Origin of the sequence: Fictibacillus sp. KU28468 (genome assembly GCF_026153615.1) — a bacterium.
Lineage (GTDB): Bacteria > Bacillota > Bacilli > Bacillales > Fictibacillaceae > Fictibacillus_C > Fictibacillus_C marinisediminis.
In genome coordinates this window covers 979,670-1,206,942 of the sequence record NZ_CP110666.1, presented here as the reverse complement: position 1 = coordinate 1,206,942, position 227,273 = coordinate 979,670, and the positions used below count along the sequence as shown (strand labels likewise).

At 42.9% G+C, this 227,273-nt stretch carries 250 protein-coding genes, 1 other RNA gene, 4 pseudogenes, 6 riboswitches and 1 other annotated feature (1 of these 262 cut by a window edge); of the genes and pseudogenes, 80 read left to right on the top strand and 175 right to left on the bottom strand.

Annotated elements, in window-relative coordinates:
• The first annotated feature begins 146 nt into the window (after positions 1 to 146).
• A complete protein-coding gene (locus OKX00_RS06130) occupies positions 147 to 386 on the top strand; it encodes a NifU family protein (RefSeq protein WP_053357311.1) in 240 nt (79 codons plus the stop codon).
• 44 nt (positions 387 to 430) lie between these two features.
• Here OKX00_RS06130 and thrB read toward each other — a convergent pair whose 3' ends face one another.
• From thrB to yutH, 6 genes and pseudogenes are all read right to left on the bottom strand, one after another.
• Positions 431 to 1,354, bottom strand: a complete 924-nt coding sequence (gene thrB / locus OKX00_RS06125; protein WP_265409810.1) for a homoserine kinase — start codon at positions 1,352 to 1,354, stop codon at positions 431 to 433.
• Positions 1,339 to 2,400 carry a threonine synthase gene (thrC, locus tag OKX00_RS06120; RefSeq protein ID WP_053357309.1) on the bottom strand — a complete coding sequence of 354 codons (1,062 nt, stop codon included), beginning with the start codon at positions 2,398 to 2,400 and terminating at the stop codon, positions 1,339 to 1,341. The genes thrB and thrC overlap by 16 nt, the downstream gene beginning before the upstream one ends.
• Complete coding sequence (locus OKX00_RS06115; RefSeq protein ID WP_265409809.1) at positions 2,397 to 3,695, bottom strand: homoserine dehydrogenase; 1,299 nt, start codon at positions 3,693 to 3,695, stop codon at positions 2,397 to 2,399. Before OKX00_RS06115 ends, thrC begins: the two co-directional genes overlap by 4 nt.
• A 171-nt stretch (positions 3,696 to 3,866) precedes the next feature.
• Positions 3,867 to 4,342: pseudogene (locus tag OKX00_RS06110) on the bottom strand (SDR family oxidoreductase); the annotation flags it as partial.
• Between the two features lie 181 nt (positions 4,343 to 4,523).
• Positions 4,524 to 5,501 (bottom strand): 2-hydroxyacid dehydrogenase, encoded by a 978-nt coding sequence (locus OKX00_RS06105; RefSeq protein WP_265409808.1) that lies wholly within the window; start codon positions 5,499 to 5,501, stop codon positions 4,524 to 4,526.
• A gap of 136 nt (positions 5,502 to 5,637) precedes the next feature.
• Positions 5,638 to 6,663 carry a spore coat putative kinase YutH gene (gene yutH, locus OKX00_RS06100; RefSeq protein ID WP_265409807.1) on the bottom strand — a complete coding sequence of 342 codons (1,026 nt, stop codon included), beginning with the start codon at positions 6,661 to 6,663 and terminating at the stop codon, positions 5,638 to 5,640.
• A gap of 141 nt (positions 6,664 to 6,804) precedes the next feature.
• Here yutH and OKX00_RS06095 point away from each other — a divergent pair, with 141 nt between their 5' ends.
• Complete coding sequence (locus OKX00_RS06095; RefSeq protein WP_265409806.1) at positions 6,805 to 7,302, top strand: phosphatidylglycerophosphatase A family protein; 498 nt, start codon at positions 6,805 to 6,807, stop codon at positions 7,300 to 7,302.
• A 44-nt stretch (positions 7,303 to 7,346) separates the two neighbouring features.
• Here OKX00_RS06095 and OKX00_RS06090 read toward each other — a convergent pair whose 3' ends face one another.
• The 5 genes from OKX00_RS06090 to OKX00_RS06070 form a co-directional block, all read right to left on the bottom strand.
• Positions 7,347 to 8,117: a TIGR01457 family HAD-type hydrolase gene (locus tag OKX00_RS06090; protein WP_265409805.1), complete on the bottom strand. Its 771-nt coding sequence runs from the start codon at positions 8,115 to 8,117 to the stop codon at positions 7,347 to 7,349.
• Positions 8,118 to 8,232: 115 nt separating this feature from the next.
• Positions 8,233 to 8,622, bottom strand: coding sequence for a VOC family protein (locus OKX00_RS06085; protein ID WP_265409804.1), 390 nt, complete (start codon positions 8,620 to 8,622; stop codon positions 8,233 to 8,235).
• 91 nt (positions 8,623 to 8,713) lie between these two features.
• Positions 8,714 to 10,018: a homocysteine synthase gene (locus OKX00_RS06080; protein WP_265409803.1), complete on the bottom strand. Its 1,305-nt coding sequence runs from the start codon at positions 10,016 to 10,018 to the stop codon at positions 8,714 to 8,716.
• A 115-nt stretch (positions 10,019 to 10,133) separates the two neighbouring features.
• Positions 10,134 to 10,239: riboswitch (SAM riboswitch) on the bottom strand.
• A gap of 344 nt (positions 10,240 to 10,583) precedes the next feature.
• Positions 10,584 to 11,225 (bottom strand): helix-turn-helix transcriptional regulator, encoded by a 642-nt coding sequence (locus tag OKX00_RS06075; RefSeq protein ID WP_091003332.1) that lies wholly within the window; start codon positions 11,223 to 11,225, stop codon positions 10,584 to 10,586.
• Positions 11,226 to 11,315: 90 nt separating this feature from the next.
• Positions 11,316 to 11,768, bottom strand: coding sequence for a DUF86 domain-containing protein (locus OKX00_RS06070; protein WP_265409802.1), 453 nt, complete (start codon positions 11,766 to 11,768; stop codon positions 11,316 to 11,318).
• Positions 11,769 to 11,923: 155 nt separating this feature from the next.
• On the opposite strand from OKX00_RS06070, the gene OKX00_RS06065 reads away from it, so the two are divergent.
• Positions 11,924 to 12,193, top strand: a complete 270-nt coding sequence (locus OKX00_RS06065) for a DUF3055 domain-containing protein (RefSeq protein WP_231689220.1) — start codon at positions 11,924 to 11,926, stop codon at positions 12,191 to 12,193.
• A 92-nt stretch (positions 12,194 to 12,285) separates the two neighbouring features.
• Entirely contained in the window at positions 12,286 to 12,576 is a 291-nt protein-coding gene (locus OKX00_RS06060; protein WP_175501776.1) for a hypothetical protein, read from the top strand.
• Positions 12,577 to 12,601: 25 nt separating this feature from the next.
• Here the strand turns inward: OKX00_RS06060 and OKX00_RS06055 are convergent, their stop codons facing one another.
• Complete coding sequence (locus tag OKX00_RS06055; RefSeq protein ID WP_053357299.1) at positions 12,602 to 12,877, bottom strand: YutD family protein; 276 nt, start codon at positions 12,875 to 12,877, stop codon at positions 12,602 to 12,604.
• Between the two features lie 109 nt (positions 12,878 to 12,986).
• On the opposite strand from OKX00_RS06055, the gene OKX00_RS06050 reads away from it, so the two are divergent.
• Positions 12,987 to 13,601, top strand: coding sequence for a YhcN/YlaJ family sporulation lipoprotein (locus tag OKX00_RS06050; RefSeq protein WP_265409801.1), 615 nt, complete (start codon positions 12,987 to 12,989; stop codon positions 13,599 to 13,601).
• 87 nt (positions 13,602 to 13,688) lie between these two features.
• On the opposite strand, the gene lipA is transcribed toward OKX00_RS06050, so the two are convergent.
• The gene (gene lipA / locus OKX00_RS06045; RefSeq protein ID WP_053357297.1) at positions 13,689 to 14,582 is read right to left on the bottom strand and encodes a lipoyl synthase; all 894 of its coding nucleotides are present in this window, start codon (positions 14,580 to 14,582) and stop codon (positions 13,689 to 13,691) included.
• A 190-nt stretch (positions 14,583 to 14,772) separates the two neighbouring features.
• Here lipA and OKX00_RS06040 point away from each other — a divergent pair, with 190 nt between their 5' ends.
• A complete protein-coding gene (locus OKX00_RS06040) occupies positions 14,773 to 15,774 on the top strand; it encodes a M23 family metallopeptidase (protein ID WP_053357296.1) in 1,002 nt (333 codons plus the stop codon).
• A 48-nt stretch (positions 15,775 to 15,822) separates the two neighbouring features.
• On the opposite strand, the gene OKX00_RS06035 is transcribed toward OKX00_RS06040, so the two are convergent.
• Together OKX00_RS06035 and OKX00_RS06030 are read right to left on the bottom strand one after the other, a co-directional pair.
• Complete coding sequence (locus OKX00_RS06035; protein ID WP_265409800.1) at positions 15,823 to 16,299, bottom strand: dihydrofolate reductase; 477 nt, start codon at positions 16,297 to 16,299, stop codon at positions 15,823 to 15,825.
• A complete protein-coding gene (locus OKX00_RS06030; RefSeq protein WP_062233167.1) occupies positions 16,296 to 17,090 on the bottom strand; it encodes a thymidylate synthase in 795 nt (264 codons plus the stop codon). The genes OKX00_RS06035 and OKX00_RS06030 overlap by 4 nt, the downstream gene beginning before the upstream one ends.
• Before the next feature lie 177 nt (positions 17,091 to 17,267).
• On the opposite strand from OKX00_RS06030, the gene OKX00_RS06025 reads away from it, so the two are divergent.
• The gene (locus OKX00_RS06025; RefSeq protein WP_062233164.1) at positions 17,268 to 17,450 is read left to right on the top strand and encodes a hypothetical protein; all 183 of its coding nucleotides are present in this window, start codon (positions 17,268 to 17,270) and stop codon (positions 17,448 to 17,450) included.
• A gap of 34 nt (positions 17,451 to 17,484) precedes the next feature.
• Here the strand turns inward: OKX00_RS06025 and OKX00_RS06020 are convergent, their stop codons facing one another.
• The 3 genes from OKX00_RS06020 to OKX00_RS06010 form a co-directional block, all read right to left on the bottom strand.
• Positions 17,485 to 17,787, bottom strand: a complete 303-nt coding sequence (locus OKX00_RS06020; protein WP_062233161.1) for a YunC family protein — start codon at positions 17,785 to 17,787, stop codon at positions 17,485 to 17,487.
• Between the two features lie 56 nt (positions 17,788 to 17,843).
• Positions 17,844 to 19,241 (bottom strand): bifunctional metallophosphatase/5'-nucleotidase, encoded by a 1,398-nt coding sequence (locus OKX00_RS06015; protein WP_265409799.1) that lies wholly within the window; start codon positions 19,239 to 19,241, stop codon positions 17,844 to 17,846.
• 128 nt (positions 19,242 to 19,369) lie between these two features.
• A complete protein-coding gene (locus OKX00_RS06010; RefSeq protein WP_265409798.1) occupies positions 19,370 to 20,215 on the bottom strand; it encodes a DUF72 domain-containing protein in 846 nt (281 codons plus the stop codon).
• 547 nt (positions 20,216 to 20,762) lie between these two features.
• On the opposite strand from OKX00_RS06010, the gene OKX00_RS06005 reads away from it, so the two are divergent.
• Both OKX00_RS06005 and OKX00_RS06000 read left to right on the top strand, forming a co-directional pair.
• Positions 20,763 to 20,933 carry a hypothetical protein gene (locus OKX00_RS06005; RefSeq protein ID WP_053357289.1) on the top strand — a complete coding sequence of 57 codons (171 nt, stop codon included), beginning with the start codon at positions 20,763 to 20,765 and terminating at the stop codon, positions 20,931 to 20,933.
• Positions 20,934 to 21,028: 95 nt separating this feature from the next.
• A complete protein-coding gene (locus OKX00_RS06000; RefSeq protein WP_265409797.1) occupies positions 21,029 to 21,193 on the top strand; it encodes a hypothetical protein in 165 nt (54 codons plus the stop codon).
• Positions 21,194 to 22,057: 864 nt separating this feature from the next.
• Here OKX00_RS06000 and OKX00_RS05995 read toward each other — a convergent pair.
• On the bottom strand, positions 22,058 to 22,387 hold the full coding sequence (locus OKX00_RS05995) for a YmaF family protein (protein WP_062233152.1): 330 nt from the start codon (positions 22,385 to 22,387) through the stop codon (positions 22,058 to 22,060).
• Positions 22,388 to 22,464: 77 nt separating this feature from the next.
• Positions 22,465 to 22,560: a lysozyme family protein gene (locus tag OKX00_RS05990; protein WP_265410480.1), complete on the bottom strand. Its 96-nt coding sequence runs from the start codon at positions 22,558 to 22,560 to the stop codon at positions 22,465 to 22,467.
• 247 nt (positions 22,561 to 22,807) lie between these two features.
• On the opposite strand from OKX00_RS05990, the gene OKX00_RS05985 reads away from it, so the two are divergent.
• On the top strand, positions 22,808 to 24,238 hold the full coding sequence (locus OKX00_RS05985) for a PQQ-dependent sugar dehydrogenase (protein WP_265409796.1): 1,431 nt from the start codon (positions 22,808 to 22,810) through the stop codon (positions 24,236 to 24,238).
• Between the two features lie 54 nt (positions 24,239 to 24,292).
• On the top strand, positions 24,293 to 24,469 hold the full coding sequence (locus tag OKX00_RS05980; RefSeq protein WP_265409795.1) for a hypothetical protein: 177 nt from the start codon (positions 24,293 to 24,295) through the stop codon (positions 24,467 to 24,469).
• 1,569 nt (positions 24,470 to 26,038) lie between these two features.
• Here the strand turns inward: OKX00_RS05980 and OKX00_RS05975 are convergent.
• The 7 genes from OKX00_RS05975 to OKX00_RS05945 form a co-directional block, all read right to left on the bottom strand.
• Positions 26,039 to 26,830, bottom strand: a complete 792-nt coding sequence (locus OKX00_RS05975; RefSeq protein ID WP_265409794.1) for a class I SAM-dependent methyltransferase — start codon at positions 26,828 to 26,830, stop codon at positions 26,039 to 26,041.
• Positions 26,831 to 26,958: 128 nt separating this feature from the next.
• Positions 26,959 to 27,513: a GNAT family N-acetyltransferase gene (locus tag OKX00_RS05970; protein WP_265409793.1), complete on the bottom strand. Its 555-nt coding sequence runs from the start codon at positions 27,511 to 27,513 to the stop codon at positions 26,959 to 26,961.
• A gap of 332 nt (positions 27,514 to 27,845) precedes the next feature.
• Positions 27,846 to 28,346, bottom strand: a complete 501-nt coding sequence (locus tag OKX00_RS05965; RefSeq protein WP_265409792.1) for a MerR family transcriptional regulator — start codon at positions 28,344 to 28,346, stop codon at positions 27,846 to 27,848.
• Between the two features lie 1,025 nt (positions 28,347 to 29,371).
• The gene (locus OKX00_RS05960; RefSeq protein ID WP_265409791.1) at positions 29,372 to 29,863 is read right to left on the bottom strand and encodes a thioesterase family protein; all 492 of its coding nucleotides are present in this window, start codon (positions 29,861 to 29,863) and stop codon (positions 29,372 to 29,374) included.
• Positions 29,864 to 29,891: 28 nt separating this feature from the next.
• The gene (locus OKX00_RS05955; RefSeq protein WP_062233144.1) at positions 29,892 to 30,851 is read right to left on the bottom strand and encodes a 3-hydroxyacyl-CoA dehydrogenase NAD-binding domain-containing protein; all 960 of its coding nucleotides are present in this window, start codon (positions 30,849 to 30,851) and stop codon (positions 29,892 to 29,894) included.
• A 1-nt stretch (position 30,852) separates the two neighbouring features.
• The gene (locus OKX00_RS05950; protein ID WP_265409790.1) at positions 30,853 to 31,746 is read right to left on the bottom strand and encodes a beta-keto acid cleavage family enzyme; all 894 of its coding nucleotides are present in this window, start codon (positions 31,744 to 31,746) and stop codon (positions 30,853 to 30,855) included.
• 57 nt (positions 31,747 to 31,803) lie between these two features.
• The gene (locus tag OKX00_RS05945) at positions 31,804 to 32,340 is read right to left on the bottom strand and encodes a GbsR/MarR family transcriptional regulator (protein WP_265409789.1); all 537 of its coding nucleotides are present in this window, start codon (positions 32,338 to 32,340) and stop codon (positions 31,804 to 31,806) included.
• Positions 32,341 to 32,629: 289 nt separating this feature from the next.
• Here OKX00_RS05945 and OKX00_RS05940 point away from each other — a divergent pair, with 289 nt between their 5' ends.
• From OKX00_RS05940 to OKX00_RS05925, 4 genes are read left to right on the top strand one after another with little or no spacing between them, the layout of a single operon-like run.
• Positions 32,630 to 33,784 (top strand): betaine/proline/choline family ABC transporter ATP-binding protein, encoded by a 1,155-nt coding sequence (locus tag OKX00_RS05940; RefSeq protein ID WP_265409788.1) that lies wholly within the window; start codon positions 32,630 to 32,632, stop codon positions 33,782 to 33,784.
• Between the two features lie 14 nt (positions 33,785 to 33,798).
• Positions 33,799 to 34,452, top strand: a complete 654-nt coding sequence (locus OKX00_RS05935) for an ABC transporter permease (protein WP_265409787.1) — start codon at positions 33,799 to 33,801, stop codon at positions 34,450 to 34,452.
• Between the two features lie 17 nt (positions 34,453 to 34,469).
• Positions 34,470 to 35,384: an osmoprotectant ABC transporter substrate-binding protein gene (locus OKX00_RS05930; RefSeq protein ID WP_062233128.1), complete on the top strand. Its 915-nt coding sequence runs from the start codon at positions 34,470 to 34,472 to the stop codon at positions 35,382 to 35,384.
• Between the two features lie 23 nt (positions 35,385 to 35,407).
• Positions 35,408 to 36,070: an ABC transporter permease gene (locus tag OKX00_RS05925; RefSeq protein WP_062233125.1), complete on the top strand. Its 663-nt coding sequence runs from the start codon at positions 35,408 to 35,410 to the stop codon at positions 36,068 to 36,070.
• Here OKX00_RS05925 and OKX00_RS05920 read toward each other — a convergent pair.
• Positions 36,058 to 36,261 (bottom strand): hypothetical protein, encoded by a 204-nt coding sequence (locus OKX00_RS05920; protein WP_265409786.1) that lies wholly within the window; start codon positions 36,259 to 36,261, stop codon positions 36,058 to 36,060. The genes OKX00_RS05925 and OKX00_RS05920 overlap by 13 nt on opposite strands.
• Positions 36,262 to 36,909: 648 nt before the next feature.
• Positions 36,910 to 37,044, bottom strand: a complete 135-nt coding sequence (locus OKX00_RS05915) for a hypothetical protein (RefSeq protein ID WP_265410622.1) — start codon at positions 37,042 to 37,044, stop codon at positions 36,910 to 36,912.
• 275 nt (positions 37,045 to 37,319) lie between these two features.
• On the opposite strand from OKX00_RS05915, the gene OKX00_RS05910 reads away from it, so the two are divergent.
• Positions 37,320 to 37,745 (top strand): tyrosine-type recombinase/integrase, encoded by a 426-nt coding sequence (locus OKX00_RS05910; protein ID WP_265409785.1) that lies wholly within the window; start codon positions 37,320 to 37,322, stop codon positions 37,743 to 37,745.
• A gap of 219 nt (positions 37,746 to 37,964) precedes the next feature.
• Here the strand turns inward: OKX00_RS05910 and sufB are convergent, their stop codons facing one another.
• The 6 genes from sufB to OKX00_RS05880 form a co-directional block, all read right to left on the bottom strand.
• Complete coding sequence (gene sufB, locus OKX00_RS05905; RefSeq protein ID WP_053357276.1) at positions 37,965 to 39,362, bottom strand: Fe-S cluster assembly protein SufB; 1,398 nt, start codon at positions 39,360 to 39,362, stop codon at positions 37,965 to 37,967.
• 262 nt (positions 39,363 to 39,624) lie between these two features.
• Entirely contained in the window at positions 39,625 to 40,065 is a 441-nt protein-coding gene (gene sufU, locus OKX00_RS05900; RefSeq protein WP_265409784.1) for a Fe-S cluster assembly sulfur transfer protein SufU, read from the bottom strand.
• Positions 40,055 to 41,275 carry a cysteine desulfurase gene (locus OKX00_RS05895; RefSeq protein WP_265409783.1) on the bottom strand — a complete coding sequence of 407 codons (1,221 nt, stop codon included), beginning with the start codon at positions 41,273 to 41,275 and terminating at the stop codon, positions 40,055 to 40,057. Before OKX00_RS05895 ends, sufU begins: the two co-directional genes overlap by 11 nt.
• Complete coding sequence (sufD, locus tag OKX00_RS05890) at positions 41,275 to 42,570, bottom strand: Fe-S cluster assembly protein SufD (RefSeq protein WP_265409782.1); 1,296 nt, start codon at positions 42,568 to 42,570, stop codon at positions 41,275 to 41,277. The genes OKX00_RS05895 and sufD overlap by 1 nt, the downstream gene beginning before the upstream one ends.
• Before the next feature lie 21 nt (positions 42,571 to 42,591).
• Entirely contained in the window at positions 42,592 to 43,377 is a 786-nt protein-coding gene (gene sufC / locus OKX00_RS05885) for a Fe-S cluster assembly ATPase SufC (RefSeq protein WP_053357272.1), read from the bottom strand.
• Between the two features lie 215 nt (positions 43,378 to 43,592).
• Positions 43,593 to 43,730 (bottom strand): YuzK family famiily protein, encoded by a 138-nt coding sequence (locus OKX00_RS05880; protein ID WP_175501739.1) that lies wholly within the window; start codon positions 43,728 to 43,730, stop codon positions 43,593 to 43,595.
• 312 nt (positions 43,731 to 44,042) lie between these two features.
• Here OKX00_RS05880 and OKX00_RS05875 point away from each other — a divergent pair, with 312 nt between their 5' ends.
• Entirely contained in the window at positions 44,043 to 44,219 is a 177-nt protein-coding gene (locus OKX00_RS05875; protein WP_265409781.1) for a hypothetical protein, read from the top strand.
• A 37-nt stretch (positions 44,220 to 44,256) separates the two neighbouring features.
• Here OKX00_RS05875 and OKX00_RS05870 read toward each other — a convergent pair whose 3' ends face one another.
• A complete protein-coding gene (locus OKX00_RS05870; protein ID WP_265409780.1) occupies positions 44,257 to 44,631 on the bottom strand; it encodes a carboxymuconolactone decarboxylase family protein in 375 nt (124 codons plus the stop codon).
• Positions 44,632 to 44,795: 164 nt separating this feature from the next.
• Here OKX00_RS05870 and OKX00_RS05865 point away from each other — a divergent pair, with 164 nt between their 5' ends.
• Positions 44,796 to 45,641 (top strand): metallophosphoesterase, encoded by an 846-nt coding sequence (locus OKX00_RS05865; RefSeq protein WP_265409779.1) that lies wholly within the window; start codon positions 44,796 to 44,798, stop codon positions 45,639 to 45,641.
• A 75-nt stretch (positions 45,642 to 45,716) separates the two neighbouring features.
• On the opposite strand, the gene OKX00_RS05860 is transcribed toward OKX00_RS05865, so the two are convergent.
• From OKX00_RS05860 to OKX00_RS05815, 10 genes are all read right to left on the bottom strand, one after another.
• On the bottom strand, positions 45,717 to 46,151 hold the full coding sequence (locus OKX00_RS05860) for an RDD family protein (protein ID WP_062233104.1): 435 nt from the start codon (positions 46,149 to 46,151) through the stop codon (positions 45,717 to 45,719).
• 97 nt (positions 46,152 to 46,248) lie between these two features.
• On the bottom strand, positions 46,249 to 47,076 hold the full coding sequence (locus tag OKX00_RS05855; RefSeq protein ID WP_265409778.1) for a MetQ/NlpA family ABC transporter substrate-binding protein: 828 nt from the start codon (positions 47,074 to 47,076) through the stop codon (positions 46,249 to 46,251).
• Between the two features lie 30 nt (positions 47,077 to 47,106).
• A complete protein-coding gene (locus OKX00_RS05850; protein WP_053357268.1) occupies positions 47,107 to 47,772 on the bottom strand; it encodes a methionine ABC transporter permease in 666 nt (221 codons plus the stop codon).
• Positions 47,765 to 48,790, bottom strand: a complete 1,026-nt coding sequence (locus OKX00_RS05845) for a methionine ABC transporter ATP-binding protein (RefSeq protein ID WP_265410479.1) — start codon at positions 48,788 to 48,790, stop codon at positions 47,765 to 47,767. The genes OKX00_RS05850 and OKX00_RS05845 overlap by 8 nt, the downstream gene beginning before the upstream one ends.
• A gap of 88 nt (positions 48,791 to 48,878) precedes the next feature.
• Positions 48,879 to 48,992, bottom strand: a riboswitch (SAM riboswitch).
• A 122-nt stretch (positions 48,993 to 49,114) separates the two neighbouring features.
• A complete protein-coding gene (locus OKX00_RS05840) occupies positions 49,115 to 49,417 on the bottom strand; it encodes a hypothetical protein (protein WP_265409777.1) in 303 nt (100 codons plus the stop codon).
• Positions 49,418 to 49,519: 102 nt separating this feature from the next.
• Entirely contained in the window at positions 49,520 to 50,803 is a 1,284-nt protein-coding gene (locus OKX00_RS05835) for an anti-sigma factor domain-containing protein (protein WP_265409776.1), read from the bottom strand.
• A 131-nt stretch (positions 50,804 to 50,934) separates the two neighbouring features.
• Positions 50,935 to 51,681, bottom strand: a complete 747-nt coding sequence (gene sigI / locus OKX00_RS05830) for an RNA polymerase sigma-I factor (protein WP_265409775.1) — start codon at positions 51,679 to 51,681, stop codon at positions 50,935 to 50,937.
• 405 nt (positions 51,682 to 52,086) lie between these two features.
• Complete coding sequence (locus OKX00_RS05825; protein ID WP_053357264.1) at positions 52,087 to 52,416, bottom strand: thioredoxin family protein; 330 nt, start codon at positions 52,414 to 52,416, stop codon at positions 52,087 to 52,089.
• A 149-nt stretch (positions 52,417 to 52,565) separates the two neighbouring features.
• Positions 52,566 to 52,772, bottom strand: coding sequence for a hypothetical protein (locus tag OKX00_RS05820; RefSeq protein ID WP_265409774.1), 207 nt, complete (start codon positions 52,770 to 52,772; stop codon positions 52,566 to 52,568).
• Between the two features lie 114 nt (positions 52,773 to 52,886).
• Entirely contained in the window at positions 52,887 to 53,234 is a 348-nt protein-coding gene (locus OKX00_RS05815) for a toprim domain-containing protein (protein WP_062233090.1), read from the bottom strand.
• 303 nt (positions 53,235 to 53,537) lie between these two features.
• On the opposite strand from OKX00_RS05815, the gene OKX00_RS05810 reads away from it, so the two are divergent.
• Positions 53,538 to 53,921: a KGG domain-containing protein gene (locus OKX00_RS05810; RefSeq protein ID WP_265409773.1), complete on the top strand. Its 384-nt coding sequence runs from the start codon at positions 53,538 to 53,540 to the stop codon at positions 53,919 to 53,921.
• Positions 53,922 to 53,980: 59 nt separating this feature from the next.
• Here the strand turns inward: OKX00_RS05810 and OKX00_RS05805 are convergent, their stop codons facing one another.
• From OKX00_RS05805 to OKX00_RS05780, 6 genes are all read right to left on the bottom strand, one after another.
• A complete protein-coding gene (locus OKX00_RS05805; protein ID WP_265409772.1) occupies positions 53,981 to 54,229 on the bottom strand; it encodes a YusG family protein in 249 nt (82 codons plus the stop codon).
• A gap of 79 nt (positions 54,230 to 54,308) precedes the next feature.
• A complete protein-coding gene (gcvH, locus tag OKX00_RS05800; RefSeq protein ID WP_053357260.1) occupies positions 54,309 to 54,695 on the bottom strand; it encodes a glycine cleavage system protein GcvH in 387 nt (128 codons plus the stop codon).
• A 76-nt stretch (positions 54,696 to 54,771) separates the two neighbouring features.
• On the bottom strand, positions 54,772 to 55,131 hold the full coding sequence (locus tag OKX00_RS05795; protein ID WP_062233077.1) for an arsenate reductase family protein: 360 nt from the start codon (positions 55,129 to 55,131) through the stop codon (positions 54,772 to 54,774).
• 211 nt (positions 55,132 to 55,342) lie between these two features.
• Positions 55,343 to 57,127 (bottom strand): acyl-CoA dehydrogenase family protein, encoded by a 1,785-nt coding sequence (locus OKX00_RS05790; protein ID WP_265409771.1) that lies wholly within the window; start codon positions 57,125 to 57,127, stop codon positions 55,343 to 55,345.
• A 22-nt stretch (positions 57,128 to 57,149) separates the two neighbouring features.
• Positions 57,150 to 58,328: an acetyl-CoA C-acetyltransferase gene (locus tag OKX00_RS05785; protein ID WP_265410478.1), complete on the bottom strand. Its 1,179-nt coding sequence runs from the start codon at positions 58,326 to 58,328 to the stop codon at positions 57,150 to 57,152.
• Positions 58,329 to 58,345: 17 nt separating this feature from the next.
• Positions 58,346 to 60,742: a 3-hydroxyacyl-CoA dehydrogenase/enoyl-CoA hydratase family protein gene (locus OKX00_RS05780; RefSeq protein WP_256224393.1), complete on the bottom strand. Its 2,397-nt coding sequence runs from the start codon at positions 60,740 to 60,742 to the stop codon at positions 58,346 to 58,348.
• A 206-nt stretch (positions 60,743 to 60,948) separates the two neighbouring features.
• On the opposite strand from OKX00_RS05780, the gene OKX00_RS05775 reads away from it, so the two are divergent.
• The 6 genes from OKX00_RS05775 (at position 60,949) to OKX00_RS05750 (ending at position 67,794) form a co-directional block, all read left to right on the top strand.
• A complete protein-coding gene (locus tag OKX00_RS05775) occupies positions 60,949 to 61,830 on the top strand; it encodes a chemotaxis protein (RefSeq protein WP_265409770.1) in 882 nt (293 codons plus the stop codon).
• Positions 61,831 to 62,072: 242 nt separating this feature from the next.
• Positions 62,073 to 62,762 carry a CoA transferase subunit A gene (locus tag OKX00_RS05770; protein ID WP_265409769.1) on the top strand — a complete coding sequence of 230 codons (690 nt, stop codon included), beginning with the start codon at positions 62,073 to 62,075 and terminating at the stop codon, positions 62,760 to 62,762.
• 18 nt (positions 62,763 to 62,780) lie between these two features.
• Complete coding sequence (locus OKX00_RS05765) at positions 62,781 to 63,458, top strand: CoA transferase subunit B (protein WP_265409768.1); 678 nt, start codon at positions 62,781 to 62,783, stop codon at positions 63,456 to 63,458.
• Positions 63,459 to 63,685: 227 nt separating this feature from the next.
• The gene (locus tag OKX00_RS05760; RefSeq protein WP_265409767.1) at positions 63,686 to 65,080 is read left to right on the top strand and encodes a GntP family permease; all 1,395 of its coding nucleotides are present in this window, start codon (positions 63,686 to 63,688) and stop codon (positions 65,078 to 65,080) included.
• A 293-nt stretch (positions 65,081 to 65,373) separates the two neighbouring features.
• Positions 65,374 to 66,159 carry a 3-hydroxybutyrate dehydrogenase gene (locus tag OKX00_RS05755; RefSeq protein WP_265409766.1) on the top strand — a complete coding sequence of 262 codons (786 nt, stop codon included), beginning with the start codon at positions 65,374 to 65,376 and terminating at the stop codon, positions 66,157 to 66,159.
• 90 nt (positions 66,160 to 66,249) lie between these two features.
• The gene (locus OKX00_RS05750; RefSeq protein ID WP_265409765.1) at positions 66,250 to 67,794 is read left to right on the top strand and encodes an alpha/beta hydrolase; all 1,545 of its coding nucleotides are present in this window, start codon (positions 66,250 to 66,252) and stop codon (positions 67,792 to 67,794) included.
• A 112-nt stretch (positions 67,795 to 67,906) separates the two neighbouring features.
• Here the strand turns inward: OKX00_RS05750 and OKX00_RS05745 are convergent, their stop codons facing one another.
• The 9 genes from OKX00_RS05745 to OKX00_RS05705 form a co-directional block, all read right to left on the bottom strand.
• A complete protein-coding gene (locus OKX00_RS05745) occupies positions 67,907 to 68,824 on the bottom strand; it encodes a proline dehydrogenase family protein (protein WP_053358484.1) in 918 nt (305 codons plus the stop codon).
• A 301-nt stretch (positions 68,825 to 69,125) separates the two neighbouring features.
• The gene (locus tag OKX00_RS05740) at positions 69,126 to 69,377 is read right to left on the bottom strand and encodes a YusU family protein (protein ID WP_062236886.1); all 252 of its coding nucleotides are present in this window, start codon (positions 69,375 to 69,377) and stop codon (positions 69,126 to 69,128) included.
• A gap of 85 nt (positions 69,378 to 69,462) precedes the next feature.
• Positions 69,463 to 70,554 (bottom strand): MBL fold metallo-hydrolase, encoded by a 1,092-nt coding sequence (locus tag OKX00_RS05735; protein WP_322114351.1) that lies wholly within the window; start codon positions 70,552 to 70,554, stop codon positions 69,463 to 69,465.
• 111 nt (positions 70,555 to 70,665) lie between these two features.
• Positions 70,666 to 71,748: a copper resistance D family protein gene (locus tag OKX00_RS05730; protein ID WP_265409764.1), complete on the bottom strand. Its 1,083-nt coding sequence runs from the start codon at positions 71,746 to 71,748 to the stop codon at positions 70,666 to 70,668.
• Between the two features lie 152 nt (positions 71,749 to 71,900).
• Complete coding sequence (locus OKX00_RS05725; RefSeq protein ID WP_265409763.1) at positions 71,901 to 72,677, bottom strand: hypothetical protein; 777 nt, start codon at positions 72,675 to 72,677, stop codon at positions 71,901 to 71,903.
• A 208-nt stretch (positions 72,678 to 72,885) separates the two neighbouring features.
• Positions 72,886 to 73,623, bottom strand: a complete 738-nt coding sequence (gene pyrH, locus OKX00_RS05720; RefSeq protein WP_062233048.1) for a UMP kinase — start codon at positions 73,621 to 73,623, stop codon at positions 72,886 to 72,888.
• A 238-nt stretch (positions 73,624 to 73,861) separates the two neighbouring features.
• Complete coding sequence (locus tag OKX00_RS05715) at positions 73,862 to 73,993, bottom strand: hypothetical protein (protein WP_265409762.1); 132 nt, start codon at positions 73,991 to 73,993, stop codon at positions 73,862 to 73,864.
• A 126-nt stretch (positions 73,994 to 74,119) separates the two neighbouring features.
• Entirely contained in the window at positions 74,120 to 75,439 is a 1,320-nt protein-coding gene (locus OKX00_RS05710) for a nucleobase:cation symporter-2 family protein (RefSeq protein ID WP_265409761.1), read from the bottom strand.
• Positions 75,436 to 76,032: a xanthine phosphoribosyltransferase gene (locus tag OKX00_RS05705; protein WP_265409760.1), complete on the bottom strand. Its 597-nt coding sequence runs from the start codon at positions 76,030 to 76,032 to the stop codon at positions 75,436 to 75,438. Before OKX00_RS05705 ends, OKX00_RS05710 begins: the two co-directional genes overlap by 4 nt.
• A gap of 147 nt (positions 76,033 to 76,179) precedes the next feature.
• Positions 76,180 to 76,281, bottom strand: a riboswitch (purine riboswitch).
• Between the two features lie 369 nt (positions 76,282 to 76,650).
• On the opposite strand from OKX00_RS05705, the gene OKX00_RS05700 reads away from it, so the two are divergent.
• From OKX00_RS05700 to OKX00_RS05690, 3 genes are read left to right on the top strand one after another with little or no spacing between them, the layout of a single operon-like run.
• Positions 76,651 to 77,670, top strand: coding sequence for an ABC transporter ATP-binding protein (locus OKX00_RS05700; RefSeq protein ID WP_265409759.1), 1,020 nt, complete (start codon positions 76,651 to 76,653; stop codon positions 77,668 to 77,670).
• Positions 77,654 to 78,442: an ABC transporter permease gene (locus OKX00_RS05695; protein WP_265409758.1), complete on the top strand. Its 789-nt coding sequence runs from the start codon at positions 77,654 to 77,656 to the stop codon at positions 78,440 to 78,442. The genes OKX00_RS05700 and OKX00_RS05695 overlap by 17 nt, the downstream gene beginning before the upstream one ends.
• 11 nt (positions 78,443 to 78,453) lie before the next feature.
• On the top strand, positions 78,454 to 79,245 hold the full coding sequence (locus OKX00_RS05690; protein ID WP_265409757.1) for an ABC transporter permease: 792 nt from the start codon (positions 78,454 to 78,456) through the stop codon (positions 79,243 to 79,245).
• 321 nt (positions 79,246 to 79,566) lie between these two features.
• Here OKX00_RS05690 and OKX00_RS05685 read toward each other — a convergent pair whose 3' ends face one another.
• The 4 genes from OKX00_RS05685 to OKX00_RS05670 all read right to left on the bottom strand — a co-directional run bounded on the left by OKX00_RS05685 (position 79,567) and on the right by OKX00_RS05670 (position 83,302).
• Positions 79,567 to 80,160 carry a superoxide dismutase family protein gene (locus OKX00_RS05685; protein WP_265409756.1) on the bottom strand — a complete coding sequence of 198 codons (594 nt, stop codon included), beginning with the start codon at positions 80,158 to 80,160 and terminating at the stop codon, positions 79,567 to 79,569.
• A 137-nt stretch (positions 80,161 to 80,297) separates the two neighbouring features.
• Positions 80,298 to 80,993, bottom strand: a complete 696-nt coding sequence (locus OKX00_RS05680; RefSeq protein WP_265410476.1) for a Type 1 glutamine amidotransferase-like domain-containing protein — start codon at positions 80,991 to 80,993, stop codon at positions 80,298 to 80,300.
• Positions 80,994 to 81,285: 292 nt separating this feature from the next.
• Positions 81,286 to 82,614: an ABC transporter permease gene (locus OKX00_RS05675; protein ID WP_265409755.1), complete on the bottom strand. Its 1,329-nt coding sequence runs from the start codon at positions 82,612 to 82,614 to the stop codon at positions 81,286 to 81,288.
• A complete protein-coding gene (locus OKX00_RS05670; RefSeq protein WP_265409754.1) occupies positions 82,598 to 83,302 on the bottom strand; it encodes an ABC transporter ATP-binding protein in 705 nt (234 codons plus the stop codon). Before OKX00_RS05670 ends, OKX00_RS05675 begins: the two co-directional genes overlap by 17 nt.
• A gap of 162 nt (positions 83,303 to 83,464) precedes the next feature.
• Here OKX00_RS05670 and OKX00_RS05665 point away from each other — a divergent pair, with 162 nt between their 5' ends.
• Both OKX00_RS05665 and OKX00_RS05660 read left to right on the top strand, forming a co-directional pair.
• Positions 83,465 to 85,081 (top strand): M20/M25/M40 family metallo-hydrolase, encoded by a 1,617-nt coding sequence (locus OKX00_RS05665; RefSeq protein ID WP_265409753.1) that lies wholly within the window; start codon positions 83,465 to 83,467, stop codon positions 85,079 to 85,081.
• Between the two features lie 107 nt (positions 85,082 to 85,188).
• On the top strand, positions 85,189 to 86,025 hold the full coding sequence (locus tag OKX00_RS05660) for a dimethylarginine dimethylaminohydrolase family protein (protein ID WP_265409752.1): 837 nt from the start codon (positions 85,189 to 85,191) through the stop codon (positions 86,023 to 86,025).
• A 23-nt stretch (positions 86,026 to 86,048) separates the two neighbouring features.
• Here OKX00_RS05660 and OKX00_RS05655 read toward each other — a convergent pair whose 3' ends face one another.
• A complete protein-coding gene (locus tag OKX00_RS05655; RefSeq protein ID WP_265409751.1) occupies positions 86,049 to 87,107 on the bottom strand; it encodes a M42 family metallopeptidase in 1,059 nt (352 codons plus the stop codon).
• Positions 87,108 to 87,374: 267 nt separating this feature from the next.
• On the opposite strand from OKX00_RS05655, the gene OKX00_RS05650 reads away from it, so the two are divergent.
• Positions 87,375 to 88,706: a murein hydrolase activator EnvC family protein gene (locus OKX00_RS05650; protein ID WP_265409750.1), complete on the top strand. Its 1,332-nt coding sequence runs from the start codon at positions 87,375 to 87,377 to the stop codon at positions 88,704 to 88,706.
• An 89-nt stretch (positions 88,707 to 88,795) separates the two neighbouring features.
• Here the strand turns inward: OKX00_RS05650 and OKX00_RS05645 are convergent, their stop codons facing one another.
• Entirely contained in the window at positions 88,796 to 89,566 is a 771-nt protein-coding gene (locus OKX00_RS05645) for a hypothetical protein (RefSeq protein WP_082683375.1), read from the bottom strand.
• Positions 89,567 to 89,672: 106 nt separating this feature from the next.
• On the bottom strand, positions 89,673 to 90,689 hold the full coding sequence (locus OKX00_RS05640) for an ABC transporter permease (protein ID WP_265409749.1): 1,017 nt from the start codon (positions 90,687 to 90,689) through the stop codon (positions 89,673 to 89,675).
• Between the two features lie 193 nt (positions 90,690 to 90,882).
• On the opposite strand from OKX00_RS05640, the gene OKX00_RS05635 reads away from it, so the two are divergent.
• The gene (locus OKX00_RS05635) at positions 90,883 to 91,728 is read left to right on the top strand and encodes a hypothetical protein (protein WP_231689216.1); all 846 of its coding nucleotides are present in this window, start codon (positions 90,883 to 90,885) and stop codon (positions 91,726 to 91,728) included.
• Positions 91,729 to 92,222: 494 nt separating this feature from the next.
• On the opposite strand, the gene OKX00_RS05630 is transcribed toward OKX00_RS05635, so the two are convergent.
• From OKX00_RS05630 to OKX00_RS05600, 7 genes are all read right to left on the bottom strand, one after another.
• Complete coding sequence (locus OKX00_RS05630; protein ID WP_265409748.1) at positions 92,223 to 92,702, bottom strand: nuclease-related domain-containing protein; 480 nt, start codon at positions 92,700 to 92,702, stop codon at positions 92,223 to 92,225.
• Between the two features lie 238 nt (positions 92,703 to 92,940).
• On the bottom strand, positions 92,941 to 94,308 hold the full coding sequence (locus OKX00_RS05625) for a sigma-54 interaction domain-containing protein (RefSeq protein WP_265409747.1): 1,368 nt from the start codon (positions 94,306 to 94,308) through the stop codon (positions 92,941 to 92,943).
• Positions 94,309 to 94,369: 61 nt separating this feature from the next.
• Positions 94,370 to 95,998 carry a long-chain fatty acid--CoA ligase gene (locus OKX00_RS05620; protein ID WP_265410475.1) on the bottom strand — a complete coding sequence of 543 codons (1,629 nt, stop codon included), beginning with the start codon at positions 95,996 to 95,998 and terminating at the stop codon, positions 94,370 to 94,372.
• A gap of 248 nt (positions 95,999 to 96,246) precedes the next feature.
• Positions 96,247 to 96,492 (bottom strand): hypothetical protein, encoded by a 246-nt coding sequence (locus tag OKX00_RS05615; RefSeq protein ID WP_062233003.1) that lies wholly within the window; start codon positions 96,490 to 96,492, stop codon positions 96,247 to 96,249.
• A 130-nt stretch (positions 96,493 to 96,622) separates the two neighbouring features.
• A complete protein-coding gene (locus OKX00_RS05610; RefSeq protein ID WP_265409746.1) occupies positions 96,623 to 97,378 on the bottom strand; it encodes a DUF4931 domain-containing protein in 756 nt (251 codons plus the stop codon).
• Between the two features lie 83 nt (positions 97,379 to 97,461).
• Positions 97,462 to 99,489, bottom strand: a complete 2,028-nt coding sequence (locus tag OKX00_RS05605; protein WP_265409745.1) for a penicillin-binding transpeptidase domain-containing protein — start codon at positions 99,487 to 99,489, stop codon at positions 97,462 to 97,464.
• A gap of 93 nt (positions 99,490 to 99,582) precedes the next feature.
• Positions 99,583 to 100,122 (bottom strand): GNAT family N-acetyltransferase, encoded by a 540-nt coding sequence (locus tag OKX00_RS05600; RefSeq protein WP_265409744.1) that lies wholly within the window; start codon positions 100,120 to 100,122, stop codon positions 99,583 to 99,585.
• 146 nt (positions 100,123 to 100,268) lie between these two features.
• On the opposite strand from OKX00_RS05600, the gene OKX00_RS05595 reads away from it, so the two are divergent.
• Positions 100,269 to 100,412 carry a hypothetical protein gene (locus OKX00_RS05595; RefSeq protein ID WP_265409743.1) on the top strand — a complete coding sequence of 48 codons (144 nt, stop codon included), beginning with the start codon at positions 100,269 to 100,271 and terminating at the stop codon, positions 100,410 to 100,412.
• Between the two features lie 248 nt (positions 100,413 to 100,660).
• Here the strand turns inward: OKX00_RS05595 and OKX00_RS05590 are convergent, their stop codons facing one another.
• From OKX00_RS05590 to OKX00_RS05575, 4 genes are read right to left on the bottom strand one after another with little or no spacing between them, the layout of a single operon-like run.
• Positions 100,661 to 100,786 carry a hypothetical protein gene (locus OKX00_RS05590; protein WP_255357535.1) on the bottom strand — a complete coding sequence of 42 codons (126 nt, stop codon included), beginning with the start codon at positions 100,784 to 100,786 and terminating at the stop codon, positions 100,661 to 100,663.
• Positions 100,787 to 100,837: 51 nt separating this feature from the next.
• Entirely contained in the window at positions 100,838 to 101,449 is a 612-nt protein-coding gene (locus tag OKX00_RS05585) for a flavin reductase family protein (RefSeq protein ID WP_265409742.1), read from the bottom strand.
• Positions 101,450 to 101,470: 21 nt separating this feature from the next.
• Complete coding sequence (locus OKX00_RS05580) at positions 101,471 to 102,085, bottom strand: alpha/beta hydrolase (RefSeq protein ID WP_265409741.1); 615 nt, start codon at positions 102,083 to 102,085, stop codon at positions 101,471 to 101,473.
• Positions 102,082 to 103,041, bottom strand: coding sequence for a ring-cleaving dioxygenase (locus OKX00_RS05575; RefSeq protein WP_265409740.1), 960 nt, complete (start codon positions 103,039 to 103,041; stop codon positions 102,082 to 102,084). Before OKX00_RS05575 ends, OKX00_RS05580 begins: the two co-directional genes overlap by 4 nt.
• Positions 103,042 to 103,355: 314 nt before the next feature.
• On the opposite strand from OKX00_RS05575, the gene OKX00_RS05570 reads away from it, so the two are divergent.
• From OKX00_RS05570 to OKX00_RS05555, 4 genes are all read left to right on the top strand, one after another.
• A complete protein-coding gene (locus OKX00_RS05570) occupies positions 103,356 to 104,822 on the top strand; it encodes an NAD(P)/FAD-dependent oxidoreductase (RefSeq protein WP_265409739.1) in 1,467 nt (488 codons plus the stop codon).
• A 105-nt stretch (positions 104,823 to 104,927) separates the two neighbouring features.
• Complete coding sequence (locus tag OKX00_RS05565) at positions 104,928 to 105,587, top strand: SOS response-associated peptidase (protein ID WP_265409738.1); 660 nt, start codon at positions 104,928 to 104,930, stop codon at positions 105,585 to 105,587.
• 50 nt (positions 105,588 to 105,637) lie between these two features.
• Positions 105,638 to 105,880 (top strand) — a binding site (T-box leader).
• A 42-nt stretch (positions 105,881 to 105,922) separates the two neighbouring features.
• A complete protein-coding gene (locus tag OKX00_RS05560; protein ID WP_265409737.1) occupies positions 105,923 to 106,918 on the top strand; it encodes a tryptophan--tRNA ligase in 996 nt (331 codons plus the stop codon).
• Positions 106,919 to 107,001: 83 nt separating this feature from the next.
• Complete coding sequence (locus tag OKX00_RS05555) at positions 107,002 to 107,229, top strand: hypothetical protein (RefSeq protein ID WP_265409736.1); 228 nt, start codon at positions 107,002 to 107,004, stop codon at positions 107,227 to 107,229.
• 97 nt (positions 107,230 to 107,326) lie between these two features.
• Here OKX00_RS05555 and OKX00_RS05550 read toward each other — a convergent pair whose 3' ends face one another.
• Positions 107,327 to 107,941, bottom strand: a complete 615-nt coding sequence (locus tag OKX00_RS05550) for a DedA family protein (protein ID WP_256224425.1) — start codon at positions 107,939 to 107,941, stop codon at positions 107,327 to 107,329.
• A 187-nt stretch (positions 107,942 to 108,128) separates the two neighbouring features.
• Between OKX00_RS05550 and spoVB the strand changes: the two genes are divergently transcribed.
• Both spoVB and OKX00_RS05540 read left to right on the top strand, forming a co-directional pair.
• Positions 108,129 to 109,661, top strand: a complete 1,533-nt coding sequence (spoVB, locus tag OKX00_RS05545; RefSeq protein ID WP_062232977.1) for a stage V sporulation protein B — start codon at positions 108,129 to 108,131, stop codon at positions 109,659 to 109,661.
• Between the two features lie 29 nt (positions 109,662 to 109,690).
• Entirely contained in the window at positions 109,691 to 109,858 is a 168-nt protein-coding gene (locus tag OKX00_RS05540) for a hypothetical protein (protein WP_265409735.1), read from the top strand.
• A gap of 135 nt (positions 109,859 to 109,993) precedes the next feature.
• Here the strand turns inward: OKX00_RS05540 and OKX00_RS05535 are convergent, their stop codons facing one another.
• From OKX00_RS05535 to OKX00_RS05525, 3 genes are all read right to left on the bottom strand, one after another.
• The gene (locus OKX00_RS05535) at positions 109,994 to 110,590 is read right to left on the bottom strand and encodes a DedA family protein (RefSeq protein ID WP_265409734.1); all 597 of its coding nucleotides are present in this window, start codon (positions 110,588 to 110,590) and stop codon (positions 109,994 to 109,996) included.
• Positions 110,591 to 110,619: 29 nt separating this feature from the next.
• Positions 110,620 to 111,432, bottom strand: coding sequence for a pyrroline-5-carboxylate reductase (gene proC, locus OKX00_RS05530; RefSeq protein ID WP_265409733.1), 813 nt, complete (start codon positions 111,430 to 111,432; stop codon positions 110,620 to 110,622).
• A gap of 84 nt (positions 111,433 to 111,516) precedes the next feature.
• Positions 111,517 to 112,575 (bottom strand): M42 family metallopeptidase, encoded by a 1,059-nt coding sequence (locus OKX00_RS05525; protein WP_416054304.1) that lies wholly within the window; start codon positions 112,573 to 112,575, stop codon positions 111,517 to 111,519.
• A gap of 121 nt (positions 112,576 to 112,696) precedes the next feature.
• On the opposite strand from OKX00_RS05525, the gene OKX00_RS05520 reads away from it, so the two are divergent.
• Positions 112,697 to 113,197: a peroxiredoxin family protein gene (locus OKX00_RS05520; protein ID WP_265409731.1), complete on the top strand. Its 501-nt coding sequence runs from the start codon at positions 112,697 to 112,699 to the stop codon at positions 113,195 to 113,197.
• A gap of 239 nt (positions 113,198 to 113,436) precedes the next feature.
• Here OKX00_RS05520 and OKX00_RS05515 read toward each other — a convergent pair whose 3' ends face one another.
• Positions 113,437 to 113,691, bottom strand: coding sequence for a hypothetical protein (locus OKX00_RS05515; protein WP_265409730.1), 255 nt, complete (start codon positions 113,689 to 113,691; stop codon positions 113,437 to 113,439).
• A 6-nt stretch (positions 113,692 to 113,697) separates the two neighbouring features.
• Positions 113,698 to 115,203, bottom strand: coding sequence for an anthranilate synthase component I (gene trpE, locus OKX00_RS05510; protein ID WP_265409729.1), 1,506 nt, complete (start codon positions 115,201 to 115,203; stop codon positions 113,698 to 113,700).
• Between the two features lie 231 nt (positions 115,204 to 115,434).
• Here trpE and OKX00_RS05505 point away from each other — a divergent pair, with 231 nt between their 5' ends.
• Positions 115,435 to 116,373 (top strand): NADP-dependent oxidoreductase, encoded by a 939-nt coding sequence (locus OKX00_RS05505; protein WP_265409728.1) that lies wholly within the window; start codon positions 115,435 to 115,437, stop codon positions 116,371 to 116,373.
• A gap of 149 nt (positions 116,374 to 116,522) precedes the next feature.
• The gene (locus OKX00_RS05500) at positions 116,523 to 116,696 is read left to right on the top strand and encodes a hypothetical protein (RefSeq protein ID WP_156418866.1); all 174 of its coding nucleotides are present in this window, start codon (positions 116,523 to 116,525) and stop codon (positions 116,694 to 116,696) included.
• Here OKX00_RS05500 and OKX00_RS05495 read toward each other — a convergent pair.
• Both OKX00_RS05495 and OKX00_RS05490 read right to left on the bottom strand, forming a co-directional pair.
• Complete coding sequence (locus OKX00_RS05495) at positions 116,691 to 117,209, bottom strand: GNAT family N-acetyltransferase (protein ID WP_265409727.1); 519 nt, start codon at positions 117,207 to 117,209, stop codon at positions 116,691 to 116,693. The genes OKX00_RS05500 and OKX00_RS05495 overlap by 6 nt on opposite strands.
• 112 nt (positions 117,210 to 117,321) lie before the next feature.
• A complete protein-coding gene (locus OKX00_RS05490; protein ID WP_265409726.1) occupies positions 117,322 to 118,113 on the bottom strand; it encodes a lipid II flippase Amj family protein in 792 nt (263 codons plus the stop codon).
• Between the two features lie 164 nt (positions 118,114 to 118,277).
• Here OKX00_RS05490 and OKX00_RS05485 point away from each other — a divergent pair, with 164 nt between their 5' ends.
• The gene (locus tag OKX00_RS05485; protein ID WP_265409725.1) at positions 118,278 to 118,505 is read left to right on the top strand and encodes a hypothetical protein; all 228 of its coding nucleotides are present in this window, start codon (positions 118,278 to 118,280) and stop codon (positions 118,503 to 118,505) included.
• An 85-nt stretch (positions 118,506 to 118,590) separates the two neighbouring features.
• Here the strand turns inward: OKX00_RS05485 and OKX00_RS05480 are convergent, their stop codons facing one another.
• Together OKX00_RS05480 and OKX00_RS05475 are read right to left on the bottom strand one after the other, a co-directional pair.
• Positions 118,591 to 119,370: a class I SAM-dependent methyltransferase gene (locus OKX00_RS05480; protein ID WP_265409724.1), complete on the bottom strand. Its 780-nt coding sequence runs from the start codon at positions 119,368 to 119,370 to the stop codon at positions 118,591 to 118,593.
• A 13-nt stretch (positions 119,371 to 119,383) separates the two neighbouring features.
• Positions 119,384 to 120,151, bottom strand: coding sequence for a class I SAM-dependent methyltransferase (locus OKX00_RS05475; protein WP_265409723.1), 768 nt, complete (start codon positions 120,149 to 120,151; stop codon positions 119,384 to 119,386).
• A gap of 210 nt (positions 120,152 to 120,361) precedes the next feature.
• On the opposite strand from OKX00_RS05475, the gene OKX00_RS05470 reads away from it, so the two are divergent.
• Positions 120,362 to 121,576: a cytochrome P450 gene (locus OKX00_RS05470; protein ID WP_265409722.1), complete on the top strand. Its 1,215-nt coding sequence runs from the start codon at positions 120,362 to 120,364 to the stop codon at positions 121,574 to 121,576.
• 409 nt (positions 121,577 to 121,985) lie between these two features.
• Complete coding sequence (locus tag OKX00_RS05465; RefSeq protein WP_265409721.1) at positions 121,986 to 122,483, top strand: DUF4871 domain-containing protein; 498 nt, start codon at positions 121,986 to 121,988, stop codon at positions 122,481 to 122,483.
• A gap of 235 nt (positions 122,484 to 122,718) precedes the next feature.
• Here the strand turns inward: OKX00_RS05465 and OKX00_RS05460 are convergent, their stop codons facing one another.
• On the bottom strand, positions 122,719 to 123,333 hold the full coding sequence (locus OKX00_RS05460) for a hypothetical protein (protein WP_265409720.1): 615 nt from the start codon (positions 123,331 to 123,333) through the stop codon (positions 122,719 to 122,721).
• 101 nt (positions 123,334 to 123,434) lie between these two features.
• Here OKX00_RS05460 and OKX00_RS05455 point away from each other — a divergent pair, with 101 nt between their 5' ends.
• On the top strand, positions 123,435 to 124,088 hold the full coding sequence (locus tag OKX00_RS05455) for a LysE family translocator (protein WP_265409719.1): 654 nt from the start codon (positions 123,435 to 123,437) through the stop codon (positions 124,086 to 124,088).
• Between the two features lie 41 nt (positions 124,089 to 124,129).
• Here OKX00_RS05455 and OKX00_RS05450 read toward each other — a convergent pair whose 3' ends face one another.
• From OKX00_RS05450 to OKX00_RS05410, 9 genes are all read right to left on the bottom strand, one after another.
• The gene (locus OKX00_RS05450) at positions 124,130 to 125,692 is read right to left on the bottom strand and encodes a flotillin lipid rafts scaffold protein FloT (RefSeq protein ID WP_416054303.1); all 1,563 of its coding nucleotides are present in this window, start codon (positions 125,690 to 125,692) and stop codon (positions 124,130 to 124,132) included.
• 16 nt (positions 125,693 to 125,708) lie between these two features.
• Positions 125,709 to 126,245, bottom strand: a complete 537-nt coding sequence (locus OKX00_RS05445; protein ID WP_265409718.1) for an NfeD family protein — start codon at positions 126,243 to 126,245, stop codon at positions 125,709 to 125,711.
• A gap of 246 nt (positions 126,246 to 126,491) precedes the next feature.
• Entirely contained in the window at positions 126,492 to 127,106 is a 615-nt protein-coding gene (locus OKX00_RS05440) for an NAD(P)-binding protein (RefSeq protein ID WP_053357202.1), read from the bottom strand.
• Positions 127,107 to 127,108: 2 nt separating this feature from the next.
• The gene (locus tag OKX00_RS05435) at positions 127,109 to 127,855 is read right to left on the bottom strand and encodes a sirohydrochlorin chelatase (protein WP_265409717.1); all 747 of its coding nucleotides are present in this window, start codon (positions 127,853 to 127,855) and stop codon (positions 127,109 to 127,111) included.
• Positions 127,856 to 128,638, bottom strand: coding sequence for a uroporphyrinogen-III C-methyltransferase (cobA, locus tag OKX00_RS05430; RefSeq protein ID WP_265409716.1), 783 nt, complete (start codon positions 128,636 to 128,638; stop codon positions 127,856 to 127,858).
• Between the two features lie 76 nt (positions 128,639 to 128,714).
• On the bottom strand, positions 128,715 to 129,323 hold the full coding sequence (gene cysC / locus OKX00_RS05425) for an adenylyl-sulfate kinase (RefSeq protein WP_265409715.1): 609 nt from the start codon (positions 129,321 to 129,323) through the stop codon (positions 128,715 to 128,717).
• Between the two features lie 11 nt (positions 129,324 to 129,334).
• The gene (gene sat, locus OKX00_RS05420) at positions 129,335 to 130,483 is read right to left on the bottom strand and encodes a sulfate adenylyltransferase (protein ID WP_053357198.1); all 1,149 of its coding nucleotides are present in this window, start codon (positions 130,481 to 130,483) and stop codon (positions 129,335 to 129,337) included.
• A 27-nt stretch (positions 130,484 to 130,510) separates the two neighbouring features.
• On the bottom strand, positions 130,511 to 131,212 hold the full coding sequence (locus tag OKX00_RS05415) for a phosphoadenylyl-sulfate reductase (protein ID WP_053358478.1): 702 nt from the start codon (positions 131,210 to 131,212) through the stop codon (positions 130,511 to 130,513).
• 93 nt (positions 131,213 to 131,305) lie between these two features.
• Entirely contained in the window at positions 131,306 to 131,422 is a 117-nt protein-coding gene (locus OKX00_RS05410; protein WP_369795823.1) for a YezD family protein, read from the bottom strand.
• A gap of 131 nt (positions 131,423 to 131,553) precedes the next feature.
• Positions 131,554 to 131,664, bottom strand: a riboswitch (SAM riboswitch).
• Between the two features lie 224 nt (positions 131,665 to 131,888).
• Between OKX00_RS05410 and OKX00_RS05405 the strand changes: the two genes are divergently transcribed.
• Positions 131,889 to 132,791 (top strand): sulfite exporter TauE/SafE family protein, encoded by a 903-nt coding sequence (locus tag OKX00_RS05405; RefSeq protein WP_265409714.1) that lies wholly within the window; start codon positions 131,889 to 131,891, stop codon positions 132,789 to 132,791.
• 67 nt (positions 132,792 to 132,858) lie between these two features.
• On the opposite strand, the gene OKX00_RS05400 is transcribed toward OKX00_RS05405, so the two are convergent.
• The 6 genes from OKX00_RS05400 to OKX00_RS05375 form a co-directional block, all read right to left on the bottom strand.
• On the bottom strand, positions 132,859 to 133,710 hold the full coding sequence (locus OKX00_RS05400) for a hypothetical protein (protein ID WP_265409713.1): 852 nt from the start codon (positions 133,708 to 133,710) through the stop codon (positions 132,859 to 132,861).
• 12 nt (positions 133,711 to 133,722) lie between these two features.
• Positions 133,723 to 136,140, bottom strand: a complete 2,418-nt coding sequence (locus OKX00_RS05395) for a heavy metal translocating P-type ATPase (RefSeq protein WP_265409712.1) — start codon at positions 136,138 to 136,140, stop codon at positions 133,723 to 133,725.
• An 87-nt stretch (positions 136,141 to 136,227) separates the two neighbouring features.
• Positions 136,228 to 136,434, bottom strand: a complete 207-nt coding sequence (copZ, locus tag OKX00_RS05390; protein ID WP_265409711.1) for a copper chaperone CopZ — start codon at positions 136,432 to 136,434, stop codon at positions 136,228 to 136,230.
• Positions 136,435 to 136,458: 24 nt separating this feature from the next.
• Positions 136,459 to 136,773: a metal-sensitive transcriptional regulator gene (locus OKX00_RS05385; RefSeq protein WP_234293208.1), complete on the bottom strand. Its 315-nt coding sequence runs from the start codon at positions 136,771 to 136,773 to the stop codon at positions 136,459 to 136,461.
• Between the two features lie 157 nt (positions 136,774 to 136,930).
• A complete protein-coding gene (locus tag OKX00_RS05380) occupies positions 136,931 to 137,152 on the bottom strand; it encodes a hypothetical protein (RefSeq protein WP_053357192.1) in 222 nt (73 codons plus the stop codon).
• A 138-nt stretch (positions 137,153 to 137,290) separates the two neighbouring features.
• Positions 137,291 to 138,442 carry an acyl-CoA dehydrogenase family protein gene (locus OKX00_RS05375; protein ID WP_265409710.1) on the bottom strand — a complete coding sequence of 384 codons (1,152 nt, stop codon included), beginning with the start codon at positions 138,440 to 138,442 and terminating at the stop codon, positions 137,291 to 137,293.
• A gap of 239 nt (positions 138,443 to 138,681) precedes the next feature.
• Here OKX00_RS05375 and OKX00_RS05370 point away from each other — a divergent pair, with 239 nt between their 5' ends.
• Together OKX00_RS05370 and OKX00_RS05365 are read left to right on the top strand one after the other, a co-directional pair.
• On the top strand, positions 138,682 to 139,341 hold the full coding sequence (locus OKX00_RS05370; protein ID WP_265409709.1) for a L,D-transpeptidase: 660 nt from the start codon (positions 138,682 to 138,684) through the stop codon (positions 139,339 to 139,341).
• Between the two features lie 95 nt (positions 139,342 to 139,436).
• On the top strand, positions 139,437 to 139,688 hold the full coding sequence (locus tag OKX00_RS05365) for a hypothetical protein (protein ID WP_265409708.1): 252 nt from the start codon (positions 139,437 to 139,439) through the stop codon (positions 139,686 to 139,688).
• Here the strand turns inward: OKX00_RS05365 and OKX00_RS05360 are convergent.
• Positions 139,681 to 140,961: an ArsB/NhaD family transporter gene (locus OKX00_RS05360; protein WP_053357189.1), complete on the bottom strand. Its 1,281-nt coding sequence runs from the start codon at positions 140,959 to 140,961 to the stop codon at positions 139,681 to 139,683. The genes OKX00_RS05365 and OKX00_RS05360 overlap by 8 nt on opposite strands.
• Before the next feature lie 400 nt (positions 140,962 to 141,361).
• Between OKX00_RS05360 and OKX00_RS05355 the strand changes: the two genes are divergently transcribed.
• The 3 genes from OKX00_RS05355 (at position 141,362) to OKX00_RS05345 (ending at position 142,383) form a co-directional block, all read left to right on the top strand.
• Complete coding sequence (locus OKX00_RS05355) at positions 141,362 to 141,667, top strand: DUF3243 domain-containing protein (protein WP_265409707.1); 306 nt, start codon at positions 141,362 to 141,364, stop codon at positions 141,665 to 141,667.
• A 155-nt stretch (positions 141,668 to 141,822) separates the two neighbouring features.
• On the top strand, positions 141,823 to 142,020 hold the full coding sequence (locus OKX00_RS05350) for a KGG domain-containing protein (protein ID WP_062232901.1): 198 nt from the start codon (positions 141,823 to 141,825) through the stop codon (positions 142,018 to 142,020).
• 30 nt (positions 142,021 to 142,050) lie between these two features.
• Positions 142,051 to 142,383 (top strand): hypothetical protein, encoded by a 333-nt coding sequence (locus OKX00_RS05345; protein WP_265409706.1) that lies wholly within the window; start codon positions 142,051 to 142,053, stop codon positions 142,381 to 142,383.
• On the opposite strand, the gene OKX00_RS05340 is transcribed toward OKX00_RS05345, so the two are convergent.
• The 7 genes from OKX00_RS05340 to treP all read right to left on the bottom strand — a co-directional run bounded on the left by OKX00_RS05340 (position 142,359) and on the right by treP (position 150,885).
• A complete protein-coding gene (locus tag OKX00_RS05340; protein WP_265409705.1) occupies positions 142,359 to 143,132 on the bottom strand; it encodes a GDSL-type esterase/lipase family protein in 774 nt (257 codons plus the stop codon). The genes OKX00_RS05345 and OKX00_RS05340 overlap by 25 nt on opposite strands.
• Positions 143,133 to 143,550: 418 nt before the next feature.
• The gene (locus tag OKX00_RS05335) at positions 143,551 to 144,573 is read right to left on the bottom strand and encodes an STAS domain-containing protein (protein ID WP_265409704.1); all 1,023 of its coding nucleotides are present in this window, start codon (positions 144,571 to 144,573) and stop codon (positions 143,551 to 143,553) included.
• 117 nt (positions 144,574 to 144,690) lie between these two features.
• Positions 144,691 to 145,866, bottom strand: coding sequence for a NupC/NupG family nucleoside CNT transporter (locus OKX00_RS05330; RefSeq protein WP_265409703.1), 1,176 nt, complete (start codon positions 145,864 to 145,866; stop codon positions 144,691 to 144,693).
• Positions 145,867 to 146,041: 175 nt separating this feature from the next.
• Positions 146,042 to 146,866: an STAS domain-containing protein gene (locus OKX00_RS05325; protein ID WP_265410474.1), complete on the bottom strand. Its 825-nt coding sequence runs from the start codon at positions 146,864 to 146,866 to the stop codon at positions 146,042 to 146,044.
• A gap of 106 nt (positions 146,867 to 146,972) precedes the next feature.
• The gene (gene treR / locus OKX00_RS05320; protein ID WP_053357184.1) at positions 146,973 to 147,689 is read right to left on the bottom strand and encodes a trehalose operon repressor; all 717 of its coding nucleotides are present in this window, start codon (positions 147,687 to 147,689) and stop codon (positions 146,973 to 146,975) included.
• A gap of 25 nt (positions 147,690 to 147,714) precedes the next feature.
• A complete protein-coding gene (treC, locus tag OKX00_RS05315) occupies positions 147,715 to 149,397 on the bottom strand; it encodes an alpha,alpha-phosphotrehalase (RefSeq protein ID WP_265409702.1) in 1,683 nt (560 codons plus the stop codon).
• Positions 149,398 to 149,475: 78 nt separating this feature from the next.
• Entirely contained in the window at positions 149,476 to 150,885 is a 1,410-nt protein-coding gene (treP, locus tag OKX00_RS05310) for a PTS system trehalose-specific EIIBC component (RefSeq protein WP_062232884.1), read from the bottom strand.
• Between the two features lie 508 nt (positions 150,886 to 151,393).
• On the opposite strand from treP, the gene OKX00_RS05305 reads away from it, so the two are divergent.
• On the top strand, positions 151,394 to 151,525 hold the full coding sequence (locus OKX00_RS05305) for a hypothetical protein (protein WP_255357543.1): 132 nt from the start codon (positions 151,394 to 151,396) through the stop codon (positions 151,523 to 151,525).
• A gap of 87 nt (positions 151,526 to 151,612) precedes the next feature.
• On the opposite strand, the gene OKX00_RS05300 is transcribed toward OKX00_RS05305, so the two are convergent.
• Positions 151,613 to 152,371, bottom strand: a complete 759-nt coding sequence (locus OKX00_RS05300; protein ID WP_265409701.1) for a 2-phosphosulfolactate phosphatase — start codon at positions 152,369 to 152,371, stop codon at positions 151,613 to 151,615.
• A 224-nt stretch (positions 152,372 to 152,595) separates the two neighbouring features.
• Here OKX00_RS05300 and OKX00_RS05295 point away from each other — a divergent pair, with 224 nt between their 5' ends.
• Entirely contained in the window at positions 152,596 to 153,045 is a 450-nt protein-coding gene (locus OKX00_RS05295) for a MarR family winged helix-turn-helix transcriptional regulator (protein ID WP_062232880.1), read from the top strand.
• Positions 153,046 to 153,050: 5 nt separating this feature from the next.
• Positions 153,051 to 154,265 (top strand): MFS transporter, encoded by a 1,215-nt coding sequence (locus OKX00_RS05290; RefSeq protein WP_416054302.1) that lies wholly within the window; start codon positions 153,051 to 153,053, stop codon positions 154,263 to 154,265.
• Between the two features lie 169 nt (positions 154,266 to 154,434).
• Here the strand turns inward: OKX00_RS05290 and OKX00_RS05285 are convergent, their stop codons facing one another.
• The 6 genes from OKX00_RS05285 to OKX00_RS05260 form a co-directional block, all read right to left on the bottom strand.
• A complete protein-coding gene (locus tag OKX00_RS05285; RefSeq protein ID WP_265409699.1) occupies positions 154,435 to 155,514 on the bottom strand; it encodes an AbrB family transcriptional regulator in 1,080 nt (359 codons plus the stop codon).
• 595 nt (positions 155,515 to 156,109) lie between these two features.
• Positions 156,110 to 157,168, bottom strand: a complete 1,059-nt coding sequence (locus OKX00_RS05280; RefSeq protein ID WP_265409698.1) for an amidohydrolase family protein — start codon at positions 157,166 to 157,168, stop codon at positions 156,110 to 156,112.
• Between the two features lie 121 nt (positions 157,169 to 157,289).
• Entirely contained in the window at positions 157,290 to 158,504 is a 1,215-nt protein-coding gene (locus OKX00_RS05275) for a right-handed parallel beta-helix repeat-containing protein (protein WP_265409697.1), read from the bottom strand.
• A gap of 62 nt (positions 158,505 to 158,566) precedes the next feature.
• On the bottom strand, positions 158,567 to 159,706 hold the full coding sequence (locus tag OKX00_RS05270) for a Ger(x)C family spore germination protein (RefSeq protein WP_265409696.1): 1,140 nt from the start codon (positions 159,704 to 159,706) through the stop codon (positions 158,567 to 158,569).
• Positions 159,703 to 160,803: a GerAB/ArcD/ProY family transporter gene (locus tag OKX00_RS05265; protein ID WP_265409695.1), complete on the bottom strand. Its 1,101-nt coding sequence runs from the start codon at positions 160,801 to 160,803 to the stop codon at positions 159,703 to 159,705. The genes OKX00_RS05270 and OKX00_RS05265 overlap by 4 nt, the downstream gene beginning before the upstream one ends.
• Complete coding sequence (locus OKX00_RS05260) at positions 160,787 to 162,289, bottom strand: spore germination protein (protein WP_265409694.1); 1,503 nt, start codon at positions 162,287 to 162,289, stop codon at positions 160,787 to 160,789. Before OKX00_RS05260 ends, OKX00_RS05265 begins: the two co-directional genes overlap by 17 nt.
• 209 nt (positions 162,290 to 162,498) lie before the next feature.
• Here OKX00_RS05260 and OKX00_RS05255 point away from each other — a divergent pair, with 209 nt between their 5' ends.
• Genes OKX00_RS05255 through OKX00_RS05245 form a run of 3 tightly spaced genes read left to right on the top strand, consistent with a single transcriptional unit; the run spans position 162,499 to position 164,910 of the window.
• Positions 162,499 to 163,671 carry an MFS transporter gene (locus tag OKX00_RS05255; RefSeq protein ID WP_265409693.1) on the top strand — a complete coding sequence of 391 codons (1,173 nt, stop codon included), beginning with the start codon at positions 162,499 to 162,501 and terminating at the stop codon, positions 163,669 to 163,671.
• 21 nt (positions 163,672 to 163,692) lie between these two features.
• On the top strand, positions 163,693 to 164,454 hold the full coding sequence (locus tag OKX00_RS05250; RefSeq protein ID WP_265409692.1) for a threonine/serine exporter family protein: 762 nt from the start codon (positions 163,693 to 163,695) through the stop codon (positions 164,452 to 164,454).
• A 12-nt stretch (positions 164,455 to 164,466) separates the two neighbouring features.
• On the top strand, positions 164,467 to 164,910 hold the full coding sequence (locus OKX00_RS05245) for a threonine/serine exporter family protein (protein ID WP_053357170.1): 444 nt from the start codon (positions 164,467 to 164,469) through the stop codon (positions 164,908 to 164,910).
• A 29-nt stretch (positions 164,911 to 164,939) separates the two neighbouring features.
• Here OKX00_RS05245 and OKX00_RS05240 read toward each other — a convergent pair whose 3' ends face one another.
• From OKX00_RS05240 to OKX00_RS05225, 4 genes are all read right to left on the bottom strand, one after another.
• The gene (locus OKX00_RS05240; RefSeq protein WP_053357169.1) at positions 164,940 to 165,470 is read right to left on the bottom strand and encodes a chromate transporter; all 531 of its coding nucleotides are present in this window, start codon (positions 165,468 to 165,470) and stop codon (positions 164,940 to 164,942) included.
• Positions 165,467 to 166,042 carry a chromate transporter gene (locus tag OKX00_RS05235; RefSeq protein WP_265409691.1) on the bottom strand — a complete coding sequence of 192 codons (576 nt, stop codon included), beginning with the start codon at positions 166,040 to 166,042 and terminating at the stop codon, positions 165,467 to 165,469. The genes OKX00_RS05240 and OKX00_RS05235 overlap by 4 nt, the downstream gene beginning before the upstream one ends.
• Positions 166,043 to 166,072: 30 nt before the next feature.
• A complete protein-coding gene (locus tag OKX00_RS05230) occupies positions 166,073 to 167,707 on the bottom strand; it encodes a gamma-glutamyltransferase family protein (protein WP_265409690.1) in 1,635 nt (544 codons plus the stop codon).
• A gap of 169 nt (positions 167,708 to 167,876) precedes the next feature.
• A complete protein-coding gene (locus OKX00_RS05225; protein WP_265409689.1) occupies positions 167,877 to 168,233 on the bottom strand; it encodes a transcriptional activator HxlR in 357 nt (118 codons plus the stop codon).
• A gap of 196 nt (positions 168,234 to 168,429) precedes the next feature.
• Between OKX00_RS05225 and hxlA the strand changes: the two genes are divergently transcribed.
• The 4 genes from hxlA (at position 168,430) to OKX00_RS05205 (ending at position 172,007) form a co-directional block, all read left to right on the top strand.
• A complete protein-coding gene (gene hxlA, locus OKX00_RS05220; RefSeq protein ID WP_053357166.1) occupies positions 168,430 to 169,062 on the top strand; it encodes a 3-hexulose-6-phosphate synthase in 633 nt (210 codons plus the stop codon).
• A gap of 11 nt (positions 169,063 to 169,073) precedes the next feature.
• Entirely contained in the window at positions 169,074 to 169,631 is a 558-nt protein-coding gene (gene hxlB / locus OKX00_RS05215; protein ID WP_265409688.1) for a 6-phospho-3-hexuloisomerase, read from the top strand.
• A 75-nt stretch (positions 169,632 to 169,706) separates the two neighbouring features.
• Positions 169,707 to 170,423, top strand: a complete 717-nt coding sequence (locus OKX00_RS05210; protein WP_265409687.1) for a 3-ketoacyl-ACP reductase — start codon at positions 169,707 to 169,709, stop codon at positions 170,421 to 170,423.
• Positions 170,424 to 170,867: 444 nt separating this feature from the next.
• Positions 170,868 to 172,007, top strand: a complete 1,140-nt coding sequence (locus OKX00_RS05205) for a zinc-dependent alcohol dehydrogenase (protein ID WP_053357163.1) — start codon at positions 170,868 to 170,870, stop codon at positions 172,005 to 172,007.
• Between the two features lie 282 nt (positions 172,008 to 172,289).
• Here OKX00_RS05205 and OKX00_RS05200 read toward each other — a convergent pair whose 3' ends face one another.
• Together OKX00_RS05200 and OKX00_RS05195 are read right to left on the bottom strand one after the other, a co-directional pair.
• Complete coding sequence (locus OKX00_RS05200) at positions 172,290 to 173,117, bottom strand: ABC transporter permease (protein ID WP_265409686.1); 828 nt, start codon at positions 173,115 to 173,117, stop codon at positions 172,290 to 172,292.
• 182 nt (positions 173,118 to 173,299) lie between these two features.
• Positions 173,300 to 173,644 carry a DUF3870 domain-containing protein gene (locus OKX00_RS05195; protein ID WP_265409685.1) on the bottom strand — a complete coding sequence of 115 codons (345 nt, stop codon included), beginning with the start codon at positions 173,642 to 173,644 and terminating at the stop codon, positions 173,300 to 173,302.
• 259 nt (positions 173,645 to 173,903) lie between these two features.
• Here OKX00_RS05195 and OKX00_RS05190 point away from each other — a divergent pair, with 259 nt between their 5' ends.
• Together OKX00_RS05190 and OKX00_RS05185 are read left to right on the top strand one after the other, a co-directional pair.
• Complete coding sequence (locus OKX00_RS05190; RefSeq protein ID WP_254781303.1) at positions 173,904 to 174,314, top strand: MerR family transcriptional regulator; 411 nt, start codon at positions 173,904 to 173,906, stop codon at positions 174,312 to 174,314.
• Entirely contained in the window at positions 174,311 to 175,246 is a 936-nt protein-coding gene (locus tag OKX00_RS05185; RefSeq protein WP_265409684.1) for a DMT family transporter, read from the top strand. The genes OKX00_RS05190 and OKX00_RS05185 overlap by 4 nt, the downstream gene beginning before the upstream one ends.
• A gap of 33 nt (positions 175,247 to 175,279) precedes the next feature.
• On the opposite strand, the gene OKX00_RS05180 is transcribed toward OKX00_RS05185, so the two are convergent.
• From OKX00_RS05180 to OKX00_RS05145, 8 genes and pseudogenes are all read right to left on the bottom strand, one after another.
• Positions 175,280 to 175,885, bottom strand: coding sequence for a DedA family protein (locus OKX00_RS05180; protein ID WP_265409683.1), 606 nt, complete (start codon positions 175,883 to 175,885; stop codon positions 175,280 to 175,282).
• Between the two features lie 219 nt (positions 175,886 to 176,104).
• Positions 176,105 to 176,358 (bottom strand): annotated as a pseudogene (locus tag OKX00_RS05175) (MATE family efflux transporter); the annotation flags it as partial.
• A pseudogene (locus tag OKX00_RS05170) lies at positions 176,355 to 176,715 on the bottom strand (GIY-YIG nuclease family protein). The pseudogenes OKX00_RS05175 and OKX00_RS05170, both read right to left, overlap by 4 nt.
• Before the next feature lie 15 nt (positions 176,716 to 176,730).
• Positions 176,731 to 177,483: a DUF2087 domain-containing protein gene (locus OKX00_RS05165; RefSeq protein WP_265409682.1), complete on the bottom strand. Its 753-nt coding sequence runs from the start codon at positions 177,481 to 177,483 to the stop codon at positions 176,731 to 176,733.
• A gap of 140 nt (positions 177,484 to 177,623) precedes the next feature.
• Positions 177,624 to 178,817 (bottom strand): nucleoside transporter C-terminal domain-containing protein, encoded by a 1,194-nt coding sequence (locus OKX00_RS05160; RefSeq protein ID WP_265409681.1) that lies wholly within the window; start codon positions 178,815 to 178,817, stop codon positions 177,624 to 177,626.
• Positions 178,818 to 178,986: 169 nt separating this feature from the next.
• Positions 178,987 to 179,093, bottom strand: a riboswitch (purine riboswitch).
• Positions 179,094 to 179,173: 80 nt separating this feature from the next.
• Complete coding sequence (gene purU / locus OKX00_RS05155; protein ID WP_265409680.1) at positions 179,174 to 180,064, bottom strand: formyltetrahydrofolate deformylase; 891 nt, start codon at positions 180,062 to 180,064, stop codon at positions 179,174 to 179,176.
• 72 nt (positions 180,065 to 180,136) lie between these two features.
• Positions 180,137 to 181,105 carry a nuclease-related domain-containing protein gene (locus tag OKX00_RS05150; RefSeq protein ID WP_265409679.1) on the bottom strand — a complete coding sequence of 323 codons (969 nt, stop codon included), beginning with the start codon at positions 181,103 to 181,105 and terminating at the stop codon, positions 180,137 to 180,139.
• Between the two features lie 353 nt (positions 181,106 to 181,458).
• Entirely contained in the window at positions 181,459 to 184,692 is a 3,234-nt protein-coding gene (locus tag OKX00_RS05145; protein ID WP_265409678.1) for an efflux RND transporter permease subunit, read from the bottom strand.
• Between the two features lie 183 nt (positions 184,693 to 184,875).
• On the opposite strand from OKX00_RS05145, the gene OKX00_RS05140 reads away from it, so the two are divergent.
• Complete coding sequence (locus OKX00_RS05140; protein ID WP_091003060.1) at positions 184,876 to 185,763, top strand: TetR/AcrR family transcriptional regulator; 888 nt, start codon at positions 184,876 to 184,878, stop codon at positions 185,761 to 185,763.
• Between the two features lie 57 nt (positions 185,764 to 185,820).
• The gene (locus OKX00_RS05135) at positions 185,821 to 186,156 is read left to right on the top strand and encodes a YciI family protein (protein ID WP_265409677.1); all 336 of its coding nucleotides are present in this window, start codon (positions 185,821 to 185,823) and stop codon (positions 186,154 to 186,156) included.
• Between the two features lie 30 nt (positions 186,157 to 186,186).
• On the opposite strand, the gene OKX00_RS05130 is transcribed toward OKX00_RS05135, so the two are convergent.
• From OKX00_RS05130 to OKX00_RS05120, 3 genes are read right to left on the bottom strand one after another with little or no spacing between them, the layout of a single operon-like run.
• The gene (locus tag OKX00_RS05130) at positions 186,187 to 186,567 is read right to left on the bottom strand and encodes a hypothetical protein (RefSeq protein ID WP_265409676.1); all 381 of its coding nucleotides are present in this window, start codon (positions 186,565 to 186,567) and stop codon (positions 186,187 to 186,189) included.
• The gene (locus tag OKX00_RS05125; protein WP_265409675.1) at positions 186,530 to 186,667 is read right to left on the bottom strand and encodes a hypothetical protein; all 138 of its coding nucleotides are present in this window, start codon (positions 186,665 to 186,667) and stop codon (positions 186,530 to 186,532) included. Before OKX00_RS05125 ends, OKX00_RS05130 begins: the two co-directional genes overlap by 38 nt.
• An 18-nt stretch (positions 186,668 to 186,685) precedes the next feature.
• A complete protein-coding gene (locus OKX00_RS05120; protein WP_265409674.1) occupies positions 186,686 to 186,931 on the bottom strand; it encodes a hypothetical protein in 246 nt (81 codons plus the stop codon).
• Between the two features lie 235 nt (positions 186,932 to 187,166).
• Here OKX00_RS05120 and OKX00_RS05115 point away from each other — a divergent pair, with 235 nt between their 5' ends.
• From OKX00_RS05115 to OKX00_RS05085, 7 genes and pseudogenes are all read left to right on the top strand, one after another.
• Positions 187,167 to 187,601 (top strand): MarR family winged helix-turn-helix transcriptional regulator, encoded by a 435-nt coding sequence (locus tag OKX00_RS05115; protein WP_256224496.1) that lies wholly within the window; start codon positions 187,167 to 187,169, stop codon positions 187,599 to 187,601.
• A 49-nt stretch (positions 187,602 to 187,650) separates the two neighbouring features.
• Positions 187,651 to 188,286 (top strand): nitroreductase family protein, encoded by a 636-nt coding sequence (locus tag OKX00_RS05110; RefSeq protein ID WP_265409673.1) that lies wholly within the window; start codon positions 187,651 to 187,653, stop codon positions 188,284 to 188,286.
• A gap of 32 nt (positions 188,287 to 188,318) precedes the next feature.
• On the top strand, positions 188,319 to 188,612 hold the full coding sequence (locus tag OKX00_RS05105; protein WP_265409672.1) for a putative quinol monooxygenase: 294 nt from the start codon (positions 188,319 to 188,321) through the stop codon (positions 188,610 to 188,612).
• 279 nt (positions 188,613 to 188,891) lie between these two features.
• Positions 188,892 to 189,059: a hypothetical protein gene (locus tag OKX00_RS05100; protein WP_175501771.1), complete on the top strand. Its 168-nt coding sequence runs from the start codon at positions 188,892 to 188,894 to the stop codon at positions 189,057 to 189,059.
• Positions 189,060 to 189,206: 147 nt separating this feature from the next.
• Positions 189,207 to 189,624, top strand: a pseudogene (locus tag OKX00_RS05095) (carboxymuconolactone decarboxylase family protein).
• Positions 189,621 to 189,935, top strand: a complete 315-nt coding sequence (locus tag OKX00_RS05090) for a hypothetical protein (RefSeq protein ID WP_265409671.1) — start codon at positions 189,621 to 189,623, stop codon at positions 189,933 to 189,935. Before OKX00_RS05095 ends, OKX00_RS05090 begins: the two are co-directional and overlap by 4 nt.
• Positions 189,936 to 190,079: 144 nt before the next feature.
• The gene (locus OKX00_RS05085; RefSeq protein ID WP_265409670.1) at positions 190,080 to 191,282 is read left to right on the top strand and encodes an NAD(P)/FAD-dependent oxidoreductase; all 1,203 of its coding nucleotides are present in this window, start codon (positions 190,080 to 190,082) and stop codon (positions 191,280 to 191,282) included.
• 183 nt (positions 191,283 to 191,465) lie between these two features.
• Here OKX00_RS05085 and gvpU read toward each other — a convergent pair whose 3' ends face one another.
• The 13 genes from gvpU to gvpT (OKX00_RS05020) all read right to left on the bottom strand — a co-directional run bounded on the left by gvpU (position 191,466) and on the right by gvpT (OKX00_RS05020) (position 198,615).
• Entirely contained in the window at positions 191,466 to 191,867 is a 402-nt protein-coding gene (gene gvpU / locus OKX00_RS05080; RefSeq protein WP_265409669.1) for a gas vesicle accessory protein GvpU, read from the bottom strand.
• A 14-nt stretch (positions 191,868 to 191,881) separates the two neighbouring features.
• Entirely contained in the window at positions 191,882 to 192,742 is an 861-nt protein-coding gene (gvpT, locus tag OKX00_RS05075; RefSeq protein WP_265409668.1) for a GvpT/GvpP family gas vesicle accessory protein, read from the bottom strand.
• 53 nt (positions 192,743 to 192,795) lie between these two features.
• Entirely contained in the window at positions 192,796 to 193,101 is a 306-nt protein-coding gene (locus tag OKX00_RS05070) for a gas vesicle protein (protein ID WP_062232716.1), read from the bottom strand.
• A 30-nt stretch (positions 193,102 to 193,131) separates the two neighbouring features.
• Positions 193,132 to 193,416 (bottom strand): gas vesicle protein K, encoded by a 285-nt coding sequence (locus OKX00_RS05065; protein WP_265409667.1) that lies wholly within the window; start codon positions 193,414 to 193,416, stop codon positions 193,132 to 193,134.
• Positions 193,403 to 193,657, bottom strand: a complete 255-nt coding sequence (locus OKX00_RS05060; protein WP_062232714.1) for a gas vesicle protein — start codon at positions 193,655 to 193,657, stop codon at positions 193,403 to 193,405. Before OKX00_RS05060 ends, OKX00_RS05065 begins: the two co-directional genes overlap by 14 nt.
• Positions 193,658 to 193,673: 16 nt before the next feature.
• Entirely contained in the window at positions 193,674 to 194,480 is an 807-nt protein-coding gene (locus OKX00_RS05055) for a GvpL/GvpF family gas vesicle protein (protein WP_265409666.1), read from the bottom strand.
• 10 nt (positions 194,481 to 194,490) lie between these two features.
• Entirely contained in the window at positions 194,491 to 194,748 is a 258-nt protein-coding gene (locus OKX00_RS05050) for a gas vesicle protein GvpG (RefSeq protein ID WP_062232709.1), read from the bottom strand.
• The gene (locus OKX00_RS05045; RefSeq protein ID WP_053357132.1) at positions 194,745 to 195,509 is read right to left on the bottom strand and encodes a GvpL/GvpF family gas vesicle protein; all 765 of its coding nucleotides are present in this window, start codon (positions 195,507 to 195,509) and stop codon (positions 194,745 to 194,747) included. The genes OKX00_RS05050 and OKX00_RS05045 overlap by 4 nt, the downstream gene beginning before the upstream one ends.
• Before the next feature lie 7 nt (positions 195,510 to 195,516).
• The gene (gene gvpN, locus OKX00_RS05040) at positions 195,517 to 196,434 is read right to left on the bottom strand and encodes a gas vesicle protein GvpN (RefSeq protein WP_265409665.1); all 918 of its coding nucleotides are present in this window, start codon (positions 196,432 to 196,434) and stop codon (positions 195,517 to 195,519) included.
• Between the two features lie 34 nt (positions 196,435 to 196,468).
• The gene (gene gvpO, locus OKX00_RS05035; protein WP_265409664.1) at positions 196,469 to 196,732 is read right to left on the bottom strand and encodes a gas vesicle protein GvpO; all 264 of its coding nucleotides are present in this window, start codon (positions 196,730 to 196,732) and stop codon (positions 196,469 to 196,471) included.
• Positions 196,733 to 196,812: 80 nt separating this feature from the next.
• Positions 196,813 to 197,076 (bottom strand): gas vesicle structural protein GvpA, encoded by a 264-nt coding sequence (gene gvpA / locus OKX00_RS05030; RefSeq protein ID WP_062232702.1) that lies wholly within the window; start codon positions 197,074 to 197,076, stop codon positions 196,813 to 196,815.
• Positions 197,077 to 197,113: 37 nt separating this feature from the next.
• Positions 197,114 to 197,515, bottom strand: coding sequence for a gas vesicle protein GvpQ (gvpQ, locus tag OKX00_RS05025; RefSeq protein ID WP_265409663.1), 402 nt, complete (start codon positions 197,513 to 197,515; stop codon positions 197,114 to 197,116).
• 689 nt (positions 197,516 to 198,204) lie between these two features.
• The gene (gene gvpT, locus OKX00_RS05020; protein WP_265409662.1) at positions 198,205 to 198,615 is read right to left on the bottom strand and encodes a GvpT/GvpP family gas vesicle accessory protein; all 411 of its coding nucleotides are present in this window, start codon (positions 198,613 to 198,615) and stop codon (positions 198,205 to 198,207) included.
• A gap of 298 nt (positions 198,616 to 198,913) precedes the next feature.
• On the opposite strand from gvpT (OKX00_RS05020), the gene OKX00_RS05015 reads away from it, so the two are divergent.
• The 5 genes from OKX00_RS05015 to OKX00_RS04995 all read left to right on the top strand — a co-directional run bounded on the left by OKX00_RS05015 (position 198,914) and on the right by OKX00_RS04995 (position 203,813).
• Positions 198,914 to 199,570: a PIG-L deacetylase family protein gene (locus OKX00_RS05015; protein WP_265409661.1), complete on the top strand. Its 657-nt coding sequence runs from the start codon at positions 198,914 to 198,916 to the stop codon at positions 199,568 to 199,570.
• The gene (locus OKX00_RS05010) at positions 199,561 to 200,892 is read left to right on the top strand and encodes a glycosyltransferase family 4 protein (protein WP_265409660.1); all 1,332 of its coding nucleotides are present in this window, start codon (positions 199,561 to 199,563) and stop codon (positions 200,890 to 200,892) included. Before OKX00_RS05015 ends, OKX00_RS05010 begins: the two co-directional genes overlap by 10 nt.
• On the top strand, positions 200,889 to 202,067 hold the full coding sequence (locus tag OKX00_RS05005; protein WP_265409659.1) for a carboxylate--amine ligase: 1,179 nt from the start codon (positions 200,889 to 200,891) through the stop codon (positions 202,065 to 202,067). Before OKX00_RS05010 ends, OKX00_RS05005 begins: the two co-directional genes overlap by 4 nt.
• 30 nt (positions 202,068 to 202,097) lie before the next feature.
• Positions 202,098 to 203,168 carry a phosphotransferase gene (locus OKX00_RS05000; RefSeq protein WP_265409658.1) on the top strand — a complete coding sequence of 357 codons (1,071 nt, stop codon included), beginning with the start codon at positions 202,098 to 202,100 and terminating at the stop codon, positions 203,166 to 203,168.
• A gap of 75 nt (positions 203,169 to 203,243) precedes the next feature.
• On the top strand, positions 203,244 to 203,813 hold the full coding sequence (locus tag OKX00_RS04995; protein WP_265409657.1) for a kinase: 570 nt from the start codon (positions 203,244 to 203,246) through the stop codon (positions 203,811 to 203,813).
• A 191-nt stretch (positions 203,814 to 204,004) separates the two neighbouring features.
• Here OKX00_RS04995 and ssrA read toward each other — a convergent pair.
• From ssrA to secG, 7 genes are all read right to left on the bottom strand, one after another.
• Positions 204,005 to 204,365: a transfer-messenger RNA gene (gene ssrA / locus OKX00_RS04990) on the bottom strand.
• A gap of 120 nt (positions 204,366 to 204,485) precedes the next feature.
• Positions 204,486 to 204,953, bottom strand: a complete 468-nt coding sequence (gene smpB, locus OKX00_RS04985) for an SsrA-binding protein SmpB (protein WP_053357118.1) — start codon at positions 204,951 to 204,953, stop codon at positions 204,486 to 204,488.
• Positions 204,954 to 205,058: 105 nt separating this feature from the next.
• On the bottom strand, positions 205,059 to 207,332 hold the full coding sequence (gene rnr / locus OKX00_RS04980) for a ribonuclease R (protein WP_265410473.1): 2,274 nt from the start codon (positions 207,330 to 207,332) through the stop codon (positions 205,059 to 205,061).
• 54 nt (positions 207,333 to 207,386) lie between these two features.
• Complete coding sequence (locus tag OKX00_RS04975) at positions 207,387 to 208,139, bottom strand: alpha/beta hydrolase (RefSeq protein ID WP_256224514.1); 753 nt, start codon at positions 208,137 to 208,139, stop codon at positions 207,387 to 207,389.
• Between the two features lie 18 nt (positions 208,140 to 208,157).
• Positions 208,158 to 208,850 (bottom strand): alpha/beta hydrolase, encoded by a 693-nt coding sequence (locus OKX00_RS04970; protein WP_265409656.1) that lies wholly within the window; start codon positions 208,848 to 208,850, stop codon positions 208,158 to 208,160.
• A 31-nt stretch (positions 208,851 to 208,881) separates the two neighbouring features.
• Positions 208,882 to 209,025, bottom strand: coding sequence for a hypothetical protein (locus OKX00_RS04965; protein WP_265409655.1), 144 nt, complete (start codon positions 209,023 to 209,025; stop codon positions 208,882 to 208,884).
• 251 nt (positions 209,026 to 209,276) lie between these two features.
• Complete coding sequence (gene secG / locus OKX00_RS04960; protein ID WP_053357115.1) at positions 209,277 to 209,507, bottom strand: preprotein translocase subunit SecG; 231 nt, start codon at positions 209,505 to 209,507, stop codon at positions 209,277 to 209,279.
• A gap of 148 nt (positions 209,508 to 209,655) precedes the next feature.
• Between secG and OKX00_RS04955 the strand changes: the two genes are divergently transcribed.
• The gene (locus OKX00_RS04955; protein ID WP_265409654.1) at positions 209,656 to 210,303 is read left to right on the top strand and encodes an ABC transporter ATP-binding protein; all 648 of its coding nucleotides are present in this window, start codon (positions 209,656 to 209,658) and stop codon (positions 210,301 to 210,303) included.
• The gene (locus tag OKX00_RS04950; RefSeq protein ID WP_265409653.1) at positions 210,293 to 211,072 is read left to right on the top strand and encodes an ABC transporter permease; all 780 of its coding nucleotides are present in this window, start codon (positions 210,293 to 210,295) and stop codon (positions 211,070 to 211,072) included. The genes OKX00_RS04955 and OKX00_RS04950 overlap by 11 nt, the downstream gene beginning before the upstream one ends.
• A gap of 120 nt (positions 211,073 to 211,192) precedes the next feature.
• Here the strand turns inward: OKX00_RS04950 and OKX00_RS04945 are convergent, their stop codons facing one another.
• The 18 genes from OKX00_RS04945 to OKX00_RS04860 form a co-directional block, all read right to left on the bottom strand.
• Complete coding sequence (locus OKX00_RS04945; RefSeq protein WP_265409652.1) at positions 211,193 to 211,912, bottom strand: ATPase; 720 nt, start codon at positions 211,910 to 211,912, stop codon at positions 211,193 to 211,195.
• Positions 211,896 to 212,396: an ECF transporter S component gene (locus OKX00_RS04940; RefSeq protein ID WP_265409651.1), complete on the bottom strand. Its 501-nt coding sequence runs from the start codon at positions 212,394 to 212,396 to the stop codon at positions 211,896 to 211,898. The genes OKX00_RS04945 and OKX00_RS04940 overlap by 17 nt, the downstream gene beginning before the upstream one ends.
• Positions 212,386 to 212,970, bottom strand: coding sequence for a cob(I)yrinic acid a,c-diamide adenosyltransferase (locus OKX00_RS04935; protein WP_062232641.1), 585 nt, complete (start codon positions 212,968 to 212,970; stop codon positions 212,386 to 212,388). The genes OKX00_RS04940 and OKX00_RS04935 overlap by 11 nt, the downstream gene beginning before the upstream one ends.
• 306 nt (positions 212,971 to 213,276) lie before the next feature.
• The gene (locus OKX00_RS04930) at positions 213,277 to 213,705 is read right to left on the bottom strand and encodes a bifunctional adenosylcobinamide kinase/adenosylcobinamide-phosphate guanylyltransferase (protein WP_265409650.1); all 429 of its coding nucleotides are present in this window, start codon (positions 213,703 to 213,705) and stop codon (positions 213,277 to 213,279) included.
• Positions 213,630 to 214,292 (bottom strand): histidine phosphatase family protein, encoded by a 663-nt coding sequence (locus tag OKX00_RS04925; protein ID WP_265409649.1) that lies wholly within the window; start codon positions 214,290 to 214,292, stop codon positions 213,630 to 213,632. Before OKX00_RS04925 ends, OKX00_RS04930 begins: the two co-directional genes overlap by 76 nt.
• Positions 214,244 to 215,065: an adenosylcobinamide-GDP ribazoletransferase gene (gene cobS, locus OKX00_RS04920; protein ID WP_265409648.1), complete on the bottom strand. Its 822-nt coding sequence runs from the start codon at positions 215,063 to 215,065 to the stop codon at positions 214,244 to 214,246. The genes OKX00_RS04925 and cobS overlap by 49 nt, the downstream gene beginning before the upstream one ends.
• Positions 215,025 to 215,627: a bifunctional adenosylcobinamide kinase/adenosylcobinamide-phosphate guanylyltransferase gene (locus OKX00_RS04915; RefSeq protein WP_265409647.1), complete on the bottom strand. Its 603-nt coding sequence runs from the start codon at positions 215,625 to 215,627 to the stop codon at positions 215,025 to 215,027. The genes cobS and OKX00_RS04915 overlap by 41 nt, the downstream gene beginning before the upstream one ends.
• Positions 215,624 to 216,703, bottom strand: coding sequence for a threonine-phosphate decarboxylase CobD (gene cobD, locus OKX00_RS04910; RefSeq protein WP_265409646.1), 1,080 nt, complete (start codon positions 216,701 to 216,703; stop codon positions 215,624 to 215,626). Before cobD ends, OKX00_RS04915 begins: the two co-directional genes overlap by 4 nt.
• The gene (gene cbiB / locus OKX00_RS04905; RefSeq protein WP_265409645.1) at positions 216,678 to 217,640 is read right to left on the bottom strand and encodes an adenosylcobinamide-phosphate synthase CbiB; all 963 of its coding nucleotides are present in this window, start codon (positions 217,638 to 217,640) and stop codon (positions 216,678 to 216,680) included. The genes cobD and cbiB overlap by 26 nt, the downstream gene beginning before the upstream one ends.
• On the bottom strand, positions 217,637 to 219,103 hold the full coding sequence (locus OKX00_RS04900; RefSeq protein ID WP_265409644.1) for a heme ABC transporter ATP-binding protein: 1,467 nt from the start codon (positions 219,101 to 219,103) through the stop codon (positions 217,637 to 217,639). The genes cbiB and OKX00_RS04900 overlap by 4 nt, the downstream gene beginning before the upstream one ends.
• The gene (locus OKX00_RS04895; protein WP_256224535.1) at positions 219,100 to 220,164 is read right to left on the bottom strand and encodes a FecCD family ABC transporter permease; all 1,065 of its coding nucleotides are present in this window, start codon (positions 220,162 to 220,164) and stop codon (positions 219,100 to 219,102) included. Before OKX00_RS04895 ends, OKX00_RS04900 begins: the two co-directional genes overlap by 4 nt.
• Positions 220,127 to 221,086, bottom strand: coding sequence for an ABC transporter substrate-binding protein (locus OKX00_RS04890; protein WP_265409643.1), 960 nt, complete (start codon positions 221,084 to 221,086; stop codon positions 220,127 to 220,129). The genes OKX00_RS04895 and OKX00_RS04890 overlap by 38 nt, the downstream gene beginning before the upstream one ends.
• Positions 221,087 to 221,211: 125 nt before the next feature.
• Positions 221,212 to 221,403, bottom strand: a riboswitch (cobalamin riboswitch).
• A 36-nt stretch (positions 221,404 to 221,439) separates the two neighbouring features.
• Complete coding sequence (locus OKX00_RS04885; protein ID WP_265409642.1) at positions 221,440 to 222,006, bottom strand: GNAT family N-acetyltransferase; 567 nt, start codon at positions 222,004 to 222,006, stop codon at positions 221,440 to 221,442.
• A gap of 69 nt (positions 222,007 to 222,075) precedes the next feature.
• The gene (locus OKX00_RS04880) at positions 222,076 to 223,023 is read right to left on the bottom strand and encodes a nuclease-related domain-containing protein (protein ID WP_265409641.1); all 948 of its coding nucleotides are present in this window, start codon (positions 223,021 to 223,023) and stop codon (positions 222,076 to 222,078) included.
• Positions 223,024 to 223,272: 249 nt separating this feature from the next.
• The gene (gene eno, locus OKX00_RS04875; protein ID WP_053357097.1) at positions 223,273 to 224,565 is read right to left on the bottom strand and encodes a phosphopyruvate hydratase; all 1,293 of its coding nucleotides are present in this window, start codon (positions 224,563 to 224,565) and stop codon (positions 223,273 to 223,275) included.
• Positions 224,566 to 224,661: 96 nt separating this feature from the next.
• Positions 224,662 to 226,197, bottom strand: coding sequence for a 2,3-bisphosphoglycerate-independent phosphoglycerate mutase (gene gpmI / locus OKX00_RS04870; protein ID WP_265409640.1), 1,536 nt, complete (start codon positions 226,195 to 226,197; stop codon positions 224,662 to 224,664).
• On the bottom strand, positions 226,190 to 226,951 hold the full coding sequence (gene tpiA, locus OKX00_RS04865) for a triose-phosphate isomerase (RefSeq protein WP_091002998.1): 762 nt from the start codon (positions 226,949 to 226,951) through the stop codon (positions 226,190 to 226,192). The genes gpmI and tpiA overlap by 8 nt, the downstream gene beginning before the upstream one ends.
• Before the next feature lie 98 nt (positions 226,952 to 227,049).
• Positions 227,050 to 227,273: the 3' portion of a phosphoglycerate kinase gene (locus OKX00_RS04860; RefSeq protein WP_053357094.1), read on the bottom strand. 961 nt of this gene lie beyond the right edge of the window; 224 of the gene's 1,185 nt are visible here — the last part of the coding sequence; the start codon falls outside the window, past its right edge; the stop codon is at positions 227,050 to 227,052.

Genomic DNA, 227,273 nt, shown 5'->3' with positions numbered 1-227,273 from the left:
GAAATCCCCTGCTTTCTTTTATTGTAATAGATTCTGCTCCGTTAATAAAGGTGAATTCTTTTCAATGTTGTGATGCGCGCACATGGATTTTTTTATTCAAAACCCGTATAATAAAGGTAAGTTTTTAATGAAAGGAGCATTTTATTATGACTACTGAAATTTCTATGCGTGAGCAAGTTGAAGAAGTTCTAGATAAATTACGCCCATTTTTGCTTCGTGATGGCGGTGACGTTGAACTCGTTGACATCGAAGACGGTATTGTTAAAGTACGTTTGATGGGTGCTTGCGGAAGCTGCCCTTCCTCCACCATTACGTTAAAAGCCGGTATCGAGCGCGCCCTTCTTGAGGAAGTGCCTGGTGTCGTTGAACTGGAACAAGTATTTTAATTAATGCGATATGTAAAAAACCCCGCTCAATGGAGTGGGGTTTTTTATGCCGGAAGAGAAAGCTGTTCGATTCGAACTCCCTTTGAATCAGGAAGAACCATTCTGCAGACATAACCCTCAAACGCTGATGCCAGCCGTTCCCTGATGCGTTCTCCGGAACCTGCCGGCACAAAGCTGATCACTGTCGGGCCTGCCCCGCTTATGGCTGTTCCATAAGCGCCAAGTTCGTATGCTTTCTGTTTAATTGCTGCAAAATCAGGAAACCAGCACTGGCGATAAGGTTCGTGCAGCAGATCTCTTTCCATCATTTTTCCAGCCGTTTTCCAGTCGTTTGTAAGCACAGAAGCAACTAACACGTTGCTTACCGCACTCGCCTGAACTGCCTGAGCGTGAGGCAAGCTTTCGGGCAATGCTTCTCTTGCCTTGCTCGTTGAAAGCTCAAAGGACGGAATGACAAGCACCATTTCCACTAATAAATCATGGATTTGTACCGTTTCTATCGTGTTTTCTCGGTAGCTGCTGACGGCTAAGCCGCCGATCAATGAAGGGACCACATTGTCAGGATGCCCTTCCATTCTGCATGCATATAAGGATTTCTCTTTTTTAGACAAAGAGAGCGAAAGCACACGGTTTGCCCACTCTATACCAGCTACGATTGCTGCCGCACTGCTGCCAAGTCCCCTAGAAAGAGGGAGCTCGCTCTCCACTTCAATGGAGCAGCATGGCAGCTCTTTACCATGATCCTTTGCAACCAGCAAAGCTGCATCATGTATAAGATTCGTTTTTTCTCCGTTCAGTATTTGCAGTTCATTTCCAATGTAAGTGAATTTCCATTGTGAAGACGGAAACACATTCACGGTTAAGTACATTGTGATCGCCATTCCTATTGAATCAAAACCGGGTCCTAAATTTGCTGTGCTGCCCGGAACTTGGATGGAAAACGGGGAAAAGGTCATTGAAGCACACAACCCTTCATGGCCTCCCTCAGCTCTTCAATTTGATTGGAAACTTTGACCGGGTTGACAGAAACCGTCTCCATCGCTGTCTCCGGATCCTTCAGCCCGTTTCCAGTCAGCACGGCGACAACCCTTGTTCCTTTTGCGAGCTTGCCGCTTTTTACGAGTTTCCAAACGCCTGCAATGGATGAGCACGAAGCCGGTTCTGCAAAGACGCCTTCTTTTTTCGCCAGCAGATGGTATGCTTCTACAATTTCCTGATCACTGACACTGTTCACTCCGCCATTCGACTGCTGTACAGCTTCGACCGCGAAGTTCCAGCTGGCTGGATTCCCGATTCGGATTGCAGTGGCAATTGTTTCTGGATTCTTTACTACGGCATTGTTAACGATCGGGGCTGCTCCTTCCGCCTGAAAGCCTTGCATCCTCGGGAGCCCGCTTCCCTTCTTCTCGTGATATTCTTTGAATCCTTTCCAATACGCAGAAATGTTGCCTGCATTGCCTACGGGAATGGCAAGCACATCTGGTGCTGAACCCATCGCGTCCACGATTTCAAACGCGGCTGTTTTCTGTCCTTCCAGACGGAACGGATTGACAGAGTTTACGAGAGTCAGCGGCTCTTCTTCACTTAATCTGCGGACCATCTGAAGTGCTTCATCAAAATTCCCTTCGATCTCAAACACTTCCGCACCATACATTTTAGCCTGTGCCAGCTTGCCGAGCGCCACTTTTCCAGAAGGAATAACTACGATACACCGGAGCCCTGCCCTCGCCCCATAGGCAGCAGCCGCTGCACTCGTGTTACCTGTTGACGCACAGATGATGGCCTTGCTTCCTTCTTCCTTCGCTTTCGCTACGGCCATTACCATTCCCCGGTCCTTGAAGGATCCCGTCGGATTGGCTCCTTCATATTTAACGGAGAGCTCGATACCCCATTCTTTTGAAAGGTGTTCAAGAGGAATAAGCGGTGTGTTTCCTTCCAACAGAGAAAGTTCAGGTGTAGCGGCATTGACGGGTAAGAATTCCCTGTACCGATGAATTAGTCCTTTATAGCTCATTGTGCTCCTCCTTCTACTCTGTAATGGCTCTTAATTACTTTAACGACCCCTGAATCCCGTAACTGCTGATAGATCTGGTCATTTTGGTGCTTTGTTGTCGTATGCGTTACGAGAACAACCTCAGCAACCCCGTCTTCACCGACTGGTTTTTGAAGCAGTTTTTCCAAGCTGACGTGATTTTCTGCAAAGACTGAAGTCAGAGAAGAAAATGTTCCTGCTTCATCTTTGACATGCAACCGGTAAAAGTACTTCCCTTTAATCTCATCTGCTTGCTTTAATTGTTTTTCAAATTGAGGAGCCACTACACTTTTTCCGTTAACGCCAAGTCGCATATTGCGAACGACTGCTACAAGGTCAGACACGATGGATGTAGCGGTAGGCAGCTGGCCGGCACCCGGACCGAAGAACATGGTCTCCCCAACAGCTTCTCCATAAATGTAAACCGCGTTATATTCGTTTTGTACAGAAGCAAGCGGATGTGTATCCGGAAGCAGCGTCGGTTCCACACTCACTTCGACTTTTCCACCATCTTTTCTTGCGTTGCCGATCAATTTCATTGAATAGCCAAACTGGCGGGCATACACTAGATCATCACTTGTAATATTGGAGATCCCCTTCACTTCCACATCATCAAGATGTATGTTCATAGAAAAACCGAGGGATGCCAGAATCGCCATCTTCCTTGCAGCATCGATTCCTTCTACGTCTGAAGTCGGGTCTGCTTCCGCATAGCCTAAGTCCTGAGCCTCTTTTAATACTTCTTCAAACGTTAAATTTTGTTTGTCCATCTTCGTTAAAATGTAGTTGGTCGTTCCGTTTACGATTCCCATCATCTTCGTGATCCGGTCTGATGCAAGGCCGTCCACAAGAGTGCGGATAATTGGAATTCCTCCTGCTACACTCGCTTCATAAAATAGATCACACCCATTTTCTTCGGCGGCCGACAGCAATTCTGCACCATGCAGTGCCATAAGATCTTTATTTGCTGTAATCACATGTTTTTTATTGTTTAAGGCCTGCAAGATGTATTCTCTTGCTAGTTGGATACCTCCGATAACCTCAATGACAACATCTATTTCAGGGTGGTTCACGACCTCTTCAGCATTGCTCGTCAATAATTCTGGCTTAATCGTACAGGATCTTACCTTGTCCAGATTTTGTACGAGTACTTTTTCTATGTAGACCGGACAGCCTACACGGTGAAGCAATTCCTCCTGGTGGCCCTCCACCATCCGGACGACTCCGCTTCCTACTGTTCCGAGTCCCAATAATCCTACAGATACGCTTTCAACCATTGCCAACACTCCTGTCCTCACTAGAAATACATATGTTTTTATATTAAGGACAATTGTAGACCCTATTTGGGTTTGAAACAACCAGGAATATTGTAAAGATTTTGGCAGCGCTTACATTTTAGTGTGAGACAAAAAGCCCCTTTTGCGTGCAATAGGCCAAATAGCAGGTTATTATCCGCGTTTGAAACCACCCTCTGAATGTATGATCTGGCCTGTAATCCATTCGCTTTGATCGCTGGCAAGAAAATGAACTAACCTTGCTGCATCGTCGGGTATCCCAACTCTTCCTGATGGGAAAATGGCAGCTAGGTGCTTATGCGTCTCTTCATTCATCCAGCCTGTGTCTGTCGGTCCAGGATTAATTGTTTTACTGTAATGCCTTGTCCCCCCACTTCCTCACTGAATGTAACTGTAAGTGCATCAATGGCCCCTTTTGCAGCTGCATAGGCAAGTTCTCCCGCCATCGGCCCTTTAGACTGTCCTGACGTCATATTAATGATCCTTCCGCCAGAACCTCCATTCCAGCGGCGGGCGAATTCCGCACAAAGCATTGCCGTTGCGCGAACATTAATTTCATAGTGTTTGTCCAAATGTTCTGCCGTGAACTTCTCAATCGTGTCATTTACTGAATAACAGGCGTTGTTAAGGCGCCCCAACCATACGTTCCGCTTCATCAAAAAGCCTTGCATAGGAATCGGCCACCGCAAGATTCAATTCCATCATGCCATGAGCCAAACGGAACTGTTTCAGCTCCTGTAAGAGGATTTCAGGTTACTCCCGTGACAATAGCAGCTTTTCCTAACAATTCCTTGTTCATTAATCCCTCATTTATTCATGATTACCTGTATTTACAGCTGCAGGAGGCTTTAAACCCTGCAATACATGAGCAATATTACTCACAGCAAGTCTTGCCATCTTAAGGCGTGTTTCTGTACTTGCACTCCCAATGTGTGGAAGTGCCGTCAAATTAGGATGTCTTAAAAGCGGATGGTCTGCATTGATCGGCTCTTCCCGGAACACATCCAGACCTGCACCCTTGATCCAGCCCTCTGATAACGCACGGTCCAGCGCCTCCTCAACCACTACTCCGCCTCGCGATACATTTATAAACAGCGCCGTATCTTTCATCATCTTAAAAGCCTTTTCATTAAATAGATCTTTCGTTTCTGGCGTAAGCGGTGTTAAACAGACAATATAATCCGATTCTTTCAGCAAGTCCTCGAATATCCGGTAAGAGAGCCCCAGCCTTTCTTCAGTTTCAATCTTTCGACGGCGGTTATGATAAAGAACCTTCATATCAAAGCCTGATGCCCGTCTGGCTACCGCTTCACCAATACGCCCCATGCCAACGATTCCTAATGTTTTATGGTGAATATCAGTACCTGCAAGAAGAAGCGGGCTCCAGCTGTTCCATTTTCCATCATTAATGAATTCTGCTGCTTCTGTAATCCTCCTCCCGGCTGCCATCAGCAATGCAAATGCCAGATCTGCTGTTGTGTCTGTAAGCACATCAGGTGTGTTGCAGACGGTCACTCCGTATTTTGAAGAAGCTTCCACATTAATATTATCGAATCCCACAGCAAGATTAGCTACAGCCTTTAGGTGCGGCGACTGGCGCAAGAGCTCCTCATCAATTCGGTCTGAGAGCATCGTCAGCAGTCCTGCTGCCTTATTTGCCTTTTCGAGCAGAATACTGCGCGGAACCGGTTTTTCTTCTTCCATCCACATTTCCACCTCAGCGATTTCCTGCAGTCCGGCAAGTGTTTCTTGTGGTAATTTTCGCGTTATGTACACATAGGGCTTCATATCAGCACTCCAAGCTTTTTCCCTTATTTTCTCATGTTTGTCCTATCAGTTCAATTCAGGAAAGCATAAGCGCCCTGTTAAGGTCCGACAAGCGCTGGACCTAGACAAAAGAAAAAGCGCTTCACAAAGAGCGCTTTTACGTGCTGGGGAGAAGCCAGTCAACGATTGGAATCTGAAGCCGGTCGGCAGGCAAGCCGATCGATGGAAAAAACGAGCGCAGGAATTTTTCGTTCTGCTCTTCCATCAGAAGATATTCTGTAAATTTGTGCTGAGATAATTCTTTGCCGATCTCCCGTTCATTTTGATAGTGCTTTTCAAGCAGATCAAAATACCTTACCGGATATAAAAGACGTCCGTATAACAATCTCCAGCCTTCTCTTTTTAGAGGGATTACCCGCTCGTAATCATCGAGAAACGATGTGATGCTTTCAGGAGTAAAGTTTTTTTGGTATACACAGGAACGGATCCACTCTGCAATATCACGCACAGGATGGTCGAGTACCCAGCCTGTAGGAAGCTTTATATAATCGTCATCAAACTGAAGCCATGAATTCTCCTGAAATCGCTCGTGGCATATGGAGGGGCCGGCTTCTTCTCTTATGGAATCTTCCATATTGTAATCGATGATGTACTGGATCGCATTTTCTGAAAGTCCTTCATAATAAGGAAATGTCGTTAGAAATAATTGGTCAAATTCTGTTTTTACCGGCTTCGCAAAAACTTCCCGGTACCACTCTTTGGCCTGGTCCACACGGTTCATCCACAGGACGGCCCAGCTTCCATACAATAAGCTATCCGACGTAGCCGGCGGAGGAAGCTCTCGGCCGTTTTTATGGAAGACGGCAAGTTCTTCGCCCAGCGGCCTTTTTTCCGATGCAGTGCGGTTTGACTTTTCAATTTTGAATAATAGGATAGGTTCACCCTCAATATTGGCATTAGGGAGGTTCGACAATGTAGGAAAAAGTCCTGCGATGCCCTTCTCCCCCTTGTACCTTAAATAATCGCTGAAATAAACTATCTCTTCAATCCGGTCAATCGTAATCTTTTTCTGCGGAACGACTAAGTACTGTTCTCCCCCAGAAACAAAATAGCGATATCCACTGATACTTCTTTTTCCATCACAATATAATTGATAATGATGATAAATGTCCCTCTCGAACATAGCCTCACCCCAACTCCTTCAATAATTATAGTCTATGACCCAACACCTTTGATGGTTATTAAATTTTGGCTGGACTCATAACTTAGGTTTGGACACATATACTATAAAAAGCTTAACGTCGTGAAAGATAAGGAGATCTTTATGAGAGAGAAAAAGGTAGAGAATGTTGAGGAAACAGCACTGCGCCTGCTCAAAGACCGGGGCGTAACATTAAAGGATATCGCCGAACTCGTTTATTTTCTTCAAGTGCCTTACCATCCTGACCTTGAGTTATCTGTCTGCCTTCAGAACGTGGAAAGGGTCGTTGCCAAACGTGAGGTGCAAAACGCTATATTGACTGGAGTACAGCTTGACATGCTCGCCGAGAAAAAGATGCTTGAAGGCCCTCTTCAGGAAATTCTAGAACGAGATGAGAGCTTGTATGGCATCGATGAAGTTATTGCTCTTTCTATTGTTAATATATACGGATCCATCGGTTTTACGAACTACGGCTTCATCGATAAACAAAAACCGGGCATCCTTGAAAAATTGAACGATAAATCCACAGGAAAAGTGCATACCTTCCTCGATGATATTGTGGGTGCGATTGCGGCTGCAGCTTCCAGCCGTCTTGCCCACCGTGCAGCCAATACGGAGTAATCAGACGAAAACAGCTCCCTCATACGGAAGCTGTTTTTTTCATTTTATTCAAATGCTTTCCATTCATCCAGTCCATTCACCGTGTACGTCGGCTGAATATCAACCAGGCCGAGGTGCTCCTTCTGGGTTACACCCGTGTGAACAAGGAGGGTATCAAGACCAGAACGTATTCCCGCCAAGATATCGGTATCGTAATTGTCGCCGATCATCAGTGTATCTTCCTTCGCGGTACCCAGCTCTTCAAGTGCCATCTCCATAATAACTGCTTCCGGCTTACCAATGAAGGTCGGTTCTACCCGTGTGGAAACTGCAACTACAGAAGTCAACGAGCCGTTTCCTGGTAACAGGCCTCTTTCGGTAGGCAGGGCAATATCACCGTTGGTAGAAATAAAACGAGCGCCGTTTCTCACAGCAAGACAGGCAACCGATAATTTTTCATAGTTGATCGAACGGTCGATTCCCATAACCACAAAATCAGGCTGCTCCTCAGTAATGGTGAAGCCCTTTTCCAATAATGCCTGCCGGATCCCTTCTTCTCCGATGCAATAGACAGTAGCGTCTGGTTTAATTTTTTCAATATAGTTGGCAGTTGCCATGCTTGTCGTGTACACATGATCCGAGGTGGCTGGGATTTCAAAGTTTTGGAGAACAGATGCAACTTCTCCTTTCGTTTTTGAAGAGTTGTTCGTCACAAAAAGATAAGGGAGGCCTCTTCTGTTCAGCTCCTGAACGAATTGCACGGCCTCTTCAATCCGTTCCTTTCCTCTGTACATCGTTCCATCCAGATCAATCAAATAGCCTTTATATTTTTTCATTTCACTAACTCCTTTTTTCATTCAAAGGTTAGTGTACCAAAAATGGGACCATCCTAACAAAAATTTGCTTTAAAAGAATATATCAAAAAAACCAGGAGGGATTCCTTCCTGGTTTTTATTTCAGCGTTCCTGGCTGAAAATATTCAATTCTCTCCCGGTCAGGGCCATAGAAGAAAATATACTGAGAACCATCCGGCAACGATGTCACCTCATCTTCGACAAACAGGACGCTATGATTCTTCAGCTCCTGAATTTCTTTCGAGAGATCATCTACGGTAAACGCCACATGATTCACTTTTCCTTCTTCAGCCAGCTGTCTATTGTGGCCTGCTACCAGCTCAACCAGCATCTCCCCTTCCAGTCCCAAAAATACCAGTTCGATCCCTGGCTTGGAGTGTTTCATTCGTTTGATCACATCCATACCTATGATGTCACGGTAAAAGGAAATGGATTCTTCCAAGTTTTCAACCATAATTCCTACATGCTCAAGCTTTCTTACAGCCATACCAAACATCCCTTCCAATTTCGATTCATTCACCTGAAAATTTCATACTTGTCTTAAGTATAGTAGAAAGGGAGTTTATTGAACATAACAATTACTGGCCGCTTGGAACCGGACTGATGACCGCTAGTGCCTGCTCGAGATCATAGATAATATCATCAATCGTTTCAATGCCCACCGACAGCCTTACCATCTCAGGCGATACTCCTGCTCTAAGCTGCTCTTCCTCTGTTAGCTGCTGATGCGTAGTGCTTGCCGGATGGATGATTAATGATTTAGAATCACCGACATTCGCCAGGTGAGAGAATAACTTCACACTTTCAATGAGCTTTCTTCCTTCTTCTACTCCGCCTTTTACACCGAAAGTGAGGATGGCACCAGCACCTTTAGGCAAATATTTCTGCGCCAGCTCATTATACTTGTTATCTTCTAATCCAGGATAGTTCACCCAGTCCACAGCAGGATGTTCTTTTAAGAATTTCGCCACCTTCAGGGCATTTTCACTATGCCGTTCTACACGCAGTGCCAGCGTTTCAAGCCCTTGAATAAAGAGGAAGGAGTTAAACGGTGATACGCAAGAACCGAGGTCTCTGAGCAATTGGACACGCGCCTTGATAATATAAGCCAGCGGTCCGACTGCTTCCGTATAAACGACGCCATTATAGCTTTCATCCGGCTCAGTAAGTCCTGGGAATTTGCCGTTCGTCCAATCAAACTTACCGGAATCTATGATTAATCCTCCAATCGATGTGCCGTGTCCGCCAATGAATTTTGTAGCGGAATGAACGACAATGTCTGCTCCATGCTCGATCGGACGGCAAAGATATGGTGTTGCAAACGTATTGTCTACGATAAGCGGAACCCCTGCTTCATGAGCAATTTCTGCAATGGCTGAGATATCTGCCACGTCAATTTTCGGATTTCCAATCGTCTCGATGTAAACCGCTTTTGTCTTTTCAGTAATGGCATCACGGAAGGATTGAAGGTTATCCACTTCTGCAAATTTAAAATTGATTCCGAGCTTCGGAAGTGTATTCGCAAACAAGTTATAAGTTCCGCCATATAGAGAGCCAGACGCTACAATTTCGTCACCTGCTCCCGCTATGTTTAAAATGGAATACGTAATCGCCGCCTGGCCGGATGCCACCGCCAGCGCTCCAACACCGCCTTCTAGCTTTGCAATCGTCTGTTCAAACGCATCCTGTGTCGGATTCATGATTCGGCTGTAAATGTTCCCAAACTCTTTTAAACCAAAAAGGTTGGCTGCGTGCTCCGTACTGTTGAATTGATAAGACGTTGTCTGGTAAATAGGAACCGCTCTCGCGCCTGTTGTCGGATCTACTTTCTGTCCCTCGTGCAATGAAACCGTCTCAAAACCATATTCTCTTTCTTCACTCATGTTCAATCTCTCCTTCTAAAATGTAGTGGTTTAAACAGAGGCAAGGATCTGAGTAAAATGTTAGCCAATCAAAAAGACCTCTTCTAAAAGAAGAGGTCGCAGTTTTCACCGTCGGCTCTCATCTTTCAGAACATTTGCGTGTTCTGCTGAAATTAGCACCATGCATTTCTGCTGGTTGCCGGGTTTCATCGGGTCAGTCCCTCCACCTCTCTGGATAAGATACATCTGAATATTAAGTTATTTTGAATAATACTGAACTTTAATGTTGAAGTCAACACTTTTTTTCACGATAAGGAAGGGGCAAAGTTTTTGGCACGCTCCCCCGGTCCGATGTTCGAAACTTTGTATTTTTTATTTTCTGCTGCAGTCAGCAATACCATATCTGTCTTCTGCCCTGCTCCAGTAAGAGAAAAAGTGTGGCCAGCGAGACGATGGAAAAAGAGATCACCCTCGAAGAGCTCTACCTGACGTCCTTCGTGCGACAACAGAAGGAAAGAATAAAGGGCGGATGATCGTAAAAATCCAACAAAAAAATAAACCCTATTGGCGGATCAGCCAGTAGGGTTTATGCGTTTTTCTCTTCAGAAATCAAATATTTGCAATACGAGCCGCCTTTAGCAAGACATTCTGTGCGTTCCACATGGTCTGTACCCAGCATTCTCTGGAATAAAGAAAGCTCACATGAGCAGGCATTCTGATATTCATTTGCTACTTTGGCAATCGGGCAGTTGAATTCTTTTAATTCATACTGGCCGTCTTCTGTTTTTTCCCACTCGACCATATAGCCGGCTTCGTTTTGAATGTCGGCGAGTTCGGCCACCTTTTGCTCAAAGCTCTTATTCTCCATCCGTTTCTTATACTTATCATTTAAGCGGTTTTCCCGGCGGACAAACAATTCATGCACAGCTTTCTCACCGGCAATCTCCTGAATGTCTCTCATAAATTCAACGGTCAGCCCCGAATAGTTGCGCGGAAATTGTTCATCCGCAGCTTCGGAGAGCTGATACACATTCAGCGGCCGTCCCATGGCCTGGCGGACCAGGGTGGTTTCAACGAGCCTGTCTCTCTCTAATGTATTTAAGTGGCGCCTGACAGCCATCTCGGTAATCCCAAGGCGGCTGGCCATTTCAGTAACCGTCAATTTTCTATATCGCTTAAGCATATGAATGATTTCAGAACGGGTAGAGGTGTTATTAGCCATAGCCATTAACAATCACCTTCCTTACCCCTATCTTACAGCATTTGCTAGCAAAAGTACATTCTAAACAAAAATGTTTAGAAATAGGGATAGCAGCTTTTACTTCTGCTCCTCTTCAGGCAAAAATGCAGAAACAGGCCCCAATTCTTGTTCAATATAACGCCTCACATCGGCAGGGAAACTTTCGATCGATCCAGAATTCTCCAAAAGGACCTCGGAAATTTCAGAATGGCTGGCACTCGCAAATTGCTGGACAAGCATTTTGCGGAGTGATACGACCTTTTTCAATCCTTTCGCATTTTGCGCGGTGATCACTTTTTCATCCTCAAGGATATCCAATATGTCTTCATAACTGCCCGGATCCCTCATTATGAAGCCATCGATCATCGAATTACCCACATCGATCATACTTTCGATGATAACGTGAGCCGCTCGTTCAAGAGCCAGCTTTTCTACATCGCCTTCCTTGCCGGCCAGTTTCTTTGCCTGCTGATGCAATGATTCCAGATATACTAAATGGTGTTCAATTTTTTTCCTGTCAACAAAATACATATGTATCACCCTGCCTTGTCATTCTGCATAGTCCTTATTAGTTTATCACAAAATTCAAGGAGAATTACGGAAGGAGCCTCCTATTTTCTTATACCGGCTTGTCTGCTATCATGGGGAAGAAAGAAGGAAAGCCCTTGCGGCAAGGAGGACTGAATGTGGCAGAAGAACGCTTTTTTCTGTATGACGATACCGAGAAATCCGAGACACGCTTCGTAAGTTTTATGGGAACGAATACCCGATTTGACCTCGCCATTGTAAAAACAGGAAGACATTACGGCAAGAGCCTGATACTCGATCTGCAGGGAAGCCGTTTTTCCATCATAGGAGAAGATGACCTTGAAGAAGAGGGATACTTGGAGCATGTTTTCCAGCTTAATGAGGAAGATGCACAGGAGCTTCGGGAGTTCCTATACGAAACACTATAGTTTTTCGGGAAAATTACCCACACAAAAAAAGCCATTTCATGGGCAGTTTAAAAAAGGATAGATGCCTTCTATCCTTAACCTGCCTGAAGGGAATGGTTATTTTGTATAACAAGGATAAAAAAACCTATACGGATTTCTCTAATGTGGAAACCCGCAGGCGCTATGTTCTGCCTGAAGACTTGCCTGAAGGACCATACGGATCTCCCATTAATGCAAAGCTTGGAAAATCTACTCCCTGGGAAGAAAATCAGCGGTATTACAGCGCCTTCAACTATGAATATAAAAATCTTCACGCCGGCATGGAACGCCAATATCCCGGTGCCCATCCGACGCATGATGATCCTGGAGAAGATACAGAAGAACCATACCAAAATTATAAATAAGGCAGGATAAGTAACCCCTTGTTCATCAGGGGGTTATTTTCTTTAGCACAAAATAAGGACAGCCAAAGTTACAATACTCATAAATGTATTCCGGAAGCGTACTGATCTTCGTGTCATATGTCGCTTTATCATGTCCGTCTTCGAAGAAGCCGCGCAGCCTGAGCTGTTCATAGCCGATATCACCGACAAGATAATCATATTTATGTAAAATTTCGCTGTACCTTGATTTGAGCAGTTCCTCATCAAAGGCCTCTTTATTATTCTCTATCAGTTCGTAGCAATGCTCACCAATACAAATCATGAACTCACCTCACTTTTATATTTTACCATGTCCCATAAAAATACAGCCAACAATTTCTTTGTAAAAAGTTTTTTATTGTGGTCAACCTAAGGATAAGGAGGTGAATCACATGAACAAGAAAATTGCTGCATTAATGATCCTATCCTTTACCCTGTTTACCGCTGCCTGCTCGAATGATGACACGAGAAAAGAAACAACAAGCGGTTATAAATTTTCCAACACCAGCTACAAAAATTACAAAAATGATAATAATACGATGGGAACCGACAGAAGATACGGGGACTTCGGCTATGTGCGACATGAATATAAGGGAGAGAACAGAAAGCCCCTCTCTGCCAATCAAATACCGAAAATGGATCGCCAAAAACTGGCTGACATGATTACTGACATGGCTGTACGCCTGCCGAACATTAAAGATATGGCTGTTTTGGTTACAGATGAAGAAGTCCTCATGGCTTACGAAACAACCAGCAAAAATCGGATGGCCATGGCGGATAATGTTAAAAAAACAGCTTTTTCCGTCGTCCCCCGCTACTACCATGTATACGTTTCAGATAAAAAAGGCATGATCGGCAAACTCGAGCAGTACCGCTCCATCAACTATGATACTGAAAACGCCGAGGGCATCATCGACCGATTGGTTGCACAGATGAAAAAATCTCCGCAAGGATACAAAGTAAGCGATGGCGAGAATCAGAACGGGGAAATGAAAGGCGAAAAATGATAAGCAAATAAGAAAAGCGTAAACGTTCTACAATTACTCACCCAAAACAAAAAAGCCGGACACATTTACATCCGGCTTTTTTTCTAATTAGTTGCTTTGAACCGCTTTGTTGGCAGCATTCACCTGTTCATCTGCATGGTAGGAGGAACGGACAAGCGGGCCTGCTTCACAATGTTTGAATCCTTTGCTAAGAGCAATTTTGCGAAGCTCCGCAAATTCGTCTGGATGATAATATTTTTGAACTTTTAAATGTTTCTTTGTCGGCTGCAAATATTGTCCAACGGTAACGATATCGACATTGTTGGCACGAAGGTCATCAAAAGTTTCAATGATTTCTTCCATTGTTTCCCCGAGGCCGATCATAATGCTCGATTTTGTAGGAATGTTTTCGTTCATTTCTTTTGCACGGCGCAGGAACTCAAGTGTGCGCTCATACGTCGCACGGGCTCTGACTCTTGGTGTCAAGCGTCTTACCGTCTCAATATTGTGGTTCATGATATCAGGCTTGGCATCCATTAAAGTTTCCAGGTTTTCTTGAACGCCCATCATATCGGAAGGAAGAACTTCAATGGAACAGAACGGATTGCGCTTGCGAATCGCTCTAACGGTTTCCGCAAAAACAGCTGCACCTCCATCTTTCAGATCGTCACGGGCCACAGCGGTAATGACCACATGCTTCAATCCCATTTGTTCAACAGATTCCGCTACGCGTTCCGGCTCCTGCAGATCCAGTTCTGTCGGCAATCCCGTCTTTACTGCACAAAAACGGCAGGCACGGGTACACACGTCACCAAGAATCATGAAGGTTGCCGTTTTTCTTACTGCCCAGCACTCATGGATGTTCGGGCAACGCGCTTCTTCACAAACGGTATGTAGCTTCTTTTCGCGCATCATTTTTTTGAGGCCTTTATAGTTGTCGTTTGTGTTCAGCTTTATTTTTAACCATTCCGGTTTACGGATGTGCTCTTCTTTCTTAGCCAAAATCCTCACTCCAATTCATCGTCCTGCACAAAAAAATCTTGTGCTTTAAAAGGTAGAGATACATTAGAAACTTTAACATAACTGGCGGGAAAACTCCAATCCATGATATTTCCATCATTTATATAATATGAAATTTCTTTTCCCAACCAAACTAAGGATATGATTCAGGAAAGGAGTTGAAGAACTCACCATGAAAAAATGGCTAAGACTTTTCTTGTTTGCTTCCTTGATCGGTTTTATTTTTCCTGAGCGGGAGGCCTTGGCCGCACCAACCTATAATAAAGAAGATGTACAGCGGCTGGCACTATATAAAAAGATGGAAACGGTATCGAGCATTCCCTGGTACTACTTCGCTGGTGTCGATCAGTACGAACGAAGCGTACGGCGTGCCCGAAGGGATCTTCCTGATGCTTCCGGACTTGTCGGCATTTATTTTTCCCCTATTCAATGGTCAGGACCGTTAAATCCAAACATGGAGGACAAAAGCCCTGATTCCATTCGAATATTTGGCGGTGCAGGGATGGATGGGAATAATGATGGAGTCGCCGATAGGAACAATGACGAGGATTTGCTGTACACGTTTGCGAACATTATCCAGAAATACGGGTTTGATCAAGAAAATTTTAAAATTGGATTATGGGAATTCTATAGACGGGATAAGGCTGTCAGCATCATTATGGAGAATGCCCAAATTTACAAAGCCTATGGAACAGTCGCATTGAACCAGCATGCTTTCGTCGTCCCTCTTCGTTCGAATTACAGCTTCAAAAACACTTGGGGTGACCGAAGGGGATATGGCGGCCTGCGTATTCATGAAGGGACAGACATCTTTGCTGACTACGGTGTGCCGGTAAAAGCAACATCTTACGGAATCGTTGAGATAAAAGGCTGGAACCGTTTTGGCGGCTGGCGGATCGGAATCCGAGACATCAATAACGTCTATCATTATTTTGCGCATCTCTCCAGTTTTAACAAATCCATTGAAAAAGGATCAATCGTACAGCCTGGAATGGTCGTAGGCTATGTGGGAAGCTCCGGGTATGGCCCGCCAGGCACGTCCGGAAAATTCCCGCCTCACTTGCACTATGGCATGTATAGAGATAACGGGTATACGGAGTGGGCTTTTGATCCCTACCCGTACCTCCGAGCCTGGGAACGACAGGAGCGGACTGCAGCACGATTGCATCGCTAATAAAAAAGCCACCCGTTGGTACAAAACGGGTGGCTTTTTCATATATTGCTATATTTTTTCGATCACAAGAAAATCATGGGAATATTTATTTTTTTCGTCTACAATTCCCGGTGTTTCGGAGACCAGCTTCCATTCGGATTCATCATATTCAGGAAAATATGTGTCACCATGAAAGCTTTCGTTAATCTTCGTGATATACATCCGTTGGACATGCGGCATAAACAATGAAAAAACTTCCGCACCGCCAATGACACATACTTCTTCTTCCGGCCGCTCCAGTGCCTGGTCTATCGAATGAATGACAGTGCAGCCTTCCGCTTGAAATGATTCATCTCTCGTCAGGATGATATTTTCACGGCCCGGAAGCGGTTTTCCTATGGATTGAAACGTTTTGCGGCCCATAACAATCGGCTTTTTCATCGTTACTCTTTTAAAGTGCTGCAGATCAGCCGGGAGGTGCCAAGGGAGGCCATTGCGATCACCGATCAATCGGTTCTCGTCCATAGCGAACACATAAGAAATCATACTGATACCTCGCCCTTAATCCTCGGATGGTGCTCATAATTCACGAGCTCAAAATCCTCATATTTAAAATCAAAGATAGAAGCCACTTCTGGATTTATCTTCATCAAGGGCAGCGGTTTAGGCTCTCTTGTCAGCTGCAGTTTCACCTGATCCAAATGATTCAAATAGATATGAGCATCACCGACCGTATGTATAAATTCGCCTGGCTTCAGGCCGCATACTTGAGCAATCATCAGGGTTAACAGCGCATACGATGCAATGTTAAACGGAACGCCTAGAAAAAGATCCGCTGAACGCTGATAAAGCTGGCAGGATAATTTTCCGTCAGCAACATAAAATTGAAAAAGGGTATGGCATGGCGGAAGAGCCATTTTTGGAACATCGGAAGGATTCCATGCCGAAACCAAAAGCCTTCTGGAATCCGGATTATGCTTAATGTCGTGAATGAGATTGGAAATTTGGTCGATCGTTTCGCCGCTTGGAGTCTGCCATGAACGCCACTGATGGCCGTAAACTGGTCCCAGATCACCATTTTCGTCTGCCCATTCATCCCAGATTGACACTCCGTTTTCATGAAGGTAGCCTATGTTCGTGTCTCCTTTTAGAAACCAGAGAAGCTCATGAATAATGGACCGCAAATGAAGTTTTTTCGTGGTCACTACCGGAAATCCCTCTTCAAGGTTATATCGCATTTGCCTTCCAAAAACAGAGATCGTTCCTGTTCCTGTACGGTCTTCTTTTCTTGTCCCATTTTCAAGGGTATCTTGAAGCAGATTCAAATATTGTTTCATTTCAGCCGAACACCTCTCTTTTCGTTACTACTATCCTACACTAAATGGTTCGGTGTTTCTAGCCGGAAAAGTTTGTCTCAATTTAATTACAATTATAAAAAATTTATCCATTTTCTTCATATCATTGTTATACTGAATGTGGAGTTAACTTGGTATTGAAATACAGGGGGGATGACCTTGGATTTCAGAAGGCTTTTACAGTGGATGTATTACTTGCAAATCGCCTTTTTTGTAAGCGGAATCTACCTATTATTAGTATACATTCTGACGAGCAATACAAAGCGCATTCAGATCATGAGCGGAGTTCTCTGCTTTAACCTCATCTCGCTTAAGCTTATGAGGGACCGTTATAAAATCTAAAAAACTGTACCCAGGGATGGAGTACAGTTTTTCTTTATACCATCTTCAGCAAGGCATCCCTTCCGGACATTCCTGCCTCGATCCCAATGGCATACGCTTCTGTTGTAATGGATTCCAGCGGCGCATTAATCAGTTGATCTATGGTTCGTACACCTACTGCTCGGCCTGCAATAATTTTTCGGTCTGAGAGCTTTTCATTCAAGAGGGCGACATCCAAAGCCCCGCACATGATATACCCTTTGTCATTATACACGGCAAGCAGGCTTGTTTTCGGCAGCTGGACGGTTACCGCTGTAAATGGGTGGCCGTCAATGATTACCGGGTTTAATTCAATCATGCTTTCCCCCCCTTTCCTCCTATATGGTATGTACAAGAGGGGAAAGAGTGCGTCCACTACTGCCCATTCATCTTCTTAAGCTTCCATTCGAGCAGATCACGAAGTGTTTCAGGCAGCATAAATGTTTTTGTTTTGTTTCTTGCGATCGCTGGATAAAGCTTGCCGAACGTAAACATATCAATGACGGCAACCTTGTATATCCCCCCATCTATTACAGGTTCACCATTCAGCCAAATGTTTTTAACATGAGACTGCTGATCTTCAAGTACCGCTTCTTCCACAGTGATGCCTGAAAACGCCATACGGCCCATGACCTTTCCTCTGAATCCGAATCCCTTAACCTCTTTATGGATCATCTCACGGCTTAAACCCGCATGGACAATTTCCTTGATCTCATCACCAGTCAGATCGACAATGCACGGATTAATCGGATGTGGACAAATCCGATGCAGATCTCCTTTTGTGACAGGGCCAGCAGGCAGACTTTCCAGAAGTGTTCCCGAATTAACCATGGAATAGGAGGTGTTGCACCACTCTTTAAGTGCGTCCGCCATCAGCTGTGCAAAAGGTGATGGCTCATACCATGAAACATGAAGAGGTTCGCTTAATACGGCTACTTCCCTCTCCAGGACTTTTTCTCCTTTTTGTTTCAGTTCATCCAGAAGCTCGGCACCTTGATTGTCCTCTGCTATATCTGTCAGTTCAATCAGTCTTGCTTGTTTTGATGCAATTTTTTTTGTGGATGCATCATACTGAATATTGATTTCACCAAGATACTGACCGAATTTTCCAGTTTGTGCGATCAAAGTACTATTTATCCTTTTTCCTTCTGGGAGCACATGGTGTGTATGGGCACCGAGGATAAGGTCAATTCCGCTTATTTCCTGGGCCATTCTTTCATCAAAGTTTAATCCTAGATGCGAGAGTACAATGACAAGATCACAGCTGTTTTTCAAATCAGCGATAATCTCAGGCAGAATCTTGAACGGATCTTCCACCCGCCACCCTAAAGAGTGATAAAAAGCCTGAAAAGCTACCGTGGCTCCCGTAACCCCTATTCGAATTCCATCCTCTGTCGTGAACACTTCAGAAATTTTTGCCCAATGAGGGCGTTCTCCCTCTTCATTAAAAAGGTTTGCTGCCAGTACCGGAAAATCAGCTTCGGTATAAAGAGAATAAAGTTCCTCTTTTGTAAGTGTGATTCCCTCATTATTTCCGATAGTTACCGCATCTGCACCAGCCTGATTAAGAAGGAGCGTATTCCCTTGTCCAAGCGTTCCTTCTGTCAGCGAATTGGCACGGTCCATAAAATCCCCGCAATCAAAATAAAGCAAGGACTGTCCTTTTGCGGGAAATTCTGCCCTGCCTGTTTTTATCTGCTTTACGATACGCGGCCAATATTCAAAATGGCTGTGTACATCATTGGTGTGATAAATTTTTAATGTATTTAGCATATTGCCCCCTGAACCTTAAGAACCTGCCCTAATTATCAGCAGCAGGCCATTTCATGCGTCATTTTCACTATGAAATCGAATGACTGTTACTAATCAGTATAAACCAAATGGGGTTGTGCCACCCCTTTTTAAAACAAATCAAGCTGTCTCGGAGATAGCCCTTCATAATCAAGGCTCAGCATATCGATAAACTTCCTGGCGTTATCTGCAGCATCGCCTCCAGAATTGTTGTTGAACAATATGACGATCTCCTTAGACTTTTCACTCAATTTTTCAACATGCTGCTTCCATTCAGCAAGTTCTTTATCATTGTACCGATATAAATACCGAACTTCTCTCCAGTTTTCCTGGCCGTGATTGTTCCAGCCATGAACATTCCTTCCATGCATTCGAATGATGGTAAGCGCTGAAGACGTTGGTTCGATTACAGCAGGGACCGATCCCTGGCCCGCTTGAGGTTCATCACAAATCGTATGAATCCAGCGTTCTTCTCTCATAAACTCCACCGTCTTTTCTCTCATTTCAGGCATAAACCATGATTGATGGCGAAATTCAAGAGCAACCGGGATGCCCTCCATCATTTCCCTCGTAAACCTTAGCATCTGTACACTTTCCTTATTGCATTCAAACCAAGGCGGATACTGAAAAAGCACTGCCTTCATCTTACCTGACTCGATCACAGGCTGGATGGAAGCTTTAAATAAATCAAACATTTCTTTTGTCGATTCAAAAGGTATCTTGCCACGAGAATGTCCCGTCATTCCTTGGTAGGCTTTAATGATAAACGAAAAACGGTCCGGTGTGTCCTTTATCCATTTTTGATAATTTTTTAACGGCTGGATGGCATAGAAGGAGGAATCAACTTCCACAACCGGAAAAAAGCCGCTGTACAGTTTTAATTTTTCAGTGGATTTCGTCCCTTCCGGATATAAAGACTGGTGGTCCCCCCAGCCTGTTACTCCAATCAGTATCATAGGCCTTCTCCTCATTATGAATGGTTACTCTCTCTATTCCCCAAAATTTCATTATGTAAAAAAAAGCGAACCCCTAGTGGCGTTCGCTTTTTGATTTGCTATATTAGCCGATAGAACCTTCCATCTCGAATTTGATTAATTGCCGTTTTCAAAATGTTTTAAAGAGATGGAAAAACCTTGATAAATCAACGTTTTTCCCTTTTTCATTTTCAGAACGGTATCAAGTTTTTCAAACTCAATCGGCACGCGAGAATACCTAATAAAACATATTTATATTAATGTTTTGAGTGAATTTATACTAACATAAAGTTGATTTGGAAGATAGTTAGAAGATGTATTATCCCTTTAAAACATACACATGTAAATAAATTAAGGAAAAAGAAATGGTAAACGGATTATCTTTTGAGCCATTCAAGGGATAGGAGCATCAGCCATCCCGGCTTTCAATAACAAGCAATATAATTTTCTGCTTCATAATGAACAAAGAGTAAAAGGCAACGTATAAGCAATACTAAGAAGGAAGTTTTTGAATAAAGGAGGGAATGAAATGACAAGTCGCAATGGCAGCAAAGGAAGCCAAAACCAAGGTTCACCACAAGCACAATACAATCAAGAATTTAGCAGTGAGTTTGTGAGTGGGAATGATAACAAAGGAAAAGAATATCGTTCTAAAAAGGGTAGTAAATCAAAGAGTGATCCAAAGGAAAGCGGAGCTTAAAAAAAGGGGCTGTCCAAGAAGTCTGTAAGCTGTTGATTTCCGTTCCAGGCTGCTCGCTTTTACCGGCGTAAACGCCTACTTTCGCGGGGCGTGCGGTGAGCCTTGCCGGCGTGAACGCCTGCTTTTTGGTGCAAGCACCGGAGGGAGTCTCACCTGTCACGCTAGTCCCGCAGGACAAGGAAGGCTCCGGCAGCTTTTTATCGCACGAAGAAAATGTGAAGTTCATTTTCGAGGAGTCTCGCATCTTCCACTTCAATTAACTTTTCACTGAAGATTTTCCAAGCCAAAAAGGGGCTGCCTGAAGGTTAATTTTCGACTTTCTGGACAGCCCCTTTTTTATGCCTACTGCTGAAAGGCATCAGAATCTGACTCAATGGGATGTTATTCCGTTGCTTGTTCTAGTTGTTCGGGAACATGCCTGCTACCTGCAATTCAAATCGTGAATTGGAGAGAAGTGGAGCAACGATACAATCAGGCAAAATAGATTATATGGCAGCAGCTATTTTAAAAGGTCAATATTTCGTTGTAGAAAGCGTTATTACCTTTTGGCAGTTTAATTGCTCGTAAAGCTTGAACATGACGTGTTAGAGCGGAAGAAATAATTACTGTCCGTTTAACATTTGAAACCATTATCTTGGCTATTATGATAGAAATCCGAGAAACACAAAATTGGGGATGCCGTCATCTTTTCCTGCGAGCACTACAATACGTTGAACAGAGCTACTCAGTGATATAACCCCAAAATAGCAAATGGCGTTGTTAAGGTACGATATTTGACATTCCGTTTGACTGATGTACTCCCACAATGAACAACCCAAACCTGAAGAGCAGAAAACTGCGGGTATAAATGAAGCGATAAAAGGAAAAACAGAAGGGTTTGTAAGAACTCGTTCTGGGGCCTTTTATACCCGCCATTAAAGCATTGGGTATATTCTGCTGCTGTATGAAATTTAAAATCAGTATATAGTCCAGTTGTACCTTCAGGATGCTCATCATTTACCGGCCACCGAAGGCCGTTATACTTTTCTAACTTGATTTTTGGACAGTGTAGTAAGTAAGTTCTCCAACGTTTCATAAGTACATTTCAACTTCAGTGATTTTGCTTCCCTCTTACATTTTAGAATTTAAGCATTTATGTTCCTTCCTGTCCTTCCCGAGTAATAATGTACGTGTCCGTTATTAAAGGTGGTTGTTCCAGAAAACTCATGATAATGGGTCCCATCGCCCAGATGGACAGCAGGTCCCGTCTCTCCTGAAAATCCATGAACATGCCCATTTGCAAAAGTGGTTTTTCCCTCATAGTAATGAACATGAGTAATGGTGTTATTTACTGGTGTTGTTGTTCCCTGTACGTTGTGGGAATGTCCATTATTTATCGTCGTTTCCGTGGCATATTGATGTCGATGAAGAACTCTTTCATTCCATTCTATTTGTTCAATATCATGCTCGTGCACAGAACCCCTCCTCTTACTTGAAATACATCTGAATATATCTATGTAACAAATTAAAAACGTATAACTCCAATCCTTATTTACACAATTAAATTTATGGCAAGTTCCTTGGTGTAATGACCGTCTCTTTGATTCACGCAATCTATAAATCCATCACCCAAGTTATAACTTTGGATGGCGTTTTTTAGATCACCCTTTGCTTTTTTTAGTTGCTGTGCGTGTTTTCCAAAAACATCTATTCTTTTACCGTTGACATACCATCTAAAGGCAGCTGAATCTTAAATTAAAGCACCCTTTAGTTTAAGTACGCGGGTGCGGAAAATGGTGCAATGCTTTTTCAGATTCACAGGCGCTAATTTTGTACTAATAGAACATTCTAATCATATTCTTATAAAAGAAAAGAATAAGAAGGAGTGTAGTTGGTTGATTAAAGTCAAGGTTAGTTTACGGCCCCTTGTAAGTAAGGTGAATTTACCCACTGTTTTAAAAACAACTATACTTCCGGGTGACTCAATTGAAAGATTATTTATTGCAACCCAGGTAGGAGAGATCTTTTACATAGGAAACGGCGTTATAAGGACTTTTTTAGATATTCGCCCGCGAATCATAAAACTAGGCGATTCTGAACTAGGTGTTTCAGGCAGTGGATATGATGAACGGGGATTGCTAGGGCTAGCGTTTCATCCAGAATTTTATTATAACGGTCTGTTTTATCTTCATTATTCAGTAGCTGGAACACAAGGTCCAGGTGCTCTTCCTGATCATTTTATGCCTAACCCGTGTGATCCCAGAACTTTAAACCTAAGATGGATAAATAGAGAAACTCAATATGATCATATTGATACCGTTGAAGAATGGATTTTACAATCGAATGGTCAACCTCAAAAACGACGGACATTACTTAACTTAAGAAGACCATTTTTTAATCATAATGGTGTCAATAGCTTAAACTTTTCACCTGAAACAGGAAAACTTGTTTTAACAACCGGAGATGGTGGATCAGGCTATGATCCATTTAATTTAAGCCAGGATGATATGGAAATCGCCGGTAAAATAATTGAAATTGATGTAGTTAAGAATACATTTACCTATAATCCACCCGCAGTCACACGTTTTAATGAACTTCCCGCACCTATTCAGGAAACGCTTACGGTAATTGCCAAAGGGGTTCGCAATATACCAGGCATCTCATTTCAAAGGTTTAATAATCAGTATATCAAATATGCAGGAAATGTCGGACAGGATTTGGCAGAGTCCATTTTTTCATTCGTTGATTACAAACCAATCCCGGTTACTCAGCTTGTTCAAGCTTCTTTAATGAATTCTGAACCTGACCAAGAAGGATTTATTAACTTTGGCTGGCGAGGGTGGGAAGGTGCTTTTCCTGCTTCGATGATAAGAGGCTGCTCTGCAAATCCGACTTTGGATGAGAAAACAATGGCTTATTACAATGAAGCAGTAAAAACTTCAGTGAGGCGTCTTCAGCCCTTGACTAGTTATTTTCATAAAGATCCCCGACCCGATAAGTTTGGAGGAACTGCACTTACAGGAGTGCAAGTCTATATGGGGAATGGAATCCCCGATTTAATGGGAAGCGTTGTGTTTACCGATCTTGCCCGGGCAGAAGAATCTCAGTCTCCGTTTAGAGGGGTTTTAGCTTATACCAGGGTAAAAACAGATTGTAAACTAAATGATTTTAGTGTTATTAAAACCGATTATAATTTTGGGTCTCAATCAGCTTATTTTGTTAATCTGGGAACGAATCTGGATAAAACCAGACTATATTTAGGGGTTTATGGCTCTATGAAAGTGACTGATTTTAACCAAGGCACTGTTTTTGAAATTGTTCCATGATTCATAATTATAAAATTCTACTTAATACCAGATAAATCTCTTTCTTGGATTTAATTGCATACTGTCATCACGATCAATTCTATTCTTCAAAAGATTACAGAGCAATGCAATCTTATGCTGCAATCGATCCATAAAGATAATGAAGAGATTGGCAAGGGTGTTGAATTAGTTTCCAACAGCGGTGAGTTATTCAATCAAATTTTTGAAGCCATAACCTCCCTAACGAAGTAGGTAGATTCCATTGTTGAGAGAATTGAAGAAATCAGTCAGGCAACCTCTCAATCGGCAGAATCCATTCATGAGATAGCAGCATTCTCGGAAGAAAGCGTCGCTCAAACCGAACAAATTTCCGCCTTATCTCAACAGCAAAGTGCAACTGTCTATACTCTCAAAGTAACAGTGGAGAAATAAAAGGATTTAGAGTCGGGAGATCTTGGAGAATTCCCCGAACATTAGAAAGTGCAAAAGCTAGACCTCGCTTAGTTCAGTCTAAGCGAGGTCTTTTTTGTATTATGATCCTGCCTCTCATGAGGATTGCCTATCAGCATAGGCATCAATTCTATATAAACAATTAATCTAATATTACCTTTATCAATTTTGATTTGGGAGATTCTTAGTATGTAAATCAAAAACAATGCCCTCTTTTAGTCTCATGAGCTATCCTGCAATCACATTGCCGAAGCATAGATGAGCAGATGAGTTGCTAAAGTTACCAAATGGTCGAAGGGACAAGTAAATCAACCCTCCTACTATTTAAAGAATAAATTCCCTTCTTTAATGAGTTGCTTTTTTTTAGCCTCAATCTTATCTAGTAATTCAATCGCATTACCTTCTTCTTCACACTGTTCTACAAGTTTCCCTTGAATCGCAAGCTAAAGAATACTGTTCTTTAATTCCTTTGCATTCATTTAATTACCTCCAAATATAGAAGTAATTTGGTCTAATACATGGTCTATTTTAGCATTAAGAGAAGCTCGCTTTTCTTGATATTCTTGAATCAAGTCCGTCGGTTCTAAATAAACTTCATCCTCGTGAGGAAAGCCACAAAGGTCGATGTTATAACTTCGATCTACAATTTCATTGATAGTATATTTCTTGCTTTAGGATAACCGTCAACTTCAATATCTTCTCGGTTTTCCCACCATGCCATCACAATATTGAAGTGTTCCAGCGAATTCTATTCCTAAGTCCTCATCGCTTTTCGGCAAATTGCAATAACCTCCTTATCAACTCCAGCTACAGCATGTTACTGATTATTCCAGTCTGCTGCGCATAAGAGATGACGGTATCACGTATGCTCTCGTTCTCACACAAATACCCTCACTTGTTTATACTGACCGTTAAGAATTTCATTACGGTTACGATTCATTTTTTCGATGTAACGCTTTGAAGATTTTCGTTTGAGCTCTACTTCACATGCAATCCTTTCACCATTCTCCAGAAGTACAAACTCCGGTCTGCTTTCGAAAAATTCTGCTCGATATATTCACTCCTAAGTTCACGCTCTGTAATGAACTCAAATGGTTGCCCAGTTTTATCAGCAATATTTTTAAGTGCCCGTATACAATCATTCATGACGAGTTGATGATTTAGTGTAGAGTAGTTAAATTTTGTAAACCGAGTTAATGAGCTTCCGAGATACTCGACACCTCTTGGGCGCATGGCTAAGATCAATTGATAACCGATCTTCTCTTCAGTCAAAAAAGACTTTGGTATAAAAATTTTATACTAAGGTCTTTGTTTTCTCCGCTAAATATCTTATTTCTTCAACAATCGCACCCGATTGTTTAATAAGAAATGTTATTGCTTTATGTCTAAATTCATTTTGAATGCTCGAGTTGCTACAAAGCATTTGATGTACTTATCTAGTGGTCTACTTCCACCAAAATCATCTTCATATAATCCTGCAATGACGAAACCAGCGTCAATTTGCCCCTGTATTTGTGACTCTAAACTATGACCGTACTCAACAGTCTTATTAGCTGTTAAATGTTCAGCTATTTCCTCATCAGACATATGATCTAGCGTTGAAGAAGGGATCGAGTTTTTCACAACGAGATTACCCTTCATATCCTCTTCATCATCAAAAATAAACAATAGAGGATTGGTAAACCCCGTTATAAGAACGCCTTTGTCTTTTAATACTCTAGATGCTTCCTTCCAAACAGGAGTTATATCTTCAACAAATAGGTTTGCTACTGGATGCACAATAAGATCAAAATCATCATCATTAAATACCGATAGATCACACATATCACCTTGAATAGTTGTAAGATTTAGATCATTTTCTTTAGCTACAAGATCATCCTTTTCTAATTGTTTTTTTGATATATCCATTACGGTTACTTCAGCTCCAGCGGCTGCTAGAACAGGACCCTGCTGTCCACCTCCTGAAGCTAGACAGAGTATCTTCAATCCTTTTAAAGAACTAGGAAACCAACTTTTTGGAACTGGTTTCCCTGCAGTAACGGTAATATTCCATTCTCCTATTTTACTTTTTTCAATAATCTCTTTAGAAACTTCCTTCGTGTAAGTCGAACCTTCTTCTACTTTTTTATCCCAAGCGTTACTATTTTGTTTTACTGTATTCATTTGCTTCTCCCCTAGTTGTTAAGATTATCTTTAGTTCATTCCATAAAAAAAGTATTTCTCCTTCTTGAAGAAATACACCCGATTGTGGAATATCATATGTGACCTTATTACTGATAATCATCCATTGTTTAAGAAAACTGTTCCCACTCTTTTTGTAAAATCCCCATTTTTATTGCATTAAAATATTTACCATCTACTATTCTTGCTTGTCTTATTCTTGCTTCTTCTTTCATCCCCAATTTTTCTGCAACCTTCATCATTCTTACATTTCCTGACCAAGTTGACATCCCTAATCGATGCAAATCAGTAGACCTGAATAGGAAATCAATCCAAAGTTTATAAGCCTCAGTACCATATCCACCGTTCCAATAATTTTTATCATAAATAACGATACCTGTTTCTAGCCATTTAGTGTTTTTATCCACCCAATAAGAACCTACCGTTCCAATTAATTTATCTCCTACAAAAATAATTAATGTACTAGGTATGTTTGGGATAATTTCATAGTTTTTCTCCCAGCTTTTTAGAAATTCTTCTTTTGTCATTTTAGGTTCAGGTATATATGGACCATTCCATTTCTTCGCTTCTTGTTCCTTTTCTTCATATTTCCAATAATATAATTCATTTAGAGCTTGACTAGTAGCTTCTTTCAATACAATTTTTTGTCCAACAATTTTAACCATAAAAAGTAAGTTTCCTCCTAAGCAGCTTTGCATTCTTATTACTAATTCATCATAGAATCCAATACTCTTTCTTTAAACTACGTTAGTTCATTAAAATATGCATCTCTCATTCTTAAAGAAATGCACCCTAATGTTAAAGAAAACAACTAATAGTTTTCTCCTCAGCTATTCCACAATCCTGCCCGATTGTTGAATAAGTTCCATTAGAAAAGGCGTTAATCCTTATTAGATCAACGCACCCGTTAGGTGAAACCCTTTACAATATATTAATAAGAAACCTATACTATTCTTGTCGTGTGTTGCAAAGCGTTTGTTCATCATTTTTCCTCCCTTTAGTTTGGTTTATTTGAATGCTTGTCGAGAAAGTCGTCTAGCCTGTCGAAGTGGTGCACCATACTTGATCGTCGTTCAGTAAAAAAATTTTCATGGTTCTTTTTCATCAAGCTTAATAATTTTGTGAAATCCTCAACCGTCAACGGCTCTTCCATTTCCACCAGACTCGATACATTTTGTAATTCTTTTAAAAGCTTCTGTTGAATTCTGATATTTTCTCTAAGTCGATCAATTTGGAGCGATACAATTTCGAATGCACTGTAATTGTGATCAGCTAGAATGGATTTAACTTCATCGAGTGATAAACCTAGTTCCTTTAATGCTAGAATTTGTTGTAGACGTGATAGGTCGGATTCGTTATACAACCTATATCCTGAGTTAGAATATCCAGATGGAGAATACAAGCCAATTTGATCATAATACCGTAATGTTCGAACGGTTAATCCTGTTAATGTGGCAAGTTCCCCAACTTTCCAATATTTCTTACCTGCAATGATCATCCCCTCATTTCGCGCGACTTTTAATTACCGGTGGCTTTAATATAAACCATTACGTGACGTAAGGGTCAAGTTAATATATAAAAATTATTTTAAAGAGATAAAAGTATGGAAAAACTTATCGGAGTCCCATTCCCCATAGAACACCCTTTTTCTATATTATTTAACCTAAATACATAAATTCATTTTATGGTTATTCCACAATCTGTACCTAAAAAAAGTACATTTCTTATTACAGAAATGCACCCGTTAGTTAAATAAACTTTGGTTTAATCATCGTTTTTTCTATTCTTATACATCTCTTTAAGTACATTTGGTTCAAGGATGCTGTTTAGTAGCTTTATTAGTGCATCCACACATCTATCGCTCGTAAAGTCATCTTTTTCTTCTTTACACACAAAAAAGCCTCGGTATATTGCTTAATACCAAGGCTTTTTATAATTTATCCGATAGAACCATCCATCTCGAATTTGATTAATTGGCATTTTCATACTGTTTCATATTATTTTAAAAACCTTGTTAAATCATTTGTTTTTGTGCTTTCATATCGTTTTAAGGTTTTTCAAGTTCAATCGGCACAAATCCGGCACGAAATCAGCACGTTTCGCGACCACGGACAACCCTTATATTAATGGAGATAATGAAGATAACATTGATAAACAATAATTTGTGAAACTAAAAATGCAAACCGTTTATGGTATAAAAACGGACCGTCACTTAAAATGTGTTTTTGTAAAAAAATATAGAAACGGTCCAAGAGCATTGGCTTAACAGCAAAGCTCCAAAGCTGCGGCGACAGAACTTGTATTGGTGATCGTTGGAACGTATGTAAAAATGGTCATTGGAAACCTACAGGTACATTTTGTCAGGACGACAATTAAACATTACATGTGTCAAAGTAGATATCGCTTTGACACATGTTTGTTCGTCTTACCAATTTTTTTGTTAAACTTGGTTGTTAGAAGTGAACTAGGACGACTTAGTAATTTTTATTAAAGCTACTCCCCAGCAGTTTAGCATCCACCGCTTTAACCATTCCCGATCCCATTCCCCCTTTTGATCGCTATTCTTCGACCTGCCTCTTGAGGTTTAATGGTCTGGCATTCATTGGCGATTTTTTGGATTTGATCTTTAATCGGCAAAGGAAAAGGAGCGGGTCGCCTACTTTCCATGTTCATTCCCATCAGCATTTGTTCACTGGTGGCCAGCCGCTTTCCTTTTTGATCTTTCATCTCAAAAAAAACATGGAGACGTTTTGAATCATAATCCAACCACTGTACAAACACATCAATCGGCTCTCTCTCACGCACTTCAGCTAAATAGCAGAGATGGGTTTCAAGCGTATAGATGGAGTACTTCTCATCCTCCCTGAAGGTTTCATTTAACCCTATGTCTTCCATTAATCGGTCCACGGCTCTGCTGAATACAAGAGCATAGGCCGCATCATTCATATGGGCATTGTAGTCAACCCACTCTTTTTGTACCTTTTCCTTTAAAAGCGGTTTATTGATGTTATCCATAATAGAGTCTCCTTCATATAAGACCTACTTACAGTTTTCCGTTCAGATTAGCAGAGGGCCAATATTTTTCGAGCAGATCTGTTAATTCAATTAGAAAGTCATCACGGCGTTTTTCGAGAATGCTCATGTCCATCCCATCCGTTTGTTTTTCACAACCCTCAATGACTCGCTGGGCAAGTTCTTCCGTTAATTCAGGTGCAACAAGATGTGTCCATGGAAGTTTTAACGCAGGGCCAAACTGCTCAAGCATATGTCTCATTCCTTGTTTTCCCCCTGCCATATGAAGAGTGAGAAACGGACCCATTAAAGCCCACCGCAAGCCAGGCCCATAGACTATGGCCGCATCCACTTCCTCTGTCGTAGCCACTCCATCATTAACAAGATGGAGAGCTTCACGCCAAATGGCTTCCATTAAACGGTCGGCAATGTGACCATCGATTTCACGGGACACGATCAGTGCCTTCATCCGTACTGAATGGTAAAAGGACTGTGCCCGAACCATAACCTCTGAACTCGTTTGTTGTCCACCGACTAATTCTACGAGCGGCATGAGATACACGGGATTAAAGGGATGAGCGACAATAACTCTTTCTGGATGAAGGCAATCCTTTTGAAGGATACTGGGCATATAACCGGAAGTACTCGATGCGATGATGGCATTTGGTTTAGCCGCATGGGATATCGTTTTTAATAGGGAGCGTTTTAATTCTTCACGTTCGGGTGCGTTCTCTTGAATAAGATCCGCGTTACTAACTGCCCTTTCAAGATTTGGTTCGAAATGAAGGCGGTCAGGTGCCGCTCCAGCTGCCAGCCCTTGTTTTTCCAAGGAATTCCATGCCGATTTTACCGCTTGTCTCATTTTTTCTTCAGCGCCTGGTGCTGGATCAGTCGCTGTAACATGGTATCCATTAGCTAAAAACCGGCTGATCCAACCGTTGCCAATAACACCAGTCCCTACAACAGTGACGTTTTTCACTAATGACTGCACGTTATTCCACCTTCCCTTGTGGATCTTTTAAGCCAAGATGTTGTCTTGCCTCTTTTGGTGACATTGGACGAACACCTATATTTTCAATAATGGTTACTGTTTTATCAACGAGCTGTGCATTTGTAGCCAACGTTCCTTTTTCTAAGTACAAATTATCCTCTAACCCGACACGAATGTTTCCGCCAAGAAGCATGGATTGAACGGCAGCAGGTATTTGATGCCTTCCGATTCCAAATGCTGACCAGTGGGAATTTTCAGGAAGTTTTTCTCTCATATACAACATGGTTTCCGCATCGCAATCCGCTCCCCATGGAATACCCAAGCAAAATTGAAACATAGGATCTCCGTCAATTAGCCCTTCATTCACCAATTGTTTCGCAAACAATAGATGACCCGTATCAAAGCATTCTAACTCCGGCTTAACGCCGCATTGCTGAATGAGTTTAGCCTGTTTACGAAGCCAATCAGTCGGGCTTATATACAGCTGGTCTCCAAAATTCAAGCTCCCGCAATCCAGTGTACAGATTTCCGGCAACAGCTGCCCGACCGGATCATGTCGCTCTTCAGGAGTTTGAATATCGGTTCCTGGTCCGCCAACAGCCGGATTTTCTCTGCTGGGTATCCAATCCCCTCCACCGCCGGCTGTTAAATTTAAAATGACATCTGTGTCCGAGTCCCGCACGCGTTCAACCACTTCGGCAAATAATGAGGAATCATGACTAAGTGCTCCTGTTTTTGGATCGCGGACGTGAATGTGGGCGATTGCGGCTCCCGCTTTTGCGGATTCGATGACAGATTCAGCGATTTCTTTAGGAGTCACCGGGACATAAGAACTTTTCTTCGTTGTCTCTCCTGCTCCGGTCACGGCACTAGTGATAATAACGTTATTTCTCATAGTATCCTCTCCTTGTTTGTAATTGTTTATGGTCAATATAAGGATAGAAGAGTTGTGTCAGGGTTTTGGTACGTATTTAAAAACCTCTTCACTTTCGAAGAACTCAACCAGGTTGCTCAACCACTGATAATAATTCAACCATTCTTTTGTTTCCTTTAGCAGGTCATTTATTTTTTTTTCACTTTCTTTGTCTATCTTTTCGTTTTCCAATAGATCAAGGAGCTCCCTGTTCAGTTTCTTCTCAAACATTTTGTTTTTATTGATAACTTTCCGCCAGTTTGAAGTAAACAGAGAAATGAAAGTTTGATAATAGTCTTGTTCAACATTATACAAATCCTTCCGAACCCCTTTTTCAAAAACCTTCTCCGCAATATTGAACTCTACCATTTCACGAACAACCTGGCTCATACGGGTTTTACTCATTCCCGTTGCATCCGAAAGTTCATCGAGCGTCATTGGTTTCCGATTCATATAGATAATGCCCAGTACCCGACCTACTGTGGGTGAAACGCCATAGGTGTTCATATTATCAGCTATTTTTTCAATAAATTGCTCTTCTACTTGATTGATTTTCTGTACGGGTTTCTCTTCCACAAGGACCCTTCCTTTCAATATCACCATATTTCTTTGCCCACTGTACCATATTCAAGATCGAATAGAAAATTAGGATTCCAAAGGATATCGCCGTAATTAAAAGGAATTGTAACCATATAGAATCTTAAACTTTGTACAATAAATATTTTACACATATTATAAACTATATAAACTTTTTATAAACTTTCTATTACACAACTTTTCTATTAAGCTTATATTGTGAGAAGTTTGGGCGGGATTATCATTGTGTGATTACATTTCTTTAAAAATATATTGGAGGTGCTTGCTTTTGCTGAAATTTGAACATGTTTCTAAAGCGTATAAAGGCAGTAAAAAAGCAGTTAACGACATATCCATCGAGATTGAACGAGGAGAATTCATAGTATTCATCGGCCCAAGCGGATGTGGAAAAACAACAACCATGAAGATGATTAACCGCTTGATTGAACCTTCAGAAGGAACCATTTCTATTGAAGGGCAAAATATTCTTGAAAAAGATTACGTTCAATTAAGACGAGAAATCGGTTATGTCATTCAACAAATCGGCTTGTTTCCTCATATGACCATCCAGGAAAATATCGCTTTAGTTCCCAAATTATTAAAATGGCCGGAAAGTAAACGACGAGAACGTGCGATGGAGCTCCTGAAACTTGTAAATATGACAGATGATTTCCTCGATCGTTACCCTCATGAATTAAGTGGCGGACAACAGCAACGTGTTGGGATTTTACGTGCGCTGGCAGCTGATCCTCCTCTCATTTTAATGGATGAGCCTTTTAGCGCATTAGATCCTATTACACGTGATTCCCTTCAAGAAGAGTTTAAGAAGTTACAAAAAACTTTAAATAAAACGATCGTCTTTGTTACCCATGACATGGATGAGGCATTAAAAATTGCAGACCGTATTGTCATCATGCGTGACGGAGAGTTTGTTCAGATCGGAACACCTGATGAAATTTTAAGAAATCCTGCAAATGATTTTGTGGAAGAATTTATCGGAAAAGAACGTTTAATCCAGGCGAGACCTTCTATCCAGACTGTCGAGCAAATCATGAATACTAATCCAGCAACGGTGACTGCACATAAATTACTCTCTCAAGCGATTACGTTAATGAAGGAAAAACGGGTGGATTCACTGCTGGTTGTCGATGAGCTGCATAAGCTCGAGGGCTATATTGATGTGGAGATGATTGAACAAAATCGCAACAAAGCTGACACAGTAGGTGAAATCATGGAAACCGTGTTTTATAAAGTAGAAACAGATACGCTGCTGCGGGATACCGTTTATAAAATCTTAAAAAGAAGCTTAAAATATGCTCCTGTCGTGGATAAAAATAATCATCTTGTAGGCATCGTAACAAGAGCCAGTCTTGTGGATATTGTTTACGATTCAATCTGGGGTAATGAGGAAGGCCTCGCCGCGGCAGCGGCAGGCCAGGAATAGGGGGAAAGAAACGAATGGAAACCCTAATCAGCTTTTTAAACAGTAATTGGACAGAACTCCTTTTTAAAACATGGGAACATTTTTATATTTCCCTCATTGCTGTGATTCTCGGCATTTTAGTGGCTGTCCCACTAGGTATATGTTTAACCCGGATTCCTGGAATCGCCGGGTTTGTAATGGGCCTGGTCGGTGTGATTCAGACACTGCCCAGCCTGGCTATCCTTGCGTTTTTTATTCCTCTGCTTGGTGTTGGAAAAATCCCAGCAGTCATTGCTTTATTTTTCTATTCAGTCCTGCCTATCCTGCGAAATACCTATACCGGAGTTAAAGGTTTAGACAAAAACCTATTAGAAGCCGGGCATGGGATGGGGATGACTGGATGGGAACGAATCCTCTATGTTGAAATCCCGCTTGCCATTCCCATTATTATGGCAGGGATCCGTGTATCTACCGTTTATCTAATTGGCTGGGCGACACTTGCCTCATTCATTGGCGCCGGCGGGCTGGGAGATTATATTTTCTCAGGCCTGAATTTATATCAGCCGGAATTTATTATAGCCGGAGCAGTACCGGTTACATTATTGGCACTTCTCGTAGATCTGCTATTAGGACGGCTCGAATACGCAGTAACACCAAAAGGAATGAAAAAAGCGGATCAAACGGCTTAGAAGGGGGACACCAGAAAATGAAAATAAAACAAAAAGGGATCATTGCAATGATGCTTTTGTTCGTATTGGTAATGAGCGGGTGTTCTTTGCCGGGTTTGAGCAAGACCTCTGATCATACGATTGTAATTGGTACGCTCAATACTACAGAATCCCAAATCATGGGGAATATAATCCGTCAAATGATCGAACACGATACGAATCTAAAAGTAGAAATGGCCAATAACCTCGGCTCCTCCATCGTTCAGCATAAAGCGATGATGAATGGCGATGTAGACATTACAGCGACGCGATACACAGGGACAGACCTTGTCGGGGCCCTGGGAATGGAGCCGGTGAAGGATCCGAAACAGGCGTTATCGATCGTTCAAAAGGAATTCTCAAAACGCTACCATCAAACGTGGTTCGATTCCTATGGATTTGCAAATTCCTATGCTTTTACAGTGAGGAAGGATTTAGCAGATAAGGAAAACCTGAAGACGGTCTCTGATTTAAAAAAGATCGCTCCCGATTTACGGCTAGGAGTAGATAATGCCTGGTTAAAGAGGAAGGGTGACGGCTACGAGGGATTTGTCCATACGTATGATATGGAGTTTGGAAAAACGTTTCCAATGCAAATAGGTTTAGTTTATAAAGCTGCAGCTAACGGAAAGATGGATGTTGTTCTAGCCTATACAACGGATGGACGTTTGAAATCTTATAACCTCAAAGTGCTGAAGGACGATAAGAAATTTTTCCCACCGTATGATGCTTCCCCGGTTGCTCGGAATGAAGTGTTGCAAAAACATCCAGAAATCAAAAAGATTTTACAAAAACTTCAAGGAAAGATCGACACTGAAAAAATGCAGGAGCTCAATTATGAAGGTGATGGAAAAATGAAAGAGCCGGCTACGGTCGCGAAAGAATTTTTACAAGAGCATCACTACTTTGAGTAACAAGATAAGGAGGTGTTGGCAGGATGGGAACAATAAAAGATTTGTGGCTGTATTATAACCAAAACTTTGACTACGTGTGGACCGAATTCTACCGCCATTTTCTAATGTCGGCATATGGGGTATTATTTGCGGCAATTATTGCGATTCCATTAGGCATCTTGATTGCCCGTTATGCCAAATTAAGCCAATGGGTGATCTCACTGACAAATATCATTCAAACCATTCCGGCATTAGCTATGCTTTCTGTGCTCATGCTGGTTATGGGGTTAGGAACGAATACGGTCGTTATGGCTCTTTTTCTCTATTCACTGCTTCCTATCATTAAAAATACGTATACCGGAATTTGCAGTGTGGACAAAGCTTTACTGGAATCTGGAAGAGCAATGGGCATGACGAAAGTGCAAATCTTGCGAATGGTTGAGCTCCCACTTGCAGTTTCTGTAATAATGGCCGGACTTCGGACAGCGCTCGTTATCGCGATCGGGATAGCTACCATTGGTACATTTATCGGTGCCGGCGGATTAGGTGATATTATCGTAAGGGGAACAAATGCCACAAACGGAACAGCCATTATTTTAGCAGGTGCTATTCCAACAGCTTTGATGGCCATATTAGCAGACATTCTAATGGGCTGGATGGAACGGACACTTTCACCCGTAAAAGGGAAAAATCTTCAAAAATCATGATGACATTCATTCACAAGCTGGACTTCTTCCATGGTTTTTTTGAAGGCATCGTGTAGAATAGTAAGAACATCTTCAGGTAAATCCTTCGGTGCAATCAGGCCGGTATAAACATCGAAAGAAACATCTGACCATTTGTCCTTAGCCAAAGATATGTCCTTATATTCTTCAACAACTTTGCTGCCCACGTTCACTAATGGTCGTATTTCACCTGCATCAATTTGAGACTTTGCTTCTTGAATCTGTATTGCTGCTTAGGTTATTTACGGCTAATAAATAACAATAAATTTTTATACTAAACCGCCGATTCTTCGAGGACCTCATGATACGCGTTCTGAATAATTTTTTTGACTTTATTGTTGGTGTTTTGTGGGTGAAAATCTTAATTAAGGTATAAATTAAATTTTACTCACAAAACTAAAATCCCTTGATACCAATGGTATCAAGGGATTTTAGTCTTAATACATGCTAATATATTGTTCACGTTCCCAAGGGTGAACTTGTGTGCGGAACATATACTATGTAGCGCGTTTATAAACTTGAGCAAGATACAGACTATCGGCTTCATAATCTCGTAACTCTTCAATTCCTAATTCAAGCCTAATGGCATTCTCCCAACTGTAGTAGATAGGCTTCCTATGTTCTAAGTTGGGGAATCTTTTATGCATGTAATTTTCTAACATGGTTAGACACCAATCCCTTACGATTATCAAATATCTTATTAACTTGCTAATGTACTATTTACGTTTAAAGAAATGCACCCGATTGCAGAAGATATTGAAAAAAAACTTCGAATAAGAAAAACATAGGGAGAATTTAATCTTCCTATGTTTTCATTCATATTATTTAGCTGTTTGTTTTTGCTTCTTTTTCAAATACTCCGCACGTATTTTTTCAAGTTGCTTCTTTTTATCAAATTTGGCAGGCGTCTGTTTTTCATGAAACTTTGTCACAGCTACCTGACCTTTGTAATCCAATTGATATTTCCCCACTTTGTTCACCTACTTTTCTTATCTTTAAAGAGAATCTATTCAACAAATATAATATACCTTATTTTACTGAAGTAAACCTTATTACTTTATTAGTGTACTGCTAACATTGCATATATCAGTAAAAACATTAGAAACTTAGTAAAATTAATTAATCATTCTTTTTAGAGGAGAATATCTTAAATTTATCCAAGGTTATTATTCCTCCTAATTTAAGAGATTTGACTACGCCTTTAATTCAAGAAAAAGTGGACTTCTCCTTCTTGAATAAACTTGATGAAAACATGGTAAATGAATTGAAGAAATTTAAAATGATTCAAAATCAGGTAATCTTAAAATATAAACAATTTAAGCGTAATAGTGATGATATTATTCTTCAAAATTTTTCAGGGAATTTTTTAACTCCTACGATTATATGTGAATCATTTCAAGGCTTCTGTAATAAAGCAAATGTCAGCTATAAAGGTACACATGTTTTTCGTCACACACATGCTGTATTATTACTTGAAGCAGGAGCTAGTATCAAATATGTTTCACAATGGCTTGGGCATAAAACCATCAAGACAACAGCAGATATATATTTAGATGTCACTGAAAAATTAGAAGATGATGAACTCAGTAAGTTTGCCTCTTATACTAGAAGAAATAATTATGAATCTTCACAAAATCGAAATGAACCAAAATCATAATAATAACTCTTACCATAATTCCTTATTATGACAAGGGTTTTTAAATTTATCCTATTTGATTGTGTTTTCTGATTCAATACCTCTTTCGGAAGCGACAATTATTTAATTATCTTCAGTGTACTGAACAAAAGATTTTGAGTTGGCACGAAACTGGCACGACTCTAATTTTCACATAAAAAAGCCTTGGTATATCCCTTATATACCAAGGCTTTTTATAATTTATCCGATAGAACCTTCCATCTCGAATTTAATCAGACGGTTCATTTCAACCGCATATTCCATTGGAAGTTCTTTTGTAAATGGCTCGATGAAGCCCATTACGATCATTTCTGTTGCTTCCTGCTCAGAAATACCACGGCTCATGAGGTAGAACAATTGATCCTCTGACACTTTTGAAACCGTAGCTTCATGCTCAAGAGTAATATTGTTGTTCAGAATTTCGTTGTAAGGAATCGTATCTGAAGTGGATTGGTTATCCATAATCAATGTATCACATTTGATATTGGATTTGGATCCTTCAGAACGGCGTCCAAAGTGAGAAATACCGCGGTACGTAACTTTACCGCCATGCTTGGAAATGGACTTCGAAACGATAGTAGATGAACAATCAGGCGCTAAGTGCAGAACCTTCGCTCCAGCATCCTGATGCTGTCCTTTCCCTGCAATCGCGATGGAAAGGATAGTTCCTTTCGCCCCGCGTCCCTTCATAACAACGGCCGGATACTTCATGGTCAGGCGTGAACCGATGTTTCCATCTACCCATTCCATTGTTGCATTTTCTTCTGCAACGGCACGTTTTGTTACAAGGTTATAAATGTTATTCGCCCAGTTTTGAATGGTTGTATAACGAGCATAAGCGTTCTTTTTAACAATGATCTCAACAACCGCACTGTGCAGAGAGTTCGTTGAGTACACTGGTGCTGTACAACCTTCTACATAGTGAACGGAGCTGTCTTCGTCAGCGATGATCAGGGTACGCTCGAATTGACCCATGTTCTCAGAGTTAATTCGGAAGTATGCCTGCAATGGAGTATCACATTTTACGCCTTTTGGCACATAAATGAAAGAACCACCGGACCATACAGCCGAGTTAAGAGCAGCAAACTTGTTGTCAGAAGGAGGAATAATCGTTCCAAAATACTCTCTGAAAATTTCTTCGTGCTCTTTTAGCGCTGTATCAGTATCTGTAAACAGAATCCCTAAGTCAGTAAGGTCTTCTTTCATGTTGTGGTATACCACTTCTGATTCGTATTGTGCAGAAACTCCTGCTAGATATTTTTGCTCTGCTTCAGGAATTCCAAGTTTATCAAACGTAGCCTTAATCTCAGGCGGCACTTCATCCCAAGACTTTTCGGACTTCTCGGACGGCTTTACATAGTACGTAATGTCATCAAAGTTCAAGTCTTTCAAGTTTCCGCCCCATTGAGGCATAGGCATTTTATAAAATTGCTCTAAAGATTTCAAACGGAAGTCCAGCATCCATTGTGGTTCGTTCTTCATCTTGGAGATTTCTACTACAACTTCTTTAGTCAATCCGCGTTTTGAGCGGAATATCGAAACGTCTTTATCGTGAAAACCGTATTTGTATTCACCGATATCAGGCATTTTCTTAGCCATCGTTTCATCCCTCCTTAAAGGATACAATTCTCTTGCAATGGCACAAAAACTTCTTTGAACGTGTGTCTGGCACCAGCACTTTAACCCACTTGGTGCCTGACACCATTTAAAAAGAACTAATTGCTTCTATGAAATAATAACTTACATCACCAGTTTAACCCAAATGATGCATTACACCAAATAATAAGTGAAAATCACTTCTCTGAAATGGTGCCTGGCACCCAATTAAAAGAACTAATTGCTTCTTCGAATACTTGATGTTTTATTCTTCTTTTTCGTGCCCTACGCCCTTCTCCATCGCTTTCCAGGCAAGAGTGGCACATTTTATGCGGGCCGGGAATTTGGAAACACCCTGCAGGGCTTCAATGTCACCGAGATCAAATGTTGTATCATCATAATCTTTACCCAGCATCATACTGTAAAATACATGTGCGAGCTTAACCGCGTCCTCCACAGATAAACCCTTTACCGTTTGTGTCATCATGCTTGCAGAAGCAAGGCTGATTGAGCACCCTTCTCCATCAAACTTTGCGTCAGAAATTTTTCCATCGTCCACCTTCAAATGAAGCTGAATTCTGTCTCCGCACGTTGGATTATTCATGTTGATGGTGACCGAATCATCGGCTAATTGCCCTTTATTGCGAGGGTTTTTGTAATGATCCATAATGACTTGCCGGTAAAGCTGATCTAAATTAGAAGACATGGCCGAAATACTCCTTTGTCGTGACTAATCCCTTTACAAAAGAATCAATCTCGTCTTTGGTGTTATATAAATAAAAGCTTGCCCGTGCGGTTGAAGATGCATTCAGCCATTTCATCAATGGCTGGGCGCAGTGATGTCCAGCGCGCACGGCAATTCCTTCAGCATCTAAAACAGTGGCTACATCATGAGGATGAACATCGTCGATATTAAACGTCACGATTCCAGCACGGTCCTTAGGCCCGTAAATGGTAATGCCCTCAATTTCCGACATGCGCTCAATAGCATACTCCGCAAGATCATGTTCATGCTTTTGAATGTTTTCAAGCCCAATTTCCTGAAGAAAATCAATGGCTGCCCCCAAACCGATTGCTCCTGCAATGATTGGAGTGCCTCCTTCAAATTTCCAAGGAAGCTCTTTCCATGTGGAGTCATACAAATCAACGAAATCGATCATTTCTCCACCGAACTCAACAGGCTCCATTTGGTTCAGCAATGCTTTTTTTCCGTAAAGTACACCAATACCAGTCGGCCCGCACATTTTATGGGAAGAGAAGGCAAAGAAATCGCAATCCAGATCTTGAACATCCACTTTTAAATGCGGTGTGCTCTGCGCCCCATCCACTACCATTACAGCTCCGTTTTTATGAGCGATCGCTGCAATTTCCTTTACAGGATTAATTGTTCCCAGCACATTGGATACGTGCATAACGGATACGATTTTAGTTTGTGGAGTTACGGTATTTTCAACATCCTGAAGATCAATCGATCCATCTTCTTTTAAAGGAATGTATTTAAGTGCCGCACCGGTTTTTTTAGCGACCTGCTGCCATGGAATAATATTGCTGTGATGTTCCATCGGCGTAATGACGATCTCGTCGCCTTCTGACAGGTTCGTTAAACCGTAGCTTGCTGCAACTGTGTTTATTGAGGTCGTAGTTCCACGTGTGAAAATAATTTCCTGTGTGGATTTCGCGTTAATAAAACGCCGAACTTTCTCCCTGGCTCCCTCGTAGCCGTCAGTAGCTCTGGTCCCCAAAGTATGGACACCCCGGTGAACGTTTGAATTGTATTCCCGGTAATATTTTTCCAGCGCTTCAATGACAGATACCGGCTTTTGTGAAGTGGCGGCACTATCAAAGTAAACAAGCGGTTTTCCATTGACTTCCTGATGCAGGATCGGAAACAGCTCTCTTACTTCATGTGCGTTCATTATCTGACTTTCCTTTCTATTACCTCAACTAAACGTTTTTTCACGGATTCAAGCGGCATTTCATTGACAACAGGCCCTAGGAAACCATGAATGATCAATCGTTCAGCCTCAGCTTTTGATATTCCGCGGCTCATCAAGTAGAACAACTGAATCGGATCAATTCGTCCAACTGATGCGGCGTGGCCAGCTGTAACATCATCTTCATCGATCAAGAGAATCGGGTTCGCATCTCCGCGTGCTTTTTCGCTCAGCATTAATACCCGTTCTGTCTGTTCTCCGTTTGATTTTGTAGCACCATGTTCAATCTTTGTAATTCCATTGAAGATCGAGCTTGCAGAATCCTTCATTACTCCATGTGTTAAGATGTAGCCTTCAGAGCTTTTTCCATGATGGAAAATTTGAGCAACAAAGTTCTGTTTTTGATCACCCTGGCCGATATTTACAGTCTTCGTGTCTGTGAATGAACCGTCTCCGACAAGATGTGTTGTATTATCAGATACTGTGTTTCCATCATTAAGCTGTCCTAATGCCCACTCGATTCGCGCGTCGCGTCCTGCACGTCCTCGGCGGCTGATATAGGAAGTCATTCCTTTGGCCAGATTATCGACAGCTCCGTACACTACTTTAGCTCCTGAACCTGCAAAGACCTCAGATACGATATTGGCAACAGATTCACTGTTTTCGTTTGTTGACAAGTAGTTCTCAACATACGTGACCGAACTGTTGTCTTCCGCTGCGATGATGACATGGTTAACGAGCCCTGTTTGCTCATCATCATGGAAGTAGATCGCCTGAAGCGGAGTTTTCAATTCTACGTTCTTTGGAACATAAATGAATGCACCATTGGTTACTAGTGCCGCATGAATGGCTGTAAGGCGGTTTTCGTCAATGCTGACAGCTTCTTTCATGAAATACTTTTGAAGAAGGTCTCCATGCTTTTGAGCTGCGGTTACGAAATCGGTGAAAATGACACCTTGAGAAGCCAGCTCTTCTGTAACCGATGAGTGAGCGACGTTTCCGTTGCGGATCACAAGCAGATTGCCCGCTTCTTTATCACCAATTAATGCTTTCACTTGCTCAGGAAGGTCTGCGCTTTCCTCAGCAGTGCTCACGTGATTGAATTCAGTAAGGTTCCATTTATCAATTTTTGTTTTATCAGGTTTAGGCATAGGAAGCTGCTGTGCCAATTCCAATGCGCGTAAACGAAGTTCTGAAAGCCATGCTGGTTCTTGGCGGCTTTCAGAGAACTTGCTTACATAATCCCTGTCATATTTTAAAGAAGTTTCAACTGACATGTACAAATCCTCCTAACTTGCTTACGCCTCTTGGCCAACAGTTTCGTCTTCAATTCCCAACTCTTCCTTAATCCAGTCATATCCTTCCGCTTCTAGACGCTGTGCAAGTTCAGGTCCTCCTGATTTTACAATGCGCCCTTGCATCATCACATGTACTTTATCTGGAGTGATGTAGTTAAGTAAACGCTGATAGTGAGTAATGATTAAGCAGCCAAACTCTGGGTTTCTCATTTCATTGATGCCTTTAGCTACTACTTTAAGAGCATCGATATCCAAACCAGAATCAATTTCATCCAAGATGGCAATCTTAGGTTCGATCATCATCAATTGAAGAATTTCATTACGTTTCTTTTCTCCACCAGAGAAGCCTTCATTTAAATAACGGTGAGCAAACGCATTGTCCATTTCAAGAAGCTCCATCTTCTTATCCAATTCACGGATAAATTTCATAAGAGAAATTTCCTGACCTTCTTCTCGGCGTGCATTAATAGCAGAACGCAAAAAGTCAGCGTTTGTAATTCCGCTTACTTCACTTGGATATTGCATCGCTAGGAAAAGACCAGCTTTTGCACGTTCGTCAACTTCCATTTCGAAAAGGTCTTCTCCGTCAAATGTAACGTTTCCATCGGTCACTTCGTATTTAGGGTGCCCCATTAACGCAGATGAAAGAGTGGATTTACCTGTTCCATTTGGCCCCATGATCGCATGGATTTCTCCGCCGTTTATTTCAAGGTTTAAACCTTTGATGATCTCTTTGTCATCGATAGAAACACGCAGGTTTTCAATCTTTAAATTTGGTGTAGACATAAAATTTACCTCCATCTTATATTTCAGTGAAATATATTGTTAATGTGAACAAGAATGAAAGCTTCTCTCATTCCATTCTCAATTTATTCTCATTCTAATATTATAACAAATTTATTTTATCTTCAACCTGTAGGAGTTATTGGCAGAAGAAAATGCAAAAACTACATAAATAGAAAATCAGCACCCAGTTCTGAATGCTGATTTCCCTACTTATACTATAGAATTTTTCGTTCCATTTCATTAGAAACTTCTAAACTTTTTTGATATTCTTTATCACGTTCTTGTTCAATAGTGATTCGTTTTTCTAGATTTCGTTCATATTCAGCATAACCAATACCATGATTCTTTTGCATGGCTTTTTCCATTTCAGGAGTGTGGTTAACTTTAATCGAGTGAATAATGAATCATTCCTTTCGTGTATATAACACTTAATCAACGTATATAGCGTAACAAAGCTACTCCTGTGATTCAATTTCCATTCAGCGCCATATATGCAAGGCTCAAGGGTTATTCTTTTGTTGAACCTTAATGACTCATGAATCCTTATATATCCTCCCAAATGCTTGCTTATATGAGCAAATACAAAAAGGGGCAGTCCAAGAAGTCTGTAAGCTGTTGATTTCCGTTCCAGGCTGCTCACTTTTACCGGCGTGAACGCCTACTTTTTGGTGCAAGCACCGGCGGGAGTCTCACCTGTCACGCTAGTCCCGCAGGACAAGGAAGGCTCCGGCAGCTTTTTATCGCACGAAGAAAATGTGAAGTTCATTTTCGAGGAGTCTCGCATCTTCCACTTCAATAAACTTTTCATTGAAGATTTTTCAAGCCAAAAAGGGGCTGCCTGAAGGTCAATTTTCGACTTTCTGGACAGCCCCTTTATTTTTAATGCATGGGATTGTTTAATTCCTGGATGCATTCCTGAACAAGTGTTACACCTTGGCTCATAGCAGCACCGCCGCCAAAAGCTGCTGCAACTCCCACAGCCTCAAAAATTTCATTTTCACTGGCTCCCTGATCCAAACAGCCTTTCGTGTGATAGATGATACAGTATTCATCCTGAGAATAAATACTGATCCCTAAAGCCATCAGCTGCTTGTTCTTTTCAGAGATCTCGCCTTCCTTGAAACAATGACGTGTGAATTCACTGAATGAATGGACCAGTTCAGGCATATTTTCCGTATACTTACCAAGACCTTCTTTATAGCGGATCAGATGGTGCTGCGTTGAGTTTTTTCCAGACATTTCTTGATGTTCCATTTCCTTTTCATCCTCCTGTCCATAAGATAGACAAGATTTAGTATGAGTTATAGCTATTTTTCTTATCCCAATTTTAAAACGGGAGCTGAACTTTTTGCTTCAAGTCTTCTGCAGTCGGGAATATAATAGGCTAAAAGAAACTGGCTGAAAAAAAGGAGTAAAAGATGGAAGAGGAAAAGGTAAAGAAGTCATTGATTGCAGGTTCAATCGGATTGGGTGCCCTTGCAGGCGCTGCAGGAGCGGCAGCTTTTTATTCTGCGTTTATTGAACCGTACTGGTTTGATGTTAAAAAAATCGATATTAAGCTCCCCAGGCTCCCAGAGGCCTTTAAAAGATTTCATATTGTCCATATTAGTGATTTTCATCTGGGCTTTCATTTTAAGGCCAGGCATATTGCTAAGATGGCAGATAAAATACAGAAGCTTAATCCTGATATGATCGTCTTCACAGGCGATTTGGTGAATTCCCACCGGTCGCTGAAAACCGTTATAAAGAGTCTTCCTTACTTAAATAAAATCAAGGCACCGTTCGGTAAATTCGCGATTCTCGGTAATCATGATTACCTTGAAAGTATCGATACCATTTCTGAACTGCTGAGAAAAAGCGGCTTTGAACTTCTAATAAATGAAAAAAGGATGATTAAAAAAGAAAATGATGAGCTGTACCTCGCAGGATTGGATGACTATCTGAGAGGAGAAGCCGATATCGAAAAAACACTGAATGGTATTCCTTTAGACCGCTTTACTCTTCTGCTTGCCCATGAACCGGATTATTTCAAAGTCAGTTCCAAATTCCCTGTAGATCTGCAGCTGTCTGGCCATAGTCACGGAGGACAAGTCCGAATGCCATTGTTCGGTCCGATCATCACTTCAAAAATGGGAAGGAAATACCATAGTGGACTTTATGAAACAGAAAACAAATTTCTATATACCAACAGAGGAATGGGAACTACTCATCTGCCCTTCCGTTTCTTCTGCCGGCCTGAAATTACATCCATCACATTAAAATAAGACGGCATCTATGAACTGCACCCTCCAATTGTTACCTGTGTCTAACAATAAGGATGCAGTTCCATGCCGCCTTGTTCACCCTTCTTTTTGCGGTGGCAAATGGGTAACATACGTACCAGCGATCAAATCATGGATGCCTCTTTTGTCTTTGCGGATACCGACCATAAAGGCACTGACAATCAACGCAATTCCAAGGGTTAACCCATATATTAAGCCGCCGACTAACACTCTCAGCACCATTGCCCCAATTCCAAGCTTGCTTCCGTCCGCTTTAACAATCCTGATTCCACAGATTCTCTTGCCAACCACATAACCGTTCCAGTAAATGGGCAGCAAAAGCGCATAAAGAAAACTAATCACATTCATGAACCAGTCTCCACCCGGATCTTCTGATACAAAGTTACCTGTGAATAAATAACCGATTAATGATAATGGAATACCAATAATAAGGCCATCCAATATACTGGCTCCAAACCTGATCCAAAAACCAGCCGGTTGCTGTACTTCCATCCTGCATCCCTCCATCAATAAATTGTTAAATCATCTTACAGTTATTACAAATGGACAAAAAAAAGAACAGCCCAAAGGCTGTCCTTCTTAAAATCATTTATTTGTTTACCGGTACAACAGCACCCTTATATTTCTTTTTGATAAAATCTTGAATTTCTTTAGAGTGAAGCACTTCAACAAGGGTTTTCACCGTTTTAGCATCTTTATCGCCTTTGCGCACAGTAATGATATTTACAAACGGTGAGTCAGATCCTTCAATTGCAATGGAATCCTTTTGAGGGTTCAACCCAGCATCGATCGCATAGTTCGTGTTGATCAATACAGCGTCTCCTTCACCGTTTTTATACGCTTTTGGAAGAAGGCCAGCTTCAACATCTGCTTTAAATTTCAAATGTTTTGGGTTTTTGGCAATGTCTTTAATCTTTGAGTTGTAACCTTTTCCAGGTTTAAGTTTAATCAAGCCTTCGTGCTCAAGCAATGTTAGCATACGTCCGTGGTCAGCAACGGAATTACTCATAATGATCGTTGCTCCGTTTGGAAGTTCTTTTAAAGACTTGTACTTTTTAGAATATACTCCGATCGGTTCGATATGAATACCGCCGGCGTTCTCAAATTTGTAATTTTTATTTTCTTTCATTTGTGATTTCAAATACGGAACGTGCTGAAAGTAGTTGGCATCAATTTCATTGTTTGCAAGTGCTTTATTAGGAAGTACATAATCCTGGAACGTTTTAATTTCAAGATCAATTCCTTTTTTCTTCATTAAAGGTTTAGCTGCTTCAAGAATTTCTGCATGCGGAACATTGGATGCTCCCACAACAATCTTATCATCAGCTAGTTTTTTGTCTTTCCCTCCGTTTGCACCACATGCAGCAAGGGCTGTTGTCAATGCAAGTAAAAGAACGAGTGTAATGATTTTTTTCATGTTGTTCCTCCTGGTTGTGTAATGTAGATTTTAACGTTTATCAAGACGGCGAGTTACATTATCCCCAATAAACTGAATGATAAACACAATGATTAGAATGATAACAGTAGCGACAAATGTAACATCATTTTGCGTACGCTGGAAACCTTCAAGGAACGCCAAATTCCCGAGCCCGCCTGCTCCGACTACCCCCGCCATTGCTGTATAACCGACAAGCGCGATTGAAGTTACCGTAATCCCGGAAACTAATGCAGGAAGGCTTTCAGGGATCAAAACTTTAAAAATAATTTGAGCGTTGCTCGATCCCATCGATTTTGCCGCTTCGATTACACCTTTATCAATCTCGCGAAGTGCTATCTCAACCATCCGGGCATAAAACGGTGCAGCTCCAATAATCAAAGCAGGCAATGCTGCATTGGCGCCAAGCATAGATCCTACTAACAAGAGCGTAAACGGAAGCAATAAAATGATCAGGATAATAAACGGAATGGAACGGAAGATATTTACGATCGCTGAAAAGACAAAATTTAAAAACCGATTCTCCCATAGGTTCCCTTTACCCGTTAAAAATAATGCTAATCCTAAAAGAAGACCTAAAATAAAAGTGGCAAGAACCGCAACAGCTGTCATGTACAGTGTTTGTCCGGTGGCACCCCACATTCCACTCCATTCCACATTCGGAAAAAGACTATTCATATGAGATCACCTCCACTTCTACTTTCTGCCCATTCATATAGGCTACCGCTTCCTGAATTTCGGTATCTGTTCCTTCCAGCTGGATGAACAACGTTCCATATGGCCCGTTTTGTGTTTGTGATACCTTACCCTGCAGGATATTCACCTGAACGTCAAATTTACGGATCACATCTGTAATAACGGGCTGTTCTGCACTTCCTCCAACAAAGGTAAGCTGTACAATTTGGCTCTGAGGTTTTTCAGATGCCAGCTGCTTGATCATGTCTGTCGTTTCTTCTGGCTCTGTTACTTGCTTAACAAAATCTTTTGTAATGGACTCTTTAGGATGTCTGAATACTTCCAAAACCGGCCCTTGTTCCACTATTTTACCGTCTTCCATAACAGCGACCCGATGGCAGATCTTACGGATGACATGCATCTCATGTGTGATAAGAACAATGGTCAAGCCGAGCTTTTGATTGATCTCAACTAATAAATTAAGGATGCTGTCTGTTGTTTTCGGATCAAGGGCTGAAGTCGCCTCATCACAGAGAAGAACTTTAGGGTTATTGGCCAGTGCACGTGCGATCCCGACTCTTTGCTTCTGTCCTCCACTCAATTGGGAAGGATACGATTCTCCGCGGCCCTCTAATCCAACAAGTTTAATCAGTTCATCCACCCGCTTCAGGCGCTCTGCTTTCGGCACACCTGCAATCTCAAGTGGAAATGCAATGTTTTCCCTTACTGTTCTGGACCAAAGCAGATTGAAATGCTGAAATATCATGCTGATTTCCTGCCGAGCTTTTCGAAGCTCGTTGTTACTAAGTTTGGAAAGATTTTTTCCCGCAACGTTAACATCTCCGCTCGTCGGTCTTTCCAGCATGTTCAGCATTCGGATCAGTGTACTTTTACCTGCACCACTGTATCCAATAATCCCGAAAATTTCTCCTTGATCTATAGAAAGATCGACATGGTCAACTGCGTTTACAGCTCCGTCTTTCGTCTGAAAAATCTTTTTTACTGCGTCTAATGTTATCAAGAGACCGGATACCTCACTTTCTGAAAAATAAAAAATGCCCTTCTGCCAGGTCATGAGCAGAAGGGCATAAAAATTTATATGCACCGTCATCTCATCTCCCAAAGCAGTTTGCTTTGCAGGATTTGGCACCTTTTCAAGCAGGAAGCTGCTTAACGGTTGCCGGGTTTCATAGGGCCAGTCCCTCCACCACTCGCGATAAGAACGAATTTGTTATTCGTTATTTAGTTAAAATTTCTTAACACGTTTCGAATTTTAACATCACCTTTATGGAGTGTCAATCCATAACTCCTGTTTTTTTAGATAGAAGGACCCGATTCTTTTGGCTTAGGACTCCAATTTGCATAAAAACAGAAGAGATTCTAACTTAAGCTGTTCCCTGTATGTTCCCGTAAAAGTTACTCTATTTATCCTGATTAAATCGCTCAGACGCTGCCGGCCTTCAAACACCTCATGCAAATCATCCATCCTGCCTGTAAGCATGGATATCCGTTCTGATCCGTTATACTTATTTACGAAGGAAAAACATAATCGTTCTCCGTCAGCCGTCACACCGGGAGTCTCCGTGCCTATCAGCGGCTGAAGGAAGGCCGTTTTTTGAACCTGTTCCTGCCAAAGAACCCAATCCATAAACATCCCCCTTTTAAAAACATGTATATCTTAATGTTCGGGAGATGGTTGGTGTCTTCCTTGATTTTTCCTTCGACAGTTTATTAAACGCAGTGTCGACTTTTAGCCAGCCTTTTTATGTATTTCTTTATTCATTTGTGGCTTTTTATGATTTTTCTGCAGTTCTTTTTTCCAGTACTTTTTTTCAGGCCGATGAACGGGAGAATTTTTCTGCTCTCTTTTTTCAAGCCTTTTCCCCTTATCCCATTTATGGTTTTCATGTTTATTCTTTTCATGAACATGCTGTTTCGGAGCAGTATTCAAATTAGTATTTTTCTTTGCTTGCTTGTTGTACATCGGCTGTTCGTGATGTTGCTTTGAAGAATGTGGTTTTACTTTTTTTGATTCATTTTTTTCTTTATCTTCAGCTTTACGGCCGCTTTTTCGATCTTCGTGCCTTTTGGTTTTTGGGACAGCACGTTTATTGTTTGGTTCTAGCTTGGGTTCAATCCTTTCTTTTTTGACTTCTTTTTTCGCATGTTCTTTTAGAGAAGAACTGCGCAGGGAACTCGTCTTAATCTTTATGGGTTCAAGATTTCTATGATTGCGAAGGATTTTTTCTGAATGGTTTTTTTTATAGCCGGATTCTTCTGGCTCTTCATGTACAGGTTTTATCTTTCTCTTTAGCTCGGTATAAGACATGTTCTTCACTTCATTAAGAGAAATGTTTTTATCTTTTCGTTTAGCATCCAAGTACATCATATATTTTCCAGATGAAACGCCATTCTTTTGGGCAACTTTCCGTTTATTTGTATTAATATTCTTTACCATGATGGCGGCTTTCGAATTATAGATGGATGCATTCCGTTTAATTGAAGATACAGTCTCATCCAATGCAGACAAAAGCTTGTCATTATTTTGGTTCACGATGGTTGTTCCGATCATGACATCCGGGTTTTTCTTCAGATATCCTTTGTTGTCATAAGCATTCAGCAAAGCTGAAGCAAAGTGGGAAAGGCTTATGTTTTTCTTTTGTTTTAATGATTGGAGAATTTCCCGTCCCTCAGCGTTATATGCTTTTACTTTTATGACTTGCAAGTCTTTGTTAACTCCTGCTTCGAGGCTGGGATTTACGTCAAAACTCACATAAGCCGCAACAGTATTGTCGTTGCGGCCCAGTGGATTTACTCCTGAAAATAAAACAAGTATAATCAATGCTGCTATTGTAAGTGAAAGAGAAGGAAAAATAAATTGGCGTGTTCTGCTTTTTGAAAAACTTGAAACGCTGTATTCCATACCTACCACCGGATGCTTTCCGCGTGGTACCTTAACGGTGATGAAACAACCGTCTTTCGTTAATAGGACGGCTTTCCCTTTCTTAACTTCCATTAAAATTCCATTCTTCATCCCACATATCCCTCCTGCTAGGCGAAGGATCTGCTTCGTATCATAACCATCATGGGTTTTGCTGCTCTCTTGCTTTGCTTATTTATTACGATTTCCCCACGAGTAATTACAACCGTTTAACTTCCCCTTATTTAAGGCTGAATATAAGACTTTAACGCTTTAAAGTCCCCTAGATATATTAGCGATACTGCTATTATATATTTTCGATTTCTCTCTATTGTTTTACGACTGCAGGAAACCATACTTAACAAATCTTTTATAGGAAGTTGTTTTTTTTCCAATAAAAATCCAGCCATTTCCTGGTTTTCCACTAACAAACGAGCGATTTCTTTAGCGTTTTCCCTTGCATCCACATGCTTAGGGCAATGTTTGCTTAACACTTTAAAATTAAGGCTGAAATCCTTCAGCAGTTTTTGATATTCTTCGATTTCATACACGCGGTTCTCTGCCTGGAGCTTTTCTTCGTAATGTTCCATGGCAGCTTTTTGTTCTGCGTAGCTGTCCTCGACACGGCCTTCTTCATCTTCCTCATCCGGCTGCAAATAAATCAGACGGTTCTGTCTAACTTCTTTTCGGATATAGTCGATAACCCTGCGGCGGATTACCATGTCAGCAAAGGAAAGAAAACGGCTTCCTTGTCCTTCTTGATATTGATCAATGGCTTCATTGAAAGCGTAAAGACCTACACTAAATTCATCCATCGTACGATCTATATATTGACTGCAAACTTTTGAAGTCACTTTTTTAATAAATGGCTGGTAAGCTTCGATCAGCTCATTTCTTAAGGAATCATTTCCTCTTTGAATTCTTAGTACTTTATCCTCAATGTTAATGAGTGGTGTGCTGTTACGAATAGTTGGTACAAATGCAGTAGACATAGTTTCACCTCTTAAATCCAGGTTGTATTGTACTTTTGGATAAAATGAATCATACATTCCAAAAGTCGACAGGAGCAAACATGTTTCAAGCTCTCCTATACATTTATACCATTGATTCGTAGGTTTGTAGGATACAGTTGTATAACAATGTTACAGGACTTATAACAATTGTAATGTTTTTGTCATGTTCCTGAAAAGGATAATTTTTGCAGTCTTGACCCATAATTCGTTCGGAAGCGGTAACTTGCTTGCTATTACTGCTGTTTGGAGATATCGTTTTATTTTGTTGCACCTGAATCGTTCTGTAAAATTTATTACACATTTCTTCTTTATTTTACCACATAAACCATGTATTACATTTAAAAAATACCCCCTAAAAACAAAAAAAGACACAATCCGTGTCTTTTACAGGTACTTTTTTACGTTTTGATACAAAAAATCAACAGATTGCATGGCATAAATCTTCTTTACGGCAATGCCCCTGTTTAAAAAAAGCAGGCAAGGGACACTCGTGATGCTGTACTTTTCAGCAAGCTCCGGCATCGCATTTAGGTTGCAAGCACCGATTTTAGGTTCAGACGTTTCTGACTGGCTTATTGCTTCCAATGTGATGTCGAGCATCCGCCTTCCCATCTTACACGTTCCGCAAAGCGGTGTCTGGATATAAAGAGCTGCTGGCTCCTCTGTTGAACCTTTAATAAAATTATGAATTTCTATATTAGTTAAATCCCTCATATCTCTCTCCAATTGCAGTTTTTTACGGATACATTTTTTCTCTATGTAATTGAATATCCTGGATCTAAGCGGTGCTGTCAACAACCGTGCTTATAACAGTACGTAAAATACAAACTTAAGGGGCTGTCCTGAAAGTCGAAAATTGACATTCAGGCAGCTCCTTTTTCGCGCAAAAAATCTTCTATGAAAAGTTGATTATAGTGGAAGGTGCGAGACTTCTCGAAAATGAACTTCACATTTTCTTCGTGCGATAAAAAGCTGCCGGAGCCTTCCTTGTCCTGCGGGATTAGCGTGACAGGTGAGACTCCCGCCGGTGCTTGCACCAAAAAGTAGGCGTTCACGCCGGTAAGGCTCAACCGCACGCCCCGCGAAAGTAGGAGCTCGCGCCGGTAAAAGCGAGCAGCCTGGAGCGGAAATCACCGGCTTCTTAGACTTCTTGGACAGCCCCTTTCGGTTCAATTTTGCTTTCCTTATCCCAGGCATTCTTTATTTACGGTGAAACGAGCGCCAAGCAGAATATTGGCAAGATACATGAGCGGTGTTTTTGCCACTTCTCGGTACATTTTATGAATATAAAGATGTTCTGCATTTGGAAGCTCCCGCTGAAGCATTTTTCTTAATTTTGCTCCAGCTTCGTCCGCATCGACCAGTATATAGACATCTCGGTTTTCAATTTGTATTGCAAGTTCCTCAAGCCGGGAAAGCCCCATTGTTCCATTGGTACAGATGATCTCAACAGGCTCATTTAAAATGGAGAACAGTTTTTCCTTGTCTGATTTCCCTTCAACGATAATCACTTTGTCCAAGTTGTTATTCATCAATCATCTCTCCTATATCTGCTAAAGAACGAGTATTAATGCGATTGATATTTTTTTCTTACTTACTATAATACCCTTTATTTTATTAGAATCCTCCATTGATTGTTAATAAATCAGACAACTATTTATGTATATGTAACCCATTTCCTGCAAGCAGCCAACTTAATAAGGAGTTTCGTACCAACTTCGATTAAAGCTGTTTAACCATTGCGAAAAGGGGATATTGTTTCTCTAAGTCCAACAGCACAAAGTGAATAGCTGTTGGGAACACACTATTTACCATATATAAGGAGGAATTTTGAAATGGCTAAGAATAATGACAACCGAGACGGAATGAGCAGAGAAGAAGCAGGGCGCATGGGCGGTCAAAAAACGTCTAAAACCCGCGGCAAAGATTTTTATCAGGAAATCGGCAAAAAGGGCGGAAATGCTACTTCTAAGAGCCACGATCAAAACTTCTACCAGGAAATCGGTAAAAAAGGCGGAGTATCAACTGCATCCAGCCATGATAAAGACTTCTATCAAGATATTGGCAAAAAAGGCGGTAAGTCGACGGCTGATAGCCATGATAAGGATTTTTATCAGGAGATCGGTAAAAAGGGCGGAGAAGCAACTTCCGACAGCCATAACAAAGATTTTTACAGAGAAATCGGCAAAAAAGGCGGTAACAGCCGCAGCAGCGATTAATATATAAAATTGCAAAAAGGACAAGCCCTGAGGGTTTGCCCTTTTTTACACTTTTCTAACTAACACCAGCCCTCATCGCATCCCTGTACGTAACTTTGGGGATATTCTGCAGAACTGTTGTCTTTTTTATAAATTTTGTCAGCATCAAATTCAAAGCCTTCCGCCATTTCATACTGATTTCCTTGATCGGAAAAGATGACGCGGCCTATTTTCTGGTTATCATGGAACAGGGACAAGTAACCTGTATCCATTTTTCCATACACTTTTGACGTAATGTCCGATTTAGATCCTGAGTTTTTTGAACCCAATGAACACTCACTTCCTTCCATAGAAGTATTGTCTCCGGAAAGAAGCTGAGTACTCATCGAAAATACTTAAAATAAGGGATTAGTCTTCTTTTGTCATTTCCTCATATTGTTCAGCTGTCATTAGGTTTTCTGTCTCAGAAAGATCAGATGCCTCAACAACGATCATCCAAGCTTTTTCATAAGCAGATTCGTTTACAAGTTCAGGGCTGTCATCAAGATCTTCGTTGATTTCAACCACCTTGCCAGAGATTGGAGCATAAAGTTCAGAGACTGTTTTAACAGATTCAACACTGCCAAAAGGCTCGTCCGCTTTAATTTCATCGCCCACTTCTGGAAGCTCTACAAATACGATATCACCCAGTTCATCCTGTGCAAAGTCAGTAATACCGATTCTTACCTTATTTCCATCTTCAACTTTTACCCATTCGTGTTCTTCTGAATAACGCAATTCTTTTGGAAAATTCATTTGTATCCCTCCAGCTTTTCTTGTTATTTATAATAACTATAATATTAAATTTATTATAGTTAAGCAACTAATTACATCACTTACTCCAAGTTTCGTTATATGCACCTTCGTTAAAGCCGACTGTTACCTTGTTTCCATCTGTAGTGATCGGGCGTTTCAGCAGCATGCCGTCAGAAGCCAAAAGATTCAGCAGCTCATCTTCGGAAGCTGTTTTCACCTTGTCCTTCAAGCCAAGCTCCCTGTATTTCATCCCGCTCGTATTAAAGAACTTTTTGATATCAAGGCCGCTCTTTTCTACCAGCTCTTTGATTTCCTCTTTAGAAGGAGGGTTTTCAACGATATGTACGGATTCAAGCTCAACATCATGGGAATCCAGCCACTTTTTTGCCTTTTGGCATGTTCCGCATTTTGGGTATTGATAAAAGGTTATACTCATGCAATTTCTCACTCCTTCCATTCCATAGTAACACAAAATAGTCTGGCCAGGTAAAGGGAAATTAATCACTTATCTCGGTGCCTGGCACCGCTTTTTGACACTTGTGTAATTTCGGTGCCTGGCACCGTATTAAATAAAAAAAGTGCTCCGGTGAATCACCGGAGCCAAATTGAGAGAGTATGTTTCAAGATAAGGCATTATTAGAATAAATTTAGATAACGTAGCGTTCTTCTTCCAAAACAACAGCAGCAATTTCACGTTTCTTCTTGATCACGTTGATCGGTGTGTGGCGGGTAAGCTTACGCAGTGCGGACAGCATCATGCGCAAAGTGTCCCCTTCTTCCACTCCGATAATGGATTCCTTCGCATGTGCTTCGATACGGTTGAAAGCTTCCTGACAGAACACTTCTGTCATAAGCACTTTTTGCGTGTTTCTTTCAAGACTTGTTCTGTTGATCGCTTTTTCCGTACGAAGAACGACAGATTCCATCGCGTATACTTCGCTGATCATATCAGCTACATTCGCAAGTAGCTCCTGCTCGTTTTCAAGCTTTGGCCCGAACTTTTGAACGGCTAGGCCAGCGACCATCAGGATCACTTTTTTCGCCATGCTTACGAGGTATTTTTCCTGCTCAAGCGGCTCAGTGCCTACTTCTTGCGGCATCATCATCATGAGCTCATTCTGAAGAGCGGTCGCTTTCTCGATGAGAGGAAGCTCGCCTTTCATCGCTTTACGCACTAGGGTGCCTGGAACGAGCAAGCGGTTGATCTCATTTGTTCCTTCAAAGATACGGTTAATACGTGAATCACGGTACATGCCTTCTACTTCATATTCACTCATGAAACCGTAGCCGCCGTGGATCTGAACCGCTTCATCCGCTACATAATCAAGAACTTCTGACGCGAAGAACTTGTTGAGTGAGCACTCGATCGCATATTCAGCGATAGCTTTACCGATTTGGAGACCATCCTTTTGAGCTTCTTCACTTAAGCTTCCAAGGCGGGATTCGAATAAACCGACCGTGCGATAAACCGAGCTTTCTGATGCATATGTCTGAAGCGCCATGTTCGCCAGTTTTTCCTGAATCAAGCTGAAAGAGCTGATTTTACGTTTAAACTGAGAGCGCTCGTTTGCATATTTCGCAGAAACCTCGATTCCTCGCTTCGCCGCACCCACACAGCCAATGGCCAATTTATAGCGTCCGATGTTCAGGATGTTAAACGCGATAACATGGCCTCTTCCCGCTTCTCCAAGAAGGTTTTCTTTCGGCACATGAACATCTTCAAGAATAAGCGTTCGTGTGGAAGATGATTTGATACCCATTTTCTTTTCTTCCGGCCCTGTCGATACGCCTGGATAATCTCTTTCTACAATAAAAGCAGAGAATTGTTCACCATCAATTTTTGCATACACGACAAACACATCGGCAAACGCGGAGTTTGTGATCCATTGCTTTTCTCCGTTCAGCACATAATGTGTGCCTTCAGCGTTCAGTCTTGCTGTCGTTTTTGCACCAAGGGCATCGGAACCGGATCCTGGCTCAGTGAGGGCATACGCTGCAATCTTTGCACCTACTGCCAGATCAGGCAAATACTTTTGCTTCTGTTCTTCGTTACCGAAAAGGACAATCGGTAATGAACCAATTCCGACGTGAGCGCCATAGCTGATTGAAAAACCGCGACCGCGTGCAAATTTCTCCGTGATCAAGGAAGAAGAAATTTTATCCAGTCCAAGCCCGCCGTACTCTTCAGGAACATCAGCGCCAAGAAGACCGAGTTCTCCTGCTTTTGTCAAAAGCTGCTTGGAAACATCAAACTCATGATTTTCAAGTCTATCGATCTGCGGAACGACCTCTTTTACGACATAATCCTCTGTCGTTTTTGCGATCATGAGGTGTTCTTCTGAAAAATCCTCTGGTGTAAAGAGGTCCTCTGCCTGAATATCTTCAACTAAAAAGCTTCCGCCTTTAAAAACCTTTTCCATTGTGTTAGACATGTTTATACCCTCCTGTATTGGATTAGCCTACTAATTCGAATACGCCAGCAGCGCCCATTCCGCCGCCGATACACATGGTTACGACACCAAACTGCTCTCCTCTTCGCTTCATTTCGTGAAGAAGCGTGAGAGTAAGCTTTGCTCCAGAGCATCCAAGCGGATGGCCGAGAGCGATTCCTCCTCCGTTGACATTGACTCTGTCTTCCGGAAGACCCAGCTCACGAATCACTTGCACAGCCTGTGAGGCGAACGCTTCATTGAGCTCGAACAAGCCGATATCGGATACTTCAAGTCCCGCAAGTTTTAACGCTTTAGGAACAGCAGCGACAGGACCGATCCCCATGATTTCAGGCGGTACACCCGCCACGGCAAAGCTTCTGAACTTCAGCAGCGGCGTCAAGCCTTCTGCTTCTGCTTTCTCACGGTCCATCACAAGAACGGTCGCAGCCCCATCACTCGTTTGTGATGCGTTGCCTGCTGTTACAGAACCATTAATGGAAAATGCAGGGCGAAGGCGAGCTAGGCCTTCTATTGAGGTATCAGCACGAACGCCCTCGTCCGTATCAACCATGAACTCTTTTTCTTTTAGCTTGTTGTCTTCCCCAAGCCATCGTCTTGTGACGGAGACAGGTACGATTTCATCCTTGAACTTTCCTTCTTTAATGGCACGAGCCGCATTTTGATGGCTTCGAACCGCAAAGGCATCCTGATCTTCCCTCGTTACACCAAATCGCTTTGCCACTTCCTCGGCTGTGAATCCCATCCCCATGTAATATTGAGGAACTGTTTCAACCAGGTGAGGATTCGGTTTGATGACATGGCCTTCCATCGGCAGCAAACTCATGGATTCCGCTCCGCCGGCTAAAACAGCCTGCGCATGACCGAGCATAATTTTCTCAGCGCCATAAGCAATACTTTGAAGTCCCGAGGAACAGAACCGGTTAACGGTGATCGCCGGAATGGTATCCGGGAGGCCTGCTCTCGCCCCGATCAATCTTGCCATGTTCATGCCCTGTTCTGCCTCTGGAATGGCACATCCAATGATGAGATCGTCAATCGGGCCGTCATAGCCGCCAGCGCGCCGCAGTGTTTCTTTTACGGTGATCGCTGCGAGTTCATCTGACCGCATTTGAGCGAATGATCCTTTTTTTGCTTTGCCTATCGGTGTTCTTGCTCCTGCTACGATTACAGCTTCTTTCAGCATTGTTTCCCCTCCTTTTAGTTGCGAAGCGGTTTACCTTTAGTCAGCATATACTGCATTCTTGCTTGGGATTTTGGCTCACCCGCAAGACTCAGGAAAGCTTCCCGTTCGAGATCCAATAAATATTGTTCATCGACCAGTGTTCCTTCAGGGACTCTACCGCCTGACAGGACGAAGGCGAGTTTTTTAGCTATTTTCAGATCATGCTCGGAGACGTAGCCCCCAAATCTCATCGTTTCAGCACCGAGTGAAAGTGTCGCATAACCTGCTTCTCCAACAACCGGTATCTTTTTGTGTTTCGGCGGCTGGTACCCCTGCTTCGCCAATGAAAGCACGCGCTGTTTGGCATCATACAGAAGATGATCGCTGTTAACAGAGATTCCATCCTGCGGCCTTAAGAATCCAAGCTTTTCAGCTTCTTGTGCTGAAGTAGAAACCTTGGCCATCGCAATGGTTTCAAACACTTGGTTAACAACACCTTGGAGATCCAATTTTGCACCTTTAGGCAGACGTTCCACCTGGCGAAGCAGCAATTCTTTGTTTCCGCCTCCGCCAGGGATTAACCCGACACCTACTTCTACAAGGCCCATATATGTTTCAGACGACATTTGCATCTCAGCTGCAGGAAGAGAAACTTCCACTCCTCCGCCAAGGCTCATGCCAAAGTTTGCGGTGACGACCGGTTTTTTACTGTAGCGCACCATGCCCATCGTATTCTGGAACTGGCGGACCATCATATCCAGCTCATAAAAATTGTCATCTTGTGCTTCCATTAAAATTAGCATCAGGTTGGCACCGACGCAGAAGTTTTTCCCCTGGTTTCCGATGACAAGCCCTTCGTAATTTCTTTCTACTTCTTCCAGCGCTTTATGGATCATCATGATGATATCAGGGCCCATGGCGTTGTTTGGAGACGTAAATTCTAAACAGGCTACCCCGTCCCCCATGTCGATCAGACTCGCACCGTTGTTCTTTGTGATCAGGTTTCCTTTATTTTTCAGCAATGAAAGGTGAATCGTCTTTTTGTTTTCATTGACTCTTCTATAGTCACCGTTATGGTAGAACGAAACTTCACCCTGCTCTGTCTGGTAGAAAGAGTTGTTTCCGCTTTCAACAAACTCATGAATCCAGGATGGTACAGTCTCTCCTTCATCCGTCATACGTTTAACGGATTCTTTCACTCCGATGGCATCCCAGATCTCAAACGGTCCGTGCTCCCATCCGAAGCCCCATTTCATCGCATTATCGATGGCAACAATATCATCCGCGATTTCATACGCTTTTTCAGCAGAGTAGATCAATACCGGTTTAACGATCGACCAAAGCATCTCTCCTGCACGGTCTTTACTATATAAAAGCGCTTTCACTTTTTGTTCTGTTGTCTTCAATTGTTTTGCCTGTTCTGTGGTGGCGGTCTTCAGTTTTTGGCGCGGCTTGTATTCCAGTGTAGCAGGATCCAGTTCAAGGATCTCTGCTCCCTGCTTGCTCTTCTGTTTTAAATAGAAGCCTTGGCCGGATTTGCTTCCCATCCACCCTTTTTCCACCATTTCGTTCAAGAATGGAGGAACATCAAACACTTCTTTTTCTTTTCCTTCGACTTGGTCATATACGTTTCTTGCCACGTGGAGGAAGGTATCCAATCCTACTACGTCAAGGGTCCTGAAGGTCGCACTTTTCGGGCGGCCAATCAGCGGGCCTGTCACAGAATCAATCTCCCCTACGCTGTACCCCTGTTTCATCATTTCCTGAACCGTGACCATCAGGCCGTATGTTCCAATCCTGTTGGCGATGAAGTTCGGTGTATCTTTTGCTACGACTACGCCTTTTCCAAGTATGTTCTCCCCAAATTCCTTCATAAAAGAAACGATCTCAGGGCTGGTATCCTTTGTTGGGATGATTTCCAACAGTTTTAAGTATCGCGGCGGATTAAAGAAATGCGTGCCTAGGAAATGTTCTTTAAAATCGTCAGAACGATCCGCTGCCATCGCATGGATGGAAATACCTGATGTGTTAGAGCTAATAATTGAACCTTTCTTGCGGAATTGTTCCACTTGTTCAAAAATCTGTCGCTTGACATCCAGCCGTTCAACAACGACCTCAATGATCCAGTCCACATCATTCAGCTTGGATAAGTCATCTGTAAAGTTGCCGACTGAAATTAAATCAAGATTCTCTTTTACCGCCAGAGGTGCTGGTTTTTGTTTAAGCATTCTTTCCTTTGCCTGTATGGTGAGTCTGTTGCGGAACTGGGGGCTGTCTTCCGTAATGCCTTTTGCCTTTTCAGCCTCTGACAACTCTCTCGGCACCATATCCAGAAGCAAAGTAGGGATTCCTACATTCGCGAGATGTGCAGCGATTCCTGCTCCCATCACTCCAGACCCCAAAACAGCAGCCTTTTGAATGGTTATGGCCATCTTATTTCCTCCTTCAGCTATTGAATGAACACTCATTCATTTTTAGGGTAAAAAATAAATGACTACTTTTTAAATTTAGTTCTATACTCATCATAAGACATTTCGATTATTTTGACAACATAGAATTTTCTTTCTTTTTGTGAAGGTTTTTGTCATAGTAAAACCAAGCCCTAATCACTCATCAAAACATCAAAGGAAGTGAAGTCATGTCAGTTAAAGTAGGAGTTCTGATCCTTCACGGAATCGGCAACCAGGATGAAACGTACGCCGATGATTTTATGAATTCATTAAAACATAGCTTCGGACAAAAAATTGCTTCCTCTCATCATGCACCTGAAACGCAAATTGAAATGGTCCCTGTTTTTTGGGGTGGCGTATTCAATGAAAGGGAAGAAGATTTATGGACTTCGATGAATAAGAAGATTTCGCTGAATTATGCCCCTCTTCGTCAGTTTGTCATTCGCTTTTTCGGCGATGCTATCGCTTATCAGCCAGCTCCCGCTTCATCCTCGCATTTAAATCCAAACTATGAAAGAGTTCATGAAACCGTTGCGAAAGGCTTACATACACTGCGGAACAAAACAGGAGATCAAACTCCGCTTTCTGTCGTCTCTCACAGCCTTGGCACGGTTATAGCGAGCAATTATTTTTATGACCTTCAATTTATCCCGGAAAAAATTCCAGATTCTATAAAACATCTAAAGTCAGACAATCCTCTTGAAAATGGTGAAACCCTAGCCAGCTTTTATACACTGGGTACTCCCATGCCTTTATGGACGCTGAGATATCAGGATTTTGACAGTCCCATATTCGTACCATCGCCTCATTTAAAAAAGCATTACAGCCATGTTCAAGGAGAATGGATTAATTTTTATGATCAGGATGACGTTATTGCATTTCCTTTAAAAACATTAAATGAGGAATACAATCGGTCGGTGACAAAAGATGTTGAAGTGAATACAGGAAATCTTTTTGCTTCTTGGTCGCCCCTCTCCCACCTCTATTATTTTAAAACGGACAAAATCATCGACCATATCAGTTCCTCATTGTCCAAGCTCTGGAAAGCCATTAATAAAGTTAATGGATAGTTAAAGTTTATGACGGAGTTTTTCCGGAAATTCGGAATCATTTCCGTTTTTCCGGAATTCGATCCATTCTTAACATACATGGACTTTCATGCCATTCGTCCTCTTTCCTTTCCGGAATTTCGGAATATAATCTTCTTGAAATATTCATAAAAATTTCAAAAGTCTGACAGCGCTTTTATTTCTTCGTTTTGGCACGGAACTTGCATGATAGAAAACAGAGCAGAAAAAAGGAGTGAATGCTTATGAAACCTGTAATATCTTCATTTCAAGAAGCCGTAAAGGACATTCAGGACGGTTCCGTACTCATGGTAGGCGGCTTCGGACTGGTCGGTATCCCTGAAAATCTGATTCTGGCCCTTGTTGAGAAAGGGACAAAAGATTTAACAGTCATCTCCAATAACTGCGGGGTGGATGATTGGGGACTTGGCCTGCTTTTGAAAAATAAACAGATAAAGAAGATGGTAGGTTCTTATGTAGGAGAGAACAAAGAATTTGAGCGGCAAGTTTTATCAGGTGAAATTGAAGTCGAACTGCTCCCGCAAGGCACATTGGCAGAAAGGATTCGAGCCGGCGGTGCTGGCATACCTGCGTTTTATACCCCTGCTGGAGTGGGTACTCCACTTGCTGAAGGCAGAGAAATCCGATCTTTCGGCGGGAAAGAATACATGCTGGAAACTGGACTTCAGGCAGACTTCAGCCTCGTTCGTGCGGCCAAAGCCGACAGAATGGGTAACCTGATCTACCACAAAACAGCGAGAAACTTTAATCCTATGATGGCTGCAGCAGGCAAGGTGACGATCGCAGAAATAGAAGAGCTTAATGAAACAGGATTTTTGGAGGCGGATGCCATCCACACTCCCGGCATCTATGTCCAGTCCCTTATTGTCGGTTCACAGGAAAAAAGAGTTGAAAGGTTAACAGTTGCCAATTAACCGGAACGGAGGATATGAATGGGTACGAATGTAATGGATAAGAAAGCGATTAGAGAAAAGATCGCAAAACGTGCTGAACAGGAAATTGAAAGCGGTTACTATGTCAACCTCGGAATTGGAATGCCTACCCTTGTTGCCAATTATATTTCTGCGGATAAAAGTGTCGTTCTGCAGTCTGAGAATGGACTTTTGGGAATCGGACCTTATCCTGATGAAGCGAATGTTGATCCTGATTTAATCAACGCCGGGAAAGAAACGGTCACTGCCATCGAAGGAGCGTCTTATTTTGACAGCGCAGAATCCTTCGGGATGATTCGGGGCGGGCATATTGATATTGCCATCCTTGGAGGCATGGAAGTTTCCGGAAACGGTGACCTCGCGAACTGGATGATTCCCGGAAAAATGATAAAAGGCATGGGCGGCGCAATGGATCTTGTCCACGGAGCAAAAAAGATCATCGTCATCATGGACCATGTCAGCAAAGACGGGAAAAGCAAGATTTTAAATGAATGCACTCTCCCGTTAACCGGGTGTGGCGTCGTTAACCGGATCATCACAGAACGAGCCGTTATGGACGTAACCAAGAGCGGTTTGGAGCTTGTAGAAGTCGCACAAGGCTTTTCCGTGGAGGACATCCAGCAATGCACTGAGCATAAGCTTTCAGTTTCAAAGAATATTAAGCTGGAAGCCTACTGATTTTCTGCAGTATGAAAGGAGTGATGCAGTTCCTTCAACCGTTTTTCAAAATGCTCTTTTCTAAAAGATTGTTGCCTGGGGAACATTTTTGTAAAGAAACTTCATTGACAAGTTGATAGGTTGAAACGGAGATCAACCAGCCTCAATAGCAACAAAGGTTGCGAAAACAGCCTTGCAAAAAACAGAGTGTGGCATTCAGGTCAGAAACACTATAGGGGGGTTACCTAGTGGATATCATTATTATTTTATTGGCTTTATTTTTCCTCATGTTTGTCGCGTACCGTGGCTTCAGCGTCATTTTATTTGCACCGATCGCGGCACTGTTCGCGGTGCTTTTAACAGATCCAGGCCATGTACTTCCGTTCTTCTCTGGAGTGTTCATGGAAAAGATGGTCGGATTTATTAAACTATATTTCCCGGTCTTCTTACTTGGAGCGATTTTCGGTAAAGTCATAGAAATGTCAGGCTTTGCAAAATCCATAACAAGAGCAGTCATCAAATTAATCGGGCCGAGCCGAGCAATGCTGGCTATTGTCCTAGTCGGCGCCATCCTTACCTACGGCGGCGTCTCCCTGTTCGTAGTAGCTTTTGCACTCTATCCGTTTGCTTCTGAATTGTTCAAGGCTGCGGATATTCCAAAACGTCTCATTCCTGGAACGATCGCACTTGGCGCGTTCACCTTTACAATGGATGCTTTCCCTGGAACACCTCAGATTCAGAACATCATCCCTACCACGTTTTTTAAAACGGATACGTGGGCTGCACCTTGGCTGGGATTGATCGGTGGTCTATTTGTTCTTGCGATTGGTATGACCTATTTAGAATGGAGAAGAAGAAAAGCAGCAAGAGCTGGAGAGGGCTATGGAACAGGCCATATTAACGAGCCGGAACAAATTCCGGATGAAGTGCTGCCAAATGCTTTTATTGCCATTCTTCCCCTTCTTCTCGTCGGTATTTTCAATAAAGTATTTACAAACATGATTCCAAAGTATTACGGCACCGTTTTTGATTTCACAAAAATCGGAATGAAGGATGTTCCTCCGGTTGAAATTCCGAAACTTGCTGCGGTGTGGGCGGTTGAAGGTGCTCTTGTCATCGGAATTGTAACAGTTCTCCTGTTTGCTTTCAGACAAGTAAAATCAAATTTCAACGCCGGCATCAATCTTTCAATCGGCGGAGCACTGCTCGCTACACTCAATACCGCTTCCGAATACGGATTTGGTGGAGTTATCGCTGCACTACCTGGTTTTGCTTCTGTCAATAAAGGCATGGCTGAAACAATTCAGGACCCGCTTGTTAACGAAGCCGTAACTACGACTGCACTGGCTGGTATTACCGGTTCGGCTTCTGGCGGTTTGAGTATTGCCCTGGCCACGATGGGGGACAAATATATCGCCCAGGCAGATAAGCTCGGAATCGATCCTGAAGTACTTCACAGAGTAGCTTCCATGGCAAGCGGAGGCATGGATACACTTCCTCATAACGGAGCGGTCATCACCCTGCTCGCGGTTACCGGATTAACACATAAGCAGTCCTATATTGATATTTTTGCGATGACCCTCATTAAGACAATCGCTGTATTTTTCGTTATCGCCCTTTATTATCTTTTCGGAATCGTTTAAAAGAAAAGCGCAAGCACCCCGTTAAGGACCGATAAAGAAGACACGGCTCATGTCCTTAATGAGCCGATGTCGCGCTTATGCCCTGTGGGTACAAGAGCTTAAGTTCTTTCCCAGCAAGACGCTTTTTGTGTTGAGGGGGAAGAGTGAAGTGACCAGGGACGAAAAAAGCTGTTTATTTTCGTCCTTCGAAGGCCTGGGCTAAAAACAAGAAATACGTTTTCAGCCTTGGGTGCTGGAGCTAGACATTTCTTCACAGCTTATTCTTACATCAACATGTAAAAGGAGAAAATGGTATGGGAAGCTTAGTACAGGATAAAGTCGCATTTATTACAGGAGCTGCAAGCGGAATTGGACTTGAGATCGCGATGGATTTTGCCAAGGAAGGGGCAAAGGTGGCCATTTGTGATTTAAATGAAGAAAAAGCCAAGGATACTGCTTCGTCACTTAGAGATAAAGGCTATCACGCTATAGGAACAGCCTGTGATGTCAGTGATGAAGAAGGCCTCAAACGGGCGATGGATGAAACCGTTCACGAATTTGGAAGACTGGATGTCGTCATCAACAACGCCGGCCTGCAGCATGTATCACCCATTGAAGATTTCCCGACTGAGAAATTTGAGCAACTGATCAAAGTGATGCTGACTGCGCCGTTCATGGCGACGAAACACGCGTTTCCGATCATGAAAAAACAAGGCTTCGGACGCATCATCAATATGGCATCCATCAATGGGCTTGTCGGTTTTGCCGGAAAAGCTGCCTATAACAGTGCCAAACACGGCGTGATCGGTCTGACGAAAGTAGCCGCCCTTGAAGGTGCAGAGCATGGAGTTACTGTAAATGCCATCTGCCCTGGCTACGTGGATACGCCGCTTGTAAGGAACCAGCTTTCAGACTTGGCACGCACCCGAAATGTAGAACTTGAAAAAGTACTGGAAGAGGTTATCTATCCTCTCGTTCCCCAAAAACGTTTGCTTTCAGTTAAGGAGATTTCTGATTATGCGATCTTCCTCGCAAGCGATAAGGCTGGAGGAGTTACTGGCCAGGCGGTTGTGATCGACGGCGGATACACCGCTCAATAAAAACAGTGAGAGAAAAATAGATATCAACAACGAGAAGAGCCCGCCTGTGATCCTGGAGGGCTCCTCTCTATTTAGAATGGAGGAATTGATGTGAGACGGAAATGGATTGGGATTACAGCTGCTGCATCTCTATTGCTTTTTTCAAGTCTATCAGAGGTTCATGCTGCTAAGGGTTCCAGGCAGCCAGTTGATTTTAAAGGTGCCCACGGTGTCACCGAAACTTTTTTTGACGGAAAAAACGGGAATTGGATGACAACGAAAAATCCGAAGCAGTATGAAGCCGCAACGGTCTATGGAAACCTTGGTCTTGCTCCATACAATTGGGGAGATAAGTCAAAGGGAACAGGCTGGAACAAGCTGTATCAGCCGGCCGAAATTACCGGCACTCAGGTAAACGGCATTTTTGATGATGCCCATTTTGTGATCAGGGTACCAGATGATTGGAACGGCAAGCTGGTTGTTTCCGGTATTCCTGCTACTCGAAATGAAACCTCCACAGACCTTCTCTTCAGTGACTTTATGCTGGCTAAAGGATATGCATTTGCAGCCATTGATAAAGGGACTCAAGGGACAGCCGATCCTAATGATCCTTTTGCCAAAGTGAAAAATGCTCTTGCCAGTGAGGATGACAGCATTCCCGAATGGCACCAAAGGTTCCGGCAAGTAACCATCGCCGCTCAAAACTATCTCGTTAAACACTATTCGGATCAGCTTATCAAGAGAAACGACAGAAAAAATCCCGCAAGTAAACTGATCACCCCTCATCACCGGGTACCGACGTATGCGGTCGGCATATCCAATGGAGGCTATGTCGTCCGCTATGCGCTGGAGCATGACTCCATGAAAAAAACAGGGCATCCTCCTTTATTTGACGGAGGCATCGATTGGGAAGGTGTATTATGGAGAGCTCATGATCCCAATCTGATCACGTCTCTCACCCCTGTTGTCAACCATGCAGAAAAAGCGCTGTATGGTACTCCTGCAGAACAAAAAGCCGCCCGCGAGGAGTTATATAAAGCCGGCCTTCCGAAGGGATCAGAAAATCTTTGGAGCTACCATGACCAGGTATACTGGTTTGTAACATTAAATATATACAGAGATGAACTGGATCCATCCAATCCAAACCGACTCGACTGGAGAAACTACTTAAACTTCACGAACGGTGTCCGCGACCGCACCTATGATTCCATTTTTCAAGGCTATGATTATAACTCTCGCCCGGAACAAGTGAAAAAAAACGTAGAAGGCATTGAAAATACAGGAGAAATCAACGTGCCGCTGATCAGCCTGACTGGTTCATGGGATTCTCTCATCTTCCCGTCTGTCCATGCTGATCCATATGACAAGCTCATCAAAAAGAAAGGCCGGGGCAAGCTTCACCGGCTGTATACCATCGAGAAGGGAAATCATGTGGACAGTTTGGTTTGGAACAGTGCCACAGATGCTAAAAAGGAGCTGCAGCCGCTTCTTCCTTACGTCTATCAATCGTTTGATCTCCTTGTAGACTGGGTCGAGAACCACAAAAAAGCACCGGATAGCAAGAAAGTTGGAACGCCAAACGACGCTGCAAAAGTCATTGATCTAAAAACCGGAAAAGAACGGGAGCCGATGACAACCTCTATCGGCGGAAATTAGGACAGCATCAATAAGAATGAAAAAAGCACCCGGTATAAATACTGCCCGGGTGCTCTCTCGTTTCGATTCAGAAAAACAAAGGATGCCCGTTCTATCGGGCATCCTTCAACTATTACTTGCCAAATACACCTTTTAATACAAACATGACGTTGGCAGGACGTTCAGCCAGACGGCGCATGAAATAGCCATACCAGTCGTTTCCGTAAGGGACATAAATGCGCATTTTGTACCCTTCCTGCATGAGTTGATCCTGGCGCTCCACTTTAATGCCGTAGAGCATCTGGAATTCAAACTGATCCATCGGGATGGAGTGCTTTTCAACAAGCGCTTTTGTATAGTTGATGATTTCGTCATCATGAGTTGCAATAGCTGTATAGTTGCCATTCAACAGGTGTGTTTCAATTAGTTTTTTATAGTTTTCGTCCACATCAGTTTTGTCAGGGAAAGCGACTTCAGAGGATTCCTTATATGCCCCCTTAACAAGACGAAGATTTGGATGGTAATCATTTAAATCCTTCACATCATCAAGTGAACGGTACAGGTAAGCCTGAATAACGGTTGAAATATTATCAAATTCACTTTTCAGCTTTTTGAAGATATCCAGCGTTTTCCCGCAGCGCGTGTAATCCTCCATGTCGATGGTAACGAATACATTATGCTTCTGGGCAGTTTCCATGATCTTGCGCATGTTCGCCATCACAAGGTCATCACTGATGTCCAGACCCATGGAAGTCAGCTTTAAAGAAAGCTGGGAATTGACGTTCTCTTTTGCGATAGCTTTGATCGCATCGATACAATGTTCCGTCATTTCCTTCGCCTCGAGCTCGTTGTCGACAAACTCTCCTAAATGGTCGATCGTGACAGGCATACCTTTCTCATTCAGCTTTTTGATCGCTGAAATGGAGCTGTCCAGTGATGCTCCTGCAACAAAGCGGCTCGCTCCAAACTTGAGGCCGTACCTCTTCGCAAGCTTCGTCATTGTTTTGTTCTTCGCAAGAAACAGAAAGAAATCTCTCATCGCCTGTTCCATATCTTTTCCCCCTATAAATTCAGTATCAGTAATCATCTATTTATCTCTTTTATCGGTGCCAGGCACCCGAATTACACAAGTGTGTAATTAAGGTGCCTGGCACCGCACAATTTACTGAACTTTCAATGATGTATCCGCTTTAATAATATCATTTATTTTCACAAAAATGACTTTTTCGAAAAATTTCGACATTTTTTGTCGGAAAACCTTCACCTTACAAGACCATCATTGTTTACCTTTATTATATGAGGCATGAAGGGGAATTTCTTCTTTCCAGCCAGCAAAAACCCCCTTCATACCACTATTTTCCACTATCCTGGCGGTGCTGTTCGTTTAGTTGCTTGATCTCTGAAATAATCTCTTTTATTCCTTCTTTGCCTTCTGGATAGCGTTCGTTCCAATGTTTCACAAGAGCAGGCATCGATTTAGCAATATAGGTATATAAAGCCCACATCTTCACTTTTTCTTTCTTGTCCTCATCACTGTCTCCAAGCAGCAATTCTGTATATTTCTCCAATAGACCATCAAACTGCTCGCGAAGCTGCTGTTCCATGTTGATTCCCTCCCATTTTCCGTCATTGTAACAATAGCGATATGGAAAAGAAACCCCATCAACATGAACTTCTTTTCCTTGAATGTTATTTCCACCACACCCTTTGGGGGTAATTCTCTGTGCCAATGATAACCGCTTCTCCAATTTGAGGAGCAGCAACGGGAACATTTCTTTTCCTCGCTTCTTTCGTCACGCGTTCGATCGGATCAGTCCAATCATGCAGCGCCAGCGTAAATGCTGACCAGTGAATGGGAATAAGCAAGTCACCTCTCACATCAATAAATGCCTGAACCGTTTCCTCTGGCATCATATGAATCTCTGACCAGCGGTCGTCATACTGTCCGCATTCCATCATCGCTGCATCAAATGGGCCATATCGATCTCCAATATTTTTAAAATGAGGGCCATACCCGCTGTCCCCGCTAAAAAATATTTTAGACTGCTTTCCTTTGATCACCCAGGAACACCATAGGGTCGTGTTCCGATCCGTTAAACTGCGCCCGGAAAAATGCCTGGCAGGTGTACAGACAAGATGAAGCCCTTCCCACTCCATTTCATCCCACCAGTCATGTTCACTAATTCGTCCGGATTCTACTCCCCAACTCTCCAGATGGCTCCCCACTCCGAGCGGGACAAAGAACCGCCCTGCTTTCTCTTTCAATTTTTTGATGGAACGGTAATCAAGATGATCGTAGTGATCGTGTGAAAAAAAGACCGCATCAATGAAAGGCAGATCTTCTATAGTAAAAGGCAATATCTTGCTGTACCTCTTCCCTCCGAACATAGGAAAAGGAGAAGGAGCTTGTCCAAACATCGGATCAAGAAGCATGCGCTTGCCATCCATCTCCAGCATGAGGGCCGAATGGCCAAACCAGGTGATCCTTGTGTTCTTTTCGAGACCATCCTGTACTTTGAGTTTTACCATTTTCAGCGGTTGATCAGGTCTTCCCTTTGGATTTCCTTTAATAAAATCTTTGGCAATCGAGAGGGTCGTAGATAATGAGGTGTCCATCACAGTCGGTGTCTCATTCACAAAATGACCTTGTTTAAATTGAAGAGAGTTTTGAAAAGACTCACTTTTTTGCTTTGATGGTCTTCTGCCAAAATCGGGGTACCCATTCATAAAAAAATACACAAAAAGCAAAAGCACAATAATCGTGAATAAAACAGCCATCATACGATTCTCCACCTGTTCTTTTTTACTAGTATGTTCCTGTTTTCAGTATACAATGACTCCCGCCCTAAACATCAAAAAAGACCGATGCACGAGGCATGCGGTCTAATATATTCAAATTGATACAGAGAACATAACAGCAAGATACAGCACCAACGCTGATCCAGCAGTCAGCAGAAAAACAAATAATGAACGGACACTCTTTCGGATACAGTAAATGGCGGCCAAAAGTAAAAGAAGAGCACCAGCAGCTAACAGTCCTGTAAGGGCATTTGGACCAAGATGTACTGATGTCCCGGCATGCACGCCCTTTTCAATAAACGCGGTAAAGAGCTGTGACGGCTTTTGAAAAGCCAGCGTTTGCGATACATCATGAGGAGGTTCCTGCTGTACCATAACGGAGGTCGCAATAAAGATCAATAGAAGGAACACACTTTCCAGCCTCATCCACCTGTATGGTGAAAACGAGGGCTCGCTCATTTTCCTCCGGATCCAAATCGAGTTGACCAGCGCGTAAAAAATGACAACAACAAGCAGCACATGCTTGATCAAAAGAGCCTGTCCGTAGTTCATCATCCATGAATTATAATATTGCGGAACAATGTAGCTCATGAGCCAGATCCCCGCACCGATGGTCACACCTAGACAAACTAGCGCAAACGGTGTAAACCATTTTAAAAAGACAGGAATCTTCTCACGGTCTTTGGAGAGCCAGCTTACGGCCAACAACGTCCCTGTCCAGCTGGTTACGGCAAGAAAGTGGAGAGAATGAGCAGCAAGGCCCCCCCATTCATTCAGCGTTGCGGCATGGCTCGTATAGCCGACAGCAGCCGTGATCATGACCCCGATAAACAAAGATAGCTTAGCAAGAAACCGGTCCTTGGAGACATCATTAAAATAAACAAGAACAAACAATAGAAAAGAGAGGGCAAGAATAAAGAACCAGCCCTTTCCGATATCAAAGGAAAATAAAATATCATTCAGTGTGGACCAGAATCCAAAGTCCTTTCCCAAACTTAACGCAAGCTCAAGAACTTGGGAAAAAGCAGCAACAGGTATGAGGAAGATGCAAGCCAGCAGCCACTTTTTGTGCATATGAATAAAGGGACGCTTCTCAACAGGCATTGAATATAAAAGGAACGTTCCAATAAAAAGTGAAAAAACTAAATATAATACAGCTTTCGCAACAAACAGCATACGAGAAAAAATCCCCCTGTGTAGTTTTGTATATACTTTTAGTAATCTACCATAAATTCACAAGAGACACCACATAGAGGATGCGGCCATCCCGTTGGTTACCTTATAAAAAAAGCAAGCTCCTTAAAGGAAACTTGCTTTATTAATGCATACTAGACTCTTTTTTTCATTCTTTTGGCGGTACTGCGAAATTCTTTCAGTCCTTTTCTTGTGATGTTGAAATTCTGATCCACGCAGCCTGCATGCAGCAGTGACTCAGATACCTCCTGGCTTATTGTCGGCTGAATGGATTTTACTTTTTGGTTCAATTCATCAAACGTCGCACCTAGAATGACGTCCTTTCCAAGGACCGCCACAAGATCATTGATGCTGTTGACTGTCCCGCTTTCTGCAGGGGAAGGGCCGTTTGCAAATTCATCCGCTTCCTCAAGCTGAGCTGATACCTTGTCCGCTTCCATCTGAATCAGTGCTGCTTCCTTCTCTTTTTGCAGGAGGTAATCAATGTAATCTCTCTTGTCTTCTTGCTCAAGATCTTGACTCAGCAGCAGACGGTCGATGATTTCATTCTGAACCTTTTTTACCCGCTTTAGCTGGTCTTTATGCTCTTCAAGTGTTTGCACCAATTCTTCTTCATTTTTAACAGGCACATTCTCAGCATAAGCCACTGTATTTTCCATTTTCTTGTTTCGTTTCAAGAGCCCCGGCGCGCTGCCCCCTAATAAGCGGACAATCTCGTTTACCTTTGAGTAAAACAGCACCGCGATGGCAATCGCAAATACGGCTAAAATAAATGATAATAAATCCGAGAAATGAAACGTAAATTTTGCTGTCGCTACTTTAAACATGAGTACCATGCAGAACAGGCTGATCAGGATGATCTTAAACCAGCTGTTTCTGTTTTTAATCTTATCGTCCATCGTTTGTTTCATTAAAATGTTCCTCCTTAACTTCCGAAACCACTGCGTTTGAAAATGAGAACTTAACATCATTTCGTGAGCCATTAATCATATATGGCTATATATGTATTGTAAACAAAAGGGAATGAATTAGCCAAACGTAAAGAAACCCCATCCCGATTTTCGGGGAGAGGGCAGTGACATACTGTATGATCCGCCGACTTTCTTTGAACAGCATAGTCTAGATCAAAACAATTGTTTTATTGCTGCTGATAATTGTTCCCGGATTGTGGCCGTTCTTGCAGATCTCCGAAAATGCGCCCTTCTGGTCAAAGTTAAACAAGTGAATCGGAAGCTGAAAGTCCTTTGCCAGTATCATTGCTGTCTGGTCCATGACCTTTAAATTGTTTTTTATGGCTTCTTCATACGAGAGGGAGACGTACCGTTTGGCCTTCTTCTCTACCTTAGGGTCACTGCAATATACACCATCTACCCCATGCTTGGCAACAAGCAACGCTTCAGCCCCCATCTCCAGAGCGCGCTGAACCGCTGGATAATCTGTTGAAACAAAGGGCTGCCCGTTGCCTCCCGCAAAAAGTACAATACTTCCCCGCTCAAGGTACTTTATACTTTTAGCACGGTTATAATGCTCTGCAGCTGCGAGAGGTTCTGAGGCCATGACGATGACTTCTCTGTCCGTCAAACTCTTTAGAGCGCTTTTAAGCATTAAGCTGTTGATCACCGTTCCTAACGTACCAATCTGGTCTGCTTCTACCCTGTTCATTCCCCATTGCTCAGCAAGGCTGCCTCTGAATATGTTTCCTCCCCCTATCACAGCAGATACTTGAACGCCAGAGTTCGCTACATTAATCATTTCCTGTGCAATATGGCTGAGTTTTTGCGGATTGAACCCAAAATTCCCTTGCCCTGCAACTGCTCCGCCGCTTAATTTGATCAGTACCTTCTTATACCTCAACATTTCTTCTCCTCCCTCTAGGTAAAATCAGCATTTGATCTGATGTTGTCTGTCCATGCATAAAAAAAAGAACCAAATCCCTTAAAAGGCTTTGTTCTTCCTATGGCGGGTATGATTCCATTCGCGATCAATTATTCTTACATCCATGAGACCCGCCTCCTTTTTCTTCTACATTATATTGATGAAGGATCCAAAAAGTTCATCGAAAAATAGCAAAAAAAATAAGACATACCACTATGTCTTATGCGGATGCTAATTTTCTTTCGTTGCTTAGAACCGTAATTACGATATCCTGGGTATTGGTCCCATCACATACTGTGCAGCTATCTGTACCTTGGTGCAGAATGTTCAAGCAGTCTTTGCAATATTTCATGAAGCATTTCTCCTCTCTTGGTCGCTAACTCATCTACCTGCAATATACCCACATCTATGGAAGTAAAAACATGGTGCCAGGCACCCGCATTACACAAGTGTGTAATTACGGTGCCTGGCACCTGTTTTACTTCGTAGTTAATGCTCCTACTGCTGATTCCTTTCTGCTCTGGATCTTGACCTTTTTTCGTTCTGCATTGAACACAAGATTTAAGGCAATCGCTGTGAGGCTTCCGGCTACAATCCCGTTATCTGTTAAGATTCGTACAGCCTTCGGAAGCTTCGCAAAGAGATCCGGCTCCACTGTTACTCCCAGGCCAAGCCCGACTGAACAAGCGATAATCAGAAGATTTTCCTGTTTGTTAAAATCCACATCACTCAGCATTTTAATTCCAGAAGCGACCACCATTCCGAACATGGCGACCATCGCACCTCCCATTACTGGAGTTGGGATCAAGGTCGTCACTGTTGCAACTTTTGGGACAAGACCGAGAACAATCAACATGCCTCCCGCTGTATAGATGACATTTTTAGTACGGATGCCCGATAGCTGAACGAGACCTACATTTTGTGAATAGGTCGTATATGGGAAAGCATTGAAAACTCCACCCAGCATTACAGCGAACCCCTCCGCACGGTAACCTTTTGTCATCTGTTCGGGGCTGATCTCTTTGCCGCAGATTTTTCCTAACGCAAGGAATACACCCGTTGACTCAATCATACTCACGATCGCAACGAGAACCATCGTCAATATGGCGCTGGCATGAAACGTTGGAGGACCGAAGTAAAAAGGTTTGACCATATGGAACCAGGAAGCATCCGCAACAGGTCCGAAATCCACTTTACCCATGAAACTGGCAGCAACCGTACCTGCAAGAAGTCCAAGCAAGATGGAAACCGCCCGGATAAAGCCTGTAAACAATCGGTAAACAATAATGATAAACGCAAGAACGCCGAACGAAAGCATCAGATTGTCCGGTGAACCGAAATCTTTGCTGCCCTGCCCCCCGGCCATATCCTGAATCGCGACAGGAATAAGCGTTACACCAATAATCGTTACAACTGAACCCGTAACAACCGGAGGGAACAGTTTAATGATCTTGCCGAAAACGCCAGCAAGCAGCACAACAGCCAGTCCTGATACCAGGATTGAACCATAGATCGCAGAGATCCCATACTGAGACCCAATTGCAATCATCGGTCCGACGGCAGTGAACGTACAGCCGAGAACAACCGGAAGACCGATTCCGAAAAAGCGGTTATTCCAAACCTGCAAAAGGGTTGCCAGCCCGCAGGTCAACAAATCAATGGAAACCAGATAGGCGAGCTGTTCGGTTGAAAGCTTCAATGCTCCGCCAACGATCAAAGGTACGATAACGGCCCCTGCATACATCGCAAGTACATGCTGAATGCCGAGTGAGAATAACTTGCCGTTGGTCATTTTCATAAACTCCAAGCCTCCTGTCCGCTTCTGGTGAACGTAATGGAACCATTGGAAAGAGAAGCGACTCTTGCCAACGACTCAACCCTGTAACCTTTTTTCAAAAGCTTCTCACGTCCAGACTGGAACGATTTTTCAATTACAATGCCAAACCCGGCGACTTCTGCTCCAGCTTCTTCTACAAGGTTCGCCAAGCCGAGTGCAGCTTCTCCATGAGCAAGAAAATCATCAATCACGAGGACCTTCTCACCCGCTTTTAGCCATTTTTTCGAAACGGAGATTTCATTTTCTTCTTCTTTCGTAAACGAATAGACTTTCGCCGTCAAAAGATCACCATTCTGGGTCAGCGATTTGCGTTTCCGGGCAAATACAACCGGAACACCCAGCTCGAGACCGGTCATGACAGAAGGAGCGATACCTGATGATTCAATCGTAAGTACTTTTGTTATGCCCTCGCTTCGATACAGGCGAGCGAACTCCTGGCCAACCTTCTGCATCACTTGAGGATCAATCTGATGATTCAAAAAGGAATCCACTTTGAGCACCTGATCCGAAAGTGCCTGTCCTTCTTTTAGGATTACTTCTTCAAGAAAGTTCATGATATATCTCCTTTACGGTTTACTGACAAAAAAAGACCCGGAAAAGCGCCTCCCTACGTGAGTGAAGCGTTTCTCCGAGCCATCATATGTACCCGAAAGGTAAAAAATCGAAAGGTCTTCACCTGCAGCACGTGCAAATAAAAACAGAACGATTTAAGCGACACCCGTAGTCGGATCATTTACGGCAATCCGGTAGAGACTTGCAGGCCATATCCCTGCTATTATACGAGTCTATGAAGTTAGACACATTATAAAATAATCTTCTTGAAAAAGGAAGTATTGTTCGGAAAAAAACTTAAAATACGAAACAATCTCTTTATAAAATGATGAAAAGTTCGAAGAATCCAAACAATCTAACTTGCTAACCTGGATGCATCCAACAAGAGTAAAAGAAATCGTTTACATTATTTTGAAATCCAGCTATACTTTTACATAGAAAACAAAGGAGGGTGAGCCTGATGAAAAGAATTTACCGTTTAACTGATCAATTTCATACTTCACCCGCTCGCCTTTATTTTTCATTCTAATCCACCATTGAAATCAGAGAATAGGATCCCGCAGGCAGAGGCCTGCGGTTTTTTGTTCTCTACTTTTATGAAGAAACGGGGGGAACAATCAATGATCCATGTAAACGACATTAAAAAACAATATGAAATCGTAAAGCGCGATCCCGGTCTAAAAGGAGCTTTCAAATCGCTTTTCCATAGAGCCTATGAAACAAAGGAAGCGGTAAAAGGCCTAAACTTCCATATCGCTCCTGGTGAGATGGTCGGTTATATCGGTGCGAACGGAGCCGGTAAATCAACAACAATAAAAATGCTGTCGGGAATTCTGACGCCAAGTGAAGGCGAAATCACGGTTAACGGCATCATCCCTTATGAGAACCGCCAGAAAAATGCCATGAATATCGGAGCAGTTTTCGGCCAGCGAACCCAGCTATTCTGGGACATTCCAGTGAGGGAGTCTTACGATCTGCTCAAGCATATCTATGATATTCCGGAGCGAAAATATCAGGAAACGATGCAGATGTTCATTGAAGTGCTGCAGCTTGAACCTCTTTTAGGTATTCCTGTCAGACAGCTTTCACTCGGACAAAAAATGCGTTGTGAACTGGCTGCTGCTTTTCTTCATCTTCCACCGGTCGTCTATCTTGATGAGCCAACCATAGGACTGGACGTTGCTGTAAAAACAAGAATCCGCCAGTTTATTAAAGAGATGAATAAAACGCATGGAACGACGGTGCTCTTAACGACCCACGATATGCAGGACATCGAGGAGATCTGTTCTCGGATTATCATTATTGATAACGGCCTTATCATCTATGACGGCGATCTGCAATCCATAAAAGACCAGTATGGGAATCAGCGCATCATTTCTTTTGATCTGGACTTTGAGCAAACGTTTGCCCTTCCTCCATCACTTACAGACAAAGTACAGCTGCTGCCTCAAGAAGAGGAAGACACAAAGATTCGGCTCTCCTTCAGCAACGATGTGATCAAAGGGGCAGACGTGATCGCTGCCATGATGAATGCCTATCCTGTCCGCGACTTAACGATCACAGATTCTAAAATTGAAACCATCGTGGAGGAAATTTACAAAAGCAGTCAACAGGAGGAAAGTCATGAAAAAGTACTATAAAATGGCCGCCGCAGCCATGCAGGTACAGACTTCGTATTCTGCCTGGTACTGGGCGAGCACTTTCTCGACGATCGTCCGGCTGCTGATCATGTATTTCTTCTGGAAAGCCGTATACGCGAACCAGCATTCCATCCAGGATATGAACCTTGAATCAATGTTGACATATATCGTCGTCGCCATGTTTTTGCAGATGTTTGTTTCAGGCGTAGGCAAAGAGCTGGTGAGTACGATTAAAGACGGAAACGTGGCTATCGAGCTCATGCGCCCTTATGATCTGATTCTGAAACTGATCGCTCTCGATTTTGGAGGTAAATTCATGTTCTTGATCCGGGAGGCACTTCCTCTTGCTGTTTTGTCCATTTTCTTTCTGGATATTTCGCTTCCTGGATCGCTGGGCAGTGCCGTTCTCTTCTTATTCAGCGCCTTTTGTGGCATCTGGATCGGAACGTTTTTAGACTTGCTTATTGCTATTCTTGCTTTTTGGACCGTAAATGTCTGGGGACTTGAAGTATTGAAGGAATCCGTCATCTCCTTTTTTTCCGGCGCTCTCGTTCCTATTATTCTATTTCCCGGCTGGTTTCAGGATATCAGCCAGTTTCTTCCCTTTCAGGCGATGGTATATGTTCCTGTGTCTATCTATACCGGCATCATCAGCGAAACAAAGGTGTATACAATGATCGGAATCCAGTTATTTTGGATGCTTGCCATGTATTTCTCGCTGCGCATCCTCTGGTCGCTCGCATTGCGGAAGGTTACTATTTTTGGAGGATAGGAGGAAATCAAATGAAAAGATATGCGAAGCTCTACAGCCTCTTTTTTAAACAGCAGCTTAAAGTCATGATGGAATATCGAGCTGATTTCCTGCTTGGAATTCTGTCCGTCATGCTTCAGCAGTTCGCTTCTATCTTTTTTGTGAAAGTGGTCTTTGATCATATCCAGCAGCTAAACGGCTGGACGTTTCACGAAATCCTTTTTATTTACGGAATTGCCGCAACCGGAAGATCTATTCACCACATCTTCTTTGATAATTTATGGACACTAGGCTGGCAATATATAAGGCCAGGAAAGTTCGACCGTCTGCTGATCCGCCCTATTAATCCGCTGTTCCACTTTATTGCGGACCGTGTACAGCAGGATGGCTTCGGCCAGCTTGCCATCGGCGTCATCGTGCTTGGTACAGCGATTCCCCATCTTGACATTAGCTGGGGGATCCTGGACTTCCTCCTTTTAGCAGTGATGATCATTTCTTCCGGATTTATTTTTGTTGCTGTCAATCTGTTTTTTGCCACCCTTTCTTTTTGGATGGTCGACAGCCTGCCCATCGTTTGGGCTGTTTTTAACTTAAGCGAATTTGCCCGGTACCCGCTGACCATCTATCATAAAGGAATCGCTTTATTATTAACGTGGATTATTCCATACGGATTTACTGCCTATTACCCGGCAGCTTATTTTATTGAAGGAAAAGGCTACGCAAGCTTTGCTCTCTGGACACCAGTAGTGGCGATCATCACCTGTATGCTCGCCTATCTGTTCTGGAACCGCGGCCTGAAGGCATTTACAAGTACAGGAAGTTAACAAGAAAAAGGAAGATTCTTTTTGGGAATCTTCCTTTTTCTTGCATTGGAATTGGCTAATCGATAATATTTTTGGCAGTTTCAGTAATATATCTTTATTTTCGATAATAAATAGAGTCGATAATAAGTGGTGCCTAATCAATAATAAACGGATATTGCTTCTTCCAGGCTACAAAAAATCCCACTGAAACACTCTCTTTTAGGGAAGATTACGATAAAAAACACTAAAATCAGCCCATTGGAAGCAAAAGCAAGCTGATTTCTCTCATTTCCCACTAAAAAACCGGCCCAATTCTATCACATCGAGCCGGCTTCCAACCTGTTATTTCCTGATAACCCCGCACAGGACGCGATCTCCCGAATTTCCGGTAGGATCAGTCTTGTAGTCATCCGCCTTTGCATGAACGACAAGGGCAGTGCCACCCTCTTTCAGGAGGGAATTGCTCTTGCCTTCCTGAAGGGTAACGAGGGAAGACATTAGGTCACCTGTCGCTTTACCGGATGAATCTGCTTTTATATTCTTCAGATCACCCACATGCGGGCCTTTCGGATTTTTGAAACCATGCATTTTGCTTGTTGGATTAAAATGCTTTCCTGCTGATTCAAACTTCGGCGCTTCACAAACTCCTTTTTCATGAAAGTGGATTCCGTGTTCACCTGGGGTAAGACCTGTCGCCTCCACATTTACTTTTACCCCTTCAGCTGCCTGCTCAAGTGTTGCCTTTCCGGCTTTCTTGCCTTTCGCATCCAGTAACTCCACCGTAACAGGCTTTGCCTTTGTCATGCTGGATGCTCCTTCTGATTTTTTTCCACTGTCCATATTGTGAGTTTTATGATTTCCCTGGCCTGTTCCGCCGCACGCAGCGAGCAGCATACATATCATAAAGACGCATAAAGCGATGGTCCATTTCTTCATAAAAAAAATCCTCCTTTATAGTAAACACATTTATGTGTTTACCTAGTCATCTCATTTATGTATGACCCAGTCTCACATTTATGTGATGACCTAGTGTCACATTTATGTGATGACCTTGAAAGAGGATTTTTAAACCTTTAAAAACCTAAATAATCCGTTGGAAGGACTTCTTCGTTAATTTTGCCGATGACTTTCGAAACCTTGTATCCTTTGGCATGGGGCCTTGAACTTACTGCTTTCGTAAGCTCTCCATTCATAAAATGAAGTGCTGCTCCGTCGTCAGCTGCATACCCTTCCGATAAACCATGCAGAATGAGGTCATGATACGAAGACCGTCTGTCCTTTTCCCCGTCGTAATGAGGGCAGTTGCTTCCTTTCAGAATCCCGAGACAAGATATCTGGGTCAGCTGGCCTGGGATGGAATCGGTGACCCCTTCTTCAAACCAGCAAAGCGACCCGGCACTGATGCCGGCAAGGACAATGCCCTTTTCATAGGCTTCTCTCAAAATATGATCCAGCCCCCACTCCCTCCATAAAACCATAAGATTTCTAGTGTTGCCCCCTCCAACGTACATCACGTCCTGTTCAAGAACAAAACCTCTAAGATCGGCAGATGGCGGCTTGAACAGTGAGAGATGAGATGGAACACACTCATGCTTTTTAAAGGCTTGATAGAAACGCTCTATATAGCCTTCAGCATCACCGCTCGCTGTCGGCAAAAAGCAAATCTTCGGGTTTTTTTCCAGAGATTGCCGCAGGATATACTGATCCAACAAAGGGTTTTCGGGTTCCATGGAAAACCCGCCCCCGCCCAATGCTATGATCTGCTTCAACATCAACGCCTCCTTATGTTTTTAAATCCTCTATCGTTAATTTTTTTTGATTCACCAAATAGGCTAAAGAAGATCATCCTGAATAAACGGATGTTGCCTTGATTTTTCATTAATTAAGTCCATTTCAATATGGTTTGTCAGCCATGTTCCAATGTCTTTTAATTTTGAGGTCATTGATTCGTCTCCCTCTCAAGACATAATTCTTCTGCCTTCATCATATCAAGAAAAGGAAGTTATAGAGTTTACTATGTAAGAAAACAACCACCTCTATTAGAAAGGCGGTTTATTAGAATTAAATATCCCTACGCAGCGCCTTCAGAACGTCCACCTGGGTCGCTCTTACCGCTGGCCGCAAACCGGATATCAGGGTTACGCCAAAACAGATAGCGATGCAGATCAGCGGAAGCGTTACGGGAATATAGGAAAAATAAAAGTTCTCAGGCGGTTTTTCATGAAAAAATTGCTGGATCAGAACAGGAAGAAACATATTGACACCATAACTAAAAAGATAGGCAATCAACGTTCCAAAAAAAGCACCCAGTAATCCGATAAAGCTGCTCTCCATCAAGAAAATCTTTTTGATGACTCCCGGATGGGCTCCGATGGCTTTCATGATGCCAATGTCTTGGGCCCTTTCAGTGACTGCCATTGTCATCGTGTTGAAGATGCCAATCGAGGCAATCAATACGGCTACCGTTCCAACTGTAATCAATCCGATCTTTATAATCAGGAAAACGACGTTAATTTCCTTTAATTCGTTTTGTGCGGAATAGGTACTGTAGCCCAGCTTCTCAATCTTTTTAGATACGGCTCCTACTTCACCGGCATCATGGGTGTAGACTTTAACATCTGTAAATACATTGTATTTCTCATCAGCCGCTGAGTTTTGCGGATCGTTCATTATTCCTCTCGGCGTTTTAGTGAAGGCCTCTATCTCTTTTAATACCCCTTCAGAAATAAAAACCGACTCATTCAGAAACCATTTCTTTGAAGGTTTTTTGCCCACAGCTGCAATGGTAACCGGTATTTTTTTCTTGACCACCTTTTTCCCTCTCAGCTGTTGAATTTCAAGCTGAAGAGTTTCCCCGAGTATCTCACCTTTAAACTGGCTATCCTTCATCTTTTGTTGAGCTTCTTTTTCACTTAGACCTTTCCTCACTTTTTCCGGAATCTCTTTCATCAGTGACTTGGCAAAGTCATAGCCGACAATCACTTCATTTTTATGTACCGGCATCTTACCGCTGTTTAGCTCAAATCCTGCTTTTTTTTCTGCGGGCATATAAGCGACCATCGTTTCGGCTTGTGACCTGTAGCTTCCCAAATGGTAGGCCAAGTTGTTTTCTACCCTCTGTTTTCTCGTTACCGTTTTCGTGTTCTTCAGTTTATCTAATTGATTCACTTCCTTAATCGTAAAGGGCTTTTCCCCATGCAACTCAATCTCTGTCATCAGCCTGCCATTCGTGATATCCTTGATGGCCGTTCTATGAATCCCAAAACCTATGGAAGCCAAAACAATCAAGAATGCACAGCCGATTGTGGCAGCAAGCACTGTCATAAATACCCTTGTTCTATTCTTTTTCATATTCGCCCGGACAAACCGGTATCTATCTTTGAACTTCATAAAAGCTTCTCCCCTCATTCAAATGGCCATCCACAATCTCTATCTTTCGGTGCGCGATCTGAGCTACTTCTTCATCATGAGTAATGATTAAAAACGTAATCCCATCGTCTTGGTTCAGTTTTTGGATAAATGAAAGCAGCTCCTTTTCATTGTCACTGTCCAAACTCCCTGTAGGTTCATCCGCAAGTATAAGGGGTGGATTGACGATCAATGCCCTGGCTATGCTCACCCTTTGCTGCTGACCACCCGAGAGTTCACCTGGATAATGCCCTCCATATTCACTCAAACCGACCCGCGCTAAAATCTCTTCTGTCTGTTTCATACGAAGTTTTTCGTCCACCCCTTTCAGAACGAGCGGCAGCTGAACATTTTCAAAGGCAGTCATGCTTGGGATTAATTGAAAGCTTTGAAAAATAAAGCCAAGATGATTCAACCGGAAATCTGACCAATCCCCCTCCTTAAAAGAAGTAACATCTGTTCCATCGATCTGGATTTTTCCTGAAACAGGTTTAATATAACCGCTGATTAAATTCAGCAGCGTGGATTTTCCAGATCCGCTTTTGCCGACAATCGCCACAATCTCACCTTTACGCACCTGTAGAGTAATGTTGTGCAGAACTGGAACAATTCTTTCCTTTGCTTTTTGTCCGATTCGAAACTCATGAGACAGCTGTTGAACGTTAATCATTTCCTTTTCTCCTCCATGTGTAATACTCTATCTAGCACGCATGTTACTAACATTTTTTTCCAATGTCAATCCTTCCCTTGAAACCTTCAAACTTTCTTAAGATTTTAAAAGTTTATGGTAGGATAATAGAATCAAGAAAATGAAGGGAAATGAGGAGATCGTATGTTTAGATGGCAAAACAAAGAAGGATTGTCAGCCCTTGTAAAAGAGCTTGTGGAAATTCCTAGTATATCTCAGCAGCCGGCAGAGATTGCGATGGCCGAACATCTCTATTACACGCTGGGGTCTCTCGATTATTTCAAAGGAAAACCTGATCATTTGCAGCTTCAGCCTATGCCTGATGGCCGAAAACTATTAACCGCTTTTGTACAGAACGGCTCACACGAGGATACCATCATCCTTCTTAGCCATTTCGATGTCGTCAATGTGGAAGATTTCGGTGATTGGAAGCATTTAGCTTTTCGGCCTTCTGAATTAACAGAACAGTTTTACCAAGCTGATACACTGCCTGATGGTTTAAAAGAAGAAATAGAGGAAGAAGATTGGCTGTTCGGACGGGGAACCATGGATATGAAAGCCGGTGTTGCCCTCCATATGTCTATGGTCGAGCAAGCAGCACACGGTAAATTCCCAGGAAACATCCTCATGGTATCTGTACCCGATGAAGAAGTTAATTCTGCGGGAATGCTTGCTGCTGTACCGGTATTAGAGCAGCTGAAGAAACAGTACAGCATTACGTACAAAGCCTGTTTGAACGGGGAACCTGCCTTTACCCGTTATCCCGGTGACCAGAACCACTATCTGTATACAGGGACGGTAGGCAAAATATTGCCCGGATTTCTTTGTTATGGCCGCGAAACACATGTTGGCGAGCCTTTTGGCGGTTTAAATGGAAATCTCATGGCCTCAGAAATCACAAGAATGCTTGAGTTGAATATGGACTTTTGTGAAACGATGGACGATGAAGCGATTCCTCCTCCAACCAACCTCGTTCAAAAAGACTTAAAAGATCATTATTCTGTCCAGATTCCGCATGTTGCCGTGACCATGTTCAATCTGCTTATGATGGAAAGATCATTGGGGGATATCAACACGCAGCTTTTAACACTCGCCAAGAAAGCAGCAAAGCAGATAGAATCCTTTATATATGAGCGTTCCCTGCAATATTCGAAACTTGTCCCTTTTGATGTAAAAGAAACCTCCATATCCGTTTTCACTTTTCAAGAACTGTATCAGCGTGCGGTCGAACTGCACGGACAGGAAGAAATCACAAGGCGTGAAAATTATATCCTGTCCAACCATCCTCATCTGGATGACCGCGATGTTACGACCATGCTGGTGAATGACCTGGCAAGCTTATGCAAGCAGTACGCGCCGATGATGGTTTTGTTTTATGCTCCGCCTTTTTATCCGGCTGTCTGTTCCAAGGATGATGCACTCATTCAGCAAACCTCCCGTGAAGTCATTCAGTTTGCAAAAGAAAAGCATCAGGTCACTCTAAGAAAACAGAATTATTTTGCCGGGCTTTCTGATCTAAGCTACATCGGCTTACCATATGAAAAGAACGAACTAAAACCATTACTTGAAAACATGCCGATATTCGGTGAGCGGTACAAGCTGCCGATCGATGAGATGGCAGCAATGACAATGCCGGTTATGAATCTCGGTCCGCTGGGACGTGATGCGCACAAATGGACAGAACGGCTTCATGTGAACTCATTCGTTCAAACACAGGACTTGATTTCCTATACCATTTCCAAGCTGTTGACAAATGAATAGTAAGGTTTAATGGCATGTTTTATCCCGTTCGTGGCAAGAATAGCAGATGGAGTCGTTATCAGCTTTAACCAGCCATGTAAAAGAATTTATGAAAACGAGGGAAAAATATGGCCTGCTATAGTGAGTATGAAGCATTAAAAGACGTAATTCTTTGTCAGCCTAAATTCATGAAAATCCGGGAAGTCATCAACGAAACTCAAAAATATTACGCAGATGAAAACATAGACACTGAATTAGCCATGCAGCAGCATAAGCAGTTTTCCAAAGCATTGGAGGACAGAGGGATTAAAGTCCACCAGCTTCCTCCTCTTGAAAAATATCCGGAGCAGGTGTTTACCCGCGATATCGGATTCACGATCGGCCACACCCTCTACATTTCAGAGATGGGACGGGAGATCAGACAGGGAGAAGAAAAAGTATTAAAAGAATGGATGAATAAAGAACATATCACCATTAAAGACTTAAAAAACGACAGCATTGAAGGCGGTGATGTCCTGCTGGACCGCAAGACGGTCTTTGTAGGCGTCAGCCACAGAACGAGCAGGGCGGCGATAGAAAGCCTGATGCAGCATGAGCCTGATTACAATGTTATTCCGGTGCCCTTCAACAAAAAATACTTGCATCTGGATTGTGTATTCAACATTCTTTCACCTGAGGAAGCGATCATTTATCCGCCCGCTTTTCATGAAGAAGAACTCAAACTACTAACTTCAAGATATAAAACGATCGAGATTAATAAAGAAGAGCAGTTCACGCTTGGCACAAATATTCTCTCGATTGGCAATAATACGGTTCTTGGTCTGCCCGTCAACAAGGAGATTAACGCAAAATTAAGAGAAAACGGTTATGAAGTGATCGAGGTCGATATATCTGAAATCATAAAATCCGGTGGTGCCTTTCGATGCTGCACTCTTCCACTGGACCGTAAAAAAACAGCCTTATAATCAGGCTGTTTTTTGTTGCTTTCTTATTCGGCGTGCAGACGTTCGAGCCAATCGTTATCCATTCTTGCCACACAGGCGGTGACCAGCTTAACCGTATTTTCAAAATCATCTCGGTGCAGGATGCTGTTGTGGCTGTGGATGTACCGGGTAGGAACGGTGATGGATAATGCGGGAACGCCCTTGCCATCAAATTGAGCTTCTCCTGCATCCGTTCCTCCATTTTCAAGAGTAGCCAGCTGATAAGGAATGCCTTCCTCCTCTGCCACTTGAATCACAAAGTCTCTTAATCCTTTATGCGGAATATGATAGTTGTCTTTTAAAATAATAGCAGGACCTTTTCCGGTTTTTACCAAACCCCTGTCTCCAGGTACATCATCAGCAACAGTTACATCCACCGCAAACATCACATCAGGTGAGATGGCTGCTGCAGAGGTTTTTGCTCCGCGGGAACCAACCTCCTCCTGAATGGTTCCTACGCCATAAACGGTATTGCTGTGTTCCTGATTATGCAAGGCTTTCATGACTTCAATAGCTGCAGCACATCCAATCCGGTTGTCCCAAGCTTTCGCTGCTAAATATTTAGAGTTTTCCAAAACAGAAAATTCAGTGTCAGGAACAACAGAGTCTCCAGGCCTTACCCCAAACACTTCCGCTTGCTGTCTGCTCTCCGCTCCAATGTCCACAAACATATCCTTTATTTCTACCGTTTTCTTTAAGTTGCGGACATCCGGAAACTTAAAGCCGAGGATCCCCGTTAACTCTTTCTTTCTCGTAATGACCTTTACCCGGTGAGCCATCATATTTTGCATCCACCAGAAGCCAAGGGCCTCCACTCGAAGAAAACCTTCCTCTGTAATATTGGTGACCATAAATCCGACCTCATCCAAATGGCCTGCGATCATAATACGCGGCCCATCCGATTTCCCCTTCTTCTCTGCGATCAGGCTTCCAAGATGATCATGGGCCATACGGTCAGCATAGGGAGATATGTAGTTTTCCATCACTTTTCTGGCAGCTCTCTCATCCCCGGGAACACCGGGTGCATCTGTTAAATCTTTCAGCATCGTCAGCAGTTGATCCATTGCTGATTCACTCCTCTTTTATTTCTATCATTCATCAGCTTTTTTAATAGTAAGACTTTTTTATTAAATATACCACACAGTCTATTTTATTCCCATAAAAATTCCTTTTAAAGTAAAAAAATAACTTAATGTCACTTCGACTCGTATTTTGTAACATTTTGAAATACAACTGTAATATTATTTCACGAAAATAACTGTTTTTAAGTGATATAATTATTTTTGTGATTTATAGATTGGTAACATTTGCATATTGAGGGGGACTTATAGTTGGGAAGTAAGATTTTAACAGCGGCTTTATCATTAACCATTGGACTATCCGGATTTACATATACAACAGCATCCGCTGAAACATTAAAAGACATTCAACAAAAGCAAGCTGAAAACCACATTGAAAAATCAAAGAAAAACAAACAAGTCAAAGAGGTTCAGGGTGAACAGGACCAGCTTCTTAAAGAGCTGGACAAGCTTGAAGCTTCTTTGAAAAAAACAACTGGCGATATTCAGACAAAGAAAAATGAAATCGCTGAAACAAAAGCAAACGTTTCGCAGCTTAAAAATGAAATTGCTGTCCTGGAAAAACGAATCGAAGAACGCGACGCCCTATTAAAAAACCGTGTCCGTAACATGTATGAAAATGGCGGTGCCGTAAAATACCTTGACGTTCTTCTCGGTTCCCAAGGATTCGGTGATTTTCTTGACCGCATGATCAGCCTGAATATCATTGCCGAACAAGATAAAACAATTCTTGAAGAACATAAACGCGACAAAGAAGACGTCGAAAAAAAGAAGCAGCAGGTTGACTCTCAGCTTGCCTCTTTAAACAGCAAACTATCAGATTTGAATTCTCTTAACAGCCAATTAAAAGACAATAAAGCCAAGAAAAACAAAATCATGAAGAGCCTCAGAAGTGAAGAACAGCATCTTCATGATGACATTGGCAAGCTGGTAGAAAAAGACGCACTTCTTGCCGATCAAGAGAAAGCAATTAAAGCAGAGATTGCCCGAGCAAAAAAAGAAGCAGCTGAACGCGCCCGCCGTGAAGCAGCAGAAAAAGCCGCCGCTGCAAAACGTGCAGCACAGCAAAAAGAAGCAGCTGAACGTGCAGCAAGGGAAAAAGCGAAGCAGCCTTCCCGCCATTCTTCACCGGCGCCAGCACCTGCTCCTGCTCCAGCACCTGAGCCTTCTTATGAAGCACCGAGTGCGGCAAGATCTTTCATCTTCCCGTCAGCGGGCTATGTAACTTCTCAGCTCGGTTCAAGATGGAACAAGTTCCATGCCGGGATTGATATTGCCAAGGCTGGCTATGTTCCGATTCATGCTTCTGCATCCGGAACAGTAGCACGCTCATATACGTCTTCTACGTATGGTAACGTGGTATTCCTGTCACATTACATCGATGGACAGCTTTATACAACGGTTTACGCACATATGAGAGACCGTGCAGTGAGCACAGGACAAACCGTATCCCAAGGCCAAACTCTTGGACATATGGGCAGTACTGGACATTCTACTGGCCAGCATCTTCACTTTGAGCTTCACAAAGGCCCGTGGAACGTAAACAAAACCAATGCGGTTAACCCGCTTCCTTATATTCAATAAACGATAAAAAAGAACTGGCTGAAAAAATTCTGCCAGTTCTTTTTTATGTATGGAAAAGCCCGCCCGGTTTTTGCTGCCGGGCGGACTTTTTACACGAGTAAACGGCGCAGGGGATGACCTGTATATTCTGCCATCCTTCTGAAGTTCGGCCGGATGATCTGTCTTGTGAGAAAAGCAGATGTCGTCGCTCCGGGCCTTCTTCTCTCATTGAGTACGTTAATAAACTCACCTAGCATCCCTGCTCCTATACCGTGGCCAAAAAACAGCCCATTTCCTAAATCAACGAGATTCTCACCCTGCCACTGCGGTGTTGCCGGATGAAACTCAGGATTTTGGATATAGCGGATATCTCCCGGCAGCGAATCTCCCTGATGGACTGCTGTTAGCTGAAGATCCTCATCATGCTCTGTGCTCCATAACAAAAGACCTCTGAACAGCTGGTTAAACGTCGATGGCCCGATCGTTTCCAACATCGCCTTATAGAGTATAATCATCATGGCAGTCGTACACTCGAATCCGTATTTTCGCCCCTGGACGAAGATATCGGTAATGGCATCCGCCGGCGTGACATCCGGTCTGATGAGAAAACCGCCATACGCTGTTAAAATCCAGAAATTCCGGTTAGCTTTCGCTGTTGTGAACGTCGCAAACCTTGCTCCACTGTCTTTTAGTGCATAAGCCGATGATACTATGTTGGCGCGATAGGTAATCTCAAACTGGAGCTGGCGGGGATTATCATAAAAAAAGGACTCTCTGCTGTTCAGCAGTTTGAGGGCAGTTCCCCGCTGGGCCTCTGAAAATTGTCCTGCCCCCGGTATTTCTTCTATTGAATTCAATTGCGTTCCTTTTACATAGATCAACTTTAGCCCCCCTGTTCACACAGGATAATATACAAGATATGGGGACACATGGAGAAAGGTGATTACTTGGCCCAGTGCGATAAGCCCGAAAAACAAAAAAGAGGCGCTATGCCCCTTCTTGATTAATAAATTTAAAGTTTGTAGATCCGGTCACGATTTTGTCCTCTTTCTCTTCCTCTCTGTCTGCTTTTTCCCTCTGCCTTCCTGATTCAAAGTGCGTCTTTAATCCTTCCGTCACGAGATTAAAGGAATAAATCGCAATTCCGAACATGATAACAGGGCCAAGTGCGATCAGTGGATGAGCGAATATGTTCTGATAATACTCACCGATCAGATCTGACCATTCATTGGATATGGATTGCGGAGGGATATCACAGAACGGCGCATAACAGACATCCGTTCCGCCGAAAAACAGCTGAAAGTAACCTAAATGCGCAAAAATAATCAGTGCTGAAACGCATTGCTGTGTAACGACAATGAATAATTTTGGCAGCAGGTGAGGTACAACATGCTTCATGAAGATTCTCAGCTTTCCTGCTCCAAGCACCCGTGAACTTTGGATAAATTCTTCTTTCAGCTGAGCGGTTATCATATTGCCGATCATCACACTGACCAGAGGCACGACGAGTAGCGTAAGAATGCTGACCTCAAGGAAAATTCTCATAAAAAAACTATAGGTGAAGTATTCTTTGTCTCCAGAAAGCTGCTCCGTCAGCACAGGCTGCAGCAAAAAAATAGCAAGGATGGTCAAAGGGACGTAATAAAAGGAGCTTAACAGTTTCTCCAGACCTTTTCTTGCCCAGAGCGGAAAATAAAAAGCATACGCAATGGCGATAAAAAAGGCGATCACCACGCGCAGCAAGGCGATTAATATGGCAAAGGGAATCGTGTATTTGGCACCCTGCACTACTTTTGCGAACATGTCATAACCCTGCCTGTCCGTTCCAAAAGGCATTTCAAGGGATGCTGGCAGCGGTGCAGCTTTAACTGCTTCGCCTTTTTCGTTGTACAATACAACTACTTTTTTAATATTGCTGTCAAAGACAGACTGATGGACAAGGCTTGAACCGACAAGGGCAGCCAGTACAAAACAGCCGATCCAAAACTTTACGCTTCTTATCATGCCCCAACCGCCTGCCGTATACGGATCGAAAACAAGAATTCAAGGAATGCGAAGAAAACAAAACAATTTTCACATAAATAAGCAGTTATTTCGTCGGTCATCCCTTAAATTAAATTTTATTCGCTTAGATCTCGTTTATTTTTAACATTTCTTGACATATTAAAGAAGATGATAATTTCAAGGAGAGAATAGTATGTTAAGAAAAAAATACAGCATAGCCTTGCTTGCTTTTATGATTTTTATGATGATATTGCCCATCCATTCGGGAGCAGCCGGTGAGTTTCCTTTCACTGTTTATCCGGTACCCGAAAAAGGAAAAATTGTCCGATGGTCAAAAGTAGACAAGCTCCTTCCAAAAGGAAAAAAATTCAAGGTCATTGACCTGGAGACCGGTTTTTACTTTTCTGTCCAACGCCGGGCAGGAAACAAACATGCGGACGTCCAGCCCTTAACCTACAAGGATACAGCCGTCTTAAAGCATCTTTATAACGGAAAATGGAGCTGGCGAAGAAGAGCGATTTTGATTCCCGTAAAAGGTAAAATGCTTGCTGCCTCCATGCATGGGATGCCCCATGGACACGGTGCCCTGCAAAATGGATTCCCCGGGCATTTCTGCATTCACTTTGCCGGCAGCACCACCCACAAGACGCGGAACGCTGACCCCTCTCATAAAATGATGATCTTAAAAGCAGGCGGCAAGCTTGATGATTATGCCCATCATGCGAACCCCCATCAAGTGGCAGAAATGTACCTACTGTCGCTAAAAGAAAACGATCCAGATTTGATGAAGCCTGTCTTGCCTGAGAAAGGTAAAGTGCGAAAAGAACTGCTGAAGTCAGCGCGCAGCATATCAGCCATCCATTACGATATTCGCGGGAAGGAATCACGCAAGCATCTGGCCGTCAAGACCATTATTCCCGTTAAAACTGTGATCTTTCGGAAGAATGTGGGGGCAGAAAAAGTACACTTGTATATCACTGTGGCACGTTTATCTCCATGGTCTTCCTGGAAAATTAGTGAGGTTGAGTGGGGGGAATAGGGGTTATTCAGATGGATGTAAAAAATAAATTTTATCTTTAAAGGATCTTGACACTGGAAGATTCATGGAACATAACATCTTGTGTGCTATTGAAGAGTAAGAGATCTGGAGGAATTTTCTAAATTGGCAGTTATTAATGGTACTGCCCAGGAGTAATTCATAGTCAACCAATGCCATAAGGTGAGCATCTTTTGATGTTTTCAGGCATTTCGGGCATATCCACTTTGCCTGCATTCTCTTCATCGGTAAATAACCACAGTCGGGGCAGTGGACCCCTGTTAACAGTTCCTCAGTTTTAATATCAAACCGCTGTAGTAAATCAATGCTTAAAGGCGTGTGCTTTTTTCTCATTTGTCGTAGCATCTTTTTTATCAATTTGTCTGTTAGGATCGGACTATGATATAACCTTTCAAAATCATTTGCTTTTTTGGACAATTTACCACTGTGAATGACCATCTCAAGGTGTTCTGCTTGATTATCTCTAGAATTTTTAATTAAGGTGTAGGGACTGCTGATGATAACGAGGCTTTCGATGGGGATTTGGTGAAAGTGATGTTGATGTAGCCAAGCGCTGAACTGCTGTTCATGTCTCTGTATTGCAGGATAGGATCAGGGAACGCCTCCTCTTTTTCGTCGGTGATTCGAATTAATTGATTAAACGTTTGGTCAAAAACAAGAGTTCCAGAGATGTTTTTTATCTCTAATAACAAAATGAATTTCGATGAGACAATAAGAGTGTCAATTTGAAAATAACGAACTCCGTCTGACAGCCTAACATCATGAAGAATGCAGTATTCCTTCTCCGACAGAAAACCTAATACGTAATCAATAGACTCTTCTCCTCTATAACCGGCCATATATTTAGCAAAACTCGCCTCAATATCTTTTCTCTGAGGATGATGCTGCGGAAGCCGTCTAAGTAAAGCGTTTAATTTTCGAATAATAAGCGGCATTTTCCGTTCTTTAATGATCAAAAATGTCACTTCCTTTATAAAAATTATAAACGGCGGGGGATTTAGCGGGCTAAATCTTCCTCGGCAGAAATTGAAATTCAGATTACCCGCCAAAATTGGTGATTTACCCGCTGAAATGCTCCCTTTACCTGCCAAAATCATAAAATACCCGCCAAAACAAGACTTTTACCCGCCAATATCAGATTATGTCAACTAGATCACAACCCCACAGTAACCCAAGAGCTACTCAAAACCTTCTCTACTCCACCCCATATTTCTTCAGCTTGTCATACAAACTGGTTTTCCCGATTCTGAGGCTTTTCGCGGCCTTGAGTTTGTCGCCATGATGCTCCCGTAATGCCGCTTGCAGCACTCTTTTTTCAGTATCCTCGAGTATTTCCTTCAGGCTTTTCGCTCCCAGTGCCATGACCGTATCTTCTTTTAAATAATCGGGAAGTGCGTCCTGTGTGATCCACTCTCCCTGGCACATGTGAACAGCTGCTTCCATTACGTTTTCAAGTTCTCGGGCATTTCCCGGCCAGTTATGCTTGGCGAAACGGCAGGTGACGTCCTCATGCATCCCGAGAATTCTTCTGCCTGTCCGCTTATTGATTTTTTGGAGAAAATGCTGTGACAGCTGCTCGATGTCTTCCGGCCGCTCGCGCAGCGAAGGAATATTGATCTGGATGACGTTGATCCGGTAAAACAGATCTTCACGAAACCGCTGCTCTTCTACCATCTTCTCTAAGGGCTTATTTGTCGCAGCGAGAACACGGACATCGACTTTTACCGGTTTGACACTGCCAACTGATTCTACTTCTTTTTCCTGAAGAACACGAAGCAGCTTGACCTGCATGTGCATCGGCATATCCCCGATCTCATCCAGTAAAAGCGTTCCCCCGTCTGCCAGCTGGAACTTCCCCAGCTTTCCTCCTTTTTTTGCTCCGGTAAAAGCTCCTTCCTCGTACCCAAACAATTCGGATTCGAGCAGCTGCTCAGGGATGGCCCCGCAGTTGACTTTGATGAACGGCTTATTGCTCCTCTCGCTGAGCTGGTGGATGCTGTGGGCGAAAAGTTCCTTTCCGGTCCCGCTCTCCCCGCGTATGAGCACGGCAACCTCGCTGGTCGCGACCTTTTTGATTCGGTCTTTCATAACCATGATCTGAGTGGATTTCCCCACAATATCATGCAGAGAATACTTGGCTCCGGTATTCTCCTCCTGCACATTTCGATAATATTCCAGCTCCGTTAAGAGATTTTTAATGTGGGAATTCATCGTACGCCATTCTTCGGTATCACGATAGGTGACCGTTCCAACTGCCCCCACAGACTCTCCGTTCCGGAAGATCGGAATGCGGTCTGCGATCATGTAATTTCCCTCGATATACTGAAGATCGGCTATCTCTTCTTTTCCGGATTTGGCAACGATATGCATCCGTGTATTTTCTATTACATCGGTGACATGCTTCCCGATCGATTCAGTTTGATTTACTTTTATAAAATCACAATAAGCTTTATTGATATACGTGATGACTCCATTCGCATCCACGACAACGACACAATGGAACGCATTATCAAGGATCGTCACGAGGAGTTCATCCTTAAATTGGTTTTCTGTAATTAACAATCTTGCCACCTCAGTATTTATGAAAGAAGCCGCGCTCTTTGAAGCAAGGCTGCTCTCCCCTTTACTTTTCCAATGTTTGAGCCCCGGCATAATGGTCTTTCACCTGGTCCCTCAACGCTCTTTTTAGAAATTTGCCGACAGACGTTTTTGGTATTTCTTCGATAAACAGCACATCGTCAGGGATCCACCATTTTGCAAATTGTGGTTTTAGGTATTCTTTGATGTCTTCCTTTGTCACTTTGCCTTTTGCTCCGTCCTTTAATACGACACAGGCAACCGGTCTTTCCTGCCATTGCGGATCAGGTATAGCAACCACAGCGGCTTCGTATATATCATCATGAGCGATGAGAGCGTTTTCAAGATCAACAGAAGAGATCCATTCACCACCGCTCTTTATTAGATCTTTCGTACGGTCCACGATTTTTACTGTTCCTTCCTCATCGACTGTCACTACGTCACCTGTATGAAGCCATCCGTCTTCAAACGCCGTACTGTTTTCATCACCGTAATATTCATCGGCGATCCAGTTGCCCCTTAAAAGCAGCTCGCCCATCTCGCTTCCATCCCATTTCACGTCACCGGCTGCACCTTTTACCTTCATTTCCACACCGGGAACGAGGTAGCCCTGCTTGGCCCGAATGTTCAGCTTTTCTTCATAATCCAAGTCTTCCTGATAGCTTTTAATCCTTGAAAAAATAACAAGCGGGCTCGTTTCTGTCATGCCGTATGCATGAGCAAACGGGATGTTGTGCCTCGTCTCAAAGGCTTTGATCATTCCTTTAGGAGCCGCTGAACCACCGCATAAAATATAACGCAGGCTTCCTGTATCATAGTTTCCTTCCTCCAGCTCTTTCAATAGGCCAAGCCAGATGGTAGGAACTCCAGCAGTGATCGTAACTTTCTCCCGTTCGATCAGTTCCGCGAGCAGCTTCGGTGTAAACTGCGGCCCAGGAAGCACCTGTGTCGTTCCGAACCAAACGGCGGCAAACGGAAGGCCCCAGGCATTCACATGAAACATCGGAACAACAGGCATGCAGATATCCGACTCAGATACACTGCCTCCATCTGCCAGTCCGAGCGCCATGCTGTGGAGCACGATTCCGCGGTGCGTATAGACGACACCCTTTGGATTACCAGTCGTAGCTGACGTATAACACATGCCCGCAGGTTCATTTTCATCGATACCCGGATTAAAGATGAAAGAAGGATCTCCTTCTTCCAGGATTTTTTCATAATGATACAGCGGTTCAAGCGTTGAATCCGGCAGTTCAGGTTCATCGGTCATCAAGACAAATGCCTTAACCCCTGTGATCTCATCTTTTAATTTTTCAATCAGCGGCAGGATGTCCTGATCAATAAGAAGAACCTTATCATCAGCATGATTGATGATATACGCGATATGAGCGGGAGACAAGCGAATATTGATCGTATGAAGAACGGCCTCTGCACCGGGTATAGCAAAGTAAGCTTCCAAATGGCGGTGATGGTTCCAGGCAAGCGTCCCTACCTTATCTCCCTTTTGAACGCCAATCTTTTTGAGCGCACTGCTCAGTCTTCTTGTCCGGTTGGCGATCTCACGGTACGTAAACTTTCTGATGCCGGATGCGGTCCGGCTGATTACTGTCTTTTTTGGAAAAAATGCTTCTGCATGCTCCATCATGGCTGTTACTCTTAATGGCACGTTCATCATCATCAAATTCCTCCCTTAGATAAATAAAGATTTTATCCTGTTGAATCTGCTGCTTCAGTCCTCTTTTGTACCTAGTTTACTACTTCCCCATTCATGCAAAAATCCCTTGTTTCTTTTGGGGAAATGGTTGAGATAGGATTATTTTCCTATTAGAAAGGCGCAAGCGCCCTGTTAAAGTCCGACAAGCGCTGGAGCTGGACATTAAAATAAAAAACCAAAAAGCATAAAGTTGCCCTTTGGTTTTTTCTTTATTTTTTCAAATACGGCATCGGCTTTGGAATGGGTATAGGCTTGACAGGAACAGGTTTAGGTTTCATCCATCTCGCTTTGGATTTTTTGTCAGGAAGCGGCAGCAAGCCGTTTTTCTGCATGGGTCCCCATTGCAAACTTTCCTTTGGTCTCATGGGTTTCGTTTCGGCCCGGCTCTCAAGAACCGGGTGAACAGCTCCGCCACCCAGCAGAATGGACATCATGATGGACAAAAAAACTTTCAAATGGAATCCTCCTCTCTTTACTTTTAGGTTGTTCTATTGACTTAGTCGTATGCTTGCAAGAAATGTTTCATTTAACGGCCTAACAAAAAAAGCGCTTGAAGAAACGAAGCGCTTGAATTTCTTTTTTAAACTATAGATACATTTGTTTGATCTTTTCAGCAACAGCGTCTATATTGCTAGCCACCTGCGGAAAGGAATACCCGACATACAACGGGGAGGCGGCGAATCGCGGAACGACTTTGGCAATTATTTTTTCTTCCCACTGGTAAAAGAAGAGATTATAGCTGTTGCAGGTTTTACTGAACCCGTTCAGCAAGAAATGGGTGGAGAGCTGAATGTAATCAGCGAGCTCTTTTACTTTGCTCCGGTCTTCAAGCAGAATGTTCAGTTCATAGAATCCCATTTTCGGCTTTGTTGAAATGTTGAATTCGATGCCAGGCTGTTTTTCAATGATGATTCCTTCAAACTGTGACGGATGGATATTCTGATGATAATCTGCTTCTTTAAATCCTATAATTTGCATATGCGGGTGGCGGAGTGTTCCGCCAGAATACGGTCCATGGTTCTTAAAGAAAATAACGGATTGGTATTCTCCGCTTTGTATGGTCTTTTCCCATACAGAAAGGCCAAATTCAAAGAGTTCATATAGATGTTCTTTTGAATACTGAGACAGCTCGGAGTAACACTCTTTTGTTTCAATCAGAACCGTCTGGAACGCGTTGGCTAGCACCGGATATTTATTCTTGAGCCAGATGATGTCTCCTTTTTCTTCGATAATGCCTGTCAGGCTTCCCCTTTCACAAAAAGGGCACTTTGTTTCTGTGTTCCGTATGCTCTCTGGTTTCTGTGTGCCAATGTTCATATTAAAAAGAAGATGTGTTTGCATGGAGATCACCCTTTATTCAGTGTTATGAAAGCAGGAAAACAATCCTATTTATCTTTCTACTCTCAGGCAGGAAAAACCTCTTCTTAACGAAGAGGCTTTTCTTTCATGTATTCTTTAAATGCATTTTTCACTTTCGGAACAACATAATGGCTGCCGCTTTTGTCCTGTACATTTTCAATCATCATGGAGACGAGAAGGCTTGGCTGTTCCTGGTTAAACGCAACGAAATAACCATTTTCCTGGCCTTTCTCGCCAATTTTGGACTTCAGCTCTGCCGTTCCTGTCTTCCCGGCAAGTACGATATTTTTAAGTGGCGGCTTGTATCCTGTTCCTCTCTTATCCCCAACAACTTTTACCAGATCACTTCTGATTCTTGTAGCCGTTTCCGGGGAAATGACGTTTTTCTTCCACACTTTAGCTTTCGGATTATCTGCTTTCACCAACTGCGGTGCGATTAAATTCCCGTTATTGATAAAAGGAGTATAGGAAAGCCCGAGGTGCAGGATGTTCATTTCCACTCTTCCCTGCCCATATCCGGTATCAGCAAGCATACCTTCTGAATCAATGTCTTCCTTCTTCAGTGAAGAATTTTCGAAATCCAGATCAAACGGCATGTCTTCATTAAAACCAAACTTTTCTGCGCCTTTCACCATGTCTTCTTTTCCGATGGCCAGCGCTGTTTGAGCAAAGTAAATGTTATCGGAATACATGAGGGCTTTCTCCAGATTAACAGATGGCACCGCAGAAACCCGGGTTACAAATTTCTTATCCCAGCCTTTCTTCTGCCACTTTTTCCCGGAGATGGCGACTTCCTTGTTTGGATTCAGCTTATTGGTCTCCAGACCGATGGATGCCGTAATCGGCTTAAACGTGGATCCAGGGGCATACGTGTAAGCAAAACGGTTTAACATCGGTTTCTTCGGATCTTTTTCAAGCTTCTGGTATTGTGAACCCGAGATCCCCAGTACAAAATCATTCGGATCGAAACCCGGGCTGTTCACAAGGGCAAGAACCTCTCCTGTTACAGGATTGATGGCCGAAGCTGTTCCGACATCCTTTTTCATCTGATTGTAGAGGTCGCTTTGCAGATACATATCAATGTTCAGTGTTACTGATTTTCCATCCACCGCTTCTTTCTTGGCAACCGTTCGTTTTTCGTTTTCACCAGAATCAACGATCCTGATCAATCCGCCGTTTTTCCCGCGGAGCTGCTTTTCATAAAATTTCTCAAGGCCTCTTCTTCCGATCACATCGGTAGATTCGTAGCCTTCAGATTTTAATTTTTCAAGCTCTTCTGCTTTAATCGGCTGCACAAATCCTGTTAGATGGGATGCCGCTTCTTTATACGGATACACTCTCGTCTCGATGGACTGAGTGCTCACTCCCTTGATTTTCGCGACCTTTTTAAGACGAGGGTCTTCCTCAGCAATGGTCTTAATCGGTACAAAGAATCCAGGCTGCACCCATGAAGCATTCAGAGCGTTATCGATGGTCTTCTTATCAATACCAAGCACTTTTGCTAGCTGAGCCTTGCTTGCGTCTTTGTTTGCTGGTAGATTTTGAGGGACAATCCCTACCTGGGAAGCCACTCCATTAACAGCGAGTCCATTTCCATTGCGGTCAAGGATTTCTCCCCGCTTCGCTTTGTTCGTTTGAACCCTCACTTTATCTCCCTTTGCCATGCCCGGGAAGATCTGTGAATAATCCCAATCAATGTACCAGTCTTTCTTGTTTTTCTTTTCCTGCTCTTTCATTTTTATTTTATTCTTGTACTGAACAGGGCCAGCGAGCGTATCCATTTTTACGTTGTATGTATATGTGATGTTTCCGTTCTTGTCCGGCTCAGGCTCTTCTTTCGGGATAAGAGGTTTGATCGAAACATCTTGTGCTTTAATCCCGCCATAAATCGCTGAGTATTTCTTCACAAACTCATCCTTTGTAATCTCTTTTTTGCTCTTGTCTGACAGCATACTGTACATCTTATCAAACTTCATAGACTGCCAGTTTTTCATGTAATCTTTTAATCTCGGCTCCGGTTTAGGACCGTCCGAACAGCCGGCGATCACCATGAGCATCAGCGCTATGAAAAATATACCTAACCTATGTTTCAATGATTTTCCCTCCTGGCTACTTCACTTTCTGTTTCTATTTTAATCCAATTAAAAAAATAACCGAAGCAATAACCCCTCACTTCAGCTTTCGTTTTATAAATCTTTTTTTGAACGCCAGTAATCTTCTGCTGTCATGCTAAAATACTGAAGCTCCATATTCCATAGGCTTATATCCTTTTCCCAGGCCATCCCAACTTTTTTCAGCACCTTTCCTGAACCTTGGTTTGCAGGCATTGCAAGCCCAATTAATCGGTTGAGATGCAGTCTTTCAAACACAGCTTTTACACAGGCTGCCGCTGCCTCGGCTGCAAATCCTTGGCCCCAGCTTTCCCTGCTGAAAGCATATAAAAGTTCGACTTCATCCAAATCTCTTACATAATTCAATCCGCAATGGCCGATCAGTTCCCCATCTTTCATCTGAACGGCAAACGTTCCAAATCCACGGTCCTCCCAGCCTTTAATAAAAAAAGCCATCATTCGCATCGCTTCTTCAGGTGAATAAGCCCCCCGTATGGGTAAATACCTTCCTACCTCATCCTGCCCAAGCACCCGAGCATAGTTTTCAGCATCTTTTTCTTCATCAAACATTCGCAGGATCAGCCGATCGGTGACGAGAGTCTGAACCGAGTCCATTCCATTTCCTCCCCGTGATTGCACTTTTCTATCATGCTACCATACACTCAAAGAAAAGTATGACTTTTTGGGATGAACAGGTTAATCCTTCTAATAAAACGGGAAAACACAAACTAATAAATTCCAAGTAAAGAGGTGTCCGTCTGATGAACAGTGGTAACTGGTATGTAGAGAGACGTGCAAATTATAAAACGTGGAAAGAACGGTTTGATAAGGAAATGACGATGCAGCAGTCACTGATCTATGGAGTGCCTACGGTTCTTATGATACTTTGTATTTTTCTCCAATAAGTTTGGTTAACAATGTTGGAGCCCTCTGAAGTGGATGGGATGGAAGAGCCTCATTCATTCGCCAGCTGCCTCCATCCTCACGGTAAATGAAAAAAACTTGAGGGTCTCTTTCAAGCATCAGTTTGAGATGAGTATCTGGATGGAATTCATGAATAAGCTTTTTCAATTAAAATAAAGGGGCTGTCCAGAAAGTCGAAAATTGACCTTCAGGCAGCCCCTTTTTGGCTTGAAAAATCTTCAATGAAAAGTTAATTGAAGTGGAAGATGCGAGACTCCTGCGGGACTAGCGTGACAGGTGAGACTCCCGCCGGTGCTTGCACCAAGAGGCTCACCGCACGCCCCGCGGAAAGCGAGCAGCCCGGAACGGAAATCAACAGCTTACAGACTTCTTGGACAGCCCTTTTTATTCAGTATTTCAAGATATCTTACTTTGGCCGTTCAAGCGTGAAAGTCTCCCCAAGTTTTGAGTAATTATTGCCCGCTAGCCTGCTGACAGGCTTTAATCCTGCAGCATCAATGCGGCCTTCTTCGTACAAATCTTCTCTGATATGATAGTGGACGATTTCCCCGATGAGCAGATCACATGCCGGATTTTCTTCACTTCCGCCAAGCGGAATAGACTGCTCCAGGACACACTCCAAGCGGATGCTTGCTTCTTTTAAGCCTGGAACAGCTACTTTAGTGCTCTTAATGGGGGTAAGTCCGGCCAGTTCGACCTCACTCTCATCCGGCGGAAGGTTTGCGGCTGTCTGATTGATGGCTTCTACATAGCTTTCATCCGAGATATGAACAACAAATTCACCAGCCTCCATTGCATTCCTTGCCGTATCTTTCGGCTGGCCGTCCGCTCTTTGAACGGAAACAGAAATGAGCGGAGGAGTTGAACTGACTATATTAAAATAACTGAAAGGCGCCGCATTCAAAATACCATCTTTTGTTGTGGTAGTAACAAAAGCGACCGGCCTCGGAATGATACTTCCTGTAAGAAACTTATAGTTTTCTTTAGCGGACAAACTTTTTGGATCGATCGATTTCATGCAGATTCCCCTCTCTCGCGATTAGCTTTTAGAGTAATACTTTTGAAACCAGTCCCGTGCAGCCTCTGCCTCAGGCTGTGTGAGCTGATGGCCGTAATCTCCCCAGTACGTTTCCACATTCGCTCCTGCTCCTTGCAAGAGGCTTTCCAGTTCTTCCGTCTCCTGTGGAGGGCAGATCGGGTCATTTTTACCGGCACCGATAAATATCGCTGCTTTCTCGAGATTTGGCAGTGTGATTCCTCTTAATGGCACCATGGGATGATGAAGGATTGCGCCGCGCAATTCTCCTTTATAGTGAAATAAAAGGCTTCCGGCGATATTCGCACCATTCGAATAGCCGACTGCTACGATATTCTGCCGGTCAAACTCATATTCATCGGCCGCATGATCTAAAAAGTCATGCAGCTCTTTCGTGCGGAATTTCAAGTCTTCTTCATCGAAGATCCCTTCAGCCAACCTTCTAAAGAAGCGAGGCATTCCATTTTCAGTGACGTTTCCTCTGACACTTAATATAGAAGATTCCGGTGAGATCATTGAGGCGAGCGGCAATAAATCCTCTTCCGTACCACCTGTTCCATGGAGCAGAAGCAATACTGGTGCCTTTTCGTTTCTTCCTTTGTTAAATAAATGCCTCATTTTACTTCATCCTCCTTTAAAACCCGAACTTCTGCCGGCATAAGCACAGATTCAATCTTTTCCCGCTCTGGCTCAAGCCACGGAGGAAGAAGAAGATTTTTACCCATAATGTCTTTCGGCTCGTCCCGTGCAAATCCAGGCGGATCAGTCGCGATTTCAAAAAGAATACCACCTGATTCGCGGAAATAGATCGCATTAAAATATTGACGGTCAATAACTGGTGTTACTTCAAAACCGCTCTGCTGAACATGTGATCTCCAGCTTTCATGGTCCTCATTATCGGAAGCCCGCCATGCGATATGATGAACTGTACCGGCACCCATCGTTCCTCTTCCAACGGCTGACGTTTTAATGTCAATGATATTTCCCAGATCGGATGCAGCTCTAAACCTGATGTAATCATCGTCTTCACCTGCTTTTTCCAAGCCCATGACATCAGTCAGCAATCCCATCGTTTTTTGAGGAGCACCTGATAACAATACCGCACCGCCAAATCCTTTGATGGCAACCTCGGCAGATACCCCGCCAAATGACCATGTACTGTTTTTTCCTTCACTGCGGCTTACCAATTCAAGATGAAGTCCGTGGGGGTCATCAAAAGCTAAATACTGCTCGCCAAAGCGTTCTGTTTTTTCAAATGCTACGTTAAATTTAGTTAGGCGCTCTTCCCAGAAGGTTAATGCTCCTTCAGGTACCACGAACGCCGTGACACCCACCTGTCCCGCTCCTGTTCTTCCACTATACGCGCCAGGCCAAGGAAAGAAAGTCATAATCGTCCCTGGCGAGCCTTCCTCGTCTCCAAAATAGAGATGGTACGTACCCGGGTCATCAAAGTTTACGGTTTTCTTTACGAGGCGAAGTCCCAGCACTCCAGCATAAAAATCAACGTTTTCCTGTGGATTCCCAACAATAGCTGTAATGTGGTGAATTCCACTTGTCCTTTTTTCCACAATCATATCTCCCTTCATATATACCCTGTTACTATTCCCTTTTATTATGAACAAACACTTTAACTTACTTATAGTAAGTATGATAACAAACGTAACTTACTTATGTCAAGCACTTTACACGTTATCAATTTTATGGTTTTTATAAGCTGAAAGCGGATAAAGAGGTTATTTATTCCATTTTAGAACGCTAAATACGAACATTAAAATTAATTTTTGATTAAAGGTTCGTAAATTTTATTGTTTTTGTTTTCGGAATTTGATATAGTTACTAAGGTTGTGTGAAACAACACACAGAAGCTTGAACTCGGGAGGTTCTTTTTATGAATAACAAATATGATGTGATTGTGGTTGGTGCTGGTCCGGCCGGAATATTTTCTTGCTATGAATTAACTCGCAAAATGCCGGAAGCCAACATTTTATTGATCGATAAAGGCCATGATATTTATTCAAGAAACTGCCCGATCCTGCAAAAGAAAATTCAAAAGTGCCCGCCTGCTGCCGGAAGAAAAGAATTTGCCGGCTGCCTTCCAGCCTGTTCGATTACGAATGGCTTTGGAGGAGCAGGAGCCTACTCTGATGGAAAGTTTAATATTACAAGTGAGTTTGGCGGCTGGATGACTGATTACCTGCCGGATGAAACCGTGATTGATCTTATAAAATATGTAGACAGCATTAACCTTGAACATGGAGCGACAGAAACCATTACTGACCCGCTGACTGATGAAGTGAGAGATATCGAGAAGCGCGCGTATGCTGCTGGATTGAAGCTTCTCCGTGCACAGGTCCGCCACCTTGGAACGGAACAAAACCTTGCTATTCTGACCAGCATCTATGAATACTTAAAAGAAAAAATCGAAATGCGCTATAAAGCTGAAGTATTGGATCTTGTTACAGAAAAAGTGGATGGAACGCACAAAGCAACTGGCGTGGAATTAAAAGACGGAACGATCCTCTCTGCGGATAAAATCGTCATCGTTCCAGGCCGCGATGGCTCATCATGGCTCACCAAGATTCTGAAAAAACGCCGGCTGAAAATGGCAGCTAACCAAGTGGACATCGGTGTCCGTGTAGAAACGTCAAACGTGGTGATGGAGGAAATCAACGAGCATTTATATGAAGGGAAATTTGTGTTCAATACGTCTGTCGGCACAAGAGTGCGAACATTCTGCAGCAATCCGTCAGGACACGTAGTGGTCGAGAACCATTCAGGCATCATGCTGGCAAACGGGCATGCCTACAAAGACCCTGCTCTCGGTAGCCCGAACACCAACTTTGCTCTGCTTGTATCCCATAAATTTGATGATCCATTTGATGAGCCTACTGAATATGCACATGAAGTATCGAGGCTTGCTAACCAGTTATCCTCAGGAGGCTTGGTCATACAAAAGTACGGAGATATTAAGAAAGGCCGCCGTTCCACTGAAAAACGGATCAAAGAAGGTTTTCTTAATCCAACAATGAAAGAGGCGGTTCCTGGTGACCTCGGTTTAGTTCTTCCTTATAACACGATGAAAAGCTTGATTGAAATGACAGAGGCACTGAATGAAGTAACCCCTGGTATTTCTTCAGAACATACATTATTTTATGGAGTAGAGGCCAAATTCTATTCTGCCCGGCCGAAGCTGAATGACCGTTTTGAATCAGAGATTTCCGGCCTTTATGTCGGCGGAGACGGCGCAGGGATTACGCGAGGACTTGCACAGGCGAGCGCGTGCGGAGTTTGGATCGCTCGTGATATCGCTGATAAATTGAACACAAAAGAAAAGGAACTGGCTGTCATCTATTAATGGCAGATTCAAAGACTCGTTTATCAGGAACGGGTCTTTTTTAGGTTTGAGAAGCTTAGGCTTTACGCTAAAATAGAAGTAGAATCTTTCAAAGGAGCTGTTTCTATGTGTGGAAGATATTCTTTGTATACGGATATGCATTTTATTCAGGAAGAATTTGATATCACGATTCCCGATACCTTGCCTCAGCGCTTTAACATCGCTCCATCACAAAACGTGCTTGTTATTACCTCGGATGGAGGGACACGAAAAGCGGAAATGCACCGCTGGGGGCTGATTCCCTTTTGGGCGAAAGATCCCAAGATCGGCTACAAGATGATCAACGCCCGGGCCGAAACGGTGGATGAGAAGGCTTCATTTAGAGGTCCCTTGAAAAATAAGCGTTGTCTCGTGATAGCCGATGGCTTTTATGAATGGAAAAGAGAAGACAAACAAAAGCAGCCGTTTCATATCCGGCTGAAAAACCGTAAACCTTTTGCCTTTGCAGGCCTCTGGGATCAATGGGAACAAAATGGAGAAGTGATTACGTCCTGTACTCATATCACAACACGCCCGAATGCATTGATGAAAGACCTCCACGACCGCATGCCGGTCATCCTGACAAAAGAAGCAGAAGAAAGCTGGCTGGATCCTTCCATTCAGGATAACGAGTACTTAAAATCTCTCCTCACTCCATATGATAGTGAACAGATGGAGGCATTTGAAGTATCACCGGTTGTCAACTCACCGAGACATGACGTGAAGGACTGCGTTGTACCTTTATAAAATTTTTAGCTTGATTTATCAATATCCATCATTTAACATTATGGAAAAGATACATGGCTATGAAGAAGAAGAGTAGATGGCACGTACACTTCAGAGAGCTGGCGGTTGGTGAGAGCCAGTGTGGAAATGCGATTGAATGGGCTTCTGAGCCTCAAACCGAAACCGCTGGGAGTAGGCTTTGACGGAAGGTCTCGCCGTTAGAAGGAGACAGGTATTCGGTCTTTGGATACTGTTAAAGCGGACTGCTTAGAGCAGTTCATCAAGGTGGCACAACGGGGTTTCTCGTCCTTAATCAGGATGAGGAGCCCCTTTTTTATTGGACAGGAGGAAATTAAATGGAGAAAAAAATTGTACTGACTGGAATCAAGTCTACCGGAAGGCCGCACATCGGAAATTATATTGGAGCCATTAAACCAGCTCTCCAGCTGGCTGAAAACGATGCCTATTCACCTTATTACTTTATTGCAGACTACCACTCTTTAACAACGGTTCAACATGCAAACCAATTCAAGGATTATGTATATGGCATTGCGGCAACCTGGCTTGCACTCGGTCTTGACCCCGGAAAATCAACCTTTTACCGTCAGGCAGATGTTCCAGAAATTTTGGAGCTCGCATGGATTCTCTCCTGTCTCACACCAAAAGGTTTGATGAACCGCGCCCACGCTTATAAAGGTTTGATTGAGGAAAACCGGCAGAACGGTCTCGAGCAGGATTCGGGTATCAATATGGGTGTATTTACGTATCCCATCTTAATGGCCGCAGATATATTATTGTTTCAATCGGATATTGTCCCTGTCGGCAAAGACCAGATTCAGCACGTGGAAATCGCCAGAGACATCGCGGGACATTTCAACCATATATATGGCGAGACATTCGCAATGCCTGAATACAAGGTCGACGAAGAAACTTCAGTCGTTCCGGGGCTTGATGGCAGGAAGATGAGTAAGAGCTATAACAATACGATTCCTCTTTTTAGTGAGGAGAAAGAGTTAGAGAAACTGATCAAACGGATTGCGACGGATTCTAGTTTACCTGAGGATCCAAAAGACACAGCTCGCTCATCTTTGTTCTTAATCTATAAAGAATTTGCATCAGAAGCGCAGGTGAAGAGGATGCAAGAGAGATATGAGAATGGAGTTGGCTGGGGAGAGGTTAAAAAAGAATTGTTTCATGTTATGAACGCCTATTTGGAAACACCACGGCAGCGATATATAGAACTCATGAACAACCCGAAGAAAATGGATGAAATTCTCCTGCACGGAGCTGAAAAAGCTCGCCGGCGGGCGAGGCCATTTCTTGAAGAGGTTAAGGAAAAGATAGGTTGCTGAGTGACGGCTTCCGCCCATTATCTGGTTCAGCCGCCAGGTTCCTCTCTCAAAAAAAGGGGGCTGTCCAAGAAGTCTGTAAGCTGTTGATTTCCGTTCCAGGCTGCTCGCTTTTACCGGCGCGAGCTCCTACTTTCGCGGGGCGTGCGGTGAGCCTTACCGGCGTGAACGCCTACTTTTTGGTGCAAGCACCGGCGGGAGTCTCACCTGTCACGCTAGTCCCGCAGGACAAGGAAAGCTTCGGCAGCGTTATATCGCACGAAGAAAATGTGAAGTTCATTTTCGAGGAGTCTCGCATCTTCCACTTCAATTAACTTTTCATTGAAGATTTTTCAAGCCAAAAAGGGGCTGCCTGAAGGTCAATTTTCGACTTTCTAGACAGCCTCTTTTTTCCTATTCTTGCACTCTTTCTCATGAAACGTCATATCGTTGTGATTTTCTTCCCTTTGTTTTCAAAGAATAGACAGCCACAGCAATTGCAATGATAAAAACGGCCAGGCCGAGAAGGCTCGCCTTATGAACAAATGCGGTAACAAGGTACCATTTTGCACCTACCGTTCTGCCGATCATGATGAACAGAAAACTCCAGATAAATGCACCGATATATGCATAAAAGGCGAATACACGATACGGAAGCGAGGACATCCCTGCAAAATAGGCTGTGAGATGCCGGATTCCTGGAATAAAGTATCCAAACATGATTAATGGTTTTCCGAAACGCTGAAAGTAAGATTGTGAGGTGTGTATTTTATGTGTTGATAAGTGAAATTTCGGTCCATATTTAAGCAATAAGGGTAAACCAAAGCTCTTTCCGAGCCAATAGTTGATCGTAATCCCGGTCGCTGATCCAGCAAAAGCGGCGAGCAGTGTCAAAGCAAAAGAAACTTCACCCGAGTAAACGATATAACCGGCAAAGGTCAGCAGGAACTCATCCGGCACTGGAAGACCGATCACACCAAGCGCAAGAAGGAAATACAGTGCAAAATACCCGTAATGATGAAAAAGATTTTGTAAAAAGATCTCCATACAACACCAACTAGTTTAGGATAGTATCTCTATCTTACCGAAAATATACAATTTTGTATCGTTTTTTTACAATTCTTTTATTTTCCAATCCAAAAGACTCCTTTTTTCGACATTATAAATCTCTCTTCTTTTTCACTTCATATGTCATATACATGTTAAGGAGATGAATTGGACAAAGGGTGAAATCATGGGAAAATTTCTAAAAGGAACACTTATTTTATCTTTGGCAATGCTCTACACAAAAGTCGTGGAATTTGTAGTAAGCGTCCTTCTCGCAAGATCATTGGGCAGTGAAGGTATGGGATTTTACATGATGGCACTGCCGGTAATCGGACTGCTGATCACGATTGCCGCTCTTGAATTTCCAACGGCCCTCTCAAAGGTTTTGGCCGAAGAGGAAGTACATCAGAATGACAAACAGAGGCTCCAGATCGTTAAGGTATCGTTTTACGTCATCATGGGATTAAGCCTGCTGCTGGTGCTGATCAGTGCGGCAGTTACGCTGGTGCTTTTAAAATGGGAGACCATTGATACTCGGCTCGGGTATCCTTTGCTTGCTCTCATCCCGATCGTACCGGTCATAGGAACGACCTCTATTCTGAAAGGCTACTTCAGCGGACTTCAAAAAATGAAGCCCATAGCAATCGCTCAGCTTTTAGAAAAAACGGCGCAGCTGAGTTTTATTTTTTACGTCCTGCAATATATGAAAGGTTTGCCATTAGAATATAGAGTTGTTGCTGCTGTATTGGGTATTGGGGCCGGTGAGCTTGTCTCACTGTTTTTCTTTTCAACGTCGTTTTTACTAGGGCAGCGAAACTTAAAAGATGTTTCGAAATCAGATTTCACACCTGTTCCGCGCAGAAGCATCTTAAAAAAGCTGTTTCAAGTTAGCCTCCCTACGACTGGAGTCCGCATCCTGAACGCCCTTACTGCTGCAGTGAATCCGATTTTGATCACGCAAAGTTTAATGTTCGCCGGAATTACAGCATCAATCGCCACTAAACAGTATGGCATGCTTACGGCGTTTGCGATGACGATCGGCTACTTTCCGGGATTTATCGGATATTCACTGTATGTTTCACTCGTTCCTTCCATTTCCGAAGCACGCTCCAAACAGGATGAAGCAGGGCTGCATCAGCGGATCCACCAGGCTTTTCATATTACCTTTCTTTATGGCATTCCGTGCTCGATCGTAATGTATTTTTTTGCTGATGAACTTACCGTGCTCTTCTATCATTCTCCACAAGCCGGCCAGTTTCTGATGCTCCTCTCACCCTTTATTCTGTTTCATTATTTGCTTGCACCGCTTCAGGCCATCCTTTTTGGCCTGGGGAGGGCAAGAGATGTGTTCTCGCAAACCATATGGGTTAATATCCTGTCTATCCTGCTCATTCTTTCTCTTGCTTCACAAACGTCGTTTGGCATCCATGGGGTCATTATAGCAGTGAACTTTAGCGGGGTTTTACTTTCCTTCCTCCATTACCACACCATCGTGGAAGAGGTGAAGTTCAAGCCTAAGCTCGCAGAATACTTTACGTTCATTGCATCAGGAGTTGCAACCATCTGTCTGTGCGAACTTATGCATACCACCCACTATGAAAACCACCTGTCGATCACCCTCCTGCTGATCGTCGTGTTCTCCTTTTATTATGGAACGCTATTCCTGCTGCGGATGCTGCAAAATGGCATCGGCCGCCTTTGGATGAAACCTCAAAAATAAAAGGGGCTGTCCAAGAAGGCTGTAAGCTGTTGATTTCCGCTCCAGGCTGCTCGCTTTTACCGGCGCGAGCTCCTACTTTCGCGGGGCGTGCGGTGAGCCTTACCGGCGTGAACGCCTACTTTTTGGCGCAAGCGCCTGCGGGAGTCTCACCTGTCACGCTAGTTCCGCAGGACAAGGAAGACTCCGGCAGCGTTTAATCGCACGAAGAAAATGTGAAGTTCATTTTCGAGGAGTCTCGCACCTTCCACTTCAATCAACTTTTCATTGAAGATTTTCAAGCCAAAAAGGAGCTGCTGAAGGTCAATTTTCGACTTTCAGGACAGCCCCTTTTTTTACGAACGTTTCATTTTAACTTTATAGATAAGCCAAATAAGCAGCACTGCCGCTACAGCCGTGAGAATAGCGTAGAATCCCAGGTTGTGAAAGTACTGCTCAACAACTCTCCACTTTCTGCCCAACTCTTTTCCGAGCATGATAAACGTGAAGCTCCATACTAATCCGCCTGAATAGGCATACAGCGCAAACCTTTTAAATTTCATGGCTGAAATGCCCGCAATATAAGCAGAAATATGGCGGATTCCCGGAATAAAGTAACCGATGATAATCATCAGTTTTCCATATTTTTGAAAGTGCCATTGTGTTTTTTCTATTTTTTCTTCCGTAATACCAATTTTAGGGCCAAACGTTTTCAAAAATGGCAGACCGAGTTTATAGCCTAGAAAATAACTGACGGAGATTCCGGACATCGCTCCCAAAAAGGCAGACAAAAAGGTCAATGCAAATCCTGTTTTTCTTTCGTAGACTAGATAGCCTGTAAAGGTGAGTAAAATTTCATCCGGAACCGGCAGACCAATTAAACCAAAGGCAAGAGCAAGAAAGATACCGACATATTCATAGTGAATAATAAAATCCAAAATCGTTTTATTCATAGATTACCCCTATACGGTTATGATGTCTGTCATTCTTTCACAGCCTTGCCTAGCTCAGCTGCACGTTCGTTGGTGGCTTGAACCGCCTTTTGAATCAGCTGTCCAAAATTAGCTTCTTTTAAGATCTCCAGCCCGGCCGCTGTTGCCCCGCCTGGTGTAGTGACCGCTTCCCTAAGGTCAATCGGTGACAAACCACTTTTTAACATGACCGCAGAACCATAGATCATCTGTGAAACGAGCTTCCGTGCTTGGCCTTCTGATATCCCATAGCTCGACGCAGCATTAATGAGAGCAGAAGCAAATTCATAAAGAAAGGCTGGAGCGCTCCCAGTAACAGCAGTAAGTTTATGTATCTGCTCTTCAGTGCATTTTTCGGAGGAGCCGATACTGTCCAACAGAATTTTCAGCTGCTGTTCTTGGTTAGCATTCAAGGTTTCAGCATGTGTATAAATGGACATGGATTCTCCCGCCTCTGAGGCCGTATTAGGCATCACCCAGGCTACCGGTGTGCGAGCAGGAAGGTTATCCTCCAGTTTTTTGAGTCCGACTCCAGCCGCCACGGAAATGACAAGTTGGCCATCGATAGCGGTTGAAAGTTTTTCTAAAACAGCATCATGGGCGTCAGGAGGAATGGCAAGAACAATGACAGAACTATCCAGCACATGATGAATCCAGTCTGTTGTCGTCTCAACAGCATATAACGAAAATAACTCCTGAAGTCTTTCTGTGTTTCCCTGATTTCCTGCAATGATCGATATATTATGGTCTTTAGAAGACTGAAGTCCTTTAATCATTGACTCTGCCATGCGGCCTGCGCCAATAAACAGGAATGTTGTACTCATTTGTTGATCTCCTTTTAAACAAGTGATTTCAAAAGCAAAAGGCGTTCAAAAAGAACACCTTTTCTCTATTGTAGCTTATTTTGTTTAAAAATCTATCAGGGACTCCATTTTCTTCTGATCGACTGTTTTAACGACTGCCGCCAATAGTTTTACTGTATTTTCCAGATCGCTCTTGCTGACCATGGAAACATGGCTGTGGATATAACGCGATGCGACACCGATGACAAGAGAAGGAATGCCTTTTTTAAACAAATGGAACCTGCCGGCATCCGTTCCTCCGCCGAGCATGACATCCACCTGGTAAGGGATGTTATGTTTCTCGGCGATCTCGATCACCATGTTTCGCAGTGGAACGTGCGGCACCATAGAAGAGTCAAGGAATGTTATGAGCGGACCAGCTCCGAGCTTGGCTTTGTTTGAGTTGTCACCCGGTCCATCTTGCGCGATCCCCACATCCATTGCAATCGCAAGATCAGGCTCCATGGCATACGGTGCGGTTGCTGCTCCCCTTAAGCCGACTTCTTCCTGAACTGTGGCTCCACAGTAAATGGTGTTCGGGTGGTCACTGTCTTTGAGTTGCTTTAACACCTCCAGCGCAAGATAGCAGCCCGCACGATTATCCAATGCTTTTGCCAGGATTGTATCGTTATCTGGCAAAAGTTCAAACGGACAGATCGGCATGATCGGATCTCCAACCTTGATCCCCCATTCTTTCACCTGATCTTTATCGTTTGCCCCAATATCGATAAACATTTCACGCATCGGATAGACTTTTTTCCGTTCTTCCAGAGTCAAAATATGCGGAGGCTTTGACCCTACCACACCTGTGAACGTTTTCTTGTCTGTAATCACGTGAACTCGCTGGGAAAGGATAACTTGATCCCACCAGCCGCCGAGCGGAACGAACCGCAAATAGCCGTCCTTCGTAATTTCGCTAATCATGAAAGCTACTTCATCCATGTGGCCGGCAAGCATGATTTTAGGTCCATCAACTGACCCTTTTTTCTCGCCAAAAATGCTTCCCATGTGATCATAAACAAGCGGTGCACCGGACTTTTCGATCTCACGCTTCATAATTTTTCGTATCTCGTTTTCAAAGCCTGGAGCACCATTGGTTTCTGTCAGTTCTTTTAAAAGATCCAAATCTATCACCATCCTATATCTATAGAATGGTAAAAATGCCCTTGTTTTATTACAAGCATTCAAGGTTTTATTTATAGACGATGAAGGAATACTTAAATAATAAAAAAAGGAGGAAAACATTTTGCCAAAATTCCAATTGGGCGATCAGGCCCCTGACTTTACAGCAGTAACAGCAGAAGGAGAATCCTTTCATTTTTATGACCATTTAAAAACGGATGACCGCTTTCACTTGCTTGTATTTTTCCGCGGAGAATGGTGCCCGGTATGCAACGAACAGCTCCAGGATCTTGAGAAGCATAAAGAAACATTCCGTGAGCTGAATACTCACATTCTTGCCATTTCTACTGACGAAACCGCCAACCTGGCAAAAATGAAGCAAAGCAGGACACTCTCTTTCCCCGTTCTGAGTGACAAGGATCAGGAAGTAATTAAAGCTTACGGCGTCTATTACCATGATGATACCTATTATGATGATCATGGCTCACATGGAGAACCGGCTGTCTTTCTCGTTGATCCGCAAAAAAGAATTCTTTATCTAAGCGTTCAGACCGGCCCTTTCGGAAGGCCTTCCGCTGAAGATCTTCGAAAAACCATTAAGTACATTCAGAAAACATTGCGTTAAAAAAAGAGCCTCCAAGGTTCTTTTTTTATTACACATGGAGTTCAAAAAACTCAATAAAAAAAAGAACCCCCAGGGCTCTTTTTTTTTAGGTTGTTTTCGCAACCTTTGTTGCTCTTAGGAGTGGTTGATTTCCGTTTCAGGAGGCTCGCTTTCCGCGTGTCTCACCCGTCCCGTTAATCTAGCCTCAGTCTCGCACCCTACACTCCAATCAACTAATCAATGAAGGTTCTTTACTTGTTCTAAAGCAACAATCTTTTAGAAAAGAGCCTTTTTTTATTGATTTTGTAAAGACCTATATTGAGGTCATTCATATTGTGCACCCCTACTGATTCTTGAAAGAAACCCTCAAATTTTTTTCTCCTTTTGCAGGGGATGTGATAGCTGGCGATGATAAGAGCCGGCTGGTTGTGAAACAAATGAACCGCCTGAAAAGCAGATGGGATAAGCTTGCTAATACCCTTCTGCTTTTCAAACGGCGGTTCAATCATACCCACTTTTTATTACACTTGAAGTTCCATCGCTTCAGCTACTTGAATGGCTTTCAGCAAGGCTTTCGCTTTATTGAAGGTCTCTTCGTATTCGTTCTCCGGAACAGAATCAGCGACGATGCCTGCCCCCGCTTGAATATAAGCTTTTTGATTTTTAAACAGAATCGTACGGATCGTAATGCAGGAGTCCATATTCCCTGAAAATGATAAATATCCGATGGCCCCTGCATAGGTTCCTCTCGCTTGTGTCTCAAGCTCTGAAATGATCTGCATGGCCCTTATTTTTGGAGCTCCTGACAGCGTTCCGGCTGGAAGACAGGAAATCAATGCATCAAAAAAGTCTTTATCCTCTCTCAGACGGCCTGTTACATCAGAAACAATATGCATGACATGAGAGTACCTCTCAATCTCCATAAAGGAGGAAACTTCCACACTTCCATACTCGGAAACCCTGCCGATGTCGTTCCTTCCCAAATCCACCAGCATGATGTGTTCCGCCACTTCTTTTTCATCCGCCAGCAATTCTTCTGCTAAGTTCTGGTCTTCCTCCATATCTTTTCCGCGCGGGCGAGTTCCGGCAATCGGCCGGGTTCTTACCTGCTGCCCTTCTACTTTAACAAGCAGCTCAGGAGAGGAGCCGACGATCGTTTCTTCCGGCATTTTCAAAAGATACATATAGGCGGAAGGGTTTACAATCCGCAGAACCCGGTAGACGGTCAGCGGGTCCGCTTTTGCTTCACTTTCAAAGCACTGTGAAAGCACAACTTGAAAAATATCACCGGCAGTAATATATTCTTTAGCTCGCTCTACCATCCTGCAAAACTCTTCTTTTGTCAAATTAGATTGTACGGCGCTTATATCAACTTCCTGCTGAGGAAGGTAGCGAAAGGCTGGAACAGGGTGTTTTACGTTTTTTTCAAGCTGTGCCATCGTCTCCTGTATGGACTGTTCAGCTCTTTTATAAGCTTCTTCTATCTGTTCTTCATTATGGTTCTCCGGAACATGAAGATTACAGACAATTTGTATGGATTGCTTTAAATGATCAAAGACGATCAGTTCATCGACAAATAAGAATTTCATATCGTCCGTGTTGATCACATCTTTACGATGGGGTGGTATGTTTTCAAAATATTGCAGGATATCATAGCCGAAATAACCGACAGCACCGCCGGTAAATTGAGGCAGATCCTTATGGGAGGGACTTTTGAATTGGTTGAGGAGAGATTTTAAAATATCAATTGGATGGCCTGTATAGGTTTCATCCTTGCCTTTTTTCTTGATCTTGGTTTCCCCTTTTTTGCAAGAAACTACCATAAAAGGGTTCTTTCCGATATAGGAATACCTGGCCCATTGCTGGCCACCTTCTACACTTTCCAGCAAAAACGAGTAATCTTCCTTATAATACGTCTGATACAGTTCGATGACTGTATGGACATCTGCAAATAACTCCATGCTTACAGGAATTAAATTATAGCTTCCTGCCAGTTGTTGTACTTCTTCCAATGATGGTTGAATCATGGCTATCATCCCTTCTTTACGAGAGACGAAGATTAGCAACCATAACCGCTAATCTCAGCTCGGCTCTGCTTTGTTCTTTTGTTCCCACTCAACTCTTCTCAACTAACCTCACGATTAAAAATCACTATATAATGCAATAGGAAAACTGTCAACCGTTACTTTCCGGATTCAACCTCATTTCAACAGGGAAAGCTACCTATGATGAGATTACTATAGAAGAGGTGAAAAGGAATGAAAGCAGTTGTTATTAATGAATATGGAGGAAGAGATCAGCTTGTGGAGAAAAAAGTGAACGATCCCAAGCCAGGTCCGAAAGATATCCTCATTGAGATCCATGCCACTTCAATTAACCCGGTGGACTGGAAAATTCGTGAGGGTTACCTGAGAGACAACCTTTCCTTCACTTTTCCAATAATACTTGGATGGGATGCAGCAGGAGTAGTGAAAGAGACCGGCTCTTCTGTGACCAAGTTCAAGCCGGGAGACGAAGTATTTACACGGCCGGCAACTGAACGGGACGGCACCTATGCTGAACTGCTTGCTGCTGATGAAGAATTGGTCGCCTTCAAGCCAAAAAACCTGACGTATGAAGAAGCAGCCTCTATTCCCCTCGTTGGCCTTACGGCATGGCAATGCCTGGTGGAGTTTGCACACATTCAGGAAGGACAAAGGGTCCTTATTCACGCAGGCGGAGGAGGAGTCGGCAGTTTTGCTATTCAGCTTGCTAAAGCAAAAGGAGCTTACGTCCTATCAACAGGCAGTAAGGATTCAGAGGAAATTATCAAAGAATCTGGTGCAGATGAGTTTATTGACTATAAAGTAAAAGATTTTGCCGAAGCGATTGAACCCGTAGACATCGTGTTTGATACGATCGGCGGGGAAGTGCAGCATAACAGCTATAAAGTGATCAAGCCGGGTGGAATTCTCGTTTCCATCATAAGCCCGCCGGTACAGAAGGAGGCCACCAATCATTCTGTCAAAGCTGGGTTTGTCTTTTTGGATCCTGACGGAGACCAGCTTGCTGAGATAGGAAAGTTGATTGAGGCAGGGAAAATTAAACCTTTTGTGGGAGAAACCTTTCCTCTAACCCAAGAGGGTGTAAGAAAAGCTCACGAATTAAGCGAGTCTCATCACGCTAAAGGAAAAATCATTATTCAAGTGAAATCCTAGTCTTCAGCAGAAATGAGGCCTGTAACGAAGGATATATCATCCATCGTTACAGGCCTTTTTTAATGTAAGAAAACCTAACATAACTATAGAAATCCTTTCCTGCATCATGATAAGGTTAACCTACATTTTCTTTTCATAAGGAGGAAATTATGATTCTTTCCCATCAGTTAACACCAGAAGAAAAAGAAAAGGTTAAGCAGTTAAAAAGTAAAATAAACCGCACGGATTGTCCAGAAGAAAAATCCGCCTATGAAAATCAGCTCATTAAGCTCATGGAAAGAATCTTCATACGCCATAAACTTCAGCGTAGAAATGAATTATAACTGAAGCAGTTTCGCGAGATCGAATCCCAAAGCCTCTTCCGTCAACTGCTGTTTTCCAATCTGTATTACTTCTTCCCCAAGCTTTATACCGCCCAGCTTTTCATACGCTGCTTTGCATGGATTATCTTTCAAAACCCAAACAAGCATCGTACGATAGCCGGCATCGTATTGATTTTGAGCAAAATGCCGGATTAGACTGCTGCCGATCGTTCTTCTCTGATACTCCTGCAAGAGATAGATGGCATACAGTTCAGATTCATAAGGAAAGCGGCCTGAGCGATTGGGACCGCCGAAACAAAAACCAATAATCTCCTGATTAATAGAGGCCACATATAAAAAACTTTTCTCCAGTGGCTTTTGAATGATGCCCATCCACAAATCCTGCCTGTCCTCTGCCTTCATCTGCTCCAAGTATTCATCGTTAACAATTCCTTTATAAGTCGTTCTCCAGCTATCAACCTGCACGAAAGCTATTCCCTTTTCATCTCCCGGAATGGCTTTTCTTATCTCCAATCGAATCACTTCCTCTCTAAAAAGATGTGATTTTTCGTTTCAGCTTTTCCAATCTAGCTTCAACGCCCTCCAGGGCCTGTCGTCTTTAAACAGGCGTTTCAGCTTTTCTGTATTATTGATAAAAACTGGCGATGATTTTTGCTGCTGGCAGGAAGAGGAGCTGCCCGAGCACGGTTCCGACCAGCTTAGTCGTGATCAGCAAGATAACGAGCGCTTTCACATCGCCGTAGGGCCGCTTTCCTCTGATCGCCTGATCGGTAATGATCGCTGACTTTGGATCAATAAAGAAGGTAAGCATGATGGTTGCTGCTCCATTAATCATGCCGGATGAAGCTGCCGCTGCCAGCTGATTTTGGGATGGAACCAGCAATGAGGAATAATTGGCGGCAAGTACCCCTATTGTATAGATACCCGTTACTACCGCATGAAGAAGCAAGAATCTTTTAGGAATTTCTCTAAACCGCAGTTTATGAAGCATTTTCTTCTTCGGAACCGTTGCTTTTTTTACAATGCGTTTCATATTGTTTGCGTGCAGCGCTTCAAACACGAGGGAAGGAACAGATCCTGACAATGCAATTTTCTTCACCCCGATCTGAAAAATTTTCAGGAAAGTGGGAATAACAAAAACCCCTGCCAGAGTGCCTGCTGTAGCAGCGGCAATAACGTATCTCATATCGCTGAGGGGATCCAGATCTTTTGCAATACTAAACCCTATTATCTTTCCGATCAAGGGAGCCTGAAACATGTTTGCCGTTCTAGAAACAAGTACAAAAAGATTAAAAATGGAAAAAGATAATGCCACTTGCCCTGTTTTAACAGAGTTCAGTCTAACAGAATAACCAAGAGTATCAATCACATGAATGACGAAAGTCAGTAAAATCAATTGAATAAGAACATGATCCATCTCTCTCTAACACCCCTTCACCGCAAATTTCGATTTCTTTTTCATTTCCCCGGAAATTGCTGTATTTTGAAATGTAATCATAGTATATATTTTTCGTACTTTCGCTGATCATTCCTTCTCACTTGTAACCAAAAATAGGGGCTGTCCAAGAAGTCTGTAAGCTGTTGATTTCCGTTCCAGGGTGCTCGCTTTTACCGGCGCGAGCTCCTACTTTCGCGGGGCTTGCGGTGAGCCTTACCGGCGTGAACGCCTACTTTTTGGCGCTAGCGCCTGCGGGAGTCTCACCTGTCACGCTAGTCCCGCAGGACAAGGAAGGCTCCGGCAGCGTTTTATCGCACGAAGAAAATGTGAAGTTCATTTTCGAGGAGTCTCGCATCTTCCACTTCAATTAACTTTTCATTGAAGATTTTTCAAGCCAAAAAGGGGCTGCCTGAAGGTCAATTTTCGACTTTCTGGACAGCCACATCATCCTAACCATTATCCTTTTCTGGCAAACCAAAGTGTCCATCGGTCCTGTTCCATTATTTCCTGTTCATCTCGCAATTTTGTTTCAATGTATTGGATTAGGTGCTCCAATTTTTCATCGTCCAATTCAAACAGCAGCGACCGGCCTGTACGTTTTCTAAGGTCCTCTGTGAGGTCTTTTACAGAAGAATACTGTTTTCTCATTTCCCAAAGCTTGACCTCTTCAACATGTGAAAATCCTGTTTTTTCAAGAGCTCCACGAACCTGCTCACCTGTATAACGCCTCTCGATCTCCTTCTCCATCAATTCTGGATTTTGTTCAAAGAAATATCCCCGGATATGTGTGTCTGTTCCTGGGAGCAAACAATCCTCAGGTGTCCTGTCCTGAATGATGAACATTCCGCCTGGTTTCAACAAGCGAAAGGCTTCTGATATACATCCTTCCAATTCGGTCAAATGATGAATCACTGCCCGTTCCAATACGACATCCGCGGTAAGCGATTCAAGCCCTGTATTCCACGCAAATCCATGTACATACTGAACACGTCCTCCAAAACCTTGGCAGTTCTCGCGTGCTGCTTCCAGCATTTTTTCTGAAAAATCGACAGCAGCCACTTGCCTGGCGCCCAGTTCAATCAGTGCTTTCGTATAGATGCCTCCTCCGCAGCCGATATCTACCGCGCTAAAATCCTTCAAGGCCAGATATTGTCCAATCATCTTCTTCCAATCATCTGCTGCTGTTCTAGTGGCGTAGGATAATTTGTTATCCTCTCCATGAAAGTCAATTGCCATAATGCTCAGCTCCTTATTTGACGGCCTTTATCAGAATAGCTTCTCCGCTGAATTCCTGAACCTTTCCATCCTTCTCCATAATGCTAAAATATTTCTTAATATGTGAAGGTGAATCTATCATTTTTTTAATCAGCTGATCTATTTCCTCCTTTTTCATCTCCATCCGTTCACACCAGCTGTCAAACGTAAATGTCTTTTTAAAAACATTGATCTGCTCGATCCTGAAACCGGCTTCTTCCAAAAACGTTATCCACTCGGACTTTTTCCAAGCGCGGTAATGGCTGTGGTCTCTTCTTTTTTCTATATCATTATAAAACTCATCATATTCTTTATTTTCCGGTGCCGTATTATCTACGATTAATAGTTTTCCGCCCTGTGACAGCACCCTGTAGGATTCCGAGATAAATGATTGAAGATCCGGAAAATGGTGAGGTGCGATCCGGCACGTAACCACTTCAAACGATTCTTCTGGAAAAGGAAGTTTCTCCGCATCACCTTTGACGAACGAGACATTATGATAACCGTTTCCTTCAATAAATCTTTTTGCAGCTTCCAATATCTCGCTCGTCAGATCCAACGCGGTCACTTCTTTAACAAGTGGAGAAAATACATTGGCGGTGTGCCCGCCACCTGTTGCAATATCCAGCAGACGGTCCTGTGGCTCTGCGTTCGAGATCTCCACCATTTGTGCCAAATCCTTACCTTTAGCATGAATGGGACTGCTCACATATTTTTCAGCATTTTTTCCAAACTGCTGCTGTACCCTCGCTTTAATATCCATCTATCCTCTCTCCTTTCTCTCAATCTCATCATATGCATAAGCTACACACAAGAAAATTACTAATAAACATACCAATCACATAAGAAAAACTAATCATAAGGACAGAATATTTAAAATAGTAAAAGTTTTAGATAAATATTCTTTGTACTTTCATTCCATTGGACGTATTCTTTTTATGTAGCCACTACCAAAAACTGGAGGTAATCCGCCATGGAAAATTCTACTCAAACAGCATTTCGGCAAGTAGAGGAATTTTCGACGAAAGAAGAAAGATATGAACCTTTTTCCTGGTATGAAAAAATGCGGAAAGAAAGCCCAGTTCGCAAGGATGAAAGACGGGGTGCGTGGGATGCCTTTGATTATCAGAGTGTAAAGTACGTTCTGGAAACGAAAGAACTGTTTTCCTCCAACCGGTCAAAAAAACAGGAGGATGAACAAAAGTCCCCGATTGAATTGAGTTTGATCAGCATTGACCCGCCAAAACATACCCAGATGCGCGCTCTCGTGAACAAAGCCTTTACTCCAAAAGTTATGAAGGAATGGCGTCCCCGGATCGAGCGAATCGCGAAACAGCTTTTAGACGAGGTCGATCCAGCATCCGATATAGATATCGTAAAACAATTTTCCTATCCGCTTCCGGTGATGGTGATCGCTGAAATACTGGGAGTACCCATCGAAGACCAATCCAAATTCAAAGAGTGGTCTGACTGGGTAGTCGCAGGACCAAAAGACAACAGCCCCGAGGCTATTAAACATTTGGAACAGAACCAGCAAAGAACGTACCATGAGCTGTATGTCTATTTTAAAGAGATTATAAGAAATAAAAGAGAACACCCTGAAAAAGATATTATCTCCGTTCTACTCGGAGCCGAAGCTCAGGGCACTGTGCTTTCTGAAGACGAGATCATCGGATTCTGCATTTTGCTGCTTGTTGCAGGAAATGAAACAACAACCAACTTAATCAGCAATGCATTCTTTTGCTTCACAGAGTTCCCGTATATTTATGAGGAGATCCTCAAAAATCCAAAAGGCACTCTCCCGCTTGCCATCGAAGAAGTGCTGCGGTACCGTTCTCCTGTACAGGCCATGAGCCGTGTTGCGAAAGAAGATACCGTTCTTGGCGATGCCCAGATTAAAGCCGGCGATATTGTGGTGGCATGGATGGGATCTGCGAATCGGGACGAGCAGCAATTTGAACAGGCCGGCCAATTCAATATCAAAAGAAAGCCAAATCCTCATCTCGCCCTCGGTAAAGGCATCCATTTTTGCCTTGGAGCACCGCTTGCCCGGCTGGAAGCAGAAATCGCCATTGAAGAATGGATGAAACGATATCCCAAATTTGAGAAAAGCAGCAACTTTTCCCTTGAACCGATCGAGAGCACCTTTGTGTACGGATTAAAAGAGTTCAAGCTATCTGTTCTGTGAAATTGGATGGAATAGGATTGAAGGGCCATTCGTATGTGATGTTTCTCTGAATGTAAATCCGCATTGAGCTTTAACAAAACCAACAATCAAAAACGAAGCGGCATTCATCATCTTTTCGCGAAGTTGTTATTAAGTCGAACACCTGTTACAAGAGCCTGTGAAATTTTAGAAATTGGCAGAGGAACTTACTATGATAAATTAGAGTTGCTTTATCGAAGGTGCTTAGACTTCTTAGAATGACACGAAATCAAACCTCTTCAAAAGTTAGAGTTTAAAGAAATGTGGTTGAAAACCGATAAGATGACCTATTATCTCCCTAGATGAAATAAAATCTGAATTGCCCGAAAAACACGAAACTATTATTGTGATTTCTCGTCTAATTCTTTAAGGGGGGGGAGTTAAAATTAATATGATAAGAAAATTACCGATTGTGTTAGTTTTTTTAAGTTTATTATTCTTGGCAGCTTGCACATCGAATGAAACAAATAGTGAGGTATCATTACCAGAAGGTGTTCCTGATTTTGTTCAAGAAAGTGATTTTGAAAAAATTAATTGGGATAAAAAAGCAGTCACATTCAATGGCAACATTATTGGGAATGAAAATAAGTCAGGAGTTATCGGTGCAGACGCTCCAAGTTTAATCAATGGTCAAAAATGGATGTGGCATCTTTGGGGAACCGAAAACCCAAGGCAAACAGAATTAACAGTAGTCGGTTATCATAAAGAAACAGGTATTGTTCATCAAATATTAACAACTGGTTGGACAATAGGACTTGGAGGAGAAAATAATGGAGCAGATGCTCACGCACCTTCAAGTGTAAAGATTCCTAAGTCGGGAGAATGGGCAATTCTACTTTATACTGATGGAAAATTATTTGATACGTTGATTTATGAAATCAATGAATAAGAAATAAATTGAATGACATTTTATTTTCTTGCAAAACCCGCTCAGAAATATAACTGAGCGGGTTTTGTTATTAATTATTGGAATTCTAAAATTTATTTCCTTAAATAAACTGTTATAACGAATAACCGTGCTTTTTCTAATTGCTAATTAACATACAAATTTACTGAGAATTACTTTGTGAATTCGATTGAGAATTGTCATTTTCTCCTCATCAACCGAACCCGTTACTGATTTATCAGTGCCTCTTCTCGCCGTTTAATCCGGTCACAATGACCTTATTCGGGTCTTTGCTGCTTCCTTCCACACCTTCCATGAAAACCTCCTGAAGGTGAAACTGTGCTCCTTGAACAAAACTGATTTCTTCCATTTCTCGGTGAAACAGCCTTTCCAGTCCTCTTTCAAATGCTTCATCAGGGCTTGCGATTACCAGCCTGGCCAGAGAGCCATCTCCCCCGTCTACTGCATCTTTGCGGGTTTGCAGCTCGATCTTGAACCGGTATGGAGTATAGATAAAAGTCCTGCGGGCACCTGCTTCTGTTTTCCATCCCATCACATCAGCACGGTTGCAAAGCTGTTTCAGTTCTTCATCGGTTACTAAATATCCAATGTGGTCAAAGATTGGCTTTTTTCCAGCTCCAAACGTTATATTGATATTAGCTTTTCTGACTTCGATAATGCGAAAAATAAGAGCATTCTCACGAAAGTCATCCCACTCCAATGGAGGATGGTAGGGAGTTACCGTTCCTTTTTCCATTGCGTATCTGCCTTCTACTTGAAAGCCCAGACGCCGATAATAGCTTTCTGTCTCTTCTACTCTATCTGTCCAAAAATGATAATGAAATAGTTTCAAAGTTCCAACTCCCGGGTATTCTAATTATTCTTTCTGTGTCTGAAACCTTACAGTCAAACATATAGTGAGAGTATACAAGCCAATACACTCGGAGGCAAACTATGCTCGTTTTATTTGCGCTTGGCCTCGCTCTTGCTGCCTCGCCAGGTCCGGATTTTTTATTAATGACAAAGCATACATTAAGCCATGGCACGCGGATGGGCTACGCCACGTTTTTAGGAAATCGTACAAGCTTTATCCTGCATCTCACTCTCGCCGTATTCGGACTTTCTGTCGTTTTGAAAGAATCAGCTCTATTATACTTGTTTATCCGTATGGCTGGGGCAGCATATTTAATTTATTTAGGCTGCAATAATATTTTCAGAAGAATTTCTCCTCAGGCTGCACATTCATCCAGCATCACATCCATGGCCTTGTCGGCACTGCTCGCCTATCAGCGGGGCTTTTGGAGCAATCTGCTAAATCCAAAGGTTAGCCTGTTTTTCCTTAGTATCTTCCCTCAGTTTGTGACCGCAGAAAATTTAGCTTCCGAACCATTCAGTAACGCTCTTATCTTTTTGGCTGGCAATTCCTGCTGGTATCTGGCCGTTCTTCCTATTGTCGGCATGCAGCTGGTCCGGGAAGGAATGGCCCGCTTTCAAGCGATTTTGGATCTTGTATTCGGCCTTCTTTTTTTAGGATACGGTGGAAAAATGATCATTGAAGATCTCCAAATTCTTTTGCGTTACCTGCCCGGTTATTCCTTCTTCTCTTGAAATACATAAGATCCCCCTACCAGAGGGGGATCTCAGTTGTTTTATTCTACAGGCAATGGATCTTCACTGCGGCCATATGGTGCGGGTTCATTGTTCTTTTGGGCAAGGTCATAGCGCAGTCCGTCGAGGCTCTGTCTAACATTTCCTTTGCCTGAAAAATTCTCGATCAGCTCTTTTACATCGATTCCAGATGAGGCCTTAAGGGTTTCCTGAAGAGATGCCATCAGGTTGGTCGCATAGCCGGTTACTTTATTCGCTCCACCGTTTTCACCGCTGCCGCCAGTATCCACAACCGTAATTTTATCAATGTTGGACAGAGGGCTTGCCACTTCTTTCGCATACGCCGGCAGCATGTTCACGATCATATCGAGAATAGCTGCCTGGCCGAACATTTCAAAGGCTTCGGCGATTTTTTGCTTCGCTTCTGCTTCAGCCAGACCTTTTAAACGGATAACTTCTGCTTCTGTCTCCCCTTTGGCCCGCTCAGCTTCTGCTTTAGAAAGCCCTTCAAGACGTACTTTCTCAGCCTCAGCTGTCGCCATCGCTTCCACTCTATATTTATTGGCATCCGCCTCAGCGAGCTGTTTGCGCTTTTCCGCTTCTGCCGCTTGCTCCACTGCATAACGGTCCGCATCCGCTTTTTTCTTTACTTCAGAATCATATTGTTTCTCGCGTCTCGCAATCTCTTTTTCTTCCAATTCAATTTGTTTTTGGCGCTCAATGATCTTGATCTGCATCTGCTGTTCAGTAACTTCCTGTTTGGCACGCGCTTCCTCCAAGTGGTATGCCTGGTCCGCTTTTGCTTTGGCGATATCCTGTTCTCTGCGGAATTCTGCAATTTTCAGCTGATTGATCTTTTCTGCTTCCGCAACCTCTGTCGCACGCTCAAGCTCGGATTTTTGTGCTTCCTTATTCGCTTGTGCCCGTTTGATGCGTGTTTCTTTTTCAGCTTCTGCCGTTGCAATGTCAGCATCTCGTTTCACCTGGGCAATCCTCGGTTTTCCGAGAGCCTCAAGGTATCCATTCTTATCCCTTACATCTTTAATCGTAAAGGATACAATCACAAGACCCATTTTCGCCAGATCCTGAGAAGCAATGCGCTGAACCTCCTGAGAAAATTTATCACGATTTTTATAGATTTCTTCCACTGTCATGGAACCAAGAATGGAACGGAGATGGCCTTCCAATACTTCTCTAGCCTCGAGCTCGCGGTCCTGCTTCGTTTTTCCAAGAAACTGTTCGGCTGCTGTTGCAATTTCCCCGATCGAACTGCCGATTTTAATGATAGCCGTTCCATCCGCTGTGACCGGAACCCCTTGCTCGGTATAAACTTCCGGTGTCTGAACTTCAAGCTTGCTTGAAAGCAGGCTCAGTGGCTCGGACTGCTGGAAGACTGGGAATACAAAGGTACCTCCCCCGCGAACGATCTTGATCTTGTTTCCTGATTCATCGATGTTCACGTTCTTGCTGCCCAGGAAACTTCCTGTTACGATCAGCGCCTCATCTGGTCCTGCGGTCTTATACTTTGTAATAAAAACAGAAATCAGGGCAACTACAACAAACACAACAATTCCTGCAGCAATAAAAATAGGTGTCATTTCCATTCCTCCAATTCATTAGTTACAATAATGCGGTTTGTTCATAAGGCATAACATGAACGACGCCGCTTTTCACATCCACGATTAAAATCTTGGATCCTTGCCCGATCGGCTCATTATCCATGCTGATCGCTGGCTTCGCAATATTTCCGCTGATCCCCTCAATAAAGACTTCTCCAAAACCATTGGACGGGATAGAAGTAATCACTTTACCTATTCTCCCCCGTAAATCCTCCTCAGCGTAATTGAGTGACGCTTCTGCGGAGGCAAGCGGGATCAGGATAAAAATGTTCAGCAAGGACACAAGGATTAAAGACGATCCTGCCGATATACCTAAGATGGGCCAGCTGTTAACAAATGTTATTGTTTCCAATACATAGCCGCATGCACTCAGTATCGTAAAAAAAGAAAGTACAAGAGTCGGACTGAGAATGTGGGAAAAAACCTCAAATGCTCCATGGATGAGATCACTGACCAAAACATATAGAAAGGTAATGCATCCAAATACGATTAATCCAGTTAAATAGATGGTTTCCATCGGATACCCCATAATATCCATAACGTACCTTCCCCCTTCTCTTAATGAGGTTTTAACCACCTAAGTATGTAATCAGCCATTCACCTTCCCCTCTCCATATTTGGGAATATCGTAGCATAAACCGCTTGAAATAATTGGTAAAAATTGTCGAACTTCCGCAAAATTTCATGTTGTTCTAATTATATAAACGGATAAAATATGAAAAAGTTTCATATTTTGGAAATTAAATTCAGGTTATTTTTTATTTATCTTACAAAAAAAGCCTCCTTAAAAGGAGACTTTCTGTTCTAGAGTACGTATGAAATTTTCCTGTTCATCTCTTGAATGAATGAAACGTTCTTCCAGCAGCTCGTGGAGCAGCGACTGTTTTTCATCTAAGGAGGCTTCCCATTCTTTAATCCGCTCTCGGCATCGAAATAAAAACTGAGTGTAGGCCTCGTAATCTTCTGAATAAGCAGCCAGTAACTCTTTTTTAATCCGTTTGGCAAGAATCGGACTTGCTCCTCCTGTTGAAACAGTCATGACCAGCTTTCCTCTTCTGGCTACCGCGGGAACCGAGAAATTTCCAAGTACCGGCTGATCAACGACATTAACCAGCTGGTGGTTTCCTGCATTTTCAGCAATCTGCTGATTCACTTCCGGCTGATCGGTCGCTGCAAAAATGATAAATGCGTCCTTATAATCACTTGGTTCCACAGATTTCTTATCCCATTTCAGGAGATGTTCATGCTGCATTTTTTGGATCGCCGGAACAGCCTCAGGACTAACCACCTTTATTGCTGCTCCTGCCTCAAGCAATCCTAAAATCTTGCGATGGGCGACAGCTCCTCCGCCAATCACTACAGCAGGCTTACATTTAAGATTCAGCATGATCGGATACATGGTTACACAACCGCACTTTTCATTTCTGCTTCTTCAATTCTTGTGGAAAGAACGTCTTGCAGAACAGGATGGTATCCGAGCGCCTCGCACAAAATAAAGTTTTGATCACTCTGGTTTTGCTGTTGTGCTATGGCGTTTTTCATCCCGCTGAGCAGGATGCCGGGAAAGAGAAGATAAGGAACAACGATGATCTGCTGATACCCCCAGCCTGAGAGCCTCAGCATCTCTTCAAAGCTAGGCTGGGCAGCCGTCAAAAAACACGTTTCAACCCGCGGCACCTCATAGTTCTTTTGTAAATTTGCAGCAATGGCATTGAGATCTCTTTTCACATCAGGGTCACTGCTTCCTCTTCCAACGAGAAGGATTACAGCGTTCTTATGAAACGTATCAACAGACTCTGTAATCCGCTCCCATAATAAATGAGAGAGAGAATCGTGCACTCCGAAAGGTTTCCCGTACGATATCTCTACATTTGGATACCGTTCTTGCTGCAGCATTATTTCCTCTGGAATATCCTTTTTTGCATGAGCTGCCGTTAATAAAAGAACCGGTATTGCGCAGATGGAGGCTGCTCCTTGACGGACACATGCTTCAACCCCTTTGGAAATATCAGGTGCTGACAGTTCCAGAAAACAAACTTCCTTAATGGGATAGTCGCTGGCTCCCATGCACCGTTTCGCAAATTCCAATGCTTTTTCCATGCCTGCTTTTGTTCTGCTGCCGTGGCAGATGAGGAGTAATGCTTTCATTTACAACGCCTCACTTATAATAGAAGAATCCTTTTCAATTAGCGTCTTTTCAAACCAGCTGATCTTTTCGCGTAGTTTGACTACCTCTCCAATGATGATCATGCTTGGATTTTGAATCCCTTCATTTCGTGCTACTGTTTCAATCGTTTCAAGAGTGCCTGTAACCGTCCGCTGCTCCCCAAAGGTTCCCCATTGAATTAAAGCAGCTGGTGTTTCTTTGCTCTTCCCATATTTTACGAGGCTCTCACAGATGTAAGGAAGGTTCTTAACACCCATATAGATTGCAAGTGTATCAATTCCTTTAGCAAGGCTTTCCCATCTCTGCTTTTCGTCCTCTCCTTCTTTCCGGTGGCCGGTGACAAGAGCAAAGCTGCCTCCATACTCTCTATGAGTGACTGGTATACCAGCATAAGCCGGTGCAGCAATTCCAGATGTAATACCCGGAACCACTTCAAATTCCACATGGTTTTTAACAAGAGCTTCCGCTTCTTCACCGCCCCTGCCGAATACAAAAGGGTCACCACCCTTTAACCGGGTGACAACTTTTCCTTTTTTGGCATACTTCACTAAAAAATGATTGATCGTATCTTGCTGCATCGTATGAAGATCAGGGAGCTTCCCGCAATAGATCAAATCTGCACCTGGCTTTGCATAATCCAGCAGATCTTTATTAACAAGCCGGTCATAAAGAATAACATCAGCTTCCTTAATGCATCTTGCTCCTTTGACGGTAATTAATTCCGCATCCCCCGGTCCAGCACCTACTAAATAAACTTTGCTCAATTTCATTCACCTGCCTCAGCTGTTTAGTATCGTTTCCCTTTTATAGATCACAAAACCGTTGCCGTTATTGCCACGATTATTCCTTCCTGATCAGATTTTTGCTTTCAAGAAAAGAGATGACTTCGGCCGTGCATTCCTCAATCGTCGAGGCCTTCGTATCCACTGTAAATTCTGGAGATTCCGGCTCCTCATATGGGGAATCGATCCCAGTGAATGCTTTGATCTCTCCCTTTCTTGCTTTTTGGTAAAGTCCTTTCGGATCTCGGTTTTCACATTCTTCGAGCGGACATTTAACGAAGATTTCAAGGAATTCATCACTGCCTAAGATCTGTCTCGCCTGTTCCCGATCTTCCTTAAATGGCGAGATAAATGCCGTCAGCACAACTGTTCCGCTGTCTACAAACAGCTTGGATACTTCACCGATCCGGCGTATGTTTTCTTTCCGGTCCTCGTCTGAAAAGCCAAGATCATTATTTAAGCCGTGGCGTATGTTGTCGCCATCCAGCACATAGTTTTTCACTTGCCGCCGAAACAGTTCTTTAGCAACCTCATTGGCAAGAGTCGATTTTCCTGAACCCGATAGCCCTGTCAGCCATATTACGAAACTATGATGGGCATTTTGTGTTCTTCTGTCTTCCTTTGATACGGCCGCCTGGTGCCATGTAATGTTCTGTGTTTGGCTCATCATGTTCCTCCTTATGCGGTTACTGTTTTTTCTTGCAGACCTTTGATCAATACTTCTACGACTTCTTTGCGGCTGAAGGTGGCTGGCGGAAGCTCTCCATTTCTCAGCAGTTCCCTCACTTTTGTGCCTGACAAAATCACATGATCCTCTTTGCTGTGAGGACATGTTTTGGATGAAGCCATTCCTTCGCACTTTGTACAATAAAAGCTATGTTCAAAGAACATCAGTGTAATGCCTAGTTCTTCCGGAGTAAACCTGGAAAAAATTTTCTGTGCATCATACGTCCCATAATAATTGCCCACACCTGCATGATCTCTTCCAACGATAAAGTGTGTGCATCCGAAGTTTTTGCGGACCATCGCATGAAAAATGGCTTCCCTCGGTCCTGCATATCTCATCGCTGCCGGAAATACGGCCAAGAACACCCGGTCTTGGGGATAATAGTTTTCAAGCAGAATTTCATAGCTTTCCATCCTCACATCAGCGGGAATATCATCGGATTTCGTTTCTCCAACAAGCGGGTTCAGGAACAGTCCATCTACGGTTTCAAGGGCTGTTTTTTGAATGTATTCGTGTGCTCTATGCACAGGATTTCTTGTCTGGAAGCCAACAACTGTATTCCATCCCCTGTCTCTGAAGACTTGGCGGGTTTCAGCTGGATCCAGGCGATATTCAGTAAACCTTTGTTTTTCAGGCCGCTTTACGAGAGTGATTGATCCTCCAACATAGTAAGAAGGGCGTTCCAGAAGTTTTTTAACCCCAGGGTGTGCAGTATCTGCCGTTTGGTAGACTTGCTCTGCTTCATGCTTAATGTCCGGGCGGTAAAGGTCTTCTACCTCGATGACTCCGTACGTTACACCCTCAAATACGAGCCTCGCCTGATCTCCGGCTGATAGCGTCCTTGCTTGTTTTTCATGAACTGGAAGGACGATTGGGATGCTCCAAACCGTTCCATCAGCAAGACGTAGAGAATCAACGACAGATTGATAGTCTTCTTCATTTAGAAAACCGGTAATTGGGCTGTAGGCTCCTACACCGATCAGCTCGAGATCACTTAAGGATGTAGCATCCAGTTCCACTTCCTTTTGAATGTGGTCTGTTGGCAGATTTGGTTCATAACGGTTTATCAGCTTTCCTCCATGCGGCAAAATTGATGTCATGTTAATTCCTCCTGTAATTTTATTTTATTATTGGTGAAGTCCACACTCTGTTTTCCCTTGCCCTGACCAGCGTCCTGAGCGGGAATCACCCGACCCGTCAGCCGGAAGCGTGCACGGCTCGCAGCCGATGCTGGGATACCCCTGATCGTGAAGCGGATTGTAGGGCAGATTCTGCTTGTAGGCGTATCTCCAAATTTCCTTCCACGTCCAATGGATCAGCGGACAGATTTTCACGGATTTAAAACGTTCATCCTTATTGATGTACTGAACATTGCTCCTCCCTGCCGACTGCTCCCTCCGGAGACCCGACAGCCATGCCGGTGCTCCGTTCAGTGTTTCCTCAAGAGGGGCTACCTTTCGTATATAACAGCAGAGGTTCGGTTCTCTTTTCCATAACTCGCTGCCATGCTTTTCCGCCTGTTCCAACAAGGACAGCGAAGGCTTCTTCATCTCAATCTTCATTTCCGGATATCTTTTTTTCGCCTTTTCGATCACCTCGTACGTTTCCTTGAAGTGAAGGCCTGTATCCAGGAAAACGACTCTTGCATCTGGTTTGACCTTGGATACAAGATCCACCAGGACACTGCCTTCTATTCCGAAGCTGCACGCATAAACGAGTGCATCTCCATATTGCTCATACGCCCATTTCAGTACTTCGAGTGCCCCCTTCGTTTCACTGTCTTCCGGAAACGTAAACTCCTGTTCTTTCCATGTGTCAAACTTGAGCATGTTAACCACCCCTCCAATGAAAAAGGCAGCTTTAACCATAAGCAGCCATCCTGCTATGTTAAAACCGCCTCTAGTTTTCTAGTCAGCGAATATTTATTTAAAACGTACCTTTTCGTTTTTTTCCAGCTGAATCAGCTTTCCATCCTGAACAATTAACGTGATGGACCCATACTTGATACTGTTCAGCATTTCTTTTAACTGTTCAAAAATTTCATCCTGGCTTTTACCGTTTACCACATCAGAACCTCCTCGTTTAATATGTTTTGTTAGGTTTTTTCAGGAATTAAAATGGCAATAAAAAAACCTTTCCATTTCGGAAAGACTGACGAGGTAAACATATTACCTTATCTTCCAAAATGTAATAAACATTCTGCTGGAGTTAGCACCTTGCAAAAAAAATGCAGGTTGCCGGGTTTCATCGGGCCAGTTCCCTTCACCGCTCTGGATAAGTTTTTTTATTTTTTTAAATAATAACACACATTTATGCTTTCGCAAACCCTATTATTCTTATCGGATTAAAAAATATTTATTGAAATATCCGAAAATTCTATTGACAGACTTTCATTCCATTGAATATAGTAAATACTAAATTCGAAAAGAGATACACTGCTGATCGGAAAAACCGAAGGCTCTTAACTTTACGGTTAAGGGCCTTTTATTTGTTAGGAGGAGTAAAATGAAAAAACTGATCATCCTGGCCCTGATTGGACTCGTTGCACAACTGATTGACGGGTCACTCGGAATGGCTTACGGACTGACTTCGACTTCCCTGCTGCTGGCCTTTGGAATCGCTCCGGCGGTTGCTTCGGCTTCGGTTCACTTTGCAGAGGTTGTTACGACAGCCGCCTCAGGTGCATCACACATCAGGTTCGGTAATGTTGACCGTAAAATTATCTTTCGTCTCATTATTCCGGGATCCATTGGGGCATTTACCGGTGCCTGCTTTTTATCCAATCTTCCTGGCGACGCAGTAAAACCGTATATTTCCTTTTTCCTGCTGTTCCTTGGTTTCTTTATTCTGTACCGATTTTTATTTAAAAAGAACACCAAGCCTGCTGATCATGAAAAAGCGTTCAGCCGCAAGCAGCTCATCCCGCTCGGACTTGTTGCCGGCTTCTTGGATGCCACCGGAGGAGGAGGCTGGGGACCGGTAGCCACACCTGTCCTGTTAGCCAAAAACGGCACAACAACAAGAAAGGTCATCGGTTCCGTGGATACGAGCGAATTTGCTGTTGCCGTTTCTGCAACACTCGGTTTCCTCATCTCTCTCGGATGGGAGCAGGTCAACTGGATGTGGGTTATCGCCCTCATGGCGGGAGGATTAATCGCAGCACCGGTCGCAGCATGGCTCGTCCGCATTATCCCTTCGCATATTTTAGGTGTGGTTGTTGGAGGATTGATTATTGTAACGAACGCCCGGACGCTTTTGCAGTCCGCTGGAATCTCCGGTACAGCGCTGCAATCGGTCTATACCGTGCTGGTCGTCGTTTGGCTGGCGGCAATTTTCTTCAGCATTAGAAAAAATAAAAAACATTCTTTCTCAGCTGGACCACAAACTGAAAGCACTAATCTCCACTGACACATCACAAACAATAATTTATACCAATAAAAGCTGACTCAAATGAGTCAGCTTTTATTGTATTCTGCTATTTCTTCACTTCAATAATGAACGGATAGGTGATCACTTTCCCATTGATCTTAAACTCCGCCCACAATTTATAAAGTCCAGGTTCCTCAAATTCCGTCTCAAATTTTGTATCTTCAGGAGTGGAAGGATGAACGTGGACATATTTTTCTCCTGTATGATCTAAGACCACAACATGGCCACGTGCTCCAAGATAAGGTTCAGGTTTTGCATCACCCATGCTAAATTGCAGCGTAACAGGCTGGCCAGCTTTAAATTCTTTTGGCGTCAATGATACTTTGTGTCCATCAATTGTTTTTGAAAGGGTGGTATCTGCCTTCAATTCTGGCTGGTGAGTATGATTTCCATGGCTTCCCGCTTCAATTTTCAACGGGGCAACGGCATAAGCTTTATTTTTGGGCTTAATGTCTACAAATGCTTTGTAGGTTCCAGGCTGCAGTCTGTGCTTTACTTCAAACGAGCCTTTACTGGTCTTTTGAGGATGAAGATGATTGTATTGTTTTAAATCTTCGCTGACCAGAATGAAGTGCATCAGCTTTTCATGATTGACCTCCAGCTCATCGAAAGGCCTGCCTTTTTGATCTTTTAACTGAATCGAAATGACACCATCCTTGTAGCTGACGGAAGGCTTAACCTCACTTTTGGCCAAATCACCAGAACTATGTCCATCATGTTCTCCATGTTTATTCCCATGTTCCATGCCAGGCATTTCTGAATGACCACTTTGATGGCCGGCCTGCTCCCTCTTCCCGTCCTTGCCTTCTAAAACGTCATAAACAGCATAGCCAGCCATGATCAGAATAAGGATACCAACAGCAGACAGCACCCAGTTGCGGATGATTTTGCTTTTCATCAAAACTCACCTCTACAGTTTAATTTTTTGAAGCCTAAGCGCGTTCAATACAACGGATACCGAGCTGAATGCCATAGCAGCCCCTGCGAGCCACGGAGCCAAAAACCCGCTGGCAGCGATTGGGATGCCAAGTGCATTATAAGCAAACGCCCAAAAAAGATTTTGTTTAATGTTCCGTATCGTGCGCTTGCTCATAAAAATAGCGTCAGCAATACTGTTCAGATCACCGCGGATCAAGGTAATATCAGCTGCTTCCATCGCTATATCCGTGCCTGTTCCGATTGCCATCCCGATGTCAGCTGCAGCAAGTGCTGGTGCGTCATTTATACCGTCACCTACCATTGCTGTTTTTCTGCCTTTCTGCTGAAGTTTTTTCACTTCTTCAGCCTTTCCTTCTGGCAGCACTTCTGCAATAACCTGCTCGATGCCAGCCTGATTGGCAATCGCTTTTGCGGTCCTTGTGTTGTCTCCGGTAATCATCCATACATCAATGTTCATCGCATTTAAACGGCTGATGGCTTCCTTGGATGTTTCTTTAATCGTATCGGCCACAGCAACCATCCCGCTGTACTCTCCATCTATAGCTGCGAGCATCACCGTCTTGCCCTGCTCTTCCAGCTCTTCCATTTTTCCAAGAATAGCCTGCAGTGGTATATCATGATCATTCAACAGCTTTCTTGTACCTATAAGTACTCTTTTTCCATCGACCACAGCCTGGATACCGTGTCCGGGTATGGCTTCAAATCTGCTGGAGGAAAGAGGCATGAGGTCCCGTTCCGTCATTCCCTCAACAATTGCCTGGGCGAGAGGGTGTTCTGAATTTTTCTCAGCGCTACCAGCAAGAACTAACAGCTCCTGCTCAGAAAGCCCTGAAGCAGGCAATATATCTGTTAAAACCGGTCTTCCGTTCGTGACTGTTCCTGTTTTATCTAAAATAATGGTATCGATCAGGTGTGTATTTTCTAGATGCTCCCCGCCTTTGAAAAGAATGCCGAACTCAGCTGAACGTCCCGATCCGGCCATGATCGATGTCGGGGTTGCCAGACCGAGCGCACATGGGCAGGCGATGACAAGAACGGCGATCAGTTTTTCAAGAGCTCCTGAAAAATCTCCGGGTACAAGCCAGAAAAACCAAATGAGAAAGGTTACAACAGCCAAACCGACGACAATCGGAACAAAAATCCCAGAAATTCTGTCTGCTAAGCGCTGAATCGGTGCTTTTGAGCCCTGTGCTTCTTCCACCACTTTAATGATTTGGGATAACACTGTATCTCTTCCAACCTTCGTTGCCTTGATTTTCAAAAAACCATTACGATTGATCGTTGCTCCAATGACCGTGTCTCCTGATGCTTTATCAACAGGGACACTTTCCCCTGTCAGCATGGATTCATCGACAGCAGAATAGCCTCCAACAACCTCTCCGTCAACCGGGATTTTTTCACCTGGTTTGACTGAAACAACATCTCCTGCTACAACTTCTTCCAATGGCAGTTCCAGCTCTTCTCCGTTACGGATTACAAGCGCTGTTTTTGCCTGAAGTCCCATCAGTTTTTTTATGGCCTCAGAAGATCTTCCTTTTGCCCTCGCTTCAAACAATTTACCGAGTAAAATCAGGGTGATGAGAACAGCCGAAGTCTCAAAGTAGAGTTCAGGCATGTTATTGCCATTGGCTGCTGCCTGTATGGTCAAATAAAGGCTGTAAAAATAAGCGGCGGATGTACCCAATGCAACGAGTACATCCATATTTGCACTTTTATTTTTCAATGCTTTATATGCACCTGTATAAAATTGTTTCCCGACAATCAATTGAACGGGCGTTGCCAAAGCGAGCTGAACCCATGGATTCATGAACATATCAGGCAGATAGATAAAGGAAGTGAACGAAAAATGGCTGGCCATGGCCCATAAAAGTGGCAAAGAAAGAATAAGTGAAAACAGGAACTTGCCGGTTTGGTTCTGAATTTCCTTTTCTCTGAGATCAGCAGCCTTATTTCCGTCTGTCTCTTTCAAACTTGCCCCATATCCAAGGTCTTCTACTTTTTTAATCATTTCAGAAACAGATATCTCAGAAGGCTGGTAACTGACCGTGGCTGTTTCCAGCGCTAAGTTCACATTCGCATCCAGTATGCCATTCTGTTTCTTTAACCCTTTTTCAATCCGAGCAGCACAAGCAGAACAGGTCATTCCGCTTATATTGAATTCCACTTTATCTCCCGCAATATCATAGCCGAGATCTTTGATTTTCTGTTGAAAATCTTTCGGCCCTGCTAATTCAGGATCATAAACCACTGTTGATTTTTCCAGAGCAAAATTCACGTTTGCATCAGAAACACCATCCATTTTTTTAAGGCCCTTTTCAATTCTCAATGCACAGGCAGCGCACGTCATGCCTGAAATCGGGATACTCATTTCTTTTGATTGATCACTCATAAGAATACCCTCCAATACCCTTACAGGGTATATTTATTTCCAAAAGAGAACGTGCTGTTTAAGCACGGTCCATTTTGGTCCTTTCAATTAGGCAATATCGTATCCTTGGTCATCAATGGTTTCTTTAATTTCTTCAAGATTAACTTTGGTGGAATCAAACTCTACTTCAACGGTACCTTCCTCCAGCTGTACTTTAACATGATGAACACCGTTTAATTTCCCTACGCTTCCTTCTACAGCATTGACGCAATGTCCGCAAGACATTCCTTTTACATTCAGCATGATTTTCTCCATCACTATACCTCCCTGATGTATGATTTATTTCATTAATTTTTTCACAGTTACCAAGAGCTCATCGATCACTTCCAGCTCGCCCTCCTGGATTCTTTCCACAACACAGCTTCTCATATGTCCTTCAAGGAGCAGTTTCCCGACACTATTTAGCGCTGACTGAATGGCTGATAATTGGGTAAGAACATCATCACAGTACGTATCACGTTCAATCATACCCTTTACCCCCCGAATCTGTCCTTCAATACGATTTAAACGGGTCACCAGGTTGCTTTTCATTTTATCAGAATGGTGGCTTTTTCTTTCTGTTGAACAGTGTGATTCATGTTCTTGAATTTCCAAATCAACCAGCCTCCTTTTCCCTTTCACATTACCATACCCCCCTACCCTATGTAAAGAGGTAAAGAACAGAGTAAAATAATTTCTAATTTACTCTTCCCCGTTTTTTGTTTGTATACTCTTATTTCAGCAAAAAGTCCAAAATAAGAGTGCTCTTACCTTAACTGCACGATTTACCAAAGGTTTTCCAGGTTGCGATTTTTCTTGCATAACGAAGCAATTCCTTTTTCAATCTTCTGATCTCTAGCTCTGAGGTATTCATTTCCTGCTGAAGAGTTGACCATTCCTCTTCACTGACCACTAAAAGCCCTTTGCTGTGCAGCATTTGTACCGCTGCATCACCAATGAGATTTGCCGCTTGATTTGCAGAACTGCGTTCCATCCTGTCCACCCCTTTTCAAGATGTTCCTGTATACAACATATTCTGCGCTTTATTGTCATTATCCTTTCTTTAAAACTAAACAATATTTTCCAAAACAAAAAAAGGAGATCACAACTTTTGATCTCCCTTTCCTGTTAATCAATCATTCAAGGCATTTCGTGCAAACATGGAAATCACCGCATCATCCATCGGCGGATTATGAAGACCTGCGCGCACATCGCGATAGTACCTTTGCATGGGATTATCCTGAAACAGACTGTGTGCTCCAACGATTCTCATCGCCAGATCCACCACCTCGTTTGCACTGTTTGTCGCTGAATATTTTACCGCAGCCAGTGCATTTCCGATAGACTGGCGTTTTTCAGGATACCTTTCCCATTGTTCAATGACTCCGTACATGAGCTGTCTTGCTTTTAACAGCTCCAAATCCATCAATCCTATTTTTCTTTGCACTTCAGGAACTTCACTTATTGGTCCTTTCAAGCTGTTAGGCCTATAATTTTTTGCAAAGGAAACCGCATAATCGCGGGCAGCTCTGGCGATTCCGATATAACATGCCGGGATGTGAAGAAGCCAGGCTTTTGGAAGCTGCTGATTATTCTCCTGATCGGCCGTTTCTACAAGATCATTCCGTTCAACGGCCACATCATTTAAAACCAGGTCATCGCTCCGAGTTCCCCGCATGCCCAGCGTGTTCCATTTATCTTCAATGGAAACACCCGGAAGTTTATGTGACACGAGAAATGAAGATACTTGGTCTGAATCTTTGACCGAAGCTGACACAATGGAATAGTCAAGAGCAGGAGCCATGGAAGTAAAGGACTTTCTTCCGTTTAAGATCCATTGATCCCCTTTTTGTTCGGCAATCGTCTGAGGTTTCCCGCCTCGAGTCGGACTTCCTGTTGCCGGTTCAGTGGAAGCACGGTTGATCAAACTTCGAGAATGCACAATGCGTTTGCAGAGTTTCTCAAAGACTGTAGGATCCCATGGTTTTCTCTCAGACAAGTCCATAACCACACCAAGATGCCATCCTATTGATAATGCCGTAGAACCATCTCCGCGGGCGATTTGTTCCTGAAACAGGATATAGTCATAAAGGCTGATCTCCTGTCCTCCGTATTCTTTAGGGACGGTCAAGGATAAGTAACCGGATTCCCCCAATTCCTTGAAATTCTCAAATGGAAAAGTGCCTTGCTGATCATGTTCGGGAGCGCGCTCTGCAAATCTCTCACTAAGCTCATGTAATTTCTTCATCCAGCGAGCCTGAAATTCAGTATGGATAAATTCCATTTTGTCTCACCAACTGCCTTTTAATAGTATAGTTTTTGTGCAGAAAAACTCTATTTTATTATATTTACCCTACTTCGTTTATGTACACTTCGCAACTTTCATGCTTTGTTCTTAGGCGTTTTGCTCATTTTTATTTCGGACAGAGACCATTCCGTGCCTGATGACGTCTAATGAAATAGGATGGATCTTTTTAATTATCATCCAATTCTTATATTTCATCCATAGAGAGGACATCAACTGTGAAACTCAGATACCGAATTCTTGTATTTCTAGCCATTGGGCTGTTTGCTTTTTCTTATTATTTCTATCAGCACTCCTCATTTAGCTCCCCGAAATCCGTTCATCCTTCACCCAAGTATCCTCCTGTTGAGCAAAAAGAAAATCAAGAAAAAATTCAAAAACCAGAGGTGAACCCAACACCATCTCCAGATAAGGAAACGAACCAAGAGGTAAAAAGCCCTTCTGCATATCCGCTATTGATCATTAACCTTCATAGCAATGAGCTCGCCTATTATAAAAACGGGACGCTTGTAAAAACATTTTCAATTGCTTCAGGTAAATCTTCGACCCCCACTCCCCAGGGAATCTATAAAATTGCCAATAAGATTAAAAACAGACCCTATTACAAAGAACATATTGCTGGAGGCGATCCTAAGAATCCGCTCGGCGACCGATGGATGGGCTTATCCGTAAACCCTCAAATTTCCTATGCCATTCACGGAAACAACAATGAAAGCTCCATCGGCCAGCATGTTTCTTCCGGCTGCATAAGAATGCATAACGAAGAGGCAAGGTGGCTTTTTGATCAGATCACTCTTCAAACCACCGTCATTATTACAAATACAGTCAAATCGTTCCCTGTAATTGCTGGACAATATGGTTACGTAACTGCCCAATAAAAAAAGGGGCTGTCCAAGAAGGCTGTAAGCTGTTGATTTCCGTTCCAAGGTGCTCGCTTTTACCGGCGTAAACGCCTACTTTCGCAGGGCGTGCGGTGAGCCTTACCGGCGTGAACGCCTACTTTTTGGCGCTAGCGCCTGCGGGAGTCTCACCTGTCACGCTAGTCCCGCAGGACAAGGAAGGCTCCGGCAGCTTTTTATCGCACGAAGAAAATGTGAAGTTCATTTTCGAGGGGTCTCGAACCTTCCACTTCAATCAACTTTTCATTGAAGATTTTCAAGCCAAAAAGGAGCTGCTGAAGGTCAATTTTCGACTTTCAGGACAGCCCCTTCTTCCTTTTACATAAGATACCGAAGATAAACATAAACACTAGATATAAGAATGGATAAAATCATCAAGGGAAATCCAATGATCAAATATTTAACAAACGAAATATGATAGCCTTCTTTACTCGCAAGTCCGGCAACCACAAGGTTTGCACTCGCACCGATCAAGGTTCCGTTGCCGCCAAGGCAGGCTCCGAGTGACAAACTCCACCATAAGGGCTCAAGGTTTGTGATTCCCATATGCCCCATTTCTTTAATCATCGGAATCATCGTCGCAACAAACGGAATGTTATCCACGAAAGCAGAAGCAATCGCGCTCATCCATAAGATTAAGAAAGTCGTCGCCTTTAAATCTCCGCCTGTCCACTCCATCGCATGTTTAGCCACACTTGCAATAATCCCGGTCTCAACCAGCCCTGCTACAATAACAAACAATCCCACAAAGAAAAACAGCGTGGTCCATTCTACTTTTTCGAGAGCATATTCCAGGTGTTTTTCACCTGCCAGCAACAAGAGTAGAAAGGCACCAAACAAGGCAATGGTTGCGGTTTCCACATGAATGAACTGATGCAGGAAGAATCCGCCAATGGTAATCGCAAGTGCGAGCAAGCACTTACGGAGCAGCTTATGGTCTACAATTTCTTTCTTTTCATCAAGCCTCATCAGATTTTCTACTAACTCAGGTTTAGTTTTGAGTCCTTTTTTATAAAAGATAGCCATGATGACTATTGTGATCACTAAAATGATCCCGCAGATTAAAGCAAGATTATCAATAAAGGACAAGAAGGTGAGCTCCTTTACTGCACTGCCGATCATAATGTTGGGCGGGTCACCAATCATCGTTGCTGTTCCGCCGATATTGGACGCGAAGATCTCAGTCATTAAAAAAGGAATCGGATTGAGGTTTAACCTTCTTGTTACGCTGAAGGTAACAGGTACAACGAGCAGAACCGTCGTCACATTATCAAGAAAGGCCGAGCCGATAGCTGTAATCAAACCTAACGCAATGAGGGTCTTGACCGGATCTCCTTTTACTTTTTTTGCTGCCCATATCGCAATAAATTTGAATAATCCGGTTTCCGCCGTTATGGTTACAATAACCATCATACCGACGAGAAGACCGATCGTATTAAAATCAATATGATGAATGGCCGTTTCCTGGTCAATGACGCCAAGAGCTACCATAAGCGCTCCCCCAAGAATGGAAATAATGGTACGGTGAACTTTTTCAGAAATAATTAAGCCATATGTAATTAAAAATATGCTGAGCGCTATAATTGCTTGTTGTCCCATATTCTTCTCCTCCATTTATCATTACGGAAAACCAGTGCTAGCAGCGCACTTGTCTCAAACCTTAACTAAAATAATACTTCATTACCGTTGAATGGGTAAATGGTTTTTGCATTATTGCTAACATACAATTCCATTGATATGGTCTTTTTTCCTCCTCCCTTTTTGTTTTAAATCCTTAAAAGAATGGAATATGTGTATTAAGTTTGTTGGGGAAGAAAATGAAAAACTTCGTGATAAAAAGGCAAGCCGGAGAGAAGAACTTCTCCAAAAACCTCAGCATCATGAAATTAAAATGTAGAATATTTGTGTAACCTTTGTTGTATTTTTTATGAATTTCAGGGTTCGTTTTATATAGAATCGGGTACTACTCCTATATCCCAACTTTTAGGAGGAATAGAAAATGGCTAACACAAACGTGAACAATGTGGACGAGAAAGTAGCAAATATGGACTCCGAAAAGAAAGATCAAATTTTACAGGATTTTGAGGAATTTAAAGGATACTTATCAGACAAAGTCAGTAAAGGCCAAAGGTTAGGATTAGGGGAAGAGCAGCTGGCGAAAGCCGCTGAAAAAGTTGCTGGATATCTTGCTGAACATGAAGAACCTAGAAACTCTGAAGAAAAACTCCTTCAGGAACTTTGGAAAGTAGGGGACAAAGATCAGCAGCATGCACTCGCTCATATGCTGGTACGCCTGGTAGATTAACAGTAAGAGTTGTAAGAGTACCGGATTCTTATCCGGTGCTCTTTTTTAGATCCCTCCAGTATAAAAACTTTTGATCCCATGTTTAAGAAGAATTTCATAGGGAACAGAAAACTAAGGCCAAATTAAAATTAATTCTACTGAAGGAGTGATTCCAAATGGCCAAGAACAATAACCACAACATCTCTAGAGAAGAAGCTGGAAAGAAAGGCGGAGACGCTACTTCCCGCACTCACAGCAAGGAGTTTTATCAAGAGATCGGGAAAAAAGGCGGCAATGCTACCTCAAAAAATCATGATCGGGAATTTTATGAAGATATCGGAAGCAAGGGCGGAAAAGCCCGGCATAATGATTAAAAAGGGGCTGTCCAAGAAGTCTGTAAGCTGTTGATTTCCGTTCCAGGGTGCTCGCTTTTACCGGCGCGAGCTCCTACTTTCGCGGGGCGTGCGGTGAGCCTTACCGGCGTGAACGCCTACTTTTTGGTGCTAGCGCCTGCGGGAGTCTCACCTGTCACGCTAGTCCCGCAGGACAAGGAAGGCTCCGGCAGCTTTTTATCGCACGAAGAAAATGTGAAGTTCATTTTCGAGGAGTCTCGCACCTTCCACTTCAATCAACTTTTCATTGAAGATTTCCAAGCCAAAAAGGAGCTGCTGAAGGTCAATTTTCGACTTTCAGGACAGCCCCTTTTTTTGATTTACCTTAACTCTAAACGTTTATAAACTACTTCACCGATTAACGCATATCCCTTTTTATTAGGATGCAGTTCGTCAGCAAAATAAGCTTTTTTGTTTTTCCCTGTGAAGACTCCCTCTACATTAATAAACCGGGTATTCTCCTGTTCAGCCGTTATTACCTGTGCCTTTTTGTTCCATTGCTGAACCAGACTGCTTTCAGGGAGGCGGTCTTTGCGGTTTGTGAATGGGTTATAAATGCCTACCAGATATATTTTTGCTTTTGGATTTTCTTTTCTCATTTCTTTTATTGCCGTTTTTAAATTATTTTGATAGTTCTGCTGTGCTTTTACAATGATTTCTTTTTTTCGATCCGGGTGGGTTTTAGTAAGGAGCAGGCTGTTTAAGTAATCATTCATACCAATATTTAAAAAGATCATACGGGCAGAGCCGATGGATGACTTTAACTGTTCATTTTTTAAACGCTTTAACAATAAGGCGCTTGTATCATCTGGAACTCCGTAATCCTTGACTATAATCTCAGTTTTCATGTGATTTTCAAGACGTTCTTCCACTGTTCCTACATAACCGCTGTTGCTTGAATTTCCTACACCATAGGATAATGAATCCCCCAATGCAACCAAATTAAATTCTTTGCCATCGTTTTTTAATTCTGATTTTCCGTAATGGGTCATAGAGGACAGAACAGAAGGAAGATTAAGCTTTGTGATGGAAAAAAGGATGCCTGTGATTAGAACGATCAGACAGGATGCGATAATTAATGTGTTATTTTTCATGGTGAAAGCCTCCGGATTTAATTTCAATTAGGTTTAATGATCTAGCTTAAAATATTTCCCTTATTTCCTCGGATGTAAACTATAAATCGGTATGGAAGCCTTTAAACCATTGTAATGTTTTCGCAATATTAATATGTTAAGATAAAATTATGTCAGAGTAATGCGGGGGGCTTTCTATGTCAAAGTACTTAGTTGATCATAAATCCTTGGTTATACATCGGACAGCATACATCTGCCACGCATGCCAGCATAACTTTATTCTTAACAATTATCGTGACTTCACAAACAGCGAAGATAAAATACATTCTCTTGTTGAAGAACAACTCTATACGTATTGTCCAAACTGCGCTCAAGAATTGATCCTACCACCTTATTAACAATAAAAAACAATCGCATCCAATGGCTGCGATTGTTTTTTTTATATGATCCTTTGGCCTCTTTCAGCAAGGGCATAATGAATGCCATGCTTTAGATTGGCAAAGGACTTTATATCGGAAGTATGATAATTTGAATTTGTCATCTTTATACTAAGTGCCGGTGAAATTCCTACAATGATCGTTTTTGTGCCAAGCAATGTCGTAGCCGCAATGAGCTGCTGAAACAGAGAAATTGTATACTCGCTAATGTCCTCATCCAATCCCGTAAGATCAAGGATTAAAAAATCAGCTCCATATTTTGGAAGTTCATTGATGGTTTTTTCAAGCAATTCTTTAGAACGGTCTTCGTTATATTTGCCCAATAGCGGGATGACTACAATATGATCCAAGACAGGAATGATAGGTGAAGAAATAACTTTTAGCAGATCGGACAATTCTTTCGTCCGTTCTTCCACTATTTTTTCAAGCTTAAATATTTCAGCCTGTTCTCTCCTTCTTGAAAGTTCATGAATATTTTCAGAAACGGTGATTAGTGAGGGAGAGAATTCAAACTGACAATATTCATCACCTTCCAGCTGGCTGGAAGTCACTCGATACCAGAGGTTCTCTCCAAACAATCCAGTTAGTACACCCGCCCAGTGTCCAGGAATGAATGTTCCATGGTTCTTCTTTTTCTGCAGCTTATTGATTCGGTATTCCCAGCTGTTTTTCATCCGCAAAACAGCTTTCTTCTCTTTTTCATCCAACTCTTCGATCTCCAAGGTTCCCCATCCGGCAGAAGCATAAATCCCTGGCAGTACATTCAGGACATCTGCCGGATTGGCTCCTTCATTATAAAAGAATTCTCCAACGATGATTCCCATCCGATATCCAGTTGTCTCAAGTACGATATTAGCTGACTCATCCCCGGATACTTCTTCAATGGTGTCAAGAAATGTTTTAAAAGCGGAATTAATCCAAAAGAGAATAGCATCTTCCCCTTCGAATAAAAAGCTTCCATCAGCAGGTTTCCAGCTGAATTCAGCCCTTCCCACCTTAATCTGTGTATTATTTAAATGAGTCATAATGACCAGTCCTTTCGATGCTTGGCAATCAACCTTTCTTTAATTTTACTGTATTCACAAGAAAAAGCCAAAAAAAAGGCTGAATTCCCGTTAGATTCAGCCTTTCTAATAAAATCACTAGATCATGATCCCTGCAACTGCTGCTGATAACAAGCTGACGAGTGTGGCTCCATACAGCAGTTTCAGTCCAAATTTTGCTACTTCGTTCCCTTTTTGTTCATGAAGGCCTTTTACCGCACCTGTTATGATTCCGATTGAAGAAAAGTTGGCAAAAGAAACGAGAAATACCGATACAATACCAACGGTACGCTCGGAAAGTCCTTTAATTTTGGCGAGGTCAAGCATTGCTACAAACTCATTGGATACAAGCTTTGTTGCCATAATCGTTCCGGCTTTTACAGTCTCTGAAAAGGGAACACCGACAATAAAGGCGAACGGAGCAAATACATATCCGAGCAGCTTTTGAAACGTTATGCCGAACGCCATATTGAAAACATCATTAACGGCACTGATCAGCGCCACAAATCCAATTAGCATCGCACCTACAATGATTGCTACTTTAAACCCGTCCAGAATATACTCCCCCAGCATTTCAAAAAAGGTTTGCTTCTCTTCCTGAATCTCGATAATATCCTCTTCTGCTGTTACTTCATAAGGGTTAATGATATTTACTATGATGAATCCTCCAAGAAGATTAAGCATTAAGGCCGTCACAACATACTTCGGATCAATCAGCGTCATATATGCACCAAGTATGGATGCAGATACCGTGGACATCGCAGACGTACACAGCGTGTACAGACGATGCCTTGGCATATGGCCCAGCAGCTTTTTAACCGAAATAAAAACTTCTGATTGTCCGAAGACTGCTGAAGCCACTGCGTTATAGGATTCCAAACGCCCTAAACCATTGATCTTGCTTAGGAAAAATCCGATCCATTTTATGATGAAAGGCAGAATTCTTAAGTGCTGTGCAATTCCGATCAGAACGGATATAAATACAATCGGCAGGAGAACATTAAAGAAGAATGGCATAGCCCCTTTGTTTGCAATTCCGCCAAAAACAAAGTTTACACCGTCTGCTGCATACCCGAGCAGCTTCTCAAAAAGATTAGAGATACCATGGATAATTACTAAACCAATCCCTGTATTGAACAGGATATAAGTCAGCAGGACCTGAAGTACAAGCATGATAATTATAGGTTTAAACTTGATATGCTTTCTATTATTGCTGACGGCATAAGCAAGCAAAAATACAACAGCAAGCCCTAAAATAAAAATAAGATATTTCAATCTACCATCAACCCCCTTTAAATTTTATATTGTTCAATTTTTTATATTTAAATATTTTTCATACAGCAAATAAACATATACATATACTACCCTCCATGCTGGATGATTTATCCTGAAATTTTCACCCTATCAAAAAAAACCACCTAAGATAAAAGGTGGCTGAAATAAAAATAGGTTATGAAAGTTGACGGCTTTTAATAATCACCGGGAGCGCCTGGCGCAGATGGGCATACGTTGATATGTTGGAAAAATCCAATCCAAGGTTAACCGCAGTCTGTGCAATTTCCGGACGAATTCCAGTTACTGTTGTTTCAACACCGAGTAAAGCAAGCGCCCGAACAACTTGAAACAGTTCATTCGCTACCATCGTATCCATGATTGGAACACCTGAGAGATCAATGATCAAATGTTCAAGTTTTAATTCTGTGCATTTATCAAGACTGCTTTCTTTAATCATTTGCGCGCGGTAAGTATCAATTTCGCCTACCAGCGGCAAAACACCGATCCCTGAAAACACGGGAATAATCGGCGCACTCAGTTCCAGGATCATCTGCTGCTGTGACAAGAGTCTCGCGTCACTGATCTGCTGGAAATAAACCGTAAAAAGCTCAATGACATGATCAAAACCCGCATTCACTTTTTTGCTCCATCGTCCCAGCGTTTGAAGGGAGATTTCTGCTTCATTCTCTTGTACAAAATCCATGATTAGATTCCAGAAAACAATCCTGAAATATTTAAAGTTTTCCAAAGTTTCATGCAATGGGGTATCAGCATTTGCCCTTCTTACAGCCACCTGCTCTGACCACGCGGAAAAGTTCACGTCGTCGCTGATAAACGTTTTGGCCATATTTTCAATAAATGTTTGATTATGCTGTATTCGTTCTGCGCTGACTCCTTCTAAAGAGCCGCTAAGACTTAATTTTTCCTCCTGAAGCTTCACCCATTCCTCACTTAAAGCTGCGGTGTTTCGCATCAAATACTCGTATAAGTCACGTTCCATTGCCAATGGTGTTCCCTCCTTATGTATCCAAGCATCCTCTTCTATAGTAACACTTTTAATGGATGAAAATAAAAAACCAGGCAATGGTCGCATTGCCTGGCGTAAACTAATGATTTCTTCTTGCAAAGTCAACAAATCGGAATTTATCGGGACGATGCCTGGATTCAGTGTATTGAAGAAGGCTTGCATCATCAAGATAGACATGATTTTTAACAACTACAACGTTATGAAAGCCATTGAGTGATAACAAGTTTTGATCTTCCTCTGTCGGTTCTTCAACAATAATTTCTTTTTTGGCAAAGCTGATCGTTAACCCAAGATCTTTTTCTATATATTCGTAGATCGAATCTTCACAGATTTTTTTTGTTAAACCAGGAACCAACTTTTCGTTAAAAAAGTCTTTATCGAGGATAATTTTTTCCTCATTTATCTCCCGTATCCTTATTACTTTCCTAACGGTATCGTTCTTCGTCAAATTCAGCTCATTTTGCAAAAAAACGTCTGGAGCGATGGTTTCCAATTCATGGACCACTGTTTTCCAAGGTTTCCCTAATTTCGAGGCCAATTCCTTAAAGCTGACCAGTCCGGAAACAGGAAAATCAAATTTAGCCAGATCAAGGACGATTGAGCCTTTCCCGCGGATCTTCTGGATAAAACCGTTCTGAGCAAGCAAGTTTAAGGCCTTTCTGATCGTTTCCCTGGATGTCTTGTATCGCTCAGCCAGTTCATGCTCAGAGGGCAGTTGTTTTCTTGCAGCAAATTCCCCTTTTTCAATCTGCTGGGATATCTCTTGATAGATCGCCAAATATTTGTTTGTTTTCATTTTTACCACCACATTTATTGTACCATTACTTTATAATGCGATAAACGATGGATTCATAGGGTCTCAGCTTCATTCCTTGGAATTCATGGGATGAATCCTCGTAGTTAGACAGGATCACCTCTGCCTTCCTCCCTGAAGGTACAAGCTCTTGAGGTGCATGGAACACCGCTTCTTTAGCATAGAAATTATTAATGACCAGCAGTTTTTCATCTGGAGTATTTCTCGTATAGGCAAAAATAGATGGATGGTCTTCGAGGATTAAGTTGTAATCCCCCTCTGTTAGAACATCCAGCGACTTTCGCATGGAGATTAATTTCTGATAGTGGCTGAACACTGAGTTCTCGTCGTGAACGGCCTTTTGTGCATTGATTTCTTTATAATTAGGTGCAACGTTGATCCAAAGAGTACCTGAGGTAAAACCAGCATTTGGCGATGCATCCCATTGTACAGGAGTACGTGAGTTATCTCTTGATTTCTGCTTTAGTATCTTGATAATCTCCGGTACATCTTTTCCTGCCTCTTTTAACTCTTGGTAGACATTGAGTGTTTCAACATCACGGTAGTCTTCGATGGAATCAAAGCCCGGATTTGTCATGCCGAACTCTTCACCTTGATAAATATAAGGAGTACCCTGCATACAGTGAATCACCGTCGCCAGCATTTTCGCCGATGTTATCCGATGTTCACCATCATCCCCATATCGGGAGACGATTCGAGGCTGATCATGATTGCACCAGAACAGCGCATTCCACCCGCCACCTTCATTCATGCGTGTCTGCCATTCAGAAAGAATCCTTTTTAACGAAAGAAAATCAAAATCAGCGGCCGTCCACTTTTCTCCATTAGGATAGTCAACTTTTAAATGATGGAAGTTAAACGTCATGCTTAATTCTTTGCTTTCCGGCCTGGAATATCGGATACAATGATCGATGGAAGTGGAGGACATCTCTCCCACTGTCAGACTGTCATGTTTAGAAAAGACCTCTGAATTCATCTCCTTTATAAACTCATGCACCCTTGGGCCGTCCGTATAAAATCTGCGGCCGTCACCAGGCGGAAGTGATCCGTCATCTTCAGGAAAATCCTGATTTTTAGAAATAAGATTAATCACATCCAGCCTAAAACCGTCAACGCCTTTATCAAACCAGAAGTTCATCATCTCATACACATTTTCACGGACCTTTTTATTTTCCCAATTCAGATCAGCTTGAGATACATCAAAAAGGTGCAAATAATACTGTTCTGTTGTTTCATCATATTTCCACGCTGATCCGCCAAATTTGGAGATCCAGTTATTCGGTGCAGCTCCGTCTTTCGGATCTTTCCATATATAAAAATCTCTAAATTCATTGTTTTTTGAAGAGCTGGCTTGTTTAAACCATGCATGATCTGTAGATGTATGATTCACAACGATATCCATGATGATTTTAATGCCCCGGTTATGCGCTTCACCCAGCAGCCGTTCAAAATCTTCCATGGAGCCGTATTCTTCATGAATTTTATAATAATCACTGATATCATAACCGTTATCTTTTTGCGGAGACTCATAGATTGGAGTCAGCCAGACCACATCTACACCGAGAAGCTTTAAGTAGTCCAGCTTTTCAATGATTCCGTTTAAATCTCCGGTACCGTTTCCGGTTGTATCCTTGAAGCTTTTTGGATAAATCTGATAAACCACTGATTTTTTCCACCATGGCTGTTCCATAGTGTCCACCGCCTATCTGTCTAATAATTATAAATGGTTGAAGCCGGCTCATGTAAGTAAGCCAGCTGTACTTGTCCGTTATTTCGCTTTTTTTACTTTGGCAAAGAGGTATGTTAATACAAACGGAACGACAATTGCGATGGCCATTCCAATAAAGAAAGGCGCCCATTTATCCGGGAAAATAGAAAGAAAACCAGGTATTCCGCCGACACCGATGGAAGAAGCTTTAACTTTATTTATAGTAATGAATACCCCCGCGATCGCAGAACCGATGATCGCACAGATGAAGGGATATCTGAACCTCAGATTAACCCCAAACAGTGCAGGTTCAGTTATTCCTAAATACGCAGAAACAGCTGATGTAAAGGACAATCCTTTTACCTTTTCGTCTTTTGAGATAAACATCATAGCCAGAGCTGCGGATCCTTGAGCAATATTAGAAAGAGCGAGCATTGGCCATAAAAAGGTTCCTCCCTTGCTTCCGATGAGCTGAAGATCTACCGCCAGGAAGGTATGGTGCATGCCTGTTACAACAAGCAGAGCGTAGAGACCGCCATAGATAAGCCCTCCTAAAGCAGCAAAGTTGTCAAAAATGCTGACAAGTCCATCAGTTAAAAAGTTTGCGATTCCAAATGTAATCGGGCCAATAACGATAAAGGAAAGAAAACCTGTAACGAGCAGGGCAATCGGAGCAACGATAAGCAATTTAAACGCATCCGGTACCTTTTTATTTAAAAACACTTCTATTTTCGCCAGCACATAGGATGCCAGCAGAACAGGAAGCACCTGGCCTTGATAGCCGATCTTCTCAATCTGTAAACCGAATAAATTCCAGTGCGGCACTTTTCCAGCTTCAAGCGCTTTTCCGTAATCCCATGCGTTAAGAAGACTTGGATGCACAAGCATCAAACCCAGGACGATCCCCAGCAGAGGATTTCCCCCGAACTTCTTGACGGCTGACCAGCCGATTAATCCAGGAAGAAAAGCAAACGCTGTGTTGGCAATCACATTGATCATATCCGCAAGATCTTTCCAAGCGGTATTTACATCGACAAAAGATTTTCCCTCATAAAAAATCCCCGGCCCAGTAAGGATATTGTTTATCCCCATGAGCAGACCAGCTGTAACGATTGCCGGAAGGATTGGAATAAAAATATCAGCTAATGTTTTTACGGCCCGCTGTATAGGATTCAGTTTCTGTTCAGCCGCATTTTTGATGTCTTCCTTTGTTGCTTTACCTATTCCTGCAGCCTCGACGAGCTCATTATAAACTTTGTCCACGAGTCCTTGTCCGATGACGACTTGAAATTGGCCGTTTGTGGAAAAAGATCCCTTCACCGCATCAATATTTTCAAGCTTTTCTTTGTTGACTTGATTTTCATCATTTAGTGCAAAGCGAAGTCTGGTCACACAATGAGTTGCTGCACCGATGTTTTCTTTGCCGCCTACAGCTTCTACAATTTGTTCAGCGGTTTGCCTGATGTCCATATAACCTTCCTCCTTGATACCGTTTACATATAACTTTTATAAAACAGCCTTGTTCACGCGTTTTGTAATCAAGGCTAAATTTTGAAAAGTGATGTAAAGCAGTGCGTTTTTAAATCGCTTTCATAAAAAAGCGGAAACTTGTATATACATGTCTTGTTTTGTATTGTAACTTGTATATACATGAAGGTCAACACTTTTGTTATTTCTTTTACTTTCATCCAAACTTTCGATGAAAAAACAATAGTTGTGGGATTTTTTTCAAAAGTCAAATGAAAACACCTATACGCGGTATACTGTTTATAAGAACAGAAGAAATAGAATTGGATTTGAATGGTTTATTAAAGTTAAGCGGGCTGATATGCCTTTATTCTAATAAAAAGGAATGAGGAAGCATGACAAAAAAACTTAAGGAGCTTATTTCCAAACTTCAAAAACAGGGTGTAAATATTGATATTTGTTCAAAAACGGCACTGCTGGCCTTTCAAAATGATTTTGGAAGTGTAAAAAAATGAAGGTTTGGATCGGGGAGACATTCGAAAAAACGATTGATGGCGAAAAAATCATGATTATCGATATTTACCCTGACAGCGAAAAACCATCAGACAAAATCTATCAAAAGCTGATTTACAAGTGGGTGTAATATAACGCACTGCAGGTTGTTCATATAGAGATCCTGATTTTGGCCTATCCGATCAGGACTTTATTTGGTATGGGACAGGCCATGAAATCAGCTCCTGGCAAAAACATTCCCTTTCAACTGGGGTACAAGATCAAACTCATCCATCTTCGTACAATGCCGCACATCTTCAGAAAATCCGCGTTCACGCAGCTCCAGTCCGCTGCCGCAGTTCCAAATGACTTCTTGAATGTTTTCCTTTTGATAAAGATAAGCGCCTATACATACTTGTGCTTCAGGCGATTTACTTCCGTTAAGTTTCGAAAGTATGGCACCTGCACCGAGATAATCCTCGATACCTGGTCTGATGTTATTTTCAGCCTGCTGCGGATTTCCCCATCTCTCACCGCATGCCACCACGGTGATGTCAGCACCTGACTGCTTTTGCAGCTGTTCGGCCTTTCCCGCAGCGGCCGATGCATTCAGCAGACAGCCGATCAGCAGTGCAGGAACTTTTCTGGCAGCCCAAATGCACGCTGCACCATTCAACGAGCACATCACAAACTTCTTTTCTTGGTCAAGCAAACTGAATGATGCCGGTGAAAGAGAATGCATCCCCCATTTCAAAGCTTCTGCTCTTCCTGATAAAAGCTCTGCTCCGATTTCCTCTGCATATTTTTTGGCTTCTTCATTGATTGGCGGAGGATAGGGAAAAATCTTAGCACCATAACTTAGTGCCGTAACAACGGTGGATGAAAAGCTTAAAACATCAACCACAACAATAATGTCTCCCCGCTCTGCTGCTTCTCTTGCCCCCCTGACTCCCCACTCTGTTTTGCATTGATAACGCTGCTGCTGAAATACCAACATTTTTCATTCTCCCTTCAGTCTCTCTGCTTTTAATGGTATCAGCAGCACTTTAAAAAAAGTAGACTGTTTTTACATAATTTGTTAAACTGTATCCTGAGGTCTGAAAATTTTTCGAATGTTTCCCCGCTGCTTCTGGCAGCGGGTTTTTTTGTGTGTATTGCATTCTTTATAAATATATGTTTTACTTATAATTGTCTTAACAAGTATTTTTTATGAGAGGAACGATGATTTTGCAATCACAACATAAAGATGTTTCTGTCGGCTTTTTAATTAACCAGACAAGCAGGAAAACAATAAATTTGCTTATGCATCGCTTTCGTGAATTTGATATTACACCCGAACAATGGTCGGTTCTTTATCAGTTATTCGAGGACGGGGGCATTACCCAGAAAGAACTTGCCCGCCGAACGGCTAAAGACCAGCCAACCACGGCTAGAATCCTCGATATCCTTATGAAAAAAGAACTGATTCAAAAGCAAATGAGCGAAACGGACCGCAGAGCTTTTATTGTCTCCCTTACGGAAAAAGGCGAGGAAATCGCCTCCAAGACCGTTCCCATTGAAGCTGAAACCATGAAAGAAATCCTTGCCGGAATTGAACCGGCAGAAGTGGAACGGTTTAAAGAAGTCCTTGAGAAATTAAGCAAAAATATTGATGACATCATCAACAGTTAGGAGCCATGCAATTGAATTCACACCAAGAAAAACTTTGGAGCAAGGAATTTATTATCATAACCGTATGCAATTTGCTTTTATTTTTAAATTTGCAGATGATACTTCCTTCGTTTCCTGTCTATACGAAAGATGCCTTTCAAGCCAGTGATTTTACCGTCAGCCTTGTTACGAGCCTGTTTGCTCTTTCTGCCATCGCCACCCGTTTTTTTGCAGCGGGAATTCTTCGAAAAGGAAAAGCATCTGTCATTCTTTATTGTGGGATCGCCATCGCCGCGCTATCGACAGCCGGCTATTATTGGTGCGGATCTATTCTTCTCCTTCTTGTCATGCGTGTGCTTTTTGGGATAGGCTTCGGACTATCAAGCACAACCTTGCCTACCATGGCAGCTGACGTTATACCCCAAAAACGGATGGGTGAAGGAATCGGCTATTTCGGGCTTTCAACGAGCTTAGCGATGTCACTCGGCCCGATTATCGGCCTTTCATTGCTTGGCAACTACGGGTTTGGAACACTGGCAGCTGCCGGGACTGTTGTTTTAATTCTTATTTTCCCGCTGGCGTTCGTGAACCGGTCCGCCGCCGTTCTTCCAGCCCCGCCTAGTGCGGAACCATTGAAAAAAGCCAATCACAGTACGGGAGAAGCCCTTAAAAAAATTGCTCTTCCTGGGCTATTAAACCTGTTATTATCCATTACGTATGGAGGGCTGCTTAGTTTCCTTGCTCTATTTGGAAAAGAAGCCCACCTCACCCATATCAGCTACTTCTTTTTATTTAACGCCCTTGCCATCTTTATCATCCGTCCCTTTTCCGGAAAGATTTTTGACAGCAAAGGTCATTTTAGCTTACTGACAGCGGGGGCCATCTCCGTGATGTGCGGCCTCTTTACGCTTTCCATAGCCTCTTCCACAGGGTATATCATCCTGTCCGCGATGCTTTATGGCTTTGGGTATGGCATGATTCAGCCTTCCGTACAGGCTTGGATGATAAAAGCAGTACCCGTGGAACAACGCGGCTTAGCCAACAGCATGTTCTTTAATTCGCTCGACTTAGGAGTAGCTGCAGGTTCGATGCTGCTGGGTCTGATCGCCATGCATCAGGGATATGCCGGCATGTATCGCCTATCCGCTCTGTTTATGGCAGTCTTTCTCGTCCTGTATCTCGCTGTGTCTCTCTTGCACAAGGGAAAACAGCAGGCTGAAGATGTGCGGAAATCAGCTTGATATCATGGAATTGAGCGAAGCAAGGCTGGAATTGAGCCTAATCCGATGATAATTGAGCGAAACTCGAACATAATTGATCCTTATCGAATATTCAAACAACTTCGCTAGGGTAAAAACTTAAAAAGCCATAAAAAAAAGCTTGAAGAATCATAATGATCTTCAAGCTTTTTTATGCTGATTTAGCTATCTTTTTCCGTTTTCTCACCCACCATTGAGCCAGGGGCAGAACAGCAAACATAATAAAAAAGATACGAAACAGCTGATAACCTGTAACCATGGAAAGATCTGCATGAACTGCGGAAGCGGTAACTCCCATCTCAGCGATGCCTCCTGGTGCAGCACTCAAAAACGCTGTAGTAAAGTCCATTGGCGTCCATTTGCTGAGCAAAAAAGCAATCCCTAAAGAAAACAGGACGAGCAAAAGACTGTTTCCAATCGTGTAGATGCCTAGTTTCTTCACATTCCCCTCCATTTGTGGATTAAACTGCCGGCCAATGTGGATTCCGAGGAAAATTTGGGCAACGAGAATGAAATATGACGGAACATGAGGGGCTTGCAATCCTAACGAAACGGATACTGAGACAGCGATCAGAGATCCTGTCAAAAAGCCGGCTGGAAGCCTGATCCTCTTTCCTCCCCAGGCGCCAAACAAGGCGATAGCAGCAAAAACAGCATACTGCACCCATGTCCCCGACTCAGCAGCATTTACCTGTGGAGCCGTAGATGGACGAACTTCACCGCCAATTCCGTGAACCGTTAAAAAGGGGACGAAAAAGATGACAGATACTGAACGGATCGTCTGCATGAGGACCACGGTCGTTGTATCCACCTCCATCGTTTCTTCGCTCATAACCACGACCTGTGACATTCCGCCGGGAACACTTCCAAAGATACTGCTCGCCAGATCAATTTTTATATGTTTTACCGTGTAGAAAGCCAGAACGAGGCAAAATAGAACCGTAATAACGGTTGTAGAAGCCATAAAAGGAAACTGAAGCACCATTTCTTTTACTGTTCCTGCTGTAAAAGAAGTTCCTAGCATTGATCCCAGAAAAATAATAGCCGTATGCCTGAATCCGATCGGCCAGTACAGCGGCTGTTTTGATAACTTCCTCCATACCACAACAGCAGTGAGCGAACCTAACAGCCATGGCAATGGCATGTGTATCAACAGGAACAGGAGTGCACCCGTGATCCCTATACATGCTGTCTGCAAAATCGCAGATACGTTTTTGTTTCCTTCCAACATCAGCATTGCACCCCTTCAACTTCAACAGATAGTCAATACCTGCCTGAGAAATCAGCGTTGCCTAGTACATTTATTCAACTATCATATCAAAAACTGTTTAAAAATGACTGTTTTATACATAAAGAGCATTTTGTTCATAAAGTTCATGAATAGATGATTTGGATAAATTACGAAGTGTAGATTGATAACAGTTTGAGGAAAGATGATTGAAGAGGTGAATGCCAGTGGAAATTATAAGCTGCTTATTCCAATAGACAAAAAAACTATTTCTACTAGAAAAATAGTTATAAAACAAGAACAGAGGTCTAGTCCACCTTCTGCATCCTCTCATATGATATCTTAACCGGAATTTATTTCTGGAATCCATTTTCAAGGGGGATGCACGAATGGGCTTCGAAAAAAAGCACAAAAAGTTCAGCACAGGAAAGAAACATAAATGCGAATCTTCTTCTTCCTCTTCTTCTTCAAGTTCTTTCTTCTGCAAAAAGCGAAAGAAAAAACATTGCGGTTGCCATAGACGCCGCCGCTGTTGCCACGGTTTCGGCTTTAGCTGGATCTAACCCTTTAGAAAATCAGCTCAAAAAGAAGGATCCTTTTAGGATCCTTCTTTTTTGCGCTTGTCCGCCAGCTTCATGATCAGTTCGTTTGCTTCTCTTTTGTTCAGCTTATACTTTGCCGAACCTTTCGAAAGTGATTTAATTTTGTTCATTTGTGTTTGGGTAGGAGGCTGTCTTTCAATCAGTGATTCATAGTTTTGATATGCGACTTTCACTGCTGTTTTATCGCTTAATAGATCAATCATCTCATAAATAGCGGCAATAGCCCCATCATACCCAATTCCATATCCAGAATCACTGCCAAACAAAAAACGATCTGGATAATTTTCCATCAAGGGCACAAAATCTTTCAGTTCATATTCACTGCCATCGCCATATTCAGTATATCCTGCATAAAAGTCAATGAATAAATTGCTGTATTTAGAAAGCAATGCTTCTATATTTTCTGGCGAGGAGGCAACGTTGGCATGAGCGTAAATGAAATTGACCTTCGGAAAACGGGTAAGCACCCTTTGCAATCCCCCTATAGGCGGACCATAAGCAGGATCGATATGCAAAAGCACAGGAACTTTATACCGGCCAGCCAGTTTATAAATCTCATTGAGTTTCCCAGAAGACGGAGTTTCCGCCTTCCATTTAACAGAAGAGACAATTGGCGAATAAGTTGAAGCAGCCGCCAATTCACCGATGTTTAAGTAACCATTTTCAAGGTTTTTCCTAGTATAGGCTATCCCTTTTTCAGAATAAATGTTGATGCCCGCAAAGGATGGATACACCTGCTCAGGGCGTTCCTCATAATCCTTCCAGGCGAGCTCATCTGTTTTCATTGCCTCTGGTTCAGAAATACCACCAAATAAAACCGTACGATCCACTCCAAGTCTATCCCATTCCATATAGGGAAATTCTGGAGATTGGTGGTTATGCACATCAATTAAGGGGAGATCTTTATATACCTTATAAAGCGGCTCGCCATCCGGCTTTTTCTTTCTCATCTCTTTTAATTTCAAATGCATCGTTTGATCCGCTTTATAGTTTACATCAGGAATTACGGTAACATTTTCTTCTTTTTTATCCACTTGAATCGTACAGGATGCCAACAGTAAAATGATGGTTCCTCCTGCAGCAAAAAAAGAACGGAATGCAGCGATTTTAATTGACCTCTTCCTCCCTTAGAATGTCATTATAAATAAAAGGAGTGAGCTAGCCTCACTCCTCCAGTTAGTTCATGATTTTCACAGGAATTAAATCGGTATTTTGCTTTGTGAAGGAATTATATTCTTTATTGATCCGGATAAATCCTTCTGTCGGTGTCTTCACTTTATTCGTCTTTAAAGTGTTGATATCCTCTTCATTTAAATCATTGTAGATCGTATCGTACTGTGAACCCGGTCCTGTGTTTCGCCACACGAGAAATTGCATAGGTCTTGCCGCATCCTCTATGACGTTATTTTCAAACTTCGGATGGATGGCACCACTGGCCAATATCCCCCTGTAACTCCCAGTTCCGTCAGCTACATTTTTGATGGTATTGTCTTCTATGACAGCGTTTGACCAGTTCATGACGCGAATGGCATCCTGACGTGTTTTTTCTATCGTATTGTCCTTGATGACAACCTGATCATGATATTTTCCGCCTGAATACTTATGAGTCCCAACCGCCCGGTCAAGATTTTTAAACTCATTATCTTCAATGGTTACATTCTGGTTCGGTGTACGGTCGAACGTGCTCCATTTCTGGCTCCATCCTAATGTAGAATGATCCGGTGTATCAAGGTTGATGGCTTCTTTATTCCTGTTAGGCGAAGGCTTGGAATCAAGAAAACGATTATGTGCGATGGTTGCGTGTGACGTTGCATCCATTTCAATAAAATGGCCAGATTGCATATTTCGGAACGTAATGTTTTTTACATTTATATTCATGTTATGGCCTGCAATTATGGCAATTCCATCTTGTGTGTACTTCATATCGATTACGGCTGAACCTTCACCGATAAAAGAGATGTTTTTCTCTCCGTTATATTCTCCATATATACTGCTCTTTGCCGATTTGGAAGGACGGATCAGCTGAAAGATAGATTTCGCTGACTGAAAGACACTCGTCCCGGTCTTCGTTCCTTTCACAATGTTCACTCCGTCCTTTAATTTCAGGGTTACATTGGACGGAACATACAGGGTGTTGGAAATTGTGTACGTTCCTCTGTTTAAAACGAGAGTACCTCCACCCGTCTTTTCCAGCTGTTCCAAGTACGACCGCAGCAAATAATAATGCTTCGTATACGAATTATACGTACTGAAGTTCATCATGAGTCCTTTGTAGGTTTTACTGTTTGGAGTCACCGAATAAGTTGGTGACGCTGCAGCTGCATGGGATGGAAGAATAATGCTGGCCATCAGAGCTGCTGTTACAATCCATTTCATTGCCTTTTTACGCATGATTAATATTTCCCCCTATGAATTATTCTCCTCTTCTACTATCGGCAATTAGAGCCTATTCATTAGTTAATAATGCCATGCTGAGTGATCGTAACTTTTACATTTGGTTCAATGGTGATCTTTGAATAATCTTTATCCCAGTTCATCCTCTTCCAATCGGAATTGTGAAACGCTCGAATCTTCTTGCCGATCCCAAGCTCATCACAGTTGGCTTTTTGCATTTTTTTAATCGTTTTATTAGCAAGATTATTCATTTCTCGTGATAATAAACGATCCAGCTTTGTTGCTTTTTTGGGATTGTCCAGATGATCCATCGGAAGTTCATTTACATTTACATCCATTTTCAAATTTAGTTTAACATGTACTTTTTGATTGTGGGAAATGTTAATTTTCATTTTCCGTTCAATATCATTAACAAGAATGGTCATGTAATTCTTTTCATTAATTTCTTGCCTTTTGCTGATTTTAAATGTAAATCGAGGGTAAGGATTTTTAACATTGTTCAAGAGCAGCAGCAGAGTGGACTCTCTACCGTTTAATGATCCTGTCATTTTGTTCCTATGAAACATCGCTGTTCCGATCACTGATGCTCTTTGCTGCTTCTCGATGATCTTCAAGTATGGCAGCAGATAATCATTCCCTTCATCAAACATGAGCGTACAGATCGATTGGACGGTTTCTATATCATAGAGGCCGATATTACTGGCACTTCTTATCAGTTCAGGATAATAGATATCCAATAGCGTTGAATCCTGAGGCTGAATTTCCAGCCCTTTTTTAGCCTGTCCCTTCACAACGGCCACCATGGCGTTAACGGACCCTCTGGGATCCCTGTAAATGACATCGAGGCTGGAATACATATCTTTTCGGGCCAGCTTTTCACCAAATAAGAAGATGCGGTTTCTTGAAGCATCGAACATCTGTGAAACTTTTTTATCGAGGTTAAACCGCGCATCACGTGTGGTGTCTCCGGTTGAAGTTACAACCACACTTTTTACCATAGCGACCGCTTGAGAAGATTTGTTTACAACTGGATATACGACGGTGTCCCTTATTTTTCCGTTAGGAGCAAGATCTAGCCCTACTGCTAAAATAAGCCTGGATTCCTTGATGAGACGCTGATCCCAGCATCCTGTCATCAAGGGGATTATCGAAGCGATCAAGAACAGCACGCAGATTATTCTTGTCCATTTATTTTTCATAACACTTTTTTCTCCTTTATATAGGTAAAAGCAGTTATGATAAAAAACAGGATTGGAATCCCGATTACGAATATATAGCTTAAATACGTAACGGAATTGGTAAACTTTCCAACCTCATACCCCCCCTCAGGTATGAGCGCAAGAATGACAGTGGGTATTGCAGCAAAAATAACGAAAGGAGTATGATCCTGATGTTTTTTTGAAAAGGACATCATTCCTCTTGAAGCGCCAAACAAGAAGGCCATATAAGATGTGGCAACCGAAACGATCCACATGGACAAAAACAGCAAATCAATCCGTTCAAGAACTTTAAATGAAAAGGATTTTATCATATACAGCAGCGGCTGGGGAACCAGTTTAAATTCATTAATACCAAAGAAGAGAATACAGATCAGTGTTAAGAAAGCATAAAACAATGTAACGATTAGATTGGCGATGGAAATGGACTTTAATTTCTTAATCGGCTTTGAATCTGCATAAGGGGCAATGACCAGAAAAAGTTCAAATCCCAGCATGGAGAAAAAAGCTTTCTCCGTCCCTTTTAAAATTGGAAAAAAGCCACTCTCACCTACAGGGAAAATATTCAAGTAATTCGCTTCAAAAAAAGCGTTAATGACAAGTAATACAAAAATGATCAGCATGATTGAGACAAATACAAAAAACCTCGCAAGAAATTTAACCGGCCCCCTTATTGCATAGATTCCGATAACCGCCATTAGAATAATAAGCAGCCACCTGGGGGTCAAAGGAAGAATCCATAAGTTGATCATCTCTGCAAATAGAGAAAGAATGCTCGCGCCGATCAAAATAAAAAAAATGATATATAGAAATTTAATCACTCCGCCAATCCAGAGCCCCGCACTATGATCAAAAATTTCAAAAATGGTCATGGCTGGATATCTTTTCATGGTGTACCAGAATAAAACTAATAGAACTTGTACAATACAGCCTCCGATTAATACAGAGATCCAGCTGTCATGTCCAGCTTGTGTGTAAATATTGTATGGCATAGATAAGATTCCTACTCCGACCTGAGCCTGGACGATGAAGAAGATTAACTGAAAGGATGTAATATTGTCCTCATTTCTTAGTTTCATTTTTATTCCATCCTCTGGTTTTGTTTTGCTTCTTTATTTTTTGCGGCAAAGTGTCCATCGGCCGATCATTCAGTTTCCATATCGGAAAGCGAACGATTGCATCTTTTAAGCCACTGAGATTAAACGGCCCAAAAGGTGAGAAATATGGAGTGCCAATTGATTCCAATTTACACAGATGCAGCAGGATGACCATCAGCCCCATAACAATGCCCAGGAAGCCAAGAAGAGAGGCGGCAATCATCAGAGGAAACGTCAAGATACGAATCGAAGCACCCATTTCATAGGTTGGAACTGTAAACGATGCGACCGCCGTAACCGCAATGACAATGACCATCACGTTGGAGATAAAGCCGGCGTTTACTACGGCATCACCGATGACTAAACCGCCAACGATACCGATTGTTTGGCCGATCGGAGTGGGGAGCCTCACCCCCGCCTCGCGGATCAGCTCAATTGTAAACACCATGATGAAGGCCTCAACAATAGGCGGGAAAGGAATACCTTCCAATGATGACTTAATAGGAAGAACGAGCTCATTCGGTAATATCTCAAAATGAAATCCAATAATGGCTATGTATATCGCGGGCAGTGTCATGGCCACCAGAAAACTTACCATCCTCAGCAAGCGAAAAAAAGAACCAGAGAGGAGTCGGCTGTTAAAATCATCAGGCGATTGAAAAAAGGAAAGGAACGTTACCGGTAAAATTAATGCGGTTGCGCTCCCTTCTGCCAAGAGAGCAATCCTACCATCCATTAAGTGTGCCATCGTCCGGTCCGGACGTTCTGTAGGAAGCATTTGCGGAAAAGGCGAGAATGATTTATTTTCCAGAAACTCTTCCATATACCCCGGACTAAAAATCATGTCTGTTGAAATAGAACAGATTCTCCGGTCCACTTCCGCCAATATTTCTTTATTCACCAAATCATCCATATAAGCGATGACCACTTTTGATTTTGTTTTTTTACCCAAAATATACTGCTTAAAGACTAGACTCTCATTTTCGATGCGCCTGCGGATCAATCCGAGGTTTTGGTTTATGTTCTCGACAAAGCCTTCATGTGAACCTCGGACGACTTTTTCATTGTAGGGCTCTTCAGGAGGCCGGGTGATTTCTAACTGGACATTGATGGCGTAAACACTGTCCATCCCGTCCAAAAGCAGAAGGCAGTTTCCCGTCAGCAATTTTTTTATGGCTTCATTCAAATCGTTAAGCTGTATCATTTCTGCATTCGTAATGCCTGCCATGATGTTTATTTTCGGCTGTCTGTTTAACGGTTCCAGTATACTGTTTTGAATTTTTTCAGTATCAGCGATCGATTCCAGGTAGATGACAATCCCTGCTGATCCATTATGATTGATGTCTCTTGTTTTCAAATCACTGCTTTGATGAAGGACCTGATTTACAAACTCCAGGTTTTTTGCAGCCGCAGAGTCAACCGGTTTGATTTCCTCTGATTCTTGATTGACTTGTTCATCTTCCGGCATCTCCTTCACCTTCCCTTTAAAGCTACTCTCCTATCATTAGAGTGAGCAAATAAATCAAGGTTTATTCTATTTCTTCTATTGCTGAATATATGATTTGCCGTATGATAAGAAAAGTGTAAAATAGTAAAGTCAGAAAGTTAATATTATGAAATTTTAAATCTGTTTTTTAAAATGAATAGGCGGTTATATTGGAAAGGCGGATCTCTTCATTGAATAAAAAAATCATACTTTATTGTGTAGCCTTTGCTGCATTCTTTGGTCCCTTCACACAAACGATCTATACACCGATCCTCCCTGAAATCCAGCATGAATTTCAGACCTCGGGATTCATTGTGAATTTAACGATTTCCATCTTTACTTTCATACTCGCTATGATGCAGATTGTTTATGGCCCGTTGACAGATAAGATCGGCCGGAGAAAAGTGCTGCTTCCTGCAATACTTCTTTATGTTGCCGCTTCAGCCGGTGCGGCGTTATCCCCTAACATATGGACACTCCTCTTATTCCGGGCTGTTCAGGCAGCAGGAATAGCAGCAGGATCTGTCGTCGCAACCACTGTCATCGGAGATTTATTTGAAGGAAAGGCCCTTGGACGTTCTATGGGAACCTTTCAAATGCTTGTAGCGCTCGGCCCGGTAGTTGGGCCTGTTGTTGGAGGCTTTGTTGGAGGGTATACTGGTTATCAAGGTGTATTTTGGGTACTCACAGGAACTGGCCTGCTGATGTTTTTTGCTAATTTAAAGCTTCTTCCTGAAACAAAGCCTGCAGGGGTATCAAGAAAAGGATTCAGCTTTTCGGATTTCACCATTGTACTTAAGAAAAGAACCGGACTTGCTATCGTTCTTCTTGGATTTATTCAATATTATACGTTTTATAATTTTCTCGTTTTCCTGCCTCATCTGCTCGCAGCCTTCTATGGTTTATCGGCCAGCGAAAAAGGCTTGGTTTTCCTTCCTATGTCCTTGTTCTTAGTGGCAGGAAGCTATGTTGGCGGACGGCTCCAGGAAAGGGGCAATCCGAAAAATTTCCTGATTGTAACATCAAGCTTAAATGTTCTTGCCACCGTTTTATTTGTTTTTTTATCTTCAGTATCACTTCCCGTTTTAATCACGAGCATCTCACTTTTCGGTCTTTGTCTTGGGCTGTCACTCCCTGTCCAAACCACCCTGCTGGCACGGGCTTTTCAGCATAATCGTGCAACAGCCATAGGCGTTTATAACTTTTTCCGGTACTTAGGTATGGCGGCCGGACCGATGATCGGCTCGATGTTTTACAAGGTTGGAAATCGTGCAGAATTTTTATTTGCCTCTTTTCTATTTGCAGGCGCTGTATTTTTTGCAGGCAGGCAATTTCTAAAGTCAACAGAAAAATCTATGAACTAATCTCCTGAAAGGGGGCCTACTATGCCTAAGAATAAAATTGAAGATGTAATGGAAGTATGCCTTTTGGCAGGCAGGCTCATGCTTCAAAATGGTGCAGAAACCTACCGGGTTGAAGATACGATCACCCGGCTTGCGCAAAACTATAATATGGAAGCCGCCCAGGTTTTCGTTACACCGACCGCCATTATTCTATCGTTGCTTGAAAAGGGAAAAACAAAGGATTATACGAAGATTGTCAGGATCCTCGACCGGTCGACAGATCTGCATGTCGTCGTTCTCGTCAATGATCTGTCACGAAAAGTGGCCAATGAATCCCTTTCACTGGAGACGGCAAAAAAGGAATTGAAAAAGATTGAAGTCACACCTGAAGCGTATCCAACATGGCTTCAGGTTGTGGCTGCCATTCTCGTGAGCGGCTGCTTCGCCCTCATGTTCAAAGGAAACTGGAACGACTTTTTGCCTTCCATGATCGCCGGAGGTGTCGGTTATGCCATTTTCTTATTTTCAAAACGCTACATTTCGGTCCGCTTTTTCTCTGAGCTTCTTGCTGCGTTTTTTATCGGCCTGATTGCCAAGCTTGCCATCACGGCCGGCATTGGAGACCAGCTCGATAAGATTATTATCGGAGCCGTGATGCCGCTTGTGCCGGGTGTGCTGATCACAAATGCGGTACGGGATCTGATGGCCGGTCACCTTGTTTCCGGCATCTCATTAGGAGCTGAAGCGATGCTGACGGCCTTTGCCATCGGAACAGGCATTGCTTTTGTTATCGTTACGCTGTGAGGAGGAAATACGATGCACATGATTGAAGCAATTTGGACGAGCTTTATTGCTTCGGCCGGGTTTGGTATTCTATTTAACGTTCCAAAAAAGGCTGTCATCCCCGGCGGCATCTGCGGGATGATCGGCTGGCTCATCTTTGAAGGGATGTCAGGAAACAGCCAGTTCGATCTGGTTCTGGCCACCGCGATGGCCTCATTTGTGGTAGCGGCCATCAGCCACCTGTATGCCCGGATCCACCGTATGCCTGTCATCATCTTCAGTGTCTCCGGCATCATCCCGCTCGTACCAGGCGGCGGTGCCTATGACACGATGAGGCAGCTGGTCGAGAATGATTACAACGCCGCGATCCAGCTCGGCTCACAAACCTTCCTGATTTCAGGGGCAATCGCATTCGGGCTTGTCCTTGCAGGAACGATTATCCCGATCATTTTGCGCAGCCAAAGAAAGGTGAAATAAAACAAGAACTGACAATGTCAGTTCTTTTCTTATGCCATGAAAACTGCCCCGTAGCCAATGGCAGCCACGATTACAATAACTGGAGATACTTTGAATTTTTGCATTAATAGAAAACTGATAGCGGCTATGGCTGCAGTCTGTATCCAGCCGGAAGAGCTGACAGATTCCGCAAAAAAATCATAAGCCATCACTCCGAGAAGAACGGCAATCGTTGGTTTTACGTATAACGTCATTTTTTTCACTCTTGGTGAATCCTTGAACTTATAGATGACACTCAGGAAGACGATCATCAAAACCAGGGAAGGCGCTACCGTTGCAAAAACAGCCACAAAAGAGCCGAGAGCGCCTCCTTGCGTGTAACCGATATAGCCGGACATCTTTGTGGCAATCGGACCCGGGAGTGCATTGCCAAGCGCGAGCACTTCAGTAAACTGATTGACGGTCAGCCAGTGATAACGGCCCACAACTTCATTTTCAATCAGAGGAATAGAAGCCGGGCCTCCCCCATACCCCAGGATGCCGGGGATAAAAAAAGCAAGGAAAATATGCCAATAAATCATCCCATACCTTCCCCTCTCTCAGAAGATTTCTCTTCATCTTTCCTTGTGGGCTTAAGAAGCGCATAAGCCAGAAGCACGCCGATCAAAATGGCGGGATGTATCCTCAGCAGCTGCAATAATAAGATGCCTGCCGCTACATGAATCAGGCTGAGCTTAAATCCCAGACCTTTCTTTGCGCTGGTGAAAAACTGCCACGTCAGCACCGCAAGCAAAACGGCAACAACAGGAAGCACGCCTTTTGTCATTCCTTGAACCCATGGCTGGTCTTTATATTGTGCGAGAGAGGTAAGAAGGACGATCATCAGAATAATAGTAGGAAGAATAGAAGAGAGCAAAGCAACAAGCATACCGGATAAACCGGCCACCCGGTATCCGATATATCCTGCCATTTTTGTGTTAATGGGGCCAGGCAAGGCATTTCCAAGGGCAAGCACATCTCCAAATTCTTCATCGTTCATCCATTTAAACTTTCCGACCACTTCCTTATGTACGAGCGGTATGGAGGACGGACCGCCTCCATATCCAAGAATGCCTGATCGAAAAAAAGCGATAAATAATTGCAAATAGGTCATGAATGCATCAAATCCTTATGAAGGTTATTTCTACCAGGCTGCCACGGCCCCGTCAGTCCGGCCTTCTGTTCCGCCGGCCAGTACACCGGTTTCAGGATTGCGCCATATGATCTGGCCTCTCCCAAAGTTGCCGGCATCAAGTGCAACTTTTACGTCATGGCCTTTGCGCGCCAATTCCTCGGCAACATGCTGCGGCAGTGAACGTTCTACCAGTACCTTCTTCCCTTCGATCCATTGCCATCTCGGTGCATCAAGCGCGGATTGTGGATTCAGCTTGAAATCGACCGTGTTCATGATGACCTGGACATGCCCCTGGGGCTGCATGTATCCCCCCATGACGCCGAAAGGACCCACTGGCTGGCCGTCTTTCGTTAAAAATCCCGGGATAATGGTATGATAGGTTCTCTTGCCGGGACGAAGGCAGTTGTCGTGAGAATAATCCAATGAAAAATCATGCCCCCGGTTCTGAAGGCTGATACCGGTGCCAGGCACCACAATTCCAGAACCAAAGCCCATATAGTTGCTTTGAATAAACGATACCATGTTCCCATCTTCATCAGCTGCTGCAAGATAGACTGTGCCGCCTTTTGGAGGTGTTCCCGGCTCAGGCAGCATCGCTTCCGGGCCAATGAGCTGTCTGCGCTTTTCTGCGTATTTTTCTGATAAAAGAGCTTCTGCTGTTACTTTCATATGCGTAGTATCTGTCACATATTTTTTGGCATCCATAAAAGCAAGCTTGATCGCTTCAATCTGCTTGTGATACCGATCAGCAGCTTCCGTTTCGGGAAAATCATACCCTTTTAGGATATTAAGCGCCATTAAAGCAACAATCCCCTGGCCATTCGGAGGGATTTCCCAAACTTCATAGCCCTTATAAACGGCCTTGATCGGTTCCACCCATTCTGGATGGAAGGCTTCAAGATCCTCTTTTCGCAGGAAACCCCCTTCATTTTCAGAGGCTGTGCTGATCTTGTCGGCCAATTTCCCTCTGTAAAAAGATTCTCCGTTTGTTTCGGCGATTTCCTTTAATGTGGCTGCATGATCGGGTGATCGCCACATTTCACCTATTTCCGGAGCTCTTCCGTCGGGCGCAAAGGTTTCAAACCAGCTCTTAAATTCATCGGCCTTCTGTTCTTTTTTGTAAGCTTCAAAAGCTTGTTTCCAATACGTTCCGAGGACTGGAGAAACCGGATAGCCTTCCTCTGCATATGTAATGCCCGGCTGAAGCACCTCAGTCAGCGGCAGCTTTCCAAAACGGCGCGATAATTCTGCCCATGCCGCAGGAGCTCCGGGGACAGTAACCGGATACCAGCCATATTTCGGGATCTTGTCGTACCCTTCATGTTTGAGCGCTTCAACGGTAATATTTCGCGGTGCGGGACCACTTGAATTCAACCCGTGCAGCTTTCCTTTTGTCCAAACAAGCGCAAAAGCATCTCCTCCGATCCCATTTGACGTCGGCTCGACCACGGTAAGGCAGGCAGCCGTCGCAATTGCCGCATCAATGGCATTTCCGCCTTTTTTTAAGATATCCAGGCCTGCTTGTGCCGCAAGCGGCTGAGATGTTGCTACCATTCCTTTTTTGCCGTAGGTTACTGAACGCCGGGAAGAATACGGATATCGTTCTTGATTAAAGAATGGTTGTTCCATGGTTTGCTGTTTCATGTTTTCACCTCTCAGGGCATGCAAAACCCACATATATATTCAGAATATTTTATACATAGTTTAATTCTTGTTATGGTGAAATACAAATGTTTTACAAATAGAATCCGTTCAAGGTTAAGTTACTTGAAGATACATCAAAAAAATCCCGTCCCTCTCCGGACGGGATTAATTACTTTGCATCATCTATCGGTTTCATATCCATGGTCACCATGTAATCCTTCCCCCATTGGTACATGGCATCCAAAATAGGCATCAGGCTCTCACCTTGCTCCGTCAATGAATACTCAACTTTTGGCGGAACAACAGGATAAACTTCGCGATGGACAATCATATCCTCTTCCAGTTCACGAAGCTGGTTAACGAGCATGCGCTGAGTGATGGCGGGTATAAGAGCCTTCAGCTCACCGAAACGTTTTGTTCCTTCTTTCCCAAGGTGCCATAAAATAATCATTTTCCACTTGCCTCCGATGACAGATAACGTTAATTCTTTCTCACAGTTAAACATTTTATCGTCCATTCGTGACATAGAACATCACCTCCACCCTTATTATACCTTATAGTATACTTTTTAACACTATGTAATATTAAAGTCAGTACTTCACAATAGGTAATCATGAAGAGTATACTTACAACTAATCCTTGACGGACTTATAAAGTCAGCCGCCAAAGGAAATAATATGAGGTGCAACATAGATAAAACACCACAGGAGGAGAATGTAAAAATGGAATTACAACTAGCGATAGATCTTGTAAATACAGAAGAAGCCATCAAATTGGTGAAAGAAGTTGAAGAACATATCGATATCGTTGAGATCGGTACCCCGGTTGTTATCAACGAAGGCCTTAGAGCAGTTAAAGAAATGAAAGAAGCATTTCCAAATTTGAAAGTCCTTGCCGACTTAAAGATTATGGATGCTGCAGGATACGAAGTCATGAAGGCTTCTGAAGCCGGTGCTGACATCATTACCATCCTTGGGGCAGCTGAAGATGCATCCATTCAAGGGGCGGTTGATGAAGCAAAAAAACAAAACAAAAAAATCCTTGTGGACATGATTGCCGTTAAAGATATCGAAACAAGAGCAAAAGAGCTTGATGAGCTTGGTGTTGATTATATTTGTGTCCATACAGGTTATGACTTACAGGCTGTCGGGAAAAACTCTTTTGAAGACTTAAAAGCGATCAAACGCGTCGTTAAAAACGCAAAAACGGCTGTCGCAGGCGGAATTAAATTAGAAACATTGCCTGAAGTTGTTGCAGCTCAGCCTGACCTGGTTATTGTCGGCGGCGGTATTACTGGACAAGATGATAAAAAAGCAACCGCAGCTGAAATCCAAAAATTAGTAAAACAAAGCTAAGGATTTTCCACATGAATACTTCACATTATTATACGGAAATTGTGAAGGAATTAAGCCTGGCAGCGGACTTAATTTCAGATCAAGAGGCTGAAATGCTTGTAGATGAAATTTTGAAAGCCAAGAAGATATTTGTTGCAGGAGCCGGCCGAAGCGGACTGATGGGAAAATCCTTTGCCATGCGAATGATGCACATGGGATTGGATTCCTATGTCATCGGTGAAACCGTGACCCCTAACCTGACTGAAGACGATCTCATCATTTTCGGTTCAGGTTCCGGAGAAACAAAAAGCCTTATTTCAATGGCCGAAAAGGCGAAAAGCATTGACGGTAAAGTCATTGCAGTGACCATCTTTCCCGACTCGACTCTTGGTAAATTGGCCGATGTCTGCGTAAAATTACCAGGCTCTCCAAAGGATCAATCGGAAAATGACTATAAGACCATTCAGCCTATGGGATCTCTATTCGAACAAACTCTTCTGCTGTTTTTCGATGCTGTTATTTTACGTTTCATGGAAAGAAAAGGGCTTGATACGGATACCATGTTTGGGCGCCATGCAAATTTGGAATAGATATTCATTAAAAACAGGACAGGACTGCCTTTGGCGTCCTTCCAGTTGTTTTTACATAAAAGGAGGAAAGCGCAGATGCAAACATTAAAGGGAAAAACAGCGCTCATCACCGGAGCTGGAAGAGGAATTGGCCGTGCAACAGCGATTGCTTTTGCAAATGAAGGCATTCATGTTGGCCTTATCGGTAAAACCCGTTCAAATCTCGAAAAAACAGCAGCAGAACTGATGGAATATGGCGTGAAGGTGGCGATTGCAGAAGCTGACGTTACGAATAGCCATGCTGTTATTCAAGCTGTAAAGAGCATTGAAGATGAACTGAGCTCCATCGATATTTTAATAAATAATGCCGGGATCGCAAAGTTTGGCGGATTCCTTGAACTTTCGCCTGAAGAGTGGAAAAATATCGTAGACGTCAATTTAATGGGTGTTTACAACGTTACAAGAGCAGTTTTGCCGGGAATGATTGAAAGAAAAGCAGGCGATATCATTAACATTTCGTCATCAGCAGGGCAAAAAGGTGCACCAATAACAAGTGCGTACAGTGCTTCTAAATTTGCAGTATTAGGTCTAACCGAATCTCTTATGCTTGAAGTAAGGAAACATAATATTCGTGTCAGTGCCCTGACACCAAGCACAGTGGCGACAGATTTGGCCATTGATACAAATCTGACGGACGGCAATCCGGAAAAAGTGATGCAGCCTGAGGATATGGCCGAGTTCATGGTTTCCCAGTTAAAATTAAATCCGCGTATTTTTATTAAAAACGCAGGCATGTGGTCGACAAATCCATAAAAAACAGGTAAACGGCAGTTCCTCCTTGAGGAACATAGGGGGGCTGTCCAGAAAGTCGAAAATTGACCTTCAGCAGCTCCTTTTTTGGCTTGAAAATCTTCATTGAAAAGTTGATTGAAGTGGAAGGTGCGAGACTCCTCGAAAATGAAATTCACATTTTCTTCGTTCGATAAAAAGCTGCCGGAGCCTTCCTTGTCCTGCGGGACTAGCGTGACAGGTGAGACTCCCGCCGGTGCTTGCACCAAAAAGTAGGCGTTCACGCCGGTAAGGCTCACCGGCAGCCCTGCGAAAGTAGGCGTTTACGCCGGTAAAAGCGAGCAGCCTGGAACGGAAATCAACAGCTTACAGACTTCTTGGACAGCCCCTCTTTTGTGTGTATGTAAATGAAGGGTAAAAAACCTCTCAAAGGGTATAGTATTTTATACCAATTTTAGGAGGTTGATTATGAAGGCTGTTACTTTTCAGGGAGCAAAAGAAATCGAAGTGAAAAATGTTGAAGATCCCAAACTACAGGAAAAGGAAGACATCATTGTCCGCATTACTTCAACCGCTATCTGCGGATCAGATCTCCACATTTATCAGGGAGCTCTTCCAGCACATAAGGATTATGTCATTGGACATGAACCCATGGGTATTGTAGAAGAAGTTGGTCCTGATGTCACCAAAGTAAAAAAAGGAGACAGGGTCGTCCTTCCTTTCAATATTTCTTGTGGCCACTGCTATTATTGCCAGCATGAAATGGAAAGCCAATGTGATAATTCCAACCGAAATCCTGAATTTGATACAGGCGGATATTTCGGCTTTACGGACCGTTACGGCGACTATAGCGGTGGACAAGCCGAATATTTGCGTGTGCCTTATGGAAATTTTATGCCGTTTGTCATTCCTGAATCAGCGGAACTTGAGGATGAAGCTGTGCTTTTCATGTCTGATGTTCTTCCTACAGCCTACTGGAGCGTCGAAAATTCCGGGGTAAAAGAAGGTGACACGGTCGTTGTTCTGGGCTGTGGTCCAATTGGCTTAATGACACAGAAATTCGCATGGATGAAAGGCGCCAAGCGTGTCATTGCCGTAGATAACTTAAGATATCGTCTTAATCATGCAGTAAAAATGAACAATGTTGAAGCTTTTAACTTTGATCAATTCGATAACATGGGTGCCCACATTCATGAAGTCACCAACGGCGGCGCAGATGTTGTTATCGATTGTGTAGGAATGGACGGCAAAAAGTCGCCTGTTGAAGCGATTGAACAAAAACTGAAGCTGCAGGGCGGTACGCTGAGTGCCATACAGATCGCCCTCAAGGCCGTTAAAAAGTTTGGAACCATCCAACTCACTGGTGTATATGGATCCATGTACAACATGTTCCCGCTTGGAAACATTTTTGAGCGTAATATCACAATGAAAATGGGCCAGGCCCCTGTTATCCACTATATGCCGATGCTATTTGATAAAATTGCCAATAAGGAATTTGATCCGACTGAGATCATTACACACCGAGTACCTCTTGATCAGGCAAGTGAAGCGTACAAAACATTCAACGATCATGCGGATGAGTGCATTAAAGTCGTCTTAAAACCTTAAAGCAAAATCCCCTTTGGACCATCCAAAGGGGATTTTTATTAGGCTTTGTTGATTTCCAATCATAATGGACATCGCATACTGATGCTTAGAAGAGGCTCTCAAGTTTTTTTCTCCATAAAAAAGGGGTGATAGCTGGCGATGATAAGAGCCGGCTGATTTGTGAAACAAATGAAGCGCCAGAAAAGCAGATGGGAAAAAGCTTGCTTATACCCTTCTGCTTTTCAGAGGGCGCTACAATCACCCCTGCCAAAAATCAACAACATGGACTAACAGAGCTTTTTATTAAATAAAGTTCCTTACATTGTTGCCGCGGCTGAACTTATAGATCGCAATCATGAAGAAGGCTAATGCGAAAGCGAAAAGAATGGCGATGTTCAGTGAAAGACTCCTTAGCGAATGGCCGTTTTGCAGCTGGGTAAATGTGTCCAGCTGCCATCGCTGAGGAAGAAAATCTGCTATTTTTTGCAGCGTCTTCGGCATGATCTCTACTGGCCAGAAGCAGCCAGCCAACAGACACGATGGTGTCATGATCAAATTTTGCAGTGCTCCAGCTGAAGTCGTGGTCGATGCAAATGCAGTGATGACAAGCGATAATCCAACACCTGCAAGAGCGAAAATCATTAATATTTCTACCATCGTCAAGAATGGGATCCCCGTAGAAATATGGAACACTTGAGTCATAAACGTTAGTGTAATTAAGATCTGTACCGTCATGATGATCATGTTAACAACCACATTTGAGAAAACGTATTTTCGGTTGTTAATCGGTGTTGACATTAACCGCAGATAGGTTCTGTTTTCTTTTTCCTGAAGGATAATTTCAGATAATCCGCCCGCACATGAAAGCATGATCATAATAAGAAAACCGACCGTCTGATTCGTTATATCATTATTTTTTGAAGTATCTTTGAGTGAATGAGCTGAAACTTGAAAGTCTGATGCACGGTACTGGTCATACATTTTTTGAAACGCAGCTTGATCTCCGCCAGCTGCCTTGCTTAAGGAAGCGATGTTAGACAAATAGTTATTCACATAGGTTTTCACAAAACCAGTGATGGTTGCCCCTTTGATGGATACGATTTCAATGTGATCAGGGTTGCCGTTCAGCACACTGTTTGAGAAGCCCGAAGAACCTCTTCACGAATAAAAAAAGAGCCCATCCGAATGGACAAGCTCTTTCTACTCTATTTAAAACAAACTCTGAAATTCTGAAATGCCCAGAACAATAAACATGAGTACACAGCCGATCAGTACAGATCGCCACCCATTTAATAGGTTTGAAGGTTAAAGGATCAGGTTGCCGTTTGGGAATATCTCATTTTCTCTAAATACCGTTTATGGGCAGCTTTGACTGCCATGATGACGGAAGGTGTGGAAGGGGTATAATAATAGTCTTCGATTCTCTGGATCAATCCGTCGATCCCCTGTGCTAAATTATAATTGACGATGACCCTTCTCAGAAAATCGCGTGCAAGCTCCGTGGCAAACGTAAACTCAGCATTGACGATCATATTGGTCTCTGTATCAATTTCCATGACGATGCCCGATGTCTTGCAGACTTCAAACATATAATTTCCATGCGGCGCTTTCGCATACCCCGTTACGAGCACAGTCTTCATCCTCGTTAAATCAGTCATTTCGCCAGACCCCTCTTTTATCTGTGATTTGTTTTTACTGCTGCAACAAACCTTATGTGCTATCTTACGGGGTAAACCTGAAAAATATATATGTACCCAAAATAAAAATTTCGGGAGACACTGATTTGGCTAATCAAAGCAATTTACCACAAATTCGCAACCCCAAAACCATTCCCTATTTTTATTTTTTTTCAAATATCCAATTGACTTAGAGCCAGCTCTAAGTTGTAAGCTTTAAGAAAGTGAAAGAAAGGGATGATTGGTTATGTACACGATCAGTGAAGCAGCCCGGGATACCGGCATCAGTGCCTATACACTGCGTTACTATGAAAAGCTGGGCTTGCTGCCGGCACCTGGAAGGAAGAATGGCCATAAGCGTCTGTATTCAGCAAAAGATATTGCGTTCATCAAGTTTTTAAAAAGCCTGAAGGATACTGGCATGCCATTGGAAGAGGTAAAAGAGTTTGTACAGGATGGCTGCATTTGGGACAGTTTGGAAGAAGACCCCGATTACAAGCCCGCTCCTACACTGACGAAAAGAGTGGACATCCTAGAAAAACATCTAAAAAACATGGAGAACAAAAAACGGGAATTGGAAGCCATTATGGAAGTCACCAGGGAGAAGCTTCAAACGTATCACACGTTATTGGAAGAGGAAGCGAAGAAATGAAAAATCTCTCAGTCTATCTCATGCTGCTTGGTTTTGCGGTGTTTACCGGAGCTGCGTTTAATCTCGGCAAGTATGCAGTAGGGTATTTTTCACCGGCCTCGGCAGCCGCCTGGCGCTTTGGTATTGCTGCAATCGTGCTTTTTCTGATTTTAATCGTTAAAGAAGGCGTGAAGAAAACAACGCTATCCCGGAATTTAGCGGCTTATGCGGCTCTCGGCATCATTGGAGTGTTCGGCTTTAACACTTTGTTTTTCACGGGATTGAAATATACGTCACCGATCAATGGAGCGCTTATAATGGGCACCAACCCTATTTTGACATCGGTTTTAGCACTGTTCCTGCTAAAAGAAAAACTGACAAAAAAGCGCATGGCCGGAACTGGGTTTGCCTTTATTGGCGTCGTTTTAGTCATCACGCAAGGCTCCTTGGAAACGTTAATGAGCCTATCCTTTTCTAAAGGAGATCTTATCATCCTGGGAGGAAACCTCTGCTGGGCAAGCTATGGAGTGCTGGGACGGAAATGGGTGAAAGACAGCTCTTCTCTTGAAACGACGGCATATCCGATGCTGATCGGTGCTGCCGCATTAATTGCTGTCTCTTTGTTTTCAAGACCACCGGCCGAAACACCTCACATTCCGCTTGGAGGCTGGGGAGCTATTCTTTTTATGGCCATATGTACGACCGTGCTTGGCTATTTATGGTGGAACCTTGGTATCAGAAAAATTGGAGTCAGCAAGACCTCCCTATTTTTTAACCTTGTTCCTGTGGTTACGATGATCATATCCGCCATGACTGGGACATCTATCACCTACCCTCAGCTGCTTGGAGTCGGATGTGTAATTTTAGGCGTTCTTACCGCGTCAGGGGTTCTTTCGCTGTTCAATCCAAAAACAGAGTCCCACGTCTATCCCGAAGCAGCAAAGACAAAATAAACAAGCTGTCCGCTCAAATGGCGGACAGCTTTATTACTTTCTTCTTTTTTTCATAAATAAAAGGACGAACACCAACAGCCCAGCAGCCAGCAGAGCGTACATGATGTTGGAATAGATGTCCATGAACTGAACGACCTGTTCCCAATTGCGCCCGAACGCTGCTCCGACATAAACGAGAATCGTGTTCCACACGAACGTGCCGATCGTCGTAAACAGCAGGAAAAGGCTGAACCTCATGCCCGACATCCCCGCCGGAATCGAAATAAGGCTTCGGATAAGAGGAACGAGCCGGCAAAGAAGAACGGCCCAATACCCATATTTATCAAACCAGGAATCTGCTTTATAAATGTCTTTTCTTTTTAACCGCAGGACTTTTCCCCAGCGGTCTACAATTTTTTCAAGGCGTGAAACATCAAGATACGTACCCACTTTGAAAAGAACAGCAGCTCCAAAAACCGAGCCTGCCGTCGCTGCCAAAATGACTCCCCACACCGAGAGTTTAGAGAAAGACGTCATCATACCGCTGAACGTCAGAATGACTTCAGAGGGAATGGGCGGGAAAATATTTTCAAGGGCGATCATCAAAAAGACGCCGAAATAGCCAAATTGTTCAATAATGTCTGTAATCCAATTCTGCATGTAAACCTCCTGAAACAAGCATTCCACTAACTACTACGAAACAAAACCTCTTTGGTTTCATCCAAAGAGGTTTTTGTTAATCGATCAGACGGACAATCTGCTTGTTACTCCATGAAAGCCGGTAGTACCCCTATTGCAATGCAAGACCTGCGATAAAGGCAGCAGGATATCCAATCCATATTCCTCTGATCTGAAGGCTTGTATATTGAGAATGATAGAAGCCTGCCCGATGAGGATGGAGCTTCCTGAACCGATTCCAATCACAAAAGAAATCAGCAAAAAGACAATGGAAAAAAAGCAGAGATGGCAGCCACGCTGTCCATTCCCAGCCATCTCCCGATAATCATCATCCCGACCTGCTGCCCGATCGATTGCATAATATTGCTGAAAAGCAGCAGTACGAGAAACAGAAGCATCGGCTTCATTACCGTCATCTGTGAAGGATTCTCTTTTATCGCTTCATTCGCATTCATCGCGGTTTCTCCTTATTGTATCCCCGGCCTCCAAACGGCTTAAGCTCCTGCAGCCATTTACCTTCCAGTTTTTCAAGTGCTTTTTTCTCATTAAAATATCCATCGTCCTTCTTCTCTAGAACCTCAAGCACTTCAAATTCAAAGACTTCTTTACCAAACTCATTCCATTCTTCTTGGAGTGTCTTGTTCATGCTGCTGCCTTGCTCCAGCTCAAATCTTTTCCCATTGATCGATTTTAAAGTTTCTCGTGCTTCCTACAAAAATTTTTTGATTGGCGGTGTTCCTGATCAGGTAAACACCCGCTTCAATCTTTGTTTCCATGTATTGCTGCTTTAATTCTTTTTTCCTCCAAAACATATTCCTTCTTTCGTTTTATTTTTTCAGCCAATATGAGCTTCCGTCAGCTTTCCTGTCCAGAAATCCATAGGCAATCATGTATCTTCTCAACGTCACGTAGTCATGATAAACCGTCTTCAAGATTTCATTGACGTCTTTTTCGGTGTACGTTGTATCTGAAGAAAATAATGAAGTGATTTCCCGCAGAACAACAAGCTTTTGCTTTTCTTTTGACGGAAATGTTTTTAATGACATCGATCCTTCAATAAAGTATTTTTTCACCATCTTCTCCTTCTCTTCTTTTGTCACGTTATACCGGTCATCAATCATCGTCGCTGTCTGATGAGGCGCAACCATCGGCGGCGCGTGCTGATCCTTTTCCTTCAGCAGCTCCATCATCGTCAGCAGCATTTTCGCCTGGCGCTCTTTTTCTTTCAGCACAAAACGGTGGTTCCTGATGGTTGACGTGCTGCCAACCTCCATTTCCTGCTTGATTTCCTCATCGCTTTTCCCTTCATAAAAAAGTCGGAGAAGCCGGTTCTGGTGATCGGTTAAGCCTGTCAGTTTTTTATTTAGTCCGATCAGGTACTCGAAAACGGAACCGTGCTCAGAGCCGATATGAAGAGTCATATATTTTTCCGCTTCGTAAAGTACATCATTTTCAGGATAGATGATACCTTTTTCAATGGTGTTCCCGCATAAGAGGCAAACAAAATGATGATTTTCTTCTACATAACCCTTTTTCAAATCTTCCAATGACGCTTCCCAAAACAAATCCGATATCGACATATCACAAACAACCCCTATAAAAGTTTATTTATTTACAAACATAATATTATTTTGTTTGTTATATGTCAATAAATTTAATGTAAAAAAATTCAAAACAAAAAACCTTCCGGAAAACGCGTTTCCAGAAGGTTTTATATATATTACCAAACAAACAATCCGACAAGCATCGCACTCAGCAGTGATACTGCCATTCCGCTGACGAGCAGCTTCCAGACGTTTTTGCCTATGGTCGTTGATTTTTCTTCTCCTAAAATGGAGTTGTACGTTCCGTAGATCATACCAACTGTACTGAAGTTCGCAAACGATGTTAAGAACGTTGTCGCAACAGCAATCGTATGCGGAGGCAAATTTTTAAGCTGATTTTTCAAATCCATCATCGCCACAAACTCATTGGTCGCCAGCTTGATTCCCATCAATTTTGCGACATACATTGCATCATGAACCGGAAGCCCTAGTAAAAAGGCAAACGGGCTGAAGATGAACGAGAAGATTTTTTGAATGGTAAGTCCATTGATAAAGAATCCAAGGATCCCGTTCAAAGCGGACGTCAGCGCCACGTAACCGATTACCATCGCAAGGATGACAATGACCATCCGAATCCCGACAAGCATACTGTTAGAGATCGTAGAGAAGAAATCCTTCTTCTCTTCTTTTGGCGGAACATAGACGACATCTTCCTCTTTTGTTACGTCTACCGGATGCAGAATGCTTGCGAGCAGCAAGGCATTCAAACAGTTGAGAGGAATAGCCGCAAACACATATGTTGCCGGCACCATCGTCAAATACGCTCCAATAATGGAACCGCTGATACTGCTCATGCTCATCAGTCCGAACGTAAGCAGTCTGTGTTGTTTGAGCACGACCAGCTGCTGACGGATCACCGCGAGTGCTTCTGTATTTCCAAGGAACATCATCTGGATGGAGAAAAAGCTTTCAAGCTTCGGCAGCCCTGAAATTTTTGAGATGACCCAGCCAACCTTATCGATAATCCACGTTAAGATTCCAAAATAAGAAAGAATATCAAAGAACGTAACGACGAAAATAATAGGAAGAAGAGCACTAAAGAAGAAATCGATGTTCTTATTTGCCATAACGGAAGGAAATACAAAGGCCGTTCCGTCGTTTGCACAGGCAATGAGCCAAGTAAAAAATGACGCAAACTGATCAATCACTTTTGTTCCAATTTTTGTACCAAGCATGAACCACGTAATGAGCAATTCAACCGCAAAAAGAATCCCAATGGATTTCCATTTTACGTTCTTTCGATTCGGAGAACATAAATAAACGACGCCGAGCACTACCAGAACACCTAACAGATTCATCAAAAAATACAAGTCCAATCACTCCCGTTGTATGTTTTTCCATATATAAAATGCCCTTATTTCCCTGCTTTCAGTCAAATTGGACAGAAAGCATGAAAATAAGAGCAATACACGTTGTCATACAGCAGAGCATAGTCCGGAAAAGTGATCGGTCTTGCTCAGTGCTGAGACTGAGACTCTTTTTAATTTCACGCTTCCTTGTAGTCCGGCATTTGACGGCTGCCAGGTAGAAACTATCAGACCGATTGATTGTACTGATATTATACAAGGATACTATTTTAATTTTTAGGAATAAAGGTCATTTTAATATATCAACATTCTTTTTACAATGGAGGGACAAAAAGTTATATTTTAAAAATAATTTCGAATTAATGAAAAACAATCGTCTTGTTTTCGTGAACAATCACCCGGTCCTGCAGATGCCAGTTTACCGCCCGGGCAAGTACACTGCGCTCAACGGAACGGCCGATTCTTTTCAGATCCTCCGCATTATGATGATGGCTGACCCGCTCCACTCCCTGCTCAATGATCGGACCTTCGTCCAAATCGTTGGTCACATAGTGAGAGGTCGCACCAATCAGCTTCACTCCCCTTCCGTACGCCCGTTCATACGGCTTGGCACCAATAAACGCCGGCAGGAAGGAGTGATGAATATTGATGATCCGGTTTGGGTGCTTCGATACAAAATCCGGCGTCAAAATCTGCATGTAACGTGCGAGGACGATAAGCTCAATTTGATACTCTTCCATAAGCTGCAGCTGTTTCTCCTCCACTTCTTTACGGATGTCCTTGTTGGCCGGTATGTAATGGTAGGGTATCCCGAGCGATTCGACAAGCGTTCTTGAATCCTCATGATTGCTGACCACAAGGGCAATTTCCGCGTCGAGTTCTCCGCTCTGATACTCCCACAACAGCTCGAGCAGACAGTGTGTTTCTTTTGAAACAAAGATAGCCGTCTTCTTCAGTTGGGATGCCAGCGAGAAGCGCCAGTCCATTTCGAAATTTTCGGCAATTGCGGTGAAAGCCTCTTTTAGATTTGGAGCGTTTTCGCCCAAATCTTCACATTCAAACTCGATACGCATAAAAAATGTGCCGCCCGCCGGATCCGTCGAATATTGATTGGATTCCACAATATTCGCTCCCTGGCTATATAAAAACTGCGAAACGGCCGCCACAATTCCCGGCTTGTCCGGACAGCTGACCAGCAGCCTTCCTTTGTTGCTGTTTAGTACGGGTTCACTCTTTTGCATGCTCTCCATTCTCCTCTGTCTTTTTAATATCTGAGTATACGGGATTGTGAGGAAAAAGGGAAATAATGCGAGGGGTTGGGGCTATTCTTCGAAGGTGAGATGGTAGAGAGTTGATTTGTACACGCCATCAAACTTAGTAGCTGTAGAACGGAGTATTCGAGTAGTAACATCTAACGAGGACAACAGGAGAAAATCCCTTGCTTCTTGATTTGTAATGGTAGAGTTAATTAGATAGCAGTAATCCTTAAGAGCCTCAATATGTGCATTTTTGCATTTATAATAGCAATTTGGACAAAACCAGCTTCCATGCTTCCTTTGCATGGCGAGATGATTGCAATCCATACACTGTACACCTTTTTGAAGCTCGTGCCTCTTAATATGGAACTGATCCAGTATCGAAGAATTAGATTCACGATGCTGTTTCATTAGTAGACGGATTATTTTCTTTAACAGTTTTTCTGTGAGTATTTCTTTTTTGTGAAGGTGGTCTATCTTAGAAATCTTGGAAGACAAGGCCTCACGATGAAGAATAATTTTATGAAGATGCTTATGTTCAGGGGAGATTTGAATTTGAGAATAGGGGTTACTGATTACGACTAGTGATTCCATTGGCAGCTCTGGAAACTTATGCTTTTCAAGCCAGGCCTTCATCTGAAATTCATGTCTCCTTATTTGAAGAATCGGATCTGGAAACCCTTCCTCTTTTCCGTCCAATGTCCGGATAAGCTGGTGGAAATCCTGATCAAAGTAAAGCTTACCTGCAATGTTCTTCACTTCTAAAATGAGGATGAAACGCTGTGATAGGATCAGTGTGTCAATTTGAAAGAAGTATTCTTTAAAAGGAAGACGGATGTCATGTAAAATTGAGTAGTCTTTCGAGGGAACAAAACTTAGAGGATAGTCTATAGAGTACTCTCCTCTGTAACCAGCCATCTTTTTTGCTAAATCTTCCTGAATAATGGGGATTTTCTGATGATTTTTCGGTAATCTTCGTAACAAAGCCTGTAATTTTTGAATGGACAGCGGAACGCTCCGTGTCTTTACAATCATATGATCACTCCTTCTTGGTTTTCGGGGTGGCTGTTTTACATATTTTACAATTTAGAAATCGATGGTGGAAGATAACAAGTTGATGAAGGTCAGCTATTCTTAAAAGATGGAGTTTTATTCTCGAAAACTAGTCATTTATTCTTAAAACAAGCCTGTATATTCGCAAAATCACTCCTTTTATTCTCGAACCGAATAAACTCGACACCGTTCGACCAATTTCGCTACAATCATTTGCGCCCCTTGGATCGTCTTTTCCATCGCCTTCCACTTCCATTAATTCTCCCCCTCCATTAAATAATCCTCCACAAAAAAGCAGGCCCGCCTCAATCGGCAAGCCCGCTCATAACCAATAATTATTCAGCTGTTTTCTTTTTGTTTCTTCGTGTCAGCTTCATCAAGAACTCGTATACGACCGGTACGATCACAAGAGTCAGCAGTGTAGAACTTGTAAGACCGCCGATAACGGTCACGCCAAGGCCTTTGGAGATTAAGCCTCCGCCTTCAAATCCGAGCGCAAGCGGAATCAAGGCTCCAATGGTTGCCAGAGCAGTCATCAGGATCGGACGCAAACGGGTAGCTCCTGCTTCAAGCAATGCTTCACGTGTGGTCAGGCCTTCGTTCTCCTTGTGGATGACGCGGTCAATCAGCACGATCGCATTCGTTACAACGATACCGATGAGCATCAAAGCACCAATCATAGCAGAGATACTAATACTTTCACCAGAGATATAAAGAGCGACAAGTGCACCGATTAAAGTAAACGGCAATGAGAACAGGATGGCGAATGGCGCCAATGCACCGCCGAACGTTACAACAAGTACAAAATAAACGATCGCAATCGCTGCAAGCATCGCAAGTCCCAGCTGGCTGAAGGACTCATTGATATCCTCGGTTACCCCGCCCATCTTCACGTCTACACCATTAGGAAGATCAAGCTTATCGATTTCTTTCTTCACATCTGCAGATACTTTGTTTACGTTTTTGCTGGTGACGTCTCCGCTGACACTCGCATAGATCTTATCGTCTTTGCGTGTAACCGTGTCTGCGGTTTCGCCTTTTTTTACTTTCGCTACGTCACTGATGGCCACTTCTTTTCCAGTTGCGGACTGCAGCTTTTTAGCGGTTAGGTCGTTAATGTCTTTGTATTTGCTTTTGTCTACTTTTACATAGACGTTAATGTCCTTGCCGTCTTTTTTCAGCGTCGTCAGCGCTGATTTATCGCCGGAATCATTCAGTTCCATGCCGATTTGGCTGGCGGTCAGACCGAGCTTGCTCAACTTTTTCTGATCAGCGGCAATCGTGTATTCCTGGTACGATTTGGACAGGCTGGAATCCACATTTCTCAAGGAATTCTTATCGTCCATGATGTTCTGGACTTTTTCAGTGACAGGTTTAATGTCCTTGATGTTGTTTCCATAGACTTGAACCTCCAGCTTATTGCTTTCGCCTGTAGCTCCAAAGTCTTGTGCCTTCCATTCTCCTTTGTTCGTTGTTCCCTGCAGGTCATCAATAACACGCTTCTGCTCTTTTTCAAAGTTCGGGGTATCTTTGTCATACTCCATAAAGAACATCGCCTGGTTACTCGCTGCCGGATTCATCGGGTTCTCACCGCCAACGGAATACTGGATCGTCTTCACATGTTTACGGTCGATGAGCAATTTTTCAGCTTTAAGAGATTCTTTTTCCACATCTTTTCTCGTCTGCCCTGGTTCTGGATTGAACGTTGCGATGACCATCTTCTGATCATCGGATGGCAGAAAGCTGACGCCGATCTTCGGAACAAGGAACAAACTTCCGGCTAGCAGTAGGATGGCCAGCCCGAATGAAACAAATTTATGGTTGAGCGACCAGTTCAGAACTCTTTTATAAAGGCCTGCAAGTACACCCGGATTATCGTGGCCGACTTCCTTCTTGTTCTTCAACCCCTTTTTAAACAAGGAATCTGCAAAAGCCGGAACGACCGTGATGGCCACGATCAGGGATGCCACGAGGGCGAAAACAATCGTTAAAGCAAACGGCAGGAAGAGCTCTCCGACAGGTCCTTTAACGAGGCCGAGCGGCAGGAATACTGCGATAGTGACAATTGTTGATGACATGATTGGGATAAACATCTCACGTGTTGCTGATGTGATCAGTTCCTTGCCTTTGATGCGTTCGCCTGTCAGTGACATCCGGCGGTAGATGTTTTCGATAACGACGATCGAGTCATCGACTACCCGGCCGATGGCAACCGTCATGGCACCGAGGGTCATGATGTTGAGCGTGATATCCATCTGCTTCAGTGCAAGAATGGCCATTAGCAACGAAAGAGGAATCGAGAGGACCGCGATCACTGTTGAACGGATATTCCGTAAGAAAAGCAGGATGATAATCACGGCGAACAATCCGCCGATCAGCGCTTTGTTCAGCATCGTGCTGACTGACTCTTTGATTGGTGTTGCCTGGTCGAACACATTAACGGTTTTCAATCCAGGGTGATCCTTTTTGATTTGTTTCAATTCTTTTTTTACATCGTCTGCCACATTAACCGTGTTGGCATCCGCAGATTTAACGATCTGAACGCCAATGGATTCATGGCCATTCGTTCTGGAGATCGATTCTGCTTTTCCTACCGACTTGATCGACGCGATATCTTTTAATTTAACAGTCGGCAGCTCTGAAGGCTGTGCTTGTTGTGGTGCCGACCCGGCTGCTGGTGAACCTTGTTGACCAGCACCAGGTGCGCCTTGCTGTGCCCCTTGGCCGGCAACTGTTCCGGCACTTTGTACGCCAGTTCCACCTGAAGTAGCTGAAGGACTCTTTCCTGCCTGCTGTGCATTGCCCGCCCCTGATTCTGGAGCAGGAGAAGTCACCGGAATCTCAAGGTTCTTCAGTTCCTTGATGGTTGTGATCTTACCATCGACAACTACAGATTTTTCTTTGTTGTTAAAGTTGTACAGTCCGAGCGGCATGGAAGAATTGGCACCCTGAATGAACCGCTTGACCGTGTCTTCTGTCAGACCTTTTTCTTTTAATTTATCTTGTTTGAAGTCTAACTGAACTTCCTCAACGTTTTGGCCTGCAACCTGGACAGAGGAAACACCTTCAACCCCTTCAAGTCTTGGTACGACATCATCTTCTACCACTTTGGTCAAGTCCTTCAGTGATTTATCTTTATCCGAAACACTTAATGATAAAATCGGAAATTCATTAAAGCTTTGACGGGATACTTTCGGGTCATCGACTGAATCAGGAAGACTGATGTTGGCAAGAGCCTCTTGCACCTCTCCCTTCGCCTTTTCCATGTCCTTGTCGAAGTTGTATTCGATCTGAACAGAAGAGATATTTTGATATGAAGAGGAACTTACGGAATCAACACCCGATAAATTCTTCACCTTCTGCTCAATCGGCACGGTCACCTTGTCAGCTACCTCTTCTGGAGTAGCACCCGGATATACCGCGGATACTGTGACGATCGGAGTATTGATATTAGGCATCGTTTCCAGTTTCATATTCAAACCAGAGTACAAGCCAGCTGCAACAACAAGCAGCGTTAAAAGCCATACGGCAAATTTATTCTTCAGACAGAACCTGATGATTGAACTCATTCTTTCTTCTCCTTTCAAACGTATGACTGACCAGTCGGGTTGTGGTATAATATAAATGAACGGTCATAATAGATATAAATATAAAGGACCGTTCCCCTGAATGCAAGAAATAATAATAGCTTCAATTGACGAAAAAATATGTACTTAAGATAATAGAATCAGACGTTTACTTGGAGGTAAGAGATGAAACAGAGAAAAGTAGAAATCATTGAGTCGGCGATTGCCTTATTTGCGGAAAAAGGATTTCATTCAACATCCATTCAGGACATCACCGATCATGCTGGGATGTCAAAAGGGGCTTTTTATAATTATTTTTCCTCTAAGGAAGAATTGATGATTGCCCTATTCCATTACTACAACGATAAAATCAGTCAAAAGATCTCAGAAATCGGGGAACAAAATCTTCCTCCTCGCGAAACAATAAAAAAGCAAATGGTCGCACTGTTTACTTCATTCACAGAACATAAAAACTTCATTATCATGCATTTCCGCGAACAGAACTCGACGATCAATGAAGAAATGCGGAAGCATATGCTGAAAACGCAATATAAATCCTTGAGATGGCTGGAGAAAAATTTGCTCTCGCTGTACGGAGAGGATATTACTCCTCACTTGGGAGATCTAATCTTAATAGCTCAAGGCCTTCAAAATACGTACATCCGTATTTTCATATTTGATGATCAGCTTCTTCAGCCGGAGGCATTGGCTGAATTCCTGCTGCAGAGATTGGATGACATCGTTGCCGGTTTGCAGAAAACGAAGGCTACGATGATTTCGATCAAGAACTTAGAAAACCTGTTCTCCCGGCTTCATCTCCATACGGAACAATCTCTACAGGATACCATTCATCAAAAACTTTTAAACATGGGGAAAACGCTGGATAAACTCCCACTACCCGCTGAAAAAAGGGACGAGCTGAAAAGTGTCATCGAATTCTTGCTGAGTGAAAATGAAAAAACAGATCCGAACAAGATGGTGTTCCAGGGCATGCTTGCCAACTTAAAAGGGGTAAAGGAATTGGAGAATGACAGGAAAGACATTGCGAGGATTATGGGGATTGAACTTCTTTAATTCCAAATAAAGAAGGACTATAGACATACGAAGAAATTGAATATAAGGAGCCTCTAAATGACGCAAAAACAATTTATTTATACGTTAAAATTGATTCCGCGATTAGTAGATGAAAACAATTGGACTGAAAAAGAGAAAAGCATCGTATCAGATCACTTTCAAGCACTGCAGGAGTTAAAGATGGCAGATAAACTCATTATGGCCGGCCGGACCCTGAACATGGATGAAACCACATTCGGCATTGTCATTTTGCTTGCTGATACGGAAGAGGAAGCCAGAACGATGATGGAAAGTGATCCTGCAGTAAAAGAAGGAGTCATGACCGCTGAACTTTTCCCTTACAAAATTGCCTTGTTGAACGAAAACTTTCTAAAACTTAATCAAAATGCATAATAAAAAGACCCGCCGATATGGCGGGTCTTTTCAATGGCTGCTGCGAGGTTTCTTCGACCGAGTCATCGCTGCTCCTAAATATAGGGTGCCGCAAATAATAACAGCAAAGGTTCTCCAATAAAAGAATGGAGCCCAATTTGCAGAAGATTCCGTTCCAAAAAGTATGCCGTGCAGAAAGAAAAGGAGCCAAAGCAAAAACACAAGGTAATGCGTTTTCTTCCAGACGGACTTGCCGATCACTTTCATAAAATCTGAAGTGAGGATAACGATGAGCAGCATGTAAGTCGCGATCGTCCCTATCCCTGAAAGAATCGGATGATAAGATGAGGCAAATGGAACGAAGATGGCTTCCAGTGTATAAGGCTCATATTGGTCAAATAATAGCAGGAAAGTATGGATTCCTATAAACATCAGCAACCACTTGGCGCATAATACCTGCCAGTAAGGATAGGGTCAGCAATAAATAGGCGGTTAAGCCTGTAACCCGTATAAAGAACCAGATCCAGTTCATTGTGCCACCTCCAGTTTTTCATATAGCGTGGAGTCCCCAATCCGAAGACTGGCCTTCTCCCTGGCTGAAATCATCGCTTTGCTGCTGCCCGTCCGTAAACGCCGAGGAATCACCCTGATCGTTAATATCATCTTGAATGTCTTGTCTGCCACTACCTTGTGACGGGTTATTCTGCACTGCCGTCCCTGTGTTTTGATTTTTTGCAACCAGTCCGCCAAACGTGAAGAATGCAAGGATGCTGACAGAGATTACGGACCACTTCACCTTTTTATTAATCGTTCACCACTCCTACATCATTAAAGTCATTTCTACTTTGTATTTTTTCAAGGTATACACAGAGTCTACTTGACGACCCTTAATCAAACCTTAAGTTTTAAAGATTTGAGCTATGTCCTTGATTTTTTCTTACAACCGCGTTATATTAATTGACGCATCAATCATTGAGGCGTCAAATATTAACCGGTCAATCATTCTTTTAATGACGAAAGAGGAGATTTACTTGAACCAATCATGTGCTACAAAAACGCATATCGCCTATACATTACGGGAGCTTCACAACCAGATCAGCCCGAAATTTGAACGATGTACAGGAATCAGCCAGTCCCGGCTTGAGCTCCTTCATCGTCTATATGAAGTTGAGGAGATCAGCCAGACCACCCTTCAAAAAGAGGTCAATATTGACAGTGCTGCTGTCACGAGGCACTTAAAACAGCTTGAAATCTCAGGGATGGTCGCAAGGCGGAAGAATCCCAAGGATAACCGAGTAACGCTCGTCAGCCTTACCGATCAAGGCCGCAATGAAATCATTGCATACAGAAAAGAAAGAGATCAATTTGTCTCCAACCTTTTGAAAGATTTTAAAGAGGAAGAGCTTCCAGTTCTTTTAGATATGCTTAAACGCATGCAGCATAACGCTGACCAGATTGAAGGTTAGCCTTTTGACACCTTAGACAAACATCATAAGTAAAAAGGGGAATCTATCCATGAATACAACATTAGTGAATAACTTTAATGATATTGTGACTGGACGCCGTTCCATTCGCTATTACGATCCATCCGTTAAAATCAGCAAGGAAGAGATGACAGAAATCCTTAATAAAGCTACAATGGCACCTTCTTCTGTCAACATGCAGCCATGGCGTTTTCTTGTGATTGAAAGTGATGAAGCAAAAGCAACGCTCGCTCCGCTTGCTCGTTTTAATAACTCTCAAGTGGAAACTTCATCTGCCATGATTGCTGTATTCGGAGATTTGAACAACTTCGATAAAGGTGAAGAAATCTACAGCAAAGCCGTTGAGCTTGGCTACATGCCGCAAGATGTAAAAGAACAAATGATGGGCAGACTCACCGCTCACTTTGATACTCTTGATCCTGGGGTAAATAAGGAGACGGTATTAATCGATGGAGGCCTCGTATCCATGAATCTTATGCTTGCCGCACGTGCCCATGGCTATGATACATGCCCCATCGGCGGTTATGAGAAAGATAAAATTTCTGAAGCTTTTGGATTGGATAAAGACCGTTACGTTCCGGTTATGCTGATCTCCATCGGTAAAGCAGCGAATACTGGGTATCCGTCTGTTCGACTTCCTGTTGAAGAAGTGGCGGAGTGGAAATAAATTTTATATAAAAAACGAAGGGATGAATAAGAATGATCATTATTCACGCAAAAAATTATGTTAATGCAGCAAAAGAAGAGGAATTTGTAAACGAGATTCAGCAGCTTATCTCAGCTTCAAAAGCGGAAAGCGGCAATATCTCTTACGAACTGTTCAAAGATACAGCAGAAGAACATGCCTACATGATGGTGGAAGTGTGGCAGGATCTAGAAGCAGTAGATGCTCACAATAAAAGCGAACACTTCACTTCCTTCGTTGCAAAAGCGCCTGAATATCTCAGCCGTCCAATGGAACTTAAAGTGTTTAACGGAAAACAGATTAAATAATAAAAATCATGGGCAAATCAATGCCCATGATTTTTTACTTTTGTTTAGGCTTAGTTAAAGCATATTGTTGATTTTCGACAAAAAAGGAATTAAGATAGCTTGCATTTTTTCGTTTCTGCTTGAAACGGACTTCTTTAAACATGGAAGATGTTTAATACTGTCCGATCCCCTGCACAGAAAACCCCAGCAAATAGTAGATCAGTGAAAAACCCAGAGAATTATACATATCATTACATTTATAATAATGTTAAAGTGTGAACATTTAAAGGAGCTGTTTTAATGTCAGATTTGTATTTATTTTTCATGATTGCGATGATCGGCGGACTTGTCGTGCTGATCGGTACAATCATTCTTATTACCAAAAAGATCACTGCACCCAATGATGACCTGAACAAAAAGATTCATCACTTGGAGAAAGAAGTTGAAGATTTGAAAAGAAGATTGTAAAAGACGTGCCGACTACAACAGGTCTTTTTTAGAATAGTATCGTTCCCAAAACGAATACTTCCTATAATTATCATGTATTTTACGCATGAATCGTTGTGAGATAAAGTAGGTCTTGTTAAGCAATTATTATTTCAGGAGGAATTGATCATGAGCAGCACAGACCGTTCTCAGCATGGACTCGATAAACTAATGGAGTATACGTTAACTGAAAACAAGGAGATCTACTCATTTAAAAATTTCTGATGACCTAAAAGATATTGCTCCAGACGCAGCAAAATTTATCATTGAATTTGGATACGGCGATATTTACTCACGTTCAGGTTTAACCACAGCACTTGTTACCCAAGGTACTGAACCACAGCTTGAACTTCATGTTAATACCGGGCTGACTCCTGTTGAAATTGTAGAAAGCTTCATTCAACTCATTCCGTATACTGGATTCCCTCGTATACTTAACGCTCTTGCAGTAGCGAAGAGAGTATTCGCTCAGCGTGTGTTTCTGCAGTTTCAGCAGTTAAAGAACAGTAATTTGAAGGGGCTGTCCAAGAAGTCTGTAAGCTGTTGATTTTCGTTCCAGGGTGCTCGCTTTTACCGGCGCGAGCTACTACTTTCGCGGGGCGTGCGGTGAGCCTTACCGGCGTGAACGCCTACTTTTTGGTGCAAGCACCGGCGGGAGTCTCACCTGTCACGCTAGTCCCGCAGGACAAGGAAGGCTCCGGCAGCTTTTTATCGCACGAAGAAAATGTGAAGTTCATTTTCGAGGAGTCTCGCACCTTCCACTTCAATCAACTTTTCATTGAAGATTTTCAAGCCAAAAAGGAGCTGCTGAAGGTCAATTTTCGACTATCAGGCAGCCCCTTTTATTTAAAGCCATGAAAGAGGTTTGGTCATGAAATTTTTAAATACAGTTGGCCTTCTCACATTTACACTCATGTTATATCTTCCAACTACTTTCTGTTTAACTTACTAAGTATATAGGGTAAAAGTACTATATACGCAGTAATTTCGGGAGGAAAAGATATGGATTTGCATAACGGCAGCCTTTTTTGGCCGACCACGCTAGACGGTGAGAAGACCATAAAAGGAAGACAGGAACTCGACACACATTATGATGCAGTAATCGTAGGCGGCGGCATGTCCGGCGCTCTAACGGCGTTTACTCTCGCACAGGAAGGTTTGCATATTGCCATTGTGGATAAGAGGGAGATGGCTGCGGGCAGTTCTTCTGCCAACACAGGCCTTCTTCAATTTTCAAATGATATTATGCTTCATGAGCTGATTGACCAGATTGGCGAGGATCAAGCCGTGCACTTTTATAAGCTTTGCCAGAAAGCAGTAGACCAGCTGAAAGAGGTAGCTGAGACACTTCCCCGTGAAGTGGATTTTATCAAACGAAAAAGCATTTGCTATGCGAGCATTGAGGAACATGTTCAAAAGCTGCAAAAGGAATATGAGGCCTTAATCAAGCATGGCTTTCCTGCTGAATATTGGACCAAAGAGGACATGAAAGAGCATTTGCCATTTGAAAAACCTGGGGCTTTAATTACGCATGGAGATGCCGAAGTCAATCCTTACCGTTTTATTCAGGGGATCTTGGAACATTTGGAGCAAAAAGGCATTCATTTGTTTGAAAATGTGGAGGCTAAAGAAGCAGAAGAACAAGATGACGGCATTCTGCTGCACACCTCCATCGGCACATTCTCAGCATCCCATTTGATTTATGCAACAGGATATGACACAATCCCTATTAATGAAAAAATCGGATCAGACATCAACCGATCCTATGCGATCGCGACTGAACCGATTGAAGATTTGTCTTCCTGGGAAGATAACGCAATGATCTGGGAAACGCAACGACCTTACCTTTATATGAGGACAACCGTTGATCATCGCATCATTGCAGGCGGATTGGATGAAGATAAGCCTGAAGCGCCTCAAAGTAAAGAATGGATCGCCAACCGTGCAGAGCGGATTCAGCAGGAGCTTGAAAAACTGTTTCCTGATCTCCCTATAAAGATTGCCTACGCCTGGGGGGCAAGTTTCGGTGAATCCCTCGATAACCTTCCATTCATCGGAAAACATCCTCATAAAAACCGCCAATACTATCTGCTTGGGTATGGAGGAAACGGAACCGTATACAGCATGCTTGGCTCTCATATTATTAGAGATTTGATTTTGGACCATTCAAACGAAGATGCGGAACTTGTAAAACTGGATCGGTAATTGAAAAAGTTACACTGATAATTTAAATAATGATGTCCTTTAAAAATAAGCACATATGTGCTTATTTTTATACTGTTTAATTGGCCAAAACATGTTGAAAAAACTAAATAAAACCAGTTAACTATATTCATAAGTTAACTGGTTTTTAAACATTTCTATTTGATTTATTTAAGCATTATTACTTTAACTTTTACTGTCAGAAATTCTTCCGAGGAAAAATCCATCAACCTGATCCAACTTTCCCCTCCAAAGAATTTTCCCCTTAGATGGAGTTGAATTACTATCACCACAAAACACTCGTGTGTTCTTTAAATGAATGAAATTAATATCGCTGTTGTTATTGTCTTCTTCTGCCGCCTCACCAGCTTTAACAAGGCGTTCGCCTATCTCCTGAGCGATCTCGTTTCCATCCTCAAACGTTTCAGCCAGCGTTTCGAAGTATTCTTGAGCGGTGATCGTTGTGCCTGTAATGACAGCCCCTTTGACATTTAACGTAATATCCAATGAAAACCCATGTTTATTGCAGGCCTTCACAAAAAATTCAAGTATGCTGTCTTTAGATTGGGATGCCGTGGTTGAACTCATCAAATATCCTCCTCTTATTTCGAAGATGTATCGTCATTGCTGGAAAGAGATGTCTCTGATTTGCTGCTTTTTGCTTTCTTTGAATTCTTATTTTTTGCAGGTGTCTTTTTGGTTTTTGATTTTGTTGCTTTCTTTGCAGGCTTCTTTTCCTCTTCGTCGTCTTCTTCTTCCTCATCTTCGTCTTCATTTACATTGTTTACGTCTTCTTCCTCATCTTCCTCTTGTTCGTCTTCCTCTTCCTCTTCTTCCTCATCCTCTTCGTCTTCATTTACATTGTTTACGTCTTCTTCTTCTTCTTCTTCTTCTTCCTCTTCATTTTCCAGCTCTAATTGCTCTTCTTCATCTTGCTTTTTCTTCTTTTCCTTCTTTCCTTTTTTTTCATCCTTTTCCTCACTTGCGTCAACCATTTGCTGTAATTTCTGTTCTAACATTTCCAATCGTTCACTTAGTTTCTTATTTTCATTTTCGAGTGATTGATACTGATTGTTTTCGTTATTTCCATTATCTTGATTTTGGTCTTCGTTTGTAACATCTGTTTCTTCGCTTTGATCGTTATCCTGGTTCTTATTTTTCTTCAATAATCTGGATGTTTTTTCTTTTAGACCTGCAGCAGCTTGCTGTGATTGTGCAACCCCGGTTTCTTTAAAGCCGCTTATCTTTTCTTTAGCAGCCTTGCCTAGATTTTTCCCTTTGTCTTTCAGGTTGGCTTTTTCTATACCAGCTAATAATTTCTTTCCTGTTTTCGGAGTAGCAAGCAATCCTACGGTAGCACCTACAACTCCTCCTACGAGTGTTCTATTTACGGGACTTAACTTTTTCTTCTGTTCACCTGTTTGATTTTCAATTTGGGTATTTTCAGTTTTATTAGTAGCCATTTAATTTTTCCTCCTCTAATATCGTATACTTTTTATATTGGAATGATTGAAAGTCAATCATTGCTCCCTGCATTCTGTTCTAAAAGTCGGACTCGCTCCATTAATTCTTTGTTTTCTTCTTCCAATTTTCGTGTGCCCTCTGAAGCCTTGGAGGATAGATAAGGATCATTCTCCCACCAGTCCATGCCGATTTCTTTTGCTTTATCTACAGAGGCCACAATCAGGCGGATTTTAATGGTTAGCAACTCTACATCAGCGATACCAACCGTTATATCCCCAGCAATGACGACGCCTTTATCCAGTATCTTTTCTAATACATCGACAATCGTGCTGGACTCTGAAGCATGCTGTACTGCCATTTTTATCACTCCCTAATTTGCACGTCTGTCTCATAATAGGTTCCCTAAAGGCCCAAGATCAATATTTAAATCTTCATCCTTTAAATTAAAAATGGTTTTAAGCTCGTCCATTTTTACTTCTAAATTCATCAATGCCACGCCAAGGTTTTCAATTTGTTCATCGGTTAAATTTCCGCCGTCCACCCGGCGGATGGCGTGCCTTTCAACGATTTGCCTTAACAATTCAATGACCGTCAGAACCAGCTGTGCTAAGCCATGCTCAGCGTTATCGGGATCCAGATGAATTTTTCCGCTGGATGGATTAGTTGTTTGCATAAATTAGGCCCTCCCTTTGTTTATCAAATTGGTCGGACGAGATGTCTTTACGATTGCCTGAAGATGAGTTCACAAGCGTTTCAACTGAAGCAATCAGCACACGCAGATCAAGATAAACCAAATCTACTCCTGCAATTGAAATGATTAGATCTCCTTTGATGGCGACACCTTTATCTAAAATCACATCTAAGATATCAATAAGAGTAACTTCCTTATTTTCAATGGCTTCTCTGTGTCCCATGAGCTAATCCCTCATTTCAGGTTAAGCTTGCGAAATGGTAGGCGGGCCATGGACCAGAAGCCTCGAACTTCCAACCAGTTTCTGCGAGCTCATTTTTCCTTTTTTTAATTTCTTCTAAAAATTCTTCCACTGTATCTGCTGGTATAAGGTATACGCTATTCCAGCACATATCGAATTGTTTCCCTGTTACATCCTTACCCCAATTTTTTTTTATTGAATCATGAAGGGAGAATTTGGTAAGTTCCTCATGGATCTGTTCACACGTTTGATTTATTTCTTTCTCTAACTCCTGGTCTGCCAATTGATCAATCTTTCTTTTTTCAAAGAACTGTCTGCCAGGAGGCAATTTGCTTATCTCTTCTTTTTTTTCTTCTATTAAAGAATTGTGGCCACTGATAAAGTCTTTTAATTTTGAGTGGTCACAATAGATTTTCAAATTCCATTCCTCGTTGCCTGCGAGTTGAGTGAACGAGTTGGTGATCTTCTTTTGGTGATCTTCAATTGTTTCGATCAAGCTATTTTCGCTTTTATAAATCGTACAAAATTTCATTGGAATTACTGTATATTGTTTTTGGAGTGCCAATAGAGCTTCATGGTGATGGAGCGCCTTTCCTTGAAGCCATTCCATGTCGTTGTTCATTTTTTCTTTAATTGATTCTTCTGAATACGTGTCTGCATCAAGGTCACAGACAACAGCCGTAATTTCATTTAATTGAATGGTATATACTTCATTCTGTTCATCTAACCCCCGAAAAGAAGGAACTGCGTCTTTTATTGCTTCTTCGGTGGGAATAAGTCCATATAAATAAACGAGTTTCGCCATCTTTATTCCCTCACTTTTGCTTCTTCGTCAAATTCTCCCACTCTTCCATTTCCCGCTGTTTTGCTATCTCATATCTTACTAACAATACTTCTTCTTGTTCCTTGTAGACCTCTTCCGGTATTTCTTCAAGTTCATACATCATTTGAAGCTGAATCAATTTTTGCTGAATAAATGAAATGTCATACAGTTCCCGATCCACTTCTTCTTTAACCTTTTCACCAACTTTAATGACGAGATTCATCGGGGACATTAAAAGTTTGTGGATCATGTTTCCTCAACCTTCAGCTGAATGTTGATGAAATTGTAGGCAGGCCATGGACCGGAATACTTAAAATCGAGTTTGTCCTCCCATTTTTCATGAACTTCATTTACTTTTTGGTCAAAGAGTTCTTCCTTATCGCGGTCAATTAAAAAAGCTGCATTCAAAAGCATCGTTTCGCCAATCGGCTTGTTGATTTTTGAAGCTGTAGATGCTTCTTTTAATGGATCAAAGATTTCCGCTTTAATATCATTTTGAAGAGAACTGAAAAATTTTTGAGCCATTTCGCCAAGCTGAATGCGTTCATAATACGCTGCATCCTGAGACTTGCCTTGAACCGTTTTTTTCATTTGTTCTACTTCAGGTTTTTTATTAATTTCCTCTTCCAGCCATTGTTTTTTGCCCATTACCTTTAGACCAAGTTCTATTTTTCCCTTTATTTCTGGAAACAACTGTTCAAACTGCGGATACAAATTTTCCAGTAGAACTTTTACATCTTCTTTTGAATTGAACACATTTCCAAAACTAATGGGAATGACCGTATCGTTTTGAGCCATAACAGAAGATATCACATCTTGATGAGCCATTAAGTTTTCCTTATTGGGATGATATATTTTCATTGGCATTTCTGCTGCTACAATGGCTGCATCCTTATAATGAATGGTAAACGTTGATCTTTCTTGGCCTTCAATGGTAACATTTCCAAACTGATACTTATCTTCTGTTGTTTGTATACCGCAAAATATATAAATACCTGTTGATTGACTCATTGATCGCTCACTCCTTTACTGCTTTTTTGCATTCGCTTATTATTAGCTCTCTTAGCTTTGATGGATCCTTCTCATCCATGCATTTGGCGACAGGTGCTAATAAGATGTCCAGGCATAACCGCTGAAAATCTTCATCTTTACCATTTATTGGGATATCCGCCTCATTTGCAAGTTTTGCAATCATAATAGAAGCCCGCAGACTTGGTCCGTTATTGCTGTTTTCACTGCATTTTTCTCTGAGAGCAGCAACAAAACTTGTTATGGCTTTTGCTTGATTTGAATCAACACCTGTTTTGCTAGAGACAATGGCGGCTTCAGTATCTTTGTCTGTATAATCTAACGGAATGGTGATCAGACGATCTAATAAAGCATCCTGTGTTTCGTAAACGCCTGCATATTCAGAAGGATTGCTCGTAAAGATTACTGTGAATTTCGGATGGACTTTCATAAAGGGATCTTTTTGCTTCGTGCCGTATAACGGTAAAATCCCCTCTTCCAAAATTGAAAGGAAAATATTATTAGTTGAGGGCTCAGAACGGGTAAATTCATCATAAATCAATGTGTACCCATTTTTTACAGCATCCAATAATCTTCCGTTATTCCACGTTTCCGTAACATTTTCTTCTTTTTTGTAAACCGAACGGATAAAATTATCAACCACTTTTTGGGTGGTATATCCTGTATATGCCCCGATTAGGTCAGCATTCGATAACTCCCGGTTCCCATGCATTAACATAACGGGACGTTTTCGCTTTTTCGCTAAAAGGAGTGCAAGAGTCGTCTTGCCAACTCCAGGCGGTCCTGTGAAATGGACGGGATAACCTGCTGAAAGATAGTTTAAGGAACGAGAAATTAAGTTTTTTATACCGTCATGCTGCAGTAAATCTGATTTTACTTTGTTTTTGTTTTCCGTTAAGACCGTCATTTTTTACTCCCCCATTCCAACCCTTCATCGCCTCCTAGTCTTCAGCAATAGCACTTCGATATCGGATGTTTATCCTTGTGAAAGACGTTACTTCTTTCTTTTTGTTCAAGGAAACTTGATAGACGCCCAACATTTCATCCTTTGCATATTTCTTCATGTATTCTTTTTCTTCGATCACTTCCACAATGACTTTCCAGCCTTCATCTTCCGTGCCTTCAACTGATGTAATCTTGTGAGGGGGGGCTACATGCTCTTTGAAAAAGTCATTTACCGCATCCATTAGTTCTTTTATTTCCATTGACAGCCTCCACCTTTGCTATTAGAAATATTTTAGTAGGTGGCCAGAGCAGCTTTTACACTGCTCTGACCGTATAATAGTTAAATGCTAAAGGCTTGGCTGCCTCTTTCATTTGACTGAGATGGCAGTCCTTCTTTTTCAACCTCATCTCGCAGCAACCCAACTGCCTCAGCATATCGCAACCATGTGTCAACACTTGCAATAACTACCCTAGCTTCGATAGTTATTAACTCTATTCCCACAAGAGAAACTCGCGCAAATACATCGATTACAACACCTTTATCAAGAATTCGGTCGATAACCTCTGCAAGACTTGAACTATCCGTACTTTTTTGAACACTCATCTTTTCATTCTCCTCTCTTTAAATAAAATAAGATTTATTAGGAACTGATGGTTTTAATATCAGTTGCTCGTTTAATATCCTTTGAGCTTTTAATATCATTGGAGCTTTTCAACTGATTTGAACTTTTGATGTTGTTAGCCCCTTTGATATCATTAACACTTTTAAGCTTTGTGTTTTTTTTCTTGGAATTAATTTTTTCCTGAAACTCTTCTCCTGCTTCTTTTAAATTCTTAAGTTTATCCTGGACATTTAATAAAACATCCCTTACTTTGTCTGCTGCTTGCTCAGCTTTGCCATGAACTTTATCAGCGTTCTTTTCTTTCGCATCTTCCAATTTTTCAGCAGCCTTACTCACTTTGGACTGAAGCTCTTCCTGAAATTTTGATTTAAGCTGATCCTTGGCTTCTTCTTTTATCTTTTCTTTAGCTTTATCTTTCAAACTGGAAGGGCTTTTCTTCACTGCTTTTACAGCTGCTTTCATTGCTCCTTTTTGCATCCCTTTCTTTGCTTTCTTTCTGACGCTCGGGATCATAAAAGAAGCTGTACTCGCGAGTAGTCCTCCTATAAGTGTGCCTTTTCTTAATTTGCTTTGTCCTGATGTTTGCCGAGTCACCAAATCCCCCCTTTCAAAAATAAGTGAACCTTTACTCAATGAAGGTTGTCTGTGAATGTACTCGAACAAACGAAATCAAATTAATGATTCCATAAACACGCTATACCCCTTTGCTAACGCAATAAAAACATGGACCCGTTGGAACACTGTGTTTCTTACCATTTTTTTCACGTATTATGTCAGCGTAATCTTGCTGAAAAATGAAAAACACTGCTTTGGCAGTATTTTATTTGTGATTTTTATAAAAACATTAAAAATATTACAGTTAGATTACATTTACTCAAACGATATGACTATAACGTTCCTAGTCATTGTTTCTTTCAATAAAAACTATATTTACTATATTTGTGGTCAATTTAGTACGGAAATCCAGTAATACGTTGATAAGAGAAAAGTAATAAAGAAAAGGAAGTTGTTAGTAACAAAAGGGACCGGGTCACATAAAAAAACCTGTCCATATACATAAAAAATGGACAGGTTCTGAAAGTACACACTTATTTAAAGAACAGTACTTTTTACTCAACTAGCTTGTTTAATTTTTCTTCTAGCATCTGTAATTGGTTTGCTAGCCGTTTATTCTCCTCTTCTAGTGCAGAATACCTTGTTGATTCATTATCTTCATTTTTTCTCGCCTTCTCTTTCTCATCAGAGTCCTTGCTTTTATCTTTATTTAAGAAACCCGCTGTCGTCGATTTTATATTTTTCAAAGCTTGTTCTGTTACCCTTTCTTGAACTGATCTTCCTATTTCCGCAGCTAAAGTTTTTATGGTTTCTGATTGCCTAATGTGAGATACAACTAATTTGCGTGTTTCAGGTTTATACAACCATCCTAGAGTTGCCCCGACGGCTCCACCTATTAGGGCTCTGGAAACGGAAGCATCTTTACTATCTTCTGATGGCTTGTTGTTTTCATTATCATTCATCATACTTACCTCCTGTTTTGCTTACACCCAAAAAGTCTTTCATTTAATGAGCTTTGCTTATTCATGTTCCACATTCTAATTTATTTTAAACTCAAACCGGAACTCTCTATAAGTAAATAAAAGGACCTGCAAATGATTTAATGAAGAAGGAATGCGTCATATTGTTGAAACCTTAACCGTAAAAACAGCAGTCTATTCATTCAGTATGATAAATTTCCAATTCCTTTCCACTAATGTCAGTTTCCTAACTAATGGTGTGTCCATATATATAAAAGAACGGAAAAAAATCGAGGTGAAATACATGAGTACCAATGTAATAGTGATTGCTGCTCATCCAGACGATGAAATCCTTGGCCCCGGTGGAACAATAAAAAAATTGGTTGAAAATGGCAATAAGGTGATTTCCGTGGTTGTTGCAAAGGGGCGTAAGGAAAAAGAGGATTGCATTAAAGAATCAATGTTAGAGGCTAATAAATACTTGGGAGTAGAAGAGGTTGTTTTTTTAGAATATCCAAATCTACTATTAGAAACTCTCCCTTTACATTCTTTAACTAAAGAAATTGAAGCGCTTTTGGCCAAGTATGAGCCTTCCATGATTTTTACTCATCATTACGGAGACCTAAACCGTGACCATCAAATATTGTACCAGGCCGTAATTACTTCAGCCAGGCCATTGCCAGGGAAAAAGGCTGCTGAAATACTCTGTTTTGAAACGGTTTCTTCGTCTGAATGGAGTCAACATACGAATGATAAAGAATTTAAACCAAACTATTTTGTGGATATAACGGAAACCATTGATGATAAACTCAAATCTCTTTCTTTTTATCACGTGGAGATGAGGGATTTTCCTCATCCCCGTTCATATCAAGGAGTGAAATCATTAGCACAGGTTCGAGGCATGACGGTTGGAGTAGATTATGCGGAAGCGTTTGAAATCATCAGGAGGGTATGGAAATGACAGACCGTCAATATTCAACACAGCCTCCATTATTTATCCCCTATCCCCATTTAGTATCTGCAATGGATCAATACTATGGACTGACAACAGCTTTAAAAAAAGAAAAAAACAAACCGGATAACCAGAAATCCTTTGAATTAAAACAAAAGAAAAACATGAAAATCTTAATCACTACTTTCTGGAACTACCCTTTTGTTGGCGGATTGCAAAACTACATCACTGCACTTAAATCAGGATTGGAAAGCTTAGGCCACATTGTCCATATTGCTGCACCTAACCACTTAGAAAATGATGGCATTGACGGCATGCGCCAAACAATTATGGAGGATGTAAAACAATTTTTTGTTAAAAGGTATGGAAGTTTCAGTGAAAAAATCATCCAAAATGTTTGGCAAATGCGCAGATATGAATGGATGCTAAAGTGCGTGGATATTTCTAGGTATGATATTATTCACGCACAAGATCGGTTTACAGCAAATGTCATGTGCCAGCTTAATGAAGGTTATCAAAAACCGCTGCTGTTCACTCCCCACGGATTTATGACACACACACGGCTAAAGTTTAATCTAATTGAAAAAGGGTCTGCAGAAGAAGCCTACTTTTTGGCCATTGACCAAAAAGCCGTTCAAAGTTCGACCCATATCATTAGTTTATGTGAATATTTTCGGCCGTTGCTAAACAGTTTAGGTACTGAGGAAAGCAAGTTGACAACTGTTTACACTGGAATTGATTTTGGAATTGGCCCTCAAGGGAAATCAAAGAAAACTAAAGAAAAGACAATTATTACCTGTATCTCTCGCCTCCGGCCGCGTAAAGGCCATAAATACCTGTTTGAAGCACTTTCGCTCATTAGAAACAAGCTTGAAAATGTTGAAATATGGATTGTAGGAGAAGGATCAATGAGAGAAGAGCTTGAACGCCAATGTCAGGATTTACAGCTGGAAAATGTGTATTTTCTAGGAAAGAGAAAGAATATTCCAAAAATATTAAAACGATCAGATATTTTTGTCCTGCCAACTACCAGTGATACACTTCCCATTTCTGTGATAGAGGCGATGTTTGCCCGGAAAGCGATCATTACAACAAACTGTGGCGGAATACCGGAAATTATTCAGGACAATCATTCGGGGCTTATAGCTGAACCGGGTAACTCTCAACAACTAGCTGAAAAATTAACGATCCTTCTGGACGATTCCGTACTAAGGAATTCTTTAGCACAAAATGCTAAATGCTTTGCTGAACAGCATTTAACGATTGCCAGTATGGCTAGAAAGATTGAAGAAGTTTATCAATCTTTTTTGCACAGAGGTGAGATGCAGTGAGGCATGATCTACCAGCCGTAGTTTTAGATTTAAGTGCGACTGGGATCGGGATAGTTCGGAGTTTAGCCGAACAAGGCATAAAAGTATATGCATTTGATACAGAGAGTAAGCAAAAAATTGGAAAAACCAGATATGCAAGCTGCGGTGTATGCCCTAATCCTGTTTCTGAGGAAGAAAAATTAATAGAACACCTTACAAGGCTAGGGCAAACATTTGAGGAGAAAGCGGTACTCTACGCTGGATCGGATGACTATGTGCGCTTTATATCAAAATACAGAAATCAGTTGTCTTTGAATTATCTTTTTCTTTTACCTGACCATTCATTAATCGAGGCTGTGTTAGATAAAAGATTAACCTACGATTTATCAGTAAAATATAACGTTCCATGTCCTAAAACGTTCATTATTGATGATGAAGATCATCTTGAGCGGATTATTTCTGAAGTAATATTCCCCTGTATATTAAAACCAGTCATTTCATCTAATTTCCGGAATCGTATCGATCATCATCTGTATAAAAAAGCTATATTAGTTGAAAATCCAGTCCAGTTAAGGGAAGAGTACCTCTTTTACAGCCGTTTTGGAGAGCTCATGATTCAAGAGGTGATTCCTGGAGAAGAGGCATCCATTTATTCAGTAAAAACCTTATTTGATGAGGAAATGAATCTAATTGGACTCTGGATGAATCAAAAACTTCACCAATTCCCTCCAGACTTCGGTTCAACTGCCATGGCATTAAGTATCAGAGATGAGGACGTAATAAATATGGCAGTGCCATTTTTGCGTAATATCAATTTAAAAGGCCTGGCAATTACGGAATTTAAGAGGGATGAAAGAGACGGCAAGTTGAGATTTATTGAGATTAACCCCAGGATTGGGTTAACCCAAAGATTGTCAATAGCTTGCGGTGTAAATTTAGCATACTTGAACTATTTGCTGGTAACTGGACAAAATCCTTCCCCAGTGACGATACAGAAAGAAGGCATCAAATGGGTTTACCTGGTCCGCGATTTTCTATCCTTCCGCCAAAACAAAAAAAACGGGAAAATGACAATCACCGAATGGTTAAAAAGTCTTTCCGGAGATAAGGTAGAAGCTTTATTCAGCTGGAAGGATCCACTTCCATTTATAAGGAGCTTTGTGTCCCACATTCGATATTTATGGGCGAGAAAATGAGTTTTTTAATAGAAAGGAGGGATTTCTGCTTTGAGCAGTAAAGAAGAAATCGTTAAACAGTGGAATCAATTTGGATGGAAAAAAAAGTTCGAATTTTTCTCAAAAAATAAAGTTGCGCTGCCTGAAGATAAAATAGAATGCCTTAAAAATTCCAGGGAAAAAACAAGTATCTGGAAACTGATCCTTACAGATGGCCTAAACAGTCTTCCAGTAGTCCTCAAAATATATAAACCACCATTTAATGAAAATCATAGCGTGGAAATAAACATGTATCTCAGCGGATATACTTCCATGGCTGAATTCATGCCAAAAATGTATTGGATTGAGAAAAAAGTAAATGATGGCGAAATCTGGCTATTTACAGAATTTGTTCAACCTTTGCGCGGGCAAATCAGGATTACGCCCAAACATCTCGATCTTATCATTCCGACTGCTGCAAAATTCCATGCCCGCACATTTGGTGATCGGATAACCAGGTACAAGGATTCTTTTGATTCCTGGCTTCCCCGATATGATTCTGCGCTGGCAAACACAGAAAGAAGCAACCATATTGAAAAAACAAAAGAATATCTAGATCTTGCGATGAAAGATCCAGGTGTAAGAGAAATAGTAGCACCTGGATACAACACTATTCAAAATGTCCTGCAAAAAGGGCCAATTTTCTTTCCGGAAATTATGGAAGCTGGCCAATGCCTCATCCACGGTGATCTTCATCTTCATAATCTTTGCTGCCAAAACGGCAGGGATGAAGTAAATTGGAACATTCAACTGATCGACTGGGAGTCTGCCAAGTATGCACCCTGTTCATTTGATATGGTTGTTCTGGTTGAATTGTTAATTGATTTCAGAACAGATTGGCATAAAAATGAAGAAGAAATAAGAAGTCATTGCATGCTGTTATACGCTCAGGAAATGCAAAAAGAAGGAATAACCTTTCATACAGACACCCTAAAACTATTAAAAATGGCTTATTTACAAAGAACATTAGAGAAAAGACTCTTAAATCACCTTAGAAGGATGTTGAATGGAGAACAAAGTGTTCTGCTAAAAAGATACATTGAAAAAATAAACAGCTGGGGAAAGGAATTGGGTTTATACTAGCAGATCACCGTTAAAAACTTAAATACACTAATTGAGTTGCTGCTGAAGTCTAATTTTAATAAAGGAAGTGTATGAATGGAAAGTGTAACGGCGATAGCAGCCAGGAATAAAGGAAAATTAGAATTGGAAAATCTAGAAAAATATAAACTGCTTGGCAAGGGCGGTGATGGAGCGGTTTTTCAAATTTGTCATAATAAATGTGTAAAAATTTTCTGGATAGAAAAAACTCAAAAACTTGAACTGAATGCATTAAAGAAAGGACAATCATCCCCAATCATTCCCCGACTCTATGAGTATGGATCCAACTATATTGTCATGGAGTATATCAATGGATACAATCTGAAAAATTACCTCAAAAAAAAGAAACGTTTTTCTGATTCAAAAATAAAACAAATATTATACATGCTTTCTGAATTTAAGAGGATAGGTTTTTTGAGACACGATACAGAGGTACGTCATATTTACTTCAACGAGAAGGGGGAGGTAAAAGTGATCGACCACAAAAGGGCATTTACCACTGATAGAACTTATCCCATGAAGTTAATATCAGGTCTTGAAAAGCTCGGATATGCAGAGGAATTCCTTCAAGGAGTCAAACAGATTTCGCCAACCATTTTTAATGAATGGGCAAAATATTATCAATAACCTTTTAGATGGCGTCAACATGCTGCCATTTTTTCTTTTTCTTCAGGTAAACCATTGAATGAACTGACCCTTAAGATATAAGTTCCCAATTGTACATTGGATATTACAGATATAAAAAAACCTAACACGGTTAGGGTTAGGTTTTAGAACTCTACGCAAGAAATATGTAAAAAACCACCAACAGTATGTATTGGTGGAGACGGTGGGAGTCGAACCCACGTCCAAAGATAACGGCACTTAAGCTTCTACGAGTGTAGTCGATACATTGGCGTTTCGCGGCTTCATTTGCCTATCGACAGGCGTTTGAAGCGCTAGCCTGATTGTGCTCTTCCTTCGTCCTCAGGCGGAGGACAGCCGGCGTAGCCCACTAAGAGTGAGACCCTTACCCTACCACATGGGCAATGGAGGGAGGATCAGCTAAAGTGCTATTACGCAGCTAAAGCTAGGTTGTTGTTAGTTTTGCCAGTTATAGGCGTTGGCGTTTTAACGAGGCCGACCCCCTCGACTCGCAACTTAAGCTCGAACTATCCCTGTCGAATCCGTAACGTCCCCATGGAATATCCCGGGGTGAATCTACGGGAAAAGTTAAAGCTGCTGCATTTATTCAATTGTCAGCAACAAAGTTATTATAGCATTTTTGCGGTGTTTTTTCAACCGGACGCGCCCTCCAGTTTATGCCTTTTGGCGGTCTCTGAAGGCCCGTTCGATCTCGCGTTTTGCATCTTTTTTCTTCAAATCTTCACGCTTGTCGTAGTTCTTCTTTCCTTTCGCAAGGCCAATCAGAACTTTAGCGAAGCCATTTTTCAAATACAGTTTCAACGGTACAATCGAGTAACCCTGCTCCTTCGTTGCACCGAGCAGTCTGCTGATTTCCTTCTTGTGAAGAAGCAGTTTGCGGGTTCGCAAAGGATCATGATTGTAGCGATTACCCTGGTCATACGGGCTGACATGCATGTTATGAAGAAACATTTCTCCATTTTGTACGCGGGCGAATGAATCCTTTAGATTAATCCGGCCAGCTCGAATGGCTTTGATTTCTGTTCCCTGGAGGACGATTCCTGCCTCAAAGGTTTCTTCTATATGATAATCGTGCCGCGCTTTTTTATTTTGTGCGACAAGTTTTCCTTCTCCTTTTGGCATATGTTACTGACCTCCCCCAAACAGTGCAAACTTAATTATACTAAATTGGTCAGGAAACGTCAATGTGACTGGACTTCATCACAAAAACGTTTCCCGCCCTAGCTTTTACCTCTTTTTGTTTTTCTTTTTCTTTTTCGTTATGTTCCCTTTGTAGAACGGCTTTTTCTTGCCTTTTGTAGAGCCGCCTTTATCTCCGCGTTCGTTTTCCGGACGGCGTGTTTTCCGTTTTCGTGCACCGCCTTCAATCACTTTCGGACGGTCTTTGCCCCGTTTTCTTGGTGTGCCTTTCATGCCGACGATTTCAAAATCGATCGCGCGTTCATCCAGGTTAACGTTAATGACGCGAACTGAGATTTCATCACCAATTCTGAACACATTCCCTGTGCGTTCTCCGATCATCGCCATATGCTTTTCATCATAATGGTAATAATCATCCGCCAGATAGCTCACATGGACGAGGCCTTCTATGGTATTCGGAAGCTCTACGAACAAACCAAAGTTTGTCACGGAGCTGATAACTCCATCGTATTCTTCACCGATTTTATCCTGCATGAATTCAGCTTTTTTCAAATCATCCGTCTCACGTTCAGCATCTACGGCACGGCGTTCCATTTCTGACGCATGTTTCGCGATCTTCTCGAGCTGTGCGGTCCACTTCCCTATCGTTGCCGGATCTGTTTTCTTATTAATAAGATAGGTTCGGATTAAGCGATGGACGATCAAGTCGGGATACCGGCGGATCGGCGATGTAAAGTGAGTGTAGAATTCGGTTGCCAATCCATAGTGCCCAAGGCTCTCAGGAAAGTATTTTGCCTGTTTCATGGATCGCAGCATAATTTTGCTGATCACCATTTCTTCCGGCTCGCCTTTTACTTCCTCAAGGAGTTTTTGAAGTGCAAGCGGATGGACTTCGGTAACCGCATCTTTTAAAACATAGCCAAACATAGCGATGAACTCCAGGAACCGCGAAAGCTTCTCTGCATCCGGGTCTTCATGGATCCGGTACATGAACGGCAATTCTGCTTTATGAAAATGCTGAGCAACGGTTTCATTCGCACAAAGCATGAATTCCTCGATCAGACGCTCTGCCACGGAACGTTCCCGAAGAACAACATCCTGCGGCTCACTGTTTTCGTTCACCAGTACTTTTGCTTCAGCAAAATCAAAGTCGATGGCACCTCTCTTGAACCGGCGCTTCCTAAGAATTTCAGCAAGCTCACCCATCCCTTTGAAAAACGGGATCAGCGGCTCATAGCGTTTTAATACTTCTTCATCTTCCTCCTGAAGAATTTTCCTGACGTTTGTATACGTCATGCGTTCAACGGTGCGGATAACACTCGGGAAAATTTCATGCTTGATGACTTCCCCTTTTGGCGTGATCTCCATCTCACAGGATAATGTTAAGCGGTCCACGCGCGGATTCAAGGAACAGATTCCGTTAGACAATCGATGCGGAATCATCGGGATTACACGGTCCACCAAATACACGCTTGTTCCGCGTTCAAGGGCTTCTTCATCGATCGGTGAACCTTCCGTAACATAATGGCTGACGTCCGCGATATGAACACCGAGCTTGTAGTTGCCGTTATCCAGTTTGATGACATTAACGGCATCATCGAGGTCTTTCGCGTCTTCTCCGTCAATTGTAACAATGGTTTCCTCTCGAAGGTCACGCCGCCCTTCGATGTCTGCCGGATCGATCGTGTCAGGAACGCTGTTCGCCTGTTCAAGCGCAGCTTCCGGAAATTCACGAGGCAGGCTGTGCTTAAAAATAACCGAAAGAATATCCACTCCAGGGTCATTCTTATGGCCAAGAATGTGAATAACTTCTCCTTCAGCGCTGTTCCGTCCTTCCGGATATTTCGTTATTTTGACAACGACCTTGTGTCCCTCAACCGCTCCGTTAACGCCATCCGCAGGGATGAAAATATCGTTTGGAATTCGTTTGTCGTCAGCCACCACAAAGCCAAAACTGCGGCTTTCCTGGAAGGTTCCTACCGTTTCTGTGACTCCGCGTTCAAGAATCCGGATAATCGTACCTTCCGGATGTGATCCTTTTGAATTCGTATTTAATCGAACAAGTACGACATCATTGTTCATCGCGCTGCCCATATCGGTTTGGGAAACATAAACGTCTTTCCCTTCTCCCGTTTCCGGAATAACAAAGGCAAACCCTTTGGCGTGGGCCTGCACCTTTCCACGGACAAGGTTCATTTTATCCGGCAGACCGTATCGGTTTGTTCTCGTTCTGACGACAAGGCCTTCCTCTTCCATTTCATTCAGCGTGCGGACGAGATCTTTAAAATCCTCAGCCTCCTGAAAACCATACGAATCCTCCAGTTCCTGAACGGTGAGCGGTTTATAGGCTTCTTCTTTCATAAACGCTAGCAATTGCTGTTTATCCACAAATTTTCCTCCTTTAAGGCAAAAAGCTTATTCCACGGACCAGTCGAGCTTCTCCAAGAAATTGAAAACATCTTCGTGAAGCTGTTCCTTTTCTTTTCCCAGTGTGATCACATGGGTTGAATGTTCGTACCATTTTAAATCTTTCAGATCGCTTTCTACTTCATTGTAAATAATATTCGCTGATTCTGTATTAATCATTTCATCATGTCTAGCCTGTACCACAAAGGCAGGTGCGTATACCATATCAATGGAATTTCTTACTTCTCCGAGCAGATCCTGCAGCGCCTTCAATGTATTCATCGGCGTGCTTTTGAACGCTTCCATCTCCTGATCGATCTGTTCCTGTGTTTTATTCTCCCTGCTTTTGTATTCGCGAGCGTAGGCAAGTACCCCTTTGTACATCGTTTCCTCACTCTTAATATGCATAGGAGCACACATTGGAATGACACCTTTTACCGGCTGTTCCGTCGCCAGCTTTAACGAGAAAACGCCGCCTAGTGACAATCCGCACACGGCAATTTCTTTGTAGCCGCTTTCTTTTAAATGATTAAATCCTTTCATCACATCGCTCCACCAGTCAGATGGGCCTGTATGTACGAGTTCTTCCGGCGGGACACCATGCCCTTTATATTGCGGCGCGTGGGATGTATAACCCTTTTTCTGCAAATAGCGGCCAAGCATCCTGACATCCGCAGAACTGCCGGTAAATCCATGTAATAATAATACCGCCCGCTTTCCCGCTTCAAACATAAATGGTTTAGGTGCTGTTATTTTCATCATGATGTCTTCTCTCCCTTATTACGATTGTTCCATTAAAAATTGAAAGACTTCCTCAATAAGCTGATCTTGCTCTACATCATGGCAGATCATATGCTTCGATTCTTTCAGATAGCAAATCTTTTTCTTCTGTGCAGGTATGGTTTTATATAAGTATTCCGCACTTTTTCTTGGCACAAGGCCGTCACTTTCGCCTTGAACGATTAACGTTGGAGCATGAATCGTTTGAAAGGATGGCTTCAACGTTTTGACCAGCTTGCGGAACTCAAACGCTGCACGAAGCGGTGTCTCCAAAAACTTTTTACGATAGCGCTGGTAAAGCTCATCGTCTTTTAAATTCCCTTGCATCCCCTTCACAACCATCTCTTTTATATCTTTCACCATTTGTGATGGATTCATATAATAGGCGCTTGCACTCAGCAGGATCAGTTTGTCGCATCCATACTTTGAAGCAAGATATCCCCCGATCATGCCGCCCATGGAAAATCCGAGTATATAAACGGTATCGCTTTTCTTTCTCAATTCCAGAAAAGCGCTTTCTGCTTCATCGATCCAAAGCTTGTGTGTAATCCCTCTAAGCTTGAGCTCTTCCCCGTGCCCAGGATAGGTGGGGACAGACAGGAGCCAGTCGGTATGTTCTCTTAAATAATCCGTAACTGGCTGGACTTCATACGGACTGCCGGTAAATCCATGCAAACATAGACAGCCAATCATACAATCACCTTTTTTAAGTTAAGTTACCCTTTTATGCCCGTAAAAAATCATACCATACGGCACCTGGAAAAAGCTCGGTATACGCTGGCTGAAAAAGAAGGCTCTTTTCTAAAAGATTGTTGCTTTGGGAACCTTTTTGTAAAAGAGCTTCATTGACAAGTTGATTGGAGTGCAAGGGGCGAGACTCCTCGAAAATGAATTTCACATTTTCTTCGTACGATATAACGCTGCCGAAGCCTTACTTGTCCTGCGGGGGAAGCGGGACAGGTGAGACCCACAGGCGCCTGCGCCGAGAAAGTAGGCGTTTATGCCGGTAAAAGCGAGCATCCTGAAACGGTAATCAACCACTCCTAAGAGCAACAAAGGTTACGAAAACTGCCAAAAATAAAAACAGCAAGTGAAAATTCACCTGCTGTTAAGGTATCATTAAATAAAATAAGCTACGGCAATCGCCAATAGAAAGAACAAAGCAGCTAAGATCACAGTCATTCTGCTTAGCACGGCTTCCATTCCGCGGGCTTTTTGCTTTCCGAATAATTGCTCCGCACCACCCGTAATCGCTCCGGATAATCCTGCCGAACGGCCAGATTGAAGAACGACGACTACGATAAGGGCGATTGAAACGATCACCAATAAAATTGTTGCAGCTGTTTCCATTTGTCACACCTCCACGAACAACATTACACTTATCTTTAATGTACCATACGAGCTGTTCTCTAGGCAATGTGTTCAAGCTATTTTATCCATGATAGCATAAAGAGTTTTTGGGAATAGTTTCAAATAAGAACAGAGGAGGACTGAGCCCATGTTTGAATTGATAGAAATCGTCTATAAAGATATTCTAGCTTTTCAGGAATTATCTATTGAAGAAGGCAAAGTAAGCATTATTACCGGTGAGAGCGGAAGCGGAAAGACTACCCTTTTAAAAATGCTGAACCACTTGATTTCACCGGATGGAGGAAACGTCCTGTACAAGGGAGAGGATGTGGCAGCCCTGAATCCTGTTCTTCATCGGAGAAATGTCGTCATGCTTCAGCAGATGCCTGCGATTTTTCCCGGAACGGTAAAAGATAACCTGACAGCAGGTCTTTCCTTTTCAGAGAAACCCCTGCCAGCAGATGCTGAACTAGAAGAATCCTTACATACGGTTTACCTAAAAAAAACATTGGAAACTAAAGCCGGAGACCTTTCTGGAGGAGAGAAGCAGCGCCTTGCTCTCGCACGTGTGCTCTTAATGGATGCGGAAGCCTATCTGCTCGATGAGCCTTCTTCTGCTTTGGATGACGAAACAGCGGATGATGTCATCTCTTCCTTTTTGCGTAAATCCAAGGAAAAACAAAAAACGGTCGTCATGGTTACCCACTCCAAACGAATTGCAGAGCATTATGCGGATGTAAATATTCAGCTAGAAAACATCAATCAAAAGAATAGGGGCGTGGAGCATGAAGGATAAGATTATTGATATCTCATTATGGCAGCTTCTTTCCGCTTACCTGTTCATTGTCATTTTAACAGTCATTGTAAAGTGGAGAGGAATAGCGAGGGAAAAAGAAATAGTGATCGGTACGTTGCGGATGACGATCCAGCTTGTGTTAGCCGGTTATGTTCTCACTTATTTGTTCAAGCATCCTCACCCTGCATTAACGGTGCTCATTCTCGTTCTTATGGAAGGTTTTGCGGTCTATAACGTCTTTAAACGAATAAAACAAGAACTGTCTCCAGCTTTGAAAAAGGTTGTCGCTCTCTCAATGACCATCGGAACTCTCATCAGTCTGTTGTTTTTCAATTATGTGGTCATCCAGTTCTCTCCGTGGTATGAACCCAGATATGTGATACCTATTGCCGGAATGATCATCGGAAATGCGATGACAGGCGTAACGCTTGGAGTCAATCATTTAGTAGAAGGTATGGAGAAACAAAAACATATGGTGGAGGCGGCTCTTATGCTAGGTGCTTCCCCAAAGGCCGCCACTAAAGAACTTGTGGATCGGGCGTTTGATTCCGCTATTCTGCCTACCATCAACTCCATGGTCGGGATGGGAATCGTATTTCTGCCGGGAATGATGACCGGGCAGATTTTGTCCGGCATCTCTCCGATCACCGCGATCGAATACCAGATCGCCATCATGCTTGGCATCGCAGGCTCTGTTGCTTTCAGTGTCATTATCTTCGTCCAGTACGGCTACCGCACGTTTTTTAATGAACGGGCGCAATTGAAATAGGTTATATTTTCGGTGCGCTCGCGCCGGTAAGGTTCAGCGCACGCCCCGCGAAAGTAGGCGTTTATGCCGGTAAAAGCGAGCAGCCTGAAACGGAAATCAACCACTCCTATGTAAGTCTATTTACAATCCGGCTTCTGTAAGCTCGTAGAAATGCCTCCCGCAAAGCTTTTGGATGCTGGCAGAATACTCAGGCTCATAACTGATCAGCGCACATGTTGAAGGGCCTGCTGACTTATCCATCGGCAGGCTGCATGTTAACCTTCTTGAACTGCTTGTTAAGATTTCCAGCTCGTGTGAGATGCCTTTCGAGCCGACCGGAAGAACTTCATAAATACCTTCTGTTTTTAGAAGAGTGCTGAAAAGGGTTAGGGGAAGAACTTCATTTTGGCGGGAAACGACCTCTTCACCCACTAGCGGTACACCGATGACTGCATATTTTGCATGTGGAGGAGTACAGTTCAACCGAAGTGCCGCTTGATTTGCTTTGCCGATCATCGTAAAAGAAGAAGCAGACTGCAGCATCTTCATGTTGCTTTCCGTACTTCCCGTAATCTCTACACTTTTTAAATCCAGCTCAGCAAACGTCTTTTCCACACCCCTTACAAGCTCCGTCCACGCTTCTTCCCCATTGAAAGAATGAATGAGAAAGGAAAACGGCACTGCTCCGGCCGCCATCACTTCCATAACACAGACTCGGGCACCGAAAGCCGCTACGATAGAATAAGGAACGTGCACTGTATCCAAAGGAAGGTTTCCAATCGCTCCAGAATTATCGGCTGCCATCACAATGTATTCATCTGAACCCAACTCCAATAACGTTACATCACGATTTGTTTTCATTATTTATCCTTACGTTTGATCGGTCAAAGACAGGCCTCAGCCTTGGAATGAGCAGGTGAGCTGCCACCCCGTTAAGCACTGCTGCCACAACTAATCCAGGGATAAAAGCAAGGACCGCAGCTTTTCCGAGTACCGGCCAAAAACAAAGCGGTGCCGCAATGCCGTTTCCTACAATAAAGACCAGGATGGCTGCCATCTTGAAATTCCGCCGATAGAGGATTCCAAAACAAAAGCTTAGCAGGCCCATCTGAACAGCGATGAGAAGATGAAGGGGCCCCAGCGGAAAACCAGATAGACCGGCAGACATGAGATGCCCTATACAGCCAACAGCCATTCCTGCAAGAGGAGACATCAGTGCTCCGGCGGCCAGTGCCGGCATGGAATCAAAAGCCACACTTCCGACAGTAGCTGGAATCTTAATAAAAGAACCGGCCACAGACAAGGAGAGGAAAGCGATAAATATGGTGAATTTTCTATTCAGCATCAGCTTTGCGTTTTCCTCCGCGGAAAACAATGGCACTCCGCTCGTATTCCACATCATTGACACCGGCACGGAAATTGATGACACGGGCGATGGCAAAAAAGTAATCAGATAGTCTGTTCACATACTTTAAAACAACCGGGTTGATCTCATTATCCTGCTTCAATTCAACGATTTCACGTTCTCCGCGTCTTGCCACCGTACGGCATACATGAATAGCGGACGAAGCTTCAGACCCGCCTGGCAGAATAAAACGCTCCAGCTCCGGCGCTTCTTTAATGTACTCGTCGATTCGCTCTTCCAAGAACGTGATCATATCCGCGTGCGCTTTATAAGGATAGTCCTTTTTCACTGAAGACAGATCTCCGCCGCAGTCAAAAAGCTCATGCTGAATCTTTACCAGTTCATTGCGAATATCATCGAACTTGGCGTCCTGCAGCTTGGTAACCGCCAGGCCGACAAAACTGTTCAATTCATCCAGAGTACCGTAGGCTTTAACCCTGATATGGTTTTTATCGAGCCTTCCTCCAATCACACTTGTCTTCCCTTCATCTCCTGTACGCGTGTATAACTTCATCGTGATCATCTCCTTATTATTTTAAGGCTGTTTTCGTAACCTTTGCTGCTCTTGGGAGTGGTTGATTTCCGTTTCAGGCTGCTCGCTTTTACCGGCATAAACGCCTACTTTCGCGGGGCGTGCGGGGAGCCTTACCGGCGCCAGCGCCTACTTTACCGGCACCAGCGCCTACTTTCTCGGCGCAGGCGCCAGCGTCTCACCTGTCCCGCTCCTCTCGCAGAGTCTCGCACCTTGCACTTCAATCAACTTGTCAAAGAAGGCTCTTTACAATAAGGTTCTCAAAGCAACAATCTTTTAGAAAAGAGCCTATTTTAAAGTCTGGGGCAGCCCATACCAGATGATATCGACTCTCTCAGCGGCCATGACTACATCCTGATAAAACCAGCCGGTCACATCCCGCCATAATCTATTTTCCTTTTCCATTGGAACAATTCCTTTACCGATGTCTGTTCCGATCAGAACAAGACATCGACCGGGTTCGGAAGCCTCCCAAGCAAGCCAGGTCTGAAGCTTCTTTTGAAGAGCTGCTCTTCCGCCGCTTTCGTTCTCCTCTAAAACCTTCTTCACTATCTGCTCCAATCCTTCAAGAACGACGCGTGAAGTTGTAAAATCATCCGTTTTCCAGCCAGCCTTCTCATAGCCATTGAACCAGCCTTCATCTATCCTTGAGGCAGAATAGTGCTGCTGCACCCATTTGGCTTTTCCGTGAAAGGCGCCTCCTGTAACAAAGTGCATCGTTTTTTCAACCTCCCTTTGGTCTCATTCCAGTAAAGGGTGTATCCTTTGCCATGTGAGACCGGCCATGCCCACATTTCTCTTCGTTCCGGAGCAAACTCTGACAATAAATAACGGATTGGGCCTCCATGAGTAACAACGATTACATGGCCGCTCTCTTCCGCCGACGGCCAAATCTCACGGTGCCAGGCACCGCGAACGCGATTTTCAAAATCTTGATAGCTCTCTCCTCCTGGAGGACAGACTCCAATAGGATCATCAATCCAGTCCCGGTAACGTTGAATTCCGCAAAGATCGCCGTACGTTTTTCTTTCCCATTCCCCAAAATGCATCTCCCGAAGTGCAGGACTGATCTGCACCTTATTCTCCGGGAAAAGAACCTCAGCGGTCTCTACACATCGCATTCTATCACTTGCAAGGATAGCACCCGGCTCGGGATACCCTTTATTTCTATGTAATCTGTATAGCTCAATCCGCCCCTCTTCACATAAGGGGGGATCACAATACCCGATATATTTCTTTTGTTTATTTTCCTCCGTCAGACCGTGGCGAAGGAGAGTAACAGCCAGCCTCCGAACCATAGCCATGTTTCCATCCCTTCCGAAAGTGCGCCTAGGGTGTCTCCCGTAATCCCTCCAAACTGGCGGAGAAAGAACGTTTTACTTAAGAAAAATAAGGCTGAGCCTAAAAGGAACAAGCTCATAAACAGAAGAATCGCTCCTGTAAGGTATGCTCCAATCCCTGCCATCAGGAGATAGATCGCATAAAAAGCAAAGGCTCTGCCTGAAAAGTTCTGCTTCATGGCAAAAGCCATACCTTCCTCCCTGGCAAGAGGAGCTGAAACCAGCAGGCTTCCCATGCTGGTTCGGCCGAAGAAAGGAATGAGCAGAAACAGCAGCCAAACGTGCTGCGGAACCATTTTCACTGTTTCATAGATAAAAAGAAACCGCCAGCTCAATAGAAAAAGAACAGACAATACACCGAATGCTCCAGTCCTGGGATCCTTCATAATCTGCAGCCTTTTTTCTTTATCGCCGTATGAGAAGTAGGCATCACTGCAATCCATCCACCCATCGAGATGCAAACCGCCTGTCAAAACGATCGAGAAGCAGAACAGATAAAAGCTCGTCATCGACACCGGGATAACGTTTTGCTGCGCCAGGAAATGAGCCTGAACAGAAGCCAATCCACCGAGAAGCAGCCCGACAGCTGGATACCAGTACACACTCCACCTGCTCGTTTCTTTTGTCCATGGAAACGAAGTGCGGATCGGCAATGCGGTTAAGAACTGAAGAGCCAGGCCAAAACCGTATAAGGCATTAAACCGGACAGGAGGTGCATTGTTTTTCAACTGCATCATACCCCTTCCTCAAAATGGGAATGCCCAGTTCAACCTGGTACACCCAATGCGCTTCAGAGACAATCTGCTGATGAAGCTCCCCCATCATCTTCATAAAATAGAAGGTCCCTTCATCAATAGAAGGCAAGTCCTGGAACACTTCGTTTGATACGACGATGAGTGCTGCGCTGCTTTTTTCAATCATTCTTAATCCATCCATGATCTTGCGGAATACTTCTGATCGGAACATTTCATTTCTCCACTGGTTGTTATTTTCTTTCCAGCCGTCAAACAGCTCATTGCTGACAAGATTGGTCAAGCAGTCCAAGAGAATGACATCCTTTTTTTTATATTCATTTATCAGTTCATGAATGTTTTTTGGCTGTTCCCACGCCCTCCAGCTATACCCGCTGTTCAGACGATCCGCCTGGTGCTTGGCGATCCGCTCACTCATCTCCCCATCCTGATGTTCGTTCGTTGCAATATAGTGAAGCGGTTTCTCATTCTTTCCATGATAAACGGCGGACATTTCGGCAAATGAGCTTTTCCCGCTTCTGACCCCTCCGGTAATAAAGATCATCATCTCGCTTTCCACCCTTCAAGTGCAGCCAATAAGCGGTCATTCTCCTCTGGAGTTCGAATGGCGAGGCGGATATAATGGCCGTCCAGCCCTCTAAAATTAAACGTATGCCTGACGATCATCCCTTTTATCATTAAATATTTAATGAGAGCAAGCTGAACATTTTCTTCTCCACTCTCCCTTAACAAGTAATAGTTAACGGTAGAAGGAGAGGTTTCAAATCCAAGCTTGTCGAGGATCGGAAAAATCCGCTCTCGCTCAACTGCTGTTTTCATAGCAATTTCATCTGCACATTCTTCTTGTTCCAAACAGAGTATACCTAGCTTTTGAGCAGGACCGTTCACACTCCAGGGAGGCTGAAATCTCCTTAATTTTTCGATCTGTTCTTTGGATGACATGGCATACCCTAACCGAAGTCCCGGCAAGTGAAACATCTTCGTCAATGACCGCAGGACGATCAGGTTGGAATACTTTTTCATCAAGTGAACGGCGGATACGGGCTTTTCTAAAAAGTGAACAAACGCTTCATCCACGACGAGTGTAACATGGTGGCATTCGCACAAAACAATGATAGCTTCCAAAGTGTTCAATTCCATTACTGTTCCTGTCGGATTGTTCGGGTTGCAAAGGAAACAAAGCTGTTTCCCGTGGAGTTTCTCATTCAGCTCTTGGAGATCCGGCTTCCAGCCTTTCTCTTTTCGGGTAACATAGAAGTCCACATTACAATCGTTCACCTCACACGCATCCTCGTATTCTGAGAAAGCAGGTGCTGCAATCAGTACGTTCGAGCCCCGATAGGCTTGAGCAATGAGAAAAATCAGTTCAGCAGCCCCGTTCCCTGCGAGGATCTGGTCTGCATTCAGCCCTTCTTTTTCAGACACGAATTGAACGAACGGCTCAGCAAAGGGATCGGGATACTGCAGAATATCTTCATAAAGGCTGGACCACATATCCTTCATTCTTCTTAGTGCAGGATACGGATTTACATTCACACTAAAATCAATGCTGTTTTCATCCAGGCTGATCTTCAAGGAATTGGCCAATAGCTGCGGATTAGCTCCATGATTGGGCAGCAACAATACACATCCCTCCCGCTGCGATTAAAACGATCGTAAACCACATGACAGCACGCTGCATGATGGCTATTGTTCTTTCTATATGTATAGCTTTCAGGCTGTAGGTCTGACGGCCGATGAACGGGCGATAGGAGACCTGGCCTTTATAATAATTCGTGCCTCCAAGCCGTATGCCGAGAATTCCCGCGACTGCCGCTTCACCCCATCCGCTGTTCGGGCTCGGATGGTTCCTTGCCTGTTCCTTCAGCCACGATAAGGTAAACCGTTTTCCCCTCAGCCCTCCTGCAGCCATAAGAAGCGCAGTTAGCCGGGCTGGCACGTAATTTAATAGATCATCAAGCCGGGCAGATGCCCAGCCAAAGTCTTTATATCTCTCATTCTTGTAGCCTACCATGGAATCACAGGTATTTACTGCCCGGTACAGCAAGGCAAGTGGTGCTCCTCCAATAAAAGCAAAGAAAAGCGGTGCGGTTACCCCGTCGCTCGTATTTTCGGCAACTGTCTCCACTGTCCCTCTTACAATCTCAGAATGCGGCAGATGTTCTGTATCTCTTCCGACAATCCAGCTTAATTTTTTTCGAGCCTCTTCCAGATCACCGCGAAGAAGGGGGGTATAGACAGATAATCCTGCTTCTTTAAGCCCTCTAGCTGCAATGGTTGTTGAGATGAGCACAGATTCTATGAATATCCCTAACGCAAGGTGGATGGAATAAGCATACCGTACGATGATAAAAGTTAGCACTAGTGTAATAGAAAGAAGAATAAAAAGCATGATCAAACCCTTCAGCTTTTTCCAGCTTCCGCGGTTAAGTGCCTGGTCCATAAGAGAAATCACTTTGCCAAAACCTCTTACCGGATGCGGCAGCCAGCGAGGGTCTCCGATGAGCTGGTCGATGATCAAAGCGAGTATAAGGGATAATAAATGAAGAGCAATGATCATGTTTGCGCCATTCTCTTTCTACAGTTTTCGATCGCTTTTCCCACCGTCTGATAGACCGTATGGCCAATCGCTTTTCCAATCGGTGTAATCGTACCAGCGTACCTCATTCTTTCTCCTTCCTGGGTCGATGCGATGCAAAGGCTGTCCGTCGAAGTGCCTGTAGCAATCGTTCCAGTAATAGGATCTTTAATTCCATAGTCTCTGAGAGCGCTCGACTTTGCTTCTGTCGCTGTCATCATCGCCTGAACAAATGCCTCATCGGTTAGCTCTCCCTCAATAAAGAGCCAGATGTTAATCGTACCAATCGCCACAGTATCATCCTTCCGCTGCCACGATTGTGCAGCATCTACCGCATTGGATGTTCCTGCTGTTGCTGCAGCAAGGATTTTGATTCCTTCTTTTTCTACGGATACCATACCTGCATCCTCAAGCCTTGCTGCTGTCATCATTCCAATGGTCTCGTTGGGGTTGACAGGAAGGGAGTGCAGATACGCTTCATATTCAGAATGTGCATCGTCATAATTGTAGTTTTTATCCACATGACGGTTAACAAACGTATTCGCCCAGCAGAACCCTCCGCCGATCAGGGCAGAAGACATCGTTTTTAAAAAATAGGGGCTTCGGAACACCATCGCTTCACTTGTGGTTTGAAGCTCAATATCTTCTATTTTCTTTTTTTCCTCACGTTCACCTGGCACCAGCGCGATCAGAGGCTTCGGCTTCTGCGGATGCTCCTGTCTGCTCAGCTTCGTATCATAAACACCTTCCAGCAGGATGCTGTCCATAATGTCACCAGGCTTTCCGACCGCCTTCTCCTTTCCGTCATCGAGAAGAAGAACCTGGTCACAGTACAGACTGGCAATATTCAAATCATGCAGTATGGCAACAACCGTCAACTGGCAGCCCTGCACCCAATCTTTCAGCAAGTCCATGAGTTTCATTTGATAGGAAAGATCAAGATGGTTTGTCGGTTCATCGAGCAGCAGAATCTCCGGTTCCTGCGCAAGCGCCTTAGCTAAAAGAACCCGCTGCCGTTCCCCGCCGCTTAGGGATTGAATGCTTTTCTCCGCAAAATGCTGAACGCCAGTAAACTCCATGGATCGCTGGACCATCTCTTCATCCTTCGGCGATGATTGTTTCAGCAATCCTCTGTAAAAGGGATACCGGCCGAGCGCCACCACTTCGCGGACGGTAAAATCAAATGAGCTTTCCGCATGCTGAGGAAGAACAGCAATAATTTTTGCCAATTCTTTTGCAGAGTAGCTGCTGATCGGCTTTCCTTTTATAAGAACCTCACCGGATTGCGGGGAAAGCATTCCATTCATCATTTTCATGAGAGTGGTCTTTCCGCTCCCGTTTGGTCCGATGATGCCGGTTATTTTTCCTCTTTCGATGGAAAAAGAAAGATCTTTTACGACGGGCTTTCCGTCATATCCTCCAGTAAGCTGCTGGATCTGGATCATGTGGTCACCTTCTTTCGGCGATAGCGAATAAAGATTAAGGCAAAGATCGGACTTCCGATAATCGCTGTCAAGACACCGATCGGCAGCTCCGTCGGCGCGATGATCGTTCGGGCGATGAGATCAACCAGAACGAGAAACACCCCGCCCAGAAGCGTGGACAGCGGCAGCAGATGGCGATGATCTACTCCCCATATCATGCGGGCCATGTGGGGGATGACAAGGCCGACAAACCCGATGGTGCCTGACACCGCTACTGCAGATCCCGTCAGTAGCGAGGCCCCGAACAGTACGAGTGACGTATGTTTTTTTACGTCAACACCAATGGTTTTTGCATCCTGCTGGCCAAAGGAAAGCGCATTTAATTCACGAGCACTTGCCAGAAGAATCAAAAGCCCCGCGGCCAAAAACGGAGCGATGAGCTGAACATACGGCCATCCTCTCATGGATACGCTGCCGAGCAGCCAGCCGATGATCTGCCTTAATTCATCACCGGTCAGAGCGATTAAAAGAGACGTTACAGCACCTATAAATGAGCTGCTTAAAATTCCTGCCAAAATAATCGTCTCAACAGACAGGCTGCGCTGCACAAGGCGAGCAAAATATATAACCCCAACAAGGGTAAGAAAGCCGGTAATGATGCTCACCACCGGAAGTGTAAAACTTCCCAGTATAGGCAGCTGAATGCCAAAGAACAGCACAGCCACAGCGCCCAAAGCAGAACCGGATGAAACACCCAGCGTATAAGGATCGGCCAGAGGATTTTTCAGCAGCCCCTGAAATGCCGTTCCCGCCAGCGCCAATGAGCAGCCGACAAGCATAGCGAGCACGACTCGCGGAAAGCGGATCTCCATGACGATATTAACAATCGAAGAATCAATGGATGCTGGTACGGGATAGTGGAAAAGCTTCGCTCCTAAAATCTGAACCACATGAAAAAGGGGGATAGGTATAGAACCTACCGATATCCCCAAGGCAACAGCTAAGCCCAACAGCAGAAACACTGCTGTATATGAAACGATGATTTTACTTTTTGTATACTTCCGGATAGATGGCTTTTGCAAGCTCCTCCACTCCTTCAATCAATCGAGGTCCCGGACGTGTCACCTTATCAGAGTGCACATCATAAATTTCTTTGTTTTTTACCGCAGGAACGTCCTTCCAGGCTTTACGGGCCATAATCTGTTCCACCGGCTTTTTGGAGTAATAGCCGTACGTTGTGACGATCGCGTCCGGTTTGTATTTGACAGGCTGCTCTTCGGATACCTTGGCCCATCCCTTCAATTCCCCAGCGGCATTTTTGGCATGAATGGCGTTCAGCATTTCATCAATGAATGTACCCTTGCCGGCAGTAAAAATCTCCGGAGCTGGAGCAACCTCAACCCAAACTTTTTTTTCTTTCTTTACTTGTTTTGCTTTTTCCTTGATCGCTGACAGATCATCCTTCATGGATTTTACAATCTTGTCACCTTGTTTTTGAGTGCCCGTTGCTTTAGCGATCATGTTGATGGACCTGTATGTATCCGTAAAGTTCTGCGCATCATTGATCACAATTACTTTGATGCCGGCATTCTTAAGCTGATCAATTCCCTGCTTGGAAGTATTCGCACTGGAGGCATGAGCAAGGACGAGATCAGGCTTTAAGCCAACAATCTTTTCCACGTTAAAATCCAATCCGCCAATTTTAGGCTTTTTCACAGCTGCTTCTGGATAGTTGTCAAAGTCAGAAACGCCGACAATTTCTTTATCCAAGCCAAGTGCAAATGCGACCTCTGTATTACTCGGTATGAGTGAGACGATTTTTTTGGGTTTCTTATCAATTTTTACATTCTCGCCCTCCGCATCTTTTATGGTTACGGGAAATTCACTCTTTGCCTGATTGGCACCGTTTTCCTTTTTGTCTGTTGACTGATTTCCAGCCGAACAACCCGCAATGATGGCGATTACGAGTATCAGCATCATCGCAATTTGTGTAAACTTCTTCAATTCCTTCACGCTCCTGTATGTATCATTTAGCTGGGATTGTGCAAAACAAAAAAAGCCCTCCCTTCGGAGAGCGAATCAACAGTTAATCAATAAATGATTACAATTGCTTCACCTTTTCCTCGAAGGTTCGCACAGGCAATTAAGGCAGGTCTCCTGACTCTCGATCAACAATCTTCTTTTCCTTCCCATCCTTTGACAGAACAGTGGAAACATAAAAAGATTTCCCGATTACAGTGGCGGGACCGTGCTGGACTTGAACCAGCTTCCCTTTTAACGTTTTATTTGACATAAAACGGACCTTAACCGCATATTCAGCTATATCCATTATACCTCTTACCGGCAAAATGAAAAGTTTAATTTATGTTCAATGATGCCCGGGACTGCGGGCTGACTTCCAGCCAGTCGCTCTTGAGCAGGCCCATAACATGTATATCAAAATACTGATCTTTGTCAAAGTAGGCTTGCCTTCTGACGCCTTCCTTTTGAAACCCCAGGGATTTCAGGAGCTTCAGGCTTTTTGTGTTATATTCGTAGACCTCAGCATCAATCCTGTAGGTCTCATGCTGAAACAGGTGCTGAAAGATGCCTGTCAGTGCTTCCCCCATGTATCCTTTTCCTTGTTCGGCACCGAGTCCGAACCGAAGCCAGCCATAACGCTGCGAGCTTCCCATCCAATTGAAACGGACGTACCCAACAGGCTGCGAGCTCCTCTTTTCGATAATTATCAAGTAAGATTCGTTCAGCTGGCTTAAGCTTTTCTCAATATCCTGCCTTTGATTGCCTTCATTAATTATGGTCATAGAACCTGTAGACATTTTCCGAAAGAGAGGGCCGCTTTTCCATTGTGCGATGACAGAGGCATCACTCACCGTAATTTCCCTGATCTTCAGTCTTTCAAATTCAAGCTCCATTTTCGGCATGTTCCAAGCCTCCCCGTTTGTACCGAGTATGAAATGATTTATTTTATCATAATATGCAGCTCCTCAAATTTAAAGATGATATCTCCTGTCTTTATAGGTTCCCGTGTGAGGTAGGTTTAGAGATTTGAGGATTTTCGCTGAAATAGAGGGAGAAGTCAATCCTAAAAATCCCCTGAGGTCTCGATTTGTAATTGTAGAGCTTACTAGAAGCTTATAGTCATCTAATGAATGGAGATGAGCGATCTTGGAGGAATGATCACACAAAGAGCAAATCCAGTTCGTATACAGCTTTTTCATACCTATAGAAGAACAAACTGGACAATGAACGCCCGTTAAGAGCTCATTAGGCTGTATTTGAAACTTAGATAGTATGTCAGGATTGAAGGGAATATGTTTTTTGTTGAATTGCTTTGCGGCTCTATTGACCTCTTTATTTGTCATAAGTTGAGTTGTGTAACGGGCTTGTAAGCTGCTGATTACCAATGGGAGGTTGGCGCCATGGATAATATTGCGGGACAAATCAGGGGTAAGAGGATTTTTAATGAGGGTATAAGGACTGCTTACGACTATAAGGGACTCGATGGGAATGGGAGGTAGTTTTCTTACAGCTAACCAAGATGTTAGCTGGTTCTGCTGACGCTCTACCTGCAAAAGCGGATCAGGAAAAGCTTCTTCTTTTTCATTATTTACACGGATTAATTGTCGGTAATTTGTATCAAAGGTAAGAATGCCGGATAAGTTTTTCACTTCTAAGATTAAAAAGAAGAACGAAGATAGGATTAGGTAATCCATTTGAAAGTAATAGGGTCCCTCTAGAAGCCGCAGCCCATGAAAAATTGTATACTCCTTTTTGGGAAGTCGTTCAAGGTAATATGCGATTGCCTTTTCACCCTTGTATCCTGCCATTTGTCTGGCATAACTCTGTTCAATTTTCGTGCGTTTTTGGTGATTTATCGGAAGTCTTCGTAATAAAGCCTCTAATTTCTGAATATATATGGGCTGTTTTTGTTCATTCACAATTTAGGGATCACATCCTTCATATGTTTTCCAGTTTATTTCGCTAAAAATCGCTGTTTCTCCTCTTCTGCAGTCTCATCAAATTTGTGTTTTGTAAATACGGTCCATTCTTGAGGATTTACATGCCGATCTCTCAAAAATACATGCCAATCTTCCTGAAATACATGCGAATCTCCCTAAAATACGCGCCAATCACCAAAAAAAACCGCTTGAGACTGATCAGGTCTCAAGCGGTTTACGTAAAATAGCTTATTTTTGAAGATTGTAGAATGCGCTCAATCCAGGGTAGCGGCTGATGCTTGCCAATTCGTCTTCGATACGAAGCAATTGGTTGTACTTCGCTACACGGTCAGTACGGGAAGGAGCACCTGTTTTGATTTGTCCAGCGTTAGTCGCAACAGCGATGTCAGCGATTGTGCTGTCTTCACTTTCACCAGAACGGTGAGAGATTACTGCAGTATAGCCTGCGCGTTTCGCCATTTCGATCGCGTCGAATGTTTCAGTCAGCGTACCGATTTGGTTAACTTTGATAAGGATGGAGTTACCCACACCTTGCTCGATACCCTGAGCAAGTTTGTTTGTGTTCGTTACGAAAAGATCGTCTCCTACAAGCTGGATTTTGTCGCCAAGACGGTCAGTCAATAGCTTGTGGCCTTCCCAGTCGTTTTCATCTAAGCCATCTTCAATGGAGATGATTGGGTATTTAGAAACAAGATCTTCGTAGAAAGCAACCATTTCTTCAGATGTTTTAACAACACCCTCACCAGAAAGATGGTATTTTCCGTCTTCTTTGTTGAAGAGCTCAGAAGAGGCAACATCCATTGCAAGACGAACTTCTTCACCTGGTTTGTAGCCAGCTTTTTCGATCGCTTCCATGATCGTTTGAAGCGCTTCTTCGTTAGAAGAAAGGTTTGGCGCGAATCCGCCTTCGTCTCCTACAGCTGTGTTTAATCCTTTTTCCTTTAACACAGATTTAAGGCTGTGGAAGATTTCAGCTCCCATACGAAGTGCTTCAGAGAATGTTGGTGCGCCGACTGGCATAACCATGAATTCTTGAATGTCAACGTTGTTATCAGCATGCTCTCCGCCGTTTAGGATATTCATCATTGGAACTGGAAGAGTTTTTGCGTTGAATCCTCCAAGGTACATGTACAAAGGAAGACCAAGAAGATCAGCAGCAGCACGAGCTACTGCCATGGATACACCAAGAATCGCGTTTGCTCCGAATTTTCCTTTGTTTTCTGTTCCGTCAAGATCGATCAACGTTTTGTCGATGCCGACTTGATCCAATACATCATATCCGATCAATTCTGGAGCAATTAGTGTGTTTACGTTCTCTACTGCTGTTTGTACACCTTTTCCCAGGTAACGGCCTTTGTCGCCGTCACGAAGCTCAACTGCTTCGTATTCACCAGTGGATGCACCGCTAGGCACGATCGCACGGCCGAATGCACCGGACTCTGTGTAAACTTCTACTTCTACTGTTGGATTCCCGCGGGAGTCCAATACTTCACGAGCATAGACTTCAATAATTGCTGACATAAATTTTCTCTCCTTATCAAACAAGATTTTATGGTGAGGAACAAGGCTGTTCTGCAGGGGCCCTTCTGTCGATCAGCCTTTTCCTGATTTTAAAAATTAGCCCTTAATTAACGTTTCGCCTGTCATCTCTTTAGGCTGTTGGCCGCCGAGAAGGGTCAGGAACGTTGGTGCGAGGTCGGCAAGTTTGCCGCCGTCGCGAAGTTGGATATCCTTTTTCGTAACGATGACTGGCACCGGATTAGTCGTATGAGCAGTCATTGGTTTGCCTTCCATTGTTATCACTTCGTCTGCGTTTCCATGGTCAGCCGTAATGATAGCATAGCCGTCTTTTGCAAGGATCGCATCCACGACTTTCCCTAGGCACTCATCTACTGCTTCAATCGCTTTAACGGTTGGTTCCAGCTTGCCTGAATGCCCGACCATGTCCGGATTGGCAAAGTTCAAAATGATCGCATCATGGTTTTCGGCTTCGATCTCTTTTACAAGAGCGTCCGTCACTTCATACGCGCTCATTTCAGGTTTTAAATCATAGGTCGCCACTTTCGGCGAATCAATCAAAATCCGCGTTTCACCATCAAACTCAGCTTCGCGTCCGCCGCTGAAGAAGAAGGTAACATGCGGGTATTTTTCAGTTTCTGCAATACGCAGCTGTTTATAATTTTGTTGAGAAAGAACTTCTCCCAGCGTGTTGTCCAAGTTCGTAGGTTTGAACGCTACGTCACCTTTGACGGTTTCACTGAAGTTCGTTAAGCACACAAAGTGAATGTCTTTCGGAAAATGATCTCCTCGGTCAAAACCGCGGAAATCTTCATTCGTGAAAACCTGTGAAATCTGAATGGCACGGTCTGGACGGAAGTTGCAGAAAATGATGGCATCTCCGTCTTGGATGGTAGCAACCGGAGAACCGTCTTCTTTCTTCAGTACAGAAGGAAGCACGAATTCATCATAGATTTCATTTTTGTAAGAGTCTTCCACCACTTCGATCGGATCAGTGTAATCCGGACCTTCACCATAAACCATGGCACGGTAGGATTTCTCCACACGATCCCAGCGTTTGTCACGGTCCATAGAGTAATAGCGTCCGGATAATGTAGCGATTTGGCCTAAGCCCAGTTCGTCCATCTTTTTCATTGTTTGCTCGATATAGCCTTTTGCCGATTGCGGAGGAACGTCCCTGCCGTCCAAGAAGCCATGCAGGTAAACATTTTCTACTCCTTGCTTTTTAGCCGTTTCAAGCAATGCAAAGATATGGTCGATGTGGCTGTGGATCCCGCCGTCAGAAAGAAGTCCGAAAATGTGAAGGTTTGTCCCCTTCTTCTTCACTTCATCCATTGCTTCAATAAAGGTTGGGTTTTCATAGAAATCCCCTTCCTTGATCGAAAGATTCACACGGGTAAGGCTTTGGTAAACAATACGGCCAGCACCAATATTCAAATGTCCGACTTCAGAGTTCCCCATCTGGCCTGGAGGAAGCCCTACAGCTTCTCCGCATGCCGTTAAATGGTTGTGAGGATATGTTTCCCAATATCGGTCAAAGTTTGGTTTTTTCGCATGGGCTACAGCATTTCCTTTTTCTTCGCTGCGGCATGCAAAACCATCAAGAATAATCAGTGCGACAGGTTTCTTAGGCATTGTTTACACCTTCCAAAAGCTGAAGGAACGATTGTGGCTCAAGGCTTGCTCCTCCAACGAGAGCACCGTCGATATCAGACATGCCCATTAGTTCTTTGATGTTGCCTGGCTTCACGCTTCCGCCGTATTGAATGCGCACTTGGTCTGCTGCTTCTTGTGAGAATTGTTCAGCGATCACGCTGCGAATGTATCCGCAGACTTCGTTGGCATCTTCAGAGGAAGCTGTTTTTCCCGTACCAATCGCCCAAACTGGCTCATAGGCAACAACTGTACGTTTAACTTGTTCTTCGGAAAGACCTTGAAGTCCTTTTTCCGTTTGTGTTTTTACAACGTCTTTTGTTTGATCTGCTTCACGCTGTTCAAGTGTTTCACCGACACAAACGATTGGAGTTAATCCGTGGTTAAAAGCAGCATGCGTTTTTTGGTTAACGAGCTCATCTGTTTCACCAAAGTACTCGCGGCGCTCGGAGTGTCCAAGAACAACATAGCCAACACCAAGGTCCTTCAGCATAACAGGGCTGATTTCACCTGTGAAAGCTCCATTATCTTCAAAATGCATGTTCTGTGCACCTACACCAAGGTCTGTTCCCTTAGATGCGTTTACGAGTGCGTCCAAGAATAAAGCTGGTGCACAAACAACAGAATCTACTGTATCTGCAGAAGGGATCAATCCTTTCACTTCTTCAACAAAAGATTTTGCTTCAGAAAGGGTTTTATTCATTTTCCAGTTTCCTGCAATAATTGGTTTTCGCATGTTTTTCACCTTCCTAAGAACATACACCATCCCCATAAAGTTCAGGGAACTTCACGGAAAGCTGTACTGCTCTTCGTCGATTTCTTTTCAAACGAGTTTTACTTGTCGTTTAATGCTGTAACGCCAGGAAGCTCTTTGCCTTCCATGAATTCAAGTGAAGCACCGCCGCCTGTTGAGATGTGGCTCATTTTGTCTGCATAGCCAAATTTCTCAACTGCAGCTGCTGAGTCACCGCCGCCGATTACACTGTATGTGTCTTTGGCTTCAGCAAGTGCTTCTGCAACAGAACGGGTTCCTTTAGAGAATGCTTCCATTTCGAAAA

Excerpts from the sequence above, each read along its gene's own strand:
- OKX00_RS06130 (WP_053357311.1), top strand. The coding sequence starts at position 147 with ATGACTACTGAAATTTCTATGCGTGAGCAAGTTGAAGAAGTTCTAGAT.
- thrC (WP_053357309.1), bottom strand. The coding sequence starts at position 2,400 with ATGAGCTATAAAGGACTAATTCATCGGTACAGGGAATTCTTACCCGTC.
- OKX00_RS06115 (WP_265409809.1), bottom strand. The coding sequence starts at position 3,695 with ATGGTTGAAAGCGTATCTGTAGGATTATTGGGACTCGGAACAGTAGGA.
- OKX00_RS06105 (WP_265409808.1), bottom strand. The coding sequence starts at position 5,501 with ATGAAGCCCTATGTGTACATAACGCGAAAATTACCACAAGAAACACTT.
- yutH (WP_265409807.1), bottom strand. The coding sequence starts at position 6,663 with ATGTTCGAGAGGGACATTTATCATCATTATCAATTATATTGTGATGGA.
- OKX00_RS06095 (WP_265409806.1), top strand. The coding sequence starts at position 6,805 with ATGAGAGAGAAAAAGGTAGAGAATGTTGAGGAAACAGCACTGCGCCTG.
- OKX00_RS06090 (WP_265409805.1), bottom strand. The coding sequence starts at position 8,117 with ATGAAAAAATATAAAGGCTATTTGATTGATCTGGATGGAACGATGTAC.
- OKX00_RS06085 (WP_265409804.1), bottom strand. The coding sequence starts at position 8,622 with ATGGCTGTAAGAAAGCTTGAGCATGTAGGAATTATGGTTGAAAACTTG.
- OKX00_RS06080 (WP_265409803.1), bottom strand. The coding sequence starts at position 10,018 with ATGAGTGAAGAAAGAGAATATGGTTTTGAGACGGTTTCATTGCACGAG.
- OKX00_RS06075 (WP_091003332.1), bottom strand. The coding sequence starts at position 11,225 with ATGGCTATGGCTAATAACACCTCTACCCGTTCTGAAATCATTCATATG.
- OKX00_RS06070 (WP_265409802.1), bottom strand. The coding sequence starts at position 11,768 with ATGTATTTTGTTGACAGGAAAAAAATTGAACACCATTTAGTATATCTG.
- OKX00_RS06060 (WP_175501776.1), top strand. The coding sequence starts at position 12,286 with ATGGTTATTTTGTATAACAAGGATAAAAAAACCTATACGGATTTCTCT.
- OKX00_RS06055 (WP_053357299.1), bottom strand. The coding sequence starts at position 12,877 with ATGATTTGTATTGGTGAGCATTGCTACGAACTGATAGAGAATAATAAA.
- OKX00_RS06050 (WP_265409801.1), top strand. The coding sequence starts at position 12,987 with ATGAACAAGAAAATTGCTGCATTAATGATCCTATCCTTTACCCTGTTT.
- OKX00_RS06040 (WP_053357296.1), top strand. The coding sequence starts at position 14,773 with ATGAAAAAATGGCTAAGACTTTTCTTGTTTGCTTCCTTGATCGGTTTT.
- OKX00_RS06035 (WP_265409800.1), bottom strand. The coding sequence starts at position 16,299 with ATGATTTCTTATGTGTTCGCTATGGACGAGAACCGATTGATCGGTGAT.
- OKX00_RS06030 (WP_062233167.1), bottom strand. The coding sequence starts at position 17,090 with ATGAAACAATATTTGAATCTGCTTCAAGATACCCTTGAAAATGGGACA.
- OKX00_RS06020 (WP_062233161.1), bottom strand. The coding sequence starts at position 17,787 with ATGATTGAATTAAACCCGGTAATCATTGACGGCCACCCATTTACAGCG.
- OKX00_RS06015 (WP_265409799.1), bottom strand. The coding sequence starts at position 19,241 with ATGCTAAATACATTAAAAATTTATCACACCAATGATGTACACAGCCAT.
- OKX00_RS06010 (WP_265409798.1), bottom strand. The coding sequence starts at position 20,215 with ATGATACTGATTGGAGTAACAGGCTGGGGGGACCACCAGTCTTTATAT.
- OKX00_RS06005 (WP_053357289.1), top strand. The coding sequence starts at position 20,763 with ATGACAAGTCGCAATGGCAGCAAAGGAAGCCAAAACCAAGGTTCACCA.
- OKX00_RS05975 (WP_265409794.1), bottom strand. The coding sequence starts at position 26,830 with ATGAATACAGTAAAACAAAATAGTAACGCTTGGGATAAAAAAGTAGAA.
- OKX00_RS05970 (WP_265409793.1), bottom strand. The coding sequence starts at position 27,513 with ATGGTTAAAATTGTTGGACAAAAAATTGTATTGAAAGAAGCTACTAGT.
- OKX00_RS05965 (WP_265409792.1), bottom strand. The coding sequence starts at position 28,346 with ATGATCATTGCAGGTAAGAAATATTGGAAAGTTGGGGAACTTGCCACA.
- OKX00_RS05960 (WP_265409791.1), bottom strand. The coding sequence starts at position 29,863 with ATGGATAACATCAATAAACCGCTTTTAAAGGAAAAGGTACAAAAAGAG.
- OKX00_RS05950 (WP_265409790.1), bottom strand. The coding sequence starts at position 31,746 with ATGAGAAATAACGTTATTATCACTAGTGCCGTGACCGGAGCAGGAGAG.
- OKX00_RS05935 (WP_265409787.1), top strand. The coding sequence starts at position 33,799 with ATGGAAACCCTAATCAGCTTTTTAAACAGTAATTGGACAGAACTCCTT.
- OKX00_RS05930 (WP_062233128.1), top strand. The coding sequence starts at position 34,470 with ATGAAAATAAAACAAAAAGGGATCATTGCAATGATGCTTTTGTTCGTA.
- OKX00_RS05925 (WP_062233125.1), top strand. The coding sequence starts at position 35,408 with ATGGGAACAATAAAAGATTTGTGGCTGTATTATAACCAAAACTTTGAC.
- sufB (WP_053357276.1), bottom strand. The coding sequence starts at position 39,362 with ATGGCTAAGAAAATGCCTGATATCGGTGAATACAAATACGGTTTTCAC.
- sufU (WP_265409784.1), bottom strand. The coding sequence starts at position 40,065 with ATGTCTTCTAATTTAGATCAGCTTTACCGGCAAGTCATTATGGATCAT.
- OKX00_RS05895 (WP_265409783.1), bottom strand. The coding sequence starts at position 41,275 with ATGAACGCACATGAAGTAAGAGAGCTGTTTCCGATCCTGCATCAGGAA.
- sufD (WP_265409782.1), bottom strand. The coding sequence starts at position 42,570 with ATGTCAGTTGAAACTTCTTTAAAATATGACAGGGATTATGTAAGCAAG.
- sufC (WP_053357272.1), bottom strand. The coding sequence starts at position 43,377 with ATGTCTACACCAAATTTAAAGATTGAAAACCTGCGTGTTTCTATCGAT.
- OKX00_RS05880 (WP_175501739.1), bottom strand. The coding sequence starts at position 43,730 with ATGCAAAAGAATCATGGTATTGGTTATGCTGAATATGAACGAAATCTA.
- OKX00_RS05870 (WP_265409780.1), bottom strand. The coding sequence starts at position 44,631 with ATGGAACATCAAGAAATGTCTGGAAAAAACTCAACGCAGCACCATCTG.
- OKX00_RS05865 (WP_265409779.1), top strand. The coding sequence starts at position 44,796 with ATGGAAGAGGAAAAGGTAAAGAAGTCATTGATTGCAGGTTCAATCGGA.
- OKX00_RS05860 (WP_062233104.1), bottom strand. The coding sequence starts at position 46,151 with ATGGAAGTACAGCAACCGGCTGGTTTTTGGATCAGGTTTGGAGCCAGT.
- OKX00_RS05855 (WP_265409778.1), bottom strand. The coding sequence starts at position 47,076 with ATGAAAAAAATCATTACACTCGTTCTTTTACTTGCATTGACAACAGCC.
- OKX00_RS05850 (WP_053357268.1), bottom strand. The coding sequence starts at position 47,772 with ATGAATAGTCTTTTTCCGAATGTGGAATGGAGTGGAATGTGGGGTGCC.
- OKX00_RS05840 (WP_265409777.1), bottom strand. The coding sequence starts at position 49,417 with ATGGATTGGGTTCTTTGGCAGGAACAGGTTCAAAAAACGGCCTTCCTT.
- OKX00_RS05835 (WP_265409776.1), bottom strand. The coding sequence starts at position 50,803 with ATGAAGAATGGAATTTTAATGGAAGTTAAGAAAGGGAAAGCCGTCCTA.
- sigI (WP_265409775.1), bottom strand. The coding sequence starts at position 51,681 with ATGTCTACTGCATTTGTACCAACTATTCGTAACAGCACACCACTCATT.
- OKX00_RS05825 (WP_053357264.1), bottom strand. The coding sequence starts at position 52,416 with ATGAGGGATTTAACTAATATAGAAATTCATAATTTTATTAAAGGTTCA.
- OKX00_RS05815 (WP_062233090.1), bottom strand. The coding sequence starts at position 53,234 with ATGAATAACAACTTGGACAAAGTGATTATCGTTGAAGGGAAATCAGAC.
- OKX00_RS05810 (WP_265409773.1), top strand. The coding sequence starts at position 53,538 with ATGGCTAAGAATAATGACAACCGAGACGGAATGAGCAGAGAAGAAGCA.
- gcvH (WP_053357260.1), bottom strand. The coding sequence starts at position 54,695 with ATGAATTTTCCAAAAGAATTGCGTTATTCAGAAGAACACGAATGGGTA.
- OKX00_RS05795 (WP_062233077.1), bottom strand. The coding sequence starts at position 55,131 with ATGAGTATAACCTTTTATCAATACCCAAAATGCGGAACATGCCAAAAG.
- OKX00_RS05790 (WP_265409771.1), bottom strand. The coding sequence starts at position 57,127 with ATGTCTAACACAATGGAAAAGGTTTTTAAAGGCGGAAGCTTTTTAGTT.
- OKX00_RS05780 (WP_256224393.1), bottom strand. The coding sequence starts at position 60,742 with ATGGCCATAACCATTCAAAAGGCTGCTGTTTTGGGGTCTGGAGTGATG.
- OKX00_RS05775 (WP_265409770.1), top strand. The coding sequence starts at position 60,949 with ATGTCAGTTAAAGTAGGAGTTCTGATCCTTCACGGAATCGGCAACCAG.
- OKX00_RS05770 (WP_265409769.1), top strand. The coding sequence starts at position 62,073 with ATGAAACCTGTAATATCTTCATTTCAAGAAGCCGTAAAGGACATTCAG.
- OKX00_RS05765 (WP_265409768.1), top strand. The coding sequence starts at position 62,781 with ATGGGTACGAATGTAATGGATAAGAAAGCGATTAGAGAAAAGATCGCA.
- OKX00_RS05755 (WP_265409766.1), top strand. The coding sequence starts at position 65,374 with ATGGGAAGCTTAGTACAGGATAAAGTCGCATTTATTACAGGAGCTGCA.
- OKX00_RS05745 (WP_053358484.1), bottom strand. The coding sequence starts at position 68,824 with ATGGAACAGGCGATGAGAGATTTCTTTCTGTTTCTTGCGAAGAACAAA.
- OKX00_RS05740 (WP_062236886.1), bottom strand. The coding sequence starts at position 69,377 with ATGGAACAGCAGCTTCGCGAGCAGTTTGATGGTCTATTGGAGAAATAT.
- OKX00_RS05735 (WP_322114351.1), bottom strand. The coding sequence starts at position 70,554 with ATGATGGCTGTTTTATTCACGATTATTGTGCTTTTGCTTTTTGTGTAT.
- OKX00_RS05730 (WP_265409764.1), bottom strand. The coding sequence starts at position 71,748 with ATGCTGTTTGTTGCGAAAGCTGTATTATATTTAGTTTTTTCACTTTTT.
- OKX00_RS05725 (WP_265409763.1), bottom strand. The coding sequence starts at position 72,677 with ATGAAACAAACGATGGACGATAAGATTAAAAACAGAAACAGCTGGTTT.
- pyrH (WP_062233048.1), bottom strand. The coding sequence starts at position 73,623 with ATGTTGAGGTATAAGAAGGTACTGATCAAATTAAGCGGCGGAGCAGTT.
- OKX00_RS05715 (WP_265409762.1), bottom strand. The coding sequence starts at position 73,993 with ATGAAATATTGCAAAGACTGCTTGAACATTCTGCACCAAGGTACAGAT.
- OKX00_RS05710 (WP_265409761.1), bottom strand. The coding sequence starts at position 75,439 with ATGAAAATGACCAACGGCAAGTTATTCTCACTCGGCATTCAGCATGTA.
- OKX00_RS05705 (WP_265409760.1), bottom strand. The coding sequence starts at position 76,032 with ATGAACTTTCTTGAAGAAGTAATCCTAAAAGAAGGACAGGCACTTTCG.
- OKX00_RS05700 (WP_265409759.1), top strand. The coding sequence starts at position 76,651 with ATGATCCATGTAAACGACATTAAAAAACAATATGAAATCGTAAAGCGC.
- OKX00_RS05695 (WP_265409758.1), top strand. The coding sequence starts at position 77,654 with ATGAAAAAGTACTATAAAATGGCCGCCGCAGCCATGCAGGTACAGACT.
- OKX00_RS05690 (WP_265409757.1), top strand. The coding sequence starts at position 78,454 with ATGAAAAGATATGCGAAGCTCTACAGCCTCTTTTTTAAACAGCAGCTT.
- OKX00_RS05685 (WP_265409756.1), bottom strand. The coding sequence starts at position 80,160 with ATGAAGAAATGGACCATCGCTTTATGCGTCTTTATGATATGTATGCTG.
- OKX00_RS05675 (WP_265409755.1), bottom strand. The coding sequence starts at position 82,614 with ATGAAGTTCAAAGATAGATACCGGTTTGTCCGGGCGAATATGAAAAAG.
- OKX00_RS05670 (WP_265409754.1), bottom strand. The coding sequence starts at position 83,302 with ATGATTAACGTTCAACAGCTGTCTCATGAGTTTCGAATCGGACAAAAA.
- OKX00_RS05665 (WP_265409753.1), top strand. The coding sequence starts at position 83,465 with ATGTTTAGATGGCAAAACAAAGAAGGATTGTCAGCCCTTGTAAAAGAG.
- OKX00_RS05660 (WP_265409752.1), top strand. The coding sequence starts at position 85,189 with ATGGCCTGCTATAGTGAGTATGAAGCATTAAAAGACGTAATTCTTTGT.
- OKX00_RS05655 (WP_265409751.1), bottom strand. The coding sequence starts at position 87,107 with ATGGATCAACTGCTGACGATGCTGAAAGATTTAACAGATGCACCCGGT.
- OKX00_RS05640 (WP_265409749.1), bottom strand. The coding sequence starts at position 90,689 with ATGATAAGAAGCGTAAAGTTTTGGATCGGCTGTTTTGTACTGGCTGCC.
- OKX00_RS05635 (WP_231689216.1), top strand. The coding sequence starts at position 90,883 with ATGTTAAGAAAAAAATACAGCATAGCCTTGCTTGCTTTTATGATTTTT.
- OKX00_RS05620 (WP_265410475.1), bottom strand. The coding sequence starts at position 95,998 with ATGATGAACGTGCCATTAAGAGTAACAGCCATGATGGAGCATGCAGAA.
- OKX00_RS05610 (WP_265409746.1), bottom strand. The coding sequence starts at position 97,378 with ATGCAAACACATCTTCTTTTTAATATGAACATTGGCACACAGAAACCA.
- OKX00_RS05600 (WP_265409744.1), bottom strand. The coding sequence starts at position 100,122 with ATGGACTCGGTTCAGACTCTCGTCACCGATCGGCTGATCCTGCGAATG.
- OKX00_RS05595 (WP_265409743.1), top strand. The coding sequence starts at position 100,269 with ATGAACAGTGGTAACTGGTATGTAGAGAGACGTGCAAATTATAAAACG.
- OKX00_RS05585 (WP_265409742.1), bottom strand. The coding sequence starts at position 101,449 with ATGAAATCGATCGATCCAAAAAGTTTGTCCGCTAAAGAAAACTATAAG.
- OKX00_RS05580 (WP_265409741.1), bottom strand. The coding sequence starts at position 102,085 with ATGAGGCATTTATTTAACAAAGGAAGAAACGAAAAGGCACCAGTATTG.
- OKX00_RS05575 (WP_265409740.1), bottom strand. The coding sequence starts at position 103,041 with ATGATTGTGGAAAAAAGGACAAGTGGAATTCACCACATTACAGCTATT.
- OKX00_RS05570 (WP_265409739.1), top strand. The coding sequence starts at position 103,356 with ATGAATAACAAATATGATGTGATTGTGGTTGGTGCTGGTCCGGCCGGA.
- OKX00_RS05565 (WP_265409738.1), top strand. The coding sequence starts at position 104,928 with ATGTGTGGAAGATATTCTTTGTATACGGATATGCATTTTATTCAGGAA.
- OKX00_RS05560 (WP_265409737.1), top strand. The coding sequence starts at position 105,923 with ATGGAGAAAAAAATTGTACTGACTGGAATCAAGTCTACCGGAAGGCCG.
- OKX00_RS05550 (WP_256224425.1), bottom strand. The coding sequence starts at position 107,941 with ATGGAGATCTTTTTACAAAATCTTTTTCATCATTACGGGTATTTTGCA.
- spoVB (WP_062232977.1), top strand. The coding sequence starts at position 108,129 with ATGGGAAAATTTCTAAAAGGAACACTTATTTTATCTTTGGCAATGCTC.
- OKX00_RS05535 (WP_265409734.1), bottom strand. The coding sequence starts at position 110,590 with ATGAATAAAACGATTTTGGATTTTATTATTCACTATGAATATGTCGGT.
- proC (WP_265409733.1), bottom strand. The coding sequence starts at position 111,432 with ATGAGTACAACATTCCTGTTTATTGGCGCAGGCCGCATGGCAGAGTCA.
- trpE (WP_265409729.1), bottom strand. The coding sequence starts at position 115,203 with ATGATTCAACCATCATTGGAAGAAGTACAACAACTGGCAGGAAGCTAT.
- OKX00_RS05505 (WP_265409728.1), top strand. The coding sequence starts at position 115,435 with ATGAAAGCAGTTGTTATTAATGAATATGGAGGAAGAGATCAGCTTGTG.
- OKX00_RS05500 (WP_156418866.1), top strand. The coding sequence starts at position 116,523 with ATGATTCTTTCCCATCAGTTAACACCAGAAGAAAAAGAAAAGGTTAAG.
- OKX00_RS05490 (WP_265409726.1), bottom strand. The coding sequence starts at position 118,113 with ATGGATCATGTTCTTATTCAATTGATTTTACTGACTTTCGTCATTCAT.
- OKX00_RS05480 (WP_265409724.1), bottom strand. The coding sequence starts at position 119,370 with ATGGCAATTGACTTTCATGGAGAGGATAACAAATTATCCTACGCCACT.
- OKX00_RS05475 (WP_265409723.1), bottom strand. The coding sequence starts at position 120,151 with ATGGATATTAAAGCGAGGGTACAGCAGCAGTTTGGAAAAAATGCTGAA.
- OKX00_RS05470 (WP_265409722.1), top strand. The coding sequence starts at position 120,362 with ATGGAAAATTCTACTCAAACAGCATTTCGGCAAGTAGAGGAATTTTCG.
- OKX00_RS05465 (WP_265409721.1), top strand. The coding sequence starts at position 121,986 with ATGATAAGAAAATTACCGATTGTGTTAGTTTTTTTAAGTTTATTATTC.
- OKX00_RS05455 (WP_265409719.1), top strand. The coding sequence starts at position 123,435 with ATGCTCGTTTTATTTGCGCTTGGCCTCGCTCTTGCTGCCTCGCCAGGT.
- OKX00_RS05450 (WP_416054303.1), bottom strand. The coding sequence starts at position 125,692 with ATGGAAATGACACCTATTTTTATTGCTGCAGGAATTGTTGTGTTTGTT.
- OKX00_RS05445 (WP_265409718.1), bottom strand. The coding sequence starts at position 126,245 with ATGGATATTATGGGGTATCCGATGGAAACCATCTATTTAACTGGATTA.
- OKX00_RS05440 (WP_053357202.1), bottom strand. The coding sequence starts at position 127,106 with ATGTATCCGATCATGCTGAATCTTAAATGTAAGCCTGCTGTAGTGATT.
- OKX00_RS05435 (WP_265409717.1), bottom strand. The coding sequence starts at position 127,855 with ATGAAAGCATTACTCCTCATCTGCCACGGCAGCAGAACAAAAGCAGGC.
- cysC (WP_265409715.1), bottom strand. The coding sequence starts at position 129,323 with ATGAGCCAAACACAGAACATTACATGGCACCAGGCGGCCGTATCAAAG.
- sat (WP_053357198.1), bottom strand. The coding sequence starts at position 130,483 with ATGACATCAATTTTGCCGCATGGAGGAAAGCTGATAAACCGTTATGAA.
- OKX00_RS05415 (WP_053358478.1), bottom strand. The coding sequence starts at position 131,212 with ATGCTCAAGTTTGACACATGGAAAGAACAGGAGTTTACGTTTCCGGAA.
- OKX00_RS05405 (WP_265409714.1), top strand. The coding sequence starts at position 131,889 with ATGAAAAAACTGATCATCCTGGCCCTGATTGGACTCGTTGCACAACTG.
- OKX00_RS05400 (WP_265409713.1), bottom strand. The coding sequence starts at position 133,710 with ATGAAAAGCAAAATCATCCGCAACTGGGTGCTGTCTGCTGTTGGTATC.
- OKX00_RS05395 (WP_265409712.1), bottom strand. The coding sequence starts at position 136,140 with ATGAGTGATCAATCAAAAGAAATGAGTATCCCGATTTCAGGCATGACG.
- copZ (WP_265409711.1), bottom strand. The coding sequence starts at position 136,434 with ATGGAGAAAATCATGCTGAATGTAAAAGGAATGTCTTGCGGACATTGC.
- OKX00_RS05380 (WP_053357192.1), bottom strand. The coding sequence starts at position 137,152 with ATGGAACGCAGTTCTGCAAATCAAGCGGCAAATCTCATTGGTGATGCA.
- OKX00_RS05375 (WP_265409710.1), bottom strand. The coding sequence starts at position 138,442 with ATGGAATTTATCCATACTGAATTTCAGGCTCGCTGGATGAAGAAATTA.
- OKX00_RS05360 (WP_053357189.1), bottom strand. The coding sequence starts at position 140,961 with ATGGGACAACAAGCAATTATAGCGCTCAGCATATTTTTAATTACATAT.
- OKX00_RS05355 (WP_265409707.1), top strand. The coding sequence starts at position 141,362 with ATGGCTAACACAAACGTGAACAATGTGGACGAGAAAGTAGCAAATATG.
- OKX00_RS05350 (WP_062232901.1), top strand. The coding sequence starts at position 141,823 with ATGGCCAAGAACAATAACCACAACATCTCTAGAGAAGAAGCTGGAAAG.
- OKX00_RS05340 (WP_265409705.1), bottom strand. The coding sequence starts at position 143,132 with ATGAAAAATAACACATTAATTATCGCATCCTGTCTGATCGTTCTAATC.
- OKX00_RS05335 (WP_265409704.1), bottom strand. The coding sequence starts at position 144,573 with ATGACTCATTTAAATAATACACAGATTAAGGTGGGAAGGGCTGAATTC.
- OKX00_RS05325 (WP_265410474.1), bottom strand. The coding sequence starts at position 146,866 with ATGGAACGTGACTTATACGAGTATTTGATGCGAAACACCGCAGCTTTA.
- treR (WP_053357184.1), bottom strand. The coding sequence starts at position 147,689 with ATGAAAACAAACAAATATTTGGCGATCTATCAAGAGATATCCCAGCAG.
- treC (WP_265409702.1), bottom strand. The coding sequence starts at position 149,397 with ATGGAACAGCCATGGTGGAAAAAATCAGTGGTTTATCAGATTTATCCA.
- treP (WP_062232884.1), bottom strand. The coding sequence starts at position 150,885 with ATGGACATCAGGCAAACCGCTGAACAAATTGTAGAAGCTGTAGGCGGC.
- OKX00_RS05305 (WP_255357543.1), top strand. The coding sequence starts at position 151,394 with ATGAAGGTTTGGATCGGGGAGACATTCGAAAAAACGATTGATGGCGAA.
- OKX00_RS05300 (WP_265409701.1), bottom strand. The coding sequence starts at position 152,371 with ATGTTGGTATTTCAGCAGCAGCGTTATCAATGCAAAACAGAGTGGGGA.
- OKX00_RS05295 (WP_062232880.1), top strand. The coding sequence starts at position 152,596 with ATGATTTTGCAATCACAACATAAAGATGTTTCTGTCGGCTTTTTAATT.
- OKX00_RS05290 (WP_416054302.1), top strand. The coding sequence starts at position 153,051 with ATGCAATTGAATTCACACCAAGAAAAACTTTGGAGCAAGGAATTTATT.
- OKX00_RS05285 (WP_265409699.1), bottom strand. The coding sequence starts at position 155,514 with ATGTTGGAAGGAAACAAAAACGTATCTGCGATTTTGCAGACAGCATGT.
- OKX00_RS05275 (WP_265409697.1), bottom strand. The coding sequence starts at position 158,504 with ATGCGTAAAAAGGCAATGAAATGGATTGTAACAGCAGCTCTGATGGCC.
- OKX00_RS05270 (WP_265409696.1), bottom strand. The coding sequence starts at position 159,706 with ATGAAAAATAAATGGACAAGAATAATCTGCGTGCTGTTCTTGATCGCT.
- OKX00_RS05265 (WP_265409695.1), bottom strand. The coding sequence starts at position 160,803 with ATGAAACTAAGAAATGAGGACAATATTACATCCTTTCAGTTAATCTTC.
- OKX00_RS05260 (WP_265409694.1), bottom strand. The coding sequence starts at position 162,289 with ATGCCGGAAGATGAACAAGTCAATCAAGAATCAGAGGAAATCAAACCG.
- OKX00_RS05250 (WP_265409692.1), top strand. The coding sequence starts at position 163,693 with ATGCCTAAGAATAAAATTGAAGATGTAATGGAAGTATGCCTTTTGGCA.
- OKX00_RS05245 (WP_053357170.1), top strand. The coding sequence starts at position 164,467 with ATGCACATGATTGAAGCAATTTGGACGAGCTTTATTGCTTCGGCCGGG.
- OKX00_RS05240 (WP_053357169.1), bottom strand. The coding sequence starts at position 165,470 with ATGATTTATTGGCATATTTTCCTTGCTTTTTTTATCCCCGGCATCCTG.
- OKX00_RS05235 (WP_265409691.1), bottom strand. The coding sequence starts at position 166,042 with ATGACCTATTTGCAATTATTTATCGCTTTTTTTCGATCAGGCATTCTT.
- OKX00_RS05230 (WP_265409690.1), bottom strand. The coding sequence starts at position 167,707 with ATGAAACAGCAAACCATGGAACAACCATTCTTTAATCAAGAACGATAT.
- OKX00_RS05225 (WP_265409689.1), bottom strand. The coding sequence starts at position 168,233 with ATGTCACGAATGGACGATAAAATGTTTAACTGTGAGAAAGAATTAACG.
- hxlA (WP_053357166.1), top strand. The coding sequence starts at position 168,430 with ATGGAATTACAACTAGCGATAGATCTTGTAAATACAGAAGAAGCCATC.
- hxlB (WP_265409688.1), top strand. The coding sequence starts at position 169,074 with ATGAATACTTCACATTATTATACGGAAATTGTGAAGGAATTAAGCCTG.
- OKX00_RS05210 (WP_265409687.1), top strand. The coding sequence starts at position 169,707 with ATGCAAACATTAAAGGGAAAAACAGCGCTCATCACCGGAGCTGGAAGA.
- OKX00_RS05205 (WP_053357163.1), top strand. The coding sequence starts at position 170,868 with ATGAAGGCTGTTACTTTTCAGGGAGCAAAAGAAATCGAAGTGAAAAAT.
- OKX00_RS05195 (WP_265409685.1), bottom strand. The coding sequence starts at position 173,644 with ATGACTGATTTAACGAGGATGAAGACTGTGCTCGTAACGGGGTATGCG.
- OKX00_RS05185 (WP_265409684.1), top strand. The coding sequence starts at position 174,311 with ATGAAAAATCTCTCAGTCTATCTCATGCTGCTTGGTTTTGCGGTGTTT.
- OKX00_RS05180 (WP_265409683.1), bottom strand. The coding sequence starts at position 175,885 with ATGCAGAATTGGATTACAGACATTATTGAACAATTTGGCTATTTCGGC.
- OKX00_RS05165 (WP_265409682.1), bottom strand. The coding sequence starts at position 177,483 with ATGTCGATATCGGATTTGTTTTGGGAAGCGTCATTGGAAGATTTGAAA.
- purU (WP_265409680.1), bottom strand. The coding sequence starts at position 180,064 with ATGGAGAGCATGCAAAAGAGTGAACCCGTACTAAACAGCAACAAAGGA.
- OKX00_RS05150 (WP_265409679.1), bottom strand. The coding sequence starts at position 181,105 with ATGATTGTAAAGACACGGAGCGTTCCGCTGTCCATTCAAAAATTACAG.
- OKX00_RS05145 (WP_265409678.1), bottom strand. The coding sequence starts at position 184,692 with ATGAGTTCAATCATCAGGTTCTGTCTGAAGAATAAATTTGCCGTATGG.
- OKX00_RS05140 (WP_091003060.1), top strand. The coding sequence starts at position 184,876 with ATGAAACAGAGAAAAGTAGAAATCATTGAGTCGGCGATTGCCTTATTT.
- OKX00_RS05135 (WP_265409677.1), top strand. The coding sequence starts at position 185,821 with ATGACGCAAAAACAATTTATTTATACGTTAAAATTGATTCCGCGATTA.
- OKX00_RS05130 (WP_265409676.1), bottom strand. The coding sequence starts at position 186,567 with ATGTTTATAGGAATCCATACTTTCCTGCTATTATTTGACCAATATGAG.
- OKX00_RS05125 (WP_265409675.1), bottom strand. The coding sequence starts at position 186,667 with ATGAACTGGATCTGGTTCTTTATACGGGTTACAGGCTTAACCGCCTAT.
- OKX00_RS05110 (WP_265409673.1), top strand. The coding sequence starts at position 187,651 with ATGAATACAACATTAGTGAATAACTTTAATGATATTGTGACTGGACGC.
- OKX00_RS05105 (WP_265409672.1), top strand. The coding sequence starts at position 188,319 with ATGATCATTATTCACGCAAAAAATTATGTTAATGCAGCAAAAGAAGAG.
- OKX00_RS05100 (WP_175501771.1), top strand. The coding sequence starts at position 188,892 with ATGTCAGATTTGTATTTATTTTTCATGATTGCGATGATCGGCGGACTT.
- OKX00_RS05085 (WP_265409670.1), top strand. The coding sequence starts at position 190,080 with ATGGATTTGCATAACGGCAGCCTTTTTTGGCCGACCACGCTAGACGGT.
- gvpU (WP_265409669.1), bottom strand. The coding sequence starts at position 191,867 with ATGAGTTCAACCACGGCATCCCAATCTAAAGACAGCATACTTGAATTT.
- gvpT (WP_265409668.1), bottom strand. The coding sequence starts at position 192,742 with ATGGCTACTAATAAAACTGAAAATACCCAAATTGAAAATCAAACAGGT.
- OKX00_RS05070 (WP_062232716.1), bottom strand. The coding sequence starts at position 193,101 with ATGGCAGTACAGCATGCTTCAGAGTCCAGCACGATTGTCGATGTATTA.
- OKX00_RS05065 (WP_265409667.1), bottom strand. The coding sequence starts at position 193,416 with ATGCAAACAACTAATCCATCCAGCGGAAAAATTCATCTGGATCCCGAT.
- OKX00_RS05060 (WP_062232714.1), bottom strand. The coding sequence starts at position 193,657 with ATGGGACACAGAGAAGCCATTGAAAATAAGGAAGTTACTCTTATTGAT.
- OKX00_RS05055 (WP_265409666.1), bottom strand. The coding sequence starts at position 194,480 with ATGGCGAAACTCGTTTATTTATATGGACTTATTCCCACCGAAGAAGCA.
- OKX00_RS05050 (WP_062232709.1), bottom strand. The coding sequence starts at position 194,748 with ATGATCCACAAACTTTTAATGTCCCCGATGAATCTCGTCATTAAAGTT.
- OKX00_RS05045 (WP_053357132.1), bottom strand. The coding sequence starts at position 195,509 with ATGAGTCAATCAACAGGTATTTATATATTTTGCGGTATACAAACAACA.
- gvpN (WP_265409665.1), bottom strand. The coding sequence starts at position 196,434 with ATGACGGTCTTAACGGAAAACAAAAACAAAGTAAAATCAGATTTACTG.
- gvpO (WP_265409664.1), bottom strand. The coding sequence starts at position 196,732 with ATGGAAATAAAAGAACTAATGGATGCGGTAAATGACTTTTTCAAAGAG.
- gvpA (WP_062232702.1), bottom strand. The coding sequence starts at position 197,076 with ATGAGTGTTCAAAAAAGTACGGATAGTTCAAGTCTTGCAGAGGTTATC.
- gvpT (WP_265409662.1), bottom strand. The coding sequence starts at position 198,615 with ATGATGAATGATAATGAAAACAACAAGCCATCAGAAGATAGTAAAGAT.
- OKX00_RS05015 (WP_265409661.1), top strand. The coding sequence starts at position 198,914 with ATGAGTACCAATGTAATAGTGATTGCTGCTCATCCAGACGATGAAATC.
- OKX00_RS05010 (WP_265409660.1), top strand. The coding sequence starts at position 199,561 with ATGGAAATGACAGACCGTCAATATTCAACACAGCCTCCATTATTTATC.
- OKX00_RS04995 (WP_265409657.1), top strand. The coding sequence starts at position 203,244 with ATGGAAAGTGTAACGGCGATAGCAGCCAGGAATAAAGGAAAATTAGAA.
- smpB (WP_053357118.1), bottom strand. The coding sequence starts at position 204,953 with ATGCCAAAAGGAGAAGGAAAACTTGTCGCACAAAATAAAAAAGCGCGG.
- rnr (WP_265410473.1), bottom strand. The coding sequence starts at position 207,332 with ATGAAAGAAGAAGCCTATAAACCGCTCACCGTTCAGGAACTGGAGGAT.
- OKX00_RS04975 (WP_256224514.1), bottom strand. The coding sequence starts at position 208,139 with ATGATGAAAATAACAGCACCTAAACCATTTATGTTTGAAGCGGGAAAG.
- OKX00_RS04970 (WP_265409656.1), bottom strand. The coding sequence starts at position 208,850 with ATGATTGGCTGTCTATGTTTGCATGGATTTACCGGCAGTCCGTATGAA.
- secG (WP_053357115.1), bottom strand. The coding sequence starts at position 209,507 with ATGGAAACAGCTGCAACAATTTTATTGGTGATCGTTTCAATCGCCCTT.
- OKX00_RS04955 (WP_265409654.1), top strand. The coding sequence starts at position 209,656 with ATGTTTGAATTGATAGAAATCGTCTATAAAGATATTCTAGCTTTTCAG.
- OKX00_RS04950 (WP_265409653.1), top strand. The coding sequence starts at position 210,293 with ATGAAGGATAAGATTATTGATATCTCATTATGGCAGCTTCTTTCCGCT.
- OKX00_RS04945 (WP_265409652.1), bottom strand. The coding sequence starts at position 211,912 with ATGAAAACAAATCGTGATGTAACGTTATTGGAGTTGGGTTCAGATGAA.
- OKX00_RS04940 (WP_265409651.1), bottom strand. The coding sequence starts at position 212,396 with ATGCTGAATAGAAAATTCACCATATTTATCGCTTTCCTCTCCTTGTCT.
- OKX00_RS04935 (WP_062232641.1), bottom strand. The coding sequence starts at position 212,970 with ATGAAGTTATACACGCGTACAGGAGATGAAGGGAAGACAAGTGTGATT.
- OKX00_RS04930 (WP_265409650.1), bottom strand. The coding sequence starts at position 213,705 with ATGCACTTTGTTACAGGAGGCGCCTTTCACGGAAAAGCCAAATGGGTG.
- OKX00_RS04925 (WP_265409649.1), bottom strand. The coding sequence starts at position 214,292 with ATGGCTATGGTTCGGAGGCTGGCTGTTACTCTCCTTCGCCACGGTCTG.
- cobS (WP_265409648.1), bottom strand. The coding sequence starts at position 215,065 with ATGATGCAGTTGAAAAACAATGCACCTCCTGTCCGGTTTAATGCCTTA.
- OKX00_RS04915 (WP_265409647.1), bottom strand. The coding sequence starts at position 215,627 with ATGATGATCTTTATTACCGGAGGGGTCAGAAGCGGGAAAAGCTCATTT.
- cbiB (WP_265409645.1), bottom strand. The coding sequence starts at position 217,640 with ATGATCATTGCTCTTCATTTATTATCCCTTATACTCGCTTTGATCATC.
- OKX00_RS04900 (WP_265409644.1), bottom strand. The coding sequence starts at position 219,103 with ATGATCCAGATCCAGCAGCTTACTGGAGGATATGACGGAAAGCCCGTC.
- OKX00_RS04885 (WP_265409642.1), bottom strand. The coding sequence starts at position 222,006 with ATGCCGAAAATGGAGCTTGAATTTGAAAGACTGAAGATCAGGGAAATT.
- eno (WP_053357097.1), bottom strand. The coding sequence starts at position 224,565 with ATGTCAGCAATTATTGAAGTCTATGCTCGTGAAGTATTGGACTCCCGC.
- gpmI (WP_265409640.1), bottom strand. The coding sequence starts at position 226,197 with ATGCCTAAGAAACCTGTCGCACTGATTATTCTTGATGGTTTTGCATGC.
- tpiA (WP_091002998.1), bottom strand. The coding sequence starts at position 226,951 with ATGCGAAAACCAATTATTGCAGGAAACTGGAAAATGAATAAAACCCTT.